This is a genomic window from Litorimonas sp. WD9-15, from assembly GCF_050271975.1.
In the GTDB taxonomy this organism is placed as follows: domain Bacteria; phylum Pseudomonadota; class Alphaproteobacteria; order Caulobacterales; family Maricaulaceae; genus Litorimonas.
In genome coordinates this window covers 627,745-858,430 of the sequence record NZ_CP189850.1, presented here as the reverse complement: position 1 = coordinate 858,430, position 230,686 = coordinate 627,745, and the positions used below count along the sequence as shown (strand labels likewise).

Genomic DNA, 230,686 nt, shown 5'->3' with positions numbered 1-230,686 from the left:
AGGCGTGGCCAGCCTCCTCGACCATTGGGCCGCAAAAATGGACGTCCAAACGGAAGCCGCCATTGGCGAGATGGATCTCGCTTCTCTCAAAATTCGGGAACGTGTGACGCAGGGCGTCCTCGCCCGATTAGAAGCCCTCGGTCCCCATGAGGAAGCCGCCCGTCGTGCGTCCTCCCGCCTCATCCTGCCGGATATGGCGGGCACAGGATTGCAGCAAATCTGGCGCGCCGCAGATACAATCTGGACCGCGATTGGCGACACGTCGACCGATGCGAATTATTATTCGAAACGCACCATTCTGTCGGGCGTTATCGGCGCGACCCTCCCCGTCTGGCTCTCGGATAATGATCCGGACAAGACCAAAGCCCGCGCCTTTCTCGACGCGAGAATCGAAAATGTCATGGGGTTCGAGAAACTGAAATGGCAGGTGAAGTCAGCCACGAAGGACTTCCCCAATCCAGCGGAAATCCTCGGACAGCTCCGCTATGGCGGGCTGGATATGTTCACACGCCCGAAAAAAGGTCGCGCCAGGCGACGTCGCTATTCGCGGTAATTTACGCCGTTTTGAGGCGCAGCAAAAAGATAATCCTCGGTAATGCGGGTTTTATAAGCGTGGATTAGCAAGTTTCTTTCTGAGATACATGTGCCCGTCCCCAGCGCAGGCTGGGGCCTCGTGGGTTGTTGAAATCATTGCGTTAATCGACTCCCCCTCTGTTGCGGACAAGGCCCCGGTCCATGTTGTTTGCTCACAAACAACGGGCCGTGGACGGGCTTATAAACGGGGATTGGAAAAATGTTCAAAAACTGCGTCCACACCCTAGAGAACCTGTGCAATTTTAAACCTGTCTTCTTTCACAGGGCGGTCAAGTGTACATTGGCTTAATCGGAAAGAAGCGGCGCTTGTCATTGGACAAAGTCGAGTAATGCCGACGGAGTTGGGTGGCCTATCGAGAGCTGATCGTTCCCCGACTGAATGGTTCGGCCGGTCGTGCAAAAAGGCGTCGCCGCGTGGGCTCGTTGGGGTTCGAAAACTTAGCTTATAATCTGGTTTGCGACCAGAACCCTGAATACCCACGCGGACATCCCGTTTTATTAAGAGTGAAACGGACACAAAATAAGAGATACAGGAAGCCAGCGCTTCCGAGGACCACCAAATCAGCGGCTCCCCCGCCTGTCATCCCGCACGCAACGCAGTGGAGATGCAAGACTTATCGGTTGCTCGCTCAAACCTGCGTTCATACACGATAGGCCCCGCATCACGTGCAGGGCAATGAGAGATGTGTGGCGCCGAAGGGCAAGCGCTTCGGTACCTCGATATGCACAAAACTGCGTCACTCTGTGAAAACATACCGCTATCGCCAGATGGAACCTTGTAATCCGTCATGTGTTCATTAGGCCCCGCGCACGGTTTCGTGAATGCGGAATCACCTGAATTTTCACCTTCAAAATTAAGAGTAAACGTATGACTGATTATCCAACACATGTGCCTGACGTGACATTGCAAACGCGCGTGCGGGACGAGTCTGTTGAAGGCCCCAACCCCTTCCGTTGGGAAGAGCTGTCCACGGGCGAGTTTTTCAAGGATCGCACGGTTGTTGTTTTCTCCCTGCCTGGCGCTTTCACACCGACCTGTTCCTCCTCTCATTTGCCCCGCTATGACGAACTCTATGGTCAGTTTCAGAAACACGGTGTCGACGAAGTCGCCTGTATTTCCGTGAATGACGCCTTTGTCATGTATAAATGGGGTCTGGATCAGGGCAATCAGAACGTCAAATTGCTCCCCGATGGATCAGGTTCCTTCACGCGCGGCATGAACATGCTCGTCAAGAAAGACAATCTCGGTTTCGGTGAGCGGTCCTGGCGCTATTCCATGCTGGTCGTGGATGGCAAGATCGAAAAGCTTTTCATTGAGCCCGGCTTCATGGATGACTGCCCGACCGACCCGTTTGAAGTGTCCGATGCGGATACAATGATGGCCTACCTCAACAGCCGCGAGGTTGCAAAAGCCGCTTAAGGCTTCAGCCTCATCTGAATAAAAAAGACCCGCATCATTTGGGATATGATGCGGGTCTTTCATTTTGGGCCGTAGGTGCAGTGACGGGTAGGGGGGAGGAAGTCACCGCAACCCACGGACCTAAGCATTTCTAATCTGACAGTGCCAACCTGTCCAAACATTGTCCGTTTCATGACAAAAGAGTCATTCTTAACCATAGTAAAGTTTGAAAAAAATTGGGCCGCAGCACAAACAGGTCGAGGGGAAGGTACGTGGTTTGTGCGGCGGCCCGAGAACCCTCAAGGGAAGAGGGGGAAGGGATAATCATTCTATAGACGTCTATTTGCACCTTGCGGATGACAAGATGATGACAGCTGCGTGAACTTGACGTTACAGTCCGCGCGGCACACATGGACGCTATGGCCCGTCTTGATCTCAAACTCATTCCCGTCACCCCGTTCCAGCAGAACTGCTCTCTGCTTTATGATGTCGACACCAAGGAAGGTGTGCTGATTGATCCGGGCGGAGAAGCCGAAAGGTTGAAATCCGTGCTGGAGGAAATGGGCATTACGTTAAAGGCGATGTGGCTGACCCACGGGCATCTGGATCATGCCGGCGGGGCAGATGAGTTGCGCGAAACGCTCGGTGTTGAAGTAATTGGCCCGCATAAGGATGACCAGTTCTGGATGGATGATATCGGCAATCACTGGGCAAAATACGGGCATCCCGGAATGGGCCGCGCGGTTGTGCCGGACCGCTATCTGGAAGACGGCGATGTGCTGGAATTTTCGGGCGTGCAATTCGACGTGCTCCACACGCCGGGTCACACACCGGGCCACATCGTGATTGCCAATCAGGACATGAAGATCGCTTTTGTCGGGGATGTGTTGTTTCAAGGCTCCATCGGGCGGACGGATTTTCCGAAGGGCAATCATCAACAATTGCTGGACTCGATCACGTCAAAGCTCTGGCCCCTCGGGAACGAGATGCGGTTTGTCCCCGGTCATGGCCCGATGGGCACATTTGGGGCGGAACGTCGGAGCAATCCTTTTGTCGCGGATTCTGTCATCGGGCAGAGCGCACCGAATACATCCGGCCCCGGCTAGTTAAGGCGCTAGCGCGTTTCGGGAAGCGCCTTATCAACGTCCAGCCCCGTCTGGCGTAGGATTTCGGATTTGATCTGGGCGTTGGAGTTGAAGCTCTGCGCGATGTTGAGCAACTCTCCATTGACGCGGAGATCAAAGCGGAAAGGCTGACTGTTCAGGACTTTCGGGTTTGACCCGTCAAAGATAAGGCCAATCGCAACGGTCCCGTCCAGCGGTCCGTCCACGGCGGCACTGAGCGAGCGGTATTCAAACTCTTTCAGCGCGTCACGAGCCAGCGCCGCATATTCCTCACTGCGTTTTTCGCGGAAGATTTCCAGCGCCTCTTCCTGCGTGTAACTCTTGCCTGGCGTGTCGGCGTCATATTTGATGATACCACCGTCAGGCACGGCAATCTCTCCGCCCTCGACGAGGACTTGGACCCCGCGCACGACAATCGGGAAGGTCCCAATAACCGTGCCCGTCGCCTCTAATTTGCTATTCCCGACATCCTCGAGGAAGTCTCCGAGCGAAATATCCTCTACCCGCATCGTCACGCGATTTTCCTCTGCTGTATAGGTCCACGTAAATGGGTCGAGCGAAAGTCGTCCATTCCCGACGGGCCAGTTCGCCGCGTCAACAACCACGCCATCCGGGATCAAGCGGTAGGTCATGACTCCATTTTTTAAGTTATAGCCCGGGTTGAAACTCGTCATGGTCAGGGTCTGCGTCCCTAGCGTTTGAACGGGCCAGAGTGAGTCAAATCGGATGGACGTGTTTACGCCATTTAGCGGACCCGGCGCCGTACCGATATCCATATCCACAAGATCAAGCTTTCCGTCAGACCCGGTCAGTGCGCCCTCCGCAAACTCGATATGAAATTGCGCGCGCGCATTCCCCGTGACCCGCGCAATCTTACCGCGCAAAGCCGGAATGAGGTCTTGCGGCTGGAGCCCGCGCGGCTCAAACAAAATGGCGGGCACATCAATATCCGCCTCGCCAGCCCCGCCCGCATAGGTGTAATCCACATCGACTTTTGCATTCCCCGCTTTCGCCACACGAAGCTGGGCTTGGCCCGTAAACGCGCCATCAGCCAAACGAACGGTGCCCGTCGCGGGGAAACTGGCAAGGCCTGCCGCAGCCGCCTGTTCCGCGAGGGCTGAGCCGATGAGTTTCACAGTGCCGCTGGAGTGATTGACAAGATAATTATCCGGTGTCCCGTTCAACGCGACCATCATATCATTGATTTCAACAAGGGGTGTCGCGGCGGTCACAGAAACTGCATCAAGCGCTAAACTTGCAGGCGTGTTCGGAGCTAGCCGCGCGTTGACTTGGGCCTTTGGCGCGCGTGCCGTTGTGCCCGGCCCGGGAAGGGTCTCGCTGTTATATTTTACGGTCGTGAAATCCGCTATCCAATCCTGCGTCATGTCTGGGTTCAGGACGCCCTCAAGTTTGAGAGCCTCTGCCATTATCTCCACACGTTGTGACGGGCCGGTCTCATCCTCTGGTCGCGTTGCGGAAAATTCAGGAGTTAGGAGATTCGCGGCAATCGTGGATTTTTGCCGGTTTCGAACAAAAATCTTCTGCGTTGCAGGCAAATCAAAACTCACATCCCGCAGGGTCCAATCCGTCGGCGTTTCCAATTGGGTCACGGTTACACGCTTATTCTTGCGAGGCGTAAAGTCGATGGATTGCCGTCCTTCATAAAGCCGGATATCTATCCGTCCCGCCAGGTTCAAACCCTCAACGACACCACCCGGCAGCGGTCCGTCATAATCGAGGCCGGTATCCAGCGAGAGTTTCCGTGGGTTCCCCTCCGTCACACTATAATCCACGCGAGTCGAAAGCGGCCCCAAACGTACGGCCTCCCCCGTGGTGGTCGCGCTGGCCAGCCAGTTCTTATCCGTCGTGACACGAGCGATAAATCCATCAATGCCTTCCAATCGCAATCCGTTTGAAGAACCCGCGCGCAGATCAATGTCCCGCAGGGTCAGACCGACAGGTTTTTGAAACCGGGCCTCCATGCGAGCCCGCAAGGACTCAGAGCCTGCGTCAAATTCATAAAATGTCTGCGCCTCAATGGGTGTGAGAGTGAGTGTATTATCCTTATTTTTTATTGTCACGGAGGTTGACGGTGAGATCGTGAAACCTTCGGGCGTAAAATTTAAACGACCGGCAGCGTCTAAATCTGTACCCATGAGGAAGTCTTTAATCGTCGATTTCACGGACGCGGCGAAATGCTCCGAGACAGGAACAACATTCAGCGCCGGGAATAGTGAAAGCGTATCCGCGACGGCTTCAACACGTTCAGGGCGCGGCAATTTAGCGTTCTGTGCCGAGAGGACCCATGTACCGCTCGCAGTGAGATTTTCGTCAGAAATGATGTTCCCGTCCCAGTCCAAATTGACCGAAGCCGCAGCAAAAGGCTCGCTTTCAATGGTTTCACCGTCAACTTTAATCGTCCCAAGATAGGCTCGACTCTCCAGATCAATATTTCCTTTCGCAAAAATATGCGCATTGCGGATAGACAGCTCTTCATTCGACAAAATATCCGTCTGAACCTGTCCATCAATTTCGAACATGTTTCCTTTACGCGTGATTTCCATGACGCCCGCCCCTTCTGCGCCAAAGCCGCGATAGGCGAGATCAGACGGCGCGAGTGTCAGGGCGAGCGTGAATGCATCTGCGGAGGCAATCTCTGTATCTGTGTAAAATGTGGCTTCACCCAGCGGGGACATAACTGTCAAGATCCCGTCATTCAGAGCGATACCATTGGCCGGAAAATTAGCGTGTCCGTCAATCTGGGTGCCATCTTTCGGTCTTAGCAAATCAACTAACCACGCATCGGATGCCTGCCAATTTTCATCCAAACGAAGTGTAAACTCCGGCTGATCCAACTCTGCGCGCAGAACTTTTCCATCGCGAACATCCGGCCAGGCATAGTCCAACCGCAACTCACGGGCCGAAATGACGGGCTGTCCATTCTGGCGAAGCCGAATATCCCGCACCACGGCGCGCGTGTCAGTCGCCGACACGATATCCAGCTCGGCTTCAAAACCAGCCTCAGCCAAGCTATCGATGAAATACCCTTCCATTATATCGTAACGCTCGGACCAGAGCCAAGCCGCAAGGCAGCCCAGCACGATGAGCAGTGTCAGCAAGACCCAAAGGCACCACGCCCACCACCGCAAATACCATTTGCGGCGGATCTCGGACGGTTTCGCACCCTCTCCCGCTGTGATTTTGGCTTGCGTTGAAATGGACCAACCTCCTAGATTTCACGCATAGAGGACGTTTCGCGACAAAACCAATAAAACCGACCCTTACAAATCGGTCAGTTTACAGCGGATGTAACATTGCGTTAACCCTGATTTAGGGAAGGGTGATGCAGTGTGGGCGCAATCAAACTCCTTTTGAGATATATAGCGCCGGGCTGACCATGACTGAGACATCACATCGGATAAAAGACGCGCTCAAAGAGCGGGCTGTGGCTTTTGCAACTTTTCGACATACCGTTATTCCAACGGAAAACAGATTTCGGTTTTTGATGGTCGCGGCGGCGGCCTCTGTTATCGGTTTTATCTTTATGCCCGATGGCCAGACGGAAACTGCCCCCATTCAGGTGACGGAAACCATAACCGCCCCGAAAATTGACCTGACGCGTTTTGATATGGGTCTCGAGACTGATTTTACGCCCAGCTCTACAGTGAAGACTGTCAAGCTCAAGCCCGGTGATAATCTCGGGCCCCTCCTCCAACGCAACGGTCTGACGGGCACGGAAGCTTATCGCGTCACGCAGGCTTTTGGCGATGTGTTCCAACCGCGCAACCTTCGCGCTGGCCAGAGCTTTAATTTGCACTTTACCGGAGAGACGCTGGATCACCTGACCTTTAAACCGAATGTCGAGAGCACCGTTTTTATTGACCGTGCGGGTGAGGAATACACAGCCCGCAAAGTGAATGCAGAATTCAAATATGAAACGATTGCTGTAAAAGCGACCGTTGAAAATTCGCTCTACGTCGATGCGACTCGCCTCGGTGCGCCGGATAAGGTCGTCGTACAATTTGCGAATATCTATGAATATTCCGTCGACTTCCAACGCGACATCCAACCCGGTGATGCCTTTGAGATGTTTTTCGAAGTCGCCCGCAATCAACGCGGCGAAATTGTGAAAGCGGGAGATCTGCTCTACACCTCCTTCTCCCCACGCGGGAAGCAATCTGAATATTGGTTATTTGAAGACGCCAAGGGGCGCGAGAATTTCTACGATGCGGTCGGTAAGACGGCGAAGCGGAAGCTCCGCGCGACACCCGTCAATGGTGCGCGCCTGTCATCCAGCTATGGCCGCCGCAAACATCCAATCCTCGGCTATCGCAAAATGCATGCCGGTGTGGATTTCGCCGCGCCGCGCGGCACGCCCATTCTGGCGGCGGGGTCAGGCACGGTAGAGCGCGCCAATCGCTATGGCAGCTTTGGCAATTATATCCGCATTCGTCACACGGATGGGTATAAAACCGCCTATGCGCATCTTCAGGGGTTTGCCCGTGGCGTGAAATCCGGTGCCTATGTCAAGCAAGACCAAGTCATCGGCTATGTCGGCACAACGGGCCGCTCCACCGGACCGCATTTGCATTATGAAGTCATCCATCACGGCAAGAAGATTAATCCACGCAAACTCTCACAACTATCAGGCAAGCCATTGTCCAAAGACCAGATGCCTGATTTCAAAGCCCGTCGTGTTGAAATTGAAGCGATGCGTGACACATCGGAAATTATTCAACCCGCGCCGGCCATCGGTGCGACTTTAACCGCAGAAGCGCTGCCGGAATAATTTTTCACCTCTTCAAGGTTGCGAATTTAATATCTATAAATTAACTCAGAAATTAATCGCAAAGAGAGCGGGCCTTGCGGCCCGTTTTTTAATGGGTTAGGGACAATGTCAATTGAATTTCAATTGGGTCCAACGGCATGAAAAATCTTGTAAATTTCTTTTTCTCTTTCGATAAATTATTCAAAGAGAAATTAATCGTTCCTGCCTTCTGGTTGGCAATCGTATATTACGGACTTAAATATCTTGTTCAGGCTGTGGACGCCGTCCAACTCCATCCACTTAACTGGTTCATTGGACCCGTGAGTTTTATTGCAAAGATCCTGTTTACTTTACTGGTCATTCGGATCGTCGCGGAGCTTGTTGTTGCGATCTTCCGAATTAATGACAACCTTTCGCCCGATAAAGGAAAATCCGAACTCGCCGATATTGACCCGATGCTGGAGGCCCGCAAGGCTGCAGAAATGGCCGCCGCACGAACGCGGGAAGCCACAAAATCCGTGAGCGAGAAAGCCAGCGCTGCGACAAAATCCGTGCGCGAGAATGTCGACGATATGGCCGATACGGTTCAGGCCAAGGCGAAATCCGTGACTCAATCTTCAAAGGAAAAAACAGAATCTATTATGGGTAAAGGCAGCGTTCCGCATCCGGATCAGGACCCGACACCCGTCAAAATTCTGGAACCCAGCGCCGCTGATACGCCGAAGAAACGGGGACGACCAAAAGGGTCAACCAACAAACCGAAACCTGCAAGCTCGGCTACGCCGAAAAAACGGGGCCGTCCGGCTGGGTCAAAGAACAAGACCAAAACGACGACGACAACGAAAGCGAAAACAGCCCCAAAGAAACGCGGTCCAAAGCCAGGTTCGAAAGCTCCTCGCGATGCGGACGGCAATCTCCTCAAAAAAGATGGCACGCCGCGCAAGAAACCGGGACCGAAGCCCAAGTCCTAATCAATTCAATATCAGGCAGTCTTTCGGGGCCGCCTTTTATTTTACACAAACCGCCAATAGGCTAAGCGGGAGGGAGATGGGCAGAGTCTGCCCAGCATATTCGCTCAATAATTTATCCCGAAGAGTCTGGAGTGTTTCAGCCTGTCCGTCCTCTCTGGCGCGCAAATGCGCTGACCAACTCTGCGCAAAATCCGCAAGTTGTTCAGCGGTCCAGTCGGCTCCCGCATCGAAGGCAGGTATGTCCAATGTTGGAAATGGGCAATTTAGATTATCCGCAGAATAACCCCTCATACAGAGGCGGTTACCCTCCGCCCAATAGGGATCAATCAACGCCAATAAAGGTGTCAGGAAATCCCGTTCGACCTCCGCCGTGCTGCGCGGTAATTGATAGGTCCACGCACAGAAGAGCGCATCCGGTTTACTGACGCGCTTAACTTCTTCCCAGAACGCCACATCCGCGAACCAATGCACCGCTGTCGCAACCGTGACGGCATCCGCCCAATGATCCGTTAGGCCCGAAGCTTGCGCTGGCGCGACGGTGTAATTGATATTGGGGTGAGGTCGCGCGGCAGCAATCTGATCTTCTGAAATATCAGTCGCATGGACCTCTGCAAATCGATCTGCCAGCGCGTGCGCGGCCTGACCGTTCCCCGTCCCGACATCCCAGACTTTTTCAGTGTCAGGACTATTCGCGGCAATCCAGTTATAGAGCTCTGCTGGGTATCCGGGTCGCCCTTTGGCATAGGTAGAGGCTTGTCGCCCAAAACTCGTTGCATTTCTCATGTGAGTATTAAAGCAGACCAGCCTAATAACGGGAAGTGACGAGACCGGAGAGTAGTTATGCAGCAGAGCTCAAGACGCTGACGCGAATCCTTCCCCCCGCCGCATCGACCTTGATCGTGTCGCCGTCCTTGATGCGGCCACCAAGAAGTTCACGGGCGAGCTCATCCTGTACTTGTTTCTGGATCACGCGTTTGAGGGGACGCGCGCCGAAACTTGGATCGTACCCCGCGTCACCCAGATGTGTGCGGGCGGCATCCGAGAGTTCCAGCGTGATTGCTTTATCCTTCAGCCAGCCCTGCAAACGACCAATCTGGATATCGACAATCGCGCCCATATGTTCGGGCTTTAGCCGTTCGAAGAGCAGGATCTCGTCAATGCGGTTCAGGAATTCCGGACGGAAATGCGCATTGACTTCAGCCATCACGCCAACCTTTGCCGCCTGCACATTATCGCCATCCGCGAGGTTCAGCAGATGCTGCGCCCCGATATTGGACGTCATGATGATGAGGGTATTGCGGAAATCCACCGTGCGCCCCTGACCATCCGTCAGGCGACCATCGTCGAGGACTTGCAGGAGGATGTTAAACACATCGGGATGGGCTTTCTCGACCTCGTCAAACAGCACGACCTGATAGGGTCTGCGCCGCACGGCCTCGGTCAGGGCGCCGCCCTCGTCGTAACCAACATAACCGGGAGGGGCCCCGATCAACCGCGCGACGGAATGCTTCTCCATATATTCCGACATATCCATGCGCGTGATGGCCTGGTCATCATCGAACATAAATTCGGCCAGCGCCTTGGTCAGTTCGGTCTTCCCCACACCCGTCGGGCCGAGAAACATGAAACTGCCAATGGGGCGCTGCGGATCGCGCAGACCCGCCCGCGCCCGACGCACGGCATCCGAGACAGCCTCGACCGCGCGTTCCTGTCCAATGACGCGCTGGCGCAGAACGGATTCCATATCGAGCAATTTCTCCCGCTCACCTTCCAGCATTTTCTCTACCGGCACACCCGTCCAGCGCGAGACGACAGCGGCGATTGTTTCCGCCGTCACGGTTTCACTCGCGAGGCTGGGCGCATCCGCCGTCTGCTCCAGTTCCGCCATTTGCGACTCCAAGGCGGGAATATCCTCGTGCTGCAGACGTCCGGCGGTTTCATAATCCCCGCGACGCACAGCATCGGCCAGTTCAAACCGCGCGCGTTCCAACTCTTCCTTCACATCCGTTGCAGAAGCCAGTTTGGCCTTCTCCGCCTGCCACGCCGCCGTCATTTCATCAGACTGAGATTGTAATTCATCGATCTCAATTTGGCGTTTGGCGAGACGATCTTTGGACGCGTCGTCTTTTTCCTTCTTCAGGGCTTCAACCTCAATGCGAAGCTGCACGAGGCGGCGGTCGATTTCGTCCAGCGCTTCGGGCTTGCTGTCGACCTGCATCCGCAGACGACTGGCGGCCTCGTCCATCAAGTCGATGGCTTTATCCGGCAGGAAACGATCTGTGATGTAACGATTAGACAGTTGCGCTGCAGAGACAATCGCCGCGTCAGAAATGCGAATACCGTGATGGACTTCGTATTTTTCCTTGAGGCCGCGCAGGATGGAGACTGTGTCCTCCACTGTCGGCTCACTCACAAAGACGGTCAGGAAACGCCGCGCGAGCGCCGCGTCTTTTTCCAAATGTTTGCGATATTCATCCAGTGTTGTTGCGCCAATACAATGCAGCTCTCCACGCGCGAGGGCGGGTTTGAGCAAGTTGGCCGCGTCCATCGCTCCATCCGTTTTCCCGGCGCCAACGAGGGTATGGATTTCATCGATGAAGAGAATGATCTGCCCCTCGGCTTTCTCAATCTCTTTCAGCACGGCCTTCAGGCGTTCTTCAAACTCGCCACGATATTTCGCGCCCGCGATGAGTGCGCCCATATCCAGTGCGAGTAATTTTTTATCTTTGACAGACTCTGGCACGTCGCCGGAGACTATGCGTACAGCGAGCCCTTCGGCGATGGCGGTCTTACCCACACCGGGTTCACCAATTAGAAGCGGGTTGTTTTTCGACCGCCGCGAGAGGACTTGCAGCGTGCGACGGATTTCTTCGTCCCGTCCGATGACGGGGTCGAGCTTTCCGTCCCGTGCGGCCTGTGTCAGGTCGCGGGCATATTTAGATAGGGCTTCATATTGATCTTCGGCGGAGTCTGAGGTGACGGGGCCATCCGAGCGGACGGATTTAATGGCTTCACCCAATCGCGCAGTATCGACACCGCTCTGTGAGAGCGCCGCGTGTAGCTCTTTATCCGCATTGGAAACGGTGGCGAGGAGCAACCTTTCTACCGTGACAAAGGCATCGCCCGCATCTTTGGCGGACTTCTCCGCCTTGGCAAAAATCTTGGCCGACGCGCTGGAGAGAGAAAGTCCTGACCCGCCCTCGACGCGAGGCAATTTCTTCAATGTTGCATTGACGGCCGCATCCACGGCATCGGGAGACGCGCCGGACATTTGCAGCAAATTACGCGGCAGACCGCCATCCTCGTGAATCAGCGCGCTCATGATATGCGCAGGCGTCAATTGCTGATGATCGCGCGTGACGGCCTCGGTTTGTGCCGTTTGGATCACGCCCCGCGCCCGTTGTGTATAGGCTTGAATATCCATGTTTCAGATCCTCAAAGAGTGTTCAGTTTCGAGTCCGAGATAGGACTAAAATCCTGTTGTTCAAGACATGTGAATAGCTGTGACATGATTGAGCGTAAAAAATTTGGAACGGAATGGGTGTGGTTCCGTTTTATTTGCACACAATACAGGAGTTAATCATGTCAGGTTATAGCGAAGGCACGAAAGTCGAATGGGAATGGGGTAATGGCACAGCCACGGGTGAAATTGAGACCGTCTATACCCAAAAGACCACACGGAAAATCAAGGGCACGGAAGTTACCCGAGAGGCCAGTGAGGATGAGCCCGCTTATTACATCAAACAGGATGACGGCGACGCCGTTTTGAAGTCACATAGCGAAGTGACGAAGGCTTAAGCCAGATTAGAAATTCTTCTTCAGAATTTGAGAGCCTTTATAGGATTTACCGGAGACCCATTTTCCAATGGGTGTTCGCTCCCCGCCGGATGAGAATGTCTTGGCTGTGATAGTCCACATATACCAATCATCACTATCGTCTTCCTTTATGGGCACGACGAATTTAAACTCGTCCTATTTATAGGTCCAAACGGTTTCTGTGCCCGACCATGTTACATCTCCACTCAAGGAAACGTCCACGTCTTCAACTTCAATTTCTTTATCCTTACGTTCCCGTTCCACGATTTCTTTGGTCGTTAAAACGATGGGGCCGTAGTCGCCAAAGCCATATTTTTTAGTCTCTAAAATCGCTTTCCCTGCCTTTAAACGCTTGCGGTCTTTCGACTGGGCTTTTGGCAGTTTGAAATTTTCCAACGTCGCCGCATTCGCGTCCGCCAGTTTACTTTCATAGCCCGCAAGGCTTTTGAGAAAAGCTTTCGGCTTGGCCGCATCGCGTCCCAAACCTTCTTCGATTGCGAGTGCCGCCTTACCGTAGGCCCGCAAACGCGCAAAATTTTCCTCTGCCGTCGGACCTTTGTAATATTGCATTTCATTTTGATAACCATTCAGACCATCCGACATGGCTTTGGACATATCTGCATAGCTTTTATCAGATTTCGCCCGCTGCGACGCCGCATAACGCTGCATCCTTTGGACATCACTATTATCATAAGGTGCGCCTTGCGAGACCGTGCCTGGATTACTGCCGAGATCGACTTTAGCAAATTTCGGGAGATAGTCTTGACTGGCGAGAATTGTTTTGCGGGCGAGCGCGGCGTCCTCAATCCATTTTTCTATCTGTCCATCTTCAAAAGGCGGGTAGATAGGGCGCGGAACCGGACGGGATTGCAGGCCTCTATCTATTTTCGCCAAAGCCGCTCGAATATCCGCTTTAGCCTGCGTATCATCCGCCTGTACCGTCATAATCTGAGCCTCGTTTTGAGATGTCTGAGACTGCGCGACACCCGAAATGGATAGGGCGAGTACACCCATGAGCAGGGGTCGAGTATATTTGTGGGACATAGTTGCGCGCTCCTCTATTCATTTGCTTTAACACAAAATAAGCGCCTCAAAAACAATTAATCAGTTTCAGCTTAGCGCTTGTAGTCAGGCGTCATAAATGCGTAGCTGACAGATGGTTTTCAAAGGACAGAATTTATATCCCCATGGGGTCACGGCGCTTGAACATCGGTTATGAGCCAAGGGCCCATCCGTCATATCGTTTTCTGGCTACCGCTCACTCTCTTCACCACCCTTGTCGTCACGAGCTTGATCATGCCCGTCAAGTTTCTGCGCGCCGCCACCGCTTTAAATAATTTGATATTAGATATTTTTTCGCAAGCTTTTTCGCTGGCGGCTTTCGCCTTTGTCTTGACCTGTCTTTGGGCCGCAGTCTCGCCTTTGGGAAAAATACGGATCGGCGGTCATGATGCTGTCCCGCTTCTCACGCGTTGGAATTGGATGGCCATAACACTCACGACAACGGTGGCGATTGGGATTTTATTCTGGGCGACGGCGGAACCGCTCTATCATCTTTACACGCCGGGCGGATTACCGATTGAACCAAACTCAGCGGAGGCTGCGCGGTTTTCCATGGCGTCTCTCTATCTCCATTGGTCTTTCACGCCCTATGCGATTTATACGATTCCCGGACTGACCTTTGCGCTGTGCTATTATAATTTGAAAAAACCGTTCTCTCTTTCCGCGCCGATTTCTGTTTTGATCAATCGACCCGTGCCACGCATTGGCGCAGACCTTCTTGACAGTCTCGCGCTCATCGCATTGCTTTTCGGCTTATCTGCGAGTCTGGGCGCAGGCATCATGTCCATTTCGGGCGGGATAGACCGTCTCTCCCCCTTGAGCGTTAATCCCGTTCTGACAGGTTTCGTCGCCCTCACAATTATCAGCGCGTTCTTTATGTCCTCTGCCAGTGGATTGCAGAGGGGTATTCGGGTCCTGTCAGATATAAATACAAAGATATTTATCGCCCTGATGATCTTCGTGCTGATCGCCGGACCCACATTGGAGATTCTTAGCTTGGGCCGTCAGTCACTTGTGACTTACGCAAAAGAGTTCATCCCGCGTTCCCTCATGCTGGAACCGCATAATGACGAGCCCTGGTTGAAAAGCTGGACCGTTTTCTATTTTGCGAATTGGATGGCTTGGGCGCCTTTGGCCGCTTTGTTCTTGGGGAAGATTTCGCGGGGCTATACCGTTCGTGAATATATTTTGGTGAACCTGTTTTTGCCCGCGATGTTTTCCATCCTTTGGATGACGATTTTCGGGGGATTGGCGATTAATATTGAACTGGCGAAGCCGCAAATATTAAACGATGTTTTGGAGAACCTGGGGCCGGAACATGTTCTCTATGCTGTTCTGGATACTCTCCCACTCGCGACGGGTTTGGCGCTCTTGGTCGTGACCGTCTCTTTCCTATCCTATGTGACGGCAGCGGATTCGAGTCTGGACGTCATCGCGACCCTGACACGGCGAAAAACGACAGCGGTGGAATTAAAGACAGATATGACGGCTGGGCCGAAAGCCCGAAAAACCTCTCTCATACTGAAATTCATCTGGGCGCTGGCCGTCGGGTTCGCCGCTTGGATGATGACAACGTTATCCGGAATAGACGGCGTGAAAATGCTGTCCAACCTCGGCGGATTGCCGGCTTTATTTATTATCGTCATTTTTAATATCACCCTGATCGTTTTGGGAACGGTCAAATTGAAAGCCTTACGAGTTTAGCCCCGGCGCATAGACCATTTCGCCCAAAGCCAGAAGATTTTCGGGCCATCAAGTAGGTAGCGTTTCCACAACCGTTTCGGTTCTGACGCCAAACGATGGAGCCACTCAATCCGGGCTTTTTGCATCCATTTCGGTGCGCGTTTTGTACGGCCGGAGAGGAAGTCGAGTGAGGCCCCGACACAAAGGCCAAGACCGACGCAATCACCGCGGTCCAGACACGCCTTCGCAACCATTTCCTGTTGCGGGCTACCCACGCAGATAAAGACATAGCGCGCGGGGTTGGCCGCGATATATTCTGCCGTCTTGGCAACTTCGGTCGGTTTGTGACGCAGGCCAAAGGGTGGTTCATAATGATTGATTTTATCCAACCCGTAGAGAGATTTAACGGTCTCGATAATTTCCGCATCCGCGCCGATAACCGTAATTGTATCGCCCGCCGTGATAACATTATCAAATAATTGTTGCGTCAAATCGCTACCCGGCACAGCTTTCAACGGAATACCGGAAAACTTCGCAAGCAGCTCCAGAATACGGGAATCGCAGACAGAGAGCCAACTCGCCGCATAGAGCGGATCAAACACATCCGGTTCTTTCGAGACACGTACGAGATGATCGACATTCGGCGTCACAAGGAAGCGGAACCCATGTTCCGCCGTCATCCATTTTGCGCGAGACAAAGTTTGCACAGGCGTCAGCGGGTCAAAGGTCGCGCCGATAAATTCATAGCTTCGCGGATTGATCCGCCAATCGGTTTGGTCGGGTCGTTCATCTGTTCGACGGTCTTGCCCCCGGGCCAAAGTTGGAACGCGCGGCGTGTCCATTTTTTCTGCTGTCTGGTTCATTTCCCAACCCTTTCGCGCTATCCTTACCACCGCGTGGTTGACATCAGGTTTACACGCGCCACATGGCGGGGAAGAAAGTCATGCAATTATGAGACCGTCCCGAAATTCGACAGAACAAGATGATGCGGTTGAGCGCGGCATTTTCCAGCAACTTAAGGGGTTGTGGCGGTTAAAGCCCTATCTCTGGCCGGATGGGAATATCGGCTTTAAAATCCGGTCAATCATTGCAGTGTTACTAACCGTGGCCAGTCAATTCGTCATTGTCGGCGCACCGTTCCTATTGGGGCGGGCGATTGATGCGACGGAGCTGGCCGAAGAGACAGCTGTCACGCAAATCACGGTCGCGATTATCGCGCTCGCCGTGGGCTATGGTGCGCTACGCCTGCTCTCGACCCTATTCTCCGAAGGTCGGGAATATATTTTCGCCCCCGTCGCGCAATCCGCACAACGGGCCGTGGCAACCGAGACTTTCGCGCATATGCACCGGCTCTCCCTGCGCTATCATCTGGAAAAACGCACCGGGCGGCTTACGCGGATAATTGAACGCGGTGTGAAATCGATTGATTTTCTCTTCCGCTTTCTCCTGTTCAATATTGGTCCGACATTTCTGCAATTGGCCATCGTCGCCGTGACCTTTACGTTGGCCTTTGACTGGCGCTTTGCCGCCATCGCGGTGGTTATCGTCCTCACCTATGTTGCCTTTACCGTCATCACGACGGAATGGCGGCTAAAGTTTCGGCGTGAGATGAACCGTCAGGACAATGAGGCCGCCGCGAAAGCCGTGGACAGCTTGCTGAATTACGAGACGGTGAAATATTTCAGTTCAGAGAATTTTGAAACGACCCGATATGACGGCGCCATGGCGGGTTACATGAAGGCCGCGATCCGGTCACGGACCTCGCTCTCGACCGTGAATATTGGGCAGAGCCTGTTGATGAATATCGGAACCGTGGCGGTCGTCCTACTGGCTGCAACTGTCATTTTGGACGGCGATATGAAAATCGGTGACATCACCGCCGTTACGCTCGTCATGGCGCAGCTCTACCGTCCGCTCAATATTCTCGGCTTTGCTTATCGCGAAATTAAACAAGCCCTGACGGATCTGGAAAATATGTTCGCCCTGATGGACCGCACGCCGGAAATTTTAGATCATCCCGATGCAACGGATCTGAAAGCCGTTGAGGGCCGTGTGGAATTTGATGACGTTTATTTCCACTATGATGAGGGCCGCCCTATCCTCAAAGGCATTAGCCTCAAGATTAAACCCGGCGAGACGGTCGCCATTGTTGGGCCAACAGGCGCAGGGAAGTCTACGCTGTCCCGCATTCTCTTCCGCTTTTACGACATTGCCGCCGGGCAGGTGATAATTGATGGGCAGGATATTCAACGTTTGACACAAGCCAGCGTCCGACAAGCTCTGGGTATCGTGCCTCAGGATACAGTTCTGTTTAACGACACGATTGCTTATAATATTGGCTATGCCGACCCGGACGCGACACAGGCTCAAATCGAACAAGCCGCGCAGGACGCGCAGGTTCACGACTTCATCGCGTCACTTCCCAATGGCTACGAAACGATTGTTGGGGAGCGCGGATTGAAACTGTCGGGCGGCGAGAAACAACGCGTCGCGATTGCACGGACATTGCTGAAAAATCCGGCAATCCTGATTCTAGATGAAGCGACCTCTGCCCTCGACAGCGCGACGGAGCGGGATATTCAGGCGGCGCTTGACCGCATTTCGACCGACCGCACAACGCTGGTGATCGCGCACAGACTCTCCACAATTGTCGGCGCGGATCAGATCCTCGTCATGGAAGAGGGGCGCATCCGGGAACGCGGACGGCATGAAGACTTACTGCGACGGGACGGCCTATACGCCCATCTCTGGGCACAGCAGGAAAAGGAGTCCCTCGCCAAAGCCTGAGCCGTATGGTAGGCTGCTGCCAACAAGGAGGCGCAACCATGGTTCATTATTCACCCATCCGGCGATGGAAAGACAATACGGCAAAAACGAGAACGATTGATACGTTACTTCGCCTACGCGGTAAAATCTTCCGCGACATTACCAATAAACGCGATGTGGGCTCTTTTCTGCTCGCCTCTTGGAACCTGCGCGATTTTGACAGCGATAAATTCAAACACGGCAAAAGGCTGGATGAGAGCTATCTCTATATGGCCGAAATTATGAGCGCATTTGATCTCATTGCGCTGCAAGAAGTAAACCGCGATCTGTCCGGCATTGAACGCCTTGTCCGCACGATGGGCCCGCAATGGGCGTGGATGGCCTCTGACACAACGGAAGGCATATCGGGCAATCAGGAGCGGCTCGCCTTTGTCTATAATAAAGACATTATTCAATTTCGGAATATTGCGGGCGAGGTTGTCCTGCCTGGCACATCAGACCGTCAATTTGCACGGACACCCTATGTCGCGAGTTTTCAAGCGGGCTGGTTTAAATTCAACCTTTGCACCACGCATATTTATTTCGGCGAAGATTCCGGCGATAAGTTTGCGCGCCGCGTCAAAGAAATCAATGACCTCGCATCCTTCATGCGAAAACGGCAGGAAAAAGAAACGGGCGATTATATATTGCTCGGAGACTTTAACATTAAAAGCCAAACCGATGAGACGATGAAAGCGCTCACTGATGAAGGCTTCACACTTCCGCCCGATTTGGTGGGGGCGAATACCAACTTAAAGGGCAATAAACCTTATGACCAGTTAGCGCTGCGTGTGAAAAACAAAATGTTGGAAATCGGACAGGCTGATGTATTTGATTTTGAAAAGGCGTGTTTTCGGACGTCTGATTTCAAAGCTTACCGGCCTCATATGGGCAAGACTGCTGTGAATAAATATATTCGCGAAGCGGAAAACCGCGCCAAAAAATCTGCTAAGAAAAAGAAGGTGCCATTCGTCCCTTTTGATGACGCTAAAAAAGAAGCGTTAACGAAAAAATATTACGGGTCGGTTTGGCGGACATTCCAGATATCAGATCATAAGCCCGTCTGGGTCGAGTTGAAGGTCGATTTCACAAATGCCTATTTAAACTCGCTACGTCCGGATGAGGAACCGCTCGCCAATATTTAAATCGGCGAGCGCATCACCTTTAGAATTTCCGCGCAATCGCGAGGGAGACGGCATCCGCATCGGGACCGTCAAAATCGTAACGCGTGTAATCGGCGCGTAGGGAGGTTTTTGGTGTAAAGGCATATTCTGCGCCAACACCATAGGCGATACCGTCTGTGGAAAATTCACTTTCTAACAGGCCAGCAGCTGTATCCGCCTCAGCCGAAATTTCGGTATTGTGGTATCCGACCCGACCCAGCACATTGAAGCGGTTCGACACGGGAAGACGCGCAACACCAAAAGCTGCTATCTGGTTATCAATTTCGCTGGTCGCGAGGACGGGGCCCGCCCCGAAATCCTCAAAAGACTCATCATCCGTCAGGCCGAGCGAGCCTTCGACTTCCGCGCCAAAGAAACTTGCAGATTGCCAACCGAGACGTGCCTGCGCACCGAACAGATCGCTATCGACATCATACATTGTCGCGCCGATTGAGCCGTAAGTGTAAGATTTTTTCGGACCGCGTAGACCGTGTTTCGCATGATGTGTCGGTGCGGCATAGGCCGGGACGCCATATCCGGGATGACCCTGAACGGATTGCCCATAAGCGTGTTGGTTCGGTGTCTGTGGCGCGTGGCCATAATTTTGTTGTGCAACGGGATAGCTGCTTTGTGCGGCGCATCCTGTATAGGCGCACCCAGCGGAAGGCCCGTAAATATGCGGCAATTGCTGTTCCTGCATCTGGGCATATTCGCCCGCATAATAATCATTTGTTCCCGCCATAGAGCAAGCGCCCAGCGTGCTGCCCAACAGAAGAACGGGAATGAGTTTCATTGAATTGCGCATGGTAAAGTCCTTTTTTGCCCACCTTTTGGAGGGAGACATATCGCAAGAGCCTTAAATTCCGGTAAGTCCACGCTTAACCCCTCGTCAACCACGTTTAGGGACGTTTCATTTTCACGCAGTTGCTCTGTCCCGCTTTGACCTTTACTTAAAGAAAACTTTACGGAGGACGTTATGTCATTAGACGGTAAAACAATTTTCATGTCAGGCGGGTCGCGCGGGATAGGTCTCGCGATTGCGAAAAAATGTGCCGCTGACGGCGCGAATGTCGTGATTGCGGCCAAAACGGATAAGCCGCATCCGAAACTGGACGGGACCATCCACACAGCGGCGGCAGAGATTGAAGCCGCAGGCGGCAAAGCGCTGGGTGTCGTCTGCGATATCCGCGACGAAGCCAATGTCAAACAGGCCGTAGACGCCGCCGTCCAACGGTTTGGCGGGATTGATATTTGCATCAATAATGCTTCGGCCATTTCCTTGACGCCAACCTCGGCCACGCCGATGAAGCGCTATGACCTGATGAACCAGGTCAATGCGCGCGGGACCTTCCTCGTCAGCCAGACTTGCCTGCCGCATCTGATGAAAGCGGATAATCCACACATCATGAATATCGCGCCGCCACTGGATATGAATCCAAAATGGTTCAAAATGCATACAGCCTACACGATGGCGAAATATGGCATGTCCATGTGTACCTTGGGCATGGCGGAAGAATTTCGCGGCAAGGTCGCGGTCAATTCCCTCTGGCCGATGACATCGATTGATACCGCCGCCGTCCGCAATGTGCTGGGCGGAGACTCCATGGCGAAGATGAGCCGCACGCCGGAGATCATGGCGGATGCCGCCTATATCGTGCTAAATCAGGACGCGAAGACATATACGGGCCAGTTTATCATTGACGAATTTATCTTAGGCGAAACCGGCACAACCGATTTCGCGCAATATCAACAGCCGGATTATGACGGACCACTCATGGCGGATTTCTTTATTCCGCAGGATTGGCTCGATAAATCCGTGTCCAAGATTATTCAAAATCCCGGATATGAGGGATGAGCGGGATTTCCCTTGAACCGCTACCGGAGCAGGTGAAAGCCTTTCTCGCCAACCATCCGGACGGTGAACCCGTCTTTATGCTCAACCTGCTCAAGTTCAAGGACAAGGCGACCTATCACGACGGCGAAGATATTTCCGGCGCGGAGGCCTATGCCCGTTACGGCAAAGCCTTTGGCGAGATGGTGGCGGGATTGAATATTGACGGTGCGCATTCCGTCTTTGGCGGCAAGATGGGCGCGTGGTTGATCGGGCAAGGTGAAGGCGAGTGGGATTCGGTCGCGATTTTCCGTTATCCCGATGCCAAGACCATGTTCGAGACAGTGAGTTCGGATGAATATCGGAAGATACATAAACACCGCAAAGCCGGGCTGGAAGGGCAGTTACTAATTGCCTGTGACGGCAGCGGGATGTTTTAGATTAAACACAGGGTGTCACACCGTCGCGAGCTTGCTCGCCCGGTGCCCATTTCGTGAAAGTCGCGGGATGAAATAGCATCGAATTAATTCGCCGTCTTCACGGTATAGGCACCGGGTGGTCTGCGACCACGTCGATATGACATTGATTTTAGTTAGGAAAAATAATGCAAACACTCCTCGTCAATAAAACGGACTTCGCGGATGTCTCCATCGTCAATTACGACGCAGGCGCGCTCCCCGACGGGCAGATCCGTGTCGATATCGGCCCCTTCGCCCTGACCGCGAATAACGTCACCTATATGGTGACCGGTGATCAGATTGGATATTGGTCGGTTTTCAACCCAACCGCCTATGACCTGACGGAAGATAATAATCAGGGCCGGATGCCGGTATGGGGTTACGGCCTTGTGCGGGAGTCCAACTTCCCGGGAATCGAGGTCGGCACGAAACTTTACGGCTTCTTCCCAATTGCCAAATCCATGGACATGCAGCCCGGAAAACTATCCGCGCATGGTTTCACGGATATAGCCGAACATCGCTCCGGCCTGCACGGTCTTTATAGCAGCTATAGTTTCACGGATGCCGATCCGAGTTACGGTGCACATGTGGACCTACAGCCCGTCCTTCGCCCGCTTTTCACAACAAGTTTCCTGATTGACGATTTTCTGGATGATGAAAATTTCTTTGGCGCAGAGCAGGTTTTACTCCTCTCCGCCTCGTCCAAAACAGCCCTTGGCACAGCCTATTGTTTAAAAGCACGCGGCGGGCTTCCTGTTGTCGGATTGACGTCAGAGAGCAACAAAGCCTTCGTTGAAGAAACCGGATTTTACAAAGACGTCTTCAGCTACGACTCTATAACCGATATGAACCCTGATGTGAAAACCGTGGTCGTGGACATGTCCGGCAATATGGGCGTCATCCGCACGCTGGAAGATCACTTCGAGGAAAACCTAACATATATTTGCCGCGTCGGCATTTCACATTGGCAAGAAGCCGCAAAAGCTCCGCCGAAACGTACCGCGACTCCTACAGCGTTCTTCTTTGCGCCCGACCGCGCGAAACAACGGATCGCGGATTGGGGACAGGCGGGTTTTGCCCAAAATCTCGGCGCGCGCTGGATGCCATTCCTCGACAGCGCAAAAGACTGGCTGACGGTGGAAAAAGCCGAAGGCATGGAGGCCGTGCTGGAAAATTATAAAGACCTTTTGAACGGGCAGAGCGCTCCGGATAAAGGCTATCTCTTCACACTATAGGAGGCTTTATGTCTGATCATAAATGTTTCGACGTCACAATTGAAGACGGCGTCGCCCATATCATCATGAACCGCCCTGAAAAGCGGAATGCGATGATCGCGGAATTCTGGAAAGAGCTGCCGGAGATTGTGCGCGACATTGACGATAACGCGAAAGCGCGTTGCATTGTCCTGTCCTCCACAGGTCCCGTATTCTGTGCGGGGATCGATATTGGCATGTTCCAGAACGATATTGGCGGGACGCAGGATAAGAACCACCCGCAATATGGAGCAGGGTTTTACCAGAATGTGAAACGATTGCAGGCCGCATTATCTATCCTGGAAGAGTGCCGCATTCCCGTTGTCGCCGCGATACAAGGTGGTTGTTATGGCGGCGGCGTCGACCTAACGACGGCTTGCGATATGCGTTACGGGACGGAAGACAGCTTCATCACGATCTATGAAATCAATGTCGGCATGACGGCGGATGTCGGGACCTTCCCGCGCATACTCAACCATATGCCGGAAGGCATTGTCCGCGAGCTGGCCTATACGGGTCGTAAGATGGGTGCGGCGGAATGTAAGGCGCGCGGACTTTATAATGAGGTCTATTCTGACCACGAAACGATGTTGGCCGCCGTTATGGACACCGCCAAAGAGATTGCGTCAAAGCCGCCGCTGGCCGTTTATGGCTGTAAACGCGCCATTACTTATTCGCGCGACCATTCCACAGCCGACGCTCTGGACAATATTGCGGTCTGGAACATGTCCATGCTGATTCCGGTCGAGATGATGGAAGCGATGATGTCCAGCAAACAAAAGCGCTCCGGCAATTTTCAGGAACTACCCGTTTTGAAAAAAGGCTAAAAAAAAGACCAGGTTCAAAGCGCCCCGCTTGAACCTGGTCTTGGACCCACCGCTAAGTGGTTTGCGCCCCGTTTGTAGCTATAAAGCTAAATTTGGGCCACTTTGCCTGCGGGTGTGCCGCCCCATGACATAAATATAGTCATATCCGGGTCGAATAGATTGTCCTCACGCATCGAATCTCTTTGTCATTTTCTTCCAGCCTGTCATAAACACAAGATGACAACGCGATCTGCACAAAAATGACAAGTCCTCCGCCTTTCGATCAAATGACCGGAAAGCAAAAGTCGCATCACTCTGCGAGCGAATCATTATGAAAATGACTCTCTCCCATCGCTACCTTGATGCGAATCTTGACGTGCTTGATAAAATTGGATTTCCAAAGGCAGACTCTTTGGAAAGTCTTGAATTGGCGGAGGGTTGGATGGGCAATCCCACCGACCGGTTTCCAATTGAACCCTTTCTAACCCTTCTTGAAACCGCCGCCATCCGTTTGGACGACCCTTTTATAGGGTTGCGGATGGGACATAGGTTCCGGATTGCAACATTTGCGAAAACCGGATCTATTTACGGATATTGTCGAAATCTGGCACAAGTGATCGAGATGAATGCCCGCTATCAACACTTGGCCATTGATGCGGGCACGGTCGAATATGACCACGCGAATGCAGGTCATTTGATGCGGTTTCGTCCCTATTATTCTGACCAGAATACCTTTCGACATATTACAGATCTCGTCATGGGCGCATATGGTACAGCCTATCGTTGGCTGTCTTGGGCGTCTGGAGAGGACCTCATGGGAACGAGGCTACCTTATGATCGTCCTCACAACACGGATTTATATGAGCGTGTATTTCAATGCCCTGTCACATTTAGCTCTGAGTGCGGAACAGCGGCCCTGGTTTTCACCGAGGCGGCAATGTCCGAAAACCTGACAACATATGACGCGGAAAAGCTAACCCGGGCTCAAGCGCAATTAGATAGTCTATTAAACACAAAACAAGCAGCTGCCAGTTTAGATATGGCCGTCGACGCAGCTATTCGCGGCGCCATCCAGTCGGGCCGTGTGAGCACTCTGGTGGTTGCGGAACGACTGGACAGGGACTGGCCTGCCCTGCGAAAGGCTTTAAAAGAGACGGATCGTAACTTTTGGGCACGTGTCGATGGCGTGCGCCAAAACATGTTCATAGACTTGATCTCACAAGGCCATAGTCTTTCGCAGATTTCACAGGCCTTGGCCTATAACGATCAGGCGGCCTTTAACCGAGCGTTCAAACGCTGGTACAATATGAGCCCCACGGCTTGGCTAAAGGCAAACCCGCCTCAGGCCGCGCGACCCCAGTAATTATAGCTCAAAACTTTCGGACCCGGAATATACATCTGGTCTATTTCTTTAATGCTCAATCCCGCCGCACGGATAAGAGACGGAATATCCCGTCCACTATGGCATCCACCCGCAATCTTTTTCCAGAGCGGGTCAATGCGGGATTGCCATTTCGCCACGCCGGTATCCGGCGCTTGTCCGTGTTCACAGAATAAGATTTCACCGTCAGGTTTTAAGATGCGGCGCATTTCTTTCAGAGCCTGAACGGGGTCGGGTATTGTACAAAGACTATAGGTCACGACAACGGTATCTGCGAAGGCGTCCTCTAAAGGAATCGCTTCGCCTGACAAACCAATCCGGTCAATCGGAAAAGTTGCCGCTTCCCGTCGCGCAGCACTTCGCTTCCAAATATGTTCATCAGGGTCGACACCTGTGACGGATGTGATCCGCTCAGGATCATAATGTGGAAGGTTCAAACCTGACCCGATTCCAATTTCCACCACCCGCCCTTTGGCGAGTGGGACAATTTTCGCCCGCTGTTTCTCAATCGGTCCGATAGAGCAGGCGCGATCAAGGCAACAGGGCAGAATATGACGGGCATAGACCCCCATATTGTCTTAACGTGTGAAGTTCATCGTGAGGTCGGTTTCGGCTTGATATACAACAAGGCTGTCTTTCGTCAGCGTTTTAATCTCACTGCGGGATTCAACTTCTGCCGCCATGGCCGTTTCCATTTGCGCCGCGATTGCAATCGCTTGCGCCGCGTTGGACCCGGGCTTCACATCAATGTCGGAAATGCCTTCGATTAACATGCCGTCCTCAATTTTCCACGTGCCGGTCGTCGAAATCATATAAGATGCAAAATCGGCAGGTACGCCGCTCAATGTCATTTGCACATCGCCTTTTGACGTACCGTCAGCTGCATAAGTAATATTTGTGTCCGTCATGGAAACTGTCGTTCCAGCTTCTTCAATCGTAATTGGTGCGCCCTGTTTCCAATCGCCAACAATGAGGGTTTCCGGTGTTGCTTTGGAACATGCGCCTAATGCGATGGCCGATGTGACAAGGACTGTTTTTAGGATTGAGGGTTTGAAAAAAGGTTTCATAAAATTTCCAGTTTTGGATGAATTATAAATATCAGAATGAATATTTATGGTGTGAGTCGCTTGCGCTGCATGGAGATTAACGTTCCATCCGTGCCACGTGCAACATAATTGTCCTTATTTAGGCTTACAATAATCATGGGCTCTGTTGGCTTCATGAACTCTGCCTCAATCGCTTTTGCTACGTTCAGTCCGACAGGATTATCGCCGGCATAGGTCACATCTACCTTTATGGGTGTCGTGAAATATTCATCCCCCACAAGGCGCCATTGGCTCTCCACAACCACATCATAAATGCGGAGATCCTCCGGCATCTCCGCACTCATAATTTCCATTCGCAAGGATGAGTTGGACGTTCCGTCACCTCTGATATCTTCTAGACCCTGTGAAATACGGACCTGTTCATTGCCTTCGCCGACAAGTCTCTCCGCACCTTGCGTCCAGCTTCCAACGAGCATTTGCGAGCGATCGGAGGATACAGAGGTCTCATCCGGTTGCGCAAACGAAGAAACCGGTGCAAGAGATGCAAATGTTAGACAGGCAGCTGCTGCGCCGATACGAAGACATGAAATCACAAGGCAATCCTATTAAAGCTCACGGCTACGCTAGGTTAGCCATGGCCATTCCGCAAGCAACACCATCATCTCCGCCGATAGACATCTGTGACACCTGTTTCCAAGTCTTGCAGCATTAACTGTTCCCGGTCCAAAGCAATGATGCGTTTTTGGCTCTCAGACATGGTCCCTGATTGGTCCTGCAATTGTCGCGCAATTTCCATGGATGCCTGGTCAGACGTCCGTGCCGTCACGATAGAGTTTTCAAGCGTTTGGAATAAGGCATCCCCCTCCATGCGCCATTGACCCGACAGGTCGACGTCAACGCCAACCCCTGTTTCCGGGAATCCCGCACCGCGTAAATCAAGCTGTCGGCGGAGGCGGACATCGCCATCTTTTTCAAATGTCAGCACAGTGTCAGAGGTCGTCGCCTGCACGCCGGCCTGAGTTGTCGAGGTTGGATTTGCCTGTACCCATGTTCCGATGATCGCTTTTTCCGGCGGCGGGTTGCCGCAAGCCGTCAGGAAAATTGTGAAGAGAAGCGGAAATATGAGGCGAATTTGCATGGGAATCAGCCCTAATCAGCGTCGCGACCAGCTGCAAGCCTCTTTACGATTTGGGCATTCGAAAATTTCTGTTATAGCGATGCGCGGGAGGGCACAGCATGGCGAATACGGACTCTGACAAGGTTGAATGTCGGACACCCACTCAAGGACGGAAGGGGACCACTCAAATTCCCCGCTGGAAATATGAGTGTATCCAACGCGCCATCCTTGAGGCTTTAGAAGAGGCCGAGACCGGCTATATTTATTTTAAGCATCTCAACGCGGCTGTCGAAGAGGCCCTGACGACCAATCAACTTGCGAAACTCGGCTCGCTCGGCTGGCATGTGACCACAGTTAAACTCAATATGGAGGTTGAAGGCGAGATCGTGCGCGTCGAGGGTGCAAAACCACAACGCCTTATGAAAGCCCGTTTATGATCACGCTTCACGGAACGAAAGTTCTTCTCCTCGGCTCAGGCGAATTGGGCAAGGAAGTTGTTATAGAATTCCAACGTCTGGGCGTCCAAACTGTGGCCGTTGACCGCTATGCCAACGCACCCGCCATGCAGGTCGCGCATAGCGCCCATGTCATTGATATGACGGATGGGACGGAACTTCGTCGCATCGTCGAGGCGGAACGACCTGATTTTATTATCCCGGAAATTGAAGCTATTGCGACGGATACATTGGGTGAGCTGGAAGCCGAAGGATTTAACATCGTCCCGACGGCGCGCGCGACACAACTCACGATGGATCGCGAGGGTATAAGGCGTCTGGCGGCGGAAGAGTTGGGTCTGACAACATCGCCCTACCGCTTTGCCGATACGGAAGAGGAGGTCCGCGCCGCGATAGCGGAGATCGGCCTGCCCTGTGTCGTCAAACCCGTTATGAGCAGTTCGGGTAAAGGACAGAGTACGGCGAAAACTGAGAGCGATATCGCAGATGTCTGGGCCTATTCCCAATCCGGCGGTCGCACCGGACCTTCGCGTGTGATTGTCGAAGGCTTTGTGGATTTCGATTATGAAATCACGCTGCTGACCGTTCGCCATGCGGGCGGAACCACATTCTGCGCCCCGATTGGACATCGACAAGTGGACGGCGATTACCGCGAAAGCTGGCAGCCGCAGGCGATGTCGAAAGCCGCGCTTTCGGTAGCGGAGGAGATGGCAAAATCCGTGACAGAGGCCCTAGGTGGATATGGTCTTTTTGGTGTCGAATTATTCGTGCGAGGGGACGAGGTCATCTTTTCCGAGGTCTCGCCCCGTCCGCATGATACGGGTCTCGTCACGCTCATCAGTCAGGACATGAGCGAGTTTGCCCTTCACGCCCGCGCGATATTGGGCCTTCCCATTCCGAAGATTGAATATTCAGGTCCTGCGGCAAGCCATGTCATATTGGGCGACGGGCAATCAAATAATATTGGATTTGAGATCGACCCACAGGTCTTGGGCGAACCCGGCACACAATTACGCTTGTTCGGAAAGCCGGACATTGATGGCACACGTCGATTAGGGGTCGCGCTGGCCAGAGATACGGATATAAAAAAAGCGCGAGACAAAGCCGCGCGCCTTTCTAGATCTGTTCATATTCGCCTTGGCTAGATTGATAGTCGGGTAAAGTCGAGCTGACCGGCAATATCCTTGAAAGCTTTTTTCAATTGCGGCCCATCGCCAGCTTGGAAAAATCCTGCGGGTGTTGTCGCACAATTCTCCAACATCGTTTTCGTGGCTGTGTCCGACGCATCCAGCTTGAACCCGAGTGTAAAAATCATGATACCGTCATCTTTAGCCGCATTGCAAAGCGCGAGGGTACGGGCATTCGCCTCTAATTTATCCGAGCTATCATGTTTGAACGTTTCATTGCCTCCCTGTGAAAGCGTATTCGCTCCGTCCGTCATAATGAGCATGACTTTTGCACTTTCAACCTGTCGCTTATTATCGCTCTTGAGTTTCACGTCGGTTTTGAAAGGGGCTTTATCCTGTAATGTCCGCCACCCCCAAACAACACCCGCCGGTATGTAAGTATTCCCGTTCGTGTTGAGGGAAGAAATTTTAGACTTAACATCGGTCATATTCGTGGTGAGCGGCTGTAACTCTGTCCCGCATGTCTCATTCATAATGCCAGGAATACGCTGACTGCCAAAGGCCGCACGCTCATTATACGGCGCGTTACGGGATCCGACACAACCGTGCCATGTGTAAGTCGTCGTTCGGTCTTCGCAAATTCGGTTGCCCGTATATTCATATTCCGCTGCCGTGCAGGTCTGCTCTTGATAGCTATTTTGACCAAAATTTACGCCATCGCGAATATCATCATAATATATCGTTCTTCCGGTCTCCGTACATTCCCGCGGTTTTGTTGTCCGTCTTTCATCCCAGCAAACTTCTTCTGTTTCAGATGTACCGTCTTTGGAAATATCAAGCCAGTTTTCACGGTTTTGGTTCATACCAACATTGACGTATTTACCGAAAGGTATCACTGAGACCGCCGCCGTCGTATTGTTTTCTTCAAACTCATCAACCATGGCATTCGCCGCGACTTTCAGGGACGCTATTCTATTGCCTTCCATTGACGTGGTTGTATCCAAAACCAAAGCCAGTTTAATTGGAGTTTTAGAGGCAATCGGTGATGCAGCTGCAACTTGAACATCCATCGCCTTTTGACCGATAAAACCCATTAAAACAGTGTCGTATACAGTCTTGGCAGTAACGTAAACTTCATCATCAATAACTTTAACATTCAGTTTTATTTTATTAGGGCTTGGATCGCTCTGCTCAACAAACTCTTCCACAATTTTTTTGAGTTTGGCTTCATTCGTGATATTGGCTCTCGCCGCAGCCAGCGTCGCGCCATCAATGGCATCCTGTAAATCCTGTTTTTGGCTGGATATTCCACTATAATCGACAGCAGCTCCGACTGCGATAACTATCGTTGAAATTGTCAACGCAAACATGATGGCGACATTACCGCCTGTTTCGCGTTTGAACTTGTTGAACTTGTTGAACATTTTTAAATCCCACACTGAATTGTTATCGTTATAACGTGAAAGCTCTTTCTATTTCGCTTGGGTTTGTGGTGAATTTTACGTTAACGGGGACGCATGACCCAAACTCTCAAACTCGCCCTTCCTCAACTCGCCCCCATATGGCTCTCCCGCGACGCAGGATTGGCACAAGTTATTGAAACAATCCAAACCGCCGCAAAGGAAAAGGCGGAGTTGATTGCCTTCTCGGAGAGTTTCGTGCCTGGCTATCCCTTCTGGCTCGACGGAACGGGCGGTGCGCAATTTAATAATGACCGTCAAAAACAAATTTTCGCGCATTATGCCGATCAAGCCGTCACGATTGAGGCCGGGCATTTGGATGACGTCTGCGCGGCCCTTCAAGACGCGAATATGGCCTGCTATCTAGGCATTATTGAACGACCGGAAGACCGTAGCGGGCATTCACTCTATTGTTCCTATGTCTATATTGATGCGACGGGTCTGGTTCAGTCGGTCCACCGAAAGTTACAGCCGACCTATGAAGAACGGCTCGTCTGGTCCCCCGGTGATGGACATGGATTAGTAACGCATAAATTGGGCGGTTTCACGGTCGGTGGATTAAACTGCTGGGAAAATTGGATGCCGTTGGCGCGGGCGGCGCTATATGCGCAGGGCGAGGATTTACATGTCATGGGCTGGCCCGGAAGCGACCGAAACACAGAAGACTTAACCCGCGTTCTGGCGAAGGAAGGCCGTAGTTATTGCGTCTCAGTTTCTGCCATTATGCGGGCGGAAGATGTCCGCGACGACACACCATTCGCAGAAGACATCAAGGCTGCTCTGGGCACGATGCCCGCAAATGGTGGGTCTTGCGTGTCTGCCCCGGATGGCACGTGGCTTTTGGAACCCGTGACAGGCGGAACAGGCATTCGGTATTGCGACTTGGACCCAGCTTTTGTCCGGCGAGAGCGCCAAAATTTTGATCCGGCTGGACATTATTCCCGCCCCGATGTGACGCAGCTCACGGTGGATCGTCGGCGTCAGACGACGGTCATCTTTAAAGATTAATCTTCCAACGCGCCCTGCGGTCCTGTGCCGCTAACTGTCTGGTCCAGCGCGTCGAGTTTCTGGATAAGACCCGTCTCAAGCGCATTTAGTTTTTCGACGCGAACATTATCTAACGCCTCTGCGATGTCCCAAGATGTATTGGCGGAAAAATGCATCCAATTTTCGCCTTGGTGAGGTTCCCAATTCGGTAAATTGCCCCCATTTGGATCGCCGGATTTTGCAAAATTTGTCCAAGCGGACACCATCATCTCTGTGAGCGCTTTATCATCTTCCGTCAGCCCTAAAATGGGTTCAGAACTGTCAAAGACAAAGGGAATTTCCGCCGCATGAAAAGCGCCCAAAGTTTGCTTGTCAGAGGGCGGAACGCGGGAGAAGAAATAGGCATAACTTGGCGCACCCATTGCTTCATTAGCTTGTGCCGCGAACCGAACATTTACGCCAAAAATCTCGTCGCCCATCATCTGGGTTCCACCCGTTATGAAATCGTTCTCGAGATCATAAAGCTCTGCAATCAGCTCCCCCCGACCGGGATAATGTTGATTTAATGCGGCCAGCATTTCAGCCCCGTCACGTGGCATATCAGGCTCCCAAACGGACGGTTGCGGATCATCGGGGAAGAACAAAGTCCCCTCATCCGAATTATATCCCGTGAGGAACGGCACAGCATTCATCTCGCCATCACGAAAGGCTTGTCCAACATTTTTCGGAAAGACATAGCCGTCGCGAATATGATGAAACGCTTCATCTGCCTTTTCCGGCAGGTTCGCCATAATTTCTGCCGCTGGAACTGCGCGAAGGTCTGCCGCCGTCGGCTCAGTCAGGCCGACACTTTCCGCAACCTGCTTACCCATGGAATAGCCGCTCGGCCAACCGACACCGTCACCGTCCATTTGTCCCAAATGATAGGTCGACGCGCCGCTCTGTGCGATGGCTTTGTGAAACAGGCCCTTTGCGAGGGGGCTGGCCATCATTTCCGTCACAGACCACGCGCCCGCACTCTCGCCAAAGATCGTGACATTATCGGGGTCACCACCATAGGCCGCGATATTGTCCTGCACCCATTTCAGGGCCGCGATTTGGTCCAATGCACCGTAATTGCCGGACACGCCATTCGGGTCATCCGCAGAGAGCGCCGGATGCGCCATGTAGCCGAACGCACCGAGACGGTAATTAATTGTCACCAGGACGACATCTTTTTCGACGAGGCCGTTAGACTGGTAATATGCAAAATCACTGGACCCGAATTGATGTCCTCCGCCGTGAATCCAGACCATGACAGGCTGTTGCGTGTCACCATTCAAATTTCCGGTGCGTACATTGAGATAAAGGCAATCCTCACTCATTGGGCCCGGTTTTTGCGCTTTGACCGCCTGTTTTATGAGAAAGTTTTTCGTCGCGCTCAGCCCGTGGCCCTCAATGAGGCGGTTAAAAAATCCACCTTCAACACCCTCGGGCTGCATGCAGCGATTACCGAATGTGTCCGCAATCCTTGTTTCCTTCCAACGGGGTGCGGGCGCAGGGGCGGTCCAGCGAAGATTACCCACGGGTGCAGCCGCAAAAGGAAGGCCTTTGAAATTGAAAACATCCGCAGATGCCGTCGTAACACCTTGGACGGGGCCTTGCGGTGTTGAAATCAGCGCTTCTGCCGCGATGTCTTCATCAACGCTGCCGCAGCCAACCAAGACTAGACCTGCAACTGTCATCGTGAAAAGGCGCATATCTTTTTCCTTGTTTTAGCGTTCATACGAATGAAAGCGCAGTCAGTGCAAGTTTCACCCTTTGCCACCCGACATATGATTGTGTAGGGCGCACGCCGTGTCTCAAACATTTCCGCATATCGTAATTCTGGGTGCAGGTCTTATCGGGCTCTGCACGGCAGATCATCTCTTGGCAAAAGGCGCAAAAGTTACTGTTATCGACGCTCGTTCCGGTCCGTGCGAAGGTACCAGCTTTTCCAATTCCGGCATGATCCACCCAAGCCAGGCCTGTAGCTGGGCCAAGGATGACGCGCATGCCAATTTCGACGCTGCTGCTGCGCGTGTTACAGCGGATTTAGGGAAACGCTCCGCCGTCCTCCTCAAAACCCGAATGCGGGAATTGGGGTTGCCGGACCGCCCCTCAGGCTGCGTTCAAATTTATCCAAGTGTCGAATCGGCACGAACAGCCCAAACAGGGTTTAATGTCATCGGGATACACGCGGATATTCTGATTGATCCCATCGAGACATTCAACCAACCCGCCTGCGCTTTTCCGGATGATCTGTCCGGCAATGCAAAAGATTTCGGATGCGCCTTGGCCGCAGACCTGACAGCGCGGGGTGTGACCTCTCTCTACAATACAGATAATTTTGCTGTGCGAAGACAGGAAGACGGCATCTTTAAAATCATGGCGGGGGAGGCCCGTCTGGATTGTGATCAGCTGATTATTGCCGCAGGTATTCAAACGCCGGCAGTTCTCAAAAGATTGGATGTGCGGATGACACTCGATCCGGTCTCAGGCGTTGCAGTCAATTTTACATTGCCTCACGATAAAATAGACTTACCTAGTCGTCCCGTCATGGACGCTGCGTCGCGAACCGCCCTGACCGTTTTTGATAACCATGTTCGGATCAGTGGTGGCTGGAATGTGTCAGACCCAAAGAGTATCCTTGCAAGATGGCAGGAAATCTCGCCGGAGCTCATGGCGCGTCTCGGCGCGCCTCTCTCAACGTGGCATGCGCAACGCCCCGTATCACCCGTCGGGCGCCCTTATATCTCGTCGACCTCAATTCCCGGCCTCTGGGTCAATACGGGTCATGGGCATATGGGCTGGACCCTCTGCGCGGGATCAGGTGAATTATTGGCAAATATGATCGTGGACGGCGTCAGTGATAAACGCTTCACATTCGCCGGCTAGGCAATGATATCGGGTGTGAGCTGATTTTCGAGAAAAGCGATCTTGTCCTTCATCGACAATTTTATTTTCTTCATCCGCTTGATTTTCAGCATATCCGTGACGCCCGTCTCGAACGACGCCTTGATCTCATTATCGATTGCGCGATGCTCAGCGCGTAACTTGGTGAGCAAAATAAGAAGCTCTTCGTCCGACAAGTCATCAGAGTTGGCTTCATCGTGTGTTTCGGGCGGCGTTTCATCCATGGTCGCCTCTTTAACCGCCTGTGTAAGGCGGCGCAAAACGTTTCTATGATTTACCTGGAAGCACAGATTTGAGGCGGGAAATATGAAAAAGCGGAAATTTTCACGCTTGGTTAGGACTCCGGTAAGATTTTATGTTAGGAGGAAGATATCATTTTAAGGAGAGATCTATGGCAGTATCGGCACATTTGGAAACCTTGCACACAAAACACACGAGCCTGGAAGAGAAAATCCAGGCAGAACTCCGAAGTCCGATGCCGGATCAGCTCCGCGTCTCTCAACTCAAAAAAGAAAAACTCCAGATTAAAGATACGATCAGCCAATTTGCTGATGCACGATAAGCGGCAGTTGAAGCCGTTCGTCACAGGCCGTATCAGGCCGTAAGATCAGCCCCCGGCACTGTCGGGGGTTTTTTAGTTTTATGAGGTACCATTATGTCTGACCGCGTTTTTATCGTGACCGGGGCCGCCCGCGGGATTGGCTTTGCTTGCGCCCAACGCCTCATCAGTGATGGCCACCGCGTTGTTCTTGCTGACCGCGATACAGATGCAGGCTATCAAGCCGGGAAAGATCTCGCAGCTGGCTCAGACCGCGCAATATTTGTGGAGTGTGATGTCGCCGACCCGCTCTCCGTCCACAACCTCATCGCAGAGACACTGGGTGCCTATGATCGGATTGACGGCTTGATCAATAATGCGGGCATCGCAGTCAAAGGCGGGGCACTGGATATGGCGATTGAAGATTTCGACAGAAACCTTGCCGTCAACCTGAGGGGAGCCTTCCTGATGTCCAAAGCCGTCGCCAAATATATGGTCAGCGAAATTGAGGAGCGCGCGGACCGGTCCCGTCTAACAGAACGTCCCTATGCCATCGTCAATATGTCCTCAATCAACGATACGGTCGCCATCCCGGACTACCTCGCTTATACAATTTCCAAAGGGGGATTGCATCAGATGACCCGCGCGATGGCGCTTGAACTCGCGCCCTATGGCATCCGCGTCAACGGCATAGGTCCGGGGTCGATTAAGACAGATATGCTCGCCAGTGTCGTCAATGATGCGGACGCGATGAAGAAAATCAAGCAACGCACACCGCTTGGTCGTCCGGGCCTGCCCGATGAAATCGCCTCAGTCGCAGCCTTTCTCCTCTCGGAAGAAAGTAGCTATATTACCGGCCAGCACATCTATGCTGATGGCGGGAGATTAGCTTTAAATTATATGATAGATGTCGAGGACTAGTTGAAAACGACAACCGTGAGCAAGATTGAAAGAAAGATTAGCCTTATGTTGAAACTCATGCCTGTTATGGCGGCCCTCATGCTGGCTCCGGTTTTCCTCTCGGGCTGCGCGACAGCCGCCTATGAAGTCCAAGAACGGTTTGGAATTGAGAAACGCGATATTCTGGTCGACCGCGTCAAAGGGGTGGCAAAGTCGCAAATTGAGGCCAAAGAGGAATTTGCCGACGCGCTGGAAGCCTTTCGCGCCGTCGTTGCAGTCGATGCGGGTGAGTTAGAAGATGTCTATGACGACCTCAGCCGGGCCTATGACCGGGCAGATGATCAAGCGAATGAAGTCAGATCCCGCGTGAAATCCGTCAAACGTGTATCGCGGGATTTGTTCAAAGAATGGGAAGCGGAATTAAGCGAATATTCCGACGCCGGATTACGCCGCGCCTCGGAAAGGCAGCTTCGTGAAACGGAACGTCGCTATGAAGTGCTCGTCGATAAAATGGACGACGCGACTGGATCGATGGATCCTGTACTCTCCGTGTTCAAAGACCGCGTCCTCTATCTGAAACACAATCTCAACGCCCGTGCTATCGCCGCGCTGAATGCGGAGACAGCAGACCTCGAAGATGACGTCGCCCGTCTCATCGCGGAAATGGAGCAATCAATTTCAGCGGCGGACGCCTTTATCGCTGAGATGGACGGGTCCGTTTAGTCCAAACCATTTCAGATTTTACAGCATCATATCCTTCGTCAAAACCCGGTCCATATCTCCGTCCACATTGGCGAGAACGAGCGGGTCCATCACGCGGCGGAAGAGTGGCGGACAATAGGCCAGCAAAAACATGAACCCATAGCCATGCGGCAATTGCGGTGCATCGGGAAAGGTCCGCAAATTCTGATAATGGCGCGCGGGATTGGCGTGGTGATCGGAATGACGCGCCAAATTAAATGTTAGCAGGTTCGTCACGATCTTATTGCAATTCCAGCTATGTTCCGGACGGGCGGGAAGGTATTTCCCGTCGGGGCGTTGATCCCGCAATAATCCGTAATGTGCGATATAGTTTTGCTGTGACAGGCCCGTCACAGAAAACGCCCACGCGATGAGCATATAGGGCAGCACGACCAAGCCGAAAATCATGAGCATGGTGGTCCAGACGGCGAGGCCCAACAGAGTCGCCAGCACGACTTCGTTCTTGATAGAAAAGCGTGAATAGCCCTTGCGGTCCGCGCGCTTGCTCTCAATCGCCCAGGCCCGTTTCCACGCGCCCGGAATTTCGCGGCCGATAAAGTGCCAGAAACTCTCGCCAAAATAACTCGTGGCCGAATCTTTCGGCGTGGCGACATGGGAATGATGCCCGACATTATGTTCTATCCGGAAATGCCCGTAAAAGCTTGGCGCGAGCATGAGCAGGGCAATCCATTTACTCGTGCGGTCAGTTTTATGCCCGACCTCATGACCGGAATTAATCGCGAAGCCGAGACCGAGCCCGTGGCTGACCCCAAGGCCGATGAGCGTCAAAATACCGGGCGATTGAGTCGCGACATACCACGCCCCCAACCCCCATGTGAGATAGATAATCGGCAGCAAGCCGTGGACCATATAGCGGTAGAAGGGCGACATGGCAGCTTCCGCATCCATCTGCCCGAGAATATCTGTGTGATCGTCCCCGACTATAGTCTCGATGACAGGAATGACGAGATAGACGAGCGCAACTGGCAACCAGACCCACGCGGCCTGCCCCGTCGCAAGCGCAACGAGTGTACCGAGCAGCGGAAAGAGCGGATAGGTCAGCGAAATCAGCCAGAGATGCCGCTTTCGCGCCGGATATTCCGCAAATTTGGGGTCTAGAAATGCCATATGCTGTCCTCTTGACCCTGAAATGCACACTAGTGATAGATTTGTCAATAAGAAGATTTCATTGCGCTCTGCCTTGCACATTCTAATGATGTGCGCATGGAAGATGCCAAGCGCTCAGATATGAAGGCGATGCCCGCGAAACCGCGCAAACGGCTGAGTCCGGATGCGCGGCGGCGGCAATTACGCGATGTTGCCATGAAAGCCTTTGCCGCGGCCGGTATAGAGCGCGCGGTCCATGCGGATGTCGCCGCCTTGGCGGGTGTTTCGACACCGACAGTTTTCAAATATTTTCCGACACGGGACGCCCTTGTCGATGATGTTCTCGACAGGGTCGAGGTGACGATTACAGATCTCATCACCCAAATCCCCGTTCAATCCCAATTAAGTGTGGCGGATATGCTGTACCGCTTTGCCAGCGGCCTCGATGTTTTATGCCTGACCGAACCGGATTTGATGAAAGTCGCGCTGGCTTGGTCCGTGGCCTTCTCCTCCGTCAGGGAACGGTACATTACGTTTCAAGAACAGCAGCTGGATATGTTGCAGGCAAGGCTGGGACAGTCGGAACATGACCGGTCCGATGCGCGCATTCTGATGGGGGTTGCCTTGCTCTATACCCGCATGCATTTTGACGGAACGTCAGATGATGTGAGACGTCGATACGTTGACCGATTGACGGAACTTTGGGCGGCCTCGCCGGACGGCTAAGTGAGTGTAAATAGATTACTCTACCAGCCGTGCACCGTCTTCGGCGCGCGGCAGAAGTGGCGGAATCCCAGCCGTCTTGTGATCAACATCAACGACCATGGTTGCGCCTGCCTGACCATCAATATGTAACGTGTCGGCGATGAAACTCGTGGCAGGAGCCATAGAACCGACAGATGTACCTTCACCCCGAATTTCGAGCTTTTGCGTTGGTAAGTATATCGTGCCGAGAACACTCAATGAGCCGCCACCTGATACGAGGCTTTGTTGTTGAACAGATAAACGGTTTCCGGGTGCTGTTTTATCAACGGCTTCCATAACGGCAAGACCTTTGCGGGCACCGCTATTGCGGGCTTTCAATTCAACTTGAGCCTGGCTCTGAATGTTAAGGACAGCGCCCTCCCCCGCGAGGATGAAGGTCACATCCTTCGCGACCGCCTCTGCGCCGTTAATAAAGCTCAGGGGTCCGTCTTTGATAATATATTCACCGGGTAGAAAATCGACATCAATGCCGTCCACGGTCAGTCCGCCACAAAATGTACCCGGCCTAATATCAACGAAACTGCCCGTCAGGTTTTGCGACACTTCGATCACGCGGTTTGCGTCTTGATCAAAAAGAGGAGTCGTCCCTGATGTTACGAAATCCTCTACCGCCGCCCGAAGTGACCCTGTCTGTTCGAAAACATCGTAAGCTGATGACAGCCTCAGTCGAAACAACTCACGTGCATCCAGTGTTGAGAGTTGAGCTGTGTCCTTTAAAATAACCAGATCCCGCAAGGGCACGACGCAGGTATCAGGAATTGTGGGCAAAGCGGTCGACTCATAAGGATCGTCAATCGCCTTACATTCCCCTTTTACGTAGGGATCGAAATCCCCATAGGCACCGCCCACCGTGCAGAATGATTTCGCAACGGGCGGAAGAGAGGCCACGGAAACGATAGCGCTGGAACTGCTGGAGTTGGATTGAACAGAACAGGACGGTGAGGAATATTTTATACCGCCATTAAAAGAAATAGATTGTGCCGAAGTCTGATTCAAAGCCATTAGGCAAATCGTATTTTCCGTTGAAATAACAGCGGAACTGCGGGCTTTCACAAGCGGGTCTTTTATACCGATGAGTTGTCCGAATGAGAGATCAATTGATCCATCGGCCAACAAGGTGACTTGGTTTTCTGCAACAGTTGGAAAAAGCTCCAGTGTGACGCCACCCTTATAATTCGACTGGAAATGCGTTTCAGCATATGCCCCCTTATCGCTTAACGGGATAGCATTATTATTTACCGCCGCGATGACAGCGGCATCCAAAGCTCCATTAATCGCACCCTTTTCACGGACGACATTTGTGTAATCAACAGAGGCTGACGTGATTGCGAGCAAAGGGACAGCCATCATCGCAAAGAACATGGCGACTTGACCGTTTTCATCTTGCTCATAAGCAGACGTATTTTTCAAAAAATTTCGCATGAGGCGCACGGCTTAATAGCCAAATTTTTACGAAGCGGTAATATTCTATATGAATCAAACGTAAATGCGCGGCTTACGTGTGACTGGGTCAATTAATCCTTAACAGATCACCCTTTATCTGCCGTGACTTGAACGTCGATTTCAACAGCTTTTGAAACCCACTCATCTGTATCCCAAGGCGCGGCACCGACACCCCAAGCCGTCCGATCAAGCGTCGCCTGACCCGTCATGACGGCGCGGTCGCCATCCAGTGCTAAGTTGAAAAAGAGCTCAACAGGTAGCGTTGCTCCTTTTAGGGTCAGCGTGCCTTTAGCCTCATAGCCATCGCCAACGCTCACAATTTCAGTTGCCTCATAAATGGCTGTTGGGAAAGCCTTTGTTGAAAACCAAACTTTGCCCGGTAGAGTCGAGTTGCGATCTTTTGATCCGGCATCGACGCTTTTTAAGGGTATCTCGATACGAACATAACTGCCACCCAGCGCATCCGGGTCAAAATTTATGACGCCGGAAAACTCGCCGAAGCTTCCTGTAAAAGCGTCGCCTTCCTGTGCTGCCGTGAATTGAATAAAAGAATCCTCCGCCACAATATTCCAACTGGAAGCGCTCGCCGCACTGGCAGGCGCGGGCACATCCGCCGGAGCTTCGGCTGAACTGGCATTTCCGCAAGCGCCCAGCGACGCAGCGATGAGGAAGCCGGCAGATAAACGAAGTGATTTTGTAAAGGTCATGGTTTCTCTACGCATGGTAAGAGCTGTTTGTGCAAATGAATTTTCCGCGAGATGTAGAATCCTGTTCAATATTTAGGCTTCATAGCATGAAATGCAGTTGATAGGGGTAATTCGACGCCGTTTAACACAAGGTCTGCTATGTCATCGCCCTATATCGCCACACCCGGTCAATTGTTTGATCTCTCCATCTGTCCGACACGGGTAGATGTGTATAAGGATAAGGACACTGCGAAAGAGGCGATCAAGGACCACGCCAAGGCCATCGCACCGCTCGCGCATAAGCTTTACGGCGAGGCGGACCGGAAGCTTCTCATCGTATTGCAGGGTATGGATACATCTGGTAAGGACGGCACGACGGAAGCCATTTTCCACCGTACGCCGCCTCTGAATGTCAAAGTCGCAGGGTTCAAAGCGCCGACGAAAACAGAACTCGCACATGATTATCTCTGGCGCGTGCATCAAGTCGTTCCGGGGGCGGGTCAGATCACCGTTTTTAACCGCAGCCATTATGAAGACGTCCTCGTCGTCAAGGTGAAGAATTATGCCAGCCCCGAGACGATTGAGCAGCGCTATGCCCAGATCAATGATTTCGAGCGGCTGCTGGTGGAGAGCGGGACGACCATCCTGAAATTCATGCTACATATTTCGCATGAGACACAGGGCGAGCGCCTGCGCGACCGTTTGGTGCAACCGCATAAACGGTGGAAGTTTAATCCCGGCGATCTGGAGGACCGCGCGCTCTGGCCGGACTTTATGAACGCCTATGAGACGATGGTTCAGAAGACGTCCACAGAGCATGCGCCGTGGCACATTATTCCGTCTGATAGCCGCTCGACACGCGGCGCGATTATTTCCGGTATTGTGAAGGACACGCTGGAGAAGATGAACCCGCAATATCCTGATCCGGGATATCGACCGGATGATTTCCAGATTGACTGAGGCGGCGGAGACGGTTGATTTCGTTTTAGCCGACGGGGATGTTTATGGCCCGACCCGGCCGTATGATAAAAAGACTCGGTGGTTCTGGCGAGTTTTTAAAGTCCTGTTCTGGATTGTCCTCATCCTCCATCTCTATGCAGTGGCGTTGCGCTTCTTACCCGTACCGACGACAATCCTGATGACGCAACGCGCCTTGGCGGGTGAAGATATCCGTCGGGATTGGACGCGATTGGAAGATATATCCCCGCACCTCCCTCGCGCAGTTATGGGCGGCGAAGACTCCCGCTTTTGCGATCATCGCGGCGTGGATTTCGAGGCGATCACCCAAGCCTTGGAAGATAATGCAGAAGGCGGGCGACGTCGCGGCGGATCGACAATCACGCAACAAACGGCCAAGAATGTCTTTCTCTGGAATGGCGGCGGCTATGTCCGCAAGGCGGCAGAAGCTTACTATGCGCTGATGGTAAATGTCGTGTGGGGTAAGCGGCGGACGATGGAGATTTATCTAAACGTCGCAGAATGGGGCGACGGGATTTTCGGCGCCGAAGCCGCGGCGCAAGCCCGTTTCGAGAAACCCGCCACAGACCTGACCAAACGCGAAGCCGCCCTGCTCGCCGCCGTGTTGCCAAGCCCGAATAAATGGCGCGTCGACCCGCCCGGCGACTATGTAAGCGGACGTGCAGGAACGTTGATGCAACGTGCGGAGGTCATCCGCACGAGTGGATATGATAGCTGTCTAAAGCTGGATTAGAGAACGGCCAAAATCGCATCGGCTAGACGCGGTATGTTCTCGCTATTCGCGCCCGCGATATTAATCCGACCACTATCCGTCATATAGATGGAATAGTCCGAGCGAAGTTTTTGCGCTTGCGCGACGGAGAGCGGGAGCGTCGAGAACATGCCGTTTTGATCCTTGACCGCTGCAGCAATTGTCTCTCCGCCCTGCACATCCAGAGCCTCAGATAATTGTCGACGCAAATCGCGCATGCGCTCTCGCATCTCTGTCAGCTCCTCTATCCAGACTTTACGTAGGTCCGCATCTGCCAAAATATTGGACACAAGCCGTGCGCCGTGATCGGGTGGCATGGAGATGATTTTGCGCTGCGTTGCGCCAAGTTGCGAACGGGCAATGTCCGCCGTCGCCTCATCCTTACAGACAATCGCGACGAGACCGACACGTTCTTTGTAAAGAGCGAAGTTCTTCGAACAAGAGGCCGCGATCACGACTTCCGGACAAATTTCGACGACCTTGCGCAGGCCATATGTGTCCTCCGCCATACCGCGCCCCAACCCGAAATAGGCAAGATCAACAAATGGTGTGAGCTGTTTTGCCAGCATGAAGTCCGCGACACGGTCCCACTCTGCCTCGGACAGGTCCGCGCCCGTCGGATTGTGACAACAACCATGTAGGAGCACGACATCGCCTGGTTTGGCCTTTTTTTCCAGATGCGCCAGCATATCCTCAAAATCCACGCCCAGCGTCTCGCGGTTATAATAAGGATATTTCTCCATCTTCAATCCGGCGGAACTAATGAGGGGAATGTGGTTCGCCCAAGTCGGGGTGGAGACCCAGACGGTCGCATCGGGCGCAGCGGATTTGATAATCTCCGCGCCGAGGCGTAGCGCCCCTGAACCGCCTGCGGCTTGCGAACTGGCCGTTCGGTTCAACAAAGCGGAGTCAATTTTTCCATCTTCACCGCCCAGCATCATATCCAACATCCCGTGACGGAAGCCTTCATAGCCGCGAATGCCGACATAGGATTTCGTCGTCTCAGATTCCCAAAGCTGTTTTTCGGCCAGTTTGACGGCTTTCATAATCGTCGTCTCGCCCGAGTCGTCCTTATAAACACCGACACCAAGGTCGATTTTATCGGGGTTCGGATCGGCCTTGGCCTGTTGCATCAGGGCGATGATGGCGTCGGGTGCACGGGGGACGAGATATTCAAACATGATGAAAGTGTGTTCCATATTGCGGTTAGGTCGCACCGATAGCGGGTTTGACTGCACTCGGCTAGCGTTGAGACGTGTTCAGACGAAATTTTCCGTTGCCTTATGCGCGGTGAGGCGGAAGAAGGCGGCTAGAACAAATTTCGCCCCCGACGGGGCAAGGGGAATATGATGGAATTTTTCAATAAAGCCATGCAGGTGCTCAACAGCATTGTCTGGGGATGGCCAATGATGGGTCTTTTATTGGGCGTTGGATTTTTTCTAACCGTTGGTCTCCGTTTCATTTCTTTGACGAAAATAGGTTACGGCTTCCGTCAGCTCTTCAAGAAGAGAACGGGCGAAGCCGAGGAAGGTGATGTCTCACCTTTTGCCGCACTCATGACGGCCCTGTCGTCGACGGTCGGAACAGGCAACATTGCAGGCGTGGCTGCCGCGATTGCCATCGGTGGACCGGGTGCCGTGTTCTGGATGTGGGTTACGGCCATTCTAGGTACGGCCACTAAATTCGGCGAAGGTGTACTAGCAGTACGTTACCGCGAGATAGATGCCAACGGTAACCGCGTGGGCGGACCCATGTATTATATCAAAAACGGTCTTGGTCCGAAATGGAAATGGCTGGCTGTGGCTTTTGCCCTTTTCGGTATCATCGGCTCACTCTCAACAGGGAATGCAGTGCAAGCTAACTCCATCGGTGATGCTCTTGTATCGGATGTGACGGGTTATGGTTTTGATGCCCGTATTGTGGCTCTGGTTCTGTCCGCGCTTGTCGCATCTGTAGTCTTTGGTGGAATCAAAAGGATTGGCGCAATTGCTTCCAAACTCGTGCCTTTCATGGCTGTACTCTATTTATCTGCGGCACTACTTGTTATTGCATTAAATTTCAGCGCAATTCCCGCTGCCTTTGGTCTCATTTTTGAATATGCCTTCGGTTTACAAAGCGCGGGGACAGGTGTCGCAATCGGCCTCATGATGTTGGCGATGCAAAAAGGTGTGGCGCGTGGTCTTTTCTCGAACGAGGCCGGACAAGGTTCCGCGCCCATTGCCCATGCGGCAGCGCAGAATAATGATCCCGTCAATCAGGGAATTATCGCCATGTTGGGAACAATTATTGATACACTGATCATTTGTACGATCACCGCCTTGGTCATTCTGACCTCAGGAGTTGTGGCAGATAGTTGTCTCGCTAATCCAGCAATCCTCGATATGCTGAAAGACGGGAATACGCCCTCCGGCTGCGAGACAGGTGTTCCTCTCACGGCCTCCGCATTTGAAGCAACTCTCTCGGGATTCGGCAATCACATCGTCAATATCTGTTTAGCAATTTTCGCCTTCACAACGATTATCGGTTGGTCCTATTATGGCGAGAGGTGTACAGCATTTATCTTTAAAGAGCGCTCCATCCCAGTGTTTAGATGTGTTTGGGTTCTGGCCGTCTTTGCGTCGACATTCGCACTGCATTTTGAAACGGAAGGTAATGACAATCTTGTCGTCAATACGTTCTGGCTCGTGGCGGATAGTTTGACGGGTCTCATGGCTGCGCCAAACCTGATCGCGCTCATCCTGCTCTCGCCCGTCGTGTTTAAATTGGCGAAAGAATATTTCGACAAGGACAAGATCGCGAATGATGGTTTGGTCGATCAGGACGACCTCAAATAATGACGGAAGAGACTGTCCCGACAGCGGCGAAAAAAACGAGTTTCTGGCTCGATTTCGGGCCGTTGCTCATCTTCTTCGCGGCGTTTCTTTATTGGCGGCGGAACCATCCGGATGAAGCCCTGATTTGGGCGGCTGGCGTTCTGGCTATCGCGGCCACTTTCGCCTTATTGATAAGCTGGGTCCGTCACCGGACCCTGTCGCCTGTTCTCATTTTTTCGACAATCGTCATTGGCGGGTCAGCGCTGATTGCGCTTCTCACGGGGGATAAGCGCTTTATTTACATGAAGCCCACCTTCTTGAACGCCCTTTACGGCGTGGTCGTCATCGGCGGCGTGATATTTGGCAAAAATGTTATCAAGCTCCTCATGGGATCGGCCTTTGAATTACCTGATGATAAATGGAACGTCCTCGCCATCCGCTGGGCGATCTTCTTTTTCGCGATGGCCATTCTAAACGAGATCATCTGGCGGAATTTTTCAGAAGACTTTTGGGCCGGGTTTAAGGTCTTCGGATTTCTTCCATTGACGATTCTGTTTACCCTGACCCAAATCCCATTTCTGAACAAATTCGGCGAAATGAAAACGGATTAATCACAAGTTAACTCTGTTCAAACGGCTCATTTGCCAATATGTCGCAGCGATGTGAAAGCGGGACGGGCAGGTCGAATTCTCGGTTGCCCCAGCAATGTGGGATTAAATTATCATGGGGTCAGATGTTTCGGCGGTTAGCGCAATCCGCGAAGCCATAGAACACGATTCTGATTGGGACACCGCAGAATCAAATGAACAGCTTCACTTCTACATTTTAAGAGCCGCCCAAAATGTTGGAAGGTTTGAACCGTTCACGGAAAATGAAATAGAGCTGAATATATATCTCACCCGCCGTATGGCCGGAAAACGGCTCTGTGATTATGCCTGGCGAATGCTGGCCGCGAGTAAAGCCGCCTGACTGCTATTCATAGCTGTTAGAACATAGGCCTGTATCAAACATTGATAATGTGACGGGGTTTTGTCATAAGCCGCGCAACAGACACAACCTTTATAAAGGATGCGCCCCACATGGCCTCATTGGACAGCTTTAACTGCGAACGCGAGATGGAAGTCCGCGGCGGAACTTACACTTATTACGACCTGAAAGAGGCCGAAAAGAACGGACTGACGGGCATCTCGAATCTGCCGCGTTCCCTCAAAGTCCTTCTTGAAAACCTGCTGCGTCACGAAGACGGCAATACGGTCAAAAAAGAAGACATTCAGGCGATTGCGGATTGGCTTGGACCAAAGACCTCCACACACGAAATCGCCTATCGTCCGGCGCGTGTTTTGATGCAGGATTTCACAGGCGTTCCGGCGGTTGTCGATCTGGCCTCCATGCGCGACGCGATTGTGAAGCTCGGCGGATCTGCCGAGGCGATTAACCCGCTCAACCCCGTTCACCTCGTCATCGACCATTCGGTCATGGTCGATTATTTCGGCACACCCGAAGCCGAGAAGAAAAACGTCCAGCGCGAATATGAGCGGAATATGGAGCGTTATGATTTCCTGAAATGGGGTCAGACCGCCTTCGATAATTTCTCCGTCGTCCCTCCCGGAACAGGCATTTGTCATCAGGTGAATTTGGAAAACCTCGCACAGACGGTTTGGACGAAAACAGCCGATGGTAAAACTTATGCCTTCCCTGACACACTTGTCGGAACCGACTCCCACACAACCATGATTAACGGCATTTCCGTTCTGGGTTGGGGCGTTGGCGGAATTGAAGCCGAAGCCGCCATGCTCGGCCAGCCGATTTCCATGCTCATCCCCGAAGTTGTCGGGTTCGAGCTGACGGGCAAATTACCGGAAGGCTCGACCGCCACCGACCTTGTCTTGCGCGTTGTTGAAATGCTGCGCCAAAAAGGCGTCGTCGGAAAATTCGTTGAGTTTTACGGATCGGGTCTGGATCACCTGTCCCTCGAAGATCAGGCAACACTCGCCAATATGGCACCGGAATATGGCGCGACCTGCGGGTTCTTCCCCGTTGATGATGACACGCTCCGCTATCTGCAAGCGACAGGTCGTGACGAAACACGCATCGCCCTCGTCGAGGCCTATGCGAAACAGCAGGGCTTCTGGCGCGATGAAAGCACACCGACCTTCACAAGCACAATCAGCCTCGACATGGCAACGGTCACACCGTCTATTGCCGGACCCAAGCGTCCGCAGGACCGTTTCGACCTAAAAGGCGCGAATGTGAAATTCGCGGAAATCCTCCGCGATGAATTTGGCAAAACGCCGGACGGTGACACTGCCATTGAGGTCGAAGGCGCAGGCTATTCCATCGACCATGGCGACGTTATGATTGCGGCGATTACGTCCTGTACCAACACATCCAACCCCTCAGTCATGATGGCGGCCGGCCTCGTGGCCAAAAAAGCCCGCGAGAAAGGTTTGAAGGTTAAGCCTTGGGTCAAAACATCGACCGCACCGGGCTCGCAGGTTGTCGGCGAATATCTCGAAAAATCCGGACTACAGGACGATCTCGACGCGCTCGGTTTCGACGTTGTCGGCTATGGCTGTACGACCTGTATCGGGAACTCCGGCCCGCTTGCGCCGGAATTGTCCAAAGCCATTGCAGACGGCGACCTCGTCTCATGTTCTGTGCTGTCCGGTAACCGAAACTTTGAAGGCCGGATTGGTCCGGACCTCAAAGCCAACTTCCTCGCCTCACCGCCCCTCGTCGTCGCTTATGCGCTGGCGGGTTCGATGCATCACGATTTCGATGCGGATCCACTGGGTGTCGATCAGGAGGGCAATGAAGTTTATCTCAAGGACCTCTGGCCAACCTCAGCGGAAATCGCAGAGGTTGTACGGAAGATCATCACCCGTCAAATGTTCACGGACCGCTATGCCGACGTCTTCAAGGGCGACAAGCAATGGCGCGATATTAAAGTGTCGGGCGGCAAGACCTATGATTGGAAACCGAAATCCACTTACGTCCGCAACCCACCCTATTTTGACGGCATGAGCGCGACTCCGGATGCGGTTGAAGACGTTAAAGATGCAAATATTCTCGCGCTTCTTGGCGACTCTATCACAACCGATCACATCTCTCCGGCCGGTGCAATTAAACATGACGGTCCGGCGGGTGATTACCTGAAAGACAATGATGTCCCGAAATATGAGTTCAACTCATTCGGCTCCCGTCGTGGTAACCATGAAGTCATGATGCGCGGCACATTTGCCAATATCCGTATCAAGAACCTGATGGCACCGGGCACAACGGGCGGCGTGACAAAATATGTCCCGACGGGCGAAATCATGTCCATCTTTGATGCGGCCCAAAAATATAAGGACGCGAATAAAGACCTCGTGATCTTCTCCGGCTCGCTTTACGGTAACGGATCCTCCCGCGACTGGGCGGCCAAAGGCACAATCCTCCTCGGTGTGAAAGCCGTCATCGCCTCCAGCTTTGAGCGGATTCACCGGTCCAACCTGATCGGAATGGGCGTCCTACCCCTGGAATTCCAAGAGGGTGAGAGCTGGGAACAACTCGGCCTGACAGGTGATGAGACGGTTTCTATTTCCGGCATTGAAGGCCTGGAACCACGCGGCACACTCGACGTCGTCATCACTTATCCAGACGGAAAGACTAAAACAGTCACCACCAATGTCCGGATCGATACAGATAATGAGCATGAATATTATAAGAACGAGGGTATCCTGCACTACGTGTTGCGGAACCTCGCAGCGGAAGCCAAGGCCGCCTAAATTCTGTTCAAGTCTAAGATTTGAAAGCCCGTTCCTTCCAGAGCGGGCTTTTTATTTACCTGCGAAAAAATGCTGTGGAACCCAGCCGTGAATGAGGGGTTTTATCATCACACGACTTATTTATAAGAACGCAAATTCACTAAAGACTATACGGGCCAAATTCATGATCTATCGACTTCTGACGACAACTCTGATCGCTTGCGCATTAACGGCTTGCGGAGACAAGGCTGCTGCGCCCGAAAAAGCTCCGACCCCGCCAACACAGATTGAAACGACGACACCAGAAACGCCTAAACCTGAGATAAAAGCCGCTCTGAAACCCGGCCAATTTATCACGGGTCGACGCGGTGTCCGCGCGGCAAAATCCGATGATATTATAATTACGGATGACGCGGTGACCCTGCGCCTCAACCCAAAGGGTCCGTCCCTCGGACTTTCCAAAACCTTCCCGACATCTACTGCAAAAGATTACGTTGTGACCGTTGATCTGGAAACGGAAAATGTGATTGGCGATCTCGGCTTCCGCATGGTCGCTTGGGCGCTGGACGCCAATGGCGCCCCCGTCAGCCGTACAGGTTACACGGCTATCGGACGGAGCTTTGATGCTGCCGCAGGTCGCCAAACACTGACCTATCGCTTCGGTCCAGCGACTGGCGAAACAGAGGCCGCCGAGCGTTTACCTGCAGGGGAGTCCATACGCTTCCTGCTGGAACCCGTCACAAAATCAACAGGTGCAACCGCACGCGTTTACGCCATGACGGTCGCGCAGGACTAATCCTGTTTTTTCTTGAGGTAGTCGGACGCACTCGTCCGACCGCCCGTTCCCGCGCGGTCCACGGGGTCGCGCTTTAACCGTTCCAACGGACTGATTGTTTCGGCATGGGCGGCGGCTTGTGCCGCTGTTTCAGCATTGGACTGTGCGTCTGCGACAGCTTGTGCCTGTGCGGCAGCAGCCGCGTCAGCTTGGGCTTGTGCCGAGGCATCAGAGGCAGATTGCGCATCCGCATCAGCGGTCCCATCAGTTTGCGCCTGACCGGAATCTTGACCCTGTTGCGCGTCGGATTGACCGCTGGGTTGCGAACCTTGCGCCTGTCCTTCTGCCTGCCCTGCCGATTGTCCCGCTGTCTGGCCGCTAGGGTTTTGGCCCGAGGGCGCGCCGCGGCCTTTGATCTGGTTCAGAATATCCGACGCCGATGCCGCAGACCCACCGCGCAGGGGCGAGTTTTGCGACATAGGTGATTGACCGGAAGACCCGCCACCGGATTGTCCCGCTTGTCCTTTAGTTTGCCCTTCGCCGCCGCCCTGTCCTGCCTCAGCAGGCTCCTGACTCGCGGTGCCTTCACCTTCTCCGGACTTACCATCTCCGGTTCCGTCACCCATTCCGCCAAGGCCGCTATTGGCCTCCTCGACCATTTCTTTCCAGGCCCGCGCTTCCTGCTTGGCGATATATTCGTCCGTTTTCGCCTCTTCCGAGGGTTCATAGGCCGCATCAATAGGCTCACCGGGTTCGGCTCCGGCAAGAGCTTTTGCGCGCTGACGGTTCAGGTGACGACGGGATTCAGGGTTGAGCAGGTCAATGGCCTTGACCTCGCCCCCCGGAAAGGAACCGACGCCCTGACTATTGGGATTGGTGACGATATCTTTGAAAATATCACCACTATCGCGCTTCTTGCGGGACTTCCGCCAATCTTCCTCGGACTGATCGGTTTGTCGCGTGTCAGGATTGTCCTGAACCGGATTCGGGTCTGAGTCCTGCGCATAGGCAGGTGCGGCCAGAACGGCGAAGAGGAGCGAAACTGTCAATCCACGTATGATCATGGCAGAGCCATAACATATTTTGCCTGAGCACGGGATGAATAGGTCGTTAGTTTCTAACCACCCTAAATCCCGTGAAGTCATTCGTGTCCCCGCGACGCTGAACCGCGCGCGCCGCATAGCGCAGACCTTCCGCGCCTGAGAACCACGATCCACCGCGCACAATCCGTTGGGAACAGGACCCGCGCGCATCAGCAGAACCATCTACAGGCGCGTCTTTCAAGTTCAGCGTGTTACAATCCAGCACCCATTCTGACACATTGCCGATCATATCCTGCGTCCCGAATTTATTTTTGGACAGCGACCCCACGGGCAAGGTGCGGTCCGCGGCCATATCGGTACAGGCCTCATTCGCCCAGGGCAGACCGGATTCTTTCGACGCACCATTGGCAAACGCACAGAGCGCTGCGGGGGAACCGCCCGGATAGATCTTGGTGTCGCCGGCACGCGCCGCATATTCCCACTGGGCTCCGGAGGGCAGGCTGTAGGACTTGCCGGTCGTGTTGGACAGCCATTGCGCATAGGCAACGGCGTCAGACCAACTGACATTGATGACGGGACGATTTCCGCCGCCCCAACCATTATCAGACGGCATGGATTTACACCCGCCCGCACTGACGCAGGCCTGATATTGATTGAAGGTCACCTCGGTAACGCCAATCGCGAACATATTGGTAAAGGTCACGGGACGCGAAGGTTTCTCATTCGGTTTGCCGTCCGTGTCGCCCGCCCCTGCGCCGAGTTCCGCCGTGCCGGCGGGCAGGCTGACCATGGTCGGGCAAGCGTCGCAATCTTTAAAGGTTTTCCCTGCCGCGGGACGCAGATTTTCCAGCGCCGCAATGGCCTCGGGCACATGTGCACCCTGCGGGAAACTCGTCAGATATTGTTGGTAGGCATCCGACGCATTTGAGGCTTTTGCCACGGCCCATGCTGCTTCATCCGCCGCTGTGGCTTTCAACCGGTCAATGCGGGACTGTGCCTCTGCCGCGTTTTTCCCAGCGGGAAATTTGGAGAGATAGCCTTCGTAAGACGGGACCGTATTCGCCTCGGCCGCCGCTTTCCAAGCCGCTGCTTCTTGTCGCGCGGCTTCTTCCGCATTTTTGCGGCGGGCCTCTTCCTCCGCCTTTATCTGCGCAATCCGTTCACGCGCTTCATTGGCGTGGAGGCCGTCGGGCCACGCCTCCAAATAATCCTCATAACCTTCAATCGTATCGCGTTCTTCAGCCACAGCCCAAGCTTTGCCGTCAAATTCATTGATGAGACGGATGGCGTCTTCCTTGTGCCGCCCATTCGGGAAAGCGGTCAGATAGGCGCGGTAGCCCTCCAACGTATCCGTTTCCAGCGCCTGCACCCACGCCTCGTCATCGGCGGATTTCGGGGCTTGGGGTTTTTCCTCAATCGGTTTCTCAACCCGCTCAATTACGGGAACATCCTCCGCAATGACAACTTTTGATGCCAGCCAAATCCCGCCCCCCGCGACGAGAAGTAGCGCGATAATACCGACGGCATATTTCAGCCAAGGCGCAGATTCTTCACGGACCGCAAATTCGTTGCGCTCATGTGGGGGCTGCCAATTGTCGTTATGATTAGTCATTTAGATTACTCGTTAATGCCTGATGGCGATACCCGTTCAGCAAATTCACAAGCTCTTCAATCGAATAAGAAAAACTGAATGGGATGAAATTATCGATATTGTTTTCGTCAGAACTCATATTTGAAACGTGCTTGTAAGAAATTTTTTCAATCTTGAAGACGCCTTTTTCTACAATCTGAAAGCTGGAAACTTCGGACCATTTTTCTTCGAAACTTGGAAACGCAGATTTAATCTCAAAACCTTTTTGATGAAGATAAAGTTTTGGTGGTCGCAAAAACATATAAAGAATATACGCAATTGCTGGAACAAACCCAACGATGAACGCAAGGCCTTTCGGATGTTCTAAAATTTCATTCAAAGAGAATTTGAAAAACATATAAACCGCTATTGAGATTAAGAAGATTAAGTAGAATCCCCAAAATTTTCTACTTCCAATTAATTCAATATCTTCAACCTTATCCTCCACCAGATAAGCCTTTACCTTTAGCATCCGGCCCATCGCCTAACCGCAAAATCAAATTGTCCAAACAATATTGCCCCGCCTCGTTCAATGCGCGTTCTTCCTTATTCTGGACGAGGCTTTGGATGAGCACGAGGACGGCCGACATGATGAGCGCCAACAAGGTCGTGGTGAAGGCCACACCCAATCGCGAGGTGACTTGATAGAGGAAATCATCCGCTTCCGCATTGGCAGGGACGCCCGCATATTGCAGGGCGAACATGATCCCCATAACTGTGCCGATAAAACCGAGGGACGGGATGAGCCATGTCAGGTAACGCAGCATTGAATAGCGCAAGTCGATTTCATGCATGTAAAGCTCGAGCGAGGAGTTCAGGACGGAGATCGCCTGATCCTCATTCCCGCTCATCCGGTATTGGTCGATGGTGCGGGAAATCATGCGCGGGAGGAACGCGTTGAGGCCGAAGCGACGTTCGGTAATGCCTGCCTTGATGCGTCCCAACACATCGGGGTCGAGTTGCCGCCCGTCGGTCGGGAGATAGCCGCGCTTGAGTTGGTTCTCCTCGTCACTCGCCGCGGACCAGCGCAAGAATAATTCGCCAAATCCGATAAAAAGCGCGACCCACATAATGTTCTGCACAGTGAAGGGCCAGAAGCTGGCATCCGCATCGAGCAGAATTTCCTGCAACGCCGGAGATGCCGCGACGCGGATAATGCCGATGGTGACAATCGCACCGACGATGGCGACGAGGAAGACGAAAAGTCTTTTCATTAAAGCATTCGGATTTTTCATAATCTTTCCTCAGATCCAACCTAATCACACACACCGGCACTGGTCGAGGCCAGGGCCATGAATTGACCATTATTTCTGTCCGCGAGCCGTTCCATAAATTCGACCGTCCCGCGATAGTCGAAATAATTTCCAACCACGACGGAATGGATTTCTTTACGCCCATTATTTCTGCGCGCAATTTCATCCGCGAGACGATTGGGCGAGAGACCGTTATTCGCATTTGGATTGGGCAGACCGTCACTGACGAGGAAGATCGCCTGCCCCGGCCCCGCCAGCATGTCGTCAAATGCGTCGAGCATGGAGGCCGAGCCGCCAAATTGGCGCGTCAGGCCGCGTGCAAAATCAATGGCGCCCGTTTTCGTGCCGCCCGTATTTATCTGGCGCAGACGGCCAGTCGCCGGCCATTGCCGGACTTGCGGACCGCGATCCGTTTGTTGGAAACCCACGACTTTGACGGCGTGATTATCCTGCAGGGAGAGAATAATCCGTTCGACGGCTTTATTCACGCTCGCCTCATGCCCGCCCATACAACGGCTCATATCTATCGCGACGACAACGTCATCTGCTGTTGTTTTCATGCCGAGAAAGCGAAAGCTGACCGTCGCGGGTTCAGGTGTTGGGCCGGGATCCTCGGCGACGGGTTCGGGGACGGGTGTGGCGGGCGGCGGCGTGGCGGCAGCTTGCTTTTCCAAGAGGTCCGATTGCGCGGCGCGGAGCCGTTCTAGAAGCTGCTGCGCGTCGGATTTTATATCGGACACATTTTGCCGTTTGGCCGAGCGCTTAATCTCCAGCGCCTTGCGCTTCTCTTCCGTCTCGACAGAGCTGTCCTGCGCTGCGCGGAGGAGTTCTGAAATTGCATTATCCGGCGTCTTTTCGCGCAGCTCATTCTGATAATAGGGTAGCAGAATAATCGCGAGCAGCGCAAAGGCCCCCATCGCGGCGGCGAAAAGGTCGATCGCCGACATGGAGAAAACTTCGATCGTGCGTTCGGATCTTCTTTTCATCGGGACCGTCCCACAAATTCACCGCGATTGCGATTGGCGAGTTCCTGCAGGAATATCGTCAGCGCTTTATCCGAGGTGTAATCGCCAATTGCGACGGTGTGGATTTCCACCCGTCCGCGATTTCGCGATGTGACATTCTGGACAATCCGTCCGGGCTGTCCGTCATCGGGTTGCCCGTCACTAATCAGAATGACCGCTTCTGGTTTCAGGTTCAGTGTTCGGATCAACGCATTTTGCGTCGGCGTCCCCCCGCCAAAATTAGACGGCATATTATCGACAAAGCGCCGCGCGCGGTCCAGCGTTACCGCGTCGGCGCGGACCAGTCTTTCATTATTCGGAAAACTGTCAAAGGTCGGCCCACCGCGATAGCCGATAATGGCGAAGCGATTATCCGGCTTCATCTGCGACAGGATTTCATTCAACGCCTGCACGACATTTTGACGATGGGCCTGCATGGACCCGGACATATCGACGAGGATGACGACATCGCGCTTATCCGTCGAGAGGCCCAGAATTGAGAACGGCACACCGCGGTTAATTGAACGCGGCGGTTCCGGCGGGTCAGGTTCCACGATGGGTTCGGGGTCCGGAACGGGTTCGGGCTGCGGCTGCGGGTCGGGAATTTCGACCTCTGCCATTTGCTTGAGGACCTCTTGTAATTTGGCCTCCGTTTCGCTCATCTGAGTCTCAGTCGTCAGATATTGTTTATTCAGCAGACGGATTTCAGACTGAATGGCGCGAATGGCGGAAAGGTCAGTTTGCTCGCTTTCGGCGGCGAAGCGGCGTTTGCGGACCTGCTCTTCCAGCTCCTCCATCGACACATCCGTGCCGCCCAATTTGTAATAGGGAAAGAGTACGAGCACGATCAGAATAAACGCCCCTAAAGCCGCCGCGAAGAGGTCGAGCGCCGATATAGAGAAAACAGCAATGGAGCGCCGCTTGGACCGCACGACTTATCCGCCACCGCCAAAGATTCGAATAAGGCGGTAGAGACGTTCCTGTTTGGCCTTTTCCAGCGCGGCCTCACTCATATCATTGGAAAGCCGCACGGAATCGCGCAGCACACCGCGATCCATCTCGCTATTGATCACATCATTGGACCGCTTCAGCCGCCCGTCGAGATCGTCCATGAACAGCGTTTCAAGCTCCGCAATTTCCGTTTCGAAAGACTGGAACTCGACGGCATCGCGTTGCGCAATCAGGGAGGAGGAATAGCCCGCGACGAGACCCGCCCATTGCGGGTCTTCATCCGCGCCAAGATCTGTCAAACTCTCGCTGAGGATCTGGCGCAGGAAGAGCGCATCTTCCGCAATCGCCGCATTGAAATCGGGATTGGTCAGCGTCGCATCAAAGGCGAGCAGGCTGTCCATCTGTCCTGTGATATAAATATCGCAAGCTTGCGCAAAATCGATCATATAATCCATGCTGGCCACGATGATTTCAGGTGCGGCCTGACGCAGGACGGGATTGGCGATATCTTCGATAACCGCCAAAACGGGCGTGCCGGATTCGACAGCGGGTTGACCGTAATGGTTCAGCAAAATCTGCGTGCCCTCATCCGCGCCGAAGGCTGTGTCTTGGACAAGTTTGAAAAACTGGTAGCGGGCCACGGCATCATCCGTTGGAAATTCCGCCATTTGCGTGATGCACATATCCTGATTAACCGCTGGAAGGGCGACGGGGGCAATGTCTTGCGCCGCTGCCAAAACAGGCAGGCTCAATGCGCCCAAACTTATAAGGGTTGCGCGAAACATCAGTTGATCGCGCCGCCTGTCGCGCCGTCAAAGGCCGAGGCAATTGGCTGATCGGATGGGCCGCGGTCCACGCCGCTTTCAAAACTGCGGACCTTATCCGCACGACCGGATTGGGAGACCCGCACTGTCCCGTCAGGTTGCCCGTCGGTAAAGCTGCCCTCGTAAGAAATTGACCCAATGGAGGAATGGCGGATCATCAGGCCCGGCCCATTCGCCAAACCGTTACGGGCATAGCCGTAATATTCCATCACCGTATCTGCATCTTCCAACACACCTGCACCGGTCCCATTGGCCAATCCGTTTTCACAGACGCCTAGCCATGTTCCACGTTTGACCCGGTCCGTTCCGAGATAGGCACATTGCGTCGCCACCGTTTCCAGCGAGCGTTGTTTCGACGTATAGAGCGACTGCAATTTGGCCTGCAAATCCTCATAACGGATGGCTGTGATGGTCTCGTTTGAATCGAGCAGGTCAATCGTCACGGTCGTTTGTTGTTCCAAGACGGGAACGATAGAATTTAGATAATTATTCCCGACCTGCTGCGACAATTGTGCTTTAGAGTAAGCTTCCGTTCCCGCAAAAATACCGCCCTGTATCGCAGCGGAGGACGCTGCACTGCGCGCGCGGTTGCGGCGCACACAGGCATCATATTCGCGCTGGGTGGTTTTATTGCGACAGTTTTCGCCACCGCTCGCAATCGCAGCTCCACCCAAGACACCGGCAATAGCCATCATGGTCGCGGCATTCTGTTGCCGCGCAATTTTACGACGCTTTTCCAGAACATCATATTCAGCAGAAATCATATCACGGACTTGCGCGCCCAATTCGCCGTTATGGATGCCATCGAAAATACGCAAGGATTGAACAGAGAGAAACTTACGTTGGGCCTCCAACAGACGGTCCGCATAAGCAGCGCGGGCTGCATAATCAGCCTCGTCACTGCCGACGAAAGTCAGCGCCGCGAGGCTGGGGTCAAACTCCGCGACATTGGCCGCCTTGCCCATCATAACAGCCTTGTCTGAGTCCAAACCGTTGATGAGCGCAATAATACGGCGAGCCATGGCGTCGGTATAAACATCGTCCAATGGATCAACGGTTCCGTCCGACGCGCCGTCCAAAAGATACATGTCCGAGCTCTGCAATTTAATTTTTTCGACTGGCAGCGACATAACAGAGTTAGTCTCTGACCGCACATCCAATCCCTGCGTCTCGACCCGCATGGGCGTGTCATTTGTGAGATAGGAAATGAAATCTAGTTCGGGGATGACCGGATCGAGATTTCCCGCCTGTAAAGCATTAATCGTTTCCAGCGCCGTTTCCTGCCCTTCCGCCGCAGCCCGCGACACGAGCGGCGCGGAGGCCATTAGTAATCCGTGTGTCGGTGCGGCGGCCCGGTGGTCGGTGCGAACGGTCACCAAGGGTGTGACCAGGTCTCCAAACGTCAGCGGAACATTCCCCATCATCTTCTTGCTGTCCGGGAAACTATAGGTCGAAAAGTCGATAGAAGTAACAGCGGGTAATTCCTCGGCCTCCGTCATAGGCTCCGACGTAAGCTCCCCACCGGGACCCAGCGTAATAGCATGAGGCGAGAGTAGCACAGAATGTTCCGGTAAACGGGCAGCTAACTCCTTATAAAGAGACAACGCGAAATAATTGGATTTCACGACGGCGCTATCCGCAATTGCGACCGTTTCAATCGTGTTGGTGACGCCCCGTCCCGTCGCCCCACCAATCGCGCGGCGGGCATAGGCGCGGTGGTAATCATCGCGGGCATCCTCTGTGACAATCGCCGGATAGCGGATGACGGTCAGAACGCTGCCCTCTGGGACTTCCCCGCGGAGTGTCTCGACGGGGGCGGATTGTGTGACGACAGACGCTTTGACGCCTTGCGCCGTCGAGGCACAACCTGTCGCGAGAAGCCCTAAGCTCAGTAAGGAGGAGGCTAAAAGAATGCGTTTCATCATGCGACAGCCCTACAAAATGACAGATTAACCTTTGCTGAAGGAAAATCGGGGCTCGCGCAAGTCACAGGCGCTTGACGTTAACGCCCTTTAATCACGGAGCTTTCGCTTCCAACGAAAACGCGTGGAGCTTTGCAACCTCTTCCGCGACCGCGTCCATGACTGCACGATGCTTTGCCAATGTGTTCATCCCGGCAAAAGCTGCGCTCGTGATGATGACGTGAACATGTGTCTCCGCGGCTCGCTCCATGTCGGGAAAACTGGCTGCATGTTCCGCCGCGCCGCCATGTCCGGCATGTAAATGCGACTGATCCTGCACCTCCAACTGCGACGGAGTGAACATCTGCTCCAGTTTTTCCTTGATTGAGTCTACCAATATGCCCATCTTGCGCGGTCCCTGTTCCTAAATCATCCGTGACGAAGACCTTACTTATGCCCTCCAACTTTGAATACAAACCCAAAGGCATCGATATTCGAGCCTCCCGGTCAAAGAAAAAAAAGAAACCTGACGAATTGCCCTGCGAATGGGCGGGTTGTGTCAGCATGGGCGGCTGTAAAGCTCCCAAGTCTCCGGACCGTTTGCGCGATTATTTCAATTTCTGCCAGCAACATGCACGGGAATATAATAAGAACTGGAACTTCTTCTCCGGCAAGACGGATGAGGAAATTCAGGAATGGCAAATCGGTGCGCGACACGGTCACCGTCCGACCTGGGATGTCCGCAAGAACACAGCCGAGCGCGCACAAGCGCAAAAGAAGCGCCGCGCGGGCAGTACATCCTCGACATCGGAAGGATATAATATCTTTGGCGACGGGAAAGAGGAACAAATCGCCGCGCCAGCGCGTCGTCTCTCCTCGCTACAGATGAAAGCGCTCAACGATCTTGGCCTAGACGATACGGCTACAAAATCCGAGGTTCGCAAACGCTACACGCAACTTGTCAAACAACTCCATCCCGATGCGAACCAAGGCAAACGGAATACGGAAGACAGCTTCCAACGCGTCGTCGCCGCCATGAAAGTTCTGAAAACCACAAATTTAGGGTAAACATGAGCCGTCAACTCGGGCGCTACCTCACGGCAGGTTTGGGCACAGTCGCCCTTTATGTGGGTGGCGTCTGGTTTGGGACAGAAATACTGCATTTGCCAGTCCGTCCCACAAATGTGGTGCTGTACATCGCGGCGACAGCCCTTTCTTTCGCCCTAAACTATAAATGGGTCTTTGCGTCCAAAACCTCCGCAGGGCGCTCCCTCTTTTTATTTCTCTTACTGCAAGCTTTTGGGGTGTTGTTGAACATTATATGGGTCGAGGCGGGATTACGGCTCACACATCTCTACCCGTGGATTATCGCGGCCACTTATTTTGCCATCTGGCCCTTTCTGTCATTTGCCGTTCAGAAGCGATATATCTTCAATCGGTGAGCTTGGATTCACCGTAGCCAAGGGGTAGACATGCCTCGAATAGTATTTCCGGAAAGACTGTAAAATGACCGACGATAAATTTCCCCTGTTCGCGCCGGACACGACCGTTTCCGCCCGTGAAACTTTCGGCGTGGATTTCGACATGGAGATTCCGGCCTTTTCCAAACGCAGTGAATATGTGCCGGAGATTGACGAGGCTTACCGTTTCGACTCCAGGACCACGCAAGCGATCTGCGCGGGCTTTGCATTTGACCGCCGCGTCATGGTGCAGGGCTATCACGGGACGGGGAAATCCACACATATCGAACAGGTCGCCGCGCGGCTGAACTGGCCGATGGTGCGGATCAATCTGGACTCTCACGTTAGCCGGATCGACCTGATCGGCAAGGACGCGATTGTCCTGAAAAACGGGAAACAGATCACGGAGTTTCGTGAAGGCCTGCTGCCCTGGGCACTGCAACATCCCGTCGCACTCACATTCGACGAATATGATGCAGGTCGTCCTGACGTCATGTTCGTGATCCAGCGCGTCCTCGAAGCGCAAGGCCGCCTGACCCTGCTCGACCAGAATAAAGTCATCACACCGCATTCCGCGTTCCGCATTTTTGCGACGACGAACACAGTCGGCCTCGGCGATACGTCCGGCCTCTATCACGGCACGCAGCAGATCAACCAGGGGCAGATGGACCGCTGGTCAATCGTCTGTCAGCTCAACTATCTCGCCCATGACGAAGAAGAGAAAATCGTCCTCGCAAAATCCCCCGCCTACGACACACCCGAAGGCCGGGACATCCTCGCCTCTATGGTGCGTGTCGCAGACATGACACGGAACAGCTTCATCGCCGGCGATATCTCCACGGTCATGTCCCCGCGAACGGTCATGAACTGGGCCGAAAACGCCCGCATATTCGACGGCAATATCGCGCAGGCCTTCAGACTCACATTCCTGAATAAATGCGACGAGCTAGAACGCCCGATTATCTCGGAGTTCTACCAGCGAGCCTTTGGCAGCGAGTTGGAGGAGAGCGCGGTTACCGTGATGGTCGCGTAGTGGGCGTAATTGATACGAAGTATCAATTACAACGGAGCGCCTTCATTGCTGGCGATGAAGTATATTAAACAATAGTTGGGGGACTATCATGGCGAAACATCAATGTCTGAGTTGCGGTGAACGTTTTGAGGGGCCGGAGTTTTTCAGCTACCTTCTAAAACTGCGGAGCAAGACCGTTCTGTGCCTTCGCTGCCAAACAGATAATTATATCGTCCCGCAACGCAACGTGGCCTATTTCATTTTTCTGCTCATCTCAATTCTGATTGGACTGATCATATTCGCCATTCCAAATCTCGGATTTGCAGCTGCGACCTATAGTCCTTCGACGGAAACTTACCGGGTTAGTTTTCTGGCTCTCATCGGGGGCGCTGCCCTCGGTCTGGCTGCGGCAAGGCTCGTCATGAATGTTTTAACTGGATGTTTGGAAAAGTCTCACAGGATCGTAAGTATAAATCCGCGAGTGATTATGAGGGCTGACCACCCAAACCTGTCGGCGACCCTACTTTACCAATGTTGTATTCGGATAGGCCGCCTGCCAGCCGAACCAGAAGGCGCGGTGATAGGGGAGTCTTTTTAATTCGCGGCCATCCTCTGCGGTGAGGCGGGCTTCCGAAATTTTCCATGTGCCGCCATTTTTATCCGCGGCGACCCGTCCGTCAGACGTCACAATCTCGACCGTGCCCGGGTCATAGACGCGGTTCGCCCCGGTCTCATCCGTCAATATGACGAAACGCTGCGTGCCGAGTGTTCCGGCATAGACGGGGTTATTATTTAAATAATCCGTATCGATTGCAATGCTGCCGGGTTGTCCCTTGAATCGCAGGGCAAGTACTTCCTGTTTATTGGCAAGACGCGAATCCTGAAACGGCGTATTAAACATAAGGGCATCCGTCGCGAAATAATCATGATAGGCGACCCCTTCGTCATAGTTGCGACGATGCCCCGTTTTCAGCGATAGAACCTGCGTTTGTGGATGGAGCGATTTCCATTTCCCCCAGGTCGTGGTGACAACACTGCGATGGTTCAGTGCGATATCTTTTCCCGTCAACGGGCCGACCACTGGTTCACCCTTAATTGTATTCCACAGACTCTGAGTCGCTTGATCATACATTAATTTGTTCGAGCGCAGTAAAAAGCCGGACGTACCCAGATCATAATCTGTTCCGTTCAGCGTCGTATCATAGAGAATGACTGTCCCGCAAAGTGTGCAATAAACGCCCGCAACATCGACGCCGCCAACCGTGTCCGTAAACATCTCATGCCACGCCAATATACGTTTGGGGTAGGCACGAAAATCGCCATTGACCTCTATCCCGAAGACGACATCTTCATCATCCAGATAATCTGCATCTAAAGCTTTTAACATTTTAGGATTGCGCAGAGGCGGGATGCCGTCCTGTCTTACGCCGCCCCACCGGACTTCATCCAAGCGGATTGTAGATGTTTCGCCGCGATCTCTGAAATATTTACCGAAACGCGGATCAATGCGTTCATAAAACTCAGCTTTGAACGCATCATATCCCGGCGGATTGAGCGCGGGTTCATTCCACATCCAGCGGAACCAATCATTCATATTCGTGCCGAAATCCTGTCCGGTTTCATGGCGCAATTCATTCAGGAGGTGTTTCCGGATTGTAGGGTCATAAACGAAGTTGAAGACTTCCAAGGTCGGTGCAACCCACGTCGCATCAAAGCGGGCAGATATCTGATTCCGGATTTCAGGGTCTCCAAACGCGGCGGAACGGTCTAAAAGTGCGAGTAATAATGCGCGGTCCAGAGCGTCAAAAGATGCGGCATTCGACACGGGATTGACAGGGGCTGCCGCACTGGCCGTCGCCGCAGATATGGCAGTATTGGTTTGCGCATTCGCATTCACAAAGACTATGGAAAGCAGAGCGCCGGCTGCGAGAGCCGTGGTCAGGAGGATAGAGTTTTTCATAGCCCATTATCTGCACAAAGCACTGCGTTAGGGAACTCACGAAGCCAGACATGACAGTCACGTCACCGTCAGGGCTGTGTTATTAATCTACTCACTCTTCCGTGCGCATCTGCGCGGTTTATATCTCGTATAAACCTGTTTATGCTGTCCCAGCAGTTCACTCACAACATCATAGCTATCCCCATTGACCGCCACACCCCTCGATAATTTCAAACGCGCCCTCTCCGCCTCGACCAAGGCCATCTCCGGTGAGCCTGAGCTGGACGTGTCTTTTGGCGGGGATGTGGCGGGGATTGTGCGGGATCAGGTCATGCTGCCCTCGCTGCCACCCAAACCAAAACCCGAATTAATTGCGAAGGCACGCGGCGAAGCCGATGGTCTGGCCCTCCGCCTCGCCCTGCATGACAAAGATGTCCATGCGGGCAATCAACCGCAATCGGGTCCCGCGCGGCAGGTGTTCGAAGCGATGGAACAGGCGCGGGTTGAAGCGCTGGGCGGGAAGCATCTCTCCGGTCTCGGTGATAACCTGATGGCGGCACTGTCGGCGCGGGCGAAGAAGCGCGGCTTTGACAAGGCCGATATCGCGATGGACGACACCTCCTTTGCCGAGGCGGTCGGCCTCTATGCGCGTGAAAAATTGACGGGCCGCGAATTGCCCGCGACGACCAACGGCATCATGGCCGCCTGGCGGGACGAGATCGAGATGAAGGCGGCAGGGCGCATGGATGACCTTGCGAGTGTGCTGGACGACCAACATGCGTTTGGTCAATTCGTGCAGGACCTCATCGCGGATTTCGACCTCGGGGATGAACGGGCCAATTCAGAGGAAGAGGACGAGCAGGACGACGAGTCCAAGGAGAACGAACAAGAGCAGGATAATAACGAAACGCCGGATTCCGAACAAGAAGACGAGCCCGGTCAAACCGAAGTCTCCGATGCTGATGCGATGGAAGACCAGGACTCTGATCCACAGGATATGGTCGATGCCGAAAATATTGACGGCGAGCAGGACGATGCCGAACAGTCCCCCGACGCCAATCCGCAACGCCCGCAACCGACCAATCTGCCCGACCCCTACACCGTCTACACGACGAACCATGATGAGGTCATCAAGGCGGAAGAGCTCTGTGAAGTCGAAGAGTTGGAACGTCTGCGCGGCTATCTGGACGGCCATATGCAGGGCCTAAGCGGGGCGATTTCCCGCCTCGCCAATCGTCTGCAACGCCGCCTCCTCGCGCAGCAACAACGCTCTTGGACCTTTGATCTGGAAGAAGGCATGCTCGACACCGCGCGCCTGACCCGTGTGATTATTGATCCAATGAGCGCCCTGACCTTCAAGGAAGAAAAGGAAACCGATTTCCGCGATACGGTCGTGACGATCCTGATAGATAATTCCGGCTCTATGCGCGGACGCCCCATCATGGTCGCTGCCGTCACCGCCGATATTATGGCGCGGACATTGGAACGCTGCGGCGTCAAAGCCGAAATTCTCGGCTTCACGACCCGCGCCTGGAAGGGCGGCAAGAGTTTTCAGGATTGGATGGCGGCGGGTAAACCGCCCCGCCCGGGCCGCCTGAACGACCTCCGCCATATCGTCTATAAGGCCGCAGACATGCCGTGGCGTCGCGCGAAACGAAATCTTGGCCTGATGATGCGTGAAGGTCTGTTGAAGGAAAATATTGACGGCGAAGCGCTCGACTGGGCTTACCGCCGCCTGATGTCTCGCCCCGAACAGAGACGCATCCTGATGGTCATTTCCGACGGCGCCCCCGTGGATGACGCGACGCAGAGCCAGAATAAATCCGGCCTGTTGGAAAACCACCTCCGCATGATGATCGATAAAATCGAGAACCGAAGCGAAGTCGAACTCGTCGCCATCGGCATCGGCCATGACGTGACCCGCTGGTATAAAAAAGCGATCACGATTTTGGATGTGGAGCAGCTCGGTGGGGCGATGACGGAGAAGCTGGCGGAATTGTTTGATGAACGGCCGAGACGGTAAAATGGCTAGAACAAAATCATATGGCAGTGTGGCAGATTGGGTTGCAGCAGAATACACAGTCTCCACAAGTAAAATAAAAAACCTAAGCGTCGACACGCTGGCTTTTACGGGAATGATTGTCAGCTCTGTACATCCTCGCAGTCCCGCCAGCCATTTGGGGATTCAGGTTGATGATATTCTCTATGAAATAAATGGCGGTATCTTTGACGAAGACGATTTGGACAAAACTTTCACACCGCGACTACTCGGACGCGCTCATAAGTTTAGTTTTTTTAGACCATCCACCCACGAAATTTTCAAAGTTAAAGGCGCCCAATTTCCCTACGGCCTTCGTTTAAAAAACAGCTTGCAAAGTTTCATCGCCATCCTCCGAAATGGTGACCCTGACCCATCAGAGGTCGCAACCTTCTGGGAGGCCGGAGACCGTCAAGCCCTCGCCGATTTGTGGATTCCCTTTGAGGCCTATCTGATACGATTACGCGATTTGAATGGAAATCCATTTGACGGACCGCTCCCACAAACAATTTCTCCCAAATCACCTCTCCCACCACCAGAAAATATTTGGCCAGGTTTCTTTGGATGGTTGGCTCTTTGCGCGGCAGAAGCCGGTCAAATGGAACGCGCGTCTTACGTTCAAGCGCAAGTCGATGCACATTTTGAGCAAACAGGTGATAGCGGCATGATGAACGCATTCGCGGCGATGGAAGATACACGCGCTTTATTAGCAGAAGCCCGCTTTAATCCCAACATGGCCATCACGTATATTGAGCGCGGGATAGAGATGGCGCCGGATGTGAAAGAATTATATCGTCGTTTATCCGCACTGACGAATACAGATGTCACACCACCCCCTTCATCCTTTCTGGATATGCAGCCAAGTTATGATCTTCCACGCGTTGATCCAGCAGGACGTTTCAAGCAAGAGTCTGGACGCGTATCGCTAAGTGAGCAGGTTGCAGCACTCTCCCAAGGTCAATTTATACTTTTGGTCCTCATGTCCGCCTACCGAACGAACGGTCCGTATGTCGAAGGTTTCAACAGAGCTCTCATTCCTTTGTTGCGCCTAGAAGCCTTCCAAGAAGTCCATATTGTAACAGCTTGGGACTCCAGTCGATCCCGAGACCTCCCGCTTCCAATTATGGAGCCTGCACTGCAGAAAGGAGGCATAAAAGTGAGTCTTCTGCATGATGTCGAAGACAAACTTGCACAAGCTTTAGATATTACCTCCGCTCCAACTAATTTAATTATTGATCATCGCGGTGTCGTAATTGCAGAGGGGTGGTTGGGTGAAGATAATGTTTTGTGGGACGCCCTAAACGCTTAAAAACCCTCATTTTAAGACGGCGCTTTTAAAGTCCCGACGCGACAACCAAACCCCCACGCACAGAATCTGTCCGAATCCTGAAGATCTGCGCCCTGCCGCGTGGCAAAGGCGTGGAACCTGCACCTGTGCATATGATTTCCGGGGACGGACGACGGAAACTGGATATGAGAGAGCATACATCGACTTTCCCCTTGATGTGGAGACCCTATCGACCCGGTGGCTTTCGAGCGCCGGGTCTTTTTTTGGATAAGTCGGCGGGTGGAGAAAGCCTTATATTGTCATCTCGCACTTGATGCGGGGTCACGTAGGCATTTGATTATCAATCAAATGACAAGGAACCGAAAGGCAAAGCCTTTCGGCGCTACACTGTAATTGACGCTCAGGGTCAATTACGGGCGTTTCGCGCCCCCTCACCCCACAGCCGCCAATTGTTTGCAAGCAAACAAAAGGCGGCATGATCCTCTCCCTATGTTGTTTTTTCAAAACAACGAGGAGAGGAAATAATGACGCTTAAAAAGATAATCCTCGGTTATGACGTTTTTGAAGGTGTGGATTGAGTTATAAAATTCTCAACTTTCCTCGTCTCTCAGACCCGCTATAAACGGGGATTGGGATTTATTTCAAAAACTGCGTCCACACCCCCTGAGAGTTGTGCAATTTTAAAGCTGTCTTCTTTCAACGGGCGACCAAGCGATCGTTGGCTTGTTCGGAAAGAAGCGGTGCTTGTCATTGGAGCGGAAGGGTTAACGTCCTCGAGCTTGGGTGGCCTATCGAGAGCTGATCGTTCCCCGACTGAATGGTTCGGCCGTTAGTGCGAAAAGGCATCGCCGCGTGGGCCCGTTGGGGTTCGAAAACTTAGCTTTAACCCTGGTTTGCGACCAGAACCCTGAATACCCACGCGGACATCCCGTTTTTTTTGAGATTAAAAACGAAACAAACGGACATAACTAAGAGATACAGGAACTCAACAGTTCCGAGGCGCGGAACGCCCGCAATCAATTCTGTGAGTCGATTGCAGTGTCGCGCCGAAGGGCTTTGCCCTTCGGTTCCTCGATATTTGATTATCAATCAAATATCTTCGTCACGCATCAAGTGCGGGGTGACAACATGAAGTTATACCCTCAATCCGAACGTGCGGTCATGCCGCCGTCGAGCACGATCGTATGCCCGCAAGTCCACGCGCCTGCGCGGGAGCAGAGATAGAGCGCCGTTCCGGCGATATCTTCCGGCTGCCCCATACGGGCGCGAGGTATCTTGGACACAACCATTTTATTCACGGCCTCATCCTCGGTCAGGCTTTTCGTCATATCGGATGGAAAGAAGCCGGGCGCAATTCCGTTCACATTGATGTTTCGACCCGCCAGATCCGTCGCGAGATGTCGGGTGAGATGCGCGCAGGCCGCCTTGCTGGCGGAGTAAGAATAGCTCGGCAATCCCGGGTTGGAGAGACCGTGAATGGAGGAAATCAGGATGACACGGGACGGATCAGTATCTGTCCCTTTGGACAGGAGCGGCAGGCATTTCTGTGTCATGAAGAACATGGATTTCACATTGATATCCATGACTTTATCCCAGCCATTTTCAGGGAAAATATCAATCGGCGCGACCCAGTTTGCGCCCGCATTATTAATCAGGATATCGATGTGATCTTCTTGTTCAGAGAGCGCTTTCACGAAAGCTTCAATCCCTTCGACAGAGGACATATCCCCCGGAATGGCAACGCACTCGCCGTAAGCGGACAGCTCTTCGGCTTTTTTCATCAGCCGCTCAACCTTGCGCGCGGTGATGTAAACTTTGGCACCGCCTTCGAGGAGGCCCTGTGCCATCATCGCGCCAATCCCGCTGGACCCACCTGTCACGACGGCCACTTTACCCTCTACTGAAAATAAGTTCTTCATGTCGTCTCTCCCTCATTCTGTTCAATTTTATCAAAGACTGTTTTGGCCAGCGTTGCAAAGATATCTGCAATCTCGCCGTCATTTTTCGCAACGGGCTCGCCCGCATCACCGCTGGCGCGGATATCCATGTGGAGCGGGGCCGCGCCGAGATAGGGCACGTCCATCGCTTCCGCGTCACGCTTTGCACCGCCTGTACCAAAAATATGATGCGCACTGCCGCAGGTCGGGCAAGTAAAAACAGCCATGTTTTCAATCAGGCCGAGGACCGGAATATCGACCTTGCGGAACATGGCCACGCCTTTGCGCGCATCCAGCAGGGCAAGGTCTTGCGGCGTCGAAATAATGATCGCGCCCGCGGGTTTGATGTCTTGTGCGAGGCCCAATTGCGCGTCCCCCGTACCGGGCGGCATATCGATGAGGAGGAGGTCCAACTCGCCCCAATCCACATCCCAGAGCATACGCGACATCGCGCCCTGCACCATCGGCCCGCGCCACACGATGGGGTCGTCATTGGGCGTCAAATATCCGATGGACATGGTTTTCAATCCGTGCGCCTCGACCGGTACGATGATTTTTCGCGCGCCCACGGGAATGGCGCGTGCGAGTGTGCCGGAAGTCCCCATCAACATGGGCAGGCTGGGCCCGTGAATATCGGCATCCAGCAGCCCGACTTTCATCCCGGTCTTCGCCAGCGCCACGGCAAGATTGGCCGCCAGTGTCGATTTGCCGACGCCGCCCTTGGCCGAGGAAATCGCGATGACCCGTTTTACATCCGCATCGCCCTGAACACCGTCGGGACGTTTGGGCTGGTGCGGATTTCCGCGTTTGCGCGCGCCGCCGATCTGCGGCCCTTGTTTATGGGCCGAGAGAATGACGCGGGCTTTATTCACACCGTCCAGTGTTTCGAGGGCCTCTTGCGCTTGCGTGCGGATAGGGAAGAAGGCGTCTGCATCCGGCGGCGAAATTTGCAACACTGCCTGCAAAGTGCCGTCTACCAGTTCAAGCGACGCCAACCGCCCTGCCGAGATAATGTCGCCCGATTTAATCGGATCAGAGATTTCTCCCAGCGCTTTGAGCGCTTTGTCTTCGGAATAGGTCATGACTTAACTCCCGTTTCCGCAGGCCAGAGAGATTTTTCCCTCTGCCGAAATGCGGAGAGGTGGTTGTACATCTTGTCTGTTTTTAGTCTCGAAACTCACCAGAATATTGCCGTTCTGCGCCAGAGAGACGGCGCGTGGATCATTCGGCAATTCGACAACGCGTCGGACATCAAAATTATCACCCGTTATTTTCAATTGATAGAGGTCTTGCCGCGCCCCCATATGACCTGCCGTGTCGACAATCCAGAATGTGTCGGCGCGTTCGCCCAAACGCAGCGGGCGGTCCGGCAGAATGGCAAAGGGCGAGCGGAAATTTCCAACTCTGCGGCCTTCGCCCGTTTGGTTATCGAAATAGACGAGCGCTCCATTCTGCGCGCCTTGATAATAAGACGCCAACCATCCGGATTTAGTCGGGTGGGCGGCGTTGAGTGTCTTTCGCGTCACGCGCTTCACCCAGTCATCCGTCGTGTTGACGGGTGCTTCGTCAAAGAACGGCATTTGCGCGACGAGATCTTGGATGTCGAAAGTGTTCAATTGGCATCTTTCGGCAGATTGGAGCGCTACACGTCTTTTCTGTATAAAGGCCTGAGTCCCATCTTCGAACTTTCCGTCCCGTGCGAAGCGGGCGGCGACGGCAATATCGACGAGCGGATGGTTTTCCAATTGCTGAAGCACTGGCAGAAATTTCGGGCGGGTTTGCGCGGCCTTTATACCCGTCAGAAGCAAAGATATGTCACTGGATGTCAGAGCATCCTGAATGGCAAAATCTTCCAGAGGCGTTCCCAAAACGGCTCTCAAAAGACTGGCACGATCTGCAAGATTATTCAGCTTTGCATAGCGCCAAATCCGGTCAATCGCGGGTTGGGTGACGGGGTTATTTATGCCGTCCAGAACGCGGGCATAGGCCGTCACATCAGCAGCGCGTTCCGTCAGCAAAAGGGTCAAGGCCTCCAGCCTTGCGGGTGTCATCTGTGGCAGGGGCGGCGATGTCGACTGGGATTTATTTCTTGCGGCCATGATCTTGAACCACCCATCCAAAGCAACCGCGCGAGCTGGCGGCGGAATTTCAGGGTCACCGGAAAGCTCCACCGCGAATTTTCCGTAAAATCCGTCGGTTCGGCTTTCATGGCGGGCGGCCAGCAATCCGGCCAAATTATTTATCTGCCGCGGCGTCTCCACAGACCGCATGGCCCGCATCAGGGACGCGAACGCGTTAGACGGATTCTCCCGATAGAGCGCGTCATAGGCTGCGGACACAACCGTCGTATTGAAGCCGGTCAGGAGCAGTTTCTCAAACGCCGCTTCATGGCCCGCAGCGGGGATTTTGGACAGCAGCGCTACGTGAAACGCACTGGGAGAATTCGACATATCTTTCAGAATAATCGAAATCTGCTCGCCAGAAAAAGGCGCCTGCATAACTGTCTCATCCATCCGGAAAAGGCGACGGCTAAAGTTCCGCACCGCCTCATCCGGATGGGTCAGGCCCGTAACCCAGCGGTTCCGGTTGGCGAGCGTCATGTCCCGCAGGAGCGGCGTGACGAGCGCCGCCTTCGGACCCGCCCAGAGCGTATCAATGACCCGCGCCTCTTCCGCCGCCAATGGCCCCGTTCGGGACAGCAGAAGCGCCATTTCCGATCTCGCCTCGTCGCGGGTCAGTCCACTCAACAGCGCGCGTCGGCCTTTGTCGCCAAAGCGCTGAAATTCCTGCGTCAGCACATCATAGTCAAACTCGCTCGCGTCATGTCGGGTAACGATATCCATACAGTGACGCAGCGAGGCACAGACTGTCTGCTCCGCCCGCGTCAGAGACTGCGCGAGAGCGGGCATAGCGGCGGTCAGCAGGACTGACATCGCAATGAAAGAGGAGGACAACAGTTTCATAATCACAGCGCATAGGCCATCCCCCGAAGGGCGACAAGCGGACAGGTGTAGCCGAGCGATTGTTCAGATTTGAGGGTCCCAAAAAGAGGTGCGGATTAGGGCTTGCATGCCCCCACACCCTTGCGTATATCGCCGTTTCCCGAACGTCGAAGATTACTCTTCGAAACTTTACGTTCACGATTTGGAACGGGCGATTAGCTCAGCGGGAGAGCACTACATTGACATTGTAGGGGTCACTGGTTCAATCCCAGTATCGCCCACCATCCTGACCTACATTTAGTTTAACGATAACAACACGTTAGGCTAAATGCCCATATTTTTCAAGTTCTTACTGAAGTCCATCCTTAAAACTTAAGTGCTATGTAAGTGCAAAGTGGCCAATTTCAGTGCTTAGTTTCGCATCTAAACGGCCTTCTCGATCTCTTCAGCTTCCCATTGCTTGTATGTCTTCTTTGTGCCTTTGAGCTTCCACTCTGTCTGGCCATTTGATGGACGGCCAAATATAATTGCAGCTGAAGCGCTGGGACTGGCAAAGGCATAGTCACTTTGAAAAACTCTAACTTTTCCTTCTAGCTTCATCACGCCGCTATCCACCAATTTTTCGAAGAGCTTTGAATAACCATGCTTTCTATCGCTTTGCCACTCTGAACGCGCTTCAGAACCTTCTTGTACTATAAACTCACCATTCTTTAAAACGGCTTCAGCGCGTAAACCTATGCGGGTTGAATGAACCTCAAAGACGGTTTCGGCTTCGTCTTTATGACTGGAGCTAGATCGATCTTTCTTAGGGCGGGTTTTTTGTAAGAATGAGTCAATTCCAATAGCAGGCATAACCATCAAGATATTTTGAAGGAATGACTCCATGTTTGCTTGAGCAGCTTCTGACAAAGAAGGCTTTGTTGGAGCATTCCCATTATCAACAATTGATTGACCAACTTTATTGGCCTCTTCTACTAAGCGAGACTCCAAATATTTGACGTGAGCTTTATTTAGGTTGTTAGCGGCCGAAGTAATCAAGATGGCTTTGGTCCACCAATCTTTGTTGGTGTCGTGGCTCTTTATGCGCTGGGATATATCCTCGCCTTCACCCACATAGAGCTTTGCCCCGTCTTCAGTTTCACCAATCAATACATATACACCCGTATACATTGACGCTGGTCTTTTGAGAGCTTCGCCAATTTGCGTGCGAGGGGCGGCAAGAATGTGACCCGTCCAGACAAACACTTCCGCTGTTAGCATTCCATCAGGCCGGCCATTGATAAAGAATAGCTCAAGTGAGCGACCGTGGTTTTTATAGTCCATTACTCATGTCCAACTTGGTAGGAAACTCTCAACGAAGGGTACCACATAAAACGTGTGACTGGGACTGTAAAAACGCTGAACCGTCTTAAACAGGTTTCGTGAAGGTTTTAGAAAAAAGTACTACTTCCTTACAGGTTGGGACCATACTACGCTCTGAATCCCCATTGGTACTCAATGGCAACTTCGGGAGCTAAATCGAGAGTGAACTCCATGGGTAAAATTTATAAGTACTTTTCTCATGAAATGTTAGAGATAGTTTTTGCGCGCGATGAATATTGCGGAATAAAGTGCTCTTTTCCTAAAGACTACAACGACCCATTCGAACTCTTTCTTTCAATCGATCTGTCGGTCGATTCCAACTTGTTGGCATTTTATAATGATGTCGTGCAGGACATTCCCCAATTACCCACCACTTGTTTTTCTCGTTCACCAATTGTGACGCCCATGTGGGCGCACTATGCTGACAATCACACGGGGTTCGTCTTAGAATTTGATACAGAAGCTCTAAAAGATTGGAGTTCAGAATTTAGGCTGGAAGATGTTATTTACCAAGAAGCCGCCAATGACAAACTAAATGGTTTGTTAGAATTGGCTGCCGGAACTAAGAAACCACGGCACAGTTATTTTCTGTTAAATGCGGCCATTCATACCGCATACTTCACAAAACTAAAAGAATGGAGCTACGAACGCGAGACTAGATTGGTAGCAGACCCAGAGGCAATAGAAACAATTGGAGGGCATCAAATACTTTTCATTCCGACAGATTTGATAACCGCAATTATCGTGGGGCCAAAATTCCCCACTGGCAAATTAGAGCACTCTAGCACCGTGGCTAGAGAAATAGGCGCAGAATGGTATCAGCTTAATATTGGGAAAAGCTCAATCACCCCTTACCTGAAGTGTGCTAATAACGACTCTTTTGTTTTTTCTGACGGATCAATTGAAAACTCTCCTCATTTTTGTTCCGAATGCGAAGAGCCTATTGATGATCGAATGGAACTATGCCCTTGGTGCAGAATTACAGATGAAGAAAACCATGAGGCGAGCCAAACTAACCCGTTTAGAATTCTTGATGCGCATGATTTGCTAGACGAATATTTTGCTAATGCAGATAAGGTCGGAAAGTAATACAAGATTGAGAAATCGTCATACCCTTCAAAATAGGCCCTAAAAAACGCGCTAGAAATATTACAACTTCACAGTTCAGCCATATCTGAGTTTGAGCATTTCAATGTCGAGCATTTTGAGGTCGACACTGGCTTCGATTTGATCGCGGTATTCTGCGCGGATTTCTTTGGCGATTTTCACGTTTCCATTTTTGGGAGAGATAGTGATTAGGTCAAGATCGAAGAGGCGGTGGATATCACGCCTGATTAAAATGCCGTTTCGTGTTTCATCGCTTCCATCTTCTGCGACTGGCAGGATATGAGCGGCTTCCATAGCTTCTTCCACTCGGCATCCTGTCAGGAAACATCGGCCTTTGAATTTCTTGATGACACGTCGTCTGAAGTCAGCCTGATTTGGTCGTACGAGAACGTCATAGTATTTTCGTTTCCGTGCTCTTGGCTTAATTTTCGGTTCTTGCTTCGACTTGCTACGTTCATGTCGAACTTTGAAACCTAGTTTTTCTAATGCCCTCGCATAAGCGATCGAATTATAATCATGCCAGCCTTTGTAGTTCTTGGCATAGGCTGTCCGTGCGATTAGTTTCATTGGCATGAGGCCATGCTTGGTTTCCAGAAAATATGACCGAGACGAAGAGACCTTGCCAAGGTCTAAGAAATCAGAAGCTCGCTCGCTATATTTAGTCTTTCCGAGTTTGAGGAATTCGGCCATCTCCAACTCGATGGATTCTTCAGACAAATAATATAAGATTTTTTCTTGGTAAGTCACCTCAATCACCAACTGTAATTTGACCACTCATTAGCATAGGTAAAAGCCAATCACGGAGTTTAGAGAGCTTTTGGTTTTCTAGAAGGTTATCATTTCTTTTCTCGAAACTTGGATTAATAATACGGTTGTAAGATTCAAGAACATTCGCCTTTGGGAGGCATATTTTTATTGGAGCTAGATTAGTCCTAGTTATTTGCGGTTGCGCAGAACCTGTAATAGCGGAGTCAAGGTTTGCCCAAGTAAGACTATTTGTAATGAAATCTATATTCAGATCTTTATTAAATGGTTGAACGACCATTGCATTACCTGTGATCCACGAGCAAGGCAGGGTAACATTTAAAGTGCCGCAAGAAGCTCCTCTGCAAGTCACAGTCACAACACTATCTTTGTGATTGTACTGATCATATCGTCCAACAATACCGTTAGCCCCGTAAACTAAGTACTTTCCATCACGCACCATATCTTTCCCAGATATGGTTTTGGGCTGATATAGTTTGCACAAATCACCTAAGTCCTTACCCGACCAACCTGATGGGATTTCACGACCTAATTTATCATCATATACCAATTCCCCACCGCATGTTTTATAGGGTCTGCCGTTTTCATCTGGGAAGTCAAACTGGACAAACCAATAGTCGTATATGGTCTTCGCCAAGGTTTCTAGTTCGGAGTTAATTGTATTATTCAGAGAAATTTTTTGGGATATAAGATGAAGCAAATCTCCAATTTTTACCTGTTCCGTATACTCAGGTAAAAGTAGGTCGAGATAAGAAAAAATATCTTCGTTCAAACTAGCCCGCAATGTGAGTACAGCGTTATTCGTCATTGTCTTTCTGAACAATTTACTACGCAAATAAAAAGCCATGTATTTGGGATAAGTGACATCTGATTGTGTGGGACGGAGACGTTTTAAAAATCCGCTATAGGTCGCACTAGGATAATCTTTCGCCGCCACTGAGCTCATCCCAAGGTCGTCAATAGTTTCGCTTGTGCGCGTTAGAAATATATCACCTTCTTTAATTGAATATCTCATCTGTTCGGATTGAGATACATTCATAAAGTCGGGCAAGTTTTCTGGTAAAAAATAATTGTTGAAAACCGAGGAGAAAGAAAGGAACGGGCTTCCATGCCCAGCCTGTTCTGGTTTTGAAGATATTCCGGAACTCATCTTATAGAGATCGCTGAACTTATGAGATGTAATGCTACTCATAATTCAATTTCGACAGGCCATCACTGATACTTTTTGAGAGTGTTTTGGAATCTTCGAACAACTTGTCCAAAATAGCTTTTCTTGCCGTCAATTTATCTGTGAATTCATCGTGACTAATATCTACATACTCAATCTTTACCTCAAAATACTGGCCTGCACTAAAAGAGTGATTTTTATTCGCAACGTCTTCGTATGAAACAATAGCAGAAAGATCATCGACTTCATTCTTTGCGATGAAAGTGGAAATAATCAGATTTTCCTCTTCCTCGCTCAAGACTGTTTTTTGATTTTTACCTTCTTTGATCGTTTCACCAAGATTGGAAGCATCAATTAGAACCACATCACCTTTGTTTGAGCGGTCAATAAACAAGATTGAGACATTAGTACCTGTCGTGGCAAATATGTTACTTGGCATGGAGACAACGCCTGCCAACATTTTCTCCGAGATTAGTTTTTCTCTAATTTTTTTATCGATCCCTTTGGCTGTTACAAACCCAGTTGGCACGACGACTGCGGCCTTACCGTCGTCCTTGAGACTGTGAATAATGTGTTGCAGGAAGAGTTGATAGATGGCCATCGACTCTTTTTTCTTTGCCGGAATTTTGGGAACACCTGCGAAAAACCTAGATTGATTTTCTTTACTGTCTAAATCGTCTCGGAAGTCGCTGAAGTCCATTTTGAACGGTGGATTGGAAACGATATAATCAAACAATTGGAGGTTTTTTCCATCCTTAAAATATGGTGACAAAATGGTGTTGCCCTGAATGACATTTTGAATGGAATGCACAAGACCGTTTAAGATCAGATTCAAACGTAGAAGACTGGAGGATTTCTGAGAGATATCTTGAGAGTAAATACTACAGCGATCCTCACCTATGGCATGAGCTAAGTTCATCAAAAGTGTCCCAGAACCTGCTGAAGGGTCATAACAAGATGCATTCTGGATTTGTCCTCTTTCCCCTTCTGGGACGAGAATGGCAGCCATGATTTTGGCGACGGCATGCGGCGTATAATATTCAGCGTATTTCCCGCCGCTATCTTTGTTGTAGTCCGAGATCAGATATTCAAAAATCGTTGCGTAGAAATCAAATTTTTCAGTAAAAATATATTCAAAACTGAACTCGACTAGTTTATTAATTATGGCACGGCAAAACGCATCGCGCTTTGAAGTATCAGTTATGAATTCGCTCACACGATCAAAGAGAATAATTTTCGAGCCACTTGCTGTTCTGACCGCGAATATGTCATTATTTTCGATAGCAATGTCTCGAAGCGTATCATCAAACAGCTTGGCAAAATCTTTGTCGTTTTGCCTTTCAAATAACGATGAAATTAAATGCTCGGACTTTAACCTTGCTGTGTTTGCAGGGAGTTGAAGCATTGCCATTTCAAGGTCGCCTTCTGGGAGGGCTTTCACGGCTCGTTCCCAATTATCAGCAGAGCCCACACGTTTATCTAATCGTTTAAGTTCATAGGCAAACTTATCGTGCAGGAACTTATACAAAAAGACCTGTGTAATAATTTTAAATTCATTGCCATCATTGCCAAGGCCATTAGAGGCGCAAATCCCTTTGAGACTATCGATAAGCTCTTTGGTTTTGCGCTCAAATTCGAGCGTTATCATAAACGTGCCCCACTAAATTCGTTCATATACTCTTTGACGATTAGGCCGTTAATATAGCGCGAAAGGCTAGCATCAAGATCGATTTTATTTTTGGATTTAAACTCATCGATAATCAACGGCATTGTCACTCTTTCGAAGTAACTTTCATTGTCGAGAATTTGTGTATTTTTGAGCACCTCTTCATCAGCAACGCCCTTAACGCCCGTCAACGCACTATGAATTCGTCTTTCGGACTCTTTGATTTTTCCGCTTTCTACTAATCGCTTGTGAACACGGGCATATTTCACATCTTCGCCGTATTTCGTTTTTATCAGATTGTTTTGTCGATTAAGTTCTTTGACCCGTGAATGGATACCTTCGAGAGCTTTGATGTTGGCGTTCATCTCCTCTTGTGTAACTTCGCTTAGGTTCTTCTTCTTGAAGAGTCTTTCTAGTTCGTCTTTCAGGCTAATGAATTGCTTGTCTTTTGTATCAAAGTTTCCAGCTAAAGCTTCTCTTGTTCGGCGTAGTGTATTTTTCAACTGATCTGCCAAGACCAGCTCTTCTTCGCCGATTTTTTGGAACTTGAAGATGACATCTTCAAGCGCGACATTGATCAGGTTGATACTGTCAGAACTGTTTTCGAGTTTTTCTTTCAGGTTAACCAGATCAAGATGATTACTTACCTCTCGGAACAATATGGTCAGTTTTCTGAAATCTAGCTTATCGACTATGCCATAGTGCCCGAAAAGCCGGATCAGATTATATAGACCTTTGGCGTCGTTCAGTGCGCGTTTGATTTTTCGAAGCTCTTCACGGTCTTGAATTTGACTAATTTGTTGTGAGAATACTTCTGCATTGGTGGTGTCAAAACGGAAGAGAACGTCTTTGATATTTTCGATTTCTTCTTCGATTTCTTCCTTGGATTTGAAGATGTTGGAGTAGTGCTCCATTTCATCCCCAAGCTCACTCTGTAGTTCATCGAAATAAGCTTTGTTGGTGGCATCAAATTCTTTGCGGATATCTGCAAAATCGACCACGAAGCCATACTGGAAGTCTTTGTATCTCCGATTTACGCGAGTCAAAGCCTGTAGGAGATTATGACGTTTAATAACGCGTCCGATATAAAGCTTCTTGAGCCGTTTGGCATCAAATCCGGTCAAGAGCATGTTAAAGACGATTAGGAAGTCTATATTTCCTGCCTTAAATTCTTCGACCTTGTCTTTGCGTTCGTCTTTGCTTCCCACATCATGAAGAATAAGAGCAGCGCTTTTGACCTTGACGTCTTGGTTTTTTGAGTCTGAGGCGTATTTTTGCTCGAACATCTCAAACATCTTTTTAGCTTGATCTGAACTGTCACAAATCACCATGCCGCCAATGCTGTTATCACCATGGGCAATTCGGCTATTCTCAAAGTCTTCGATTATGTAGTCGAGCATCGGTTCAACGAAACGTGGATGTGCGAACAAGTGCCTTTTATCAATGTCACCTTCTCTAACTTGGATGTCGTCCAGAGCCTGTTGCAAAGATACTCGATATTTAGCGGCAATTTCTTCTCGGATTAGACGTAGCGTGTAGCCATCGGCGATAGATTTGTTGTAGTAGTAGGTGTGAATGTAATCCCCAAACAAGAGTCGAGAATTGTAATCGTTTCCTAAAAGAGGAGTTCCGGTGAGACCTATTTTGATGGCGTTCTTGTCAGACTGTGTCAGGTTGGCAAGGAAGCTGCCTTTTGGACTGTAGCTTCGGTGAACCTCATCCAGAAAATAAACTCTCTGAATGCTGAGGTCATAGTCTTCGGTTTTGACGACATCTGGATCATCTTCAAATTTTTGAATGTTGACCACCGTGATTTCTGGGTTGCCAGATAAGTTGTGGATGACCCCCGTTGATTTGATGTCTTTGGCAAAGTCTTCGCGGGATGCGATGGTATGTACGACCAAGCCACGGCTCGTGAATTCTCGTTTGGCTTGAATCAACAAGTCAATTCTATCAACAATGAAATAGAATTTAGGGATGACACCTTTTTGGCTGAAATAATCTGTCAGATGTTTGACGTTGTAATATGCTAAAGCTGTCTTTCCGCTACCTTGTGTATGCCAGATTATTCCGTTTCTGGTACCGCTTTCTAATTCCTCCTCAATCGCTTTAGTGGCGAAGATTTGAGGGTATCGCATGATATGTTTTTCGAGACCATTAGTTTCATTCACATAAGCGATGGCATACTGCAGAAGGAATGAAATTCTTTCTCGGCTGAACAGGGATGTGCAAATTCTGTTAGTTGGCGTATCTGGCTCTTTGTTTGTCGCAAACTCAGGATGGTTTTTGATGACGTTTAGATTGGTATCTTGAAGAACATCGTTTTCAATCACGTCGTTAGGTGGTGATAGAATAACGGATAAGTCTAGGGCTTCCTCTTCACGGAAATAATTGAAGACTGGTTTCCTATAAGCGGTTGAGGCGTAGAAAGCCCCTTCTATTGGGGCTGGAGAGTCGTCATTATACTCCATATTATTGGAGAATACCATTATCTGAGTGATGTTGATGAAACGGCGAAACTTCGGATTTTCGAACCGCTGTTCCATTCTCCGATGTTCGGCGAGAATGCCTTCTTTATTATTAGGCTTTTTAACCTCAATAAAAACCAAAGGCATTCCGTTTATCAGTAGCGTTATGTCTGGTCGGAATTCGTCGTCGCCATTTTTGCAGGGCAGCTCTGTGACAACATGAAAGCTATTATTATCGAAATTTTCGAAATCAATCAGCTTTAATCCAGATCGTTCGACCAGAATTTCATAGAACGCCTTGCCTAAGTCCTCATTGTCCAAAGCTAGTTTTATGTCTTCAAAGGCTCTGTCTATCTGAGACTTATCGATTTCAGGGTTTATGCGTTGGAGGCTCTCTTGAAATATATCTGGGAAGATATTGGTGTCTTCATCCCAATTGGCATTTTTCAAAGACAAGTATTCGTAGCCCAATCTTGTCAGGTGTAAGATAGTGGGGATCTTTACTCTCGTGTCTTCGTTATGTTTCATTTGGGTCTAAGCAAAGTGTTGAATGATTTATGTTTATTGCATCTAAAGGTGGAGTTTGCACTAGCTAATTGCTCAAGATAATAGAGCCGCGCATAGCGCGGCTCAGTGAAAGCTATTGGGGTTGAAGGTAAGCTGGATATCGACTCCTGTATTGCCGCCACACTTTTCTAGCCGATGCCATGACATCAGGCCGTTGTCCAAAATGAAAGTTCTCGAAATAGTATCTAAGCTCCTTCCAATTTCTCGCATTTGGCAGATTGGCGTCATGCTGTGCATCAATAACAAACATTCCAATGGTTGATGAAGGGTCTTTTACAATCCTGCGGTCAATGAAATCTCTGAAGTCAATGAAGGGTTGAAAACCTTTTCTCATTACGCACCTCCAAAAACTTTGATAGGCCCAGCTTTCCTTTTCCGCTTCCATTTGGGTTGACGATAAAGGCGCATATCAATTAGCTGCTTAGAAGTCTTAAAACACTGTTCCTTAGTTTCCCTAGGTAAATTTGGGTGCATTTGTTCGAGCCACTCATGATGAAACTCCCAAGGTTCTCGACCTGTGAGCCACGCACAGAGGTTATCGTGACGATAATGAACACGATTAGCGCGGTAGTCTTCAAACGGCTCTGGAAGAGGCCCAGTGCCTCTTAGCTTCATCGTGCTCATATAGTTGAGATTAATTCCGAGTGCGAGTGCTACTTCTTGGCTAGAAAACACATGCCACGGTGGTGGTGGCAGGTGGAAACCTTGTTCCTTAAGCCCTTGGTCAAGTGTACACTTGTCTAGGGTCTTTTGAGTTTTGTTTTTAATTGTTCCTTTCATAATAATAATTCTCCATTTTAAAAATAAAAGAGGGTAGACAACTGGACAGGCGGACATCACGCAGAGAACTGCGTGATGTTTGAGGCCTATTCATTGGAATACTCCTTCCTGATGTCAGCAGGCAGGCTTTCCACCCACTTGCCAGCATTCCTAATGGCCCATAGGGATGGCTTAGATTTACCAATCCTGATTGGGCCGAGGGAGACACCTCCCAATTCCTTCAAAGTCGCAGAAGGATTTCGATCTTCCAGCGACCTCGGTGTAACGTTGATGTGAATACCCAACTCAGCACGAATGTCATGCAGTGACAGTACGTCTGACTGGAACTTACTATGAGCCCCTTCGATTAGCTCTGAAAGCTTCGCCTTAGTGGGCGTAAACGACCCTTTTATAAGAGCTTGCTTGTCAGGCGTCATAGGCGGCGGTGCATCAGGATTGAAGTTCGAGATATCCCTTTGCATCAACGCATACATGAAGGCCGCTGACTCTGTCTCTATGGCCTCATAGAGAGCATCATAATAGGCTTCTGACTCTCTTACCGCTGGTGTCCTGTAGACGAAAAACCGTCTATCATCAGCTTCAATAATGATTGGTCTTTCATGATTTGAAAACGCCATCCAAAAATACGGTGTGCGACCATCATATACAGGCCAATGCTTCTGATTGACCTTCACAGTGTCGTCAGAGACATAAGGCTTAAAGGCATTATAGGATTGCAGCCTATCGCCACTCATAAACTCTTCAATCACTGCGACGTGCAAATCACATAGATGAGCATTAAAGTTCTCCTGCCAATCCCCTGTGTTAACGAGACCCACATTCTCTCTACCAAGAATTTTTGTAAGAATTACTCGTAGAGTAGATTTTCCAATACCTTGTCCGCCTGTGATAAGAAGGCACTGTCTGACCTTCTCGTCAGGCCTTTGAACCAAACAGGCTAACACATTTAGAATATGCTCAAGAACTTTACCTTCAGGAAAAAGATAAATGAGATATTCGATTATCGTAAGGTAGTTGCCTTCCGTGGGAACCAAGCCAAATCCGTTCCATTTATTCAAAACAGGGTAAGTTCCATCGGTGATAAGCTTGTCGCCGCCCGGCACATATGTTGTGCCATTCACTTGAGGTGCTAGCTTTGAGCGATTGAAAGCGTTTACGGGATTTATCTTTTTACCACTGAACGCCCATGCGTTAGCATCATTAAAGCCTTCTTTGTCTAATACCAAACCCATTATGAAGCCCTCCGCTGAGGATTGATTTCATAAAATCGCTTTGTCTTCAGGTCGTATACAAAACGTCTAAACAACCCTGCGAGGTATTCATCAATATAGCCAAGAGCGATGGGAGACTTCATTTTTGAAGCAGCGAGCGGACAAGTTTTACATCCTGAAAACCCAATCTCTTCACGGATGTGCTTGCACGTCACAACGCCAGTAACAGTCTTCAGGGATGTCTCAACTTTAGCATCCGTTTCTGCCCGCGAGTACTTTGGGTGTGGCTTAGAGGCACGGTGAGAGACTTCTTCAGCATTCTCACATCTCGCTGTTATGCTAATGAGCTCCTTCCATAAGGGTTCAGGCAAGTTCGCCGCATCTACAACGCAATGGCGAACGAATTCACATGCTACCATTATTGTTTCGAAGACTGGTTTCCTATCAGGCCTTTCTGCTTGCTTAATCCACCCTGCCAATGGGTCGGAAGTTACAGGTATTTGGACTGGCGCTGGAGCTAGTGCCTCTAGTTCCTCTGATGAGAACTTATAATCAGAAAGGGAAATCGGGTGCACCAGCTTCGGTTCGCCAGTTTTGTGGTTGTACGATCCAACCAGTCTTGCGACATGCTCTATCGAACCAACGTTGTCGAACTTCCAGCCTCGAAGGCGGGTAGCTTCACTTTTTATATAGTTGTTTAGCCCTTTCGAAATTCTTTCAGCTTGAATTCTGTTCTCTTCTGTCAAGATTTCAATTGGGTTTTGAAGGGACGCATACCCATGCCAACCATTGCCTGAATGATACAAAGAAATTCTATCTTTAAGACCAATATCATAGAGAAAGAGGTCTAGTTCACTTTGTGATTTTGGCAGGCTCGTTTGGGCGTGAGCGTCAGAATTAGCGATGTCAAAGTCCAAGAATACATTGGCTAAACTTGAGATGTCATCACGTAGCGCTCGTTTGCGGCTGGTTTTAGAAACTGACGAAGGGTGAACAGATACAAATACTGTTTTGTCTTTAAATCCTTGAGCGTCTTCAATCATTTGCTCAATATCGTTTACACCATACCAGTAAACTCGATTTTCCTCGGGCAGGTATAGGTAAATATACCCTTCCGTATAGTCTGCGAATAAGGACAGCAGATAAGCCCGCATAATTGCTTGAGAGTCCATAGTGGAGCCTCCTCGTGTCTGGTGCCTGTTCCCAGCAGGCCTTCCTTTTGCCACGCGAAAACACGTGCGCTGGAAAGCGCTTCTGTCTCTGTTTAAGTTTCTTTGATTGTTTCTTTTTCTGTGGCACCCGCCCGCGAGGGCGTGACGTAGCACGAGTACTACTTCCTGACCTCTAGCGCAGGAATGATCCAGTTGACAAGAATTATCTTGATCGACGAATTTTCAAAACTCATATTTTTATATATTTTTCAATTCTTTATCTGCTTTTTTGATGAGTCGTTTTACTGCTTCAGCCTTGTGGCCTGCCGATAAATGGGCGTAACGAAGGGTCATTTCATAAGAACTATGTCCGAGAAGTTCTCGAATGGTATTCAAATCCACTCCCTCCATTGCTAGCCTTGATGCAAAATGATGACGTAAGTCATGCCAACGAAAATCCTTAATCTGAGCCGAGCTCAATACGGACTTCCATGACGTCTTAATGTCCTTAAACCGCTGCCCATTTTGGTTGGGGAAAACGAAGTTCGAATATGGTCGCTTTTGCGACTGCCAAGCTGAAATTATGAAATAAGCTTCTTCATTGAGCGGAACATGTCGCGACTTTCGGCTTTTGCCATTGGTTCCTTCGACGGTGAGTTGCCTAAGATCGAAATTGATGTTTTTCCATTCTAGGGAAAACAGCTCACCGCGCCTTAAACCCGTGTTTATGGAAATTAGGACCATAGGTTTGAGATGGTCGCAAAATGGAACAGTCTCCAAGTCGACCATTGGGCGAATATGACGTTGTTCCCTCCATAGGTTTCCACTATGGCGCTGGCTTCTCATTACAGCTTCACGCTGGCCTAGAGCCTCTCTCAGTCTTTTTTCCTCCTCATTAGACAAGTAGCGAACTTTCAGATTTGAATCTGTCTTGAGTAGCTTCATTTTACGAAGAGGATGTTCTGCTATGATCCCCCATTCTTCTGCTTTGCTCAGAGAGGCCCTTAGAGTCGCATAGCTACGGTTGGCTGTATGAGGTGATAAACCAGAAGCAACGCGTCCAATGCGCCATTTTTCGACGCTCTGAGGGGTTATATCATCGAGTTTCTTTTTTAGGAAAGGTGCACAGTCTGATAATAAACAACGTTTTGTGGCGCCTGAGGCATTGTGGTTAGCTTCCACCCATTTGAAATAATGTTCTTCAAGGAAATCCTGATACGTCGCAATGTCCTTGGCTTTCTTAGCCGTAATCGCTGGTTCACCACCTTGATGAAACTCTGCAATGATTTGTCTTGCTAGAACTCTTGCAGATTTAACCGAGTAGGCGCTCTCAGGCCCAATCTTAACCCTTCCACCGCGGCGGTACTCGCAATAGTAAGTCATTTTTCCTGTAGGCTGGACTCTTATGAGAAAACCCACCAACTTTTTGTCTCTTATCTCATATGGTTTTGATCTGGTTTGAGCTTTGTCGATTACGGCCTGCGTGATAGTCACTTTCATGGTCACATTGCTTTCTTAAGTGCAATGTAAGTGCAAAATGGGGTAAATAACGTCGGTGTAAAAAATGGGCTAAAAAGAACCATTTCCTAGAAACTGTAAGAGATTCAACAACATGGTTCTGAAGCTCTAACCGTGACTGTGACAGGCCCTTCGGCTTAGCCACACATTGACATTGTAGGGGTCACTGGTTCAATCCCAGTATCGCCCACCATTCCTAAAAAAATGCGTGTGATTTACGCCGCAATGAGTCGGTCGACTTCATTCACCAACTGACGCAAATGTACGGGTTTCGACAAGACTGTCTGCGTGCTGGCGTCCTGATCGCTCATGGCGACGGCGGCGAACCCTGTAATAAACATGATCTTGATTCCGGGGGAGAGTATCTCGGCCTGTTTGGCCAGTTCTATTCCGTCCATGCCCGGCATCATGATATCGGTCAGGAGCATGTCAAACGCCCCGTCCGCGAATTTCAAGGCGCGAAGGGCCCGCTCTCCATCGGCACAGGCAATAACGTGGTGTCCGGCTTTTTCGAGGGCTTTCTCGAAAAACTTGCGCATGGCATCATCGTCTTCGGCGTAGAGAATTGTGGCCATGTTCGCTGTTCCGTTTCGTATCAATTATCAGGGACTGTAACGAATCATGCAAGGCCCGCACCAGTCATGCATGTGCTACGGGGGTAGGCCTTAAAATTGTCTAACGACGCGGCGATTGTTTTCGGTTTATAGAGGTTGTGATTATGCGATTCAGACGCTCACAGAAACCAACGGAAGACCTCGATGCCTACGCGCCCGGGCATATTGTTGAGCGCCCTGACACGGTTGGGTGGCGCGCGGGTGTTGTCTTTGCCTCACCCCATTCCGGTTCGACCTATCCGAAAGACCTTCTCTCCCGTGCGAAAATTTCACCGCACCAGATGCGTCGGAATGAGGATATTTACATCGACCATCTGTTTCAAAGCGCTGTCGCAGCAGGAGCGCCCTACCTACGGGCTGTGTTTCCGCGCGTTGTCGTGGACGTCAATCGCGCGGAAGATGAGTTACCCTTGCATTGGGCGGACATAGTAAACGACGGAGATTTAACACAACCGACACCACGTGCGGCAGCCGGATTGGGGGTTGTGCCGACCTTCCTGAGTGAGACACTGCCGATTTACGAACGTCTCCCGACGGAGGCCGATGTCAAAGCGCGTCTTGAAACGCTCTACCGCCCCTATCACGCGGCCCTGCGGAATTTGGTCGAGGACGGTCTGTCGCGGTTCGGGCAAGTCTTACTCGTCGATTGTCACTCCATGCCCGGCTTTGCGGCGATGGGCGCACGGCGTCCGGACATTATTTTGGGCGACAGGTTTGGGACGTCCTGTCACCCCGACACAATCGCCCTTTTTCGCGAGTTATTCCAAAGCGCCGGATATTCTGTCGGTATTAATTATCCCTATGCGGGTGGATTTGTGACGAGCCATTACGGCAAACCGTCTGACGGCGTCGAAGCCATTCAAATAGAAGTGAACCGCGATCTTTACGTCAATCCCGTCACACTCTCACCCAAATCCGGCTATGTGAAATTGATGGAAGACCTGAAAGCAATCACCCGGGAAATTGTTGACAGTGCCGTCCCGCAATCCTTAGCCGCGCAATAATCCAACCAGAAATTCTCTTTTAACGCGGCTGTCTGGCATGCGACTTGCTCTCCTCTCAGGCGAAACACACGCTTGAAGGAGCTGGCCCATGACAAATGATATTGACCTCCATGTTGGCAAACGCCTGCGCCGCCGTCGTCGCCTCCTGGGCCTGACGCAACAGACCTTGGCGGAACATGTCGGCATCCGGTTTCAGCAAATCCAGAAATATGAGTGCGGGGCCAACCGTGTCTCTGCCGCGCGCTTGTTTGAATTATCCGAAGCCCTGTCTGTACCCATTCAGTATTTCTATGAAGGTCTCAGCGAAACGGACCACATTTCCGGCGAGACCGATCCCGATGTTATTGCGCCGGATGTGCTGTCTCGTAAGGAAACGATGGACCTCGTCCGCGCCTATTACAATATGGCCGAAGCGCCGCGAAAGCATTTTCTCGATCTAGCGAAATCCTTGGAGGGCGCGACTAAGCCGTCCCTGCGGCTCGTCGCGCAATAGACAATCTCTGCGCGGGCTGTTAGCGGCCCGCCTATGACTATTTCAAAAGACATTCAGGCCCGCCTGACACACCTTCACACGCTCTCACAAATTGCGAGAGAAATTACGCTTCCGCTTTTCGCTGACCCGAAAGGCGTTGAAAATAAAGCGTCAGGGTCCGATTATGACCCCGTGACACAGGCCGATATCGACGCCGAGAAAGCTTTGCGAAAATCTATTCGGGCGACGTTTCCCGACGATTCCATCGAGGGTGAAGAACTCCCCGATCATGTCGGTAAGAATGATTTCTCTTGGACCTTGGACCCCATTGACGGGACACGCGGATTTGTTGCGGGCGTTCCGGTTTGGAGCACGCTCATCGCGCTGTCACATAAAAATAAAGCCGTCCTCGGGATGATCGATCTGCCCGCTCTTAATAAGCGCTATATGGGTCACATTGATGAGACGACGTCCAAATCCTGGCTTGAGGAAGATGGTACAAAAACCGATCTCAAGACGTCGCCTTGCGCGGAAATCCGTGATGGTATCCTCGGCTGCACCGCGCCGTTTGGGATGTTCAAACCCGGCGAATTGGCGGCTTTCAAAATCATCGGATCGGGCACGCGGTTTATGCGATTGGGGCTCGACGCGCTCGGCTATGGCCTCCTCGCGGAAGGGCGGATGGACATCATTGTCGAGGCCGGGATGAAGCCCTGTGACGTCCGCGCCCTCATCCCGATTGTCGAAGGCGCGGGCGGAAAACTGACCAATTGGCATGGCGGCAGCGCAGCCGATGGCGGGCGTGTCGTCGCCGTTGGTGACGCCGGATTACTCCCGGAACTTTATACCTATCTTGGGCGGGCCTTGGATTAAGGCGTGCTGAGAACTTGTGGCTCGCTGCGCGGACCAACAGTTTCCGCACTCGGACTAATCCGTCGTAATAATCCGCGCGCTGTGTTCTGATCGAACTTGATACGCATCTGCAGATAGACACCTTTGCGCGTATATTCCGCGGCTTCGAAATCATCGTCTTTGAATCCGGCAACATTGTAACCCGCGCTAATCCAAACATTATCGACGGGCGACACACCGACACTTGGGCCCCAGCTATAGGCCGTGCCCGTGTCTTCACCCGCAAGCATGGACCCCCGGAAACCGACATCGATTTTCTCAGTCACGTCATAGCGCGTTTCGGCGCCCAACAGGTTGGACCAGTTAGAGAGTGTTTGATCACCAATTTCGGCTTTCACATATTTCGTGCCCCAATTGGCGGAGAGCTGCCAGCGGTCAGAGACAAGCGTGTTAATCGCAACGTTGTTGACGATTTTTGTACCCTTCTGACCGGACTGATCATCTGTATGGATGAAGTCTAAGCGGTTAAAGACGACCGTACCCTCATCTCGCGGACGCCAAGCGGCGCCAAGACGGGCATCAATGCGTGCATCAGATTCAACGTCGCCTTTACCATTCGACGCGCGGGCGCGAACCGTTCCGGCGAGAGAGAGTTTTTCAGTGAGTTCGCGGGCAACGGAACTCGTCCCGATCCAAGTCGTGTCAACGGAATTATCACGGACTTCGACACGGGCAGAGGCGCTGGTTTTTTCTGTGCCGTAAGCCGCACCGACATAGACGGATTGGAAATCCTCATTTGTCTCAAACGGCGAGATGGCGGCGTCTGGTGCAACTTCGACAAAAGCTTCTTCCGTCTTCAGCATGTGACGCGCGCGGACACCGACGGAGCCGGAGACTTTGTCGGACAAGCGAACGGTTTGATCCAGGCCGACAGTCGCGCCCAAACGGTCCCCGGACTCATTTGCCAGATTATCCGCCGCGACGGTTGCCGTGCCGCCAATCCAGGGCGTGGCGGACAAACCGACAGTTGTGTTCATGGATTGCTGACCACCGCCATTTGTGACTTCGTGACGGACATTGACGACCGCAACTTTGCCGAGACGCTTATCCGCGCCGACGGAGAATGTGGAGGGCTGGCCGGAGACCTCGTCCTCACCGTGGATCGGGACTTCGGCTGTGGCCTTTAAGGTCAGGCCATGTTTCGGAATATCGTAAGACCCGCGACTAACGGCGAGCAGCGAATTGCGGTCTTCTTGATCAACCAGTTCGTCACTTGTAAAGCGCAGACCACCGGAGACGCGGGTCCGCGTCCCCTCGTGATGGGCCATGATCTCACCATTATTCCGGGCATCATCTGTTGTCAGGTTTTCTTCGCGGTAGACCTGGGCTTCCAGACGGCTGGTCGAGCGACGGCCCGTTTCCTTATCATCCGTCTCGTTCACGCGCAGGTTAGACCGCAGACCATAGCGACGGATACCATTTGTGTTAGAGGCAGTTTGACCCAGACCAAAGCCCGCATCTTCTTCGCGGAAATAGGCTTCGGCTGTTAATTTTTCAGAAGTGTGAACGACTTCCAAGAGTTTGGCATCAGCCACGCCCTCGCCGTCACCGGATTGATCTGTGACCGCATATTCCGCACGGATGCGCGTGGAGTCAGACACATCCGCGATGACATCAATGCCGATCTGCTGCGACTTCGCGCCAGCCGTCAGGTTGCTGCCATCTTCATGTGTGAAGGTGGACCCGACTTGAACTTTGTCGTCCATAAATTGTGCTTGCACCCGGCCACCTGCCGTCAGGTTGCGTTCCGCATCCTCGGATGTCTCATAGTCTGCAACGATCACATTCGGGTTGAAGTTTTCATCTGTTGCGTCAACCGGCAGGCGGAAGATCAACTGACCCGTATAATAATCGAGTGTGTAGTCGAGATAGCGGACGAGCACTTTGCGCTCGAGCACGATATCCGGGCGCACGCGGTCGCGCGTTTCAATTGTGATTTCTTCAGATTGCGGCAGGATGCGCGAATTAGAGAGTTGGTAGTTGCCGGAAATACCTTCAGCCGCAATCTCATCTTTTGCGAAACCTTGATTGGTTTCTGCAGCAAAGCCTAGCACCTGAATATTTTCGCCCAGATACTCACCCTTCAGACCCGTCAGGCGACGGTTATAACTCGTCAGGCGGCCTTCGGTGATGTTCGTGTCATAGTCCCCAAACAGCGCATAGGCGTGTGATTTTTCGATTTTCACATACAGCGGATAGCGGGACGCGCCTTCAAATTCCTGATAGGTGCGGTCGCCATAGAGTGTGTAGTAAGCATTCGGGTCAATCTCTTCGCCAAACGCATCATCCCGTGAACCGCGACGCTTATCCGTATCGATGGCGAGGGTCATTAGCCATTCGCCTTTGATCATCCCCTTTGCAAAAAACGCAACACGGCCATCCGTGATGACGTCATCGGCGTCACCGCCAAATGTCTGTGCATTGCCTTTGATGTCCTGCAACGCGGCGGAGCCCTCAGCCAAACCGACCAAAATCCAGTCCCGCTTTTCCGGCTCCAAATACATGTAGATCGGGATTTCGCGGCCATCATCCATGGTCGCGAGGACCGTGACTTTGCCCGTGCGGAGTGTGGGCTCTAATTTGACATTCAGAATACCGTCCACGCCAACAGAGAGGTCCTGCTGCGCGGAGAGGGGTGCTGTCAAATTCTCTGTTTCCTGACGCAGGCGGTCTGTCCCGTCCGAGTCGAACAGACGGTAAGGCGGCTCAAGATTAACTTTGGTCACGCGGCCCGCATGAACGGGGCGACCGGAGGAATCCTCCAAACGAATGGCGACGACGGGCGGTGTGCGACCATCAGCAATGAGCGTAGAGCGGTCCGGCATTGGCACGGCGCGCGCAATTGTTTTCACATACCAAATTTCTTCGCGGAGTGTGTCGACGACATTGCCGTCCGCATCGCGCACGGTTGCAATGAAAACGTTACGTCCGTCCTGCAAAGGCAGTCCCCGCCAGCGCGAAATTGATTTTGTCCGGTCCGCCGTGACAGTCTGACCGTTGAAATAATAAGATTCCACATCACGGTCATTCAGGCGAATGGAGACTTTCTGTCCATAGGCATGTTGGATCCCGACGTGGGTAGACGGCGAAGAGGGCGTACGGTCTGGTGAGGGATAAGCCCATTTCGGCGCACCGTCCTGCATTTCCAACCAAGCGTCATCGAATTTCAGATGTTCTTTCGCGTCAGAGAAGGTTTCCACTTCCGTCTCAACTGCGACCTCACCCGTTTGCTTGAGATAGAAATTCGCACGCCAAATTCCGCCGCCCTGAACATCAACAAATTTCGAATTTACTGCACCGGCATAGCGCGTATTCTCTTCGCACTTCATCAACTCGAAACCCTGCGGCAGAGTTTCCTCGTCAACTTGAACGACATGTGTGCCCTCAGTCACGCCTTCAAAATGGAAGAGACCGTCGGCATCAGACACGACATAGGCGCCCGTTTCCATATACATGCGGACACCTGAGACACCAATCCCGCGATTAATAGGGCGCACCCATTCCTCTTCGCCGTCACAGGATTGCTCCGTCACGCGACCAATGATGGTACTGGTCGAGCGCAGCAGGTCTTCGCGGATTTGAATTTCAGCGCGCGCGACGTTTGAGATAGGTGCACCCGTTGCGTCACGCACAACGGCTTCATTCACGGCGTCGCCCATATGCGCGGCGGGGCCGATTTGCAGGGCGTAATCCAGTGTAATCGCTTCGCCCGGTGCCACTGTCCCCATTTCAAATGTCAGCAGAACAGCGTCATCGGAAACAATCGGATCTTCGCCCGGCAGGCGTTCCACGCGGCTTGTGCCCGGAACGTAACGGAAGCCCACGGGCAGTGTATCGAACAAACGCACGGGTGCGGTGACAATACCTTGGTTGCGGATGGTCACGGTGTAATTCACATAGTCGCCAACATCGCCAGTGGCACGGTCTGCCGTTTTTTCAACAACCAGATCTGACTCTGGGTCCAAGGGAATATCGAACCGAAGGGGTCCGTCATTTTCAATTGTAAATGTGCGACCAAAAGACCCCGGCGTGAGAACAAAGCCATTTTGCGACGTGATATCGCTCAACTGATCCTCGTCCAGAATTGTCGAGAAGTTAAATCCTTCCGGCGCATCGACGCGGACTTCATATGTCCCAGCTTCCACGATCGGATAGCGGAATTCACCTTCCGCATTTTCGTAAGTCAGGCCGGAGGCGTCGATCTGATCCTCACCGGATGTGGCCTCTGACGGGAATGTCGAGAAACCGTCAACGCCCCAGACTTCGGCTTCCGCGCCTGTGTCAAGATTGATGAGCCTGATGGTCGCGCCGTCGACCAAGCTGCCATCCACAGAGGAAAAAACGCGGTTGAGCGGGTTCAGGATGGCTGTATCGACAACCACATCCGTCGAGTCGAGCGCGTCAATATAAGTTGCACGAAGTTGCGTGTTTCCGGCGGCGCTAATAACATTATCATTTTGCGGGGTGGGCGCAGATGTGGACGGAAGATAGGCGAAAAATTCACCTGTATCAGGACCCGTCTCATAAAGTTGTAATGTGATGAGATCGCCATTGGAGCCTTCGATGACGATTGCCACATTCTCGATGACGGTGCTGTCGAGATTCTGGCCCGTATCGGTGACGCGCACGAACATCAACTCACCGGCGAGATAGGTCGTGGCGGGAATCAGTGGAATGGGTGAGGATAAATCCACGACATTTCCACCCGTCGTCACAGGCGTACCCGTCTGTACGAATGGGCCTTCTAGGCTGCCGTCAGGACTGTAGTCAGAGCCATTAATAGGTCGGATAATTATATCACTGGCCGTTGGCGCATGGCGAAAGAACTCGATCTGCGCAGGCGTTTGCGGGGGACGAATTGTAAATACAGCCGGTGCGGTCTCGACCGTCGCCGTATTGTCACCGACCGTATAAGTCAGTGTCGCAACATTGACGACCTCTGTGCCGTAATTATTCGGCCCGGTTTGAGCATCAGCGGAAGCCGCTGTGCTGAGCCAGGCCGTGGCAGCGAGGACGAGAAGTCCGGGGATATGTGTAGTTGTGCGGGTCACGAGTTGCGGGGGCAATCGCGGGGGCCGTCTCGAACACCTCGGTTCAGACAAGCGTTCAGAGTCGCCGTCCTCACGGCGTGTCTTCCCACATGTCGTTTGACGGGGTCGCATCCACATTTCGCGGACACGACCCTTGTCAAAAGGCTTCGGGACTAATCCCTACTTGATGGTCGCCCGGATAACGAGGTGACCTTCAACCGGCGCATCGCCCGGTGCAGCTTTACCGGCCAGTGTCGCCCCTGTGAGGGTGACGTTACAGGTTGGCGATCCAACAACAGGGTCTCCGTTACAGGATGTGTCTGCTGCGATTGTCGACAATGTACCACCGGTCAGGAAACCAACTGCGCGGGCTGATTCGAAGATGAGGTGCTCGGACAGGATATCTGAAAGATTGATGTCTGTTGCATCCGCAGATCCATCGTTACGAACTGTGATGAAATATTCAACACAGGCGTCCGGACGGTGATAGCCATTATTTGGCACAGGACCGGCCGGCGCATCCGTGCTCGGTGCAGGTGGTGTGTAAGCCGCACCGATGGCGTCACAGGTTCCGTCATAATCCGCATCAAAGACGAAGACATCTTTCGTCGCGGTGATATCAGCGGCGACAATCACATAAGCGCCCTGTGCAGAATGCGCGCCGTCAGTATCATCATCATTACCTGTGCCAGCCGGACCGTCAGCATCAATGAGGACGTTCTCTGTCACGTTCGTTTCATTTCCGGCGATCGGATCGGCGATAATCGGTGTGCCAGATGGATCCGCAGAATCACGTGTATCAGCATAGAGATAGATAATCGCTTCTTCCCCATCCGCAGCACTTGCCGGGATGTTACGAACGACGCGAACGATAATGCTATCGTCAGCACCAAGAACAGGCCATGTTGTATCGTCAGCTGGATCATAATCAACGGCATTGGCAGCGTCGCCTTCTGTTCCGTCCAAGACACCGTTTCCGTTGGTGTCAGGATAATAGACAATCCGGTCACCGCTTGTTGATGCGAGCGTATCAAAATTATCGTTACCCGTGCCGCTGACAGCTTCTTCAAAATCAAGGAGATATGTGTGCGAGTCGTTACCATCATTGCGGACGGAGAACTGCGTGACTGCATCAGTTGAACCGGGTGCGAATGTTCCTGCAACACCGCTTGACGCGACTGTAACGTTCACGAGGCGGTCAACCTTAAACACGGTTGGCGCATCATTGCCTGGATTGCCATCATTCGTAATTGGCGGCTGCTCTACACCACCGACATCATAGTCGAGTGTAAATGTGTTGGACACGTCCGTATCAGCGGGTGTGAAATTATTGGGCACCTGCGCAAAGGCGGTCCCTGTTGATAAGGCTACAAAGGCAGAAGCGCCGAGTAAGCCTTTCATGAGTTTAGATGTCGTCATGTTGATATTCCCAAAGTTGTTTGACCTGCCCTATTTAGGGAACTTTGGTTAAGTCGATGCGAAGCAGCATGGTTAATTTGATATGAAATAGACTGCGTTCATTTTATATTCAGGTAAAATTTATGTTATTTTTCAGTATCTTAAATTCGTTTAAGCAAAATTCAATTTACTCTCTATTAAGAGTCAAAACGATTCACAAATTGTCAAAAGGGAAATTATTGCGTTTGAACTTTCAATAAATCTGTCAAACTTTTGGAGGCTCTTGCACCATTTTGACACAAAAAAAACCGCCGAAAATTTCCGGCGGTTCTTCAGATTCATCTAATCTTAAAACTTACTTCAAACGGCCTTTGAAAACGAGGCTGTCACTTGCACCGACAGGCACCGGGCCGGCAATCGTCCATTGTATGTGTGTGATCTCTTCACTGCGCGCCGGTCGTGTCCCGCCACCAACGGCCGGAAGTGCGAGCGCGTCACGTTTATCGAATGTGGAACCGCCATCTATTGAATAAAGGACGACCGCACCGGACCGATCAGCCGTACCTTCCAGGTAGCGCACATCTGCAGGTACGGGCATCGCCAGAACAAGGTCTGTCGCGGCCGCAGCAGAGTCGTTCACAAAATCAACCGTATAAACAACTGTTTCCCCGGGGGTCACGAGTTCAGCCGGCACGCGTGTCGTGACCTGCGTCCCGTCAGCGGCAACCGTCACGACTTCCTTTTCCACTGTTTGCTTGGCGGTGAGCGCGCTGGCCTGGGCTGCGAAAACCAAAGAGAGGGCGGAAAGGCCTAATATAGAGAGACGTTTTATAGACATGTGTAAACTCCTAATGCGGACATTGTCCTTTAATTTCCCGATCAGTCTAAGGTTTTAGGCTTAACGAGGGTTTAAACCCGAAGCTCACGTTTCAGTCATTTAACCTACGTTCATAGAGACAAGCGCGAACCGATCATCCCGAATGTTAAGTCTTTATTTATTAAATATTTTGCGAGTTTCTTCACTCTGAACCTGAACGAAACCTTACCGCAAGCCTGTCATATCAAGTCTCATATCATTCTGGAGGCCAAGAGCTACCCTTGCACCGGATAAAAAACAGATAAACTGGGATGGGCTGTCAGCAATGCGGACAAATACGTTAGTTACACTTGGCGCCAGCGCCGCTTTTGGTGTTATGGCGATTGTATTGGCGCGCGGTTGGATCAAAGGCGCCGTTGAAGACGAGTTCCGCCAGGTCCCGTCTGCACGTGCCGAGCAAACTAACCCGCCACAGCAACCCGCTATCCCGATGAGTTCTGTTGTCGTCGCGAATGCGGACCTCGTCTTTGGCGATCAAATCACACCGGATGTTTTACGCGTCGTTGAAATGCCGAAAGGTACGACACCTGTAGAGGCACTGTCCGACTTATCAGATATCTTCACGCCGGATTATGATGTGCTGGAAAATGGTGCGATGATCGCTTTGGCAGACATTAAAATGAATGAAGTCATCCTGCCGCACCGCGTTTCCGGCCTCGGGGGACGGGGGTCTTTATCCGCCCGCATCCGTCCCGGCTATCGCGCCGCGTCTATTCGGGTTGACGATGTGACGGGTGTTGCGGGCTTTGTTGTGCCCGGGGATTTAGTGGATATCCAATATATCTCCGAGCCGAACCCCGATGCAAAAATTGAGAATTTTCGATCTGATATCATCCTTCAATCCATTCGCGTGCTGGGCGTGGATCAGGCGCAAAACCGAGGGCAAGAGGCACCAAATATTGCGCGGACTGTCACACTGGAAGTCAGCCATATGGATGCACAAGCGCTGGCCGTTGCACAATCCCGGGGGCGTCTCTCCCTCGTCCTGCGCGCTGTGGGTGAAGCTCTGCCGTCAACGACGCGCTCCCTGAATTCACGTGAGTTAGACGCCCGCGCCAATTCCGGCAGCGCTGCCAAGAAACCTAAACGCCCCGTCAAAGTGACACCAAAACCCGCGCCGCCACCCGTCGCAAATATCAAAGTCATTCGCGGGGAGGAGACGCAATCCGTCTCCGTCAAACGTGAAAATCAACCGACTGTCACTGAGCTCAATCTGGCGGGAGGATAATATGACCAAATCTATTTTATCACTGACATTGGCCACCTGTCTTTTAGGGCTTAGTGCCTCCGCACATGCAGGCGCATGGGTCGACACCAAAACAGGCGGTGACCGTACTGCGACCTCTGTCACCAAAGACGACACACTCGTCATGCGAACGGATACGTCCTTTGCCCAGGTCCGTGTCGCCAATCCAAAGGTCGCCGATGTTGTCGTGCTCTCGGACCGCTCCTTCCAGCTTCTCGGCAAGGCCGGCGGTAAGACGAATGTTATGCTCTATGACGGCGAAAACCAACTCGTCGATATCGTGGATGTCACGGTCGGGTATGATGTCGCGTCCTTAAAGCGAACATTATTTGAGACCTTTCCAAAAGAAAAAGTAGAGGTCCGACCCCTCGCGGGCGGCATCTATCTTTCGGGTGACGTGACGTCGGAAGATATTGCCAAACGCGCCGTCTCTATCGCGGAAGCCTATGCGCCGTCGCGCGTGACATCCGGCCTTGCGGTCCGCGACAGTCATCAGGTCATGTTGGAAGTTCGCTTTGTCGAAGCCAGCCGCGATACAATTAAACAATTGGGCGTTAATCTTCTGTCTTCCAGAGGCACGGGCGACATGTCATTCGATCCGGGTGATTTCAGTGTGGGAAGCGATAATGGCTTGGTCAACCCGGCCCTGCGCGCCGCGCTTGGCGGCGGCATTGGTGCAGCTGCGCTGAATATCGAGATCGACGCGCTGGAGGAACGTGGCGTCATCCGCACCTTGGCGGAGCCAAACTTGGTCTCCATGTCAGGTGAAACCGCCAGCTTCCTCGCAGGCGGCGAATTCCCCATTCCCGTCCCGAGTGGCCTCGGCGAAATCGCGATTGAATACCGAAAATTCGGCGTGGGTCTCGCCTTCACGCCAACCGTCTTGGATGACGGTGTTATTAATTTGAAAGTCGCGCCGGAAGTCAGCCAGCTCGATTTTTCAAATGCTGTTGAAATCGCGGGCGTTTCCGTTCCTGCCCTGCGCGTGCGACGGGCCAATACGACGATTGAACTTCGTAATTCACAGAGCTTTGCCATTGCCGGCTTATTGCAAAATGACAGCTCGAACACGCGTCGGGATGTGCCGTGGCTGGGTAAAATACCGATCCTCGGGTCGCTCTTTTCCTCAACCCGTTATCAAACATCAGAGACCGAGCTTGTCATCATCGTGACACCGCATCTCGCGCGGCCCGTCTCGGATCGCAGCCTGTTGGCGACCCCGCTGGATAATGCCTCTGTTCCCTCAGAGGCCAGCGCATTTTTTGCCGGACACATTGAAGGAGGCTTTGGCCATGCACTTGAATAGAACTTGTCTCATGGTTGCGTCTCTTACGCTATGTGCCGGGCTCTCCGCCTGTGCGTCCACGCCTGCTATGGAAACGAAAACCGAACATTTCGGACAGGCTGTAGCGCATAATATTGCGGCCCAACGGGTTGCGCCCACGGCCGAGCAGAAAGCCAATACATTTATTCCGCCCAATCGCGCCCGGCAAAAAGCCGCCCGCGAAGCCTATGAAAAAGGCGAAACGCCGGATCCGGTGCAATTGGGCACAACTGAGAACGAATAATAAGAAAGAGAGGATTTATGAGGCTCCCCCGCTCCAATTCCACAACATCCATTTTTAAAGATTTCCTGACCGGAACAACCCGCGCCACGGCCGGGTCCGTTGCCGTTTGGGTCGCCATGTCCACACCCGTCTTGGTGGGGGGAGCCACGCTGTCTGTCGATATGGCCCGCGTGTATAATGTGGATGCTGATCTCCAATCCGCAGCTGATGCGCTGTCCCGGGCTGGAGCAGCGGAATTAGACCAGCGCGGAGATGCGACGACGCGGGCCTCTCGCGCTATCCTGCAACTTCTCTCCCATGAGGAAAAATTTGCAAAAGGCTCTTCCGCTATCGAAGTGGATACGATTACGTATTTCAAACAACTCCCTGCAAATGATTATGAGGACATTCCGACATCCTATCGCACGACAAATGCGTCAGAGGCCCGTTATGTCGAAGTCAAAATCAAACCCAAAGACGTGGCGACAATCTTCCCGTCCTCTTTCATGAAAAAGCTCACAGACACGACACTGGACGCGCATTCTGTTGCGGGCATGGATGAAGTCGTTTGCGGGACGGCACCCGTCTTCATTTGTAATCCGAGAGAAGGTTTATCCGAAACGATTTACGAAGCCATGGAAGACCCTGCGTTCAAACGGACTCAATTTAAATTGAAAACACCCAATAATGTGAGCGACCCTTATGGCCGCGGGAATTTTGGTTGGCTTGATCCCTTTGGTGGCAACTCCGGCGCTTCAAAACTAGCCGATGCAATCGCGATTGATATTCCACCCACGTGTTATTCGCAAAGTAAAGGCGTCGTGCTGCGCACAGGGAATATCGCGTCGATGAGCGCGGCTGTAAACACCCGTTTCGATATTTATGAAGGGTCTTTCAAGAAATATTCCAGCGATCCGCGTTATGCTCCCGCAGAAAATGTGGTGAAAGGTTATGGTCCCCCTCTTAAAGGGAATGGGCAGCCCAAGAAGAATGCGAGCGGTTGTGATTCGCTGCCCTCGCCACAGGCTTTTGCCATGCCACGGGACACCTGTTTTAATGACAGTACATGTTCATCGCGTCAGGGCACGGGCGCTTGGGACTTCAACACATATATGCAAGTTAATCATCCGGGTTTTCACAGCATCACGCTTGAAGGCGTCACCTATAGCAAAGACAATTTAGGTCAGTTCACAACGCGCAATCCACCATCGCGGTATTCTCTATATCGTTGGGAGATCGACAATAACTGCATTCCGGGCGCGAAGACATATGGATCAAATGCAATTACGCCTGAGGAAGGGACACCACAGTGTCATAGCTCAGGCCATTCGACCACGGTTGCCGACCGCCGGGTCATCACGGTTGCAGTTCTGAATTGTCTTGAAATAGAATCATCCAGTGCTGCAGGCATGTCGAAACAATCAGGCCCTCTTCCTGTCGAAACTTTTGTGAAAGTCTTCCTGACGGAACCCATGGGTGCTGGGCAGGAAAATGTTATCTACGGCGAAATCGTTGGACCGTTAGTCAAGGGCAAAGATAGCGAAGCCAATGAATTAGTGGCGGTCGTCCGGTAATGAAAATGCTGTCGAAATATCACCGCGATGAAAGGGGAAGTGCCGCCATTGAGGGCGCGGTCCTCTTCCCACTTCTCGCCCTTATTGGTTTCGGTGTTGTCGACCTGTCCATGCTTCTGCGTCAGACCCACGCGATGGAGCAAGGCCTTGTCTCAAGCGGAGGATATCTCGCGCGGGCAGAAAACCCTGACCAATCCAATATCCAGACGAATGCCAGAAATATCGCGGCATATGGAACGCCAAGCGCGTCCGGCACAGAACGGATTTCCGGTTGGACGCCCAGCGATGTCACGCTGAATATCGTTCCTGTCGCGAATAATGGACAATATCGCGGGAATGATACGTTGCTCGTCGCGAAACTTTCTGCAGATCATGCCTATTCGGGATTGGGGTTTATCCGCCTCGCGTCCGGCGGAAAAATCCGAATCCGTGTGGAACATGAAGAAAGACTGGTGAGGGCAAGATGAAACTGTTTCGATCTTTCCGTAAAAATGATGACGGCGCAGTAACCGTTGAAACGTCCTTTTTAATCCTATCCCTAATTATTTTAACAGGCGGCGCAATTGAGGCCGGCTATGCGCTTTTCCAATGGAACGGCGCGCAAACAGCGGCCCGAACGGGTGCCAGAATTGCGGCGACCTCTGATCCTGTTGCCACCCAGATGAACACGATGACCGGGCTTTCCAATAGTGTCGCCGTAGGTGACCCGATGCCTTATTACAGGTTGGAATGTGACAATAAGAACAAGACTTGTGATGCGGGCGGTTATGACGCCACGGCCATGAGCCGTATCGTTTTCGGGCCTGATGGTGACAATCGTTGCGGCGCAACAACACGGGCCCGGCGCGGTATGTGCGATATATTCAGCGAAACCAAACGCGCCAATGTGAGTGTCGCCTATCAAAATTCAGGCTTGGGCAAAGCCGGATATCAGACTGATCCCGCGCCCTTGGTCACAGTCACGCTGAAAGACGTGCCATTGAAATTTGTCTTTTTGGACCTCGTGGGGTTCTCAAATATTGCGACGCTACCGCCTGTTCAGGCAACCGTCATGGGTGAGGATTTGAAGAATGGTTAAACGACGCAGATGGAGCCGCCGACGCGAAGATGATCGTGTGGCCAAGAAAGAAGACTACGCTCTGATTCAGGACGCAGACCTAGAGCTGGAACAGGATGATCTCTCTATTCCTCAACCTGAACCCGAGCTTGAGGCAGGAGAGGACCCTGACGTTCAAGAGGTTGAATCTGTTGAACACCCCGCGACTCCCACGGGAAACACACCTCAAATCTTTGCGGTCATCGGTGCGACTGGCGGAGTTGGGACAACCTCTTTGGCAACACAGCTCGCGCATGAATTTGCCGTCTCGACCGCGCAACCCTCGCTCGGGATACGACCTGTTGATCCGCGAATTTGCTTGATTGATTTAGACTTTGAAAGCGGGGCCTGCGCGCATCACCTTGATCTCTTGCCGAGCCTCACACTGGAAGATCTTTGTGGCCCCTCAGATCAGATTGACACCGCCTTTACCAGCGCCCTCGTCTCAACCCATGAAAGCGGAATTTCGCTCTTGGCTGCGCCCAATACGGTGGGCGCAAATGCGAGGGTTAATCCACGGACTGTCATGGCGATTTTGGACGCAGCCGCCGATCTCTATGATGTCGTTATCATTGACATGCCACGTTATCGTCAGTCCTGGTCACTGCCCGTGATGCAGGCGGTCGATGTTTTAGCCGTCACAGCAGAACTCACCATTCCATCCCTTCATGCCGCGCGCGAAATGCTGACACAGATCGCGCATGAAGCCAATGGGAGCGTGAATGCGCAAGCTATTATCGGGAAATATGAGCGACGGTCTTTCAAAAATATGCTGAAATTAGGCGATGCCGAAACAGCCTTGGGACGCGATATTTTCGCCACGATTTGCCAAGACCCGGACTCGACACGCGAAGCTCTGAATTGTGGTGAACCGGCGGGCGTTTTAAAGTCAGACTCTCGTTTTGTGAAAGATGTCAGGACGATTGCAGGAAAACTGAAAAACGCATCACCCCTATTGTTGGAAGAAGCCGCTTAACCGCAGATTCACCTTAAGCCGTAACGGCGACCTAAACCCTCTCGTGTAGAGACGACACATGGGAAGATTTTCACAGGCTTTTGAGGCGCAAACGAAACCCGCGCCCGTGCACGACGCGCCCGTGTTCATACCGGAAGAGGTGGAGCTCACGGCGGCGCCGCCTCCAGTTGAAACTGCGCCTGAGCCAGAGGCGCAAACCGTACCAACCGCCGCGGGAAATGCGTGGCTGGATACAAAGATCAAACTTCACACGCGCCTGATTGATGAAATTGATCTGGCGCAATTAGATGGCCTGGAAAGCCTCGAACTTCGTCAGCAAGTCCATGACATTGTCGTGGAGATGGCCCGTGAAGAGAAAATGAAACTCAATGCGCGGGATCTTAAATCTCTCGCTGATGGCGTCTATGACGAGATGACAGGTCTCGGGCCGTTGGAGGTTCTGCTTCAGGATGAAACCGTCTCGGATATTTTGATCAACGGCCATGAACGTGTCTTTGTTGAACGCCGGGGCGAGTTGGAACTCTCCGCCGTAAAATTCGCGAATGAGCCGCATCTCTTACGTATTATCAACCGCATCGTGGCGCAGGTCGGACGGCGTGTGGATGAAAGCCAACCGCTCTGTGACTGCCGCTTGTTAGATGGCAGTCGGGTGAATGTAGCGATTGCGCCTATCGCCGTGGACGGGCCGCTTGTGTCCATTCGGAAATTTTCAAAAGATCCGCTCACGCTGGACAAACTCGTTGAGTTTAAAGCTATTCCCGATGTCGTCGCGCAATTCCTCTGGGCGGCCTGCAAAGCCCGCGTGACGATCCTGATTTCCGGCGGAACGGGGTCCGGTAAAACGACACTTCTGAACGCGCTTTCGCAATCGATTTCACCAAAAGAACGTCTCATCACGATTGAGGACGCGGCGGAATTGCAACTGCAGCAGCCACATGTCGCGCGTATGGAAACACGTCCGCCCAATATTGAAGGGCGCGGCGAAATTAAACAGCGCGGTCTAGTAAAGAACGCTCTCCGGATGCGCCCAGACCGCGTTATTCTCGGCGAGGTTCGCGGCGAAGAAGCCTTTGATATGTTGCAGGCTATGAATACGGGCCATGAAGGCTCTATGGCGACACTACATGCGAATACGCCACGTGATGCCCTCACCCGATTGGAGCAGATGGTTGCGATGGGCGATATGAAGATCACACCAGAAGCCGTCGCCGGACAAATTGCGTCTGCCGTCGGGATTATCGTTCAAGCTACGCGTCTCTCTGACGGACAGCGCAAGATTACATCCGTTGCCGAAGTCACAGGCATGGAAGGCGCCGTCATCCAGATGCAGGAATTATTTAATTACACGCGTACGGGGACCGGGCCCAACCACGAAGTCATCGGGGAATTCCGTTCGACAGGCATCCGGCCAAAATGTCTGGATGAAATTGTGACCCGCGCTATTCCATTGCCTGAAGGTTTGTTTGAACCAAAGGTTTTAGAGCCCGGAAAAACGTCTGATCAGACCATTAAAGAGCGTGTTGGATAATGTCCTCAACGCAGCAAATTATTATTTACGGGCTGATTTTCTGCGCAGGGTTTCTCATGCTGCAAACGATTTTGGGTTTGATGGGTCAAGCCGGAAAAAATGTTCGTTTGGCCAATGATCGCCTTCGGCGCCTGTCCAAATCTGACGATAAAGTAGATGTACTCGACAAGATGCGGCGCGCGCGGTCACTGACAAAAGAAGGCCAGCTTGCAGGCCTGAACACACGAATCGCGCAACTGATTATGCAATCCGGATTGCCGCTTGGCACATATGGGTTTTACTATGCCAGCCTAGGTTTTGCCGTCTCGCTGGGCATGACGTTGTTTCTTGTCAAAGGCACACCTGTTTGGGGATTTCTCGGGTTTGGCCTCGGCAGTATCGCGCCAGTTCTCATCCTAAGTTTCTTCGTCAAACGGCGTCGCAAAAAAGCTGTCGCACAGCTTCCGGAAGCGTTGGACATTATCATTCGATCGCTGGCCGCCGGACATCCCGTGCCGGTCGCAATGGGTCTGGTCGCGCGGGAAATGCCGGATCCCATCGGAAGTGAATTTGGAATTGCCTCGGATGAAGTGAGTTTTGGATCCACGATTTCTTCTGCCATCCAGAAATTAGCGGATCGCGTGGGGCATGAAGATTTTGAATTATTTTCTGCAATGATCCGGTTGCAGGAACGCACGGGTGGTAATCTTGCTGACCTCCTGCGCTCCAATGCGAAAACAATCCGAGATCGCCAGAAAATGCGACTCAAAATTAAAGCCGCCTCGGCCGAAGGGCGCGTCAGCGCAATGATTTTGAATGTTGCGCCAATCTTTCTGTTCATAGCCGTCAATAAGATGAGCCCGGAATTTTACGGCGAAGTGAAGCACTTAAAATCCGTCACCTATACGCTTTGGGGCGTTGTCATCTGGATGGGCCTTGGCAATCTCGTCATGTACAAAATGATCAATTTCAAGATATGAGCTTTACCAACGCCCTCACAATCCTGATTTCCGCGGCCTTTCTGGGGATATCACTCTGGCTCTGCTTTATTGCGGTGCGTGGAGCCATTCGGGATAATGCGAAAGTCGAAAGGCGCCTTGCGGGAGGCGCGAGTCTGGACGCGGATACAGATGTCGGGATCGGCGCCAAGGCAAAGGCCAAAAGGAACTTGCTCTCACAACTCGGATCTCATCTCACGCTACCGGATGCGAAAGAAATTTCACGACTGCGGTTTGAGCTCGCACGGGCGGGCTATTATGACCCCTCATCTGTGAAGACGTTTCTGGCCGTACGGGTTGTCTCACTCTTCGCGCCCCAGATTATTTTCCTCGCACTCTGGGGGCCGCTTTCGGCTAAGCTGAGCGTTGGTGTGTGTTTAATCCTCATCATGGTTCTGGCTGCAGTCGGCTTGTTGGGACCCACTCAATTCTTGAAACGTAAGGCCGCCAAACGCACAAATTCCTGTCGTCTGGGCTTTCCCGATCTCATGGACCTCATGACCGCCTGTGTCGAAGCGGGCCTGTCCATGGACGCCTCCCTCGTGAGGGTGAGCCATGAATTAGGCGGGCGATATCCTGCGCTGAAACAGAATATGGACATCATGAATTTGGAACTTCGCGCAGGACGCGAACGCAATGAGGCCATGATTAATTTTGCCGACCGTATCAATCTGGATGAAGCCAAAGCGCTGGCGGTCATGCTGAAACAAGCTGAAGAAATGGGCAGTTCTGTCGGGCATGCCTTACGCACGTTCTCCGAGGACATGCGCCATAAACGCATGATGAAAGCCGAAGAAAAAGCGATGGCCTTACCCGCAAAAATGACCGTGCCGCTCATCGTCTTTATCTTTCCGACAATCATGGTCATGTTGATGATGCCGGCGGGTATCCGCCTGATGGAAGGTCTCGCGGTACAGTGATGGTGCGCACGGGTTTAATATGTCTGGCGCTCCTTTGGCCGACGGCGTCTTTGGCAAAAAGTGTGGATCTGCCGGATATTCGCGCGATTGAGCGCGACTCTACGGATATCTTCCAAGTCCTGCAAACTCTCGCATCGGCTGAGGCCGCCTTGCGAGCTCGCGATTATCTCTCCGCGAAAAAAGGATATGAAAGTGTCTTGCTTCACGACCCGGATTTAGGAACCGCGCGTGCGGGATTGAGGCGCACGCTAATCGCGACAGGTCAGGCTGAGGAAGCTGCGCGATATATTGATGACGCGACTTCGGCAGATGCGGTTCTCATTCGTGTTCTAATGGGGCGATCTGATCATCCGACGGTTGAGCTAAAAACGGCTTTGGAAACGCATCAGGATGCGCGGCTTTGGAATGCACTGGGGCATTTACAAGATGATCAAGGCCATTTTGCCGCCGCTCGACAAGCTTACGCGAGGGCAAACCTTCTGGGTCAGCGCGCAGGACTGGCAGAAAATAATACCGGACAGTCCCATTGGGTAGCCGGAGAGTTCGAGCAGGCCTTAACGTCTTTCGAACAAGCGGTCCAAGCTGACCCACGCGACACCCGTTTCGACAACAACCGCCGTAGAGCCTTAGTAAAGCTCGGGCGTGTTGAATTCGCCATTGTCGGATTAACGTCTGAAGAGGCAAGCGTCTTTCTGGGCCAGGCCGGAGTTCAGGCGGAGATGGAAGGCGAAATCCGCCTTGCAAAATTACTCTACCAAAAATCTCTTGATCTCGCTCCCCGCCATAATCCGACCATCGCGGAAAGACTGGAAGCCTTAGAGCAATAAAGACACCACGCCGAAAAAGACCCCCATGCTGAGGCCAAAGGCTAACAGAACGATGACACCGTCCCGTGCCGTAATCCCGAGACCCAGCAGCAAGATGATAAAGGCCGGTGCGACGACGCCAAATGGCACCATACCCAGTGGGAAAAATGTCAGTGATAGGATAATCGCAATCAGGGAGACAATCACCTGCGCCGGACCCGTGGCCGCCCATTCCAAGCGCGGGGAGATAATGCCGTCTATCTTTGCGAGGATGGGGCGGACCTTATTCTGAACCGCCGTCAACTTTGCCGACGGAATTTTCACGCGCGCCAAGACATTGGGCATCCACGGCGTGTTTCGGCGAAATAAGAGCTGCAACGCGAAAACAATAACAATAACGCCAAAAGCCGGAGGAATACCCGGGATTGCCCCCAAAGGCGTCATCATACAGAGGCCGCAGAGCACCATGATGGGCCCAAAGGCCCGGTTGCCGAAACTCTCAACAACCGTTTTTAAATCCACCGATTCTCCACCATCCATCGCCGTCTCGACCTGGTCGAGAACACTCTGGAGCGGTGTGTCTGCTGCATTGTCTTTTGGTTCGCTCATGTGACGTGACAAATGTGACTTATGACGTTACGGCGCAAGTCGTAAATGCAATGATGCGCAGACACTCAAATGGGACAGTCGGAAAATGGAATTAGAGCTCTGGCTCAGTCTTGTTCTGTTGTTTTTCACGGGCGGATTAACGCCCGGCCCTGCGGTCATGCTCGTGCTGGCCTCTTCCTTTCGTTACGGGTTCAAACCCGCGCTTCTGCCCGCGCTCGGCGTAGCCTCGGCCAATGTTGTCTGGCTCTGTCTGGCGGCCAGCGGGACAGCGGCGCTGCTCGAGATCTATCCGCGCGCCACACTGGGTTTAAAAGTCCTGGGAATGCTGGTTCTGGGATATATGGCGATTTCCGTCATGTTCGGCCCCCTGCCCCGTTTGGAACCGGATCCGGATGATGCGCCCAGACGAGGACGGCTCTATTTCAAGGGATTCCTGCTTCAGATCACCTCCCCTATGCCTTTGGTCTATTTCGGGATGCTCCTTCCGCTTTACTTCCAGCCGGACACAGCGCTCGCGCCACAATTTCTGACGATGTTAGTCACGGTCACAGTTCTCGAGCTTTTCGGCCTTTCCGTTTACGCCTATGCCGCCAAAGGTATTCGCCGCTTTTTACAACGTCCTCGCACGGGACGCATTTTCAATGTGCTTATCGGTGTCGTGATGATGGCCTCCGGCGTGTTTGCGGTCTTGTCCACGGCATAAACTCTTGCAAATAGAGCCTTTGCCGCTAAGAGGCCTGCGAATAGACAAAGGACATATTCCCCATGGATATGAGTAAAATCCCGGTAGGTGAGAACCCGCCATTTGACGTCAATGCCATTATCGAAGTCCCCAAGGGCGGCGAACCCATTAAATATGAGATGGACAAGGCATCAGGCGCCATGTTTGTGGACCGCTTCCTTTACACCTCCATGCGTTATCCATGTAATTACGGCTTTCTGCCCCACACATTATCTGAGGATGGTGATCCGACAGATATTCTGGTCGTGGGGCAACGCGCCCTCGTGCCGGGCTGTGTCATCCGGGCCCGGCCCGTTGGGGTCATGTTGATGGAAGATGAGGCCGGTATGGACGAGAAAATCGTCGCTGTCCCGCATCAGGCTTTGACGCCATATTATGATAATATCAAATCCTATAAAGATCTGCCGCAAGTCATGCAGGATCGCATTCCACATTTCTTCGAACATTATAAAGATCTTGAAAAGAATAAATGGGTGAAAGTTTTGGGCTGGGAAGGTCCGGAAAAAGCCGGTGAGCTGATCATGGCCGGTATAAAATCGTATCAGGGATAAATTTCCCAAACGCTTTCTTAGAAATAAATTCATGCTATCCCCGTTCGTAAAACGACTGGGGATTTTTATGTTGAGAACGCTACTTCTAGGGTCAACTTTAATTTTGGTAGCATGTGGATCGCCCACTCCGCAAAATGAAAACCCGTCAACAGCCGTCATTCCCGCTGCGCCCGCGCCCGGATTTGTTTCAGCGTCGACAAAATCCGCAAATGACGATTTGGCAAAACGCCTCCCCTTGTCCGATCAGCAGGATTTCGAAGATGCCTCACGTGGGTTTTTGGCTGCAATCACTGCACCTGCCATTCGCGACGATGCCGGCAATCCTGTCTGGGAGATTGCGCAATATGATTTCGTGCAAGGTCCGGCCCCGCAGAGCGTAAATCCCTCGCTCTGGCGGCAAGGGGAACTCGTTGCCAAACATGGCCTGTTTGAAGTCTCGCCCGGCCTCTATCAAATCCGGGGCTATGATCTCTCCGTCATGACCCTGATTGAGGGGAATACAGGCTGGATCATTATCGACCCGCTCACCAATGTTGAAACGGCGAAAGCCGCTTTAAAACTCGCCAATGACACACTCGGCGAGCGCCCCGTTTCCGCGATGCTTTACACGCATAGCCATGCCGATCATTTCGGCGGTGCAAAAGGTATCCTCCCCGACGGCGCGGGCGATGTGCCCGTCATTGCGCCGCAGCATTTCTCAAATGAGGCTGTGAGTGAAAATGTATTAGCGGGCAATCACATGACACGTCGCGCAACGCTGATGTTTGGTTCGACCCTTCCGAGAAGCGCGACAGGGCATGTCAGTTCAGGCCTCGGCCCCGGCCTGCCGCGCGGCAATGTCAGCCTCATCCTCCCAACGGAAGAATTGGGTGCGGGCATCACGAAGAAGACAATTGATGGCATCCAGTTCGAATTCATGGATATGGGCGGAACCGAGGCGCCGAGCGAGTTCGTCTTCTATCTCCCCGATTTCAAAGCCCTCCATACGGCGGAGGTTGTCAGCGGAACCTTCCACAACGTTCTGACCTTGCGCGGGGCGAAATCCCGTAATACGCTGGCATGGTCGCAAGGTATTGACGCGATGCTGGCGGAGTATGGCGCAAAATCAGAGATCACCCTTGCAAGTCACCACTGGCCAAAGTGGGGGACAGAGAGCGTACAAACCCACCTTAAGAATCAGCGGGACATCTACCACTATGTGCATGATGCAACACTGCGCGCGGCCAATGGCGGTGCGGGTATGGTTGAGGCCGCCGAAGCAATGGAAGAACCGGAATTCCTCTCCGAGGATTTCGGCGCAAGAGGCTATTACGGAACGCTGAACCACAATTCGAAAGCCGTCTATCAACATTATTTCGGGTGGTGGTCGGGTGTCCCAGCTGACTACCACAAACTTCCGCCCGAACAGTCTTCTGTTAAATATGTCGCTGCGATGGGCGGGACCAATGCTGTATTGCGGACAGGAATTGAGGCCTTTGAGACCGGCGATTATCGCTGGGCGGCGGAAGTTCTCAATCACCTCATTTTTGCGAAGGAAGGCGGCCAACCCGCCAAAGACTGGCTGGCCGCAACCTATGAGCAGATGGGCTATCAGGCCGAGAGCGGAGCGTGGCGGAGCTATTATCTGACGGGGGCACAGGAACTCCGCGTCGGCCTCGTCGCCCGCAATGCGACCAATCCCGGCAGTGCAGATGTCCTGCGCTCTGTCCCAACCCGTACTTTATTGGATGCGATGGCGGTCCGTTTCGATGGCTCGAAGGTTTCGAAAACCCCGAAATCTATCAATTTCATCTTCACGGATACGGATGAAGTTTTCACAGTCGAGGTCAACCGCTCAACGGCATTGGCCCGTCCAAGTCTGTCTGACAATCCGGCCGTCACACTCACCCTAACCCGCACAGCTTTCAATAAATTGCTGGGCCAACAAGCGGAGTTTGCGGATTTGATGAAAACTGGAGAGATAAAGCTGGATGGCAACCCCCTCGCGGCACGGGATTACCTGACAGCTCTGGAAACACCAGAGCTATGGTTTAATATCGTTGAGCCGTAGCTTTATTTCGGCGTGATGCGGAGCAACCGCCCACCATCATCTTCCAGCACATACAGCGCGCCGTCGAGCCCTGTTTCGACTTCGCGAATCCGGTTACCCCATTCAAACCGTTCGGCTTCTTCCGCAGAGGGACCACGACGATTGCCTTCGCCAAATTCGACGCGGATGAGGGCCTGCGAGCTCAGACCGCCAATGAAGCCGTCGCCTTTCCAATCAGAAAAAAGATCACCGTCATAGATGGTGAATCCTGCCGGACTGATCGCTGGCACCCAATAGGCTTCCGGGCTGTTAAAAACGGGGTTGGTATCATGATCCGGGATGTCGACACCGGAATAGTGTTTCCCGTTGGAGACAACAGGATAGCCGTAATTTGAAGACCGTACGATGTGATTTAATTCATCGCCGTCGCGCGGACCCATTTCGTGGACCCAAAGTTGTCCATCCGGATCAAAATCGATGCCAAGCGGATTACGGTGACCGAGTGTCCAAATCTCTTTCGTAACCCCGCCTTGCGCGTAAAACGGATTATCTTCGGGAACAGATCCGTCCATATTCACACGAACAACTTTCCCCAAATTCATGTCCATATTTTGGGACGGGGTGAATTTCTGACGCTCACCGGATGTGATATAGAGATAGCCGCCGCCATCTTCGGCCGTGGCCGGGCTGACCGCCATGCGGTGTCCGTAATGACCATTGCCCGTGACTTTCGGCGATTGTTCCCAGACGCGTTTTGCGGCTGACAGCGAGCCGCCACGTGCGGAGAGATTGAGTGTCATCATGTCGACAGCCGCCCCGGAAAGGGCATCATTTTTGGCATCGCGTTCAACATAGGAAATATAGACTTGGTTATTCGAGGCGAAATCCGGATGGATAATAATATCGCCCATACCGCCCTGACCGCGTTCTGTGACTGAGGGTGCGCCCGCGATTTTACCGAGCTTTTTGCCGTCACGCCCCACCAACCAGATGGCGCCTGATTTTTCCGTCACCAACATCCGTCCATCGGGAAGTTGTGTCATGGCCCAAGGCCCGTCAAATGTATCGAGGGTCGTGATTTCAATCTTGGACCCTTTGGTCCCCGTGACAGTTTCAGCGTAAGCGGCTGTCGAGAATGACAAAACGGCGGCAGATAGTAGTAAAACGCGCATAATAATCTCCTTGCAGGAATGGGTCTCGCAATAGTTACGTTGCGAGACCCGTATCAGTTCCTAACCAAAGAGGTCAAAGTAAAGGATTTCCGCCTCACGTCCTTGTGAGACGGTGAGTTTTCCACCTTGAGTGATGGCGAGGCCATCCCCTTCTTCGAGTCTTTGCCCGTTCACATCAACCGAACCACGCGCGACCTGAATCCAGCCTTTGTGACCGTCCGGTAGCACGGTTTCTGCCGACTGCGCGCCGTCAAAGGTTCCGGCATAGATCAAGCCGTCCGCCCGCATGGCGAGGGAGCCGTCCCGACCATCGGGCGAGAGGAACAATTTCAACTGCCCTGCCTTGTCTTCCGGTTTCAGGTCGAGCGTATCATATCGTGGTTCCCCGCCATCCTGATTGGGTAGCAACCAAACTTGCAGGAAATGCACGGGCTCATCTACAGACGGGTTGAACTCGGAGTGGCGTACGCCGGACCCGGCGGACATATATTGCACGCCACCCGCCTTCACGGTCGAGCTGTTGCGCATTGTGTCCTTATGGGCCAACGCTCCGTCCAAGACGTAAGAAAAAATCTCCGCATTGTCGTGGGGATGCTCACCAAAGCCGCGTTCCGGCATGACTTGGTCATCATTGATCACGCGCAAATTTGCAAAGCCCATATGATCGGGATGGAAATAATTTGCGAAGGAAAAACTATGCGCCGAATTCAGCCAGCCGTGGTTCGCCATGCCCCGTTCATTGGCGGGACGCAGGCGGAATCCTGACGCCGCTGGAAGAGCGGCATTCGCTGTTGTGGCAGTTGCGGCGGCAGCTGTCGTGGCCACCATCATTGTACGTCTGGTCATGTGCATCTCCTTAGGCTGCAAGTTTCAAAATGTCATTTTTAGCAGAAGCAAGTTTCGCCTCCGCATTTCGGCCCAGCGCATCGGCGGCGATAACGGTGACGTCATCTATGCCGATAAAATGCAGAGCCTGTTTTATCCAAGGCGTTGCGAAGTCGATATCAGAGCCGACGGGGGTACCACCGGACGCGATGACGACAACCGCCCGCTTTCCAGACAATAATCCAACCGGACCCGTGTCTGTATATTTAAACGTCACGCCAACGCGCGCGACCATATCGAACCATGCTTTGAAGGCTGCAGGAACGCCGAAATTATAGATCGGTACACCCAGGACAAGAATGTCCGCGTCTTTGACTTCAGCGACCAGCGCATCGGAATAGGCCAGAGTGGCCGATTGCTGTGCTGTCCGCTCATTTGGGGGCGTGAAATTGGCCGCGATCCAGTCCCCATCCACATGCGGGACAGAGGTTGTCAGATCTCGCTCACTCACGTCACCTCCGAGCTGCTCAAGGACGGCCGCAGAGAGTTTGCGGGTCACAGAACCGTCCTGACGTCCACTGGATTGTATTGAGAGTATCTTTGTCATTTTCAATTATCCTTTTCTGTTATCGAGGGCGAACGTGCCGGCGCCAAAAGCGGCTAGGAGACCTAACCCCCCTGCAATCGAGATGTTCTTCAGAAACATGATTGTCTGGATTTGGTCCGAGAAATCGAAGTGAAACATCAGGGCGCTCAGTCCGGCAAAGCCTGCGAGAAGCACCGCTGCAATCCGTGTCTGCCAACCAATGATGATCGCCAGCGGCGCGAGAATTTCGAGGGCAATCACAAGCGGCAATAACTCACCCGGCACGCCGACAGATTCCATATAGCCCTGCGTTCCGGCATATTGACCGAGCTTCGTCAGACCTGAGATCAGGAAGACGGAGACCAAGGCCGTTCTGGCGACGGGAGGGATGTAAGTCTGCGCGAGACGCTCCAGCGTCTTAGTGGGTTTAGAAAGCGTTGCGGTTGTCATGGTCTTTGCCTTTCGAGCTTGTGAATTTCGATGAGGTAGATTTAGATGTTTACACTTCGGCACAGAAGACGTGCATTTCACAAATCATTGTTCTATTATCCGCAACAATGTTAAACACTGAAGACCTTTCCATTTTCACTGACATCGCGCGGGCGGGCTCCATCTCCCGCGCGGCAAACCAGCGGGGTCAGTCAAAATCCGTTCTGTCGCGGAAGCTTTCCGACCTTGAAGCCAGACTTGGTGTGACCCTGATTGCGCGGACGACCCGGGCGATGCACCTGACGGATGCAGGCGCGGAGCTGCTAGAACGCGCGGAGTCCATTTTGGATGAGTTGTCCGATGCGGAAAGCGCTGTACGTGAGGATTCCTCCGCGCTGAAGGGGCGTTTGCGGATTGCGGCGCCGCTCTCTTATGGGCTCTCGGTCCTGCAACCCATTCTCTCGCAATTCATACGCGACCACCCTGAGGTCAAAGTCGAGATTGATTTCTCGGACCGCAAGATTGATCTTGTCGAAGATGGATTTGATGTGGCGCTGAGGATTGGCGTTCTGACGGATAGCAGCCTGATTGCCCGCAAGGTCACACCCGTTGGTCACACGGTCGCCGCGAGCCCGGCCTTTTGGGATAAGCATGGACGGCCGACACATCCTGATGAGTTGGCCAAGCTCTCCGCGCTTCGCTATCTCAATTTGAAAACACCCGGCGCAATTCCGTGGTGGGGACCGAAAGGCACGCGCGGAACCGTCCATCCACCCGTCGGTGTGCTGGCCGGGAATGGCGATTTCCTGGCGGGACTCGCCCATGATGGTTGCGGGTTTATGGTCGAGCCGGATTTCATTCTTGCGCCTTGGCTGGAGAGCGGAAAACTGGAAGCGGTCCTCACGGATTATGCGTGGTCGCAAATGAACCTTTATCTCGTCTATCCTCCGACACGTCGCACGGCCGCGAGAACGCGGGCTTTCGCCGAGGCTGTTTTGGACGCGCTGGGCTAATAAGCAAATAAAAAGCCCCGCCGGGGCGGGGCTATCTATCATCAATCGGCCAAAGCCTAGAATTCGATATCTACACCCGCATAAAGCAGCCGCCCACGGGGATCATGAACTTTGGAATCAAACCCACCATTTGTGAAGACCTGTGGTGGGTCCTCATTCAAAGCGTTAATGACGCCGACATTCAAGGATGTTGCCTCTCCCAGTGCATCGAAATATTGGCCGATATTGAGGCTATAACGTCCATCAATTGTAAAATGGTCGTCAATTCTTTGGTTCGCATTCTGATCATCTTCATATGATTCAATATAACGGCCAAACACATCCAAGCGATGCGCGCCTGACATCAAATTGAAGCCTGTGTTGAAGCGATTCTTCGGCACAGATGTTCCAAAGTTTGTGAAGTTACGGTTACCAACACCACTGACGTCACCCGCCTGAGGGTCCTCCAGGTCATAGTCAAATACGATCGTGCCCTGAATAAACGGCACAATAGTCACGGAACCTAGTTCCGCTTCATAGCTGATACCGTAGTCCAAACCACTTGTTTGAACGGAGGAGGCGTTCACAAAATTTGTGTTCACCTGAACAATAGATCCACCTGCATTTCGGACAACACGGTCTGCGTCCAGTGGGTCAAGATTTGTAACAGCTTGGAAGTTCTCAGCAATAATCACATCGGTAAAGTCGAAATTATAGACATCCATATCTATCCGCAAACGATCTACAGGCTCCCAGGTGAAGCCAAGATTGATGGCTTCCGACTCTTCAGGTGTCAGGTCCGGATTACCTAAAGTCCGAATGCCGGCAAATGACGTCGCGCCGTTACGAGACGGATCGCTGACTTGGTTTAGCGCTGTCTGCTGACCATTTTGCTGGTAAACCGTTGGCGCTCTAAATGAGGTCGAGAAAGAGCCTCGCAAGGACAGGCGGTCTGTTGCTCGCAGCAGAGCGGCAAATTTAGGATCAAGCGTTGAGCCAATAGCTCCCCCATAATCCTCATAACGTAGCGCCGCTTGTAGCTCGAGACGGTTATCCCAGAATGGCATGTTAACCTCACCAAAAATGGCGTAAACATCCTGTGAACCTTCAAAGTCCTGATCGCCGATCAAAAAGCCGAAATTATCTCTCTGGGAATTCGCATCAAATTCACCCGTGAAATCTTCTTTGCGGTATTGAACACCGAGAGCCGCGGCCAGACCGCTATCCCCGACTGTACCAGAAACCACACCTTCAATGACTTGCAATTCGGATGTCAGGTCCCGCACCTGTGTACCAATGATGAAGTCTTCAACTTCGGCACTGTTAGGCGCCGACGTAAAGGATGTTGAGAATGGGTTGAAGAATGTGCCGGCAGCAATGCCGAAACCACTACAGGCGTCAGACCGGAAACCGTCCAAAGCACAGCGGAACTCGTCCACTAATGTATCCTCGGTGTTGATGACGTGATTATTCTCAGCCTGAGTGTAAGAGAGGCGCCAATTGTAATCTTCGTTAAAATCGCCTTCTAGTCCCGTGCTAATGCGCCATGTTTCCGACTCTGTCAGGTTCGGTGAAACCTCTGCTCCGTTACCAAAGGCACGCCCGAGGAATACGGCTCCACCAGGTGCTAATGGCGCTAACGGGCCTGCAAAGATCGTATTTGGGTGATCTGCGGGCACAACTCCACCCACGAGGAAGGGGAAGGAAGGCGAGTTACCGCGGATAGCTTCATTATCCGCATAACTAAACTGACCGTCCCACCGAATAGTGTCCGTCAAATCGAAGTCAGCACGTACAAGACCTGTTAGTCTTTCTTCTTCCGCAACCAGATTAAAGAAGTCACCAAAATCAAAACCGCAAGTCCCGCCGTCAAGTGGCAGTCCGCCCAAGGCACTGCCCGGAGCAAGCACGTTCGGGAATCCGCCAACTGCAGCACATCCGGGATCAATCAAGGGTAAACCCGCAGGTAGAGGCCCACCCAAAGGAACGAAAGCACCGGGGTTGCCCAAGGCCGATGTATCATCTTGTGGTCGCGACAAACGCTTTTCTGCCGTCGTCAACGGGGACCGATCTGTATAGCTGACCGCACCCATAATATTGCCACGATCAAAGTTTTTACCGACCATGCCTTGTAGGATGATTTCATCCGCACTGCCTGTGCCGTCAACGAACTGATATTGCGCATTCAAACGCACACCATCAAAATCATCGAACGTGGTGAAGTTGGCCACGCCGGCAACAGCGTCAGACCCATAAGTCGCCGAAGCGCCGTCTTTCAAAATTTCAAGATTTTCAACAGCAATCAAAGGAACAAGAGACGCCGTGTCAACAAAGTTGAAACCACCATTATTTGTCGCAGCTGAAAGAACCTGACGCCGTCCGTCCAAGAGGACAAGTGTCGATTGAACACCCAAACCGCGCAAGTTGATATTGGATGTGCCCGTAGTTCCATTTTGTGTGAACGCATCAGGGTTATTTTCAGACCCCGTATTTATGGTAAGTGTTTGCGTCAGGTCAGCGATGTTTTTCGCGCCCGTGCTGCTGATATCTGCTTCTCCAAGGGAGACAACCGGAGAGGCGCGATCCGCTTGCGCTTGCCTCCGAATAAGCGTTCCTGTGGCAATCACGACGTCTTCCGTCATGGAAGTTTGAGAGTTGTCCTGTGCAAAAGCAGTGGAACCTGAACCGATGGCCGTCACAAGCGCAAGCGCACTGACGGATAGAGAAGCAAATGTCTTCATGAATTTTCCCGTATATTTTTATTTAGTTATGAAAGCATTCTGCGTCGGAATTTTCTAACTGCCTAACTAAATGCAACTTCATATCCCGTTTTTTGAGGCAACTGTTGCTAATTCGCAACAATAGAGCCCTCCTAAACATGAAGCCTTGACGCCGCCTTACGGCTTTGTCACAAAACAATTCTACGCGAAGGGAAGCGCGAGCCGGAAAGCCGGACGCGGCCAACTTCATACTCGCGAGGGGAAGCGTGCACTTATCGGGGAGATAAGGCAGAGCACGGCCAACTTCATAACATTGACGGCGTGAGGTTTCGCGCAAACGCTGGACCCGCGCCCTTATTCAAGGGGACCGTGTTATGGCTCTTTATCTGATTATCGCGGCGGGGGTTCTCGCCGTTCTCTACGGGATTGTGACCCGTGCCAGTTTGATGAAAGAATCGACAGGCAATGAACGTATGAATGAAATTGCCGGGGCCATTCAGGAAGGCGCGAAAGCCTATCTCAACAAGCAATATAAAACGATCGCGATTGTGGGTGTCGTTGTCGTTGTCATCCTATTTGCGCTCTTCCAAAACCTGATTGCGCCACTCGGTTTCGTCATTGGCGCGGTTCTGTCAGGCATTGCCGGATATGTCGGCATGCTCGTGTCTGTGCAGGCCAATGTTCGCACGACGGAAGCCTCGCGGGAATCGCTCGGCAAGGGCCTCAACGTCGCTTTCAAGGCAGGCGCGATTACGGGCATGCTCGTCGCAGGTCTCGCCCTGCTGGGTCTCGCCATTTACTACATGCTTCTGACAGGCCCAATGGCCGCATCAGAACGCGGCGTGATTGACGGACTTGTTTCGCTCTCATTGGGCGCGTCCCTGATTTCCGTCTTTGCCCGTCTCGGCGGCGGTATCTTCACCAAAGGTGCGGATGTCGGCGGCGACCTTGTCGGGAAAGTCGAAGCGGGCATTCCCGAAGATGACCCCCGCAACCCCGCGACCATCGCGGATAATGTTGGTGACAATGTCGGCGATTGCGCAGGCATGGCGGCCGATTTGTTCGAAACCTATGTTGTGACAATTGCGGCCACGATGATCCTCGGCTCCATCCTCTTTGGTGCTGTGGGCGAGCTCGCGCTCTATCCGATGGCGATTGGTGCTGTTTGTATTATCACGTCAATTATCGGGACCTATTTCGTCAAACTCAGCAAGGGATCCTCGAATGTGATGGGCGCTTTATATAAAGGTCTTATTGCAACGGGTGTTCTGTCCGTCGCGGCCATTGGTGTGCTGACGCATCAAATGCTCGGCTTTGGCGACGTCGCCAATACGGGCTTTTCGGGCATGGACCTGTTCCTCTGCTCAATCGTCGGTTTGGTGATTACCTTCCTCATTGTTATGGTCACGGAATATTATACGGGTACAAAATACCGCCCCGTCAGATCCGTCGCTGCCGCGTCCGAGTCCGGACACGGTACCAACGTCATTGCTGGCCTCGCCGTTTCCATGGAAGCGACCGCTATTCCAGCGCTCATTATCGTCGCCGGTATCATTATCACGTTTAGCCTTGCAGGTCTCTACGGCATTGCGATTGCCGTGACGGCTATGCTTGGCGTGGCGGGAATGATCGTTGCGCTCGACGCCTTCGGTCCTGTGACCGATAATGCGGGCGGCATTGCCGAGATGGCCGAATTGGATCCGGAAGTGCGTAATACGACCGATGCGCTTGACGCTGTGGGCAATACAACCAAGGCCGTAACCAAGGGTTATGCGATCGGGTCCGCAGGTTTGGGCGCGCTCGTGCTCTTCGCTGCTTATTACCAGGACATCCTGTATTTCAGCGAACAGGAGGGCAATCCGCTTTCCGGCGTTTCCGTCGATTTCAGCCTGACCAATCCTTACGTGATTGTCGGTCTATTTATCGGTGGCCTGCTGCCCTACCTCTTCGGCGCTTGGGCCATGCAGTCTGTTGGACGCGCAGCCACAGCGATTGTCGAAGAAGTCCGGCGTCAGTTCAAAGCCGACCCCGGTATTATGGCGGGCACATCGCGTCCGGATTATGCCAAAGCAGTTGACCTGCTGACAGGGGCCGCGATCAAGGAGATGATTAAACCATCGCTCCTGCCAATCCTCGCGCCAATCGTGCTCTACTTTGCGATCTATTTCATTGCAGGTACGTCACAGGCGCTCGCCTCACTCGGTGCGATGCTTATGGGCGTGATCGTGACGGGACTGTTCTTGGCCCTGTCCATGACCGCCGGTGGCGGCGCTTGGGATAATGCCAAGAAATATATCGAAGACGGCAACCATGGCGGCAAGGGCTCTGAAGCTCATAAGGCGTCCGTGACGGGCGACACAGTCGGTGATCCCTACAAGGATACAGCCGGACCCGCCGTCAACCCGATGATCAAGATTACAAATATCATCGCATTGCTTCTGTTGGCTGTGCTCGCGCACTAACGACAGAAGCCATCTCTGGGGAGAGTGGCCCGTTCCGGCACAGACGCAAAGTCTGGCCGGAGCGGGCTTTTTATTTGCGCGCGATTGATTTATATAAAAATGGCGCAATATTTAATCAGGGGCACATTATGCGAATTTCATACCATTCGTTTATATCTTTCATCACCATATTGACGCTTTCGATTGCGATGACTGTGATGAGCTCAAGCCCCGCTTTTGCCAAAAAGTATAAGGTAAATACGGATAGATTTACTGTAACCCTCCATGTCAAATCGGCCAAAACCGGGGAAACCGTTGCTGTTAAAACGGTTTCGAGGCCGCGCGTGCCCGTAGAGGAACGCGATAAAGCCTATATAGAAAAGATGTTCGCGAAAGCCATCAAGCAGCAAGGGTTGGATAAGACGCCTGAAGATGTTTCTAAATATTCCTACAGATCCACCGTTGGCTATCGGGATGCCAAGGGAAAACTGATCTTAGAGCCATTCTTCCTAAAAGTTCTGCCGATTTCTGACGCTGTCGCTTATGTTCAGCGGATTGACGGAAGCTATAGTTTTGCTGATTTAAAAACAGGAGACATGATTCCCGCACCTGAGAATTATGAAAGGGTTTTGGTGACCTCATTCAGTGATAAAAAACCGAGTGTCGCAATTGCTCAAACAAATATTCGCAACGGTTATTTCGATATCATTGGACTGGATAGCTATGGACGTGAAGCTTATCGCGTGGAGAATATAATCGGATCTACGAGCGGTGCCACCAGCCAAGAACAAGGATATGCCGTTTTTTCTAATCGCATTTATTTTAATTACCTCAATAAAGACGGCGTCAATGTTTCAAAATATATTGATCCTGATATGACAGGTGGAGAGGGGCCCGCCTTATTCTTTGCTCAAACTGCACGCGGAACCTCCGTTCTCGCACCCGCTGGAACGCTCCCACCTTCTGTCGGGGGCACGCCGGAACAACGGGTTTATTACGACGTCGTACGCGGGGGATATGATTATTATAATAAAGCCAAAGGTATTTTGGGTGTTATTCCAATTCGTCCAAAACAACCGGAGAATTCGAAGTACCGATATACCGCATGGATCATCGTCAGATCGGACGGTATCGAATATGATTATAATGTCGTCGGACGAATGCTGAGACATGATATGAATGGACGGAATGTTCTCGCGCGGCACGGAGATTACGATCTGCTGGATGATATCCGAATTGTCGACCCTATTATCAATCCTTACGACCCGCAGGTCTATTTACCCGGGACGCATTCATTAGCTTATAAACTTAAAGATTCTGCGCAGTGGCACAGCCTAACGGGGTATTTGCTTGATACGAAAGGCCATCTCCATGACCCGTCCCATGCAAGATATACGCCTGAGTCCGCCGTCAGCTTCACGTCTAACCGACTACAAACGAAATATGCGGAATGGTTGAGGACCGCGCCGGAACGCGAACGCCGCGAGAAAGAACGCGCGGCAGAAATCAAACGTGAGAAGACTGCGAAATCCAATGCTTATTGGGCCAAACAACGCGCACTCGCTGCAGAAGAGGCTGAAAGAATCCGCGCACAGAATGAGCGATCCGGAAATGCAATGCGTGCACTGGAGTCATCGAAAGATCGTTGGCGAACCGATGGTGAGAGTACCAGCTGCTATAAAGACACGGCTGGCAGAGTTGTTTGTTACTAAGCCTGTACCCGCCTTGATAAATAATCTTGGCAGGCTTTTTATCTACTCATCATCAAAACAATTCGGGTCGCAACTCGCGAAGGCAACCGCAATGACGGTAACGCCGACTAATGCAACAGCGACAACGGTTAAGCCGATTTTACCGGCGGTGCCAATATTGGCCTGTTCGTCCTCACTCATGACAATCACGCGCTCATTCATCATAAGCTGTGGAGAGTCTTCCAAAGTAAAGCCCAAGCGCATTTCGCGGTAATTGGGTTCATCATTTCGCATCCAATCCAGAGAAATATCCGAGGACTGCGCATAATTGCGAACGCCAAAGTCGAGCCTAGGTGCAGTTTTTGAAGCTGACGAACTTTCCCCCAATGGAATGGTCAGGCTGAACCGCGCCTCTGCCCCTTGTGGGGCATAGGCTCTGTCGAAGTCTGAGGATTGGGCCTGCGCCAATCCGGGGAGCATGGCCAGATGACAGGCGGAGAGTGTGAGAGCTACTTGTTTAAAGGTCATGATCTAATCCGCCGTCACAGCTATGACACCGACGATAATCGCTAACGATCCCGCGATGACAGTCAGAACGGTTTTGTCATACGTGTCCAACCCGCTTTTCTTATCGTCCTTCGCGGAAAACTGATCGCCAAACATCAACGCCTGATCATTTAGCAAGAGAGTTGGCGTGTCTTCCACAGTCAGCGAGAGTTTAAATTCCCGCACATCCACAGACTCATAATTAGGACGCAATGCCCAGTCCGACACGCCGGGACGAACAGTCTCACTGCGAAAACCCAAAGACAGTTGTGGCTTCGAGGTCGATTTTTGACTGTCCCCGCCAAATGGAATGGTGAATGTCGCGCGAGCTTGCAAGTCAGAGTCTGGCGTAAAAGCCGCGCTCATTTGCGCCTGCGCAGGCGTCGCAAATATCGTCATCAAGCCTATCGTTGCCGCGGCTAAATCTAATTTTTTCATATTTTATCTCCCCTATTGAGATATCAACCGTGGGAGTCTTACAGGCTGTCGTCCAATTAAGGTGTGTTACAATCCGTTCCGCTTTGTTTCGGAATATTTCGCCGCTCTTAAAATGACCTCAATTGCCGAGGTGACAGGCTCGCCCTCCTGTGGCTATCCTAGCGACATGACAGATGATGCCATTAAACCCGTCACACCAAGTGAATCACTGCCCCGCGTAGTAGGCCGTCCGGCTGACTTAATCGCGACCTTGCTCGCAACACTTGGCACCATCCTGAGCGTCATTGCAGCGATCTGGTTTTTCGCAGGCTTTGCGGAGAATGATACGCGACCTGAACATCTGGTCTCAGTCTTTATTCTGACGCTCGGCTTATTCGTCCTCGCAATCGTCCCCTTTGCTGTGGTCGCAGAATTTGCACGTCGCGCTTACCGGACGGGCGGGCGGCTCGCGCATTATCTTTGGACCCTATTCCTCATGCTGCCTTGGGTCGTCTTGGGGGCCTTATCGGTCACATATACGCCCCTCCCGGTTTGGGTCGGGTTCACCGCGATTGGCCTCGCCACGCTCCTCTCAGTATGGGCGCTAGTGTCATTTGGACTGGATATTCGGCATCACCACACACGATCTTTAAGTAGAGGTGATGTGCAATCCGACGGAATTTGATGTAAGTTTATCACATTATTTCAGCCTCTGTTCAGGTTGAACCGCGTATTTAGTTGGCCAAACAGGAGATATGACTATGACATCCTTGTCTTTACCCCCCTTCCGACAAGCCCGACACCTGCTGCTGGCGGCCTCTGCCTGCGCCCTCATGGCCTGCGCCACGGCGACCCCATATCAAGCCGCGTCAGAGCCCGGAGGCTTTGACGGTTTTTCCCAACAGATGATCGAGAATGACCGCGCGCGGATTACATTTGGCGGTAACTCTCTAACCAAACGCGACACGGTTGAGAATTACCTGCTCTACCGCGCGGCGGAAATGGCCGTTGAACGCGGCTTTGATACGTTCACCTTGCAAGAGCGCGAGACGGAAGAAAATACGCGTGTCCGTGTCACGCCGGGCCTTGGTGGGTATGACCCTTATTTTGGTTACAGCTTTTACCGCCCCCGCTTTGGCTGGTCGCGCGGCTATCGTTATTCCCGCTTTGCCGGTTTCAACCGGGGACGCGGGTTTGGCCGCCGTGGATTTTATGATCCCTTCTATGACCCGTTCTTTGACGATTTTGATGTCCGCGAAATTACGAAATACCGCGCAACATCCGAAGTAAAATTTGGTCGCGGCGCCGGACCGGACGGCCCGAACACGTTCAATGCCCGCGAGGTTCTGGAAAACCTCTCCAGTGCGATAACCTTTCCGGAAGAGACGTCCTAAGATTAAGTCGTCAAAATTAAATGCATGAATAAAGCGTCCGTAAAATTAACGGGCGCTTTTTATTATCCGATCTTCTCGGTGACTATTTCACATTCGTCTGAAGCGATGATGTTACACCCGTCCCGTCCATAGCGGAGATAGCCGGGGCATAACCCTCCAAAGCGGAGCGACGCAGACAGAAGCGTGAGAGAATGACACCATAAACAAGTTTTGTCGTGATATCGGCCGTCGTGAACATGAATTGCTGCGCGACAACAATATCCGCCGTTTGGCCGAGCTGCGGCAGGGCGTAGGCGAGCGGGTAGAGACCCCATGTTGGCAGGATATACCACCAAAGATTTGTCCGCCATTTATCAAGGGTGGCAGGTGTTGTTGCCTTACCCGCCCGGATGGTCGCGAAGACTTCCCAGAGCAACCAGGCGAAGAAGACGGTTGAAATCACGCCCCATAGGCCACCATGAGAGACAGAGACCCAAGAGTCCAATGAACGTCTGAGAGGGCGACCATATTAGCCAGATTGAGGTAATTATTTTCCACTGAAATCTCCAGATTATACCCTGTGAAACAGGTTTTCCCATCGGAATTTGCATCCGAAGTAACAGTTAAGTTACGATTTCAAGCGTCCTCTAGATTATAATTTTCCTTTCAACCCGCCTTGTAAGGATATGGGTTTTCTAACTCTCAAGTGTTTTTGGTGTTTTGTAATAGAGCTTCAGCCCATTCGCCGTGCTCATGGAATCCGATTGTGTATTCATGACGGTCCGCAGACGGTCCAGTATCAACGTGTCGATCGTAATGATTAATCCGGTGACATAGGTCGCATATTCGGCCGAGACGCCCTGACTGATGAGAATATCCTGTAACAGCACGACGGAGGCTGAGGGTGTGCCCGCGGCGGCTGTGGCGAAAATCATCGATTGCAATCCAACGACACCCATTTCCGCAATAGAGAGATCAATACCAAAGGCTTTGATCGCATAGAGCGACAGCAGCAGCAGACCGATGAGTGTACCGACCATATTGATGGTCGCACCAATCGTGTAGAACGGTGTCGACTCATCCGCATTCGCGCCGAGCTGCGTACAGGCCATCCGCGTCGCGGGCAGCGTCGCAATAGAGGAACTGGTCGAGAAGGCGACGAGCGCCTGTGGCAGCACGGCCCGTAACACGAACCCAATCCCGCGTTTTTGCATTGCCGCCGTCACGCCCACGACGAGGCACCATGTCAGGATCATCGCCATCAGATAAGGCAGCAGCAGCGGGAAGAGATTGCCCAATGTCTGCACACCACCGGGACTGTTCAAGGCCAATGTGATGGAGCCAAAGACAGCTAATGGAATTGTATATTGGAGGAATTTCCGAAAGCCCGCGATGAAGAGGTCCGAGACTTTATCCGCCTGAACGCCAAGATCGAGCTTGGACAGAGCCTTGCCCAGCAACACACCCGCATAGATCGAAATCATCAATGCCGATGTCAGCACGCCGTAAATTTTCGCAAGAAATGGCGTCTGCTTAATATTGCCGCCGCCTGCACCAATCGTGGCCGGGTCCGGCAGGATGGGCAAGTTTTGAAATAGGAGATAGGCGATGATTCCAAGGATCAAGCCCGCGAGAGAGAACATGACGAAGAACGCCAAAACCCGAATGAATTTTGCACCGAGCCCGCCGCGCGAGATCGCAATACTCGACCCGATGGAGAGAATGATGAGCGCATACATCAGCGGCTTAAGCGGCACAAAGAGCGCGTCTTTCGCCAAGCCTGCAATAGATTTAACAAGATAGGTTCCGCCCGGCGCAATATCCTGCGCCAACCACGAAAATCCGAGGAACCAGAAGAGAAACGCCAAACCCGCCGCAATGACAACGAGGAGCAGGAGTGGAATATCGTGAATACGCGACATGAGTGAGGTCCCTTTATCTTTTGAGGATTGTCTAGGCAGACCTATCCATGAGGGCAAGTCGCGAAAGCGTTAGACAGGCAAGCGGAAGCTGCGACCGACGATCTGCGCGTGCGGCGGGGTAGGCGAGTGTCCAAATAAAATGGGACGTCCGCGTGGTGACCTCCGCGATGGAGACCAAGAACTTTAATGTTTTACGCAGGAGGCCAAGCGCGTGAGACAAGGTTGAGTGGTCGGCGATACCGTTACATTTTCCAAATCTCGAAGTTCATCGATTGTAAGACGATAAACTCCTTACGCTCAGTGTATTTGGCTTGCGCCAATTACACTGCCAACGCGGCGGTGTTTTACAGATAACGGCCTTACTTGACTGCTCCCGTCACAGGGAGTCAGGCACTCGAAATCCGGTCCCCCGATATGGCTCTCACACCACACCGATAAACACACCGTCCTTCAAACGAGCAGATGAGCTCTACCTGTCCCATGTCTGAAAGAACGAGTTTGAATATAGGGGCATTTGGGAAAGTGGGGATTATGTTTTTTATAAATGCGGGGTTAAAACATGCTCGCAAGATTTAGTTATCACCCTCAACAGACCCTGCTTTATTATTTTGCACGGCTGCTAATGCTTCCAGGAGTTGTAGCATTTGAGCGTTTGTTAAACTGACATCGCTGAAAGGCCTGACTTGTTCGACTTTCAATCGCGGCGCTTCTTCGGAGCCTGTACGTGTAAGCTTTAATAGCCCGCCCCATACTGACCAAAGAACCGAATCGTTTTCATCATATTTTAGTTTTTGTTGACGGAGGATTGTTTGGTCTTCTCCATCATGAAAATATTGAATAGCGTCTAGCGTTTTTCCTGTCAGAGAGGCGGCTGACAAGCGAAGAGACAAGTCTCTGCCAAAATCAACAGGCCCCTCTTTAATATCTGGTATGGCGATTGATGTGCTGGTTGGCGTCATGTTGGCCGCGAAAAAGCGACTCGAACTATTCCCATCCGTTCTGACAGCACGCCCGGTCAGGCCGTTATACATCAAACATTCAACATCGTTTTCACCCGTTAGGAATGAACCAACATTGTTTTCAGATGTCGACGGTGCACACCACGCTAATGGACTAAAGGATCGAGGCGCCCCTCCATATGACATGGCATATACGGGAGATCCTGCTTTCATTTTAACAATACCAAGCATGTTTTTGACATCATTTTGCAAAATTCCAGTCCTTGTGAACTCAATCTCACGATCCGCAATTAACTCACCTGCCGCGACGTCAGTTGAAACAAGCTCAGTCGTGTTCGGAAGTGTTCTCCAACCTGAACTTCCTTGAAATAAAGCAGGAGCAGGTTTTGTTGCACAAGCTGACAAGCCAGCAACAGCACAGAGCGCAATAAAGATTCGGACCATTTTGATTTCGCTTTCTAATTTTGTTATTTTATAACTTTGGTTTACAGAAATCTAAACTCAAGTCGTGCTCATCGGCAATCAGAAATATATTCCTGAACGTCTATCAATAGTGAGACTAAAACCCCCGCATAGCCGGACCCACCGCCACCTCACTCACCTGCCCCGCTTGTGGCCAGGCGCAGTAATCCGCGGCGTAATAGGCGGCGGGGCGGTGATTGCCTGAGAGGCCGGGGCCGCCAAAGGGCATGTTGGAGGCGGCGCCGGTTGTGGGCTTGTTCCAGTTGACGATGCCCGCGCGAAGGCGGGGATTGGCATAGTCCCAAACCGAGGATTGATCGCAAATAAGACCGGAGGCGAGGCCGAATCGAGTCGCATTGGCGCGCGCGATGGCGGTGTCGAGATCAGGCGTCCGGATGACCTGCATAAAGGGCGCGAAGAGCTCTTCATCCGGCACGTCCGCATTGGTTACATCGATCAGGCCGGGGCGCAGGAATGCGCCGTCGCGTTCCAATGCGCGGATGGAGGTTCCGCCCGCGGCTTTCAATTTGGCTTCGAACTCTATGGCGGCTTTGGCCGCGCCTTCCGAGACGACGGAACCCATGAAGATATCCTCTTCGTCCCAGCGACCGATTTTGACTTTGGCGATGCGGGCCTCCAGCGCGGCGACGATGGCGTCACCAAATGCGCCCTCGGGCAGGATGAGGCGGCGGGCGCAGGTGCAGCGCTGCCCCGCCGTGATGAACCCGCTCATAAAGGCGAGGTCTGCGGCGGCGTCTATATCGACGGGTTCGCGAATGATGAGCGGATTATTTCCGCCCATTTCCAGTGCGAGAATGACCTCGGGTCGGCCCGCGAAATGTTTGTGGAAAAACGCGCCCGTCGTCGCGCTGCCCGTGAAGAGGAGGCCGTCAATCTCTGCATTGAGCAGTGCGCCGCCCGTCTCCCGCGCGCCTTGGACGAGGTTCAACACACCGTCCGGCAGGCCCGCTTCGGCCCAACACTGCGCCATGATCTCCGCGACTTGCGGGGTCAGTTCTGACGGTTTGAACACAACCGTATTCCCCGCGAGGAGCGACGGAATAATGTGCCCATTGGGCAAGTGGCCCGGAAAGTTGAATGGGCCGAAGACGGCCATCACGCCATGCGGACGATGGGTCAATTGCGTCGTATCCGTGCGGCGCGTGGGTGTGCGCTCGTGATAGCTGGCGATCGAGACGGCGACCTTATTCGCCATCGCACCCGCCTCCGTGCGGGCCTCCCAGAGCGGTTTGCCCATATCGCGGGAAATGGCGAGGGCGATATCTTCCGATTTCGCTTTGACCTTTTCCGCATAGGCTTTGGCGATATCCGCGCGGTGATCGAACGAGGTCAACGACCAATCGGCAAAGGTGGCGCGGGCTTTCGCGACGGCAGCATGAACCTCAGCCTCCGACGCAGCAGCGCCTTCCCAGACGATATCGCCCGTGGCGGGGCAGATGGATTTAATTATGTTGCTCATGTTTTCATCAATTCTTTAATCGCCTTGGCGTCGATGCGGCCATCCGCAATCCGGTGCAGGATCAGTGTGGCAAGACCTGCGCGTTCAGACAGGCTATCGACCATCATAAATTCTTCGGCAGAATGGATGCGTCCACCTCTGACACCTAATGTGTCGATATTGGGTGTGCCTGCCGCGAAGACATTATTGCCCTCGCAGACGCCGCCCGTATCCTTGAAGTTAATCTCAATGCCGAGCGCTTTGGCCGTTTCCGCGACATCGCCGAAGAGTTGGTTCTGCGCCGCATTACGCGGCTTTGGCGGGCGGTAGAAGCCGCCATGTGTGTGGGCCGTGATGCCGTCGCGTTGGGTGACTTCCGCGAGGATGCGGTCCACCTCACCCTGCGCCCAATCGGCACTTGGTCCGTCAGGCGCACGTGCGCCGAGGCGCACGACGCAGAGCGCGGGGACGACGTTCACGGCGTCGCCACCATCGATGGAGCCGATATTAAAGGTCGTGCCCTCGCGTTGATCTGTCAGAGCCTCGATCTTCAACGCGAACTCGGCCGCCGCCATCAGGGCGCTGCGCCCCTTTTCCGGTTCGCGGCCCGCATGGGCGGACTTGCCCTGAAAGATCACATCCCAAACAGCGGAGCCTTTCCGCGCGCCGGAGAAGGACCCGTCCTCCATACAGGGCTCGAATGTCAGGCCGATATGCGCAGTTCGGGCGGCGTCCATGATGTGGGAATTAGAGGCGTGGTTGCCTGTTTCCTCATCGGGGGAGAGAACGACTTGATAGCCGACGCGCTCTTTCAACGGCCCGGACTCGAACGCTTTCAACGCTTCCAGCATGACGCAAATGCCGCCCTTCATATCGCAGAGACCGGGGCCGTTCAGCTTCCCACCGCCGAGGTCTGTGATCTCGGTAAATGTGCCGTCGGGAAAGACGGTGTCATAATGGCCCGTCATGACGACTTGTAACGGTGCGTCGGGACGAGCGGTGGCGCGAATGACGGGAGCGGATTGGAAACCCTGCATCACGCCTTTGCCGTCGACCTTCTCAATCAAGTCGGTTTTAATTAAATCGACTTTGGCTTCCGTTTCGCCGAATGCGTCAACAATCATCGGCGCGAGTGTGTTCAGCCCGTCAGCATTCCAACTGCCCGTATTAATCTTCGCCCACTGAACCGTTCTCTCCAACATCGCATCCTGCCGCGTGGCGAGATGGTCAAGGGCTTTGCGGTCCAGATCGGATAATTCGCCCAGTGGGAGGTCATCGGCATTCATGACGCGGTCCTTTGAAAATCATAGAGGTTTGGCAGGTCGAGAAGTTGGGTCATTGCGTCGAGCGCCGTGCGGGTCTCGGTCAGGAAGGCGGGATCGCCCAGATCTCCGCCCGTGAGGCGGTCACGGTAATGGTCCTTGACCCAACCCTCCAACGCCTCGATTTTTTCATGGGCCATCACGACACCGGAATGGACGGCCGTCTGCTGCGCGGCGTCCAGCACCACGCGCAGGCGCAGACAGGCAGGGCCGCCGCCATTGGCCATGCTCTGCCGGAGGTCGAGATAATGCGCTTGCGTGATCGGATTATCGCCCGCGAGCACGGAGTCGACAAAGGTTTTCGTGCTCGACGTTTCTTCGACTTGCGTCGGTAGGATGAGCGCCATTTTTCCATTGGGTAACGTCACGAGTTGCGAATTAAATAAGTAACTCGAAATCACATCGGCCAGCGGCACATCTTTGGTCGGTGCCATAATGAAATGCGGGCGGAAGCCGAGCCGTTGCGCTTTGATGGACAGCACTTCCTCCAACGCCGCCGGATCATCAAAGGCGTTTTCATGAAAGAAGAGGACATTTTCATTCGACACGCAGACAACATCATTGTGAAAGGCACCCGCATTGATGGCGGTGGCGGATTGCGGGTGGAAGGCGGTATTAGCCTCCGGCAAACCGTGCAGTCGCGCGACGGCTTCGCTGGCTTGCAGGGTTTGCCGTGCGGGGAATTTGAGATCCGAATTCCCCCCCAGCGCGTCGCGGCCATAGATAAATAATTCCAGCCCCGCCGCGCCGTGCGATTTACACAGACGATTATGGTTCGCCGCGCCCTCATCTCCCAGCAACGGGGTATGGGCCAGCGGCGCGTGGACCATAAACCGTTCGCGATTAGCGAAAATCAAGGAGAGCATGCGGTGCGTCTGCGCGTCTTCCAGCGCGCGGTGCGGCATGGCCATCAGGTTGGCGGGCGTAAAATGCACGCGGCCATCGGCGCTTTCCGCGCCCGGTGTGACCGTCGCGGCATTGGCCGTCCACATACAGGAGGCGGAGCTGTAATTCGCGACGAGTGCGGGGCTGTCCTTGAACGCAGCTTCTAAGACAGCCGGGTCCGAGCCTTTGTAGCCCAAGGCCCGCAAGCCCGGAATATAGGGACGTTCCTGTGGCGGTAGCAAACCCTGCGGAAGACCGAGGTCAATCATATGGCGCATCTTGGCCAGACCTTGCAGGGCCGCGGCGCGCGGATTGGCGGCTTGGCCCTTATGGGTCGAGGACGCGATATTCCCGTGACTCAGCCCCGCATAATTATGGGACGGCCCGACAAGACCGTCAAAATTCATTTCGACCGTCATGGTTTACGCCTTCCGGTCTTGGGCCAATGCGACCTTGGGCGTGATGGTACCGAGAATATCACACGGTTCTTTTCCGGCTTTTTCCGCACCTGGATAGGCGGGTCCCATGGCGGCACGGAAGCCCTCATTCTGGCCGGTGAAGTGAAGATATTTATGATCGGACGTTTCCACGCCGCCGCCCGTGGCCTGATAGACCGTTTGCGCGATGAGCGTCTTATCTGTCCGGCATTGTACGGCTGGACCCCCGTCGAAAATATCGCAAATATCCGTGTCTTCAAATCCGGCCGTCATCAGCAATTTCATTGCCCCCGCAGACAAATGATGCGGCTTACCCGCGCAATCCCGCACGCTTTGGGGTAACAGGTTCAGAAGGATCGGCAGGGCGGGCAGGAGTTCTATCATAAACTCGCCGCTGCCATTGCTGAGTTCATCGGCGGTTTTGAAATCGGTTTGGATATATTTCGAGGCCAGATGATCCCAGAAGGGCGAGTTTTCATTTTCATCAAACCAGCCGCGAATTTCCGCCATCAGCCTGTCATTAAAACGTCGGCGATGGTTTTGGATAAAGCCCAGACGACCATAGGACAGAAGCCGCGCTATGCCCTGCCCCCGCGATTCCGGTGCGATAAACATGGTGGCCAGTTCGGTGTAATCATCGAAATCCGTCGTCAGTTGTAACGTTTCATATCTGACCGAAAGATCGACTTTCGAGGCCTTGCGCGCGTGACGGGACTTCTTGAAGGAATAAAAGGGACGGTCCACGCCAAGTCGGGGAATAATGCCGGATATACCCGCAACCTTGCCGTCGCGCTCGACCACGAAGAGCAGCCGGTTGGCGCTATCGTCCCCCCCGATAAATTTCATGGATTCGGTGATATAGGCGCCAACGGTCTCTTCGGTCTTCGGTACGGTCGTCAGGCCGGAGGCGGCTTTTGACGTAAAAGCTGCAATCGCGGAAACATCGTCTAATGAAGCAGGTCGAAATAAGGTCACGGGCGGCCTTTCCGGTTGAAAAGTCCGGCAAGCCGTCCGCCCGATGCGCCAGCAGTTGCCGTGTTGTCCCGTTAGTAACGGCGGAGTGAGAGCAATTCAACCCGCTGCGCCCAAGAGGCGGAAACGATAATTCATAAGGATGCTGCGCTGATTAAAATATTTGTGAAACGCGTCACTTTTCGCTTTCCAGTTTCTATCATGTTGAGATATTATATATGAGATGGTCTGGCGTTCAGGGACCGTGGCAGACGTTTTTAGGAGGCACTATGTCCAAACGTCACCGTAAAACCAAAGAGTTCCTCAACCCGCAAATGTCGGGCTTTGATGGCGACTATGATGCTGATGATTGGTATCAGGCCCCCAAAGGTCGAAAACCGAAAGGTCGTGAACGGCGGCGCCTGCAAAAGCCGGCCTTTTACGATCTCTAACTACCGCACCGACACGTTCCTCGCCACGTAGATTGGCCTTGCCGACCTAAATTAGGTTCGCAAAGCGAACTCTATTAAGAGCGGGAAATGGTCGGAGCCATGCGCTTTCAATCGCTTCATATCATTCAGGGCAAAGTGCCTTGAGTGGAAAACGTGATCTAACGGCCACCGCACAAATGGGTTTTTTGCATTATAGCTGTTAAATAACCCACGCCCCAAACGCGGATCATTTAATCCGCTCACGCGTAAAAATTTCTTTGTGGTAGATGACCAACCAACATCGTTCAGGTCACCTGTGACGATGGCCGGGCCTTCATAATGCCCGACTTCATGCGCCACGAAGCCGAGTTCTTTGTCGAGATCTGCCGTGTCATCTTCCGGTCGCGGTGGGCGCGGGTGAACACCGTAAAACCTCAATGGCTGGTCATAGCCAACATCCAAATCCAGTGTGAGCGATGGAATATGGTCTTGGACAAGATAGCGCTCGTCTGATTTTATAATCGGATAACGGGAATAGAAAAGCATCCCGTTAAAGTCCGGCAGTGGCAGTAAATATTTATGCGGATAATCTGGCTCAAGACCAGATAGGGCTTCACGCCAGGTTTCATCTGTTTCAACCAGGAAAAGAATGTCCGGTGAGATTGTTTTTATCTGCTCAAGATAGGCTTCATATTTATCATTCTCCATCAATACATTCCCGACCATGAGGCGGATGGGAACATGCGCTTCACCAGGTTTTACTTTCGGTGTCTGAACGGGCCAGAGTTTCGTGAAGGGTATGATATCAGAAAGGCAACCTAAACCGGCCGCCAGGATTGCGACGAATAGAATTTTATCAAAAAGCTCCCCTAGTCCAGGAAGCCATATGAATAAGACCGCCGTTACACTCAGCAGAAGAATCATCTGCAACCGTGAATAGGTCCAAGCGCGGAGCCACCAGGTTTGTTCGCGAAAATAGGGAATGACGGCCCCGACTAAGAGCGCGAGGGCCCAGATACGCATTATGATTTCAAGACTATACATATGCTTCTTTAAACATAAAAACCGCCCCGAGGGGCGGCTTATTTATTCAAAACTCCAAAAAGTCTAGTCGACTGGATTATCCGCCGGATTGTCTTCTTCCGGACGCTCAATACTGATTGTCGGAACGTCAATGGCTTCCTCTTCCATGCCCGCCTCCACATCGACTGGCACTTCGACTTCAATTGTCTTTGTTTCGACCCCTAGCTTGGGGACATCAACTTTCTTTTCCTTCATTGAGACATCGACTGTTGCAACATCTACGTCAAATTCGGGCAACTGGCCGTCTACGACTTGGACATCAACGCTTGGAAGTTTGGCTTCTTGCGTTTGGTCCACATCTGTCAGGTATAAACCTGCTGCGGCGACCCCTGCGACGAGGACGGCGCCAATTGCGATGAAGGCAATTTTTGATCCGCCGCTCTTATTGGAGTTGGATTGATTGTTTTCATTTGAATATGTCATTTACATCTCCTCTAAAGATTTGGGGTTGCGTTAGCCGATGCGGCCATTCGATTTTGGTCCAATAAAGAACCAGATGATCAGACCGACAAGCGGGAAGAATAATACGAAGAGTGTCCACAGGATCTTCTTACCGCCGGAGGCTGATGAGCCGATTATGTTTAGGATGGCCCAGATTGCGATGATAAGATGGATAAGACCTAATAAGCCTTCTAACATTTAATTCTCCTTGCGTTGTTCAGCGTTAGCGCTGTTACTAAATCAACACAGCACGCGGCTTTGCGTTCCGAGAAAGTTTAAAATGAGATGAGAGGATAGGTCATTATACTGGAAACGATCGGCGAAAGTTCTGACCGTAAATTGTTATTTTTACGTCGAAGCTGTGCCTGCAGAGGGACATCCCGCACTCTCAAATTTCAATTTATCACATATTTAGTCACAATGATTAGGCCCGTTAAATGAGCGCGCACAACACGATCTTTGCGCAAGCCGGGTGGCGAGGTTATGATTTTCAGCGGCTCTGAATTGAGGCGTGGAGGTGGTCGCGGCCACTGCATGACCGCCAGGTCTTGCACGCGACCTGAAGCACGCAATATAGAGCGGCGTCGAAAAACGGCGCCTGATCGGTAAGAGCATTGTGCTTATCTTAGAGAAAGGTTCGATGCGTACGCGCTGTGCGTTCGAAGTCGCCGCACAGGACCAAGGTGCAGGCGTTACCTATGTGGGTCACATGGGCCATTCGCTGATGATTGCGGGCTGTATGATGGGCATGGATGTCCGCATTGCCACGCCGAAGTCTCTTTGGCCCAGCGATGCGTTCCGTAAAGCCGCGGAGGCGCAGGCCGAACTGACAGGCGCGACCGTGACGATCACAGAAGACCCACAGAAGGCTGTCAAAGGCGTGGATTTTATCCATACCGATGTCTGGGTCTCGATGGGCGAGGATGACAGCGTATGGGAGGAACGGATCAAGCTGCTGACACCTTATCAGGTCAATGCCGCACTTATGGCGGCGTCCGGCAAGACCACGACCAAATTTATGCATGGCCTCCCCGCCTTTCACAATGCAGAGAAGGAAGTCGGTAAGGATATCCAAGAGAAATTCGGCATTTCCGAGATGGAAGTCACGGAGAAGGTTTTTGAAAGCCCCGCAGCTATCCAGCTCGAGCGGGCCGAGAACCGCGTCCACACGATTAAGGCCGTGCTCATCGTAACATTAGGCGCGTAAGCTACGTGCAGCTTCGTTGCCTTTGGCGGGATGGTTCTAATTCAAGCCGTGGGTCAGATTTATTCGTGGTAAGGCGGTAAAAGCTCTGACCTGAGCCGTGGTACGGGTGGTCGGAATCGAACCGACACTCCAATGGAACGGGATTTTGAATCCCGCGCGTCTACCAATTCCGCCACACCCGCATCTCGAAGTGGCGTCTACATAAACGCAGGGCTTGCGGCGTCAAGCCTTTTGGCCATATAGCCGACCGTCCACGATCAACATATGAGGATGACGTGAAAGGTAAGCTCGCATTTCTGGAACGCTGGTATGATAATACCAAGGCGGCCGCTGGCCATAAGCGGGCCATGCCGATCCTCTGCGCGCTCTCCTTTGCGGAGAGCTCGTTTTTCCCCATCCCCGTTGATGTTATGATCATGCCTATGGTGCAGGCCAAGCCGAAATCCTGGTGGCGGATTGCGCTCTGGGCAAGCGTGTTTTCTGTCCTCGGCGGTATATTCGGCTATATGCTCGGCATGCTGTTTTTTGAGACGATCGCAGGACCGCTGCTCGAAAAACTCGGCAAGGCCGAGAGTATGGAACGGTTTAGCGCCAGTATTCAGGAACATGGTGGATTATGGGTCTTTGGCGCGGGATTTACGCCCTTTCCCTATAAGGTGATTACCATCATGAGCGGCGCCGTTCCCGTCGCCTTTGGGATCTTTGTCATTGCCAGCGTCATTTCACGCACATTGCGCTTCTTCCTTGTCGCGGGGATTGTCCGCGTTTTGGGTGAGACGGCGGAACGTTGGATGAAAGAGCATTTCGGTATTTTCTCCATCGGCTTATTCGCCGTGCTGGTCGCCATGTATTTTGCGTATAAATCACTCGTCCCGCATTAGGCCAATCGTTCGGGGGAACCCGTAAGTCGCGAAGGCCTGTCCCCGAATGGGGTCTGTATCAGGTCCAATGAGGAAGGCAGTTTGCGGATAGGGTGGGGCACCCGCTTCAGATATATTTTTCAGAACGTCTTCCAGCCGCCGCGCAATCGCTTCGCCGCTATCTATCCATTGCACGCTTTGACGGACAGCTTGTTTTAACTCGTCCCGCAGGAGTGGAAAATGCGTACAGGCCAGCACGACGGCATCAATATCCATGCCGGTCCGTCCTGCAAATATGGGCGCGACCTCCGCGCGAATGACGTCCATATCGACATCTTTGCCCGCGAGCTTCTGTTCCGCCTGCACCACGAGGCGGGTCGACCCCTGCAGCACAACGCGGCAATCCGCGGCGAAATCCGCTATCAAGGCATCGACATATTTTTGCTTCACCGTCCCCGGCGTGCCCAGCACACCAATCGCGCCCATGCGAGAACTTTCCGCCGCAGGTTTAATCGCGGGGACGACCCCAATCACAGGAATATCTATTACATCGCGGATAGCCTCCAGCGCGATTGTCGAGGCCGTATTACAGGCGACAACCACGACATCCGGGTTGAGCATCAGCACCAGCGTTTGGAGTAAACCCGGGAGTCTTCTCCGCAGCTGGTTCTCTGTCTTATTTCCGTAAGGTCGAAATTCATCATCGGCGGCGTAAGATAAATGTACCCCCGGCAAGCGTTTACGGATTTCCGCGACGACGGACAGACCACCAACACCGGAATCAAAAACGAGGACATGATGCGACATAGGGGCGTTCTGGCGCAACAGGGTGAGTAAAGTATGAAGAGAATGCGGCCAAGTCCGGGCTGGCATGCAGCAGAGGTTAGGTGTTTCAATTCCGCGCGGCCTCGCCTATCTCACCGCGCCATGGCTCCACCTCTTTTAACACTTAAAGATATTTCGCTGACTTTCGGGTCGACGCCCCTGTTGGAACGGGCGGATTTCGCCGTTCATGCGCGGGACCGCATCTGTCTGGTCGGACGCAATGGGTCGGGTAAATCCACGCTGTTGAAAATCGCGGCGGGATTGGTTGAGCCCGATGGCGGAGAACGCTTCGTGAAGCCGGGAACGAGCTGGCGTTATCTTCCTCAAGACCCTGACCTATCCGCTTTTGCCGATGTGGAGAGCTATGTCCGCGATGGCCTGGTCGGGGCCGATGACGGGTTCCGCATTCCCTACCTTCTGGATGCGCTCGGCCTGACGGGACGCGAAGACCCCGCGCATATGTCGGGCGGCGAACGACGTCGTGCGGCCCTCGTCCGCACACTCGCCCCACAGCCCGATATTCTGATGCTGGACGAGCCGACAAATCATCTGGACCTACCCGCCATTGAGTGGCTGGAAGGTGAGCTCGCCGGGATGAGCGCGGCGCTTGTCCTGATTTCGCATGATAGGCGTTTTCTCGAATCCCTGTCGCGCAAAACGCTCTGGATGGACCGCGGCGAGACGCGTGAATTAGATAAGGGCTTTGCGCATTTCGAAGACTGGCGCGATGAGTTTCTGGAACAGGAAGAACTGGACCGTCATAAGCTCGCGCGGCAGATACACCGCGAACAGCACTGGGTCGTGCATGGAGTGTCCGGCCGCCGGAAACGCAATGTCCGCCGGATGAAGGAGCTCGGCAATTTGCGGCAGGAATTGAAATCCGCCAAGAAAAGCGTTGGCCAAGCAGACATCACCGTCACGCAGGGCAAGACCTCCGGCAAACGCGTGGCCCGTCTCGAAAATGTCACCAAGGGTTTTGACGGGCGCATCGTCGTGGATGACGTGTCTATGCGCATTCATCGGGGCGAACGTATTGGCGTCGTCGGGCCGAACGGGTCGGGCAAGACAACGCTCCTGAAACTCATCATGGGTGAGCTGGAACCGGATGCGGGTCGCGTGGAGCTGGGTCTGAATCTCGAACCCCTCGTGATTGACCAGAACCGCGAAACGCTGGACCCCGACTGGACGCTGGCCGATGCGCTGACCGATGGCGGCGGTGATACCGTGATCGTCGCGGATCAATCGCGCAATGTGATTGGGTATATGAAAGACTTCCTCTTCCTGCCCGAACAGAAACGAACCCCCGTTCACGCGCTGTCAGGCGGTGAACGCGGGCGGTTACAACTCGCGCGTGGGCTACGCCTGCCGTCCAACCTTCTGGTCCTTGATGAACCAACAAATGACCTCGATCTGGAAACGCTGGACCTGTTGCAGGAAATTGTCGCGGATTATACCGGCACCGTCATTGTTGTTTCGCATGACCGCGATTTCCTCGACCGGACCGTCACGCGCACACTGGCCTATGAAGGCGACGGGCAGTGGCAGATCTATGCGGGCGGCTATTCCGACCTCATCAACCAGCGCGGCTCAGGTGTGCGGTCGCGCAAGGCGGAGGCCACGGCAAAGAAGAAGGCGTCCAAGTCCGAGGACAAGCCGAGTTCCGGCTCAATCAAGCTGTCTTATAAACATAAGTTCCGCTTGGAAAATCTGCCTAAGGATATGGAAAAGGTCAAAAAACAGATCGCCGAATACAATATCGTTTTGGCCGATCCTGAACTTTACGCCACAGATGCGGATAAATTCATGGCGGCGTCTCTCGCGCTTGGCGAGGCACAAGAGAAACTTGAAACGCTGGAAGAAGAGTGGATTGAGCTGGAGCTCTTGCGTGAGGCGGCGGAGGGGTAGACCGCTCCGCCTCTCTCACATTTAAATGTCTAAGACAGGCTAGTCCGTACTCGGCTTGAACAGGCTCTCCAGCGTGTGTTCGACCTTTGGCTTTTCAGCCTCGGGTTCCGGCGTTGGCAAGGGTGCGAGGGTTTCACCGCCACCTTCCGCGTCGAGCTTTTCCTGCTCTTTCGCGCGTTTTTCAGCCGCTTTTTTCACAACGGCATCCAAATCAATTTGTGTGCAAAGACCGAGGCTGACGGGATCTGTCGGATTGATCGTGTTGATCTTCCAATGGGTCCGCTCGCGGATGGCTTTAATCGTCGGCTTCGTCGTGCCGATGAGCTTGGAGATTTGCGGGTCGGTCACTTCCGGATGGTTCCGGACGAGCCAGGCAATGGCGTCAGGACGGTCCTGACGACGCGAAAGCGGCGTATAGCGCGGGCCTTTTTTCTTCGTCACGGGCTCCATCGTGTCCGCATCGAATGTATTGGGCTTCATCGCGTAATTTGGATCAGCTTCGGCCTTCTCAATTTCCGCGCGGTCTATTTGTCCATTTGCAATCGGGTCCGCACCGCGAATACCCGCGGCGACGTCACCATCGGCAATGCCTTCGACTTCGAGAATGTGCAGCGTGCAAAATTCGGAAATCTGCTTAAAGGTCAGGCCGGTATTGTCGATCAGCCAGACGGCAGTCGCTTTCGGCATCAAAATCTGTGTCATGTGTCTCTCCCCAGTCGGGTGCCAATCATCAGGCATTAAAAAACCCCGCTCAGCGGGGTGGTTTTACGATTTTTTTACTGTGTGAGTAAGCAAATCGTGCTCTGCACATAATAGATTAATCCCTCTTTGGCAAGAGAGGCTAGCACTCGGGTAATAGGAGCGTGTAAATGTCAATATTCGGCGATGAACCGACAAAAGCGAGCGTGAGCCCGCAACCCGGTGAAGACCTTTACGGTCTGTCTGTTGCGGAACTGACCGAGCGCATTGCTGTCTATCAGGCTGAGATTACGCGCCTCGAGGCGGAACGCGTCAAGAAAGCCAAAGAGCAGGACGCCGCCCACGCTCTTTTCGGCAAGAAGAGTTAAAACAGCCATTATTGATGACCTGCGACAGTCTGGCTTGCGCCTTGCAATACTGTCCCAACGACGACACACTGCGCAAAGAGATGAATATTATGGCTGCCCCCATGCCCAATACACCGCAAACACACCTGACTGATACATTGACTCCGCAGGCGGAAGCCCGTCTGCTCGCCTTCACGAAGTCGGAATTGTTCGCCAAGACTTTCCGCGAGGGCATGGACCTCGTCGAGGAAACCGCCGCCTATCTGGACGGTCCCGGTCGTCAGGATAGTAAAAAACTGGGCCGCGACGACGCCATGACCTATGCCAGTCAGTCCATGCGCCTGACAACGCGCCTCATGCAGGTGGCGAGCTGGCTCCTCGTGCAACGCGCCCTGAAAGAGGACGAGATGGAATTGTCCGAAGCACGCGCGGATAAATACCGTCTCGTCGCGGAAGAAAAATCCGAGGGCACGTTAAGCTTTTCCGATTTGGCGAAAGATGCCTATGCGCTTCCCGCCCGCTTGCTCGACTTGCTGGCCCGCTCCGAACAACTCTATGAGCGGATCATGCGCCTCGACCGCTCGCTCTATGGCACGATCGCGGCACAGGCCGGAAATACAGTCGCGGATCAGATCAACCGTCTGGAAGCGGCGTTTAATCGCGGCAGGTAATTGACGACTACTCTCTCCCATTCTCCGTCCACCCCAGACTTGATCTGGGGTCCAGAGCGAGATTTAGCAGAGCTCCATTAAATCACCAAACGACATAGACGCTCTGGACCCCAGCTTTCGCTGGAGTGACCGGACATGAAGATAGAGCTTCATTCAATAAAAAAGGCTCCTCAAAGGGAGCCTTTTTCGTTTTGTCTGTAAACTCAGCTTAAACGCCGAAGCCTGCGAACTTGTCCTTGAAGCGGGACACACGTCCGCCGCGGTCCATCAATTTCGCGTCGCCGCCTGTCCAAGCCGGATGCGTCTTGGAGTCGATATCGAGGACGAGTGTGTCGCCTTCCTTGCCGTAAGTGGAGCGCGTCTGGTATGTCGAGCCGTCCACCATTTGCACGGTGATCATGTGGTAGTCTGGGTGAGTATCGGATTTCATGGTTTTTGCCTTTATCTGGTCACGGGGTTGCGTTTTTGGGTCTCCCGCTCGCGAGGGCGCGACATAGCGGTGGATGTTCTGTTCGTCAACATGCGCCTTCACGGTTGCAGCCGGAGGGCGGAGATGTTTGAACGTACGCAACGCAGGAGACGATTATGACCGAAGGTGTCGGCGGAAAAACCGCAGCAGAAGCCCTCTCAACCCTGTCCGATATGACGGCGGGCGTGTCACCGATTGCGCCAGCGGAATATCAAGCACGGTTGGACAAGGCTCAAACCCTGATGGCGGCACAAAATATGGACGCGCTCTATCTCCATGCGGGAACGTCGCTTTATTATTTCACGGGCACGCGCTGGCACGGGTCGGAACGTATGGTCGGGGCATTAGTGCTCCGAGAGGGACCCCCAGTCTATATCGCGCCCGCCTTTGAGAAAGGTACACTCGAACAGTTCATGACGGTGGCTGGCGAGGTTGCCACATGGGAAGAACATGAAAGTCCCTACGGCCTCATCGCCGCGCATTTAGCAGATGTGGGTATCACGTCAGGGCAGATCGGGATTGATGAAGCCACGCCTTTTTTCGTCAGTAACGGGATTGCCAAGGCCTCGCCCGGTTTCACGCTAACCAATGGCGCATCCATCACGGCGACCTGTCGCATGATCAAATCAGACTCCGAAATCAAGCTGATGACCCGCGCGAAAGAGATGACGCTGGCCGTCCATAAAGCTACGGCGTCCATGCTGCATGCGGGGATTACCACGACGGAAGTCGGCGAATTTCTCGACGCGGCACACCGTAAAGTTGGTGCACCCAAGGGCAGTTATTTTAAAATCGTCCTGTTCGGTCCTGACAGTTCCTTCCCGCACGGCGTCCGCGAGCCGAAAGCTTTGGAAGAGGGCGATATGGTCCTGATTGATACGGGCTGTCAGCTGCATGATTATATATCCGACATCACGCGCAGCTATGTCTTCGGCGAGCCGACAGAGAAACAACGCGAGGTTTGGAATGCGGAAAAAGCCGCACAGGCCAAGGCGTTTGACGCCGCGCAAATCGGCACGCGATGTGGCGATGTCGACCTCGCCGCGCGAGCAGAATTAGAAAAACGCGGCTTCGGCCCCGGCTACGCGACACCTGGCCTGCCCCACCGCACGGGTCACGGTATCGGACTCGACATTCACGAATGGCCTTACCTCAATTGGGGCGATGATACGATCCTACAACCCGGCATGTGTTTCTCAAACGAGCCGATGATCTGTCTCTACGGAGAATTCGGCGTGCGGCTGGAAGATCATTTCTATATGACCGCGAACGGTCCGAAATGGTTTACGCAGCCGAGTAAGGGTGTGGATGCGCCGTTTGGGTGAGAGGCATGCGAAATCAGTTTTTTGGAATATGCGTGTCGGACGAACACTCATCAGCTTCCAGACTTCCTCTGAAACATGCGTCGAGACGATCTAAATAACCACTCAGATAATCGTTTTCACCACTGTCCAGACTTTTTGCGGTTACAAAAAGCTGAGCGGCCCGCTCACTTTTTCCACTCGCCCAAGCATGATGAGCGCCTGCGGCCAGCCAAAAAGGCCTATCTTCTTCAGGCAGGCTTTCATTTATTAGATCGAGTTCTGCTTGATAAAGTTCGTCCAGCTTTGCGTCTTTTTCACCATACCACACTCCATTTTGAAGGAGGAAAAATGGCTCTTGACTATCAGCCGTCTCTACTGCTTTCGCAATATAGTAGGCTCGGAGATAGGGTTGTTCAGATTGCAAACTTGAATAGGCTTCCGTTTCCATGAAACGCTCAAGTGCTTTTATGTCGCCCTCTTCGAAGTCACGATATACAGGTAACCCGTTTGAAGGGCAGACTGGCAGACGTGTGACAAAGTCACAAGACGTCACAGGCTTTAATGAAAGTCTACGCCCCATAGTCGAGCAGGATGCCGTTCCGGTAATGACGAATGTCTCGCCTCCAACCGGACAAACTATCTCTTGGTCTGTCATCATACCTGCAAACGCAGAAGACGCGAACGTGGCGGCTGCCAGTATAAAAACAACACTGATTCCAAATTTTCGAAACATACCAACCTCGTAATGTAATGATATTACTTTATCTTTAACCTGTCAACCATAACTGATTTTATCCAATTGGGAGAAATTCATCTTTCAGCTGGAAAATCATTTCTATATGACCGCGAACGGTCCGAAATGGTTTACGCAGCCGAGCCGAAGCATCAACGCGCCCTTTGGCTAAGCTCAGGCCCCGCTGCCGAAAAACCGTCGGGATAGCATTGCGCCACCGACCGCGCCGCCCAGACATTTCACAACCGCCATAATCCATTCGCGCGGCGTGAGTTTGAACGGAACATGACGATATTCTTCTAACATCATCCCGTCGAGCGGACCCGCATAGAGAAACGCCATATAAAACATGGCAGCGAACCCGATAGCCGCGCCTGTCCATTCGACTTTGGACCAGCCTTTGGCTTCGGTGATTTTGGCAGCATTCTGCAAGGACCGCCGGAAGCCCCTCAAAATGACAAAAAGGCCCGTACACATTACTGCGGGGATCAGTAACCCGATAATCGGTGCGCCCATCTGATAGGGCGTTTTCACCCCCGACATGCCCGGGAAAATATCTGGAAACAGCATCATGGCTTGGAGGAGACAATAGAACCCGACGATCGCATAAATGTGCCAATATAGATGCAAGTGGGTCAGCCGCCCTTTCAGGGCTTCCATTTTCTGCGCCCGCTCCTCCTCATAACTGACGGAAAGCGGAGGTTGGCTGAACTGAACCTGAGCTTGCGGGGCTTGTTTAAAGTCATATCCACCGGATTGCGGTGACTGACGCGAGGCCTGCAGCCGCGCCCGCATATCAGACAGGCTCATAGATGATTGTTTTGGCTGCATGCTGACCCTCTCCCAGTCATTTCTGCTCTAACGGCGAAAGGTAAAAGCCCGCTCAAACAAAGCTCAAAACTTAGGGTTAGGGTTAACCCAACGTGTCTTCACACGGACCTTGTCTGCGGTTACGGGTAGGATATGAAATATTTCTTCCTCGCCCTGTCTGCGCTCCTCCTCTCCGCTTGCTCCATTCAGGGTATGGTGGAAAAAACTGTCCCCGAAGATATACGAGCAGACCATATGGCACATATTGACAGGCTGTTGGACCGCGACACGTCGCGGATTGAAAGGGCCTTTGATCTTGATGTGGAAAATGAGGACACCCAAGCCCAATTAGAAACGATCCTCGACAATGTATCGGGCGGTGATGAAATCCGTCGGGATTATGTCGGGGTGAACAGCGCATCCTCTTTTTCATCCAGCGCGGGCAAAACGCGCGATATTAATTTGGTCTCTGAAATTCAGACCCAGGACGGGTATATGACAGTCACAACACAATATGCGCTCGATTCGCAGGGCGAGTGTTGCCAAATTACCAATATAAATGTCGTCGCCTATGACAGCTCGCCCATACGCGAAGGCTTGGAAGCCGTGAAACGCGTGGCGAAAATTGTTGGACTGGTCTTTTTACTCGCAATTGCGGCCTTGATCTTTTTTCTCGTGCGCCGTCGTGGAAGAAAAAAGAGAACAGCCTAGACGCGTCCAGTTTGCTCGTGCTTGACACGGGTCCCTGCGCCTACAACATCCCTATTATGGTCAAAGGCCCCACATCCCTCGCGAAACCTGCCGTGACGTCTGTCTCTGCACCGTCCCTCATTGCGGCATTTTCAGGCGAGCGGGACGCTCTGCAATTGGCGTTGCGTGAGGACATGTCGCCCGCACAAACGGTAGGCGCTGTCCGGTCCGCGTTGGACCGCGCGGCCGCACGATTTGCGGGAACTACGGAAGATCCGGCGCTGCAAAAGGCGGGGCTGTGGCTGATCGAGGTCGTGAAATCCGGCGCTGGCGTCTTGGACCGCGCTACGCAGGCGGAAGTGACCTATGTCGAAACAGGCACGCCCACAACCGGCATTGCGGGCCTGTTGGGACAGCCGACCCTGTTCTACGGCGCGGCGGGTGTGCTGGCCCTTGTTGGGGTTGTGCAAGCTTCGGGTCTGGCGATTTTGAGCGCAGCCGTGCTGGCGGCGTTGCATACGCTGGAGCCGAAGCGGTTCAAGAAATTATTAGCGCTCCTCCCGCGCTCCAAGCCACCCGCCGCCTTGGAAGACCAAAGCGGGCGGCAATTCACGGCAGAGGCGCGATTGACGACTGATGCGCCGGGCCTTGTCGGACAGATCATGGACGCGCTGAAAACGGCGGATGCGATCTTGGAGCGCCTCGCCGAGCCGACACCGGAAACACACTGGGCGGACACGCCGCGCCTCGCCGCATTGTTGCAGAACCTGCTGGAAGCGGGCGGCGCGGAAGACAGCGATTTCGCGATGGAATTAATTGGCAAGGAATTGCCGGGCTTGCTGGCGAGTGGCGGGATTTCCGTTGTCACCTATGACCGCAAAACGCGCGAATATTTCGACGAATTGCCGGGCATGGGCGAGGGCGCGAAAATCGAAATGGCGGCGCCCGCCCTGTTGCGTGAAGACGGCACAGTCCTGCGACGCGGGACGGTCTGGGTGCGGTCATGAACAAAAAAGCGGTGCAGCAAGAATTCATCGGCTTTGATCTCGGTCACGGCGAAACGGCCTTGGGTCGGGCGTTTGGCGCGACGGTGCGGGAGCCGGAAATCCTGGAATGGCGCGGACGGCGCAGCTTCGTCACCGCTGTCGCAACGGATAAATCCGGCGTGAAGATCGGCGCGGATGCGCTGAACCTCGCCGCACTGGGACCGAAAGCCAATGTCGCGGTGAAGTTCAAGTCGCGCGATCTGGATGTCGACGCCGTCCGCGCGCCGACAGAATTATTCTCGAAAACGCTGATCGCGGGATTGGAAGCGGACGGGACCATTCGCGGCGCGAAAGACAGTCGTTTCATCGTCGGATGCCCCAGCGGGTGGAGCGCGGAAGACCGGGAGGATTACCGTGATGTGTTCAATGCCGCCGGATTAAAAACGGTTCGCATCGTGCCGGAATCCCGCGCCGCCCTGATGACGGCGTTGGAACAGGGCTATCTGTCTATCGAGGATACGCGGGCGTCTGTTCTGATTGTTGATATAGGATCCTCCACGACGGATTTCACCTATTGCCGCGATCTCGACGCACAGGATGTCGGACATAATGTCCTCGGCTCCGGCTTGCTGGATACAGAAATTTTTGAATTAAACTTAGCCCGGCAAAAAGACCGCAAGAAGATTGAACAGCTCATCGCGAAATATCCCCATTATCGCCCCATCATGGAATTTTGGTGCCGCGAGGCGAAGGAAGCCTATTTCACGGGCGAAGAGGTGACGGTCGAGCTCCTGAAACGCCTGCCCATCGGGAAAGGTGTCGTGTTCGATATTCGTATTGATAAGGCGGATGCCGATGCGATTTTGGATAAGCCCTTGGCCGCGCTGCATGGCTATAGCTGGCGCTCAGCCTTTGATTATGCGCTGACGGAAACGATTGAGAATCTTGGCGGTCGTGCCCCTGACACAGTCTTGCTGACGGGCGGAGCGTCGCGCTTGCCGCTCGTTCTGCCCGCGACGCAAAAAGCCTTCCCGAAAGCCCGTGTCGTGCGTGGCGCGGAACCCGAATTCGCGATTGCACGTGGTCTCGCCTGGCTCGGGCGGTTCGAATATCTGCATGGCAGTTTCAAATCCGAAGTCGATCGCCACACCCGCGCGGACGGTGATATTGCGGCCAAGGCGGAAAAGGCGGCGGGCGATCTCGGTGCGACACTCGCCCCCGTGCTCGTCGATGCGATTACGGAGGCCTGTATTCTGCCTGCCTTCCGCGATTGGCGGACGGGGAAGGTCAAAAGTCTCGATGATGTCGAGGCGGGATTGAATGAGCGCGTTGCGGAGTGGTTGGGATCAGATGCGGCGCAAGCCGCCCTGCGGCCCGTCATTGATGTCTGGTTCGCGGGATTGCAGCGCGATATTGAAACGGTCACAGATCCGCTCTGCCGCGATCACGGTCTGCCCGCCATGGTGTTGAGCCTAAATGACAGCCAGCACGTCGCGCGGCATCTGGAAGGGTTGTCCCTGTCCATGCCTGCCGTCGGGTCGATGGAATCGGATACGGCGTTGGTCGGGACGACGCTCTCTGCTGTCCTCATCGGGTCACTGCTCGCCCATGCCAATGTCTTTGCGGCGCTGTTCCTGAACCCGGTCGGTATTCTGGTCGGCGGGGCGATGTTGGGCGGCACCTATCTGTTCGGGAAGAAAGCGCTGTCGGGTAAAATGCGGAGTGCGAAACTGCCCATTATGGCCCGGCAAATTCTGACGGATGGCCGGATTAAACTCGCGGTGAATAAACAGAGGTCCGAGCTAATCAAAGCTGTTCAAACAACATGGCGCGAGGCCGCATCCGAGCGTTTTTCGGGTGAGTTGACGGATATGCTCGGCAATGCCTTGCGGGAACGCGCCGATGAACGCGCGGTGCTATTCCTCGTCTAGTTTTGGCAGCGTAATATCAATCTCGTCCCCGCCCTCCATCTCAATGACAATGCGGGTCTTAGATTTCCCGTCTTCCACAATTGTCTCGCGGTCCAGTGTCAGGTTCTGACCGAGGCCGGAAATGGAAAGACTGTCTTCGCTATTACGTGTCTTGGACTTAGCGATTTTACCGACAGTCGCACCGTCAAATTTTAACACCGTGACGCCGTCCTCGCGCTCGACATCCACATCGCCGGCAAAGTCGCTGAACATGAGGGTCAGGTCTTTGAAAAGGCCATCATCGGCAAACACCTCTTCCAGGGCCTCGGCGACAGCTTCCACCTCTTCAGAGAAATCACCATCGGCCTTGGCCTGATTTTTATCCAGATTGCGTTTCACTTTGGACATGGATTTCGCGATGATGACGCGGTGTTTGGAGAGTTTTTCGTCCAACTTATCCGTCAGCTCCCCGCCGCTCATAACATCATCTTCGACAATGATGATCTCGATCTCGTCTTCCGGATCAGGGGTCTTATGCGGATGGGCAAAAGCCAGAACAGGGACGAGCAGCAGGGACGTTACAAAAATTAGGCGAAACATGACGATCTCCTTAAACACGGCAGGGGCCAAACTTATGGCATGGCTTTCCGTTGTAAACTTATGATATGGACAGGCTGAACCGGCCCTGAAAGGGCGTCTTGCAGATCGTGCGCACAGTTTCCCATGTTGAAAGACCGTTTTTTCTACCCCGTCGCCGCGCTCATCGCGCTTGGTATGGTGTTCTTTGCACTCTCTTTCGCGCAGCAAGTGGACTTGTCCGACGAGCTGATTTGGACGGAAGGCTATCTCATGGAGGGCGAAGATCTCGCCCGCCTGACTGAACAACCCGGAACACAGGCAGTATTTAATGCCGCAGTCGCCGATGAGCCCGCCTTTGCGCGTCTGACCTCGACAACCGCGCGGGCGAACCTGCCGCCCGGGCCGGGCATATTCGCGCCGCTGGGACCGGATTATGAGCGGGCCTTTTCCGGGCGTCAGTTGCGGATGACAATTACCGCGCGGCCTTCCCGCATTAATCCGCTAGACGAATTCGACATGGCCTATTTCTCTGCCGGAGCCGGCGATAGCGGCTGGAAGCGCCGTGTGCTGGAACCGGGCTGGGTGGATTATACAATGGAATTTAAACCCGGCCTACGCACGGCAGACCCCGATCTGGACTATTTCTCAATCTGGCCGGGTGAGACAGCGGAGGCGCGGTCCATGGATGTCATGCGGATGCGGGTCGAGGTTTTGGATGCGCCGAATTAAAGCTGGGCGATCCGTTCCGCCTCTGACGCCATGCAGAGAATGTGATAAAACGTGCTGACCGGAATAGTCTTGGCGATATTGGCATTGCAGGCATTGATTTGGTCGTTCCACAATCCTTCGGGCGTCAGGTAGGTCGGGAACAAGGCGTCAATGGTCGCCGCCGCCATATCGCGACTTCCCGCGACGCCACGCTCGGCCATGGCGAGATGGGCTTTGATAACTTCCGTTTGGACCCATAACCGTTTCGTCTCGCGGCGAACCTCGCCGGATTTATCTTCCTCGTCATTGAGGAAAATATCGCGACCCCGTATGGCGCAGCTATAAAGTTCACTCTGATAGTGAGACACATCCGTGCCTGTCGCTTTAGAATATTGCCCTAACAGCCAGACCCATTCGACGGCGTGGCCCGGTTCATTCGTCTGCCCATGATTGCCGCTGGCCAAGGTCCAATCGGCCTCGAAAAATTCGCTGACAGTGCCTGCATCGTAAAAATGATTTTCGAATAATTTGAAGACATCTCGCGCATATCGCAGATGTTTCGCCTCACCCGTGATGTTATGCAAGAACAGGCTGGCTTCCAGCAAATGCATATGCGGGTTTTGGCGACGCGGGTCAGAGAGGGTCGACTGATCTGTTTCTTTCCAGCCGCCTGAAGGGTGGGCCATATCGCGGTAAAGCCAGCTTAACAAAGCTTCGGCATCTGCGAGATATTTTGTATCGCGGGTCAATGCGTAGAGACTGCTGGCCGCGAGAATATAGAAGGCATGATCGTAAAGATCGCGCGTCTCGTTATTCGTGACGCCATCCATCCCGACGCGGTGGACATAACCCGTCTCTCGCATTTTGGCGTAAGTACGTTCCGCAACGGCCCGACCGTCAGTCCAGCCGAGTTGCGTTGCTTTCGCATAGACATAGACTTGGCGCGCGAGAACCCGCCAACGACGTTCCGCAGAGAGATCGGGCGTCCCGTCCAGATTCAAATGTTCTACCCAACATCCCGTCGGCAGTTGTGCCCGCTCTGCCCAGAGGGGCAGCGCTTTTTCACTGACCCATTTGGTCAGGCGGTCTGAGCTGTGTTTCAAATTGTCTTTACGCGGTGTCATGGTCGTGCCGTTAATTGAATTGGCCATTTGTGCCTATACCGCTTATGCGGCCCCTATGGATATTCTCTTAACCGGCGCTGCAGGATTTATCGGCTTTCACGCCGCCCGTCGTCTCTTGGCAGAGGGACACCGCGTGATCGGCGTTGATAATCTAAACAGCTATTATGATACCGCGCTGAAACAGGCGCGTCTGGCGGAGCTGAAAAAGCTGGACGGGTTTACATTTCATGAGCTGGATTTGGCGGATCAGGGTGCGTTGGAAACAACGCTAAAAGGGGAAACCATAACACATATCCTGCACCTCGCGGCGCAAGCGGGCGTGCGGTACAGCCTCGAAGATCCCCACTCCTACGTCCGCTCGAATGTCATGGGGCATTTAAATGTGCTGGAATATGCGCGGCATGCCGGAACGGTCGAGCACGTCGCTTATGCAAGTTCTTCCTCCGTTTATGGGGAACGGGAACCGGGGGACGGATTTAAGGAAACGGACCGCGTGCGGGAACCCGCTTCGCTCTATGCCGCCACGAAATTGAGCGGTGAGATGATCTCGGAGTCCTATGCGCGGCTTTACGATATTCCGCAGACAGGGCTTCGCTTCTTCACGGTTTACGGGCCATGGGGACGTCCCGATATGGCCTATTGGATATTCACGCAGAAGATTTTGGCGGGCGACCCGATCACATTATTCGCGCCGGAGATGATGCAACGCGATTTTACATTTGTGAACGATATCGTGAACGTGCTGCCAAAAATCATCGCAACGCCGCCAGACGGTCACGTGATTTATAATCTAGGTAATTCCGCGCCAAATAGGCTCATGGATCTTGTGAGCGCGGTTGAGACGGCCTGTGAACGCAAAGCCGTCACGGATATTCAGCCGCAACAGGCCGGGGATGTGCGCGCGACCTTCGCTGATATTTCTGCGGCGCAACGGGATTTCGGTTTTGCACCAAAAATAGACCTCCATGATGGACTTAAGCGTTTTGTTACGTGGTACCGCGATTGGATAAAATAGCGCGCAGGCCGAGCGCGACCAGAATAAGAGCGCTGCCTAAAACAATCACCCGCCAATCCACGAACACACTTAATCCCGCGCATCCGAATAGGCCCAGCCAACTGAATAGGCGGGGATAGAGACGGTCTTCCTTCGGCAGGCGAAGCGCCGAGAGATTGGTCAGGCTGTAATAGACCAAGACCGTGAAAGCCGAAAAACTCCAGACGAGTTTTAATCCGCCAAATAGCGCGATCAGCGCTATGGCAATACCGACCAACCAGACGGCCCGAACCGGTTCAGACGATTTATTCAATTGCGCGAGTAATTTCGGGAGATCGCCCTGACGCCCCATTGCGAGGACGACACGGGAGAGACCGAGGAGGAGGTTCAGCGCAACCCCCGCCATGGCCGTGCCCGCTGCGATGGAAACCGCCAATATCAGGGGAGAGCGCTTTAGTTCATCCGCAACCGCCCGTAGGGGTGCTTCTGTGTCCCGCGTCGCGTCCGCGAACCCTGCCGCGCCCAACACATTCAAACCCGACAGCATGAGCGCAAAATAGAGCGCGGTTGAGATAAAGATCGTCGCGAGTATCGCTTTCGGAATTGTGCGGCGCGGGTCGGTGACTTCTTCGCCCAGCGTTGCGATGCGCCCGTAACCCGTGAAGGCGACAAAGAGGAGCGCAATAGATTCTAAAAACGCGGGCGGCGATACCGGCCGAGAACTGGCGTCGCGTGGCGGTTCAATTGTTAGTGTCGCCGAAATGCACAGCCAAATGAGGGCCACCAAAGTAAACGTCACTAAAACTGTATTCAAAAGATTGGCCCGCCGTAAACCCAGCGCGACAAAAGCGGTGATGAGTAGGATCAATCCCGCGCCGACAATATTATTCTGCAGGGCGCCCAATCCGATCTGCGGCAGCAGGTAAGCGGCTAACCCTAATCCTGCTGCAGCCGCGCTCGCCGATTTGGCTAGCAGGAAACAGGTCCCCGCTGTGAACCCCGCCGTCGGGGAGAGATATTTATACCCATAAGCATAAGTGCCGCCACTGACCGGATGGGCGGCGGCGAGCTGGGCGCTGGACATCGCGTTACATCCGGCCAGTAACCCTGCGAAGAGGAGGGCAATCGGGGCGAGCGTCGCTGAAATCCCGACGGCGAATCCGAGTCCGACAAAGGCCCCGGTCCCGAGGATGGAACCCAATCCCAAAAGGACCGCGCCGGGCAGGCCAACCGTTCGCTTTAATGCGTCGGACAAACCCTAGCCCTTCGCAAAGCGCTGGATCATCTCTCTGGCTCCTGCGCCAATATCCGCATGGTCGCGAGCAAAGGCCATGACGGCTTCGAAATAACCAAGCTTTGAGCCACAATCATAATCTTGCCCGTCATAGCGCACCGCGTGGAAATCCTGCTCTTGCATTAATCTCGCCATGGCATCGGTCAGCTGAATCTCTCCACCTGCGCCTGCGGCTTGGTCTTTGAGGAGAGACATGAGTTCGGGTTGCAGGATGTACCGCCCCGTAATTTTCAAGTTGGACGGCGCTTCCGCAACGGGGGGTTTTTCTACCATTCCGTCCATGGGAATCAGTTTTTGCGATTTATCGGCGCCCGCTTTCGGTTTGATCACGCCATAAGAGGACACGCGCTCATCCGGAACAGGGTCAACAGCGATAATATTCCCACCAACCTCGTGATAGGCATCCATCATCTGGGCAAGGCACGAATGTTCGGATTGGATAAGGACGTCGGGCAGCAGGACGGCAAAGGGTTCGTCCCCGATAATATCTCGGGCGCACCACACGGCATGACCCAGCCCCTTAGCCTGTTGCTGGCGCACGAAACTCATCGTGCCTTCACGGGGTTGTTTGGATTTCAGACGGTCCAGAATATCCGTCTTACCCTTACGCTCCAGCGCGTCTTCCAATTCATAGGCAGTATCGAAATAATCCTCGATCGCGATTTTCCCGCGCGCGGTGACAAAGACGAAATGCTCAATTCCCGCCTCAATCGCTTCGTCTACGACATATTGCAGGGCCGGTCGGTCCACCACTGTCAGCATTTCCTTTGGCACGGTTTTCGTGGCAGGCAACACGCGTGTGCCAAAACCGGCAACGGGTAGAACGGCTTTTGTGACGGGTTTCATGGCGTGCAATCTCTGCAAATGAAGGCGTTTGACTGTGTCACGTCATAATCGAAGTGTCTTGAGAAATCATTTCTTTCTGCCCCGCCTGCAAGATGCGGTGATAGCCCGTATTGACACCGTGTCCTGTTAGTCAGACCTTCTGATCATGCCAATTGATGCACCGACATTTCCATTGATCCTCGCTTGGGCCGTACCGTTTTTCGCGATTACGGTTGCCTTGGAATGGTGGTTTGTAGCGCGGGGTAAAGTCGCGGGTCGGTACGAAACGAAAGACGCGCTGACCTCTATGTTGATGGGGTTTGGAAATCTCGTCTCCGATTTGGCGATGGGATTTATCAGTCTCGCGGTCCTGATGTGGGCGTGGCAATTCCGTTTGATTGATCTGGGCATCAGTTTGCCCGTTATCCTCCTCGCCTTGATTGCACAGGATTTTCTATATTACTGGAAACACCGCGCCGCACACCGCATCCGCTGGTTCTGGACGGCGCATGTCGTCCATCACAGTAGTGAACATTATAATCTTTCAACGGCGTTGCGGCAGCCCTGGAATAATCATTTTACGGGCTTTGTCCTGCTCTCTACGCCGCTCGTTTTTCTTGGTATTCATCCTCTCCTGCTGGGCTTTGTCGGGGCGATTAATCTGCTTTATCAATATTGGGTCCATACGGAAGTCATCAAGAAGCTGCCGCACTGGTTCGAGGCCGTGATGAACACGCCGTCCCATCACCGCGTCCATCACGGGACGAACCCGCAATATCTGGATTCGAATTATGCAGGTATCTTTATCATCTGGGACAAGATGTTTGGCAGTTTTGTGCCGGAAGATGAGACGACCGAGATCAGATACGGCCTCGTGAAAAATGTCGGGACCTATAATCCGATCAAGATTGCGTTCGCCGAAATGTACGCCGCCGTGAAAGACGCCTTTGGCCCGCAACGCTCACTCGGGGCGCGGCTGAAATATCTCTTCGCGCCGCCCGGTTATTCCCATGACGGCTCGCGTCTGTCCTCAGCTGATATCAAGGCCGCATATGTGGCCGCCAACCCACACATGGCGGGACGGCCCGGATTACCTAGCCAATCCCGTGAAACAGGGCCCGCTGTTTCAGATTGAGGCCTTTGGGTGATTTCACCTTAATGGTGTCGCCCGATTTGCGCAGCGTGAATCGCGCCGCATCAAAACTCTCATACTCGCGGGAGGTGACAGAAGTCACGGCGACCATTTTCACGGAGGCCTTTTTCTCGGTCAGAGTCAGGTCGATAAACCCGTTCAGCAGCGCATTGTAATACCGCGCATCCGTATTGGATTGCGTCAGCAACAGATTATGATCCGCCGTCGCCTCGCCCATATAGGCCGTGAGCGTTTTCGACGAGACAGATGATGTCACGAGTTCCATCCCTACTTTTGTACCTGCTTCCGAGGTCAACTCATTGACCCAAAATTCATGCGCATCCCCCGTCAGGACCAGCATATCATTGATGCCTGCTTCGTTCAGCGCAGCGTAAAAGTTTTCCCGCGCAACAGGGTAGCCGTCCCAGCTGTCCGGATAGACGGGCATATTATATTTCGACAGGGTCAGGAAATCCCGCACGCCCGCCCAGAATGTTTCTAACTCGGCGAGAGTGTCTTCTTGAATATAGGGTGTGAAATCCGGTGTCAGCAATCGTCCCATAATTACCTGATTGGCGAGCAGGCGCCACGGCCGACCGTCAGTTTTTGATTTGGACAGCGCGTCAATGATGAAATCCTGCTGGTCCTGCCCGAACATTTCGCGGTCGGGCGCATAGAGCTTCTCGGCCTTATATCTCTCAGCCCCGCCCTCAATATCTATTTCTGCAATATCATTTTCAGGAATGAGCGGTTCCGACCGCGCGGTCAGACGTGTCTCGACGCAAGTCAGGCTGGCCAGATTTCCGAAATCGAAATTGCGGTAAATCTCCTCGCGCACGCGCCCCGCTTTTGGTTCGCGGATGGGCATCCATTCGTAATAGGCGCGCAGGGCGGCCTGACGCCGGACGTCCCAATCGCCCTCCGTCTCGGGCTGGTGATTTTCCGCGCCCGTCTTCCAACTGTCATTCGTTGTCTCATGGTCGTCCCACACCGCGATGAGTGGCATGGCCGCCGTTGCAGATTGCAAGGCCGCGTCGGATCGATATTGCGCATGGCGTGTGCGATAATCTGAAAGCTCGACAATTTCATGCGGGGGAATATGGACGCGGTCTGCCAGTTCCGGTGTCTCCGCCGGACCATATTCGTAATAATAATCGCCTAGATGTATCAGTGCATCATAGGGGTCAGTCTCCGCGCGCTTGGAAATAGCGTCATAAACATTGAAATAGCCGTGTTCCCAATTCGCGCAGGACACGATGGCGAAATGAAGTTTCGAGACATCGCCGTCGGGGAGTGTTTTCGTTTGTCCTGTGGCTGAAACCGCATCGCCCGTCCGAAACCGGAAATAATAGCGCGTGTCCGAATCCAGACCTGTCGCCTCAACCTTGACCGTATAATCCCGCACAGCATTGGTTGTAAAAGCCCCCGAGGCGGAAAGAGAGTTGAAATCAGCGTCCTGATCCATCTCCCAGATGACGTCGATATCGCCGTCAGTTTCAGGCGTCACACGCGTCCAAAGGATGATGGAATCGGTCGCAGGGTCACCGGACGCAATGCCATGCGCGAAGGCCCCTTCGGCCGCTGCACCTTCATTTCTGCCAGTGATATATGCGGGTGACGAACAGGCGGCCAGCCCTGCGCCAGCCCCCAATCCCAAAAGTCCACGTCGTGTTAATTTACTGTCCATGGGTTTGTTTAGAACCTCTCAGACCAGACAGCCAGTCTTTTGAGGCGCATGGAGCGCAGTCCCTGATGACCTGTGACATCATTGAAACAGCGTAGATAACTTGCATCTACTAGTTTATGGAAATGCTGACAAAATTTGCCTGGGCCAGTCTCGCCCTCGTACATCTAACGCCCGCTCTGGCTTTCTTTGCGTCGGGCTTGGTGCAAAAACTTTACGGCCTTCCGCCGCAAGGTGATTTGGGCGTGCTACTCATTCATCGCGGCGCGCTGTTTCTCGCGGTTTGCGTGGCGGCGATATATGCGATGTTCTCAGTAGATGCCCGTCGCCTCGCGGCTTTGGTTTTATGTATCAGCATGATCGGCTTTTTGGTCGTCTATGTCCGGGCAGGCCTGCCCGAAGGGGCATTAAGAAAAATTGCTGTGACAGACATGGTCGGGCTGTTGCCGCTTGCTTTTGTCTGCTGGCGGGCTTGGACTTAATCAAATCTTCTGATCAAACTCACCGACTTCGTCATATTGCGCAAGGCGGCGTTCGATTTCGCGGAACATGCCGATCATGTTTTCCTCTGACGCGGGGCTTTCTACGACGACGACCAGATTTGGCGTGTTGGAGCTGGCGCGCATCAGGCCCCATGTTCCGTCTTCTAACGTTAAGCGCACGCCGTTCACGGTGTTCACATCCACGATTTTCTGACCGAGAATCGTCATGCCCGCCTCAGCATCTTTTTTGGCTTCCGCGATGATTTGCTCGACGACGCCATATTTCGTTTCATCCGCGCAATAGGGTGACATGGTCGGGCTGCCCCAGGTCTTGGGCAGGGCTTCGCGCAGGTCCGCCATTGTCTTGTCAGGATTGCGGTCGAGCATTTGCAGGATGGCGATGGCGGAGACGAGCCCGTCATCATAGCCGCGTCCGATGGGCGCATTGAAGAAATAGTGGCCGGACTTCTCGAATCCGACCAGCGCGTCCAATTCATTGACGCGACGTTTGATATAGGAATGACCCGTCTTGTAATAATCCGTCTTCGCGCCATTGGCTTTCAGAACGGGGTCCGTATTGAATAGGCCCGTTGATTTCACATCGACGACGAATTGCGCATCGTCATAGATTTCCGACAGGTCCCGGGCGAGCATCACGCCGACCTTGTCTGCGAAAATCTCTTCGCCCGTATTATCGACCACGCCGCAGCGGTCGCCGTCACCGTCAAAACCCAAGGCGACTTCGGCTTTATTCTCCAAACACGCATCCCGCATCGCGTGGAGCATTTCCATCGCTTCGGGGTTCGGATTGTAGTTCGGGAAGGACCAGTCGAGATCGCATTCGACTGGGACAACATCCGCGCCAATACGTTTCAAGGTTTCTTCGGCAAAGGCGCCTGCCGTGCCGTTCCCGCAAGCCGCGACAACGCGGATCGGGCGGGAGAGTTTCACGTCCCCGACAACATCATTGATATAGGCTTCACGTACCCCGTCGACGTAGCGGTAGGAGCCACCTTCGCGCGCCACGCTTTTGCCGTTTAACACGATGTCTTTCAAACGTGCCATTTCGTCCGGGCCAAAGGTCAGCGGCGCTTCGATGCCCATCTTCACGCCGGTCCAACCATTGGAGTTATGGGACGCCGTGACCATCGCCACGCCCGCACAGTCCAGATGGAATTGCGCGAAATAGGCCATGGGCGAAATGGCGAGGCCAATATCATGGACGTTGACGCCTGCATTCATCAGCCCCGCAATCAGGCTCATCTTAATGCCGAGGGAGTAGTGACGGAAATCGTGACCGACCGCGATATTTGGATCGACGCCGCGTTCATGCATCAGCGTACCAAGACCCTCGCCAAGAGCCTGCACACCGTAGAGGTTTAATTCGGACGGCTTCTCTTCCGTCGGCAGGCCAAACCACCAGCGCGCATCATATTCGCGAAATCCCGTCGGCTTGACGAGGGGCAGCGTTTCAAATTCCAGCGTATTGGCGGGAATGGCGGGGACGGGTTTGCGGGACATTTATGTCTGCTCCGATGACTGATTTTGAGATGTCTTTAATGGCTGCTCTCGCAAGTGCAATGCCATGTCAATGGGGGCTGCGCGAACAATATCACGGCGGATGACTTTGCGCGGGTCCCAGCCGAAATTACTCAACAGGTCTTTCAGGGCGACCTGACGTTTGATTTTCGGGGTCCGGCTTTTCGGACGCGTGAAGAACCCGTCCCATGTCCCGCGAAAGGTCGGTTTGAACCGCCCCGCACGAATGGAGCTCCAGAAGAGGAGCGCCATACAGGTGCCGATATGCGGAATAAGGAGCAGCGGCAGCAGCGGCAGCGGCGTGTTCTTGAAAAACGTCCAGACACGATTGCGGACCCCGTGATAGACGGCGAAATCCGACGCGCGCCCGGAGATGCCGGAACTCACATGATCAATCTTCGCCTCTGCACTCTGCACGCAGACATAACCCGCCAAGCGCATGCGATAGGCGAGATCGACATCCTCGTGGTAGCAGAAAAAGGCTTCGTCATATCCGCCCAGTTCAAGAAAGACTTCGCGCTTGTAAAACGCGCCCGCACCACATGGCCCGAAGGCTTGACGCGTCTTGATCGGGGCCACCGGATGCAGGTGACCTGCCCGCCACGCCAAACCAAAGGCGTGATATTCATCGCCGAGCCCGTCAAATAACTTCGGCTCCTCCGCCATATATTGCGTGCTGCCAACCATGGCCGTGCCGGGCAAAAATTTGGTTGCGGCTAGTCCCTGCTTCAACCAATCAGGGCGGGCAAATGCATCGGGATTGAGCAGCGCTAGCCAGTCACCGGAGGCCCGCTCCGCCGCGCGATTATTCGCGGCAGCAAAGCCCAGATTCTCGCCCATCGCCATAATCCTGAAACGGTCATCCAGTTCCGGTAACGTTTCCAGTGACCCATCGGTCGACCCGTTATCGATGATGAAACACTCGAAATCCGAATCGGTCTGCGCCAGCACGCTTTCCACGCAGCGTGAGAGATAAGCGGCGGCGTTGAAATTGACGATAATGACGGAGATATCGGGAATGGTATTTGACCTTTATTTCAATCGCTCCCTAGCTGTTTTCATTCGCGAAGTCACGAATGCGATATCATATAATGAAATCTTTATATGTTGACGTTAGGGCCCATCCCACGTAAGTCGCGCGCAAATATAAGACCGAATTTTTAGACAGGACGCCTCTCCCATGAGCAAGCAAGATTACATCGTAAAAGACATCAGCTTGGCCGAATATGGCCGTAAGGAACTTGATATCGCCGAGACAGAAATGCCGGGCCTGATGGCGTTGCGCGAAGAGTTCGGTGAAGAAAAGCCGCTTAAAGGTGCGCGGATTGTCGGCTCACTTCACATGACGATCCAGACCGCCGTTCTGATTGAAACGCTGACAGCCCTGGGCGCGGACGTCCGTTGGGCGTCGTGCAATATTTATTCCACGCAGGACCATGCGGCGGCGGCGATTGCCGAATCCGGTGTACCTGTTTTTGCGATTAAAGGTCAGACGCTGGAAGAGCATTGGGATTATCTCGACAAATCCTTCCTCTTCCCCGAAGGCGCGAATATCATCCTCGACGATGGCGGCGATGCGACGCTTTACGTTCTTCTCGGCGCGCGCGTTGAGGCCGGTGAAACACACCTCATTGAGGGCGAACCGGGATCAGAAGAAGAAGCTGCGATTTTTGCGCAAATCAAGAAACGTCTGGCTGCGTCTCCGGGCTGGTTCACAAAAACAAAGGCCGACATTGTTGGCGTATCTGAGGAAACGACAACAGGTGTTCACCGCCTCTATCAATTGCAGGAAGAAGGCCGCCTTCCATTCCCCGCAATCAATGTGAATGACTCAGTCACAAAATCAAAATTTGACAATAAATATGGCTGTAAGGAATCGCTCGTCGACGGTATCCGCCGCGCGACCGACACAATGATGGCCGGTAAAACGGCTGTCGTTCTGGGTTACGGCGATGTTGGTAAAGGCTCTGCCGCGTCTCTTCGCGGCGCGGGTGCACGTGTGAAGGTCACTGAAGTCGACCCCATCTGTGCGCTGCAAGCCGCGATGGACGGCTACGAAGTTACGACGCTGGAAGACACAGTCGCCGACGCCGATATCTTTATCACGACGACGGGTAATAAGGATGTCATCCGTCTCGACCATATGCGCGAGATGAAAGATATGGCGATTGTTGGGAATATCGGTCATTTCGATAATGAAATCCAGGTCGCTGCGCTGAAGAATCATAAATGGACGAATATCAAAGACCAAGTTGATATGATCACCTTCCCGGGTGGCAATCGCATGATTCTGCTCAGCCAAGGTCGCCTGCTGAACCTCGGTAATGCGACGGGCCATCCGTCTTTTGTCATGTCGGCGAGCTTCACGAACCAAGTTCTCGCGCAGATGGAGTTGTGGGAAGATGCGCATGCGAAAACGAAGAAATACGAAAATAAAGTCTATATGCTACCGAAGCATCTGGACGAGAAGGTTGCGCGCCTCCATCTCGAAAAAATCGGCGTGAAGCTGACGGAAATGAGTCAGGAGCAAGCGGATTATATCGGCGTCAAACCCGAAGGTCCGTTCAAGCCTGAGCATTACCGTTATTAATTAATCGCCTGTCCCCGGGCTTGACCCGGGGTCTCCATCGATTTCACGGCCCGGTCGAACCAGAACCCGGGTCAAGCCGGGGACACACAAACCATGAGCCGCCAATCCTACGAGTTCACATCCGAATCCGTCTCCGAGGGACATCCGGATAAAGTGTCAGATCGCATTTCCGACGAAATCGTCGATCTCTATTTCCGTGAAGCCATCAGCGAGGGCATGGACCCATGGCAGGTTCGCGTCGCGGCCGAGACGCTGACAACGACGAATAAAGTTGTCATTGCGGGCGAAACGCGCGGCCCGTCTTCCATCACGCCCGAGCGTATCGAAGCGCTGGCCCGCGAAGCGATCAAAGATATCGGGTATGAGCAGGACGGCTTCCATTGGAAACATGCCGACATCGATGTGCTCCTCCATCCGCAATCTGTCGATATTGCGCAGGGTGTTGATAATGGAACAGGCCTTCATGCAGAAGAAGGCGCGGGCGATCAGGGTATTATGTTCGGCTATGCGTCACTCGATGTGCCGGGACATTTAATGCCAGCACCCGTACATTACTCGCATAAAATTCTTGAGCGTTTGGCCAAGGCCAGAAAGCAAGAAGGACAGGATTGGCTCGGCCCGGACTCCAAATCACAAGTGACTGTGCGATATCATAATGGCCGCCCGGTCGAGGCGACGGCGATTGTGCTTTCCACGCAGCATCTGGATGCCTCGCTCGACAGCCGTGCGATTGCGGACCGCGTGAAGCCTTACATCAAGGAAGTTTTGCCCGCAGGCTGGATTACGGATAATACGATTTTTCACATCAACCCGACGGGCAAATTCGTCATTGGTGGACCGGATGGGGATGCGGGTCTGACGGGGCGTAAGATTATCGTCGATACTTATGGCGGCATGGCCCCGCATGGCGGCGGCGCGTTTTCCGGCAAAGACCCGACAAAGGTCGACCGTTCCGCCGCCTATGCCACACGCTATCTCGCGAAAAACCTCGTCGCGGCAGGCGTTGCGCCCTGGGTGGAAATTCAGGTCAGCTACGCGATTGGTGTCGCCACACCGACGTCAATTTACGTCAATGTCGATGATAATAACCCGATTAAAGGCGATAAGATTGAGAAAATCATCCGCCAAGTCATGGACCTCACCCCGCGCGGAATCCGTAAACATCTCGACCTGAATAAACCCATCTACGCGCCCAGCGCCGCCTATGGTCATTTCGGTCGCGACCCTGGCCCGAATGGAGAGTTCAGCTGGGAGAAAACGGACTTGGTTGATGAGATTAAGGCGAAGCTTTAATCCTAATGGCATGTCCTTTGACGTGGCCTGATAAATTTCAAAGCGCTAGATAATGTCCATGAAACACTGGATTGTCATTACATGCACCTGTCTTCTGAACGCTATTCCGGACGCGACAGCGCAGGACACTATTTCTAAAGGCCCACTCTTCATTGTCGGGGGTGGACTACAGGCTGATGCAGCCGAAATCTGGTCTGATTTTATTGCGTCCGCGAAATCAACTGGACCCATCGTTATCATTCCGTCTGCCTCTGGGCAGCCTGTGCAATCAGCCGAAGCTGTTCGGAAAACGCTCCTGAACTATGGTGTCCCCAAAAACCGGATTGAAATCGCACCTCTCGCGCTTCGTGATGATCTATCAACGGGATCTGTAGACGAGTCCGATTGGGCCGATAACGCCCAAAATTCGAATGTAGTTAATCAATTAAGCTCAGCCGCCGCCTTCTGGTTCACGGGCGGGGATCAGGCGCGAACGACTCAGCTCCTCCTCGAAAACGGGCAGGACACACCCGCCCTCTCCGCCATCCGCACCGCCTATGCGAATGGCGCAGCGATTGGCGGCACGAGTGCAGGCGCTGCGATTATGAGTGAGCGCATGATATTGCAGGGCGATAGTTTGGGTGCGCTGATTGGTGAAGACTCCGGCGAGCTTTTGGAAGTGGCACAGGGACTCGGTTTTCTCAAAGGCGGTCTTATCGATCAACATTTCGGTGAGCGCGCCCGCCTCGGACGTTTGGCAATGGCTGTGTTCGAAATAGATAATCGGGTCGGCTTTGGCGTTGATGAGGATACGGCGCTTATCATCAATCACGACGGAATGGCGAAGATTACGGGGACCGACTATGTGACAATCATAGATGCCCGAAACGCTAAACGAAAACTTATGTCGGACCATCATGTCGCTATCTCCGACGTTACACTGCAGCTTGTAAGCGCAGGGGATAAGATTGACCTCAAAACGCTCGACATCAATCCTGCAGCTTGGAAAGCTGCCACCGTCGGGAATGAATATATCTCGACAGCGCGTTCGTTCGGTGGCGGTATGGCGGTCGCGGGACAGATGTTGCAGGACGTCATCGGTGAGGGGCTAATTGATAATGCGGACAGCAAAGTGATTGAACGCCTGAGTTTCGACGGTTCCGATCAGGGCCTTATTTACCGCTTCACCCAACCGCCAGAGGCTAGTGGGCATTGGGGGCGCGGCTCTTCCGGTGAGGGACGTTACACAATTAAAAATATAGAGTTTGATATTCGCCCCATTAGGATGGCGTATAAGGAGATTGTCGAATGAGTATGGACTCCAGACTGGTTTGCGTTGCCGTCATTGCGGGAGCGCATGGCGTGCATGGCGCCGTAAAGGTGAAATCCTATACGCAAGTGCCGGAAGACTTTTCCGCCTATGGTCCGTTGTTGGGTGAGGACGGATCCGTTATTCTCACACCGAAAAACCCGCGTCCTGTCGGGAAAGACTTCACCATGCGCTCCCCCGAAATTACGACACGGGAACAGGCTTTAGAAATGAAGGGCACGCTGCTTTATGTGCCGCGCGATGTACTGCCCGACACTGACGATGAGGATTATTTTTACTATGCTGACCTTGTCGGTCTTGATGTCAAAACGAGTGACGGCAAACGGGCGGGGACGATCAAGGCCGTCCATGAATTTGGTGCGGGTGACATGTTGGAAATCCAACCGCCTAAATCCGCCGAAAAACAGGCCAGTTGGTTTCACCCCTTTACCAAAGCGGGCGTGCCGAAAGTCGATCTGAAGGCGGGACGCGTCATCATCCATATCGAAGAGGCCGTAAATGGCCGCGATCCGAATGAGAGCGCGCCCAAATCCGCGACACCCACATTGGATTAACGGGTCTTCATAGAATTCTGTAAGCTTTCTGCCGCGCATCCTGCTAAGGAGCCGTTGTGACTCAAGATAAACTCAAATCGTCGAAACCCGAAAGCCATCCGCCGCCACTCATGCGCGCGATACGGGAGGCTATGGCCGGAACCGAATCTGTTCAGGAACGGCTCGACGGATTTGCGACGGCTATCCAATCCGCGATGAGTGTGCGGGTGGCGTCGATCTATTTACTGCGCCCGGGCGCAGAATTGGAACTGTCTGCCACGGAAGGCCTAAAGAAATCAGCTGTCCATAAAACCCGGATGAAGCCTGGCGAAGGTCTGGTCGGCCATGTCGCCCTAACGGCGCGGCCGCTCAACCTCGCTGATGCGCCGGGTCATCCGCTTTTTTCCTACCGACCGGAAACGGGCGAAGACCCTTTTAACAGCTTCCTCGGCGTTCCGATCCTGCGGGGCGGTCGAACGCTAGGCGTTCTGGTCGTCCAATCCAAACAATCGCGCACCTTCACCGAGGCCGAGGTTGAAGACTTGTTGACCGTTGCCATGGTCCTCGCCGAAATCATTATTGATGATGAACGCGTCGGTGGGAAAAAGGGTAAGTTGAAGGGCATCACACTCGCGCCCGTCAGGCCCGAAACGATGGAAGGCAAAGCCTTCGCGCCGGGATTAAATCGCGGCACGGCGCATTTGCACCTGCCGCCTGTTTCGCCCGCTAACCTCCTCGCCGAAGATGTGTCGGAAGAGCAGGCGCGATTAGAAGAGGGTATTGCGGTTCTTCGCGCCAGTGTTGATGCCATGGTCTCCGGCGAGGCGGCTTCGCTGTCCCGTGCGTCTAAAGAGATTTACGAGACCTACCGCATGTTTGCCTATGACCGGAAATGGGTTGGGCGATTGCGGGAGGCCGTCTCCTCGGGCCTGACGTCAGAGGCGGCTGTAGAACGCGTGCGAAATGAACATCGGGCGCGGTTGATGAAGGCACGGGACCCCTATTTGCGCGCGCGCCTGCATGATTTGGAAGACCTTGCCAATCGCCTGATCCGCGCCTTGTCCGGGGAAAAGGTCGGACCCGGAAACCGGACGATTGCGGATGACGCGATCATCTTTGCCCGCGAGCTCGGCCCTGCTGAATTGCTGGATTATGACCGGAAACAATTAAAAGGGATCGTGTTGGAGGAAGGGTCCGCCACCTCTCACGCTGCGATTATATGTCGGGCACTGGGCATCCCACTGGTCGGGCGATGCGAAGGTATTCTCGATCTGATTGAAACGGGCGATGATGTCCTCTTGGACGGCGAAACGGGCACGGTTCACGTCCGCCCAGTGGAGAGCATTATTGACGGGTTTAAACTCCGCATGACAGTCAAGGGCGAGTTGACGAAAGCCTATGACGCGCTGAAAGATCAACCCGCTATCACGCGTGATGGCCGAAAAATTTCATTGCAGTTAAATGCGGGATTGCTCGTCGATCTCCCGCAACTCGATCAAGCGGGCGCGGACGGTATCGGCCTGTTCCGGACAGAATTCCAATTCATGGTCTCGGATTTTATGCCGAAACTGAAAGAACAAACCGCGCTTTATCAGGGCGCCATTCAGGCGGCAGGGGAGCGCCCCGTGACCTTCCGAACATTGGATTTGGGCGGTGATAAAATCCTGCCCTATATCGACCCCGTCCCCGAAGAAAATCCGGCTATTGGTTGGCGCGCGATACGAATTGCCTTGGACCGTCCCGGGCTGATGCGGTACCAACTTCGCGCGCTTGTGGCCGCGGGGGCGGACGCGCATTTGCGGGTCATGTTCCCCATGGTGACGACCGTGGACGAAATGATAGAGGCCCGCGCCTTGTTTGACCGAGAGGTCGAACGCGCCGTGAATTTGGGGCTGACTCTGCCCAAGAAAATTGAAGTTGGCGTCATGTTGGAAACGCCGTCTCTCGCGTGGCAAGTCTCCGCCGTCTGCGACCATGCGGATTTCGTGAGTGTCGGGGCCAATGACCTCATGCAGTTTTTCTTTGCCGCCGACCGCGATAATGCCCGCGTGTCGGACCGCTATGATCCGCTTCATCCGGCGGCGTTGTCTGTGCTGAAATTCATCGCGCATCAATGTGACCGGAATAATACACCCGTTTCCGTTTGCGGCGAAATTGCAGGCCGCCCGCTTGAGGCGATTACGCTTGCCGCGCTCGGCTACCGCACGCTCTCCATGCCCGTGACGGGGATTGGACCCGTGAAAGCGGCCCTCCTGAAACTCGACGCAGCGGATCTGAGCGCGACATTGGAACCGCATATCAATGTCGAATCCCGTCTGTCCTCCTTGCGCGAAATCGTGCAGGATTACTGCACACGCAACGCAATCCCCGTTTGAGGCGTATAGTCATTATGAAGATTTTATTTTTGAAAACCGTCGCCACGCTATCCCTCATCAGCCTCACCGCCTGTCAGCCCTCTGTGGACAGCGATATTGCCGTCGAGGCAGAGCGCGGCGCGCCGGACGCTTCCGTTCAAGCCGTTGACGATGCGGTTCAGAAAGACGGCAAAGTCCGTGTTGTTTTGCAGGACCCCGTCTCGGAACCTCGCGCCTGTATCGTGCCCATCCGCATTGAAAACGGATTGGAGGGCGATGTCAGCGTCACCATGATCGGGTTTGATGTCACAGGACCAGGTGAAGACACAAAGGGCAATATGTTCGCCCCCGTCGCCGAATCCGGTATGGCGTCAGAAGCCCGCGTGATTTTAGAGGGCCAAAGTTGTGACGCCTTTGAGACGATCACCGTACCGGAAGTCCTCTGTAAAGAAGATGACGCCGATTGCCGCGCCAAGATCGAATTTGAAGATGGCGCCGACCTGAGCTTCTCTCAGGCCGGCTAAATCATTTAAATCTCTTCCGGATAGACCGGACGGATATCATAGGGAATATCGTCCAAATTGCCGAGTACAGTTTCCGCGGCCTCGTCCAGTGGGAGATATTCATCCAGGAAATCTTTCGCCTGATCGTAGTTTCCGTCGCCTTGGATCATGACGACTTTCCCGACCAGGTCTGAAATCGCCTGTTCCAATTTCTCAAAATCGAGACGGAACCGTTTTTCCTCAGGCAACCATTCGGCGGCTCCGACTTCGCGGAAATAATTATATTGGAAGGCCGCGCCCTTGGCGTGGGCTGCGCCCGTGCCGAAGCGCATGGAGCGGAATTTACCTGTGAAATAGGTCGCAAGAAACGCGTTCTTATCCGCAATATCCAACTCGCCGCGATCCATCATATAGAGAATATTATACGCGCCCATGACATCGGCTTTGCCTTCTTCCAGGCCCGAGGCGAGCTCTTTTAATTGCGCATTCACAGTCGTATCGACACCATCAACACTTATCGTGCCGGGTCCCAGCGAGTGAGAGAGCTCGTGGAACAGCGTATTATTGCTCATCCATTTTTTCGCCGTAAGGTCCGCCTGTTCGGGGACGAGGACACGTTCACCAATCGGGGACAGGATGCGGTCATATTTCGCACCGAGCACGTTATTTAATATAACCTTCTTTGCGCCCTTGGCTTCCCGGACCCGCTCATCATTAGGCAAGTTAAACGCAATCGTTTGTACGCCGTTCTCATTATCGCCGCCGCCGTGGACTTGGTAAGTTACGGCGATGGGTGACTCGAAGCCGCGTCCGAAATTCTTATAGCTTTCCGGCACGGGCAGGTTGGCTTCCATATCGCGCAGGTAATCTTTATATTTGGACAGCGCCGCGCTCTCTTCCGGATTTTTGACGGTCACGAAACTCTCATAGGCGGTTTTATAACCGAAGAGTTGGTCGTCATAGACCTCGTAAGGGCCAATCGCGATTTCGATATTTCCGTCCAGATCCATCCACGCCATTTCAGACGCAAAATAATCATCCGTCAGGAAGGCGTCCGCGCGTAAATTGAGAAAATTCTTGAGGCTGGCATTCTCAGATATTTCAGCGGCTTCGCGCATGAGTTTTGCTGCGGGCTCAAGGAAGGCTTTATATTCGACGTGATAGGGCACGGCTTTTAATCCACCTTCATCATTGCGGCGAATAACCGTGTAGCCGGAAGTGAAGGCGGCTTTGTCTGCGGGGTTGGCCTTGATCCAACCCTCAAACTCGTCTCGCGTCATGTCCTCGGGATAAAACCCTGCACCTTCGGGGCAGCGCGCACCTTCGACAAAGACATAATCCTCTTCAAGCCCGTCACAGGGACCGTAATGGAGATCAAACATGGCGAGTTGCAAGGGCGTGCCTGCGCGTTTGATTTCCGTGCGCAGCGCTGGATAAGTCTCGCCCCGTTGGAGTAGGTAGATTTGCGAGAGGTAATCGCTCGCCTCGATCAATTTATTGACAACGGCCCGTTCCGAATCCGAGAGAAACGCCGTATCGGGATTCATCTGAACTTCGGCAAATTTTGTATATTGCTGCTCGATTTTGGAGCCCGCTTCGGTGTTGAGGTCAGACACTTCCGTTTCCGGGTTGGATGTATCTTGCGGTGCGTTTGTTTCAGCTTGGCTGGCGGGCGCATCGACATCGCTGATCTCAACCTCTGCCTCTTTTTTCGAACAGCCTGCGATGAGCGCTGCAATTGCAATTGTCGTTAAATATTTGCGCATGATCTATGCCTCCAATGCATTGCGGATCTGTTCCGCGAGTGTTTTTAACTCGTCCGTATCGGCCATTTCGCCCGCCGCATGGCCTGCCAAGGCTTCACCGTCATAACGGGGAATGATGTGAACGTGGGAATGAAAAACGGTTTGTCCGGCTGGCGCACCGTTAAATTGCGTGACGACAATTCCGTCAGGTTTTAAGGCTGATCGCACAGCCGTCGCGACGCGCTGCACTGTACCGAAAAGACGGCCAATATCCTTGGGCGCGACCTCCAGCAGATTACGGGAGGGATTGCGCGGAATGACGAGCACATGTCCGCGCGATTGCGGAAACGCATCCATAAAGGCCAGCGTCCCGCCATCTTCATAAACTTTCGCACAAGGCATTTCTCCCCGCAAAATTTTCGCGAAAATATTTTGCTCGTCATACTGTCCGTCGAGGCTCATGAGACGTCTTTCCTAATCTATTCAGATGTCGAGATAATATTATCCCGTAGCTTTGGTGCAGCATAGTGTTTTGCGTGGAGAATTATAGAGCTCATTACCAAAGGTATGATGAGCAGCGAGAAAGCATAAATGCCATACGGCCATATCTCTAAAGTCAATTCACCCATCCAGAAGACTGTCATCCACGCCCAGAAAATGACATATCCGAGAATTTGAAGCCAGAACGGCATGAGGAAAAACGGCAGGATAAATCCGTATAAGAACGAAAAAAAAGTTCCGGTTTTCCATTTACCAAAGCGCCGTTCGGGAATGTTATCTATATCTTCGGCCTCTATAACTTTAGCGGCTTGCATATCGGCGAGGAAAACCTTTGCCGCAGCATATTCCGAAGCGGGAACCGTGATAATCAACCCGCCAAATGCAGTAAAATACAGACCACATTGGAGACTATGATGCTGGTTCTGAAAACTGGGGTGAAACCCGCCCGCCGCGAGCGTTGCGAACTCCACATGTGCCGCGGGTAAATTATTATAGCGTTGAAAAATGACGAGCAAGATTTCAATCTTTACGAAACGGTGTGTGCTTGGCCAGTATACTAACTTCATGTTCAACGGCGAGGCGTTCGCGGTCAAGGTAATCCTCCACGCCCTGCCTCAATCCCGGATGGGCGAGCCAGTGGGCTGAATGGGTGATGACGGGCTCGTACCCGCGGGCGAGTTTATGTTCACCCTGCGCGCCCGCTTCAACGCGGGGCAGGCCGCGTTCCAGACCAGCCTCGATCGCCTGATAATAGCAGAGTTCGAAATGGAGGAAGGGCTTGTGCACGAGCGCACCCCAATTGCGTCCATAGAGCGCGTCACTGCCGATATAATTTAGCGCGGCGGCTATAGGTGTGTCGTCCATCCATGCCATAACAAGGACGATGTCATCCCGCATGGTCTGCTGCATCAAATCGAAAAATTTTCGGTTCAGATAGGGCCGTCCCCATTTGCGCTGTGACGTGTCGAGATAGCATTGGTAGAACACGTCCCAATGTTCGTCTTTCAGGTCATCCCCGCTCAAGCGTTTGATCGTGACGCCGTCCTGCGCGGCCTTCCGTTCCTTGCGGATATTCTTGCGCTTGCGCGATGACAGACTGGCGAGGAAGGCGTCGAAATCGGCATAGTCTCGATTGATGAAATGGAACTGGCGGTCTTCCCGCGCGGCAAAGCCTAGATTGTTCAGAACGGGACGGTCATCCTCATTCAGGAATGTCAGATGCACGCCCGACATGTCCCATTCCGCGCAGGCCTGCATCATCGCGCCCGCCACCGCCGTGCGTCCCTCTTCCGTGTGGGAGAGCAATCGCGGTCCTGTTGCGGGGGTAAAGGGCACACAAGATTGCAGTTTCGGATAATAATCCATTCCCGCCCGCATGAGGGCATCGGCCCAGCCATGGTCAAAAACATATTCGCCCTGACTATGCGATTTGACGTAGAGTGGCGCCGCGCCAATCGCCGTGCCGGACGCATCCTCGACCCAGATATGGCGCGGCATCCATCCCGTTTCCGCACTCGCACAACCGGAGACTTCTGCCGCATTGAGGAAGCGGTGGGTGAGGAAGGGGTGGTTGCCCCCACGGGAATGAGTGGGGATGAGCGCGTCCCAATCGGCAGCCGCAACATCGGAGATCTGCGTCAGGATACGGGCGGTGTAAGTGGGCTCGGACATTATATTGATACAAACGAAATAGGGCGGATGTTCAAGGGACTCCGTACACTCAAACCTTGGTCATACCGTCGCGACCCGAAGGGGCGTCCGGTACCCATGCCGTGATATTTGCGGAAAGCGCCGAATTCAAAACTTCACGCGACCTCAACGGTATGGGCATCGGGCACGCAGAGCCCGCGTCGATGTGACTGCTAGTTAGAACTTAAACCTCGATCTCTACAACCGCATCAATCTCCACCGCCACATCCAGCGGCAGGCTCGGCGCAGATACCGCGAACCGTGCATGTCGCCCCGCATCGCCAAACACCGCGACCATAATATCCGAGCAGCCATTAATGACTTTCGGAATATCCGCCTGCGTCGCATCCGTCGTCGCCTGCACGAATCCGCCCAATTTCACGACGCGTTTCACTTTTGACAGGTCACCACCACAGGCTGCCTTCATCTGCGCGATCAGGTTGAGGGCTGACAGTTTTGCAGCCCCCTGTCCTTGTTCCACGCTCAGGCCTTCACCCAACCGACCTTTGACCTCGTCCTCGCCGATTTTCGAAATCTGGCCGGAGATAAAGACGAGATTCCCGCTAATGACATAGGGCACATAATTCGCCACGGGCGCAGCGGGTGTAGGAAGTGTCAGGCCAAGCTCTGCGAGACGGTTTTCGGGTGTGGTCATTTTATGTAGGGCTCCAAAGGATAGAAGAGAAAGCGAATGAGGCGCATGATATGGCGAGAGACAACATAAGTCACCGCGATACAGGCGGGAAAAAGGTAGACGATACCGGCCTGCCGTCCAGCTCGACTTCCGTTTAAATATTCAACAAGTGACCCTATTCCTATGAGGCCGGGTAAGCTCGCAATGAAAAAAAGCGGGCTGAACAAAAGTCCAATTGCGATGAGTTTCAAAATAGAGGGACGTGCCAAACGGTTATAGGATTTACAGTCGAAACATTTAATCGCCCTGCGCGGTGATTTCAGAAAATAATCGGACAATTCCGCCAGATTAAACCGCGCGCCGCAAACCGAACAGGTTCTCGCTTTTGGTCGTGTGTGGGATATTGCGGCACTTTGCATCGAAAAAGACATTAAGGCCTTTGATGAACGGCGTCCAGAAACCTATATAGATCGCATGACAGACCTTCCCGCCACCTTTCCGCTCCCAACCCATCGGCCCGACCTCGTGGATTTCCTCGCAACACGGCGGTCTAATCTGGCGAAAGTGATGGGCGGTCCGGGGCCGGACGAGGTGACGCGGGAAAAGCTGCTAGAAATTGCCGCCCGTGTGCCGGACCACCGCAAACTCGCGCCGTGGCGCTTTGTTCTGTTCGAGGGTGAGGCCCGCGCAAATTTTGGCCAGCATATTGCCAGCGCCTTTATGACGGGCAACCCAAACGCGCCGGCAGACCGTGCCGTGTTCGAAGGCGCGAGGCTGAACCGTGCGCCGCTCGTCGTGGCCGTCATATCCGCGCCGGTTGAATGTCCACGCGGCACGCCAAAGTGGGAGCAGGAACTTTCCGCGGGGGCCGTTTGTTTCAATCTTTGCCTCGCCGCCCAAGCCCACGGCTTTGGGGCGCAATGGTTGACGGAATGGTATACCTATGATGATGCCGTGAACGGCGCATTGGGCTTGGCAGACACAGAGCGCGTGGCAGGATATGTCTATATTGGCACGCCTGACGCACCCGCATCCCCGCGAACACGGCCTAACCTAGCAGAAAAAACCCGGTTCTGGAAAAACTGACCCTACATTTGGGTAGTTCACTGTGTTTCACCTCTTCGTGTGGTGACATAAATGTTTCTAGTGGGTATATAAAGTCAGAGCTTGTCTTTCGAGGCTAGCTTAGCTCCCGGCCACCATTGCGCCCCGTGTGGTCGGGAGTGTCTTATTCCCTACCTGGTTTCGTTAAATAATTCCCGTCCGATCAACCATCGGCGGATTTCACTCGTGCCCGCACCAATTTCCATCAGCTTCGCATCGCGCAAATACCGACCCGTTGGGTAATCATTGATATAGCCATTCCCGCCCAACATCTGGATCGCGTCCAGCGCGACTTGTGTGGCGCGTTCGGCAGCATAGAGAATACAGCCAGCCGCGTCCTTGCGCGTTGTTTCACCGCGGTCACAGGCGGCGGCCACGGCATAGGAATAGGACCGCGCGGTGGAGAGCGACACATACATATCGGCCAATTTCCCCTGCATCAGCTGGAATTCCCCAATGGCTTTGCCGAATTGTTTGCGCTCGTGAATATAGGGCAGGACCGTGTCGAGGCAGGCCTGCATGATCCCCGTTGAAACGGCGGAGAGCACGACCCGTTCGTAATCCAGCCCAGACATCAGGATTTTCGCGCCGTCGCCAATCTCGCCGACAATATTTTCTTCCGGCACAAAACAATTCTCAAAGATGAGTTCGCACGTGTCCGAGCCGCGCATACCCAGCTTGTCGAGTTTTTGCGCGGTGGAGAATCCCTCAAAATCTTTCTCAATTAAAAAGGCCGAGACGGACTTGCTGCCCGCACTCGGATCGGTCTTGGCATAGACCAAGAGTGTGTTCGCCGTGGGTGCATTGGTGATCCACATTTTATTGCCATTGAGCAGGTAACCGCCCTGTGCTGTTTCCGCCTTTAACCGCATGGACATGACGTCTGATCCGGCGCCGGGTTCACTCATGGCGAGACTGCCGAGATGCTCGCCGGAAATCAGTTTCGGGAGGTATTTGGCTTTCTGCTCTGCATTCCCCCAACGCTGGATTTGGTTGATACAAAGGTTGGAATGCGCGCCGTAAGACAAGCCGACAGAGGCGCTCGCGCGAGACACTTCCTCGATCGCGATAGTGTGCTCCAGATAGCCAAGGCCCAGCCCGCCATCTTCTTCGGAAACGGTAATGCCGTGCAGACCCAATTCGCCCATTTTCTCCCAGAGGTGACGCGGGAATTCGTTCTTTGCATCCACCTCATCCGCGATGGGCATTAGTTCCTTCTGGCAGAATTGATAAACGGTCTCGCGGATCATTTCTGTTGTTTCGGAATGGCCAAAGCCGAGTGTTGGGTAGGATGTGGTAGACATTTATCTTTTCTCTTCTTCTAAGCGGACAAGTAATGCCCCATCGGTGACAAGGTCTCCAATGGCCGCGCCGGTTTCCGCCACGACGCCGTCACGCGGAGCCGTAAGGGTTTGTTCCATTTTCATGGCCTCCATCACGACGAGCGGGTCGCCCTCAGACACGCTATCGCCAATGGCGACGTTCAACGCGATGATTTTACCGGGCATGGGCGCGGTGATGGCGTCGGCGGAGGTTTTCAGACTGTTTTCTGGGCGATAGAAAGGTACGGCAAGTCTTTTTCCTTGTCGTTTCAGAACGACGAAATCGTCATAAATGCTGGCACGCCATGCATCCAGTGCATTCAAGGTCGCCCAACTATCGTCGTCTTCCGAAGCGTCACGATTTTCAACGACAAGTGTTTCACCTTCAACCACGCAAATACTCTGTTCTTCTCGCGGGGAAACGCGCACTGGGAAAGCATGCCCTTCTTTTTCGAAAACAATTGTCGTGAAATCATCGCCGTTCATCCGGAAGGCATTCAACTCTTCAAATGGAGTCACGATACCTTTTCCCGATCTCGCTTTCTTATAAGCCGTACGCGATATGCTCTGAACAACTGACGCTGCCGCGTTTGCATATCCAAAAGCAGGAATCTCATCCGGATCATTGACCAGATTCTCGATTTTTTCCCGAATGAGATGTGTTGTCGGAATGCCTTCGACAAAATCATCAATATTCAGCAACCTGAAAAGAAAATCCGCATTCGTCTTGAGGCCTTCAATAGAGCTATATTCCAAAGATTCGCGAAGCTGATACAAGACCAGTTCGCGTGTCGGCCCATACACAATAAACTTTGCAATCATGGGATCGTAATGGATTGAGATCAAATCCTGTTCTGACACGCCCGTATCGACACGTTCTATAATACCCTCATCCACAGGACCTAGCAATTTAAGCCGTGTGAGTTTGCCCACACTCGGCAGGAAATCATTCGCGGGATCCTCAGCATAAAGCCGCGCCTCGATCGCATGGCCGCTCATCTTAATCTCATCCTGCGCAGGCAGCTCCTCCCCCCGCGCAACCCGTATCTGCCATTCGACCAGATCCAGTCCTGTAATCTCTTCGGTCACCGGATGTTCCACCTGCAAACGCGTGTTCATTTCCATGAACCAGAATCCGTCCTCACGGAGCTTGCCCGACCCGTCGACGATAAATTCGACCGTGCCCGCGCCGACATAATCCACGGCTTTGGCGGCATTGATGGCGGCATGTGTCATGGCGCGTCGGACCGTATCCGTCATGCCGGGGGCGGGGGCTTCTTCAATCACTTTTTGATGGCGACGTTGCAGTGAGCAATCGCGCTCGAACATGTGCACGACGTTGCCGTGCATGTCGCCAAAGACTTGGACTTCAATATGGCGCGGGGATTGGATATATTTCTCGATCAGGACGTCATCATTGCCGAAGCTGCTGGCCGCCTCGCGTTTGCAACTGGCGAGGGCGGCGTCGAAATCCGCGTCGGCTTCGACTTTCCGCATGCCCTTCCCGCCGCCGCCTGCGACGGCTTTGATGAGAACGGGATAGCCGATCATGCCGGCTTTTGCTTTCAGCAATTTGGGCGATTGATCTTTGCCGTGATAGCCGGGGGTGATCGGCACGCCCGCCTTATCCATCAATTTCTTCGCGGCATCTTTCAGACCCATGGCTTCCATGGCCTCCGCTGATGGTCCGATAAAGATCAGGCCCGCTTTTTCGCAGGCCCGCACAAAGTCAGGGTTTTCTGACAGGAAACCATAGCCGGGATGGATCGCATCCGCGCCGGTCTCTTTTGCTGCCTCAATGATTTTCTCGATGACGAGATAGGACTCCACGGCGGGCGATGGCCCGATATGAACCGCCTCATCCGCTAGGCGAACATGGAGTGCTTGGCGGTCCGCATCGGAATAAACCGCAACGGTCGCAATGCCCATTTTCCGCGCGGTCTTAATCACGCGGCAGGCAATTTCGCCGCGATTGGCGATGAGGATTTTTCTAATTTCTTTTTTCATTACATTCTAAAGACACCAAATTTGGTGTCCTCCAAAGGCGCATTCGCGCTCATCGCTAATCCCAATCCCAACACCCGCCTTGTATCTCTCGGTGCGATGATGCCGTCATCCCATAATCTCGCGCTGGCGAAATAGGGATGCCCCTCTTTTTCGAACCGCTCAATAATCGGTTTCTTAAAGGCTTCGCGTTCTTCGTCCGTCCAATTCGCGGCGTCGCGATTGACGGTGGCCAGCACATCCGCAGCCTGCTCCCCGCCCATGATCGAAATCCGCGCATTGGGCCACATGAACATCAGGCGTGGTGAGTAGGCTCGCCCGCACATGCCGTAATTCCCCGCGCCGTAAGAGCCGCCAACGATAACCGTGAATTTCGGGACTTTGGCACAGGCCACCGCGTGGACCATTTTTGCGCCATGTTTGGCGATACCACCCGCTTCGGCTTTTGATCCAACCATAAAGCCCGTGATGTTTTGCAGGAAGATCAGCGGAATTTTCCGCTGCGCGCAGAGCTCAACAAAATGCGCGCCCTTTACCGCAGAATCCGAAAACAAGACGCCATTATTGCCGAGAATACCAACGCGGTAGCCGTGAATACTGGCAAAGCCGCAGACGAGCGTCGTCCCGAACTCTTTCTTAAATTCCGTGAATTTGGACCCGTCCGTGATGCGCGCAATAATCTCGCGACAATCATAGGGTTGGCGGAGGTCCGTCGGCACGACGCCGTCCAATTCGTCCACGTCATAGGCAGGCGGTTCGTGAGTTTCGTCGGGCGAAAAAGACGGGGTCGCTTTCCCTAAAGTCTCCACCGCATCGCGCGCCATTTGCAGCGCATGCGCATCATTGGCGGCGAGGTGATCGACCACGCCACTGGTCCGCGCGTGTAACGCACCACCGCCGAGGCTCTCCGCATCAATATCCTCGCCCGTCGCGGATTTCACGAGGGGTGGTCCCGCGAGGAAGATTGTCCCTTGGTCGGCAACGATAATACTCTCATCCGCCATGGCTGGAACATAGGCCCCGCCCGCCGTGCAACTGCCCATAACGACCGCGATCTGCGCGATGCCTTGGGCACTCATATTGGCCTGATTGTAAAAGGCGCGGCCAAAATCTTCCTTGCCCGGAAAAATCTCCGCCTGATTGGGCAGGTTTCCGCCACCCGAGTCCACGAGATAGATACAGGGCAGCCTATTCTCTTGTGCAATTTCCTGCGCCCGCGCCTGTTTCTCGCAGGTCATGGGATAATAGGTCCCGCCTTTGACGGTCGCGTCATTACAAATAATCATGACCTCGCGGCCCGAGACGCGGCCAATGCCTGTGATCAGACCCGCACTGGGGACTTGGTCATCATACATCCCGTAAGCCGCCATTTGACTGAGTTCGAGAAACGGGGTGCCCGGATCCAGCAGGCGTTCGACGCGCTCCCGCGGCAGCAATTTCCCACGCGACAGGTGACGTTCCCGCGACCGTTCAGAGCCGCCCAGTGCAATCTTCCCGACCTTCTCGCGCAAATCCGCGACAAGCGCTTCCATCGCTTCGCGGTTCTCCCGAAATTGCGGACTGTCGGGATTAATCTTGGACTGTATCTTCGGCATAGGCCCTTGATTAGGAAGCGCGGCGCGCAATGTCCATCCACTGGAATAGGAGCTGTGCGCAAATGCTTGCTAGTAATTGGCGGCTCAGCGCCTATCTTGGGCACATGACACGATCTTCTGTAAAAACACCCGCCGATCAATCTCTCGTCAAAACGAGCGGGTATGAGGGGCGTGGGTTGGATTACATCGTGGACGAGGCGCCCGAAGCGGGAAGCGCCACAGAGGTTGCACCCGGGGTCTATTGGTTGCGGTTCTCCCTGCCGATGACGGGCCTCAACCACATTAATCTCTGGGCGCTGAGAGACCGGGATGGCTGGGTGATTGTCGATACGGGCATTGCGGACAAGGTCAGCCGTGAGATTTGGGAAAAACATTTCACGGGATTGCTCGGCGGCCGTCCCGTCAACCGCGTCATCTGCACCCATCTTCATCCCGATCATACCGGCTTGGCGGGCTGGCTCTGCCGGAAATTCGGCGCGCCGCTTCTTATGACGCGCGGCGAGTATTTTCTCTGCCGCCTCATGGCGGCGGATACGGGGAAGGTCGCGCCGAAAGAGGGCGTCCGCTTTTACCAGAAATGCGGCTTCACATCTGAGCAGATCGAACTTTACAAAATGCGCTTTGGCGGCTTCGGCAAAGCGATCTCGACCCTGCCGCAAAGTTATGACCGTCTGGTAGATGGGGAGTTGGGATTAATCGGAGGCCGCGAATGGCGCGTGATTATCGGGTCTGGGCATTCGCCCGAACATGCCTGTCTCTATTGTCCGGAACTCAATCTCGTTCTGTCGGGTGATCAGCTTCTTCCGAATATTAGCTCGAACGTGTCCGTCTGGCCGACGGAGCCGGAGAGTAATCCACTGGAAGATTGGATTAATTCCTGCCATAAATTGATGGCCGAACTCCCCGAGGATGTGCTGGTGTGTCCGGCGCATGGCATTCCCTTTCGCGGTGCGCATAAGCGGCTCGGGAAATTGATTGAACATCACGAGAAAGCGCTCAACCGTCTCGCAGAATTTTGTCGCGAACCGCGCCTCTCCACCGGAGTCTATTCCGTTCTGTTTCGGCGGGAAATCACGGATAGCAACCGGATTATGGCCGTCGGGGAAAGCGTCGCACATCTCAACTGTCTAAAAGGACGCGGCATCGTTTCGCGCCGTTTGGATGATGCCGGACGGTTTACCTATAAAACGAGAACCGGGTGGTCTCCGGAAACCGTTAAAGCGGCGGTGTAATGCCGAGCGCGGTCATCGTAACGAAACCAATCGTCAGGGCCGCAAACCCCGCAATACCGTAATAATAAAGACGACGTCGTTTAATCGCGCAAAGCTCACGCTTTGTCATGCCGTGATTAAGAAGGTATATATCGATCAGTCTAGTCATGGTCTTTCTCTCTTGTTGAACAGGGTATGAACAATAAAAACCAAATGGTCAACAATTGTCATATCACAGAATTGTGAGCATCTGTTGCTTAAACAATGCGACTAGTAAGTTTTCAGTTCCAAGATGTTTTTGGCAATTCAGGTTTATGGGAAACTAAATCCGCGCTTATGACAGATTTCAGTGTGTCGTGTTCCTGGACTTGAGCCGAGACCTATGCGCATAGGCTTTCATCGGCCGCTCTGATAAATAAATCATACCGAACAATCGGTTATCTCCATTTACACCGCACTGAACTCTACGTCCGTCGGATGGGTCCCGGGCGGTTGTTTGCAAGCCAACAACATGGTCCGGGAACATTTGGCGTTAAATTCAGAATAATAATCCTCACCTCTCCAAACGCCCCTATATTTAAACTCGTTCTTTCGGACACGGGACAGGTAGGAGCTCATCTGCCGGTATCGAAAGACGGTGCGTCTATTGATGTGGTGTGAGAGCCATATTGAGGGGCCCAGCCGCGAGCGCCTGACGGGGTGGAACCCCCGCAGTCCAGTAAGGCCGCCGTTGGAGAAGCACCGCCGCGTGGAGTGCAATTGGCTTTCGCCAAATGCACAGGCTGAGACCTGTCTAACAAACGGGTCGAAGTCGACCTTTGCGTAAAACATTTCTATCTTTGGTCTCCATCGCGGAGGTCACCACGCGGACGTCCCACTTTATTTGGACACTCGCCTGTTTTGCGGACCCCCTTTGAAAGAGGTGATGGGCGGCGAGCGATGATGCTTGTCTGCACCCCATTAATATGAAGCTGTCATCCTCTGGCTTGATCGGAGGATGACAGCCGTAAAGAAAGAGAGGTTCTAAAACCCAACGTCCATAAGCCGCCTTCTGGAACCGAAGCGGGCCAGCCATTTCGGCGCTTTGCGTCTAAAACGCCTCTTCTTCCGGCAGGAAAATCTCGCGTTTGCCGCCTGCCCCGCTCGGGCCGATCATGCCTTCGCCTTCCATGCGTTCGATGAGGTCGGCGGCGCGGTTATAACCGATGGAGAGTTTGCGTTGAATATAGCTGGTCGAAGCCTTGCGGTCGCGCGCCACAATCGCGACGGCTTGATCGAAAAGGGAGCCGCCTTCAGAGCCGCCGCCCGCAAGTTTGGCGTCCGATGGCCCCTCCTCGCGCTCGGTTGTGATGTCTTCGAGATAGCTCGGCGCGCCTTGAGCTTTCATAAAGGCGGAGATGCGTTCGACTTCGCCGTCCGAGACAAACGGTCCGTGGAGACGGCGCGGACGCCCCGTTCCGGCAAAGAGCATATCGCCATTGCCGAGCAGGGCTTCGCCGCCCTGTTCGCCGAGGATGACGCGGCTGTCGATCTTGGAGCCGACGCGGAAACAGATACGGGCCGGGAAGTTGGCCTTGATCGTGCCCGTAATGACATCGGTGGATGGACGTTGCGTCGCCATGATGACGTGAATACCCGCCGCCCGCGCCATTTGCGCGAGGCGTTGGACGGAGCCTTCGATATCCTTCTTGGCGACCATCATCAGGTCGGCCATCTCGTCAATGATGACGACGATATAGGGCATGGGTTCAAACTCGAGCTCCTCAGTCTCATATTCCGGTTCGCCCGTCTCCTTGTTGTAACCCGTCATGATCGTCTTGGTCATGGTCTCGCCACTCGCTTTGAACTCGGCGACCTTCTCGTTGAAGCCCGCCATGTTGCGGACATTCATCTTGGCCATTTTGCGGTAGCGGTCTTCCATTTCCCGCACAGTCCATTTCAGTGCGACGACGGCTTTTTTGGGTTCCGTGACAACAGGCGCGAGGAGATGCGGGCAGCCGTCATAAACAGACAGCTCGAGCATTTTCGGGTCGATCATGATGAACTTACACTGCTCCGGCGGGAGGGTGTACATGAGCGAGAGGATCATCGCGTTGACGCCGACCGACTTACCGGAGCCCGTCGTACCGGCGACGAGCAAATGCGGCATCTTCGCAAGGTCGGCAACAAACGGCGTGCCGCCAATATCCTCGCCGAGGATGAGCGGCAGCGAGGCTTCGCTATTGGCGAAAGCATCAGATGCCAACATATCGCGCAGCCAGACCATTTCGCGTTTGCGGTTGGGCAGTTCCACACCCATCGCATTGCGGCCGGGGACGACGGCAATCCGCGCGGATTGCGCGCTCATATTGCGGGCGATGTCATCAGAGAGGTTGATGATGCGCTGGGACTTCACGCCGGGCGCTGGCTCGAACTCAAACAATGTCACGACGGGGCCGGGGCTGACCTGCCCCATTTCGCCGTCGACGCCGTAATCGCCCATGACCTTGTGAAGCTGCTCGGAACTCCGGCGCAGCGCGCCTTCATCGCGCACAGTGGAGCGCGGCGGCGGCATTTTCAGGAGGTCGAGACCCGGCAGGACGAAGTCATCTTCGCCGGAAAAATCGAATTGCGGCTGGGCGGGTTTCTTCGTGACGCGTTTCTTCTTCGCCATCGGCTTGGCCTTGGGAATTGGCGTCGGCGCGGGCGCATAGGCCACGGGTTCCGGTGCGGGCTCATATGTCGGGAGGACAGGAGCTTGCGGGGTGTCGGGAATATCGCGGTAGAGCGGTTCCGCAGCCATTTGCGCATCCATCGGGGCTTCGTAACCGCGCTTGAACAATTTGACGAGCCAAACCGACAATTTGTCAAACCAGACGCGGATATAGGCCCAGACCAAAGTCGCGGCATCGGCAATTTCCAGCAAGTCTCTGCGGACAACGCCGAGATAGAGCGCGAGGAGGTAGGCACTTGCGCAGAAGGAGAGCAGCGCAATGATCAACCCGCTGACGGGAACATTCCAGCTGTCCAGCCAGCCCTTGGGCGTCAGGTGCAGCAGGTCGCCAATCCAACCACCCAAACCGCTCGCCATGGGCCAGCTCTGCGGGATGGGGAAAGCGGACAGCGTCATCGTTCCGAACAGGACGACGCCTGTGGCAATCGCAAAGCGCTTAAACTTATCTGTCCGCGACCGATGGCCGACACGCCCCATCATGCGGCGAATGCCCGACAGCACGATCAGGAGCCCGGCCAAGAGACCGCCCCAGCCAATCGTCTGCATGATGATATTCGCGATATTCGCACCGAAGCTGCCAAGTGGATGACCACCCTTGCCGAGCCCTGCCGTATCGGCTGTTGGGTCAAAGGGGTTATAGGCGAGGACGCAGAGGACCAATGCGAAACCCAATGCCACCAACAGCAATGCCCGCACGGCCCGCCAGAACGCATTACCCTCTTGCGCCGTGACTTCGGCCATCATGGCGTGAATGTCCTCGGGCGCATAGGCGTAATTGGCGTCAAAATCGGCGGTGGCGGAAGGCGGTGGCGTCATCAATCTCTTTCACGGAACAGTGTGTGTTACCAAGATGTAAATGCCGAGAGTAAAGCCCGCGTTAAGATGGGGCGCGCTTTCGCCGCCATATCTGCGCTGTCAGCGATGCAATATGCCGCCTTTCCCCAAGCGGTTTGGACGCCTATGTGGAAGCTATGAAAACTGAATATGACATTCTTATCGTGGGTGCGGGATTGGTCGGCCTGACGACGGCGCTCTGTTGTGCTGAGACAGGATTTTCCGTCGGGCTGATGGACCGGAAAGCCGTGACCGCAGGACAGGATGGTCGGGCGTCAGCGCTGTCGGCGAGCTCGCTGCGTCTGATGGAAAACCTCGGCCTTGACCTGTCGAGCGACGTGCAGCCCATTCGGGACATGCTCGTGACGGAAGGCACGCCCGATAGCCCGTGGCGTCTGCATTTCGAAGGCGACGGAGATGGCGGTGACCTGGGTGGTTTGATTGAAAATCAAAAGCTAAAAGCTGCTCTTCTGTCCAAAGTCAAAGCGACAAAAGCCATCACGATCACAGCGCCACTGATGATAACAGAGGCTGTCCACGATGCATCCGGTGTAAATGTTGTGTCGAATGTTGGAGACTTCACTGCCGCGCTCCTCGTCGCGGCGGATGGGCGGGAGTCGACTTTGCGCCGCAAAGCCGGGATAAATGTCCAGCGATTTGATTATGACGCCTGCTCACTCGTCACGACAATCGCGCATGAATTACCGCATGACGGTTTGGCGTGGCAACGGTTCCTGCCGGGCGGTCCGTTAGCTGTTCTGCCCCTGACAGAGCAGCGCAGTCAGATCGTTTGGTCGGGACCCGCGGCGCAGATTAAGGCGGCAGAGGCGTTGGATGAGGCTGATTTCCTCGCACTCTTATTCGAGAAGATGGACGGTTATCTGGGCCAATTGCAACTGACCGCCCCGCGCGTTTCCTGGCCCTTGCGCCTGCAAGTCGCGGATCAATTCACGGCGGACCGTCTCGCACTGGTCGGGGATGCAGCCCATGTCATCCATCCGCTGGCGGGGCAGGGCTTGAACCTTGGGCTGCGCGATGCGGCTGCCCTCGCGGACGGGTTGAAAGCCGCCAAAGAGACGGGGCAGGATATCGGCGTGGCGGGACTGCTGGATTACGAATCCGCCCGCAATTCGGACACTAGATTGATGGGCGCGACGACACACGCGCTCGCAAACCTATACAGGATCAACTCACCTGCACTTGGCCATGCAAGACGGCTGGGACTGGTCTTGACAAACAGGTCGGGCATCATCACATCCGCGCTTCGGAAAGAGGCGGCGGGTGAAACCGGGTCGCTTCCCGGGCTGATGCGTCGCCGCTTTTAGGCCGTTCAGTTTCAATTCATGTGTCGTCCCCCAAAGGGCGCATAGAAACCAAATTTCATACTTAACCGTATGAAGACTAGATCGGTGCCGGACATTGCGCCCCGTTTCGGTATCGTAGCCCCACTCCTGTTTACAGGGGTGGGGTGCTTTCGTTTCAGGGCGTGACAGTTTCCAACGTACCGTCCGAAATGCGGATATATTGCGCCTTCTCGCCAAAGTCCGAGAAAAGCGAGCTGTCCGTCCCCGTCATGAAGACCTGTAATTTCAGGTCCAGCAATTCCTCCGCCAGCGCGGCCCGTCGACGCGCATCCAGATGTGCGGCCACTTCGTCCAGTAACAGGATCGGCGTTCGCGCCCGCAGCGCCCGCGCATGGGCGAGCACCAATCCGATGAGCAGCGCTTTCTGCTCCCCCGTCGAACACAGCCCCGCCGGCATCCCCTTCCCCGCATGGGTGGCGTGAAGCTCGGTCCGGTGCGGACCTGTTAGCGTCCGCCCGGCGCGCAGATCCGTTTGGCGGGTTTGTGCGAGTGTCTCGCGATAGGTTTCCGTGATATTTTCAAGATTGTCACCTTCTGAAAAGCTGTTTTCCAACGTGCCGTCCAAGCCGATCAGCGATTGCGGAAAGACGGTTTCACGCGCGGAAATCTCCGCTTGCAGAGCCGTCACCGTTATCACTCTCGCCTGCGCGACTTTTGCGCCATAGGCGGATAGGTCCGTCTCAATCGCCTCATACCAAACGCGGTCGGTTACGCCGTCAGACAGCAAGCGGTTACGTTCCGTCCGCGCTTTTTCAAATCGGATAGAATTCGACCCGTGCTCGGCATCGAAAGCCAGCGCGAAACGGTCAATGAACTTCCGCCGGTCAGAGGCCGGACCCGTGAAGAGACGATCCTGTGCGGGTGTTAGCCAAAGGAGCGAGAGCCGCCGCGCGAGTTCCGGCCCCGTCGCATTGCGTCCATCTATCCGCAGGACCCGCCGACCTGGATATTCAGGGACTTGCCCAATGGAAATGCGGGTCGGGTCGTCTTCAGCTTCCGCATGGAGTGTCGCATTCACACCCCAGGCCGGAGAGACATTTCCGTCCTGTACGCGGGCGAGCGTACTGACTTTCGCGCGACGTAATCCACGCCCCGGAGAGAGCAGGGAAATCGCTTCGAGCAGGTTGGTTTTTCCGGCCCCGTTCGGACCATGAATGGCTATCGCACCGGAAATGAACTCGGCGTCAAGTGAAGCGTAGGACCGATAATCAATCAGCCGTAGAGAGGCGACTGCCGCCACTCCGAGTGCCTAGACGCGAAGCGGCATCAGCACGAATAGCGCGTGCTCGTCTTCGGGATCTTTCACGAGGGCGGGCGAGGCCGGACTTTCGAGGAAGAATGTGGCATCACGGCCTTCGATCTGACCCGCAACGTCCAGAAGATATTTGGCGTTGAAGCCAATCTCCAGTGGCTCCGCATCATAATCGACAGGCAGGTCTTCATTCGCATTTCCGCTTTCCGGATTATTCACGGTCAGGGAAAGATTATGTTCAGCCAATGACAATTTCACGGAGCGGGATTTCTCGGCAGAGATTGTGGAGACACGGTCCACCGCGCTCTTAAAGACCTGATTATCAATCGTCAGTTCTTTCGTATTCCCCTTTGGAATGACTCGCTCATAATCCGGGAATGTCCCGTCAATGAGCTTGGATGTCATGACGGCATGGCCCGTTTGGAAACGGATTTTCGCCTCGGACACCGCAACCTGAATGTCGCCATCAACGCCGTCAATCAGGCGACGGATTTCTGCGACGGTTTTACGAGGCACGATAACACCGGGCAGACCTTCCGCGCCCGCAGGCACAGGGCTTTCGGCGAGCGCGAGACGGTGACCGTCCGTGGCCACGGCCCGGAGTTTTCCGTCATGGGCGTGGAGATAGATGCCGTTAAGATAATAGCGCGTCTCTTCAGTCGAGATCGCGAATTTCGTTTTATCGATCAAACGGCAAAGGTCTTTCGCCGGCATGGCAAAATCATGGGTAAACCCGTCCGCCGTCATTTTCGGGAAGTCACCGGAAGGTAGAAGTGGCAGTGTAAAGTGCGAACGGCCCGCATCGACATCCAAACGGTCATCGGCATTGATCTGCAACACGACTTGTGATCCGTCCGGCAATTTGCGGGCGATGTCGTAAAGTGTGTGCGCGGGCGCTGTAACCTGACCGGGGGCAGAGACATCGGCCTCTGTTGATTCCGAGACTTCGATATCCAAATCCGTGGCGACCAGGGAGAGGCGTCCATCTTCCGCACTGAGCAAAACATTCGAGAGAATTGGGATCGTGTTACGGCGCTCCACAACATTCTGGACATGGCCGAGCGCTTTCAGCAGCGCGTTGCGTTCAATTGACAATCTCATGACAGACCCAAATCAGGAATTTTCATTATCGTAAACCATAACCATACCTTCACTAAAGCCAAGGCTTTCACATTAAAAAACCCGCCGCGACGCAGTGTCGGGCGGGCTTTTTGCATAATCATGTGGATGACCCTAATTCACACCTTGGGCCTGGGCGCGGCGCATCATCTCGTCGCGGAACATCGCTGTGAAATCGGGCGGCTCTAACAGGATGGGCGGGTAACCACCATTCTGCGTCATTTCCGACATCATCTGACGGGCGAACGGGAAGAGTAGACGCGGACATTCGATCATGATGAGCGGCTGAATTTCTTCAATGCCGACACCTTGGAAGGCAAAGAGACCCGCATATTCCAGTTCTGCGATAAAGGCGATTTCATTATCGCGGCGCGCTTCGGCTTTGAGCATCAACGTCACTTCAACCGTGTCGTCTTCCAACATCTGGCGACCGATTTCGATATTGATCCCGATCTGCGGCGCAGGAAGACCTGTGCGCAAGGACCCCGGGGCATTGGGGTTTTCAAAGCTCTGGTCCTTCGTATATTGCGCCAGAACGGAGAGCATCGGACCCTGCGGCGTGGCCTCGGTTGGTTGTGTGGGTTCACCCTCTATCGACAATGAGTCCTGTTGGGTCTCTTCTGCGGGTTTGTCTTCACCCTTTTTAGGCTTTTTCGCCATGAAACGCTCTTTCCTTGAAACTGTGTTCCGCACACCTTAGCTAGACACAAGATGGCCTGTAAGGCCGTATATAAGCGGGAAGACCGCAAGTTAAAGGCCTACCATGTTCGATGTTATGATTTATGCCGCTTTAGCGACCATTGTATGTGTCGTTTTTTACTCCGTTTTGGGGAAACAGACAGGGTTTGGCGGCACGCCGGATGAAAAAGTCGACCCCGTCGCCTTTGGCATGGAAGATGTGAATAAGAAGCCGGAACCTGAAGCCGGACCTGATCCTGAAATTGAGCGCCTCGGCCTATCGGCCATTACGCGCCTCGACCCGTCATTTTCCATCGCGAATTTTATGAACGGCGCGACGGCAGCCTATTCAATGATCCTGGAGGCCTATGCAGGCGGTGACCGGGATATGTTGAAAGACCTCCTGACGCCGGAGACGTTCGAGATTTATGACGAAGCCATCACGGCCCGCGAAAAAGCCGGACAAACGCAGGTCACGGATTTAGGTCGTCTTCGCAAAGCGTCCATCAAAAGCGCGCGGACTGAAGGGTCCGTTGCGCATATCCGCGTTCTCTATGAAGCGGACCTGACGTCTGCCTTAAGAGATTCCGGTGGTAATGTGGTTCAGGGCGATCCGGATGTCCTGTCCTCCGTCTCTGAGGTGTGGGAATATGAGCGTGACCTGAAGGGCAAAGATCTGAACTGGCGCTTGGCCGAAGTCGAGCCCAGCGAAGGCGACGATATGAAAGCCGATCCTTCACCGGACACAACTGTCTAATTATGCGCATTTGGTTTGGCGGAGTCGGGCTGGCACTGCTGGTCTCGGCCTGCACGACAATTCCGACAGAGCCGACCTATCCCGATCCGGATGTTGAAAATCCGGGCGCGATTGTCATTGCGGAACCCATCCCAACACCGCCGACGGCACCCGTCGTTCAAACACCTGCCCCTGCCCCGTCTGAGCCGCCACCCGAACCCGTGGTCGAAATTCCGGCTTCGGGTTTTGAGCAATTACCATTTTGGACCACACATGATCCGCGTCCTGCTTTGGAAGCCTTTACGCGCGGTTGCGAAAGTTGGGCAGAAGCTGACCCCAAGGCGCTACTAAACCCGAACCTACCGCAATATGGGACCTATCTCGATTGGCAGATGACCTGTCAGGCCGGCGCGGTTCTTCAATCTGTCTCTCCTGGTGCAGCGGATACGCGTAATTTTTTTGAAAGCTGGTTCGCGCCCGTTTCCCTCTCGACACCCTCGAAACCGGATGGTTTGCTGACAGGGTATTATGAGCCGGAAGTCGAGGTCCGCCTGAAACCTACGGCGACATTTTCTGAGCCGATCCTCGCCAAACCTTCTGATGACGCAATACTCCGCCTGCCTCGATCGCAGGTCAATGCCCGCACCTCGCGCGTGATTGCTTATGGCCGTCCCATTGATGTCTTCTTCCTGCAAATTCAGGGCTCTGGCCGTTTGAAATATAAGGACGGCCGCAGGCTGCGCGCGGCCTATGCCGCGAATAATGGCCAGACCTATCAATCCATCGGCGCGGTCCTCGTTCGGCGCGGGGAGATGACGCTGGAACAGGCGTCTAAACAATCTATTGCCGCTTGGATGAAACGCAACGGACCTGCCGCGACCCGTGCACTGATGAACGAAAACCCCCGCTACATCTATTTCACGGAACAGGCGATCCGGCCAAATGAGGGCCCGCAGGGTGCAATGCGCGTGCCGCTCACCGATATGGGCGCGATCGCCGTCGACCCGCGCTATCACCCCTATGGCAGTCTATTCTGGTTGGAGACGACGCTTCCCACAAAGCCCGGCGATTATCGCGGTCAGCGGACGGGACTTCTCGTCGCGGCGCAGGATACGGGCGGCGCAATTAAAGGTCCGTTGCGGGCGGATCTCTTTTTCGGCTCTGGCGCAGATGCCGGTAATCGCGCGGGAGTTCAAAAACATCGTGCGAAATGGACGCTCCTCCTCCCTCGGACTCTCTCGCCCAGTTCAAATTCGACATCATGACCGACCGTCCGTTAAAACCGGGTGAGAGAAAGGTCTGGAAACATGTCGCGCAGACGGTCTCCCCGCGCCGTCGACCTAAGGGCAAGGGCAGCGCCAAACCTCTACCGACGCGCGAAGACTTCGCCAATATGCTCCGCATTCCGGCGGGTGAAACGAAATCCGCGAAACCCATTCCGAAAACGCTCGACGTTAATCAGGATAAACGCGTCCGTCGCGGACGAGTTGAGGTCGATGCGAAAGTCGACCTGCATGATATGACCCAAGCGACGGCGCGTCCTGCCTTGCACAAGGCCATCATGCGCGCGGCGAACCGGAATAAATCCTGTCTCCTCGTCGTGACGGGGAAGGGACTGCGTGGCGATGGGGTCCTGCGGCGCAACTTTCCCGACTGGATCGCCGACCCCGCCATCCGCCCACTTATCGCGACTTACGCGCCCGCCCATATCAAACATGGCGGCTCCGGCGCGTGGTATGTGTTTCTGAAACGTTGAAAACCCGCCTGCAACTTTTGCTGCAAACGGGCTTTCCAAAATGTGACGAGGGTGGAGAGAGTGACCTAGAGGTCCGCCCCGCCCCAGAGTTTGGAAAAGGCTTCGCAATGGATCAGGACGGAACCGAATTGCGAGAGATCGACATTGGCCGGGATGATGTAATCCTGTGACCCTTTGTTCGATTTCAATTCACCCAGACGGACAGAATTTGTTGTCGCTGTTGTGCCTGTAACTGAGTCCAATGTTTGCGGAGACAGGAATATTTTCAAATCGGGACCGCGTTTCGTTTTGAAATCATCTGACAGGCGCAGGATGGTCTGGCCGTTTTCCTTGATGATTTTCCAATCACCCTGAATTCCATAAGTGCGTTTCGTGAAATCACCGGAAACAGCTGTGTCCGTCATGGCGACGGTTGTGACAGTGGCTTCCGCGGCATGTGCGACATTGGCCGCACAGAGGACAGTCAGGCTGGCACCACCGTAAATGGCGACGGTGGCGAGGGCAGTTGCGATATAAGACTTGGCATTCATGGTACTAACTTTCTTTCTTGACCCTTCGGTCTATTTCTCTCCAAAAAATTTAGGCCCTCGGGCGGGGGAGGAAGTTACCCGATGGCCACAAACCCTGAATACATTACTTGACTATTTGTTCAAGTATAAATATATCACAAGCGTGAGAGGTCTCTGTGAGGCCATAAATCTGAAAGATTCAAATGGCCCGCCCGAGACTGTTTAACGAAGACGATGTGAAAACCGCCCTGCGTGATGTGTTCTGGGAACACGGATATGAAGGCGCATCCTATGCCGATATCATGGCCGCGACGGGCCTGCAGAAAGGCTCTCTTTATGCCAGCTTTGGCAATAAGGAACAGCTCTATCAATTCGCACTGGCCAATTATAACGCCAATCAAGTCACGCCGGGCGTAGCGATGTTGCGTGATGAGAGCGTGTCCGGTTATGATCGTATCGCGACCCTCTTTGACTTCCTGATTGAAGCCGCTGAAACCGTTCAGGGCCGCTGGGGTTGCCTCCTCTGTAATGCGGCGACCGACCGCGCACCGATTAACTCGACCACAGAAGACGTCGTCAAAGCCTCCATGACCCGCATGCGCGAAGCCATTCGGGACTGCGTCATCAATACACCCGCCTGGGATAAGGCGGAACTTATCTGGACCGCCTATTTCGGCGCCCGCGTTCACATCAAGGCGGGCTATTCAAAGGCGGATATGGAAATCCTCAAAACGCAAGTTCTCGAACTTTTTGAATGATCGCTACAGAATAAACTTCGACAGATCCTGATCCCGCGCGAGTTTGCCGACCTGTTCCTGCACGTAATCCTTATCAATCACGAATGTACTGCCTGACTTGTCCGTTGCCGTGAATGAAATCTCGTCGAGCAAGCGTTCCATGACCGTGTGCAGTCGTCGCGCGCCAATATTTTCGACACTGGCATTGACCTCGGCAGACAGCTTCGCGATTTCCGCGATCCCGTCTTCCGTGAAATCCAGCGTCACATCCTCAGTCGCCATCAGCGCCGTATATTGACGGATGAGACTAGCTTCCGGTTCTGTTAGGATGCGGACAAAATCCGCTTCCGTCAGCGCGCGGAGTTCAACGCGGATAGGCAGACGACCCTGTAATTCCGGTAAGAGGTCAGACGGCTTGGCAACATGAAACGCGCCCGACGCGATGAAGAGAATATGGTCCGTCTTGACCGGCCCGTATTTTGTGGAAACGGTCGTCCCCTCAATCAGGGGCAATAAGTCCCGCTGCACACCTTCACGTGACACATCTCCGCCCCGCGCATCAGCCCGCGCCGTGATCTTGTCAATCTCGTCAAGGAACACGATGCCGTCCTGCTCGGCACGTTCGACCGCCTCGCGCTTGATGGAGTCGTCATCCAGCAGCTTATCCGCTTCCTCGGACAGGAGGGGGCCGTAAGCATCGCGCACGAACAGCTTCACGGTCTTCGTCCGGCCCATCTTCCCGAACATGGCGGACAGGTCGAGCATGCCCATGGACGCGCCGGGTTGCCCGGGAATGTCCATACCCTGAAATGGTGAGGCATTATCCGCCAGTTCCAATTCGACTTCTTTATCATCCAGTTCTCCGGCGAGGAGTTTGGTGCGGAATTTCTCGCGCGTGGTTTCGGACGCGCTCGCCCCGACCAGCGCTTCGATGATGCGGTCTTCGGCGGCGGCTTCAGCCTGCGCCTTGACCTGCGAACGTTTTTCCTCGCGCAACAGGCTGATCGAGGCCTCGACGAGATCGCGGACAATCTGTTCGACGTCACGACCCACATAGCCAACCTCGGTAAATTTCGTCGCCTCGATCTTGATAAAGGGCGCTTGTGCGAGTTTGGCGAGGCGGCGCGAAATTTCGGTTTTGCCCACACCCGTCGGCCCGATCATGAGAATGTTTTTCGGCGTGACTTCGGCCCGCAGGTCTTCGGCCACACGGCGGCGACGCCAGCGGTTGCGCAAAGCAATGGCGACGGCGCGTTTCGCATCCGCCTGCGCCACAATATGACGGTCCAGTTCGGACACAATTTCGCGCGGGGTGAAGGATTGGGAGGAGAGATCTGTCATGCGTCCAAGATGGGGACCGCCGCGCAGGGTTCAAGTCTTGTATCCCGAATGAACTTACATGACGTTCAAACGTAGATAGAAGATGACAGACCGTACCTTTCCCGATGATTTCGTCCCGCTCGAAAAACGCCCTGCGGATAAGGGTGACGTAACTACATCCGAAATTGTCGCCATGGCCTGGGATGATGAAACATCCTTTGACAATATCGAAGCGCAAACGGGTTTGTCGGAATCCGAGGTTATCAAGATTATGCGCGGCCATATGAAGCCGAGCAGTTTCCGCATGTGGCGGGAACGGGTGAGCGGCCGCGCGAGTAAACACGGGCGGTGAAGACGAAGGCAAGTTCGCAGGCCCGATGTCATCTCGCATAAGACCGAAGCTCGCAAATGCGGGCCTTGTTGTTTGCTCGCAAACAGCCACCCGAGACGCATACGCATTGGTTGTATGTCTCTAACAGCTCCATATTTCATGTCATCCTCGGGCGCGACCCGACGATCCATTGTGGGATTTCGCGTGATGAAACACTCCACGCAAAACACACCGTATGGATCGTCCGACTAAGTCGGACGATGACAGTCTTTAAAGGGGTTAAGCTGGCCTTTTGATTGCTCTCCTCAAAGCTGTTTAGCTTTTGTATCTCTTATTTTGTGTCCGTTTCACTCTTAATAAAACGGGATGTCCGCGTGGGTATTCAGGGTTCTGGTCGCAAACCAGGGTTAAAGCTAAGTTTTCGAACCCCAACGGGCCCACGCGGCGGCGCCTTTTCGCACTAACGGCCGAACCATTCAGTCGGGGAACGATCAGCTCTCGTTAGGCCACCCAAGCAACCGGGACATTACGCCCTTCGCTCCAATGACAAGCACCGCTTCTTTCCGATTAAGCCAATGTGCACCTGACCGCCCTGTGAAAGAAGACAGGCTAAAGATTGCACAAGGTGAAGGGGGTGTGGACGCAGTTTTTGAAATAAATCTCAATCCCCGCTTATTTCGACTTTAAATCGTTAGAATAGTTGACAATTTAATTCATCAATCCACGCTTTCAAAAACGTCATAACCGGGGATTATCTTTTTAGACGACGCTGTTTGATCTCCAGTTAGAGATTCTCACGCCGAACCGTTACACGATTCAGTTCCTTGCGAATTGATATTCAATCAATTGTCTGCATCATCCAACATCGCTTTCACAGCCTTTACCCAACCGTCCCGCGAGACAGTTTCCTGCGCGGGTCTTGTGGATTTCCATTCCTCGTTGCTCTCAATCGCTTGCGCCGCTTTTGCACCTTCATAGAGATCTTTGAGGGTCACCTCGCCCGCTGCCATCTCATTGCTGCCCATGAGGACAGCGACTTGCGCATTGCGGCGGTCAGCATATTTCATTTGTTTCGTGACATTGCCCGAGCCGACAAAGACTTCGGCGCGGACGCCTTGCGCGTGAAGTTCCGCCGCCATTTTGAAATATTCGCCCATCAGTGAGCGATCAAACGCACAGATGACAACAGGGGGCTTGGCCGCGGTTTCCAACGCATCCATCCGTTCCAGCGCGGAGAGGAAACGCGAGACGCCGAAGCTGAACCCTGTTGCAGGTACGGATTGGCCGCGGAAGCGCGAGACGAGATCGTCATAGCGACCACCGCCCCCGATTGAGCCGATACGGACGGGGCGACCCTTGCGGTCGCGGATATCGGCGAGGAGTTCGGCCTCGAAAACGGGTCCGGTGTAATAACCCAAACCACGCACTATGGAGGTGTCGAATGAAACACGGTCATTCCCAAAACCAACAGCGTTGAGGATCGTATCGATTTGCGCGAGTTCATCCACGCCGGATTTCCCGCGTTCCGATTGCCCGACGAGGCTTTCCAACGTTTTAATCGTCTCCCCGCGATCTTCGGCAGAAGCTGTTGTAAATCCGAGCACGGCCTTAATACCCGCCGCATTTAATTTTGCGCCGTCTGTGTAATCGCCGGATTCATCTTCGCGGCCTTCGCCGAGGAGCGCTTCGACACCGTCTGCACCTAGGCGATCAAGTTTATCGATTGCGCGGAGGGTTTGCAGGCGTTGAACCGCGCCCGCTTCCGTATTCGGAACGCCGGAGGCTTCCAAAATACCGTCGAGCAATTTGCGGTTATTGACGCGGACGGCATATTGCCCGTCTTTCAATCCGGCGGCGCGCATGACTTCCGCGGCCAGCATAATCATTTCGGCATCTGCGGCAGGACCTGCTGCGCCAACTGAGTCCGCGTCGCATTGCGTAAATTCGCGGAAGCGGCCCGGTCCCGGTTTTTCATTGCGGAAGACACTGCCCGCTTGGTAGCGGCGATAAGGTTTGGCCAGCGCGTCGTAATTCTCGGCCACGAACCGCGCGAGCGGCGCGGTCAAGTCATAGCGCAGGCTCATCCATTGTTCGTCATCATCCTGCAGAGCGAAAACGCCGACATTGGGACGGTCCTCATCCGGCAGAAATTTCCCCAGCGCATCGGCAAACTCAAAGGCCGGCGTCTGGAGCGGTTCAAACCCGTGCATATCATAGACGCTGAATGCAGCTTGAATCAGGCGAGCTTCGGCGCGCAAGCTCTCGGCATTGCGATCCTCAAAGCCGCGCGGGCGGCGGGCTTTGGGGCGGAAGGGTTTGTTCTTTTTCTTGGACATGGGCGTGTCCTATTCTGCGGGGACGAGAATGAAAAGACCCAAGCCTCACATATTTAAGGGGGCCATATCTATGGGATTGTCGCGCCGCTCTGGCGCAGTAAGGTCTCTCAAGATTAAAAAGGACATCGCTATGAAACGCGCCATTCTACTCTCGGGTATTTTACTCGCCCTGCCCGTCGCGGCGGCGGCCCAAAAACCCAGCTTGAACGTCGTGCAGCAATGTCAGGCCGTACTGGATTTCACATCCGAGCGCGTGGGCGACGTCAAAGCCTATGACCAGGCAGACGTGAAGACCGTCCAGAAAGGCCTGGACGCCTATAATGCCTTTCTACAAGCCGAGCATATCAAGCCGGGTCTGTTAGAATTTACGGGCGGCGATCAGACAGCGGCCAAAGATTATCAGACGCAGATTGATGCTTTTAAGGAACAGATCGTGACGGGCCTAAAGGCGAAACATCCCCAAGCGCGTATCTTCACGGACCAGGCCATCGCGATAAATAATTGTTATGAACAAGCCCCAATGGATGCGAGCCAGACGCCAATGATGAAGAACGCGCTGGAGACGATTATTAAACTCGCCCGGCAGGGCTAATGGTTTGAAGGCTGTGACTTGCGATAGGCTCTGGTGATAATAACGGGCGTCTCCAGAATCTGTCCGCGCGTCACGCCTTCATCTCCTTCCTCACCCGTGTTCATGGCTTGGATAGTGGTCACAACCTCCATCCCATCCGTGACGCGGGCGAAGGTCGCGTATCCCTGCCCGTCCTCATTGCGGCTTCCGCCCGTATCGAGGAAATCATTATTCCCGACATTGATGAAGAAATAGGCCGCGCTGCCTGAGCCCGGTTCCAGCCTTGCAATAGACACCGCACCATCGGCATTCGATATCCCCGTCTCCGTGGTCAGTTCATGCGCGATCGGGTCGCCGATCATTTCACTGTCGAGACGTCCGCCCTGTATGAGGCTCATCCCCATCCCGCGCGGATCATTATCGGGTCGTACAACGCGGTAAAACCCTTGGCCATCATAGAGACCATCATCGACATAGCGCAGAAAATCCGCGCTGCTGATCGGGGCTTTGTCGGGATAGACAGTGATCTCTATCGCACCTTCCGTCGTGTCTAGAATGACGATGGGGTCGGAGGACGCCGAGGTGCAAGCGGTCAGGAGAGCGACCGTAAGGAAGTAGTGTTTCATGCCAAAAGCTTGAAGCCTCATCGCGCAAATGTCCATTCAGTTTACATTCAGCGCTCACCCCTTACCAAATAGACAGGTCAAGGGAGGTTCGTCTGGGGGGATGAACACCCTGACCAGGACAGGTTGAGCCGCAACGGGTTGCCCCCCAAATGCAGCTCCCTGTCCGCTAGCACTTTTTATTTATAGAGCGCCATGAGGGCCGTCGTTGACGGGTCATGTGATCCGGCTTCTCCGGATTCCATCTCGTCCAGAATGGTCGTGGCGAGGACTTTGCCGAGTTCCACACCCCATTGATCGAAACTGTTCACATTCCAGATCACGCCTTGCACAAAGGTCTTATGCTCATAGAGAGCGATAAGGTGGCCGAGCGCTTCGGGGGAAAGCTCGTCCAGTGTGATCGTCGTCGAGGGGCGATTTCCGGGGAAGGTTTTTTGCGGCGCGAGGGCGTCGATGTCCGACCGGTCCGCATTTTCTTTACGGACGACGGACTCGGCTTTGCCCAGCATCAGAGCCTCACTCTGCGCAAAACAATTGGCGAGCAACGCCTGATGATGACCCGGGCGATCCTCGTGGTCTTTTAGCACGGCAACAAAATCGACGGGTGCGCCGCCATAACGGCCTTCGCTCGGCCCTTGATGCAGCCATTGGAAAAAGGCGTGCTGACCATTCGTGCCTTCATCGCCCCAGATGACGGGGCAAGTAAGAGTCGAGGGGTCACCGTCACGTGTCGCGGATTTGCCGTTACTCTCCATTTCCAACTGTTGGAGAAAGGCTGAGAATTTACGCAAGCGGCGCGAATAGGGAATGACGGCCTGTGAACCGTAACCCAGACCGTTACGATTCCAGATACCGGTGAGCGCCATCATGACGGGTAAGTTTTCCTGCAAGGGCTGATCACGGAAATGCAAGTCCATCGCCTTTGCTCCATCAAGGAAGTCCGAGAAGACATCCGGGCCATAAGCGATCTGCAAGGACAAACCGACAGCGGACCAGACGGAATAACGACCACCAACCCAGTCCCAGAAATCGAAAATATTCTCGGGATCGATGCCAAAATCAACGGCGCGGTCCCGATTGGCGGTGACGGCAATCATGTTCGACCCGCCATAGTCGCCGAGCCAATCCCGCACGCTCTCGCCATTCATTTTGGTTTCCTGCGTGCCGAAAGATTTGGACACAACGACGGCAAGGGTCTCCGCGGGATCCAAGCCCTTAATCGCATCATTCACGGAGGCGCCATCAACATTTTCAGCAAAGCGTAAGGTCAGGGACTGCTCCGCACTCGCCTCGAACGCATCCGCGACAAGACGCGGGCCGAGGTCGGAGCCGCCAATGCCGATATGGACGATGTTTTTAAACTTGCCTTCTGCGCGAATTCTGTCGGCGTAATCCGCCATGCGGCGACGCATCTCGGCAACTTCTTTTTGGTTCTCAGGCGTTCCGCCGACACCGCGAAGCGCCATATGCAGGACCGCGCGGTCTTCGGATGTGTTGACCTTCTCGCCCGCAAATAATTTCGCCCGCCATTCCTCGAGACCACATTTCGCCGCAAGATCGAGCAACGCATCCAACGCCGCACCGTCAATCGCCTGTTTCGAAAAATCCGCACGCAGGGGACCTTCGGAAAGAACAAAACGCGAGAGACGGTCGGACTCGGAGTCGAAGAGCGACGGGATGGATATATCGCGGTCCGCCTCTGAGGTGATTTTGGAGAGGAGAGTTTTACGGTCGGTCATTTGTTGCTCCGTTTAAAAATCAAATTATAATTTATGTCATCATCCGGGTTGTTCGGGTGATCCATTCGCATTCTCTCTGCGACACAGACTGTCATGGGGTCAAATGTCGAACCGCAATACGAATGGATAGTCCGGTCAAGCCGGACTATGACAAAATTAAATGAGTGTTGAATTATTTAATCGCCGCTGCCTGCAATTCGCAAAGCTCTGCAATGCCTTTTACTGCTAGTCGCGTCAGTTCGTTCATCTCATCTGCTGTGAAGGGTGTGTCTTCTGCGCTGGCTTGGACTTCGATAATGCCGCCCTTATCGGTCAGGACGAAATTTGCATCGGCCTGGGCTGCGCTGTCTTCTGTATATTCGAGGTCGAGGCGGCATTGGCCTTCGACGATGCCGCAGGAGACGGCGGCCATATTGGCGAACATCGGATTTTCGTCCAGCTCGCCATCTTTGACGAGTTTTTCGCAGGCCAGCCAGAGCGCGACCCAACCACCGGAAATCGACGCTGTGCGCGTGCCGCCATCGGCCTGCATCACGTCGCAATCGACGATGATCTGACGTTCGCCCAGTTTTTCGAGATCAATGACAGCGCGTAAAGACCGCCCGATCAAGCGGCTGATTTCCACCGTGCGTCCGCTTTGTTTGCCACGAGCCGCTTCACGGGAGTTACGTGTATGCGTCGAACGCGGCAGCATGCCGTATTCCGCCGTGACCCAGCCGCGGCCCTTTCCCTTGAGCCAGCGCGGGACACCCGCATCGATTGACGCCGTGCAGAGCACGTGCGTCCCGCCAAATTTGGCCATGCATGAGCCTTCCGCATAGGCGGAAACACCTGCTTCAAATGTGACGTCACGGAGTTGGTCGAGGGCTCTGTCGTCGGGTCTTGTGGGGGTCGTCATGTCTATGTCCTTTTGAAAATAAAATAATGGCAGATCCGGCCTTCGCGGATGGCTTTGGCCTCATATCGTGTGGGGGGCCAGTCGTTGGGACGAACCCGCCAATCGGCCTGTGTTTCAGGCGTGAATTTAAATCCACCATGCTTTCTGAGTCGCGTCAGCGTCCAATCCACATAATGGATAATGTCAGACCCAAAGCGAAGCTGCCCGCCCGGTTTGAGGACACGGTGGAGTTCAGCGATAAATTCGGTGCGTAAGAGGCGTCTTTTATGATGTCGTGATTTCGGCCACGGATCCGGAAAGAGCACAAAGATGCGGTCGAGCGAGCCGTCCGGCAAGGCGGAGAGGACATCGCGAACATCGCCGTGATGCAGAGAGAGGTTCTTCAACTCGCCTTCCGCCGCGCCGCGCACAGCTTTCGCGACGCCGTTCAGGAACGGTTCCGCGCCGATCAAATGGACATCGGGGTTGTGCTCGGCCTGCCAGATCAAATGTTCTGATCCACCAAAGCCGATTTCCAGCCAAAGCGGGGAATCGGGTAAGGGCGCGTCCACATCCCACGTCAATCGCGGAAAGTGCTCATCCCAAATGGCCTGAACGGTAGGCGTAAGAGGACGTCCCTTGGCCCGGCCAAAGGTTCGGAATTTATTCTGTTCGCGGTCAAAACTCATCACGCCGCCTATAGGTGGCAGAGGCGGTCTTATAAAGCCCTATTCGCCTTCTTGCTCTGACTTTGCCAGAGAGCGCGCCAACTCGAGTATCTGGCGGCGGACCGCCTTATTCTTGATTTGCAGAACAGCCTTTGCAAGGCTCACACCGTCAGATGAATTGATGAACTCATAGACCAGGGGGGATTGGTCCGGTTCAGCCGCCATCAGAGCCGGGCTGTCATTCTGCCCGCCATATTCGGTTGAAAGCCCGTCATAGAAAAAGCTGACCGGAACATCTAGGACTTCGGAAATTTTCCAAAGGCGGGATGCACCGACACGGTTTGCACCGCGCTCATATTTCTGGACTTGTTGAAAGGTCACGCCAAGTTGCTCGCCGAGCTTTTCCTGACTCATTTTTAGTACTTTACGCCGGAGTCTAATTCGCGCGCCGACATGAACGTCGACCGGATTCGCAGACCGGGGTCCTGGTTTACTTATCATTTTTAGTTCCCATCCGCATTTGATATCGCAAAAGAGCGATTGATATACGTTGCCTCCCGCATATCGCATCAAACGTCGGTAATCTTTGCACGCAACACCATATTGCGGTGCTTAACAGTGGTTACTATGACGCATGTTAACAAACTTAGCAAGAGTAGCACAAGTTGTGTTATTTTCGTTTTATTGTTAATTTTCAGTGGTTTAACTAAAGTTGTATCAATATGAAACACCCCTGTTTTTTTAACTTTTTTATAACGTCTTCCATATGGGTCAATCATAGCGCTTTCACCATTTGAGGCCGCCCGCACAATTGGAAGCCCCGTTTCAATCGCGCGGTAGCGGGCAATATTGGCGTGTTGGGCAGGGCCAATATAATTTCCAAACCAGGCATCATTCGATTGATTTAAAATAAATTGCGGCGGGTTTTTCAGGTCAATCGGCGTAAATCCCGGAAAGATAATTTCATAACAGAGTTGTGGCGAAAGTCGGGGCAGGCCCGGAAAATCGGCGAGACGTTTTTCGTCTGCCGGAGAAATCGAGGCCAAATTTGTTGAGATCAACGGAACCTGCACATCCTCCATCCAATCCATAAACGGAATATTTTCGCCAAAGGGAACAAGCTTATATTTCCGGTTTGATGCGGCCACAGCCGGATATCCATCCGCATTAAATGTGATCGCAACAGAGGCGTTGTAATAGCGCGTGCGGCCCTGCTCGACTTCCGTCAAAAGCGAATTCATCAACCAGACGGGTGGGGTGTCATCCACGCTGGCAAGACTATTTCCAACTGCAGAGAGCAGCGGTTCATTCTCCAAGGCCAAACCGTTCACCGCCCCCTCAGGCCAGACGAGATGTGTGACATCTTCCAGTCCCGGCGCAAGACTGGCGCGGATGAAATCATTCACAATGTCAATTGAGGTATCGGGATTCATCTTATCCGACTGTTTGAAGGGCACAGAGACGATGCGTAACTTAACGCCAGGAACGCTCTCTATATCCGCCTGCGCGAGGCGCATCTGGCCGACGCCATAAAGCGCTACAACTGGGAGGGCCGTCATCGCCAGCGGCCAGATGCGTTTTCGCCAGAAGATAAACTGCCCCAGCGCGGCACTGATCAGAAAGACGAGTGCCGAGAGGCCATAAGCCCCCACCCAACGCGCCACCTGTGAGGGACGGGCGCCGGCCTCAAAAATATAGCCCGGTAAATTCCACGGGAAGCCCCCCAATGCGTGTCCTCGCGCCAATTCTGCCAATGTGAAAACCGCGGTGAATGCTAATACAGCTTTCAAGCCGGACAGTCTCGCCCGCGCCAGATAGGCCCCGCCCAAGCCCCAGAATAAAGCCAACAGACAGGCCAGCCCGCCGACCATAAATGGCATAAGGGGAATAAATTCCGGTCCGCGCTCAATAAAGGCGGAGCCAATCCAGAAAGTTCCGGCCGCGAAATATCCCAAGGCCCACCAAAAGGCCGCGGAAAATCCGGCGCGTCCCGGACGATCCAATTCCGCCGTCCATTGCAGTCGTCCAAATAATATCGCCAGCGACAGAACTGTCAGGGGCCAGTAATGAAAAGGGGCCTGCCCCAAGACCGCAATCGCGCCGAGCAGTACACCCATCCCGCGCCCGGACCAACCCGCATGACGTAAGAGAAGCGGTATCTGCATGACTTAGGCTTTTGGCGTTTCGGGGGTCGTATCCGGCGTGTTCGGTTTTGCCTCAGGCACAGCCGTGGATTTGCGCCGCGTATCATTTATCCGCAATCGTTTCACACGGCGGAGGTCAGCATCTATGACTTCGAATTCCATACCGGAAGCATGTTTGATAATCTCACCCCGTTCGGGTACGCGGCCGGCCAGCGTAAAGATTAGCCCGCCTAGCGTGTCGACATCTTCTTCTTCATCGGGGGTTGCGAAATCCCGTCCGGCGACTTTTTCAAAATGGTCTATCGAAATTCGGGCATCTGCTTCCCAGACTGTGCGACCGCCCTTCCCGACCACGACTTGGACTTCATTTTCGATTTCGTCATGTTCATCATCAATATCGCCGACGATGGTTTCAATGAGGTCTTCAATCGTCACAATACCGTCCGTGCCACCATATTCATCCACGACAATCGCCATATGAATGCGGCGACCCTGCATCCGGCGGAGCAGGTCCTGTGCCAGCATGGAGGGCGGCACATAGATGACATCGCGGCGGATGGTTTTAAGGACTTTACGTTCGGGATAGGTCTTGGCCGTCCGGCCGCGCGCATCAAACATGAGATAGGGCAGCAAGTCCTTAATATGGACCATGCCGATGGGGTCATCCAAAGTCTCTTTATAGACCGGCAAACGCGAATGTCCGGCATCTTTAAAGGCAGCAGATAGTTCCTTAAGCGTCGAGCTGTTGTCGACAGCGACAATATCCGCGCGGGGGACCATAACGTCATCCACGCGCAGGGAGTGAAACCTCTCCGCTGCAATCACCATGCGACGTTGCGCAATATCCGACGCTTTTGGCGTTGAGGCGGGAATGGGGTCAGGGCGTTTTAGAATATCCAGCAGGCGACGGCGAGGCGGTGCAGTGGAGGCGGAAGCGTCTTCGGTCATGATCTCTTAAAGTCGTGAAATCTAATCGTCGTCCAGACGGTAGGGATTGTCAATGCCGAGCGTGGCCAGAGCTGCGATTTCAATCGCTTCCATCTCCTCCGCTTGCGTCTCAGTTTGGTGGTCAAAACCCTGCAAGTGCAACCAGCCATGGATGATGAGATGCGTGACGTGGTTGTCAAAGCTGACACCTTTCTCAACGGCTTCGCGTTCAATCGTCTCCCGCGCCAAGACAATATCGCCCAGCATAGGCGTGGGCGGCGGCACAGGGAAGGAAAGCACATTAGTCGGCTTATCCTTACCGCGATAATCTCGGTTGAGGATCTGGACCTGCGCATCGTCAGAGAGAACAATGGAGAGTTCGCCTTTTCGCGGGTTTTCCAGTTGAAGTTCCACCGCCGATACCGCCTTTTGTATGAGCGTCTCTCTCTCCGGCCACCCTTTGGTTTGTACCGCGATATCTATTGGAAAATCCATAGAGTCGGATTTACGCTTAAACATAGTCTTTGCAAGACTTTGACGCTTAAGGTCCCCACTGCTTCAGCCACGGAAAATCTTGCTCAAGGTAAGACTTTGATCGCATCACTTCATTTGGCCGAGCCGCGATATAGGCGTGATATTCGGATTGTCTTTGGGCAATAAGAAAAGATGTTCTTTCCTGTTCCGCGATAAGCTTGCCGCGAAGGGTCTTCCGATTGGGCGCCTTCAGTTTGAGATAGCTTTTCTGCTCCTGAGCCAAAAGCTGTAAGCTCACCAATATATGACCCATTTCATGATGCGCGCTTGAACAGAAATGACGGTCCCAAAGCTTTTTTTGATCAGGTTTCGCCGTATTATAACTCACCCAATCCGCCAGGGTCAGCTCCGGAGAAAGCTCGAAAATAAGTGACTTCGGATCTATTTGGTACTCGCCATCATCCGAACGATCATCAATATATTGCGTTCTCCAAATTGGAGAGACCTGAGCCAAAACCGTCGCCTGTCCCGGGCGGTTTAAATAAGGGTTCATGATCGGACGGCGCTTGAAAAAATCCTTTGAAACAGCTTCAAAATCCATGCCGTAAACCGGAACGAGTTTTGTTTTCGGCATTCTATATCTAATTTGAACGCCGCTTTTTAGCGTATAGCTGTAAACACCTTCATCGCTTTGTCTTAAACTTCCATCCGGAAGTTTTGCGGGTGGACGGAAAACATCTGTTCCACAAGGTGTTTCGCCCAGCCAATGGGGTTGAAGCCTCGGTTGTGCATATCCCGTTCGCGCAAATTGGAACGCATAGATTGCGAGCGCCAAAGCTATAATCTGCGTTCGACTCATAAAAAGGCCTTTGTTTGAGCCCTCTTATGTCAAGCTCATCAATAAAAGCTGAACTTTAAACATCTAAAACGGGCACTACGCGTCCTTCTCATAGGCATTGACAATTTTTCCGACGAGCGGATGTCGGACGACATCGCTGGCGAGGAACTTGACTTGTTCAATCCCTTTAATTCCGTTGAGAATGCCCAGCGCATGGGCGAGGCCGGAAGGTTGCCCATGTGGGAGGTCGGTTTGTGTGGGATCGCCTGTGACAGCATATTTTGCGCGCTCCCCCAGACGTGTGAGTACCATTTTCATCTGCGCGACGGTCGCGTTCTGCGCTTCGTCAATCACGACAAAAGCGTCCGACAATGTCCGACCTCGCATGAAGGCCAATGGCGCGATTTCGATATCGCCCGCGGCGCGGCGACGGTCTACCTCGTCCCGTCCCAGCACCATGTGCAGCGCATCCCAGATGGGTTGCATATAGGGATCAACTTTTTCGTTCAGATCACCGGGTAGAAAACCGAGCCGTTCGCCTGCCTCAACAGCCGGGCGACAGGCAATAAATTTTGTGATCTCCCCACGGGCGAGCAACGATGCGCCGTAAGCCGTCGCGAGGAAAGTCTTACCTGTCCCCGCCGGCCCGACGCCAAAAATAATCGTTTCGTCCCGCATCGCATTGATAAATTTTTCCTGACGCGGCGTTTTCGGCACAATCGGACTGCGTCTTGGGAATGGTATAATTGCATCCACCGTCGCGGCCTTGACCTTCCCCTTGCCCATGGCGCGGATCAGCGCCCGAATATCGGACGGGCCGCATGGCCAGCCGCGTTCCAGCCGTTGGTAAATTTCCTTCACCAACTCACCCGCACGAGCCCGCGAAGGCGCATCACCGTTAATATGCACAGCTGCCCCCGGCGCCTCAATATAAACGCCAAAAGCCTCCTCAATCAGCGCAAGATTTGCATGGTTCGCCCCACATAACCGCCGCACCAAATCAGCATCATCAAATTCAAATATTTCTGTCTGTTTGCTCATAAGGGGGAGATAGGGTGTGTGGATAGGGAATGCGAGTAAGAATTAGACCTTTAATATATTATCGGACCCTCACCTGTTGCAGCCAGAACTGTCCACTCTCCGTTTAACAATTCCAAGAGATAAGCCCGGGGTGGGCCGCCAAGTCGAATAACATGTTGACCATCATGTCCTGACGCAAAAAGAAGCACTTTTGTTTTGTCGGATGAAAAGAGAATTTGGACCGGAATAAAAGATCGGGGATGCCAGTGATATGAGCGCAAGCTTTCCGAGACAGGTTCACCCGAGTCTGAGAATATAAGGCCCTGCTCGGACATTATATAAACGTGAGATCGTGGCGTGATAGCTGAGCCACAGCTTAGCTCGGACGACATGATACCCGATCTGTTGACTTCTGGTTTCATCGAAACAGGGCCCGATGTCGTCTGACCACCCCCACTCGGCCGCCAATATTTATTATCTTCCAATTGCGACTTAGCCATATCGAAAAGTGTTTGCTTCGTCGCGGCAATTTCCTGTTCAAGCGCCTCACGCGGCCTAGCTAATGTTGTATTCCAGCGCCCTTTATGGGCCTTTAAGTCTGCCTCCAACGTTTCAATCTCAGCGTCAGTAGACTCAGGCCTATTCAATAGAAACTTTAGACGGCGCTCCATCTGGATGGCTTTATAATCCGTGGGGGTTTTAAGCCGTGTTGAAACATCTGATGGGTCATATTTGCCAAACACATCATTCCATTTATCCCGTGACTCCATGGCCGACAAAACGGAGGCTTCAAATGCCGTCGCCTGATAAATACTTTTATATTGAGACAGAGTGGTATTTGAAAATTTTCCAACAGGTACCAACTTCAAATCAATCTCCGTTGAAGGAACATAAGAGAGTTTTATTTTCTTGGGAAAGAGAACAGTATCTCTTGTCGCGCTTCGTAAACAGATTGTTTCACCCGTGACGCTATCCGCACCACATGGGAAGCCGCGCTCCGCAGAAGCGAGATGAAAGTCAAAAGCCGCAGAAATCACACGACACTCTAAGTCTTCCCCATACGCTAATATTGGTAGGATTAACCCAAGGCTTATAAAAAAGAGGCGGAAGATGCTGTGAAAAACGCTCATGACTTTTAATGTAATAATATTACATATTTGTCAAATTATCAAACAATAAACTTTAGATACCGGACGCGGCTTCAAGACTGTCTTGCACCTTCCACGCAAATGGCCTTAACAAGGCGCAAATTTGATTTCACAGAGACAATGACTATGGCAAATTCAGATACCCCTCCTGTTTCTAAAGAAACCACCCCCAAAGATCCGACCAAAGGCTTTCTGGGTTGGGTGGAGCGAACGGGAAATAAACTCCCCGATCCTGTGTTCATCTTTTTCTACCTCATTCTCACACTTGTTGTGATTTCCGTCATTGTGGCAGCGCTGGGCGGGTCAGCGACGCTAAGCGAACAAGTCATGGGCGGTATGCCAGACAGCCAGAAAGCGCGGTTTAGTATTGGGGCGGATGGCGTCATTCCGGCGATGAGCCTGCTATCACCGGAAAACATCTCGCGCCTTTGGGTCGAGATGCCGAAGACCTTCACGCATTTCCATCCGCTCGGCTACGTCCTCGTCGTCATGCTGGGCGCGGGCGTCGCGGAACGGTCGGGCCTGTTCTCCAGCGCCATGCGCTCCGCCGTACGCAGCGCGCCGCTCTTCCTCCTGACGCCTGTTGTTGCGCTGGTCGCGATGATCGGGAACCATGCCGCAGACGCCGCCTATGTTGTACTTATTCCGCTGGCCGGTGTCCTCTTTGCGAGTGCGGGACGTCATCCGCTCGCCGGGATTGCCGCCGCCTTTGCAGGGGTCTCCGGCGGATTTTCCGCGAATATATCACCGGGACAATTGGATGCATTGCTCTACGGGATCACACAGGAAGCCGGTGAAATCCTGAACGCGGATTATCAAGCCAATCTTCTCGGCAATTGGTATTTCATCGCGACGTTGATGTTTATTTATCTGCCGCTGATCTGGTACGTCACAGACAAAATCATCGAACCGCGCCTAGGGAAGTGGGTCGCGGAAGGTGAGAATGCGAGCTATGCCAATGAAGACAAGCCACTCACAGACGCCCAGAAAAAAGGCCTGCGTCGGTCAGGGCTCGCCGTTTTGGGTATTGTCGCACTTTGGGTGGCGATGACCTTTGGCCCCGGAACGCCCCTGATTAACGAGGCTGCCTGTCCACCGGATGTTGCCGCGACAGGCGTTTGCAGTCCGATTGCGAATTGGACGCCATTTCTGACGTCGCTTGTCGCGGGCTTTATGATGCTCTTCCTCGCGGCGGGCTGGGCTTATGGTAAAGCGGCCGGCACAATTAAAGACCACCGTGACCTTGTGGAGATGATGGCAGAGGCCATGAAGGATATGGGCTATTACCTCGTCCTCGCCTTTGCCGCGGCACATTTTGTGGCCATGTTTGAATGGTCCAATCTGGGTTTGATTTCTGCCGTTCACGGGGCGAACGGGATTGAAGCGAGTGGCCTGCCTATGCCAATCCTGCTCGGGCTAATCGTGCTCTTCTCGGCATTGATTAATCTCTTTGTCGGCTCGGCATCTGCGAAATGGGCTTTGCTCGCGCCAGTCATGGTACCGATGTTGATGCTACTGGGTATCTCTCCGGATGGTGCGACGGCCGTTTACCGGGTCGGCGATGGCGCGACGAATATTATCACGCCACTCATGGTCTATTTCCCGCTCATCCTCGTTTTTGCGCGACGCTGGCAGAAAGACTTTGGACTCGGCAGCCTCACCGCAATGATGATCCCCTATTCCATCTGGATGTTAATCACGGGTGTTATCCTCGTCGTCGCCTGGGCTTTCCTCGGCTTTGATCTGGGGCCGGGCGCGCCGATGGCTTATGAGCTGCCGGGCGTCGCTGGCTAAGCATGACAAAAATTACCTTCCTCTGCCCACCGGAATTGGAAGGTAAAATTCCGCCGCCTGTGAGGGCTTCAAAATGCCTGCCGGACTGGTTCCGGAATCTCCCCCGCGAGATGGGGATGAAAGATGAACACGGTCTGCCCGGACTGACTGTGCGGGCTTGTCTGCCCGTCGCAGATGTTATGTCCTTGGGTTGGATTATTCCCCTCCCCGTCGATATTTCCACATCTGCGGACCCGCAGACGGGACAGCTCCAATTTCACTGGCCACAGGACGCGCCGATCAAACCGCTCGACATGCATCATCCCGGCCAGATTGGCGCGGATAAGCCCGGCCCTTTCACGGGCCAGGTCCCGCTGAAATTTATCAATCCGTGGCGCGTTGTCTTGCCCGCAGGCTGGTCCGCCAGTTTCCTCCACCCGATCAATCATATGGACCTCCCCTTCCGCGCCTTTAACGGTGCAGTGGATTGCGACGCGCTGGACGTGCCCGTTAATGTGCCCTTCTTCTGGACAGGCGTGGGGACGGACTTCCACCTCCCCGCCGGAACACCCATGGTGCAAGTCATTCCCTATGAACGTGCCGCGATGAAGATGAGCGCGGAGGTTCGTGCGGAGACAGCAGAAGAAGCAGAGGTTCGCGCGGTGTCATTAAGTCGGAAATATGCGGAAGAATCTGTCTATTCAAAAGAATGGCGGAGACGGCATGAACGCGAGACTTGAACGGTATTAATGTTGAGAAACCTTCGGGTTTATTGGCTTTTAACGCCCTCCTGTCGGGTCAAAGTCATAAATGTGGCGGGCCGCTTTCGTAGTCTGTCCGATAAATTTATGTATCTTTAGATCTGTTCAAAGCGGTAAAGGAGACATGACGATGGACATTGATACTGAAAAATTAAAGCGCTGGCGCGAAGAACGTTTCTGGTCGCAGGAACACCTTGCGGAACTGGCGGGCGTCGCCCTTCGGACCGTGCAACGGATTGAAAATGGCGGAAACGCATCCCGCGAGTTGATCACAGCCTTAGCCGCAGCCTTTAATGTGGACGCGACCGCCCTGACCTATCATCCGGAAGATCATAAAGACGAACTGGCGCGAGAAAAACTCGCGCACTCTCTTTCGGCCCTCCGCTTATCCGCTTTAATCGTCGCGGCCAGTTGGTTTTTTATCATGATCGTTTTTGCAGGCATCAGCGCGTCCGACGGACCGGGCGGAGACAATATGATGGTCCCCGCGATTTGGGTCACGGTTGGGGCTGCGGGTCATGGCTTGGCAGTCGTGATTGTGGAAATCGTCAATCGGTTTGGCAAACCGAAACGACGTTAATTTAAAAAAAGCCTTGGGCGAGTTCTTAATTTAAGGTCGTCCAAAGCTGCCCACTTAGATAAAATGCATTCATCTTGTATGAAAGCGCGAAGATAAAGATTATGTCAAAAGTGCGGTCGGGGTAGGTTTTTATCCCGTAATTTTCTCCGTAGACAATTCTTTGAGATTCAAAATATCAATCTCTTGAAATAATCGTGCAGGCATCCATCTCGAGCCCATCGGCTTGTAATAAATTACAACACCTTTTTTCTTAAAACTCATGGCTTTAACCTGTTCCCAAGGTGTTATGATTTTATTTTTAGCGCCATCAGCAAGCATCAATTCCGATTCATCGAAAAACCAATTAACTTTAAGTTGCTCAGGCTTCATTCGAAAGTGACAGAATGCGATCCAGATAGGCGTTAATATTAACGTGAGAGCGATTACTACGAGGCTTCCAATGAGAGCATATATCGTTTCATTTAAATTCAGAGAAAAGCCACGAAAAAAGCTTATCGTCAAAAAAACTAAGAGGGTGATTGCACCAGTTTTCAAGCTCGTTTTAAGCGTGTCCACACTGTTAAAAAGCCAGTCAATATTATCTTTAAAAACAATCATGACTTCTTGTGATTTTATCTTTTTTTCCATTAACTAAACCAAAACTCCAACCAAAGAATTCCGCCCGGCTTCCTCAATCCGTACATCCACGATCTGCCCGATGAGCGCTTCCGGCCCGTCGAAATGTGTGCCCGTTAGATACGGGCTGCGGCCAAATAATTGCCCGCCCTTGCGGCCCTTACCCTCGACCAACACCGACAGCGTTTTCCCGATGAGGGACTTATTGTGGTCTTCCTGTTGTTTGTAGAGCAGCGCCTGGAGGCGGACGAGGCGGTCTTGTTTGACGTCTTCCGGTACTTGGCGGTGCATGCTGGCGCCCGGTGTGCCGGGGCGGATGGAATATTTGAAACTGAAGGAGGAGGCATAGCCGATCTCTTCCACGCATTTCATGGTCTGTTCAAAATCGGCCTCGGTCTCGCCCGGGAAGCCGACGATGAAATCGCCGCTCAAGGCGATTTCCGGACGGGCAGCCCGAATTTTTGCAATTAATTGTTTATAGTGATCATAGGTGTGATCGCGGTTCATCGCGCGCAGAATTTTATTACTGCCCGATTGGATGGGCAGGTGGAGATAAGGCATCAGCTTCGGCTCTTCGCCAATCACCTTAATCAGTGCATCATCCATATCGCGCGGGTGAGAGGTCGTGAACCGGATTCGGTCAATGCCGCCAATCAGGGCGACATGACGAATTAATTCGCCCAAACCCCATTCGGACCCGTCGGGCCCTTCGGCGTGATAGGCATCGACATTTTGCCCAATGAGCGTGATCTCCCGCACGCCCTGCGCGGCGAGATCGCGTGCTTCCATGACGATTTGGTCGACGGGGCGACTGACTTCCGCGCCACGCGTATAGGGCACGACACAGAAGGTGCAGAATTTGTCACAGCCTTCCTGCACGGTCAGAAAAGCGGAGAAGCCCTTCACATTTCGTGTCTTGGGCAGGCTGTCAAATTTCTCGATTGTGTCGAATTCCGTTTCCAAAACCTCACCGGATTTACGGTGAACCTTAGCGATCATTTCGGGCAGCTTGTGATAGGTCTGCGGGCCGAGTACCATATCCACGACGGGCGCACGGCGCATGATCTCCGCGCCTTCGGCCTGTGCGACACAGCCTGCGACGGCGACTTTCATCTCGGGCTTATTCGCCTCTTTATGCTGACGAATGCGGCCGAGTTCGGAATAGACCTTCTCCGCCGCCTTCTCGCGAATGTGGCAGGTATTGAGAATGACGAGATCCGCTTGGTCCGGCGTCTCGACGGGCGCATAGCCGATAGGCGCGAGAACATCAGCCATCCGCTCGCTGTCATAAACATTCATCTGACAGCCATAGGTCTTGATGAAAACTTTTTTGGTATTGGAAATGACGTCGGGCTTCGCGGCGATAATGGCAGCTTCCTCGACATCACGAGACGCGTTTTTATCGCGCGGTGATGTGGTGGTCATGGGATATGGTCCTGTTTGTGTTCTGCGGGCGTATAAGGGGGTAGGTCTGCTTAGGCAAGATAGGGTTGCACGCCATCGATTTTGTTATACTATATCAAGTATGTATCGTTTTTTACTCGCAGTAATGTTAGCCCTAACTTCCGCCCCCGCTTGGGCCTGTAGCTGTATACCTGCAAAAGGTTGGGTCAGTGAGGCAGTGGCTGATCATGTCGTGTTTGTTGGGACTGCACTACAAACTACATTTCAACCATTGCCGGATGGAGATGGTCGGTCGATATATGGGCAAGCCGTCACAAAGTTTGAGGTGAATTATCCGCTTCAATTAATGAATGAAAGCAATGCATTTGTTCGCCATCAGCAAGATGGGGCTGCTTGTGGCATGAATTTCAATATGGGCGACCCTACACTTATTATAGCCTGGAAGCCAAACGACACGCTCCTAACCAATTCTTGTTCTTACAGTATTCCAAACATACTTATAAAAGATTGGCTGGTGAACGGAAACGACTTTGATTTACCCACGTATGAAGATTGTAATAGCGACGATGTTAAATCTGTAGAGCTTGAAGATCGTTGTAAAGTTACAGGCTGGGACGCGGATAGAGAGAATTATAAAAAATGGAATGATTGGTTACGACAAAACGGCGTAACAAACTAGATTATATAAAATATAACTGAACAACCTTGACTTCACCGTCATAAACCCGTCACCGCCGCGTCACACGCCTGTCACCAAACCCCCTTAACGCGCCGCCCTATGGGGGAGACATCAACACCGAAATATCGTGCGCTATTTATCAGCGATGTCCATCTGGGGTCCAAAGGCTGTCAGGCGGAGGCGTTGTGCGATTTCATGAAGCACAATACGTCGGAACAGCTCTATCTCGTTGGAGATATTATTGATGGCTGGCGGCTCAAAAAGAAATGGTTCTGGCCGCAAGCCCATACCAATGTCATCCGCCGTATCCTAACGGCTGCGAAACGCGGCACAGATGTCCGTTATATAGCGGGCAATCACGATGAGTTCCTGCGCGGCTTTTTAAGATTCCGAATGAATTTCGGGGATGTCAAACTCTCCAATCGCGAAACGCATATCGGCGTGGACGGAAAGCGTTATTTGATTGTCCATGGCGACATGTTTGACGGACTGATGCGGGCGGACCGGAAGTGGATCATGCATCTGGGCGACAATGCTTATAATCTGCTGCTCTGGGTGAATGTGAAACTGAACTTTGCTCGGAGGAAACTCGGCCTACCCTATTGGTCATTATCAAAGTCCCTGAAGACACGCACGAAACGCGCGATGAACTTTATCCACGCCTTTGAAGATCAAGTTGCCGATTACTGCAAGCGCAAGGGCTTTGACGGCGCGGTTTGCGGCCATATCCATGTGGCGGAAATGCGTGTCATCGATGGCATCACCTATATGAACGACGGCGATTGGGTCGAGAGCTGTACGGCGCTGGCCGAACATCATGACGGGCGCTGGGAAATTCTACACCATCGTCCGGTGATGGCGAAAGAGTCTTCGACAACAAGACCCCTGTTAGAAGTCGCCGCAGTTTAAGCTCTTCGCTTATCCCGATGTACCGGAATACGCTCGCGCAAAGCTTTTACGTCAGTCTCCATCTTACCAATTTGACGAAAGGCTTTCGATAGCATTTTGCGTAAATGTGATTTTAGGTGGGGAGCCGCCACCGCCTCCGGAATATTCTTTATCGACATGAACAAGGCCGTCGCAAAGACGAGATCCGCTTCGGGTAGATAACCTGCCCCCTTTGCTTGCCAGCCTTGCATATCCGCATTTGAGAATTGCGAAAATTCGAACCGACCATTCGCAAGGAAAACCCCATAGCCCATGAAGACCGCAGTGAGATCTGTGAAAAGCTCATAGAGCTCGGGTGGTTCTTCTAATTCTTCCTGTGCGCGATTGTGAAGAGCGTGCCCGAGTTCATGCGCAAAGGTCGCGACGAGTTGCGCGGGCTTGTCCGTCAGACCTTCGTCATAACGGATGATCTCACGCGTGCCGCCATGTTTGGTCGGAATGATTTGATAGGTGCCGCAAGCTGTTTGCCCGCGCGTCTTTATCATCGCCAACCCGCCGAGCGAGCTATCCGGTCGACCCGCTTCGGCTTTTAACTCGAAATTATCGCGATCATCAAAACGACATTGTCGTCTGACAATAGCAAACAAATGTTCGGCCAGTGGAGTGTCGCCTGCATCTGGATAATATTCAGGAGTGGGTAGCCAAAGTTCAGTTTCGGACAAGCCCGGCTCAATCTCGAAATTGTCGATCAACCAGGCAAAACCGTCCAACTGCCAAGCGGCGACATCCTTATCAACAAGGCGACGTGAGAACACAAACGCGCGGGTCTATTTCTTCTTTCGCCCGTAAAGCTCCATCCGGTGATCAACTAACTCATAACCGAGCTTTTCGGCAATTTTTTCCTGTAACCGTTCAATTTCCTCATCCACGAATTCGATGACGTCACCCGTTTGAACGTCGATCAGGTGATCGTGATGTTCACCTTCGGCCAGCTCATATCGCGCGCGGCCATCCCGGAAATCGTGGGTTTCGATAATGCCAGCCTCATCAAACAATCGCACCGTGCGATAGACAGTGGCCAAGCTGATCTTGGGGTCTATGGCCGTGGCGCGGGCATAGACTTCTTCCGCGTCGGGATGGTCATTCGCGTCGGAAAGGACTTTGGCGATGATACGGCGCTGGTCCGTCATACGGAGGCCGCGTTCGATGCATTTCTTTTCGAGAATACTGGTCATACAGTCTATCTAAGCCGATGGGTGCCCCGCGTCCAGTGCAGGGCGGCGTTGAACCTAAAGCTTTTTCGAAAATGTGATGGCGGCGATCCGGCCATTGGCGCGGCGATAATAACCGGGGCGGCGGCCGATCGGAGAAAAACCGGCTTTACGATAAAGCGCCTTGGCCGCCTCATTATCCTCAGCAACCTCTAGGAATAAATCTGCCACGCCCAAATTTCGGAGTGTGTCGCATGTGTGATTGAGAAGATCACGGCCCAAACCTTTTTGTCGATCGGTGGGACGGGTTGCAATCGTTAGAATTTCCGACTGATCCGCAGCGTGAGAACAAATGATAAAAGCTGACAATGGGTCACCCAGACCCAGACAGATATCTTTTCGGCAATGGGTGCTCATCTCAAGCGCATCCCAACCCTTTTCGAAACTCGCCGCATGGATATCTGCCATGGCTTTTGCATCTGCGACTATCAGGCGACGCATATCAGGCTTTGCGCGGAGATGCCCCGCCCGGCAATTTGGCATCAGGCCCACGGGAATAGAGCGGCTCCGGAGGGTAATCAGCGGGATTGAGATTGATGGCGAGCCAGGCGAGGATGCGCGTGTCGATAGACTTTACCTCTATTAAATCGAGTTGAAGCAACTTTGCTTCATCCTTTGCTTCCTCAATGGAGCCCGTTTTTGGATGATACGCAAATAATGGGCAAGGTCCTGAATATGTTCCGAACATCACTTCTTGTCTGCGAATGTCTTTGTAAGGGACAGTGTATGGTGAACCGGTAGGTTCATTTTTCATATGAGTAAGGCCCAGCGCATCTATCCCAATCACAGGCAGGTTCCGCGGCAGAGCAAAACCAATCGCGAAGGACAGCGCGACCCGCAAGCCCGTAAAACTGCCCGGGCCGGTACAGACGGCAATACGGTCAATGGCGTCCGGTTTCAAACCAGCCAAGGCAAACGCCTTTTCGACCATTCCCGCCAACACTTCCGCATGGCCGCGTCCGATGTTTTTAGACATATGCGCGAGGACGCTCGCCTCATCAACAAGGGACACGGAACAATCCGGCCCCGTCGTATCAAGCCCCAGAACAATCATCGGAGAGGCCTCTTAGGCGACGGCTTGTTCAACACCGTTCACTTCCGGCACATAATGTTTCAGCAGGTTTTCAATCCCGTGTTTTAACGTCATTGTGGAGGATGGACAGCCCGCACAGGCCCCGCGCATTTCCAGATAGACCATGCCGTCCTCCTCATCAAAATGGCGGAAGACAATATCGCCACCATCCTGCGCCACGGCGGGACGGACGCGAAGCTCGATTAGTTCTTTGATCTGTTCCACAATTTCCAACGTCACGCCTTCATAGACCCGTTCTTCAACCGCACCGGATTGGAGTTGGTCGAGGAGCGGTGTTCCGCCCGCAACGTAGAAATCCATAATCGCGCCCAGTATCGCGGGCTTGAGGTGCTTCCACTGCGCGTCTTCGCCGCGTGTGACAGAGATATAATCATTGCCGAAAAACACGCGATGCACATCCGGGATCATGAATAACATTTCCGCCATAGGCGCGTCCGCGACATCATCACCGCGCGTATATTCGCGCACAGTGCCGTCCGGCCCCACAACATCTTTGCCGGGTAAGAATTTTAGGGTGGCCGGGTTCGGCGTGTCTTCGGTTTGAATGAACATGGCTGTTCTCTGGGGTTTGTTTAAGCGTGGCGTCTATTTGGGACACGAAGGGGTGATGTGCAACCCGCATTGACCGCACATGACGATAAGGTGCAATAAGACATCATGCGTCGCCGCCTTCTCACACTCGCCTCCGCTTTGGTCTTAACCGCCTGTGCGGGACTGGACACGCGGCTCCCGGACATTAGCGCCCCTGACCTCGCGGCTGAAACGATGCTGCAAGAGACGGAGGCTTTGCGCCAAATTGAATCAAACGCGGCTACATTGCTGAATGTTGGCTGGCCCGTTATGATAGCCAATGCGGAACTCTGCCCAAAAATCCGTCCCGCCATTGGCGTCAAAACCCACACGCTGAAATCATACCCCAAACGGTTGCGCTCTGCCGCGGGGCGTGTCTTGGGCGCGGATGATACACCTCGTATTTTCCAGATTGCGGATGGGAGTCCAGCGGCTATGGCCGGATTTAAGCTCGGCGATGTCATTCTGGATGATGCGGGTGAGCCTGCGAACATCGAGGATGATTGGGATGAGGTTCTGGCCGATAATGTCGTCAACATTCGACGCGGCGATGAAACACTCGCCATTACAGTCGAGGGCGTGTCCGCCTGTGATTATAAACTCCGTCTGTCCGGCAGTACCGCCATCAACGCCTATGCCGATGGACGGAACATCACCTTAACGGCAGGCATGATGGAGTTTGTGGAAAGCGATCAGGAGCTCGCCCTGATTATTGGGCATGAGCTGGGCCATAATACGATGGGCCATATTCGTAAAGTGATCGGTAATTATATCGTGAGCCTGGGTGGGACACGCTATACCCGCCCCTTTGAATCGGAAGCCGATTATGTCGGCCTGTATTATATGGTGCGCGCAGGATATTCTCCCGAAGGGGTCGAGGATTTCTGGCGGCGTCTTGCCAAAGTGGCCCCGAAAAATATCAGCCGCGCCAAAACGCATCCGGCCTTTCCGTACCGTTTTCTGCGCCTCGCGGCAACGCGGGCGGAAATTGAAGCCAAACAAGCGGCAGGTGACCCAATTTATCCCAACTTTATTACGGACGCCTCAAAATCCGAATCTTGAAATTAAATATTTACGCGGCCCTGACTGTTTTGCTGTGTGCCTGCTCTCCGACCAATGCGGCGGAGACAGCAGACCCAATTGTGACGATCAATATTGACCCGCCATCATTTGAACGACCTGCCGAGACGAAATTCGAAGATGTGCTGGCGGAATATCAATATCTCAACCAACGCCTCGCCCGTGTGACAGCGCCGCTGCGGATCGCCAATGCAGAGCTTTGTGGGGAAACCTATCGTGACCCAGGCTTTTCAACTCACCGCCTCAGCGACTACCCCCCGCCCCTTCAGCCCATCGCAATGGAGCTTCTGAATATGACCGAGGACGGGTTACATATTCGCTCGGTTCGCCCCAATAGTTCCGCTTGGGATGCAAAATTGGAACCCGGGGACCGCATATTATCGGTCAACAGCCAACCAATTAGCTCCGACCCCTCTATGCGTAAATATAATGAAGCCGTCATACGCAACGGCTTTTCGCTGGCGCGTCCGCGCCTGACGGTTCGCACAGCACAGGGCCGCGAATTCACGGCCCGCATCAAACCACAAACGGCCTGCGAAGCCCCGGTTCGCGTGATTTTCTCGGATAATGTGAACGGGCACACGGACGGGGTGGATGTCCTGATCACATCAGCCCTAATGAAGACTGTACCGGATGATACGAATCTTGCCCTCGTCGTCGCGCATGAAATGTCTCACTTGATCGCAGGCCATTTCTCGCAGGCCCCAAGTCAAGATTTGGAGCTGGAAGCCGACCGCATGGCGCTCGTGCTACTGGCGCGGGCCGGATATGATGTGGAAAGTGCGGTGGCCTATTGGGAAAGTGCCGACCACCCTCATGAGGGTGGAGATTTACCTGAGAGCTCTCACCCCACGACAGGCGCGCGCTATGAGAATTTCAAAACTGAATTAGACCGGATTAATAAAACACGAAACCGGAGTGATTTGAGTTTTAATTAATACTGCGTATCACTGCCATGGCCGGACGCTTTCGGGGCCGTCCCACGTGGAACTACGGGAACGACCAGCGTCACATCTTCGGCTGTTTCAAAGTCCAGCGTGACAGTTGTTTCCTCACCCGCAACCATCTCCGTATCAAAAATCATAATATGATAATCGCCGGGTTTTAACTCGACCGTCTCACCTGCAGGTAAATCAATAGCGTCAACTTTCCGCATGCGCATAACGCCATTATCATTCAGGTGCGTATGAAGTTCGATATTATCGCTGAGCGGTGAAGAGGCGGAAATCAGGCGGTCAGCCGGACCTTTATTCTCAAGGCTCATAAACCCAACACCCGTTGTTTGCCCCGGAAGTGGGGGATTGAAACGGATATCGGAAATCTCGATGCCTTCCTCTGTTGAGGCGGCGGAACAAGCGGCTAGAATGGCAGCACTCAGGACAAGTAATTTTTTCACTATTTAAGCTCCTCTAAACCCGATGATGCGTCGCACATCCGCGACAATCGGATCTGCAATTTCTGCGGCGTCATCACCAGCCTTTTTCAATATCGCATCCAACTCATCCGGCGCGGCGAGATAGCGGTTCATCAATTCTGTCACGGGGCGCAGCGTTTCCACAGCAACCTCGGCCAGTGCGGCCTTAAACGGACCGAATTGTCCACCGCCATGCTCAGTCATAATATCAACCTCAGACCGTTCTGACAGTGCGGCATAAATACCGATAAGGTTCGCAATGTCAGGACGCCCTTCCATCTCCTCAACTGTTGCGGGGACCGCTCCCGTATCCGTTTTCGCCTTGCGGATTTTCTTCGCAATCTGATCCGGTGTGTCGGTCAGGTTGATCCGCGAGGCATCGGACGGGTCGGATTTCGACATCTTCTTCGTCCCGTCACGCAAGGACATAACTTTCGCGCCCGGCCCCTTGATGAGCGGTTCGGGCAAAGGGAAGAAATTCGGTGCATCGAAGTCATTGTTGAATTTCTGCGCAATATCGCGGGACAATTCCAAATGCTGTTTCTGGTCCTCGCCGACCGGAACATGGGTCCCCTTGAAGGCGAGAATATCCGCCGCCTGCAAAACGGGATAGGTGTAGAGCCCAACGGACGCGCTCTCCGCATTCTTGCCAGCCTTATCCTTGAACTGCGTCATGCGGTTGAGCCAGCCCGTGCGGGCGACGCAGTTGAAATACCATGCGAGTTCAGTATGGGCGCGGACGGAAGATTGCGCATAGACAATTGCTTTTTTCGGATCGACACCCGCCGCCAGATAGGCGGCCGCAATTTCCCGCGTTTGATCTGCGAGCAACTTAGGATCTTGCGGAACCGTGATGGCGTGCAAATCCACAATGCAGAAGACGCAATCATGCTCATGCTGCAGCTTCGCGAATTTCTTCAACGCGCCGAGATAATTTCCAAGGTGGAGCGAGCCGGAGGGCTGCACGCCGGAAAAAACACGGTTCGGACCTTTATAATCTTCAGACATAATCTCTATTTCTTAAGAGCGGCGGGAAAACGCCCTGCCTATATCCGCGCGGTCATAGGCCCGCAAGAGGGTTGCGGCCAGCGCGTAAATCACAAAGCCTGCGAACGCGACGGCCCCCAGCCAGACAAAATCCATCACAATATGCGTTTCGCCCATGTCGGGAAGATAGGGCAACACCAACCAGAGCGCCGCGCCCATAACGAGACTGGCAAGAAGAATACGCGGCAAGTGTCGCAGGAGACGCGCATCCGGATCAAGATCTCCGTTTTTGCGCAACAGCACAAAAAGGCCCGCGACATTCACCCAGGCCGCGACGGATGTCGCCAACGCCAGGCCTTCAAACCCGATTGTCATGAACAGAGCGACGCCCAAACTGATATTGATGCCAGCGGAAATTCCTGCCCAGATCATAGGGGTTCGCGTATTTTCGCGGGCGAAGAAAGCAGGCGTCAAAACTTTGAGAAGCACAAATCCAGGCAAGCCAAGGGCGAACCAGCGCAACGCCTTGGCCACTTGTTCCGTCGTCGATGCTGTAAACGCGCCACGCTCATAAATGCCGCCAATGAAAAACTCGGGCAGGACATAGAGCGCGACGGCGGCGGGCAGGGTGAGGAAGGCCGCGATTTCTATGCCGCGATTAAGGGAGGTTTTCGCGCCCGCCTCATCCCCCGCCCGGATGGAACGGGACAGGCTGGGCAGGAGTGCAATCCCCATCGCAATGCCGATCATGCCCAAGGGCAATTGATAGAGCCGGTCCGCATAGGTCAGCCAGCTTGCCGCGCTGGCCTGCGTTGTCGCAATAGAATGACTGACGAGCAGATTGATCTGCGTGATGCCCGCACTCAATATTCCGGGCACGCCGAGGATGACGAGCCGTTTAACGCCGGGCGTGACTTTTGGGGCGCGGAGTTTCAGGCGCACGCCCGCCCGCTTGCAGCCCCACCAGACGAGGCCCGCCTGCGCTAGACCGGAGACTGTGACAGCGGCGGAAAGTGCGAGGCCGATATCGGCTTGGCCCAATCCAAAACGCGGCGCGAAGAACAGCGCGGAAATCATGAAGACATTCAGGAGCGCCAGCGCCAATGTCGGCAGGGCGAATTTCTCCCGCGTATTCATTATGCCGGATAGCAGCGCCATCAGGGACATGAAGAGGAGATAGGGCATTGTGATCAGCGCATAAGTCACGGCCAGATCATAAGGCACCACGCCATCCGCGCCCGCCGTGCGGTCGAGGCCAAAGCCAATAATATTGAGCGACCACGGCATGGTCAGCTCAAACGCAATCACGAGCCCCAGCACCACGACGAGCAACATGGAGCCGACTTCGGAGGCGAAATTATCCGCCGCTTCCTCGCCCTCCCGCTCTATCCGTTTGGCATAGAGCGGGACAAAGGCGGCGTTGAATGCACCTTCCGCGAACATGCGGCGGAACACATTCGGTAATTTGAACGCCGTGAAAAATGCGTCGGACACCGCGCCCGCGCCGAGATAGCGCGCGATGAGCACATCCCGCACTAGGCCCAACAATCGCGAGACGAGAGTGAGCGATCCGATAATCGCGGTCGAGCGGAGCAGTTTCATCAGGCCGCTTTTTTATCCGCAGATTTTCCGCGCAATATATTCAGCAATTTCGCGCGGATATTTTTCTTTCGGCCCTCGGACAGTTCCGCGCAATGCAGATAGAATGCGTCCACCGCCATCGTCCCGACATTTTCAACATGGGCCGAGGCGATGTCGAACTCTTCATCCGCGAGACAGGCGGCGAGGTCGTAGAGCAAGCCCGGACGGTCGCGGCCCTGAACTTCGATAATACAGGTCTGGTCATTACGGGTTTTCGGAAATTTCACGCGGGGACGCACGGGAATTGCGCCCGCACGACGGGACCGGATCTGGTTCGGAATGCTTAATTTATCCGTCTGACCAGCAGCAGCAGCCTGCGCCATACGGCGGAGATTGTCGAGCATGTGGTGCGACGAGGCCGCGAAGGGCTCACCGTCCGCGCCGTGAAGATAGAACACATTCATGACGAGTCCCGTCTCGCCTGTATTTAATCTCGCGCCCGTAATAGAGGCGCCCGACGCAGTAATGGCGAGGGAGAGATCGCGGAACAATCCAGCCCTGTCCCGCGTCAACACCCAGAGTTCCGTCACATTCCGACGGGGGTTTACCCGCGTTTTCGTCGCCGAGTCCGTTGTCACGTCATGGCCGGATTTCAGCAGTGTTTCGAAAAAGCGGGCATGCATGACGAGCTTGGCCATGGAAAACCCGAGCCAGTAACTCTGCGGCAATTCCTCCGTAATTGGAGAAATAAAGGCGGGCAGGCTTTCCGGCAAACGTTCCAGCAATTGTTCCTTCAGCGACGCCGCTTTCGCAGCCGGAGCAAGATCATCACGCCCCTCCAGATAATTTTCCGTCGCGACATAGAGCCCGCGCAGAAGGGTCGCCTTCCAGTCATTCCAGATACCGGGCCCCACAGAGCGGATGTCGACGACTGTTAGAACAGCCAGTAAATCGAGGCGATGTTTCGACCCGACCAGTTTTGCAAATTCGGCGATGGTGTCGGGATCTGAAATATCTCGACGCTGGGCCGTCTCGCTCATATCCAGATGCCTGCGGACGAGCCACGCGACATCATTCGTCATATCCGGATCAATGCCAAGACGCACACAGGCTTTCCGCGCGAGTTGTGCGCCCTCAATACATTGGTCGCCTTTCCCCTTGCCCGTATCATGGAGCAGGCAGGCGAGCATCATGGTCAGACGTTGTCCCTCCGTCATAGTCTGCGCAATCTTCGACGTGATCGGCATCCCTTTTTCAAGCCGACCTTTTCTAAGGTCATCGAAATTGTCGACGAGACGTAAAGTGTGCTCATCCACCGTATAGGCATGATGCATATTGAATTGTGTGCGCGATACGATCCCGCCAAACTCCGAGAGATAACGTCCCAAAACCCCTGCCTCATTCATCGCTTTCAGTGTGGCATAAGGAGCTTTCGCGCCGAGTAATATCTTTTGAAAAATTTTCGAATGTTCGGGCGCGCGGCGAAAATCGCGGTCCATCAGATTGCGGCGGAAATCTATATCCGTGAACGCGTCGGGGTGGATATCAACATTCCGGCGCCCCGCCGTTTCGAACAGTTGCAGAATCTGGGACGGCTTTTCGCGAATGGTGAGGGGGTCGGAAAAGGTCAGCCGCCCCCGATCCAATGTGAAATCCTCATTCTTCAAATTTCGACGCGAGCCTGGCATGAGATCGCTCAAACCCTTGGGCAGGCGCAGCGCTTTTTCAGCCTCCAACTTCGCGCAGGCAATCCGCGTCAGCGCCCCGACATGTCGGGCATTGGTGAAATATTCGCGCATGAATCGTTCCACGGCGACTTCGATTTCGTCCACGGCATGGCCCATTTTCGGAGCGAGTTTGACCTGCATATCAAAGCTGAGCGTTTCCGTCGGGCGACCGGCTTCCCAATGGAGACTGTGCCGCGTCCGCCAGAGAAAGTCCGCCGCACGGCGAAAACGTCGCGCTGCCCGTTTGTCAAAAAGGCCGAGACCAACATAGCTCCGCGCACGTTGCGGATCGGAGACGCGGGGCGTCTGGTTCTGCGTCCCGTCGAGAAAACGGGTGATCCAATAAAGAACATGAAGATCGCGCAACCCACCCTTACCCTCTTTTATATTCGGCTCGATGACGTAACGGGAATTGCCTTCGCGCTCATGTCGCGCATCCCGTTCGGCGAGTTTTTCAGCGATATAGGCGCGGCCCTTGCCCTTGGTGACCGTCTTGCGGAAAGCCGCGTAAAGTTCTGTTGCAAGGTCTTCATCACCCGCCAGATAACGGAGGTCTAGTAGAGAGGTCAGAATGGTCTGGTCCTCTTTCGCTAGTTTCAAACATTGGTCCACGGTGCGACTGGCATGGCCGACTTTCAGGCCCAGGTCCCAGAGCATATAGAGCATATATTCCGTGAGTTTTTCGGTATGGGCGGAGCCTTTTTTATCCGCGACCAAAAAGAGCAAATCGACATCGGATTCGGGCGCCATTTCCCCGCGGCCATACCCCCCGACACCGCAGAGGGAAATCCGCTCGGCCTCTGTCGGGTTTTCCGCGACCGCAATATGCGCGCAGGTGAAATTCCAGAGCGCGATGATAATCCTGTCATGCAACGCCGCCAGCGCCCGCGCCGTTTCCAACCCGTCAAGATGGCCCTTTTCGAACCGTTCGCGGACATCCGCTTTGGATTCTGTGAGTTGCGACTTCAGATAGGTCAGGACATTCAGCCGCCGCTTGGGACCGCCCGCCTCTGCAATAGCGGCCAATTCTTCGGCAAGTTCGTTGCGGGCCAGACCGGGGTCCGGCGCTTTGGGTCGCGCGGGAATTGAAACTGTCTTGGCTTTGCGTGCCATGATTTAACCTGTTTTATCTTTTGCCTTGCCGGATAACTCATAGAGCAAATCCAGCGCTTGGCGCGGGGAAAGCGCATCCACATCCAATCGGGCGAGGGCAAGGTCTAATTCTGACGGTTTTGGGGCGGGTGGCGGCGGGGCCGCTGTAAAAAGAGGCAGGCCGACGGGAGCAGAATTTGTATTCACAGAATCGGACTCTAGCCTCTCCAACACCGTTCGCGCACGGTCCACGGCTGCGCTGGGCAGACCCGCCAGTTTCGCAACCTGCACACCGTAAGACCGGTCCGCCGCGCCGGCACGTACATCATGCAGAAAAACAAGATCGCCGTCCCATTCCTTCGCGCGCAGAGAGGCGTTTGACGCGCCGTCGAGATCTTCAATCAGTTCCGTCAGCTCATGGTAATGCGTCGCGAAAAGCGCGCGGGATTTATTGACAGTCAGGAGATGTTCGACACTCGCCCATGCAATGGAGAGCCCGTCAAACGTCGACGTGCCCCGTCCGATTTCATCCAGTATGACAAAACTGCGCTCCGTCGCCTGATTCAGGATAGCTGCTGTTTCGATCATTTCGGTCATGAAAGTGGAGCGGCCTTTGGAGAGATCATCCGAGGCGCCGACACGGGAAAACAATCGGTCCGCCACGCCGATATGGGCTTTAGCAGCCGGCACATATCCACCCGCCTGTGCGAGAATAATAATCAGCGCGTTCTGGCGAAGGTAAGTCGATTTACCCGCCATATTCGGTCCGGTGATAAGGGTCAGGCGCGAGGCCGATTTCGCCGCCGCGTCCAAGGTGCAATCATTGGCGGTGAAGCCGGCGGCCCCGTCCTTGCGTAGCGCCTCTTCCACGACGGGGTGGCGGGCCTGTTCCACGTGAAACAGCGAGCCGTCATCGACCTGTGGCCGGACGGAGAGGGACTCATTCGCCCAGACGGCCCAGCCTGCCTGCACATCGAGCCTCGCGAGGTCCGCCGCCATGTCCCGAATGATATCCACCAATGCCAAGACACGGTTTGCAAATTCCTCGAACACCGCGACTTCCAAGGCGCAAACCCGTTCCGCCGCGCTCGCAATTTTGCTATCTAATTCGGCCAGTTCCACAGTGGTGAACCGCACACCGGAAACGAGCGTCTGTTTGTGAATAAACGGACTTTCCAGATTTTCTTTTTGGCCTTTGGACAACATCGCATCGGCATGTTTGGGTGTGACTTCGACGAAATAGCCCAGTACGTTATTATGTTTGATTTTCAGTGTCGGGACATTTGCGAGTTTTGCGTAATCCGCCTGCAGCCCCGCAATTAACCGCCGCGAGTCATCGCGCAGGGATTTCAGCGTATCGATTTCCGGACGCCAACCCGTCGCGACAAAACCGCCATCCCGTGCCAGCATCGGCACATCGGGCAGGAGCCCTTTGTACAGATCCCGCGCGAGCGCCGCGATCTCCACTTTGTTAGACAGGCTGATGCCTGACAGAGCCGCCTCCACATTTTTCACGGGACGCACATCCGGCGCGGTTGCGAACTCTGACGATATTTTCTCGCCAAGTTTCAACGTCTCCGCAAGGGTTTTCAAATCCCGCGGACCCCCCCGCCCCAATGCCAAACGCGAGGCCGCCCGCGCCATATCCCCCGCCGCGCGCAAGTGACCCCGCAACATGCGGCGCAAATCTTCCTGCGCGACAAAAAACTCCACGGCGTCGTGACGATGTTTGATCTCCGTCACATCAAGAAGCGGACGGTTTACACGTGCGGAAAGCTCCCGTGCGCCCGGGCCCGTCACTGTGCGGTCAATGACGGAGAGGAGCGATCCCTTGCGGGACCCCTTCTGCGTCCGGTCAATCTCGAGGCTCGCCCGTGTCGCCGGATCAATCGCGAGATAGCCGGAAGTTTTGGACGCTTTCGGCGCGGAGAGTTGAACGGGCGCGCCCGCCTGCGTCAGTTCGAGATAATCGAGCAGCGCCCCCGCCGCCGCAACTTCGGCCTTCGAAAAATCGCCGAGGCCTTCCAAATCACCGACCTGAAACCGCTCTGACAGGCGTCGCTCTCCGGCACGACTGTCAAATTTTGTGTCCGGCTGGGGTGTGAGGGCAATACCGTCCACGCTCAAATCCGTCATGAAATCCAGATCGTGATAAAGCGCTTCGGGCAGAACGATTTCGCGCGGGGAGAGCGCCGCGATCTGCGCTGCCAAACCGTCGCGGTCAGAGGCGCAGGTCCGGAATGTTCCATCGGACACATCCGCCCAAGCCAGCGCATGATCTCCCGCGACCGTGCGGACGAGGCTGACGATCAGGTTAGAGCCGCGCGCATCGAGCAGATTATCTTCCGTCAGCGTACCGGGTGTGACGAGGCGGACGACCTCTCGTCGGACCACGGATTTGCTGCCGCGTTTTTTGGCCTCCGCAGGGCTTTCCGTCTGTTCGCACACGGCGACGCGGAAGCCTTTTTTAATCAGGCGCTGGAGATAGACTTCGGATGAATGCACCGGCACGCCGCACATCGGGATGGGTTCGCCGAGGTGTTTCCCGCGTTTCGTCAGCGCAATATCCAACGCCGCCGCCGCGCGAACCGCATCGTCAAAAAACAATTCATAGAAATCACCCATACGGTAGAACAGCAACGCCTCTGGCCCGACATCCTGTTTGATGTCGAGAAACTGCGCCATCATCGGCGTCAGCTTATGAGCTTTATCGGGTTTAGCGGGCGCATTCATAGAGATGTAATCTGGTCCATATTGCATCTGCTCGCAAGCCATGGCTGCGCCTAAACTGTGCTCAGTCGCGGGTCTTTGGTCTACAGGCTTGGCGAGCGGGCTGCTTTGACCTATGGCCGAGAGATGACAGAGACGATCTCCGCCGAAATACCCGAAAAAATGACGACGCGACAGGCGCTGAAACAGGCCCTGACGGACCGACAGGTTCTGGCCATGCTAATTCTCGGTTTTGCGTCCGGCCTGCCCTATGTTGTTGTGGCCGGAACATTGAATGCCTGGTTTTCAACAACAGATGTGAACATGGCCTCTATTGGCCTGTTGAGTTGGGCCCTGCTGGCTTATTCCTTTAAATTTATGTGGGCCGCCGCTTTGCAAGGGCGGAAGACGCCTTTAAACCTGAATATTGGACCCCGCCGTTTCTGGATGTTCGTCTTCCTCGGCATCTCAACTGTCGGCATGGCATTTCTCTCCCTCTCCGACCCGCCAAATGGTTTGGGCTGTATTGGGTTACTGGCGCTATTAATTGCTGTGTCTTCGTCCTGTTTCGATATTGTTTTAGCGGCGTGGCGCATTGAGAGTGCGCGAGATGGGATGCATCTGGATATATTATCAACGGTAGAGCAATTCGGCTATCGGATATCTTCTATTGTGGGCGGGATGCTGGCCCTAATCCTCGCGGATTATATCGGCTGGCGGGCGACATTCTTTTCCATTACCACCCTACTTGGCGCGACTGTCATTGGCGTCATGATGGCCAATCCAGCTATCATCAAGAAAACGAATAAAACCGTTGTTTCAAAGCTCAGCGCGAGCCAACGCAATATCGGCACCGTACTAGTCCTTATCGGTTGGGCTTTCGGGTTCTATCTTATTGCGAATTTTGCAGTTGGCGCTCTTACCGATCCGGAAAATCACAGCGCACGAACGTTTACGCGGACGCAAGGTCCGTGGGTTATCATTTCGACGGTGATCTGGTTATTCGTCGTCTCGGCTGTTCTGGTCTGGCAGGATAAAATCCGGCCAGATAGCGCGAAACCTGAGACGATCGAAAAGCCAGGTATTTTGGCCGTGCTCTTCGTCGCCATTGTCGAACCCATGATGGAATTGATCGGGCGTTTGCGTTGGGCCGCCATTCTTGTTCTGGCCGTCGTTCTGACCTACCGCTTTACGGATCTGATCTGGGGCGGTTTTGCTTATCCCTTTTATCTGGGCGAGAACTACGGAGCATTAGGTCACACATTGACGGAAGTGGCCTTTGCATCAAAACTTGTCGGTGTCTTTGCGACGATTGCGGGGATCGCGCTCGGCGGGCTAGCCATGTTGCGCTTTGGCCGAATGCCGGTTTTCTTTGTTGGCGCGGTGATGGCAGCGGCGACCAATCTACTCTTTGCAGATTTGGCACTGGGTGCAACTTATACGGATCCAGTTCTCAGCCTCCTTCAACTCGATCATCTATTCGAAGCGTTTGGTAAAGATATCCGAATGGCGCGTCTGACCTCCGTCATTGCTTTGGAGAATATCGCGGTCGGCGTCGCGAGCGCCGCCTCGATTGCCTATCTGTCATCCATCGCCAGCAAACAATATGCGACCCTGCAATATGCATTATTAGTAAGTTTAGTGTTTTTACTAGGCGTGCTCGGCCGTCCCGCAATTGGCGAGATTATTGAGACACAGGGTTTCGCAACAGCTTTTATTCTCTGCGCCGCATTTGGCGGGCTCGCCAGTGTTCTCGCCGGGATTGAGTGGATCAGGATTGCCCGCCTCGAGAGACAGGCAAAATCAAACCTTAGCTAGCCAGACGTTGTTCGGCCTTTGGGCCCGTCCATTCCGCGACCATTTCGGACAGCTCTTCCGCACTGACGGGTTTGGTCATGAAATCATTCATACCGGAATCGAAACAGGCATTGCGGTCGTCGTCAAACGCATTGGCTGTAAGAGCGATGATCGGCAGATCTTTGCTGACATTTGGGAGCGTCCGGATTTTTCGGGTGGCCTCAAGGCCGTCCATATTCGGCATCCGCATATCCATGAAGATCAGGTCATAGCTGGAGCTTTTCATCGCTTCGACCGCGAGTGCACCATCCTCAACCGTATCGACAGTATGACCTTCCGCTTCGAGAAGTGTGCGCGTCAACAGCGCATTGATGGCGTTATCTTCGGCCAAGAGAATACGAATGGCGCCGCCTGAGCCTTGGGTCGTTATATCGGCAATTTCGGGAACGACTGGGGCGTCAGGGTTTGAAGCGGCGTCTTCCGCGCCAACTGCTTTCGCAATCACGGCATCCCGCCAATTATTGCCCAAGACTGCGGACTCGGCCTCGAGAGGCAGCGCGCGACGTTCAAACTCCCGTGGGGCTTCTTGCGTGAGGGTTTCAGAGGCTGGAGCTGCCTCTAACTCGGGTTCAAACGCTTGATGTGTCTCTGGAACGGATTGCGTCAGGGCGTAATGATCATCCGTTGGAATATCGATTTCAGGCATAGGGATATCTGGAAGGCTAGGAGCCAAGACCTGTTCACTCACGGGCGGTTCAGGGGCTTCTGCGGGGACAGTTGTTGAGGTCGTCGCCAGCGCATATGCGGCGTCTTCGGACTGTGCGGGCTCCGCTTGATAGATTGCTTCTTCCTGCTGAGGCTGTTGTGCAGGCGGCACATGCGCAACTTCGCTCGGGTCTGGGTCCGGTGATTGCGTGAAAATGGTGACATTCCGTGCAAGCGCAAAAGCGTTTCCATCTGCGAGGCTTTGTTCAATCCAATCATAGACCTGTTCGCCGCCGGTTCCGTCCGGCAGGCGTGTTTCAAACCGATATGGGGTGACTTGGCCTTGGGACGCCGGTTGAGGCGCAGGCCAACCGCCGACGGCATGGCCCCGCCAGTCCTCAACGCGACCTCCATAGATCGCCAAAAATGCAGCATTCACAAAAAGAACACGGCCTTCCATATCCCGCTTGATCGCGGGGTCAGGCCAGGGCCAGAATTGTGCAGCAAAAATATCATCCGGTGACATAGGTCATTCCTAATCGCTCGCCCCGACCCACGCCCACCCCACGGGAAGACGCATTTATGGTTAAGGCATTTATAGAATGTGTGAACGCTCAATCTGAAAAAACAGTTACCAGAACGCGTAAAATAGAGAGTTCTTGAACAAATCCGGTAAGGTTTTGTTAGAACTTATAGAGTGGGTTTTGCGGCATTCTTGACGGTTTTTGAGCCATATTTCCACTGACCAACCCTTTGCGAGCCCGTCGGTGCGACAGGGCTTCTGCAATATGAAGACGGTGGACGGCGTCTGATCCAGACAGGTCAGCCAGTGTTCGCGCCACACGCAAGACACGGTGGTAACCGCGCGCGGTCAAACCCAATGTTTCCGCCGCCTGGACGAGAAGTTTTCGCCCATCCTCATCCGGTGTCGCCACTTTTTCCAAGATGTTCTGTGCCAATGCCGCATTTGTAACACCGTCATTCCGATCCATTTGCACGTAGCGGGCCCGGGCCACGCGCGCGGCTATATCTGCCGTCCCCTCTGCTGCAGGCGGTAGGGCAAGGTCGGCCGGGGTCACGGCGGGTACATCAATCTGGATATCAATCCGGTCCATGAAGGGGCCGGAGACGCGGCCCTGATAATCCGCCGCGCATCGCGCACCGCGCCGACAGGCTAAACCATCGGCCCCCGCCGTGCCGCAACGACAGGGGTTCATCGCTGCGATAAGCTGGAACCGCGCGGGATAAGAGACATGCGCATTGACCCGGGCGACTGTGATCTCCCCCGTTTCGAGCGGTTGTCGCAGACTGTCCAGAACCTGTGGTGTAAATTCGGGCAGCTCGTCAAGGAAGAGGACACCGCGATGCGCCAAAGACGCCTCACCAGGTTTGGCTTTCGCACCACCCCCCACCATCGCGGCCATACTCGCAGAATGGTGCGGCGCACGGAAAGGTCTGGCGCGAGACAGCTCGCCCTTACTCAACAGGCCCGCCACAGAATGGACCATGGAGACATCGAGAAGTTCATTGGCTTCCAAAGGTGGCAACAATCCTGGCAGGCGCGCGGCCAACATGGACTTACCCGATCCGGGCGGACCGACCATCAGGAGATTATGTCCACCCGCCGCCGCCACTTCGAGAGCGCGTTTCGCCGTTTCCTGCCCCCGGACATCGCGCATATCGAGACCACTGTCCTCTTCGCGCATTTGCCCGGCTTCGGGACGGGCCAGCACTTGCGTGCCTTTAAAATGGTTGATGAGCTGGACCAGAGTTTGCGGCGCGAGCAGGGGAAGGTCCCCTGCCCACGCCGCCTCCGCCCCATTGGGCTCAGGGCAGATCAGACCGAGACCATGGCTGCTCGCCATGACTGCGGCAGGCAGTGCGCCGGGCACTGCACAAATGGTTCCGTCGAGGGAGAGCTCCCCAATCGCGGTAAAACCTTCAATCGCATCCTCCGGTATCGCGCCCAGCGCGGCGAGCAAACCCAACGCAATCGGCAGGTCATAATGCGCGCCCTCTTTCGGCAAGTCGGCGGGTGCGAGATTGATCGTGATCCGCTTCCCCGGCAGATGCAGGCCCAGCGAGACGAAAGCCGCGCGCACACGGTCCCGCGCCTCGGATACGGATTTATCCGCAAGGCCAACCACATTAAAAATCTGTTTCGCACCGGATACAACTTGCACCTGTACATCCACGCGGCGGGCTTCGGTGCCTTGAAAAGCGACAGTGGTGAGACGGGCGACCATGCGGGACTCTCAGACGGTGTTTAATTCGTCTTTATGCAATCAGATTAATAAGAACAAAGCAAGAACTTTATTTGAGGCCTTATTGAAAAACGTCGCGTGTTTCTTTTTTCGTCGCAGGCTTTTTATAATTTCGCCGTGCAATCCATTGGATGAAGGCCAGTATGGGCAACCCTATAATGAGTGAATACATAGCGCCAATTAACGCAACACTTATACCACCCGCCATTAATTCAGGATCGCCCGTTCCGTATATCATCATCGCCTGAAAGGTTTGAATGAGACCCGGCGCCGAAAGCGAAAGAAAGAGAACGATAGCCGCGAGAAGAAAAGCTATCACCGGTCGTCTTCGCCAAAAAATGACAATCAACGCTGGAAGAATAAAAGCGAAGGGAAGAAATAATAGCGTTAGAATCATAAGGTTTTTTCGAACAGTTTATGGCGCCAACCCAACACATCGTACCGCGCGGTAGCCGTCAATCCCTTTTGGAAAAATCAGCGGCTTACTGCTCGTGCGCAGCGGGTCGCGCATATGATAGCCGCGCTGGTCATGGCGCACAATCATGGCCCAATGCGAGCGGCCATTGGGCAGGTAGAATTGAACCAGCGGATAATCCCCATTGGCCATACATTGATCAATTGTCTCGGCATTGACCTCGTCATAAAATGTCGCGACGGCCCGGCCGTCAGTCACGCGGCGAATGCCGTCCCAGATCAGCCAGCCGCGTTTCGTATAGCTGTCTGTCGCCGTCAGGCGTTTATTTAAATCCTGTGGATTCGTCTTAAAACCGAGATTGGTTAACGCCATCGCCGTGGCCGTCACGAGGCACCCATCACTGCCCATTGTGTCATTGGTGTTGCCCAGACGATCAGATTTCCAACGCGGGTCAATCTGTGAATAGGCAACAGAATCCCGCAGCGCAAAAGTGCCTTTCGGTGCGGGCGTCATCATCTGCTCTGGTTCGACACGGGGAGACCCACCGCAAGCGGACAGGAATAAGGCAATCGAGATTATGGCAAAGGGCCGAAACATGGTTCTGCCCTAACAGCCAGTCCTGACCGCTTGGTTAAGCCGAACTTAAACTTTCCGTTATTTCGGGCTTAACCGCAGGAGTTGTCCGGAATCGGGATCGTCCTCGCCGTCACCGTCCAAGTCGGACGCTTCGATCAGGACCAGCACCGCCCCATCTGACGCCACACGCACGTCCCGCACGCGACCGCCCAGATCGGAGAGCAGGTCTTCTTCACCGACGCTTTTTCCGTTCTCCAAATCGACACGACGGAGGTCACGGCTGGCCAAGCCGCCGACCAGCGCGTCACCGTTCCAATCCGGGAACAGGTCCCCGCGATAGATGGCGAGTCCCGACGGCGCGATGGAAGGTGTCCAGCCGTGAGTCCCATCGATCATCCCTTCAAAAGTTTGAAAAGGGGTGATCTTTGCGCCCTGATAATCCAGGCCTTTTGTGGCGAGGGGCCACCCGTAATTTGCGCCTGCTTCGATCCGGTTTAACTCGTCACCACCGCGCGGGCCGTGTTCATGTTCCCAAAGGACGCCTGTCTCGGGGTCAATGGCCAAGCCCTGCACATTGCGGTGACCCATGGAATAGATTTGCGGCTTGAAGGCGACGCCGTCCTTCTCCTGCCCCTTAAACGGATTGTCCTCCGGCACCCCGCCATCACGGGTCAGGCGGATGAGCTTCCCCAGATGTGTGTCAGCTTTCTGCGCGTCCTCGCGATAGGCGAAGCCGTCCCCGAGAGACAGAACAAGTGTGTCATCGGGAAGAAAAGCTATGCGTCCGCCAAAATGCGACGCCGCCTGTTTCGGCGGGCTGGCACGGAAAATGACAGTCGGGTTTGCCAATGTGGTCGCGTCCAAGCGCGCCCGGACAAGCGCTGTCCCGTTCGCGTCAGAATTGCCA

The 230,686-nt window shown here is 53.5% G+C and carries 213 protein-coding genes, 2 tRNA genes and 1 pseudogene (2 of these 216 running past the window's edge); 95 read left to right on the top strand and 121 right to left on the bottom strand.

Annotated features, from left to right (window positions below):
- The 3 genes from ACP9M6_RS04090 to ACP9M6_RS04080 form a co-directional block, all read left to right on the top strand.
- Positions 1-553, top strand: partial view of a COQ9 family protein gene (locus ACP9M6_RS04090; protein ID WP_427453724.1) — the 3' portion only. It extends 140 nt beyond the left edge of the window; the window shows 553 of its 693 coding nt (coding positions 141-693); its start codon lies beyond the left edge, outside the window; it ends in the stop codon at positions 551-553.
- Between the two features lie 909 nt (positions 554-1,462).
- Positions 1,463-2,014, top strand: coding sequence for a peroxiredoxin (locus tag ACP9M6_RS04085; RefSeq protein ID WP_427453722.1), 552 nt, complete (start codon positions 1,463-1,465; stop codon positions 2,012-2,014).
- A gap of 398 nt (positions 2,015-2,412) precedes the next feature.
- Entirely contained in the window at positions 2,413-3,099 is a 687-nt protein-coding gene (locus ACP9M6_RS04080) for an MBL fold metallo-hydrolase (RefSeq protein ID WP_427453720.1), read from the top strand.
- A gap of 8 nt (positions 3,100-3,107) precedes the next feature.
- Here ACP9M6_RS04080 and ACP9M6_RS04075 read toward each other — a convergent pair whose 3' ends face one another.
- Positions 3,108-6,236, bottom strand: a complete 3,129-nt coding sequence (locus ACP9M6_RS04075) for an intermembrane phospholipid transport protein YdbH family protein (protein ID WP_427453718.1) — start codon at positions 6,234-6,236, stop codon at positions 3,108-3,110.
- A 278-nt stretch (positions 6,237-6,514) separates the two neighbouring features.
- Here ACP9M6_RS04075 and ACP9M6_RS04070 point away from each other — a divergent pair, with 278 nt between their 5' ends.
- Together ACP9M6_RS04070 and ACP9M6_RS04065 are read left to right on the top strand one after the other, a co-directional pair.
- A complete protein-coding gene (locus ACP9M6_RS04070) occupies positions 6,515-7,906 on the top strand; it encodes a M23 family metallopeptidase (protein ID WP_427453716.1) in 1,392 nt (463 codons plus the stop codon).
- A 137-nt stretch (positions 7,907-8,043) separates the two neighbouring features.
- Positions 8,044-8,856: a DUF4282 domain-containing protein gene (locus tag ACP9M6_RS04065; protein ID WP_427453714.1), complete on the top strand. Its 813-nt coding sequence runs from the start codon at positions 8,044-8,046 to the stop codon at positions 8,854-8,856.
- Positions 8,857-8,892: 36 nt separating this feature from the next.
- On the opposite strand, the gene ACP9M6_RS04060 is transcribed toward ACP9M6_RS04065, so the two are convergent.
- Both ACP9M6_RS04060 and clpB read right to left on the bottom strand, forming a co-directional pair.
- Positions 8,893-9,639 (bottom strand): class I SAM-dependent methyltransferase, encoded by a 747-nt coding sequence (locus ACP9M6_RS04060; protein WP_427453712.1) that lies wholly within the window; start codon positions 9,637-9,639, stop codon positions 8,893-8,895.
- Between the two features lie 55 nt (positions 9,640-9,694).
- Entirely contained in the window at positions 9,695-12,280 is a 2,586-nt protein-coding gene (clpB, locus tag ACP9M6_RS04055) for an ATP-dependent chaperone ClpB (RefSeq protein WP_427453710.1), read from the bottom strand.
- 158 nt (positions 12,281-12,438) lie between these two features.
- On the opposite strand from clpB, the gene ACP9M6_RS04050 reads away from it, so the two are divergent.
- Complete coding sequence (locus ACP9M6_RS04050; protein WP_427453708.1) at positions 12,439-12,654, top strand: DUF2945 domain-containing protein; 216 nt, start codon at positions 12,439-12,441, stop codon at positions 12,652-12,654.
- A gap of 6 nt (positions 12,655-12,660) precedes the next feature.
- Here the strand turns inward: ACP9M6_RS04050 and ACP9M6_RS04045 are convergent, their stop codons facing one another.
- The gene (locus tag ACP9M6_RS04045) at positions 12,661-12,810 is read right to left on the bottom strand and encodes a hypothetical protein (protein WP_427453706.1); all 150 of its coding nucleotides are present in this window, start codon (positions 12,808-12,810) and stop codon (positions 12,661-12,663) included.
- An 18-nt stretch (positions 12,811-12,828) separates the two neighbouring features.
- Positions 12,829-13,716: a hypothetical protein gene (locus tag ACP9M6_RS04040; RefSeq protein WP_427453704.1), complete on the bottom strand. Its 888-nt coding sequence runs from the start codon at positions 13,714-13,716 to the stop codon at positions 12,829-12,831.
- A 171-nt stretch (positions 13,717-13,887) separates the two neighbouring features.
- On the opposite strand from ACP9M6_RS04040, the gene ACP9M6_RS04035 reads away from it, so the two are divergent.
- Positions 13,888-15,438: a BCCT family transporter gene (locus ACP9M6_RS04035; protein WP_427453702.1), complete on the top strand. Its 1,551-nt coding sequence runs from the start codon at positions 13,888-13,890 to the stop codon at positions 15,436-15,438.
- On the opposite strand, the gene ACP9M6_RS04030 is transcribed toward ACP9M6_RS04035, so the two are convergent.
- On the bottom strand, positions 15,435-16,280 hold the full coding sequence (locus tag ACP9M6_RS04030; RefSeq protein ID WP_427453700.1) for a WecB/TagA/CpsF family glycosyltransferase: 846 nt from the start codon (positions 16,278-16,280) through the stop codon (positions 15,435-15,437). The two genes, ACP9M6_RS04035 and ACP9M6_RS04030, sit on opposite strands and share 4 nt — an antisense overlap.
- A gap of 88 nt (positions 16,281-16,368) precedes the next feature.
- Here ACP9M6_RS04030 and ACP9M6_RS04025 point away from each other — a divergent pair, with 88 nt between their 5' ends.
- Together ACP9M6_RS04025 and ACP9M6_RS04020 are read left to right on the top strand one after the other, a co-directional pair.
- Positions 16,369-18,204 (top strand): ABCB family ABC transporter ATP-binding protein/permease, encoded by a 1,836-nt coding sequence (locus ACP9M6_RS04025; protein ID WP_427453698.1) that lies wholly within the window; start codon positions 16,369-16,371, stop codon positions 18,202-18,204.
- Between the two features lie 38 nt (positions 18,205-18,242).
- Entirely contained in the window at positions 18,243-19,367 is a 1,125-nt protein-coding gene (locus ACP9M6_RS04020) for an endonuclease/exonuclease/phosphatase family protein (RefSeq protein ID WP_427453696.1), read from the top strand.
- 19 nt (positions 19,368-19,386) lie between these two features.
- Here ACP9M6_RS04020 and ACP9M6_RS04015 read toward each other — a convergent pair whose 3' ends face one another.
- Positions 19,387-20,190, bottom strand: coding sequence for an outer membrane beta-barrel protein (locus ACP9M6_RS04015; RefSeq protein ID WP_427453694.1), 804 nt, complete (start codon positions 20,188-20,190; stop codon positions 19,387-19,389).
- 171 nt (positions 20,191-20,361) lie between these two features.
- Between ACP9M6_RS04015 and ACP9M6_RS04010 the strand changes: the two genes are divergently transcribed.
- From ACP9M6_RS04010 to ACP9M6_RS03990, 5 genes are all read left to right on the top strand, one after another.
- Positions 20,362-21,240 carry an SDR family oxidoreductase gene (locus ACP9M6_RS04010; RefSeq protein WP_427453692.1) on the top strand — a complete coding sequence of 293 codons (879 nt, stop codon included), beginning with the start codon at positions 20,362-20,364 and terminating at the stop codon, positions 21,238-21,240.
- Positions 21,237-21,656: a DUF1330 domain-containing protein gene (locus tag ACP9M6_RS04005; protein ID WP_427453690.1), complete on the top strand. Its 420-nt coding sequence runs from the start codon at positions 21,237-21,239 to the stop codon at positions 21,654-21,656. The genes ACP9M6_RS04010 and ACP9M6_RS04005 overlap by 4 nt, the downstream gene beginning before the upstream one ends.
- Positions 21,657-21,820: 164 nt before the next feature.
- The gene (locus ACP9M6_RS04000) at positions 21,821-22,909 is read left to right on the top strand and encodes a DUF2855 family protein (RefSeq protein WP_427453688.1); all 1,089 of its coding nucleotides are present in this window, start codon (positions 21,821-21,823) and stop codon (positions 22,907-22,909) included.
- A gap of 8 nt (positions 22,910-22,917) precedes the next feature.
- Positions 22,918-23,754 carry an enoyl-CoA hydratase-related protein gene (locus tag ACP9M6_RS03995; RefSeq protein ID WP_427453686.1) on the top strand — a complete coding sequence of 279 codons (837 nt, stop codon included), beginning with the start codon at positions 22,918-22,920 and terminating at the stop codon, positions 23,752-23,754.
- Positions 23,755-24,064: 310 nt separating this feature from the next.
- Entirely contained in the window at positions 24,065-25,096 is a 1,032-nt protein-coding gene (locus ACP9M6_RS03990) for an AraC family transcriptional regulator ligand-binding domain-containing protein (protein ID WP_427453684.1), read from the top strand.
- On the opposite strand, the gene ACP9M6_RS03985 is transcribed toward ACP9M6_RS03990, so the two are convergent.
- The 4 genes from ACP9M6_RS03985 to ACP9M6_RS03970 form a co-directional block, all read right to left on the bottom strand.
- The gene (locus ACP9M6_RS03985) at positions 25,075-25,686 is read right to left on the bottom strand and encodes a class I SAM-dependent methyltransferase (protein ID WP_427453682.1); all 612 of its coding nucleotides are present in this window, start codon (positions 25,684-25,686) and stop codon (positions 25,075-25,077) included. The two genes, ACP9M6_RS03990 and ACP9M6_RS03985, sit on opposite strands and share 22 nt — an antisense overlap.
- 6 nt (positions 25,687-25,692) lie before the next feature.
- Positions 25,693-26,181: a hypothetical protein gene (locus ACP9M6_RS03980; protein WP_427453680.1), complete on the bottom strand. Its 489-nt coding sequence runs from the start codon at positions 26,179-26,181 to the stop codon at positions 25,693-25,695.
- A gap of 44 nt (positions 26,182-26,225) precedes the next feature.
- Entirely contained in the window at positions 26,226-26,753 is a 528-nt protein-coding gene (locus tag ACP9M6_RS03975) for a hypothetical protein (RefSeq protein ID WP_427453678.1), read from the bottom strand.
- 65 nt (positions 26,754-26,818) lie between these two features.
- Positions 26,819-27,298, bottom strand: a complete 480-nt coding sequence (locus ACP9M6_RS03970) for a hypothetical protein (RefSeq protein WP_427453676.1) — start codon at positions 27,296-27,298, stop codon at positions 26,819-26,821.
- Positions 27,299-27,396: 98 nt separating this feature from the next.
- Here ACP9M6_RS03970 and ACP9M6_RS03965 point away from each other — a divergent pair, with 98 nt between their 5' ends.
- Positions 27,397-27,714 carry a DUF6958 family protein gene (locus ACP9M6_RS03965; protein ID WP_427453674.1) on the top strand — a complete coding sequence of 106 codons (318 nt, stop codon included), beginning with the start codon at positions 27,397-27,399 and terminating at the stop codon, positions 27,712-27,714.
- Positions 27,711-28,877 (top strand): formate-dependent phosphoribosylglycinamide formyltransferase, encoded by a 1,167-nt coding sequence (gene purT, locus ACP9M6_RS03960; protein ID WP_427453672.1) that lies wholly within the window; start codon positions 27,711-27,713, stop codon positions 28,875-28,877. The genes ACP9M6_RS03965 and purT overlap by 4 nt, the downstream gene beginning before the upstream one ends.
- Here purT and ACP9M6_RS03955 read toward each other — a convergent pair.
- Positions 28,874-30,283, bottom strand: a complete 1,410-nt coding sequence (locus ACP9M6_RS03955; RefSeq protein WP_427453670.1) for a pilus assembly protein TadG-related protein — start codon at positions 30,281-30,283, stop codon at positions 28,874-28,876. The genes purT and ACP9M6_RS03955 overlap by 4 nt on opposite strands.
- A gap of 93 nt (positions 30,284-30,376) precedes the next feature.
- On the opposite strand from ACP9M6_RS03955, the gene ACP9M6_RS03950 reads away from it, so the two are divergent.
- Positions 30,377-31,327, top strand: coding sequence for a carbon-nitrogen hydrolase family protein (locus ACP9M6_RS03950; protein WP_427453668.1), 951 nt, complete (start codon positions 30,377-30,379; stop codon positions 31,325-31,327).
- Here ACP9M6_RS03950 and ACP9M6_RS03945 read toward each other — a convergent pair.
- Positions 31,324-33,045, bottom strand: coding sequence for a carboxylesterase/lipase family protein (locus tag ACP9M6_RS03945; protein ID WP_427453666.1), 1,722 nt, complete (start codon positions 33,043-33,045; stop codon positions 31,324-31,326). The genes ACP9M6_RS03950 and ACP9M6_RS03945 overlap by 4 nt on opposite strands.
- A 97-nt stretch (positions 33,046-33,142) precedes the next feature.
- On the opposite strand from ACP9M6_RS03945, the gene ACP9M6_RS03940 reads away from it, so the two are divergent.
- Positions 33,143-34,222, top strand: a complete 1,080-nt coding sequence (locus ACP9M6_RS03940; protein ID WP_427453664.1) for an NAD(P)/FAD-dependent oxidoreductase — start codon at positions 33,143-33,145, stop codon at positions 34,220-34,222.
- On the opposite strand, the gene ACP9M6_RS03935 is transcribed toward ACP9M6_RS03940, so the two are convergent.
- A complete protein-coding gene (locus tag ACP9M6_RS03935; RefSeq protein ID WP_427453662.1) occupies positions 34,219-34,500 on the bottom strand; it encodes a YdcH family protein in 282 nt (93 codons plus the stop codon). The two genes, ACP9M6_RS03940 and ACP9M6_RS03935, sit on opposite strands and share 4 nt — an antisense overlap.
- A gap of 131 nt (positions 34,501-34,631) precedes the next feature.
- Here ACP9M6_RS03935 and ACP9M6_RS03930 point away from each other — a divergent pair, with 131 nt between their 5' ends.
- The 3 genes from ACP9M6_RS03930 to ACP9M6_RS03920 all read left to right on the top strand — a co-directional run bounded on the left by ACP9M6_RS03930 (position 34,632) and on the right by ACP9M6_RS03920 (position 36,401).
- Positions 34,632-34,802 (top strand): YdcH family protein, encoded by a 171-nt coding sequence (locus ACP9M6_RS03930; RefSeq protein ID WP_427453660.1) that lies wholly within the window; start codon positions 34,632-34,634, stop codon positions 34,800-34,802.
- Positions 34,803-34,895: 93 nt separating this feature from the next.
- The gene (locus ACP9M6_RS03925) at positions 34,896-35,699 is read left to right on the top strand and encodes an SDR family NAD(P)-dependent oxidoreductase (protein ID WP_427453658.1); all 804 of its coding nucleotides are present in this window, start codon (positions 34,896-34,898) and stop codon (positions 35,697-35,699) included.
- A gap of 45 nt (positions 35,700-35,744) precedes the next feature.
- Positions 35,745-36,401 (top strand): DUF2959 family protein, encoded by a 657-nt coding sequence (locus ACP9M6_RS03920; RefSeq protein WP_427453656.1) that lies wholly within the window; start codon positions 35,745-35,747, stop codon positions 36,399-36,401.
- An 18-nt stretch (positions 36,402-36,419) separates the two neighbouring features.
- On the opposite strand, the gene ACP9M6_RS03915 is transcribed toward ACP9M6_RS03920, so the two are convergent.
- Positions 36,420-37,547: an alkane 1-monooxygenase gene (locus tag ACP9M6_RS03915; protein WP_427453654.1), complete on the bottom strand. Its 1,128-nt coding sequence runs from the start codon at positions 37,545-37,547 to the stop codon at positions 36,420-36,422.
- A gap of 96 nt (positions 37,548-37,643) precedes the next feature.
- On the opposite strand from ACP9M6_RS03915, the gene ACP9M6_RS03910 reads away from it, so the two are divergent.
- Complete coding sequence (locus ACP9M6_RS03910) at positions 37,644-38,252, top strand: TetR/AcrR family transcriptional regulator (protein ID WP_427453653.1); 609 nt, start codon at positions 37,644-37,646, stop codon at positions 38,250-38,252.
- 15 nt (positions 38,253-38,267) lie between these two features.
- Here ACP9M6_RS03910 and ACP9M6_RS03905 read toward each other — a convergent pair whose 3' ends face one another.
- Positions 38,268-39,701 (bottom strand): TadE/TadG family type IV pilus assembly protein, encoded by a 1,434-nt coding sequence (locus ACP9M6_RS03905; RefSeq protein ID WP_427453650.1) that lies wholly within the window; start codon positions 39,699-39,701, stop codon positions 38,268-38,270.
- A 119-nt stretch (positions 39,702-39,820) separates the two neighbouring features.
- Complete coding sequence (locus ACP9M6_RS03900; protein ID WP_427453648.1) at positions 39,821-40,441, bottom strand: YceI family protein; 621 nt, start codon at positions 40,439-40,441, stop codon at positions 39,821-39,823.
- Positions 40,442-40,579: 138 nt separating this feature from the next.
- Between ACP9M6_RS03900 and ACP9M6_RS03895 the strand changes: the two genes are divergently transcribed.
- Positions 40,580-41,380: a PPK2 family polyphosphate kinase gene (locus ACP9M6_RS03895; RefSeq protein WP_427453646.1), complete on the top strand. Its 801-nt coding sequence runs from the start codon at positions 40,580-40,582 to the stop codon at positions 41,378-41,380.
- On the top strand, positions 41,361-42,131 hold the full coding sequence (gene mtgA / locus ACP9M6_RS03890) for a monofunctional biosynthetic peptidoglycan transglycosylase (protein WP_427453644.1): 771 nt from the start codon (positions 41,361-41,363) through the stop codon (positions 42,129-42,131). Before ACP9M6_RS03895 ends, mtgA begins: the two co-directional genes overlap by 20 nt.
- Here the strand turns inward: mtgA and ACP9M6_RS03885 are convergent.
- Positions 42,128-43,348 (bottom strand): aromatic amino acid transaminase, encoded by a 1,221-nt coding sequence (locus ACP9M6_RS03885; protein WP_427453642.1) that lies wholly within the window; start codon positions 43,346-43,348, stop codon positions 42,128-42,130. The genes mtgA and ACP9M6_RS03885 overlap by 4 nt on opposite strands.
- 147 nt (positions 43,349-43,495) lie before the next feature.
- On the opposite strand from ACP9M6_RS03885, the gene ACP9M6_RS03880 reads away from it, so the two are divergent.
- From ACP9M6_RS03880 to ACP9M6_RS03860, 5 genes are all read left to right on the top strand, one after another.
- Positions 43,496-44,983 carry an alanine/glycine:cation symporter family protein gene (locus ACP9M6_RS03880; RefSeq protein ID WP_427453640.1) on the top strand — a complete coding sequence of 496 codons (1,488 nt, stop codon included), beginning with the start codon at positions 43,496-43,498 and terminating at the stop codon, positions 44,981-44,983.
- Positions 44,983-45,573: an inner membrane-spanning protein YciB gene (locus ACP9M6_RS03875; protein ID WP_427453638.1), complete on the top strand. Its 591-nt coding sequence runs from the start codon at positions 44,983-44,985 to the stop codon at positions 45,571-45,573. The genes ACP9M6_RS03880 and ACP9M6_RS03875 overlap by 1 nt, the downstream gene beginning before the upstream one ends.
- 112 nt (positions 45,574-45,685) lie before the next feature.
- Complete coding sequence (locus ACP9M6_RS03870; RefSeq protein WP_427453636.1) at positions 45,686-45,931, top strand: hypothetical protein; 246 nt, start codon at positions 45,686-45,688, stop codon at positions 45,929-45,931.
- A 110-nt stretch (positions 45,932-46,041) separates the two neighbouring features.
- On the top strand, positions 46,042-48,729 hold the full coding sequence (acnA, locus tag ACP9M6_RS03865) for an aconitate hydratase AcnA (protein ID WP_427453634.1): 2,688 nt from the start codon (positions 46,042-46,044) through the stop codon (positions 48,727-48,729).
- Between the two features lie 163 nt (positions 48,730-48,892).
- Entirely contained in the window at positions 48,893-49,504 is a 612-nt protein-coding gene (locus tag ACP9M6_RS03860) for a hypothetical protein (RefSeq protein WP_427453632.1), read from the top strand.
- On the opposite strand, the gene ACP9M6_RS03855 is transcribed toward ACP9M6_RS03860, so the two are convergent.
- The 9 genes from ACP9M6_RS03855 to ACP9M6_RS03815 all read right to left on the bottom strand — a co-directional run bounded on the left by ACP9M6_RS03855 (position 49,501) and on the right by ACP9M6_RS03815 (position 58,495).
- On the bottom strand, positions 49,501-50,547 hold the full coding sequence (locus ACP9M6_RS03855; protein WP_427453630.1) for a hypothetical protein: 1,047 nt from the start codon (positions 50,545-50,547) through the stop codon (positions 49,501-49,503). The genes ACP9M6_RS03860 and ACP9M6_RS03855 overlap by 4 nt on opposite strands.
- Positions 50,548-50,593: 46 nt before the next feature.
- Positions 50,594-52,138 carry a formylglycine-generating enzyme family protein gene (locus tag ACP9M6_RS03850; RefSeq protein WP_427453628.1) on the bottom strand — a complete coding sequence of 515 codons (1,545 nt, stop codon included), beginning with the start codon at positions 52,136-52,138 and terminating at the stop codon, positions 50,594-50,596.
- Positions 52,131-52,628, bottom strand: coding sequence for a hypothetical protein (locus ACP9M6_RS03845; RefSeq protein ID WP_427453626.1), 498 nt, complete (start codon positions 52,626-52,628; stop codon positions 52,131-52,133). The genes ACP9M6_RS03850 and ACP9M6_RS03845 overlap by 8 nt, the downstream gene beginning before the upstream one ends.
- Positions 52,594-53,391, bottom strand: a complete 798-nt coding sequence (locus tag ACP9M6_RS03840; protein ID WP_427453624.1) for a MotA/TolQ/ExbB proton channel family protein — start codon at positions 53,389-53,391, stop codon at positions 52,594-52,596. Before ACP9M6_RS03840 ends, ACP9M6_RS03845 begins: the two co-directional genes overlap by 35 nt.
- Positions 53,392-53,411: 20 nt before the next feature.
- Positions 53,412-54,395: a vWA domain-containing protein gene (locus ACP9M6_RS03835; protein WP_427453622.1), complete on the bottom strand. Its 984-nt coding sequence runs from the start codon at positions 54,393-54,395 to the stop codon at positions 53,412-53,414.
- Positions 54,392-55,345 (bottom strand): VWA domain-containing protein, encoded by a 954-nt coding sequence (locus tag ACP9M6_RS03830; protein ID WP_427453620.1) that lies wholly within the window; start codon positions 55,343-55,345, stop codon positions 54,392-54,394. Before ACP9M6_RS03830 ends, ACP9M6_RS03835 begins: the two co-directional genes overlap by 4 nt.
- Before the next feature lie 3 nt (positions 55,346-55,348).
- A complete protein-coding gene (locus ACP9M6_RS03825; RefSeq protein ID WP_427453618.1) occupies positions 55,349-56,149 on the bottom strand; it encodes a hypothetical protein in 801 nt (266 codons plus the stop codon).
- Positions 56,149-58,113, bottom strand: coding sequence for a hypothetical protein (locus tag ACP9M6_RS03820; protein WP_427453616.1), 1,965 nt, complete (start codon positions 58,111-58,113; stop codon positions 56,149-56,151). Before ACP9M6_RS03820 ends, ACP9M6_RS03825 begins: the two co-directional genes overlap by 1 nt.
- A 91-nt stretch (positions 58,114-58,204) precedes the next feature.
- On the bottom strand, positions 58,205-58,495 hold the full coding sequence (locus tag ACP9M6_RS03815) for a BolA family protein (protein ID WP_427453614.1): 291 nt from the start codon (positions 58,493-58,495) through the stop codon (positions 58,205-58,207).
- A 47-nt stretch (positions 58,496-58,542) separates the two neighbouring features.
- Here ACP9M6_RS03815 and ACP9M6_RS03810 point away from each other — a divergent pair, with 47 nt between their 5' ends.
- From ACP9M6_RS03810 to cobS, 3 genes are all read left to right on the top strand, one after another.
- Positions 58,543-59,157, top strand: a complete 615-nt coding sequence (locus tag ACP9M6_RS03810; RefSeq protein WP_427453612.1) for a DnaJ domain-containing protein — start codon at positions 58,543-58,545, stop codon at positions 59,155-59,157.
- 2 nt (positions 59,158-59,159) lie between these two features.
- The gene (locus ACP9M6_RS03805; RefSeq protein WP_427453610.1) at positions 59,160-59,531 is read left to right on the top strand and encodes a GtrA family protein; all 372 of its coding nucleotides are present in this window, start codon (positions 59,160-59,162) and stop codon (positions 59,529-59,531) included.
- Positions 59,532-59,595: 64 nt separating this feature from the next.
- Positions 59,596-60,582 carry a cobaltochelatase subunit CobS gene (gene cobS, locus ACP9M6_RS03800; protein WP_427453608.1) on the top strand — a complete coding sequence of 329 codons (987 nt, stop codon included), beginning with the start codon at positions 59,596-59,598 and terminating at the stop codon, positions 60,580-60,582.
- 499 nt (positions 60,583-61,081) lie between these two features.
- On the opposite strand, the gene ACP9M6_RS03795 is transcribed toward cobS, so the two are convergent.
- Positions 61,082-62,521 carry a DUF3179 domain-containing protein gene (locus tag ACP9M6_RS03795; protein ID WP_427453606.1) on the bottom strand — a complete coding sequence of 480 codons (1,440 nt, stop codon included), beginning with the start codon at positions 62,519-62,521 and terminating at the stop codon, positions 61,082-61,084.
- Positions 62,522-62,705: 184 nt separating this feature from the next.
- On the opposite strand from ACP9M6_RS03795, the gene cobT reads away from it, so the two are divergent.
- Both cobT and ACP9M6_RS03785 read left to right on the top strand, forming a co-directional pair.
- Complete coding sequence (gene cobT / locus ACP9M6_RS03790; RefSeq protein WP_427453604.1) at positions 62,706-64,523, top strand: cobaltochelatase subunit CobT; 1,818 nt, start codon at positions 62,706-62,708, stop codon at positions 64,521-64,523.
- Positions 64,504-65,847: a PDZ domain-containing protein gene (locus tag ACP9M6_RS03785; RefSeq protein WP_427453602.1), complete on the top strand. Its 1,344-nt coding sequence runs from the start codon at positions 64,504-64,506 to the stop codon at positions 65,845-65,847. The genes cobT and ACP9M6_RS03785 overlap by 20 nt, the downstream gene beginning before the upstream one ends.
- Positions 65,848-66,968: 1,121 nt before the next feature.
- Here the strand turns inward: ACP9M6_RS03785 and ACP9M6_RS03780 are convergent.
- Genes ACP9M6_RS03780 through ACP9M6_RS03770 form a run of 3 tightly spaced genes read right to left on the bottom strand, consistent with a single transcriptional unit; the run spans position 66,969 to position 70,726 of the window.
- Positions 66,969-67,745 (bottom strand): SDR family oxidoreductase, encoded by a 777-nt coding sequence (locus ACP9M6_RS03780; protein ID WP_427453600.1) that lies wholly within the window; start codon positions 67,743-67,745, stop codon positions 66,969-66,971.
- Positions 67,742-68,845 carry a P-loop NTPase gene (locus tag ACP9M6_RS03775; protein ID WP_427453598.1) on the bottom strand — a complete coding sequence of 368 codons (1,104 nt, stop codon included), beginning with the start codon at positions 68,843-68,845 and terminating at the stop codon, positions 67,742-67,744. Before ACP9M6_RS03775 ends, ACP9M6_RS03780 begins: the two co-directional genes overlap by 4 nt.
- A 3-nt stretch (positions 68,846-68,848) precedes the next feature.
- Positions 68,849-70,726 carry a hypothetical protein gene (locus tag ACP9M6_RS03770; RefSeq protein WP_427453596.1) on the bottom strand — a complete coding sequence of 626 codons (1,878 nt, stop codon included), beginning with the start codon at positions 70,724-70,726 and terminating at the stop codon, positions 68,849-68,851.
- A gap of 188 nt (positions 70,727-70,914) precedes the next feature.
- On the opposite strand from ACP9M6_RS03770, the gene ACP9M6_RS03765 reads away from it, so the two are divergent.
- A tRNA-Val gene (locus ACP9M6_RS03765) sits at positions 70,915-70,989 on the top strand.
- 139 nt (positions 70,990-71,128) lie between these two features.
- Here the strand turns inward: ACP9M6_RS03765 and ACP9M6_RS03760 are convergent.
- Positions 71,129-72,028: a GIY-YIG nuclease family protein gene (locus tag ACP9M6_RS03760; RefSeq protein ID WP_427453594.1), complete on the bottom strand. Its 900-nt coding sequence runs from the start codon at positions 72,026-72,028 to the stop codon at positions 71,129-71,131.
- A 210-nt stretch (positions 72,029-72,238) separates the two neighbouring features.
- Between ACP9M6_RS03760 and ACP9M6_RS03755 the strand changes: the two genes are divergently transcribed.
- Entirely contained in the window at positions 72,239-73,156 is a 918-nt protein-coding gene (locus tag ACP9M6_RS03755) for a DUF2971 domain-containing protein (RefSeq protein WP_427453592.1), read from the top strand.
- Positions 73,157-73,231: 75 nt separating this feature from the next.
- On the opposite strand, the gene ACP9M6_RS03750 is transcribed toward ACP9M6_RS03755, so the two are convergent.
- The 9 genes from ACP9M6_RS03750 to ACP9M6_RS03710 all read right to left on the bottom strand — a co-directional run bounded on the left by ACP9M6_RS03750 (position 73,232) and on the right by ACP9M6_RS03710 (position 85,043).
- Complete coding sequence (locus tag ACP9M6_RS03750; RefSeq protein ID WP_427453590.1) at positions 73,232-73,948, bottom strand: HNH endonuclease; 717 nt, start codon at positions 73,946-73,948, stop codon at positions 73,232-73,234.
- Positions 73,923-75,131 (bottom strand): restriction endonuclease subunit S, encoded by a 1,209-nt coding sequence (locus ACP9M6_RS03745; protein WP_427453588.1) that lies wholly within the window; start codon positions 75,129-75,131, stop codon positions 73,923-73,925. The genes ACP9M6_RS03750 and ACP9M6_RS03745 overlap by 26 nt, the downstream gene beginning before the upstream one ends.
- Positions 75,124-76,755: an HsdM family class I SAM-dependent methyltransferase gene (locus tag ACP9M6_RS03740; RefSeq protein ID WP_427453586.1), complete on the bottom strand. Its 1,632-nt coding sequence runs from the start codon at positions 76,753-76,755 to the stop codon at positions 75,124-75,126. Before ACP9M6_RS03740 ends, ACP9M6_RS03745 begins: the two co-directional genes overlap by 8 nt.
- Positions 76,752-79,769 carry a type I restriction endonuclease subunit R gene (locus ACP9M6_RS03735; RefSeq protein WP_427453584.1) on the bottom strand — a complete coding sequence of 1,006 codons (3,018 nt, stop codon included), beginning with the start codon at positions 79,767-79,769 and terminating at the stop codon, positions 76,752-76,754. Before ACP9M6_RS03735 ends, ACP9M6_RS03740 begins: the two co-directional genes overlap by 4 nt.
- 372 nt (positions 79,770-80,141) lie before the next feature.
- Positions 80,142-80,588 carry a hypothetical protein gene (locus ACP9M6_RS03730; RefSeq protein WP_427453582.1) on the bottom strand — a complete coding sequence of 149 codons (447 nt, stop codon included), beginning with the start codon at positions 80,586-80,588 and terminating at the stop codon, positions 80,142-80,144.
- A gap of 86 nt (positions 80,589-80,674) precedes the next feature.
- Positions 80,675-81,820 carry a primase-helicase family protein gene (locus ACP9M6_RS03725; RefSeq protein ID WP_427453580.1) on the bottom strand — a complete coding sequence of 382 codons (1,146 nt, stop codon included), beginning with the start codon at positions 81,818-81,820 and terminating at the stop codon, positions 80,675-80,677.
- On the bottom strand, positions 81,820-82,971 hold the full coding sequence (locus tag ACP9M6_RS03720; protein WP_427453578.1) for a hypothetical protein: 1,152 nt from the start codon (positions 82,969-82,971) through the stop codon (positions 81,820-81,822). The genes ACP9M6_RS03725 and ACP9M6_RS03720 overlap by 1 nt, the downstream gene beginning before the upstream one ends.
- A 237-nt stretch (positions 82,972-83,208) precedes the next feature.
- A complete protein-coding gene (locus ACP9M6_RS03715) occupies positions 83,209-84,450 on the bottom strand; it encodes a tyrosine-type recombinase/integrase (protein ID WP_427453575.1) in 1,242 nt (413 codons plus the stop codon).
- A gap of 233 nt (positions 84,451-84,683) precedes the next feature.
- On the bottom strand, positions 84,684-85,043 hold the full coding sequence (locus tag ACP9M6_RS03710) for a response regulator (protein WP_427453573.1): 360 nt from the start codon (positions 85,041-85,043) through the stop codon (positions 84,684-84,686).
- 143 nt (positions 85,044-85,186) lie between these two features.
- Between ACP9M6_RS03710 and ACP9M6_RS03705 the strand changes: the two genes are divergently transcribed.
- The 3 genes from ACP9M6_RS03705 to ACP9M6_RS03695 all read left to right on the top strand — a co-directional run bounded on the left by ACP9M6_RS03705 (position 85,187) and on the right by ACP9M6_RS03695 (position 87,431).
- Positions 85,187-86,086: an N-formylglutamate amidohydrolase gene (locus ACP9M6_RS03705; protein ID WP_427453571.1), complete on the top strand. Its 900-nt coding sequence runs from the start codon at positions 85,187-85,189 to the stop codon at positions 86,084-86,086.
- Between the two features lie 88 nt (positions 86,087-86,174).
- Complete coding sequence (locus tag ACP9M6_RS03700; protein WP_427453569.1) at positions 86,175-86,579, top strand: helix-turn-helix domain-containing protein; 405 nt, start codon at positions 86,175-86,177, stop codon at positions 86,577-86,579.
- Between the two features lie 33 nt (positions 86,580-86,612).
- On the top strand, positions 86,613-87,431 hold the full coding sequence (locus ACP9M6_RS03695) for an inositol monophosphatase family protein (RefSeq protein WP_427453567.1): 819 nt from the start codon (positions 86,613-86,615) through the stop codon (positions 87,429-87,431).
- Here ACP9M6_RS03695 and ACP9M6_RS03690 read toward each other — a convergent pair.
- The 3 genes from ACP9M6_RS03690 to ACP9M6_RS03680 form a co-directional block, all read right to left on the bottom strand.
- Entirely contained in the window at positions 87,428-92,521 is a 5,094-nt protein-coding gene (locus ACP9M6_RS03690) for a DUF11 domain-containing protein (RefSeq protein WP_427453565.1), read from the bottom strand. The two genes, ACP9M6_RS03695 and ACP9M6_RS03690, sit on opposite strands and share 4 nt — an antisense overlap.
- Before the next feature lie 159 nt (positions 92,522-92,680).
- Entirely contained in the window at positions 92,681-93,919 is a 1,239-nt protein-coding gene (locus ACP9M6_RS03685) for a hypothetical protein (protein WP_427453563.1), read from the bottom strand.
- A 334-nt stretch (positions 93,920-94,253) separates the two neighbouring features.
- Positions 94,254-94,736: a hypothetical protein gene (locus ACP9M6_RS03680; protein ID WP_427453561.1), complete on the bottom strand. Its 483-nt coding sequence runs from the start codon at positions 94,734-94,736 to the stop codon at positions 94,254-94,256.
- 304 nt (positions 94,737-95,040) lie between these two features.
- Here ACP9M6_RS03680 and cpaB point away from each other — a divergent pair, with 304 nt between their 5' ends.
- From cpaB to ACP9M6_RS03625, 11 genes are read left to right on the top strand one after another with little or no spacing between them, the layout of a single operon-like run.
- Positions 95,041-96,003: a Flp pilus assembly protein CpaB gene (gene cpaB / locus ACP9M6_RS03675; RefSeq protein WP_427453559.1), complete on the top strand. Its 963-nt coding sequence runs from the start codon at positions 95,041-95,043 to the stop codon at positions 96,001-96,003.
- 1 nt (position 96,004) lies between these two features.
- On the top strand, positions 96,005-97,327 hold the full coding sequence (locus ACP9M6_RS03670) for a type II and III secretion system protein family protein (RefSeq protein WP_427453557.1): 1,323 nt from the start codon (positions 96,005-96,007) through the stop codon (positions 97,325-97,327).
- A 10-nt stretch (positions 97,328-97,337) separates the two neighbouring features.
- Positions 97,338-97,589, top strand: a complete 252-nt coding sequence (locus tag ACP9M6_RS03665) for a hypothetical protein (RefSeq protein ID WP_427453555.1) — start codon at positions 97,338-97,340, stop codon at positions 97,587-97,589.
- 17 nt (positions 97,590-97,606) lie between these two features.
- On the top strand, positions 97,607-99,142 hold the full coding sequence (locus ACP9M6_RS03660) for a Tad domain-containing protein (RefSeq protein WP_427453553.1): 1,536 nt from the start codon (positions 97,607-97,609) through the stop codon (positions 99,140-99,142).
- Positions 99,142-99,609, top strand: coding sequence for a TadE/TadG family type IV pilus assembly protein (locus ACP9M6_RS03655; RefSeq protein WP_427453551.1), 468 nt, complete (start codon positions 99,142-99,144; stop codon positions 99,607-99,609). The genes ACP9M6_RS03660 and ACP9M6_RS03655 overlap by 1 nt, the downstream gene beginning before the upstream one ends.
- Complete coding sequence (locus tag ACP9M6_RS03650) at positions 99,606-100,220, top strand: TadE/TadG family type IV pilus assembly protein (protein WP_427453549.1); 615 nt, start codon at positions 99,606-99,608, stop codon at positions 100,218-100,220. The genes ACP9M6_RS03655 and ACP9M6_RS03650 overlap by 4 nt, the downstream gene beginning before the upstream one ends.
- Entirely contained in the window at positions 100,213-101,214 is a 1,002-nt protein-coding gene (locus tag ACP9M6_RS03645) for an AAA family ATPase (RefSeq protein WP_427453547.1), read from the top strand. The genes ACP9M6_RS03650 and ACP9M6_RS03645 overlap by 8 nt, the downstream gene beginning before the upstream one ends.
- 58 nt (positions 101,215-101,272) lie before the next feature.
- Complete coding sequence (locus ACP9M6_RS03640; RefSeq protein ID WP_427453545.1) at positions 101,273-102,742, top strand: CpaF family protein; 1,470 nt, start codon at positions 101,273-101,275, stop codon at positions 102,740-102,742.
- A complete protein-coding gene (locus tag ACP9M6_RS03635) occupies positions 102,742-103,701 on the top strand; it encodes a type II secretion system F family protein (RefSeq protein ID WP_427453543.1) in 960 nt (319 codons plus the stop codon). The genes ACP9M6_RS03640 and ACP9M6_RS03635 overlap by 1 nt, the downstream gene beginning before the upstream one ends.
- Complete coding sequence (locus ACP9M6_RS03630) at positions 103,698-104,639, top strand: type II secretion system F family protein (RefSeq protein WP_427453541.1); 942 nt, start codon at positions 103,698-103,700, stop codon at positions 104,637-104,639. Before ACP9M6_RS03635 ends, ACP9M6_RS03630 begins: the two co-directional genes overlap by 4 nt.
- A 50-nt stretch (positions 104,640-104,689) precedes the next feature.
- Complete coding sequence (locus tag ACP9M6_RS03625; protein WP_427453539.1) at positions 104,690-105,466, top strand: tetratricopeptide repeat protein; 777 nt, start codon at positions 104,690-104,692, stop codon at positions 105,464-105,466.
- Here ACP9M6_RS03625 and ACP9M6_RS03620 read toward each other — a convergent pair.
- Positions 105,455-106,054, bottom strand: a complete 600-nt coding sequence (locus tag ACP9M6_RS03620; RefSeq protein WP_427453537.1) for an exopolysaccharide biosynthesis protein — start codon at positions 106,052-106,054, stop codon at positions 105,455-105,457. The genes ACP9M6_RS03625 and ACP9M6_RS03620 overlap by 12 nt on opposite strands.
- 85 nt (positions 106,055-106,139) lie before the next feature.
- Here ACP9M6_RS03620 and ACP9M6_RS03615 point away from each other — a divergent pair, with 85 nt between their 5' ends.
- The 3 genes from ACP9M6_RS03615 to ACP9M6_RS03605 all read left to right on the top strand — a co-directional run bounded on the left by ACP9M6_RS03615 (position 106,140) and on the right by ACP9M6_RS03605 (position 109,397).
- Positions 106,140-106,757, top strand: coding sequence for a LysE family translocator (locus ACP9M6_RS03615; protein WP_427453535.1), 618 nt, complete (start codon positions 106,140-106,142; stop codon positions 106,755-106,757).
- 62 nt (positions 106,758-106,819) lie between these two features.
- Complete coding sequence (gene ppa, locus ACP9M6_RS03610) at positions 106,820-107,347, top strand: inorganic diphosphatase (RefSeq protein ID WP_427453533.1); 528 nt, start codon at positions 106,820-106,822, stop codon at positions 107,345-107,347.
- A gap of 67 nt (positions 107,348-107,414) precedes the next feature.
- The gene (locus tag ACP9M6_RS03605; RefSeq protein WP_427453531.1) at positions 107,415-109,397 is read left to right on the top strand and encodes an alkyl/aryl-sulfatase; all 1,983 of its coding nucleotides are present in this window, start codon (positions 107,415-107,417) and stop codon (positions 109,395-109,397) included.
- Positions 109,398-109,399: 2 nt separating this feature from the next.
- Here ACP9M6_RS03605 and ACP9M6_RS03600 read toward each other — a convergent pair whose 3' ends face one another.
- The 4 genes from ACP9M6_RS03600 to ACP9M6_RS03585 form a co-directional block, all read right to left on the bottom strand.
- Positions 109,400-110,548: a PQQ-dependent sugar dehydrogenase gene (locus ACP9M6_RS03600; RefSeq protein ID WP_427453529.1), complete on the bottom strand. Its 1,149-nt coding sequence runs from the start codon at positions 110,546-110,548 to the stop codon at positions 109,400-109,402.
- 60 nt (positions 110,549-110,608) lie between these two features.
- Positions 110,609-111,277 (bottom strand): pirin family protein, encoded by a 669-nt coding sequence (locus ACP9M6_RS03595; RefSeq protein WP_427454747.1) that lies wholly within the window; start codon positions 111,275-111,277, stop codon positions 110,609-110,611.
- A gap of 127 nt (positions 111,278-111,404) precedes the next feature.
- A complete protein-coding gene (locus ACP9M6_RS03590) occupies positions 111,405-111,980 on the bottom strand; it encodes an FMN-dependent NADH-azoreductase (RefSeq protein ID WP_427453527.1) in 576 nt (191 codons plus the stop codon).
- 6 nt (positions 111,981-111,986) lie between these two features.
- Entirely contained in the window at positions 111,987-112,409 is a 423-nt protein-coding gene (locus ACP9M6_RS03585; RefSeq protein ID WP_427453525.1) for a DoxX family protein, read from the bottom strand.
- A 107-nt stretch (positions 112,410-112,516) separates the two neighbouring features.
- Here ACP9M6_RS03585 and ACP9M6_RS03580 point away from each other — a divergent pair, with 107 nt between their 5' ends.
- Complete coding sequence (locus ACP9M6_RS03580) at positions 112,517-113,401, top strand: LysR substrate-binding domain-containing protein (RefSeq protein WP_427453523.1); 885 nt, start codon at positions 112,517-112,519, stop codon at positions 113,399-113,401.
- A 56-nt stretch (positions 113,402-113,457) separates the two neighbouring features.
- Here ACP9M6_RS03580 and ACP9M6_RS03575 read toward each other — a convergent pair whose 3' ends face one another.
- Entirely contained in the window at positions 113,458-116,121 is a 2,664-nt protein-coding gene (locus ACP9M6_RS03575) for a TonB-dependent receptor plug domain-containing protein (protein WP_427453521.1), read from the bottom strand.
- Between the two features lie 353 nt (positions 116,122-116,474).
- Between ACP9M6_RS03575 and ACP9M6_RS03570 the strand changes: the two genes are divergently transcribed.
- The gene (locus tag ACP9M6_RS03570) at positions 116,475-118,562 is read left to right on the top strand and encodes a sodium-translocating pyrophosphatase (protein WP_427453519.1); all 2,088 of its coding nucleotides are present in this window, start codon (positions 116,475-116,477) and stop codon (positions 118,560-118,562) included.
- A gap of 362 nt (positions 118,563-118,924) precedes the next feature.
- Positions 118,925-120,253: a hypothetical protein gene (locus ACP9M6_RS03565; RefSeq protein ID WP_427453517.1), complete on the top strand. Its 1,329-nt coding sequence runs from the start codon at positions 118,925-118,927 to the stop codon at positions 120,251-120,253.
- 42 nt (positions 120,254-120,295) lie between these two features.
- Here ACP9M6_RS03565 and ACP9M6_RS03560 read toward each other — a convergent pair whose 3' ends face one another.
- Entirely contained in the window at positions 120,296-120,760 is a 465-nt protein-coding gene (locus ACP9M6_RS03560; protein WP_427453516.1) for a hypothetical protein, read from the bottom strand.
- 3 nt (positions 120,761-120,763) lie between these two features.
- Entirely contained in the window at positions 120,764-121,216 is a 453-nt protein-coding gene (locus ACP9M6_RS03555) for a hypothetical protein (protein WP_427453514.1), read from the bottom strand.
- Between the two features lie 166 nt (positions 121,217-121,382).
- On the opposite strand from ACP9M6_RS03555, the gene ACP9M6_RS03550 reads away from it, so the two are divergent.
- Together ACP9M6_RS03550 and ACP9M6_RS03545 are read left to right on the top strand one after the other, a co-directional pair.
- On the top strand, positions 121,383-121,880 hold the full coding sequence (locus tag ACP9M6_RS03550) for a hypothetical protein (protein WP_427453509.1): 498 nt from the start codon (positions 121,383-121,385) through the stop codon (positions 121,878-121,880).
- Between the two features lie 70 nt (positions 121,881-121,950).
- Positions 121,951-122,589 (top strand): CC0125/CC1285 family lipoprotein, encoded by a 639-nt coding sequence (locus ACP9M6_RS03545; protein WP_427453508.1) that lies wholly within the window; start codon positions 121,951-121,953, stop codon positions 122,587-122,589.
- An 82-nt stretch (positions 122,590-122,671) separates the two neighbouring features.
- On the opposite strand, the gene ACP9M6_RS03540 is transcribed toward ACP9M6_RS03545, so the two are convergent.
- The 7 genes from ACP9M6_RS03540 to ACP9M6_RS03510 form a co-directional block, all read right to left on the bottom strand.
- Positions 122,672-123,073: a bacteriorhodopsin gene (locus tag ACP9M6_RS03540; protein WP_427453506.1), complete on the bottom strand. Its 402-nt coding sequence runs from the start codon at positions 123,071-123,073 to the stop codon at positions 122,672-122,674.
- Between the two features lie 190 nt (positions 123,074-123,263).
- Complete coding sequence (locus tag ACP9M6_RS03535) at positions 123,264-124,490, bottom strand: dicarboxylate/amino acid:cation symporter (protein ID WP_427453504.1); 1,227 nt, start codon at positions 124,488-124,490, stop codon at positions 123,264-123,266.
- A 572-nt stretch (positions 124,491-125,062) separates the two neighbouring features.
- Positions 125,063-125,893, bottom strand: a complete 831-nt coding sequence (locus ACP9M6_RS03530; protein WP_427453503.1) for a hypothetical protein — start codon at positions 125,891-125,893, stop codon at positions 125,063-125,065.
- Positions 125,894-126,008: 115 nt separating this feature from the next.
- Positions 126,009-127,391: a succinylglutamate-semialdehyde dehydrogenase gene (astD, locus tag ACP9M6_RS03525; protein WP_427453501.1), complete on the bottom strand. Its 1,383-nt coding sequence runs from the start codon at positions 127,389-127,391 to the stop codon at positions 126,009-126,011.
- The gene (locus tag ACP9M6_RS03520) at positions 127,388-128,656 is read right to left on the bottom strand and encodes a hydrolase (protein ID WP_427453499.1); all 1,269 of its coding nucleotides are present in this window, start codon (positions 128,654-128,656) and stop codon (positions 127,388-127,390) included. Before ACP9M6_RS03520 ends, astD begins: the two co-directional genes overlap by 4 nt.
- Complete coding sequence (gene astB / locus ACP9M6_RS03515) at positions 128,653-129,996, bottom strand: N-succinylarginine dihydrolase (protein WP_427453498.1); 1,344 nt, start codon at positions 129,994-129,996, stop codon at positions 128,653-128,655. The genes ACP9M6_RS03520 and astB overlap by 4 nt, the downstream gene beginning before the upstream one ends.
- A gap of 3 nt (positions 129,997-129,999) precedes the next feature.
- Complete coding sequence (locus ACP9M6_RS03510; protein WP_427453496.1) at positions 130,000-130,989, bottom strand: arginine N-succinyltransferase; 990 nt, start codon at positions 130,987-130,989, stop codon at positions 130,000-130,002.
- A 266-nt stretch (positions 130,990-131,255) separates the two neighbouring features.
- Here ACP9M6_RS03510 and ACP9M6_RS03505 point away from each other — a divergent pair, with 266 nt between their 5' ends.
- Complete coding sequence (locus ACP9M6_RS03505) at positions 131,256-131,417, top strand: hypothetical protein (protein ID WP_427453494.1); 162 nt, start codon at positions 131,256-131,258, stop codon at positions 131,415-131,417.
- 51 nt (positions 131,418-131,468) lie between these two features.
- On the opposite strand, the gene ACP9M6_RS03500 is transcribed toward ACP9M6_RS03505, so the two are convergent.
- The 3 genes from ACP9M6_RS03500 to ACP9M6_RS03490 form a co-directional block, all read right to left on the bottom strand.
- Positions 131,469-132,419, bottom strand: a complete 951-nt coding sequence (locus tag ACP9M6_RS03500) for an endonuclease/exonuclease/phosphatase family protein (RefSeq protein ID WP_427453492.1) — start codon at positions 132,417-132,419, stop codon at positions 131,469-131,471.
- 84 nt (positions 132,420-132,503) lie between these two features.
- On the bottom strand, positions 132,504-132,902 hold the full coding sequence (locus ACP9M6_RS03495) for a hypothetical protein (RefSeq protein ID WP_427453490.1): 399 nt from the start codon (positions 132,900-132,902) through the stop codon (positions 132,504-132,506).
- A gap of 30 nt (positions 132,903-132,932) precedes the next feature.
- Positions 132,933-133,118, bottom strand: a complete 186-nt coding sequence (locus ACP9M6_RS03490) for a PLD nuclease N-terminal domain-containing protein (RefSeq protein WP_427453488.1) — start codon at positions 133,116-133,118, stop codon at positions 132,933-132,935.
- A 379-nt stretch (positions 133,119-133,497) separates the two neighbouring features.
- On the opposite strand from ACP9M6_RS03490, the pseudogene ACP9M6_RS03485 reads away from it, so the two are divergent.
- Positions 133,498-134,127, top strand: a pseudogene (locus ACP9M6_RS03485) (hypothetical protein); the annotation flags it as partial.
- Between the two features lie 98 nt (positions 134,128-134,225).
- On the opposite strand, the gene ACP9M6_RS03480 reads toward ACP9M6_RS03485, so the two are convergent.
- A tRNA-Leu gene (locus tag ACP9M6_RS03480) sits at positions 134,226-134,309 on the bottom strand.
- A 93-nt stretch (positions 134,310-134,402) separates the two neighbouring features.
- Here ACP9M6_RS03480 and ACP9M6_RS03475 point away from each other — a divergent pair.
- A complete protein-coding gene (locus ACP9M6_RS03475) occupies positions 134,403-135,008 on the top strand; it encodes a YqaA family protein (protein WP_427453486.1) in 606 nt (201 codons plus the stop codon).
- On the opposite strand, the gene murI is transcribed toward ACP9M6_RS03475, so the two are convergent.
- Positions 134,991-135,794: a glutamate racemase gene (gene murI, locus ACP9M6_RS03470; protein ID WP_427453484.1), complete on the bottom strand. Its 804-nt coding sequence runs from the start codon at positions 135,792-135,794 to the stop codon at positions 134,991-134,993. The genes ACP9M6_RS03475 and murI overlap by 18 nt on opposite strands.
- A gap of 120 nt (positions 135,795-135,914) precedes the next feature.
- Between murI and ACP9M6_RS03465 the strand changes: the two genes are divergently transcribed.
- Entirely contained in the window at positions 135,915-137,717 is a 1,803-nt protein-coding gene (locus ACP9M6_RS03465; RefSeq protein ID WP_427453482.1) for an ABC-F family ATP-binding cassette domain-containing protein, read from the top strand.
- Positions 137,718-137,756: 39 nt separating this feature from the next.
- Here ACP9M6_RS03465 and ACP9M6_RS03460 read toward each other — a convergent pair whose 3' ends face one another.
- A complete protein-coding gene (locus ACP9M6_RS03460; protein WP_427453480.1) occupies positions 137,757-138,419 on the bottom strand; it encodes a DUF1013 domain-containing protein in 663 nt (220 codons plus the stop codon).
- Between the two features lie 167 nt (positions 138,420-138,586).
- On the opposite strand from ACP9M6_RS03460, the gene ACP9M6_RS03455 reads away from it, so the two are divergent.
- The gene (locus tag ACP9M6_RS03455; RefSeq protein ID WP_427453478.1) at positions 138,587-138,784 is read left to right on the top strand and encodes a DUF1192 domain-containing protein; all 198 of its coding nucleotides are present in this window, start codon (positions 138,587-138,589) and stop codon (positions 138,782-138,784) included.
- 89 nt (positions 138,785-138,873) lie between these two features.
- Positions 138,874-139,434 (top strand): DUF1465 family protein, encoded by a 561-nt coding sequence (locus ACP9M6_RS03450; RefSeq protein ID WP_427453476.1) that lies wholly within the window; start codon positions 138,874-138,876, stop codon positions 139,432-139,434.
- 208 nt (positions 139,435-139,642) lie between these two features.
- Here the strand turns inward: ACP9M6_RS03450 and rpmE are convergent, their stop codons facing one another.
- Positions 139,643-139,864, bottom strand: coding sequence for a 50S ribosomal protein L31 (gene rpmE / locus ACP9M6_RS03445; protein WP_427453474.1), 222 nt, complete (start codon positions 139,862-139,864; stop codon positions 139,643-139,645).
- Between the two features lie 155 nt (positions 139,865-140,019).
- Here rpmE and ACP9M6_RS03440 point away from each other — a divergent pair, with 155 nt between their 5' ends.
- Positions 140,020-141,228: a M24 family metallopeptidase gene (locus tag ACP9M6_RS03440; protein ID WP_427453472.1), complete on the top strand. Its 1,209-nt coding sequence runs from the start codon at positions 140,020-140,022 to the stop codon at positions 141,226-141,228.
- A gap of 13 nt (positions 141,229-141,241) precedes the next feature.
- Here the strand turns inward: ACP9M6_RS03440 and ACP9M6_RS03435 are convergent, their stop codons facing one another.
- Positions 141,242-141,940, bottom strand: coding sequence for a hypothetical protein (locus tag ACP9M6_RS03435; RefSeq protein ID WP_427453470.1), 699 nt, complete (start codon positions 141,938-141,940; stop codon positions 141,242-141,244).
- Between the two features lie 174 nt (positions 141,941-142,114).
- Entirely contained in the window at positions 142,115-142,750 is a 636-nt protein-coding gene (locus tag ACP9M6_RS03430; RefSeq protein WP_427453469.1) for a hypothetical protein, read from the bottom strand.
- A gap of 153 nt (positions 142,751-142,903) precedes the next feature.
- Here ACP9M6_RS03430 and ACP9M6_RS03425 point away from each other — a divergent pair, with 153 nt between their 5' ends.
- The 3 genes from ACP9M6_RS03425 to ACP9M6_RS03415 are packed head-to-tail and all read left to right on the top strand — an operon-like array spanning position 142,904 to position 146,357.
- Positions 142,904-143,461 carry a hypothetical protein gene (locus ACP9M6_RS03425; protein WP_427453467.1) on the top strand — a complete coding sequence of 186 codons (558 nt, stop codon included), beginning with the start codon at positions 142,904-142,906 and terminating at the stop codon, positions 143,459-143,461.
- Between the two features lie 56 nt (positions 143,462-143,517).
- Positions 143,518-144,447, top strand: a complete 930-nt coding sequence (locus tag ACP9M6_RS03420; RefSeq protein WP_427453465.1) for a hypothetical protein — start codon at positions 143,518-143,520, stop codon at positions 144,445-144,447.
- Positions 144,444-146,357 (top strand): Hsp70 family protein, encoded by a 1,914-nt coding sequence (locus ACP9M6_RS03415; protein ID WP_427453463.1) that lies wholly within the window; start codon positions 144,444-144,446, stop codon positions 146,355-146,357. The genes ACP9M6_RS03420 and ACP9M6_RS03415 overlap by 4 nt, the downstream gene beginning before the upstream one ends.
- Here the strand turns inward: ACP9M6_RS03415 and ACP9M6_RS03410 are convergent.
- Positions 146,343-146,936, bottom strand: coding sequence for a hypothetical protein (locus ACP9M6_RS03410; protein ID WP_427453461.1), 594 nt, complete (start codon positions 146,934-146,936; stop codon positions 146,343-146,345). The genes ACP9M6_RS03415 and ACP9M6_RS03410 overlap by 15 nt on opposite strands.
- 123 nt (positions 146,937-147,059) lie before the next feature.
- On the opposite strand from ACP9M6_RS03410, the gene ACP9M6_RS03405 reads away from it, so the two are divergent.
- Positions 147,060-147,644, top strand: coding sequence for a hypothetical protein (locus ACP9M6_RS03405; RefSeq protein ID WP_427453459.1), 585 nt, complete (start codon positions 147,060-147,062; stop codon positions 147,642-147,644).
- Here ACP9M6_RS03405 and ACP9M6_RS03400 read toward each other — a convergent pair.
- Positions 147,641-148,774, bottom strand: coding sequence for an AGE family epimerase/isomerase (locus ACP9M6_RS03400; protein WP_427453458.1), 1,134 nt, complete (start codon positions 148,772-148,774; stop codon positions 147,641-147,643). The two genes, ACP9M6_RS03405 and ACP9M6_RS03400, sit on opposite strands and share 4 nt — an antisense overlap.
- A gap of 28 nt (positions 148,775-148,802) precedes the next feature.
- Between ACP9M6_RS03400 and ACP9M6_RS03395 the strand changes: the two genes are divergently transcribed.
- Positions 148,803-149,762: an NAD-dependent epimerase/dehydratase family protein gene (locus tag ACP9M6_RS03395; protein WP_427453456.1), complete on the top strand. Its 960-nt coding sequence runs from the start codon at positions 148,803-148,805 to the stop codon at positions 149,760-149,762.
- Here the strand turns inward: ACP9M6_RS03395 and ACP9M6_RS03390 are convergent.
- Both ACP9M6_RS03390 and galU read right to left on the bottom strand, forming a co-directional pair.
- A complete protein-coding gene (locus tag ACP9M6_RS03390; protein ID WP_427453454.1) occupies positions 149,734-150,996 on the bottom strand; it encodes an APC family permease in 1,263 nt (420 codons plus the stop codon). The two genes, ACP9M6_RS03395 and ACP9M6_RS03390, sit on opposite strands and share 29 nt — an antisense overlap.
- 3 nt (positions 150,997-150,999) lie before the next feature.
- Complete coding sequence (gene galU, locus ACP9M6_RS03385) at positions 151,000-151,881, bottom strand: UTP--glucose-1-phosphate uridylyltransferase GalU (protein WP_427453452.1); 882 nt, start codon at positions 151,879-151,881, stop codon at positions 151,000-151,002.
- Between the two features lie 145 nt (positions 151,882-152,026).
- Between galU and ACP9M6_RS03380 the strand changes: the two genes are divergently transcribed.
- Positions 152,027-152,995: a sterol desaturase family protein gene (locus tag ACP9M6_RS03380; protein WP_427453450.1), complete on the top strand. Its 969-nt coding sequence runs from the start codon at positions 152,027-152,029 to the stop codon at positions 152,993-152,995.
- Here ACP9M6_RS03380 and ACP9M6_RS03375 read toward each other — a convergent pair.
- Complete coding sequence (locus ACP9M6_RS03375; RefSeq protein WP_427453448.1) at positions 152,955-154,679, bottom strand: alkaline phosphatase D family protein; 1,725 nt, start codon at positions 154,677-154,679, stop codon at positions 152,955-152,957. The genes ACP9M6_RS03380 and ACP9M6_RS03375 overlap by 41 nt on opposite strands.
- 122 nt (positions 154,680-154,801) lie before the next feature.
- Here ACP9M6_RS03375 and ACP9M6_RS03370 point away from each other — a divergent pair, with 122 nt between their 5' ends.
- The gene (locus ACP9M6_RS03370; protein ID WP_427453447.1) at positions 154,802-155,158 is read left to right on the top strand and encodes a hypothetical protein; all 357 of its coding nucleotides are present in this window, start codon (positions 154,802-154,804) and stop codon (positions 155,156-155,158) included.
- On the opposite strand, the gene ACP9M6_RS03365 is transcribed toward ACP9M6_RS03370, so the two are convergent.
- Positions 155,159-156,679: a phosphomannomutase/phosphoglucomutase gene (locus ACP9M6_RS03365; protein WP_427453445.1), complete on the bottom strand. Its 1,521-nt coding sequence runs from the start codon at positions 156,677-156,679 to the stop codon at positions 155,159-155,161.
- Positions 156,680-157,657, bottom strand: a complete 978-nt coding sequence (locus ACP9M6_RS03360) for a glycosyltransferase family 2 protein (protein WP_427453443.1) — start codon at positions 157,655-157,657, stop codon at positions 156,680-156,682. It abuts the gene before it with no gap.
- A 220-nt stretch (positions 157,658-157,877) separates the two neighbouring features.
- Between ACP9M6_RS03360 and ahcY the strand changes: the two genes are divergently transcribed.
- From ahcY to ACP9M6_RS03330, 6 genes are all read left to right on the top strand, one after another.
- The gene (gene ahcY / locus ACP9M6_RS03355) at positions 157,878-159,287 is read left to right on the top strand and encodes an adenosylhomocysteinase (RefSeq protein WP_427453442.1); all 1,410 of its coding nucleotides are present in this window, start codon (positions 157,878-157,880) and stop codon (positions 159,285-159,287) included.
- Positions 159,288-159,380: 93 nt separating this feature from the next.
- Positions 159,381-160,580 (top strand): methionine adenosyltransferase, encoded by a 1,200-nt coding sequence (gene metK / locus ACP9M6_RS03350; RefSeq protein WP_427453440.1) that lies wholly within the window; start codon positions 159,381-159,383, stop codon positions 160,578-160,580.
- A gap of 58 nt (positions 160,581-160,638) precedes the next feature.
- Positions 160,639-161,871, top strand: coding sequence for a cyanophycinase (locus ACP9M6_RS03345; protein WP_427453438.1), 1,233 nt, complete (start codon positions 160,639-160,641; stop codon positions 161,869-161,871).
- Positions 161,868-162,443, top strand: coding sequence for a ribosome maturation factor RimM (gene rimM, locus ACP9M6_RS03340; RefSeq protein WP_427453436.1), 576 nt, complete (start codon positions 161,868-161,870; stop codon positions 162,441-162,443). The genes ACP9M6_RS03345 and rimM overlap by 4 nt, the downstream gene beginning before the upstream one ends.
- A gap of 56 nt (positions 162,444-162,499) precedes the next feature.
- Positions 162,500-164,797, top strand: coding sequence for a phosphoenolpyruvate--protein phosphotransferase (gene ptsP, locus ACP9M6_RS03335; protein ID WP_427453434.1), 2,298 nt, complete (start codon positions 162,500-162,502; stop codon positions 164,795-164,797).
- Positions 164,798-164,811: 14 nt separating this feature from the next.
- The gene (locus ACP9M6_RS03330) at positions 164,812-165,300 is read left to right on the top strand and encodes a hypothetical protein (RefSeq protein WP_427453432.1); all 489 of its coding nucleotides are present in this window, start codon (positions 164,812-164,814) and stop codon (positions 165,298-165,300) included.
- Between the two features lie 5 nt (positions 165,301-165,305).
- Here the strand turns inward: ACP9M6_RS03330 and ACP9M6_RS03325 are convergent, their stop codons facing one another.
- The 6 genes from ACP9M6_RS03325 to ACP9M6_RS03300 all read right to left on the bottom strand — a co-directional run bounded on the left by ACP9M6_RS03325 (position 165,306) and on the right by ACP9M6_RS03300 (position 170,279).
- Positions 165,306-167,045 carry a dipeptidyl-peptidase 3 family protein gene (locus ACP9M6_RS03325; protein ID WP_427453430.1) on the bottom strand — a complete coding sequence of 580 codons (1,740 nt, stop codon included), beginning with the start codon at positions 167,043-167,045 and terminating at the stop codon, positions 165,306-165,308.
- A gap of 3 nt (positions 167,046-167,048) precedes the next feature.
- Entirely contained in the window at positions 167,049-167,486 is a 438-nt protein-coding gene (locus ACP9M6_RS03320) for an HIT family protein (protein WP_427453428.1), read from the bottom strand.
- Positions 167,487-167,503: 17 nt separating this feature from the next.
- Positions 167,504-168,040: a hypothetical protein gene (locus tag ACP9M6_RS03315; protein ID WP_427453426.1), complete on the bottom strand. Its 537-nt coding sequence runs from the start codon at positions 168,038-168,040 to the stop codon at positions 167,504-167,506.
- Positions 168,041-168,044: 4 nt separating this feature from the next.
- Complete coding sequence (locus tag ACP9M6_RS03310) at positions 168,045-169,196, bottom strand: GNAT family N-acetyltransferase (RefSeq protein WP_427453425.1); 1,152 nt, start codon at positions 169,194-169,196, stop codon at positions 168,045-168,047.
- Between the two features lie 202 nt (positions 169,197-169,398).
- Complete coding sequence (locus ACP9M6_RS03305) at positions 169,399-169,869, bottom strand: RidA family protein (RefSeq protein WP_427453423.1); 471 nt, start codon at positions 169,867-169,869, stop codon at positions 169,399-169,401.
- Complete coding sequence (locus tag ACP9M6_RS03300) at positions 169,866-170,279, bottom strand: hypothetical protein (RefSeq protein ID WP_427453421.1); 414 nt, start codon at positions 170,277-170,279, stop codon at positions 169,866-169,868. The genes ACP9M6_RS03305 and ACP9M6_RS03300 overlap by 4 nt, the downstream gene beginning before the upstream one ends.
- Positions 170,280-170,322: 43 nt before the next feature.
- On the opposite strand from ACP9M6_RS03300, the gene ACP9M6_RS03295 reads away from it, so the two are divergent.
- Positions 170,323-170,934 (top strand): nitroreductase family protein, encoded by a 612-nt coding sequence (locus ACP9M6_RS03295; protein WP_427453419.1) that lies wholly within the window; start codon positions 170,323-170,325, stop codon positions 170,932-170,934.
- A gap of 149 nt (positions 170,935-171,083) precedes the next feature.
- Here the strand turns inward: ACP9M6_RS03295 and ACP9M6_RS03290 are convergent, their stop codons facing one another.
- The 3 genes from ACP9M6_RS03290 to ACP9M6_RS03280 are packed head-to-tail and all read right to left on the bottom strand — an operon-like array spanning position 171,084 to position 175,873.
- Positions 171,084-172,256, bottom strand: a complete 1,173-nt coding sequence (locus tag ACP9M6_RS03290; RefSeq protein WP_427453418.1) for an isovaleryl-CoA dehydrogenase — start codon at positions 172,254-172,256, stop codon at positions 171,084-171,086.
- Positions 172,257-174,281: a biotin carboxylase N-terminal domain-containing protein gene (locus ACP9M6_RS03285; RefSeq protein ID WP_427453416.1), complete on the bottom strand. Its 2,025-nt coding sequence runs from the start codon at positions 174,279-174,281 to the stop codon at positions 172,257-172,259.
- Positions 174,281-175,873, bottom strand: a complete 1,593-nt coding sequence (locus tag ACP9M6_RS03280; protein WP_427453414.1) for a carboxyl transferase domain-containing protein — start codon at positions 175,871-175,873, stop codon at positions 174,281-174,283. The genes ACP9M6_RS03285 and ACP9M6_RS03280 overlap by 1 nt, the downstream gene beginning before the upstream one ends.
- 104 nt (positions 175,874-175,977) lie before the next feature.
- On the opposite strand from ACP9M6_RS03280, the gene ACP9M6_RS03275 reads away from it, so the two are divergent.
- Entirely contained in the window at positions 175,978-177,105 is a 1,128-nt protein-coding gene (locus ACP9M6_RS03275; protein WP_427453413.1) for an MBL fold metallo-hydrolase, read from the top strand.
- Here the strand turns inward: ACP9M6_RS03275 and ACP9M6_RS03270 are convergent.
- Both ACP9M6_RS03270 and ACP9M6_RS03265 read right to left on the bottom strand, forming a co-directional pair.
- On the bottom strand, positions 177,089-177,253 hold the full coding sequence (locus ACP9M6_RS03270; RefSeq protein WP_427453411.1) for a hypothetical protein: 165 nt from the start codon (positions 177,251-177,253) through the stop codon (positions 177,089-177,091). The genes ACP9M6_RS03275 and ACP9M6_RS03270 overlap by 17 nt on opposite strands.
- A gap of 921 nt (positions 177,254-178,174) precedes the next feature.
- Complete coding sequence (locus ACP9M6_RS03265; protein ID WP_427453409.1) at positions 178,175-180,613, bottom strand: DNA translocase FtsK 4TM domain-containing protein; 2,439 nt, start codon at positions 180,611-180,613, stop codon at positions 178,175-178,177.
- 155 nt (positions 180,614-180,768) lie between these two features.
- On the opposite strand from ACP9M6_RS03265, the gene ACP9M6_RS03260 reads away from it, so the two are divergent.
- Positions 180,769-181,956, top strand: coding sequence for an FAD-dependent oxidoreductase (locus ACP9M6_RS03260; protein ID WP_427453407.1), 1,188 nt, complete (start codon positions 180,769-180,771; stop codon positions 181,954-181,956).
- Positions 181,957-182,110: 154 nt separating this feature from the next.
- Here ACP9M6_RS03260 and recF read toward each other — a convergent pair whose 3' ends face one another.
- The 3 genes from recF to secB all read right to left on the bottom strand — a co-directional run bounded on the left by recF (position 182,111) and on the right by secB (position 185,026).
- Positions 182,111-183,235: a DNA replication/repair protein RecF gene (gene recF, locus ACP9M6_RS03255; protein WP_427453405.1), complete on the bottom strand. Its 1,125-nt coding sequence runs from the start codon at positions 183,233-183,235 to the stop codon at positions 182,111-182,113.
- 9 nt (positions 183,236-183,244) lie between these two features.
- Positions 183,245-184,348 (bottom strand): DNA polymerase III subunit beta, encoded by a 1,104-nt coding sequence (gene dnaN / locus ACP9M6_RS03250; protein WP_427453403.1) that lies wholly within the window; start codon positions 184,346-184,348, stop codon positions 183,245-183,247.
- 132 nt (positions 184,349-184,480) lie between these two features.
- Positions 184,481-185,026: a protein-export chaperone SecB gene (gene secB, locus ACP9M6_RS03245; RefSeq protein WP_427453401.1), complete on the bottom strand. Its 546-nt coding sequence runs from the start codon at positions 185,024-185,026 to the stop codon at positions 184,481-184,483.
- Positions 185,027-185,129: 103 nt separating this feature from the next.
- Between secB and ACP9M6_RS03240 the strand changes: the two genes are divergently transcribed.
- The 3 genes from ACP9M6_RS03240 to ACP9M6_RS03230 are packed head-to-tail and all read left to right on the top strand — an operon-like array spanning position 185,130 to position 187,536.
- Positions 185,130-185,801, top strand: coding sequence for a Tim44/TimA family putative adaptor protein (locus ACP9M6_RS03240; RefSeq protein WP_427453399.1), 672 nt, complete (start codon positions 185,130-185,132; stop codon positions 185,799-185,801).
- A gap of 2 nt (positions 185,802-185,803) precedes the next feature.
- Positions 185,804-187,045 carry a murein transglycosylase A gene (mltA, locus tag ACP9M6_RS03235; protein ID WP_427453397.1) on the top strand — a complete coding sequence of 414 codons (1,242 nt, stop codon included), beginning with the start codon at positions 185,804-185,806 and terminating at the stop codon, positions 187,043-187,045.
- Positions 187,042-187,536 (top strand): Smr/MutS family protein, encoded by a 495-nt coding sequence (locus ACP9M6_RS03230; RefSeq protein ID WP_427453396.1) that lies wholly within the window; start codon positions 187,042-187,044, stop codon positions 187,534-187,536. The genes mltA and ACP9M6_RS03230 overlap by 4 nt, the downstream gene beginning before the upstream one ends.
- Before the next feature lie 65 nt (positions 187,537-187,601).
- Here ACP9M6_RS03230 and ACP9M6_RS03225 read toward each other — a convergent pair whose 3' ends face one another.
- Positions 187,602-188,066 (bottom strand): DM13 domain-containing protein, encoded by a 465-nt coding sequence (locus ACP9M6_RS03225; protein WP_427453394.1) that lies wholly within the window; start codon positions 188,064-188,066, stop codon positions 187,602-187,604.
- Between the two features lie 182 nt (positions 188,067-188,248).
- On the opposite strand from ACP9M6_RS03225, the gene ACP9M6_RS03220 reads away from it, so the two are divergent.
- Complete coding sequence (locus tag ACP9M6_RS03220) at positions 188,249-188,803, top strand: TetR/AcrR family transcriptional regulator (RefSeq protein ID WP_427453393.1); 555 nt, start codon at positions 188,249-188,251, stop codon at positions 188,801-188,803.
- A 3-nt stretch (positions 188,804-188,806) separates the two neighbouring features.
- On the opposite strand, the gene hslU is transcribed toward ACP9M6_RS03220, so the two are convergent.
- Complete coding sequence (gene hslU, locus ACP9M6_RS03215) at positions 188,807-190,123, bottom strand: ATP-dependent protease ATPase subunit HslU (RefSeq protein ID WP_427453391.1); 1,317 nt, start codon at positions 190,121-190,123, stop codon at positions 188,807-188,809.
- A gap of 172 nt (positions 190,124-190,295) precedes the next feature.
- On the opposite strand from hslU, the gene ACP9M6_RS03210 reads away from it, so the two are divergent.
- On the top strand, positions 190,296-190,454 hold the full coding sequence (locus tag ACP9M6_RS03210; protein ID WP_427454746.1) for a TIGR03643 family protein: 159 nt from the start codon (positions 190,296-190,298) through the stop codon (positions 190,452-190,454).
- Between the two features lie 821 nt (positions 190,455-191,275).
- Here the strand turns inward: ACP9M6_RS03210 and hisS are convergent.
- Positions 191,276-192,769 (bottom strand): histidine--tRNA ligase, encoded by a 1,494-nt coding sequence (gene hisS / locus ACP9M6_RS03205; protein ID WP_427453389.1) that lies wholly within the window; start codon positions 192,767-192,769, stop codon positions 191,276-191,278.
- 130 nt (positions 192,770-192,899) lie between these two features.
- Here hisS and ACP9M6_RS03200 point away from each other — a divergent pair, with 130 nt between their 5' ends.
- Positions 192,900-193,361 (top strand): hypothetical protein, encoded by a 462-nt coding sequence (locus tag ACP9M6_RS03200; protein WP_427453388.1) that lies wholly within the window; start codon positions 192,900-192,902, stop codon positions 193,359-193,361.
- Here ACP9M6_RS03200 and ACP9M6_RS03195 read toward each other — a convergent pair.
- From ACP9M6_RS03195 to ACP9M6_RS03140, 12 genes are all read right to left on the bottom strand, one after another.
- Complete coding sequence (locus ACP9M6_RS03195) at positions 193,358-193,966, bottom strand: peptidylprolyl isomerase (protein WP_427453386.1); 609 nt, start codon at positions 193,964-193,966, stop codon at positions 193,358-193,360. The genes ACP9M6_RS03200 and ACP9M6_RS03195 overlap by 4 nt on opposite strands.
- A gap of 176 nt (positions 193,967-194,142) precedes the next feature.
- Positions 194,143-195,702 (bottom strand): glucose-6-phosphate isomerase, encoded by a 1,560-nt coding sequence (pgi, locus tag ACP9M6_RS03190; RefSeq protein WP_427453384.1) that lies wholly within the window; start codon positions 195,700-195,702, stop codon positions 194,143-194,145.
- Between the two features lie 172 nt (positions 195,703-195,874).
- A complete protein-coding gene (gene rph / locus ACP9M6_RS03185; RefSeq protein WP_427453382.1) occupies positions 195,875-196,600 on the bottom strand; it encodes a ribonuclease PH in 726 nt (241 codons plus the stop codon).
- Positions 196,601-196,602: 2 nt separating this feature from the next.
- A complete protein-coding gene (trmB, locus tag ACP9M6_RS03180; RefSeq protein ID WP_427453381.1) occupies positions 196,603-197,268 on the bottom strand; it encodes a tRNA (guanosine(46)-N7)-methyltransferase TrmB in 666 nt (221 codons plus the stop codon).
- Between the two features lie 39 nt (positions 197,269-197,307).
- The gene (locus ACP9M6_RS03175) at positions 197,308-197,748 is read right to left on the bottom strand and encodes a helix-turn-helix domain-containing protein (protein WP_427453380.1); all 441 of its coding nucleotides are present in this window, start codon (positions 197,746-197,748) and stop codon (positions 197,308-197,310) included.
- A gap of 68 nt (positions 197,749-197,816) precedes the next feature.
- Positions 197,817-199,412, bottom strand: a complete 1,596-nt coding sequence (lnt, locus tag ACP9M6_RS03170; protein WP_427453379.1) for an apolipoprotein N-acyltransferase — start codon at positions 199,410-199,412, stop codon at positions 197,817-197,819.
- Between the two features lie 3 nt (positions 199,413-199,415).
- Entirely contained in the window at positions 199,416-200,339 is a 924-nt protein-coding gene (locus tag ACP9M6_RS03165) for a hemolysin family protein (protein ID WP_427453378.1), read from the bottom strand.
- Between the two features lie 21 nt (positions 200,340-200,360).
- The gene (gene ybeY / locus ACP9M6_RS03160) at positions 200,361-200,813 is read right to left on the bottom strand and encodes an rRNA maturation RNase YbeY (protein WP_427453375.1); all 453 of its coding nucleotides are present in this window, start codon (positions 200,811-200,813) and stop codon (positions 200,361-200,363) included.
- A 46-nt stretch (positions 200,814-200,859) separates the two neighbouring features.
- Positions 200,860-201,426 (bottom strand): DUF922 domain-containing protein, encoded by a 567-nt coding sequence (locus tag ACP9M6_RS03155; protein ID WP_427453373.1) that lies wholly within the window; start codon positions 201,424-201,426, stop codon positions 200,860-200,862.
- Positions 201,427-201,488: 62 nt separating this feature from the next.
- Positions 201,489-201,611: a hypothetical protein gene (locus tag ACP9M6_RS03150; protein WP_427453371.1), complete on the bottom strand. Its 123-nt coding sequence runs from the start codon at positions 201,609-201,611 to the stop codon at positions 201,489-201,491.
- A gap of 115 nt (positions 201,612-201,726) precedes the next feature.
- The gene (locus tag ACP9M6_RS03145) at positions 201,727-202,671 is read right to left on the bottom strand and encodes a PhoH family protein (RefSeq protein ID WP_427453369.1); all 945 of its coding nucleotides are present in this window, start codon (positions 202,669-202,671) and stop codon (positions 201,727-201,729) included.
- 50 nt (positions 202,672-202,721) lie between these two features.
- A complete protein-coding gene (locus ACP9M6_RS03140) occupies positions 202,722-203,780 on the bottom strand; it encodes a hypothetical protein (protein ID WP_427453367.1) in 1,059 nt (352 codons plus the stop codon).
- A gap of 144 nt (positions 203,781-203,924) precedes the next feature.
- Here ACP9M6_RS03140 and ACP9M6_RS03135 point away from each other — a divergent pair, with 144 nt between their 5' ends.
- The 3 genes from ACP9M6_RS03135 to ACP9M6_RS03125 all read left to right on the top strand — a co-directional run bounded on the left by ACP9M6_RS03135 (position 203,925) and on the right by ACP9M6_RS03125 (position 206,912).
- Positions 203,925-205,592 (top strand): AbgT family transporter, encoded by a 1,668-nt coding sequence (locus tag ACP9M6_RS03135; RefSeq protein ID WP_427453365.1) that lies wholly within the window; start codon positions 203,925-203,927, stop codon positions 205,590-205,592.
- A gap of 2 nt (positions 205,593-205,594) precedes the next feature.
- On the top strand, positions 205,595-206,311 hold the full coding sequence (locus tag ACP9M6_RS03130) for a hypothetical protein (protein ID WP_427453363.1): 717 nt from the start codon (positions 205,595-205,597) through the stop codon (positions 206,309-206,311).
- Between the two features lie 145 nt (positions 206,312-206,456).
- Positions 206,457-206,912, top strand: coding sequence for a helix-turn-helix transcriptional regulator (locus ACP9M6_RS03125; protein ID WP_427453361.1), 456 nt, complete (start codon positions 206,457-206,459; stop codon positions 206,910-206,912).
- Between the two features lie 129 nt (positions 206,913-207,041).
- On the opposite strand, the gene ACP9M6_RS03120 is transcribed toward ACP9M6_RS03125, so the two are convergent.
- Positions 207,042-207,539: a hypothetical protein gene (locus ACP9M6_RS03120; protein WP_427453359.1), complete on the bottom strand. Its 498-nt coding sequence runs from the start codon at positions 207,537-207,539 to the stop codon at positions 207,042-207,044.
- Between the two features lie 3 nt (positions 207,540-207,542).
- Positions 207,543-208,826, bottom strand: a complete 1,284-nt coding sequence (gene miaB / locus ACP9M6_RS03115) for a tRNA (N6-isopentenyl adenosine(37)-C2)-methylthiotransferase MiaB (protein WP_427454745.1) — start codon at positions 208,824-208,826, stop codon at positions 207,543-207,545.
- A gap of 226 nt (positions 208,827-209,052) precedes the next feature.
- Between miaB and ACP9M6_RS03110 the strand changes: the two genes are divergently transcribed.
- Positions 209,053-209,610, top strand: coding sequence for a hypothetical protein (locus ACP9M6_RS03110; protein ID WP_427453357.1), 558 nt, complete (start codon positions 209,053-209,055; stop codon positions 209,608-209,610).
- A gap of 99 nt (positions 209,611-209,709) precedes the next feature.
- The gene (locus ACP9M6_RS03105) at positions 209,710-210,519 is read left to right on the top strand and encodes a UDP-2,3-diacylglucosamine diphosphatase (RefSeq protein ID WP_427453355.1); all 810 of its coding nucleotides are present in this window, start codon (positions 209,710-209,712) and stop codon (positions 210,517-210,519) included.
- Here ACP9M6_RS03105 and ACP9M6_RS03100 read toward each other — a convergent pair.
- From ACP9M6_RS03100 to ACP9M6_RS03080, 5 genes are read right to left on the bottom strand one after another with little or no spacing between them, the layout of a single operon-like run.
- Complete coding sequence (locus ACP9M6_RS03100; RefSeq protein WP_427453353.1) at positions 210,516-211,313, bottom strand: hypothetical protein; 798 nt, start codon at positions 211,311-211,313, stop codon at positions 210,516-210,518. The genes ACP9M6_RS03105 and ACP9M6_RS03100 overlap by 4 nt on opposite strands.
- A 12-nt stretch (positions 211,314-211,325) precedes the next feature.
- On the bottom strand, positions 211,326-211,733 hold the full coding sequence (locus tag ACP9M6_RS03095; protein WP_427453351.1) for a Fur family transcriptional regulator: 408 nt from the start codon (positions 211,731-211,733) through the stop codon (positions 211,326-211,328).
- 54 nt (positions 211,734-211,787) lie between these two features.
- Positions 211,788-212,210, bottom strand: coding sequence for a GNAT family N-acetyltransferase (locus tag ACP9M6_RS03090; RefSeq protein WP_427453349.1), 423 nt, complete (start codon positions 212,208-212,210; stop codon positions 211,788-211,790).
- Between the two features lies 1 nt (position 212,211).
- Positions 212,212-212,823 carry a tRNA (adenosine(37)-N6)-threonylcarbamoyltransferase complex dimerization subunit type 1 TsaB gene (gene tsaB, locus ACP9M6_RS03085; RefSeq protein ID WP_427453347.1) on the bottom strand — a complete coding sequence of 204 codons (612 nt, stop codon included), beginning with the start codon at positions 212,821-212,823 and terminating at the stop codon, positions 212,212-212,214.
- A gap of 12 nt (positions 212,824-212,835) precedes the next feature.
- Entirely contained in the window at positions 212,836-213,414 is a 579-nt protein-coding gene (locus ACP9M6_RS03080) for a NifU family protein (RefSeq protein ID WP_427453345.1), read from the bottom strand.
- A gap of 105 nt (positions 213,415-213,519) precedes the next feature.
- Between ACP9M6_RS03080 and ACP9M6_RS03075 the strand changes: the two genes are divergently transcribed.
- Positions 213,520-214,494, top strand: coding sequence for a M48 family metalloprotease (locus tag ACP9M6_RS03075; RefSeq protein WP_427453343.1), 975 nt, complete (start codon positions 213,520-213,522; stop codon positions 214,492-214,494).
- A complete protein-coding gene (locus ACP9M6_RS03070) occupies positions 214,491-215,450 on the top strand; it encodes a M48 family metalloprotease (protein WP_427453341.1) in 960 nt (319 codons plus the stop codon). Before ACP9M6_RS03075 ends, ACP9M6_RS03070 begins: the two co-directional genes overlap by 4 nt.
- On the opposite strand, the gene ACP9M6_RS03065 is transcribed toward ACP9M6_RS03070, so the two are convergent.
- The 5 genes from ACP9M6_RS03065 to mutS are packed head-to-tail and all read right to left on the bottom strand — an operon-like array spanning position 215,447 to position 224,088.
- The gene (locus ACP9M6_RS03065; protein WP_427453339.1) at positions 215,447-215,908 is read right to left on the bottom strand and encodes a copper chaperone PCu(A)C; all 462 of its coding nucleotides are present in this window, start codon (positions 215,906-215,908) and stop codon (positions 215,447-215,449) included. The two genes, ACP9M6_RS03070 and ACP9M6_RS03065, sit on opposite strands and share 4 nt — an antisense overlap.
- A gap of 3 nt (positions 215,909-215,911) precedes the next feature.
- The gene (gene trpS / locus ACP9M6_RS03060) at positions 215,912-216,934 is read right to left on the bottom strand and encodes a tryptophan--tRNA ligase (RefSeq protein ID WP_427453337.1); all 1,023 of its coding nucleotides are present in this window, start codon (positions 216,932-216,934) and stop codon (positions 215,912-215,914) included.
- A gap of 12 nt (positions 216,935-216,946) precedes the next feature.
- Positions 216,947-218,515, bottom strand: a complete 1,569-nt coding sequence (gene murJ / locus ACP9M6_RS03055; protein ID WP_427453335.1) for a murein biosynthesis integral membrane protein MurJ — start codon at positions 218,513-218,515, stop codon at positions 216,947-216,949.
- A complete protein-coding gene (gene glnD, locus ACP9M6_RS03050) occupies positions 218,515-221,334 on the bottom strand; it encodes a [protein-PII] uridylyltransferase (RefSeq protein WP_427453333.1) in 2,820 nt (939 codons plus the stop codon). The genes murJ and glnD overlap by 1 nt, the downstream gene beginning before the upstream one ends.
- 3 nt (positions 221,335-221,337) lie before the next feature.
- Positions 221,338-224,088 (bottom strand): DNA mismatch repair protein MutS, encoded by a 2,751-nt coding sequence (gene mutS, locus ACP9M6_RS03045; protein ID WP_427453331.1) that lies wholly within the window; start codon positions 224,086-224,088, stop codon positions 221,338-221,340.
- An 81-nt stretch (positions 224,089-224,169) separates the two neighbouring features.
- Between mutS and ACP9M6_RS03040 the strand changes: the two genes are divergently transcribed.
- A complete protein-coding gene (locus ACP9M6_RS03040; RefSeq protein ID WP_427453329.1) occupies positions 224,170-225,840 on the top strand; it encodes an AmpG family muropeptide MFS transporter in 1,671 nt (556 codons plus the stop codon).
- Here ACP9M6_RS03040 and ACP9M6_RS03035 read toward each other — a convergent pair.
- From ACP9M6_RS03035 to ACP9M6_RS03015, 5 genes are all read right to left on the bottom strand, one after another.
- Complete coding sequence (locus ACP9M6_RS03035) at positions 225,833-227,050, bottom strand: response regulator (protein ID WP_427453327.1); 1,218 nt, start codon at positions 227,048-227,050, stop codon at positions 225,833-225,835. The two genes, ACP9M6_RS03040 and ACP9M6_RS03035, sit on opposite strands and share 8 nt — an antisense overlap.
- A 157-nt stretch (positions 227,051-227,207) precedes the next feature.
- Positions 227,208-228,770: a YifB family Mg chelatase-like AAA ATPase gene (locus tag ACP9M6_RS03030; RefSeq protein WP_427453325.1), complete on the bottom strand. Its 1,563-nt coding sequence runs from the start codon at positions 228,768-228,770 to the stop codon at positions 227,208-227,210.
- A 79-nt stretch (positions 228,771-228,849) separates the two neighbouring features.
- A complete protein-coding gene (locus tag ACP9M6_RS03025; RefSeq protein WP_427453323.1) occupies positions 228,850-229,185 on the bottom strand; it encodes a MotA/TolQ/ExbB proton channel family protein in 336 nt (111 codons plus the stop codon).
- Positions 229,186-229,203: 18 nt separating this feature from the next.
- Positions 229,204-229,800: a hypothetical protein gene (locus ACP9M6_RS03020; RefSeq protein ID WP_427453321.1), complete on the bottom strand. Its 597-nt coding sequence runs from the start codon at positions 229,798-229,800 to the stop codon at positions 229,204-229,206.
- 57 nt (positions 229,801-229,857) lie between these two features.
- Positions 229,858-230,686 carry the 3' portion of a PQQ-dependent sugar dehydrogenase gene (locus tag ACP9M6_RS03015; RefSeq protein WP_427453320.1) on the bottom strand. Its footprint extends 362 nt past the window's final position, so the window shows 829 of its 1,191 coding nt (coding positions 363-1,191); its start codon lies beyond the right edge, outside the window; its stop codon occupies positions 229,858-229,860.

Bases quoted from the DNA above. Each gene is read 5' to 3' on its own strand.
- ACP9M6_RS04085 (WP_427453722.1), top strand. From the start codon at position 1,463: ATGACTGATTATCCAACACATGTGCCTGACGTGACATTGCAAACGCGC.
- ACP9M6_RS04080 (WP_427453720.1), top strand. From the start codon at position 2,413: ATGGCCCGTCTTGATCTCAAACTCATTCCCGTCACCCCGTTCCAGCAG.
- ACP9M6_RS04070 (WP_427453716.1), top strand. From the start codon at position 6,515: ATGACTGAGACATCACATCGGATAAAAGACGCGCTCAAAGAGCGGGCT.
- ACP9M6_RS04065 (WP_427453714.1), top strand. From the start codon at position 8,044: ATGAAAAATCTTGTAAATTTCTTTTTCTCTTTCGATAAATTATTCAAA.
- ACP9M6_RS04060 (WP_427453712.1), bottom strand. From the start codon at position 9,639: ATGAGAAATGCAACGAGTTTTGGGCGACAAGCCTCTACCTATGCCAAA.
- clpB (WP_427453710.1), bottom strand. From the start codon at position 12,280: ATGGATATTCAAGCCTATACACAACGGGCGCGGGGCGTGATCCAAACG.
- ACP9M6_RS04050 (WP_427453708.1), top strand. From the start codon at position 12,439: ATGTCAGGTTATAGCGAAGGCACGAAAGTCGAATGGGAATGGGGTAAT.
- ACP9M6_RS04040 (WP_427453704.1), bottom strand. From the start codon at position 13,716: ATGTCCCACAAATATACTCGACCCCTGCTCATGGGTGTACTCGCCCTA.
- ACP9M6_RS04035 (WP_427453702.1), top strand. From the start codon at position 13,888: ATGAGCCAAGGGCCCATCCGTCATATCGTTTTCTGGCTACCGCTCACT.
- ACP9M6_RS04030 (WP_427453700.1), bottom strand. From the start codon at position 16,280: ATGAACCAGACAGCAGAAAAAATGGACACGCCGCGCGTTCCAACTTTG.
- ACP9M6_RS04025 (WP_427453698.1), top strand. From the start codon at position 16,369: ATGAGACCGTCCCGAAATTCGACAGAACAAGATGATGCGGTTGAGCGC.
- ACP9M6_RS04020 (WP_427453696.1), top strand. From the start codon at position 18,243: ATGGTTCATTATTCACCCATCCGGCGATGGAAAGACAATACGGCAAAA.
- ACP9M6_RS04015 (WP_427453694.1), bottom strand. From the start codon at position 20,190: ATGCGCAATTCAATGAAACTCATTCCCGTTCTTCTGTTGGGCAGCACG.
- ACP9M6_RS04010 (WP_427453692.1), top strand. From the start codon at position 20,362: ATGTCATTAGACGGTAAAACAATTTTCATGTCAGGCGGGTCGCGCGGG.
- ACP9M6_RS04005 (WP_427453690.1), top strand. From the start codon at position 21,237: ATGAGCGGGATTTCCCTTGAACCGCTACCGGAGCAGGTGAAAGCCTTT.
- ACP9M6_RS04000 (WP_427453688.1), top strand. From the start codon at position 21,821: ATGCAAACACTCCTCGTCAATAAAACGGACTTCGCGGATGTCTCCATC.
- ACP9M6_RS03995 (WP_427453686.1), top strand. From the start codon at position 22,918: ATGTCTGATCATAAATGTTTCGACGTCACAATTGAAGACGGCGTCGCC.
- ACP9M6_RS03990 (WP_427453684.1), top strand. From the start codon at position 24,065: ATGAAAATGACTCTCTCCCATCGCTACCTTGATGCGAATCTTGACGTG.
- ACP9M6_RS03985 (WP_427453682.1), bottom strand. From the start codon at position 25,686: ATGGGGGTCTATGCCCGTCATATTCTGCCCTGTTGCCTTGATCGCGCC.
- ACP9M6_RS03980 (WP_427453680.1), bottom strand. From the start codon at position 26,181: ATGAAACCTTTTTTCAAACCCTCAATCCTAAAAACAGTCCTTGTCACA.
- ACP9M6_RS03970 (WP_427453676.1), bottom strand. From the start codon at position 27,298: ATGCAAATTCGCCTCATATTTCCGCTTCTCTTCACAATTTTCCTGACG.
- ACP9M6_RS03965 (WP_427453674.1), top strand. From the start codon at position 27,397: ATGGCGAATACGGACTCTGACAAGGTTGAATGTCGGACACCCACTCAA.
- purT (WP_427453672.1), top strand. From the start codon at position 27,711: ATGATCACGCTTCACGGAACGAAAGTTCTTCTCCTCGGCTCAGGCGAA.
- ACP9M6_RS03955 (WP_427453670.1), bottom strand. From the start codon at position 30,283: ATGTTCAACAAGTTCAACAAGTTCAAACGCGAAACAGGCGGTAATGTC.
- ACP9M6_RS03950 (WP_427453668.1), top strand. From the start codon at position 30,377: ATGACCCAAACTCTCAAACTCGCCCTTCCTCAACTCGCCCCCATATGG.
- ACP9M6_RS03945 (WP_427453666.1), bottom strand. From the start codon at position 33,045: ATGCGCCTTTTCACGATGACAGTTGCAGGTCTAGTCTTGGTTGGCTGC.
- ACP9M6_RS03930 (WP_427453660.1), top strand. From the start codon at position 34,632: ATGGCAGTATCGGCACATTTGGAAACCTTGCACACAAAACACACGAGC.
- ACP9M6_RS03925 (WP_427453658.1), top strand. From the start codon at position 34,896: ATGTCTGACCGCGTTTTTATCGTGACCGGGGCCGCCCGCGGGATTGGC.
- ACP9M6_RS03920 (WP_427453656.1), top strand. From the start codon at position 35,745: ATGTTGAAACTCATGCCTGTTATGGCGGCCCTCATGCTGGCTCCGGTT.
- ACP9M6_RS03915 (WP_427453654.1), bottom strand. From the start codon at position 37,547: ATGGCATTTCTAGACCCCAAATTTGCGGAATATCCGGCGCGAAAGCGG.
- ACP9M6_RS03910 (WP_427453653.1), top strand. From the start codon at position 37,644: ATGGAAGATGCCAAGCGCTCAGATATGAAGGCGATGCCCGCGAAACCG.
- ACP9M6_RS03900 (WP_427453648.1), bottom strand. From the start codon at position 40,441: ATGACCTTTACAAAATCACTTCGTTTATCTGCCGGCTTCCTCATCGCT.
- ACP9M6_RS03895 (WP_427453646.1), top strand. From the start codon at position 40,580: ATGTCATCGCCCTATATCGCCACACCCGGTCAATTGTTTGATCTCTCC.
- mtgA (WP_427453644.1), top strand. From the start codon at position 41,361: ATGATTTCCAGATTGACTGAGGCGGCGGAGACGGTTGATTTCGTTTTA.
- ACP9M6_RS03885 (WP_427453642.1), bottom strand. From the start codon at position 43,348: ATGGAACACACTTTCATCATGTTTGAATATCTCGTCCCCCGTGCACCC.
- ACP9M6_RS03880 (WP_427453640.1), top strand. From the start codon at position 43,496: ATGATGGAATTTTTCAATAAAGCCATGCAGGTGCTCAACAGCATTGTC.
- ACP9M6_RS03875 (WP_427453638.1), top strand. From the start codon at position 44,983: ATGACGGAAGAGACTGTCCCGACAGCGGCGAAAAAAACGAGTTTCTGG.
- ACP9M6_RS03870 (WP_427453636.1), top strand. From the start codon at position 45,686: ATGGGGTCAGATGTTTCGGCGGTTAGCGCAATCCGCGAAGCCATAGAA.
- acnA (WP_427453634.1), top strand. From the start codon at position 46,042: ATGGCCTCATTGGACAGCTTTAACTGCGAACGCGAGATGGAAGTCCGC.
- ACP9M6_RS03860 (WP_427453632.1), top strand. From the start codon at position 48,893: ATGATCTATCGACTTCTGACGACAACTCTGATCGCTTGCGCATTAACG.
- ACP9M6_RS03855 (WP_427453630.1), bottom strand. From the start codon at position 50,547: ATGATCATACGTGGATTGACAGTTTCGCTCCTCTTCGCCGTTCTGGCC.
- ACP9M6_RS03850 (WP_427453628.1), bottom strand. From the start codon at position 52,138: ATGACTAATCATAACGACAATTGGCAGCCCCCACATGAGCGCAACGAA.
- ACP9M6_RS03845 (WP_427453626.1), bottom strand. From the start codon at position 52,628: ATGCTAAAGGTAAAGGCTTATCTGGTGGAGGATAAGGTTGAAGATATT.
- ACP9M6_RS03840 (WP_427453624.1), bottom strand. From the start codon at position 53,391: ATGAAAAATCCGAATGCTTTAATGAAAAGACTTTTCGTCTTCCTCGTC.
- ACP9M6_RS03835 (WP_427453622.1), bottom strand. From the start codon at position 54,395: ATGAAAAGAAGATCCGAACGCACGATCGAAGTTTTCTCCATGTCGGCG.
- ACP9M6_RS03825 (WP_427453618.1), bottom strand. From the start codon at position 56,149: ATGTTTCGCGCAACCCTTATAAGTTTGGGCGCATTGAGCCTGCCTGTT.
- ACP9M6_RS03820 (WP_427453616.1), bottom strand. From the start codon at position 58,113: ATGATGAAACGCATTCTTTTAGCCTCCTCCTTACTGAGCTTAGGGCTT.
- ACP9M6_RS03815 (WP_427453614.1), bottom strand. From the start codon at position 58,495: ATGGGCATATTGGTAGACTCAATCAAGGAAAAACTGGAGCAGATGTTC.
- ACP9M6_RS03810 (WP_427453612.1), top strand. From the start codon at position 58,543: ATGCCCTCCAACTTTGAATACAAACCCAAAGGCATCGATATTCGAGCC.
- ACP9M6_RS03805 (WP_427453610.1), top strand. From the start codon at position 59,160: ATGAGCCGTCAACTCGGGCGCTACCTCACGGCAGGTTTGGGCACAGTC.
- cobS (WP_427453608.1), top strand. From the start codon at position 59,596: ATGACCGACGATAAATTTCCCCTGTTCGCGCCGGACACGACCGTTTCC.
- ACP9M6_RS03795 (WP_427453606.1), bottom strand. From the start codon at position 62,521: ATGAAAAACTCTATCCTCCTGACCACGGCTCTCGCAGCCGGCGCTCTG.
- ACP9M6_RS03785 (WP_427453602.1), top strand. From the start codon at position 64,504: ATGAACGGCCGAGACGGTAAAATGGCTAGAACAAAATCATATGGCAGT.
- ACP9M6_RS03780 (WP_427453600.1), bottom strand. From the start codon at position 67,745: ATGAAGAACTTATTTTCAGTAGAGGGTAAAGTGGCCGTCGTGACAGGT.
- ACP9M6_RS03775 (WP_427453598.1), bottom strand. From the start codon at position 68,845: ATGACCTATTCCGAAGACAAAGCGCTCAAAGCGCTGGGAGAAATCTCT.
- ACP9M6_RS03770 (WP_427453596.1), bottom strand. From the start codon at position 70,726: ATGAAACTGTTGTCCTCCTCTTTCATTGCGATGTCAGTCCTGCTGACC.
- ACP9M6_RS03760 (WP_427453594.1), bottom strand. From the start codon at position 72,028: ATGGACTATAAAAACCACGGTCGCTCACTTGAGCTATTCTTTATCAAT.
- ACP9M6_RS03755 (WP_427453592.1), top strand. From the start codon at position 72,239: ATGGGTAAAATTTATAAGTACTTTTCTCATGAAATGTTAGAGATAGTT.
- ACP9M6_RS03745 (WP_427453588.1), bottom strand. From the start codon at position 75,131: ATGAGTAGCATTACATCTCATAAGTTCAGCGATCTCTATAAGATGAGT.
- ACP9M6_RS03740 (WP_427453586.1), bottom strand. From the start codon at position 76,755: ATGATAACGCTCGAATTTGAGCGCAAAACCAAAGAGCTTATCGATAGT.
- ACP9M6_RS03735 (WP_427453584.1), bottom strand. From the start codon at position 79,769: ATGAAACATAACGAAGACACGAGAGTAAAGATCCCCACTATCTTACAC.
- ACP9M6_RS03730 (WP_427453582.1), bottom strand. From the start codon at position 80,588: ATGAAAGGAACAATTAAAAACAAAACTCAAAAGACCCTAGACAAGTGT.
- ACP9M6_RS03725 (WP_427453580.1), bottom strand. From the start codon at position 81,820: ATGGGTTTGGTATTAGACAAAGAAGGCTTTAATGATGCTAACGCATGG.
- ACP9M6_RS03720 (WP_427453578.1), bottom strand. From the start codon at position 82,971: ATGGACTCTCAAGCAATTATGCGGGCTTATCTGCTGTCCTTATTCGCA.
- ACP9M6_RS03715 (WP_427453575.1), bottom strand. From the start codon at position 84,450: ATGAAAGTGACTATCACGCAGGCCGTAATCGACAAAGCTCAAACCAGA.
- ACP9M6_RS03710 (WP_427453573.1), bottom strand. From the start codon at position 85,043: ATGGCCACAATTCTCTACGCCGAAGACGATGATGCCATGCGCAAGTTT.
- ACP9M6_RS03705 (WP_427453571.1), top strand. From the start codon at position 85,187: ATGCGATTCAGACGCTCACAGAAACCAACGGAAGACCTCGATGCCTAC.
- ACP9M6_RS03700 (WP_427453569.1), top strand. From the start codon at position 86,175: ATGACAAATGATATTGACCTCCATGTTGGCAAACGCCTGCGCCGCCGT.
- ACP9M6_RS03695 (WP_427453567.1), top strand. From the start codon at position 86,613: ATGACTATTTCAAAAGACATTCAGGCCCGCCTGACACACCTTCACACG.
- ACP9M6_RS03685 (WP_427453563.1), bottom strand. From the start codon at position 93,919: ATGACGACATCTAAACTCATGAAAGGCTTACTCGGCGCTTCTGCCTTT.
- ACP9M6_RS03680 (WP_427453561.1), bottom strand. From the start codon at position 94,736: ATGTCTATAAAACGTCTCTCTATATTAGGCCTTTCCGCCCTCTCTTTG.
- cpaB (WP_427453559.1), top strand. From the start codon at position 95,041: ATGCGGACAAATACGTTAGTTACACTTGGCGCCAGCGCCGCTTTTGGT.
- ACP9M6_RS03670 (WP_427453557.1), top strand. From the start codon at position 96,005: ATGACCAAATCTATTTTATCACTGACATTGGCCACCTGTCTTTTAGGG.
- ACP9M6_RS03665 (WP_427453555.1), top strand. From the start codon at position 97,338: ATGGTTGCGTCTCTTACGCTATGTGCCGGGCTCTCCGCCTGTGCGTCC.
- ACP9M6_RS03660 (WP_427453553.1), top strand. From the start codon at position 97,607: ATGAGGCTCCCCCGCTCCAATTCCACAACATCCATTTTTAAAGATTTC.
- ACP9M6_RS03655 (WP_427453551.1), top strand. From the start codon at position 99,142: ATGAAAATGCTGTCGAAATATCACCGCGATGAAAGGGGAAGTGCCGCC.
- ACP9M6_RS03650 (WP_427453549.1), top strand. From the start codon at position 99,606: ATGAAACTGTTTCGATCTTTCCGTAAAAATGATGACGGCGCAGTAACC.
- ACP9M6_RS03645 (WP_427453547.1), top strand. From the start codon at position 100,213: ATGGTTAAACGACGCAGATGGAGCCGCCGACGCGAAGATGATCGTGTG.
- ACP9M6_RS03640 (WP_427453545.1), top strand. From the start codon at position 101,273: ATGGGAAGATTTTCACAGGCTTTTGAGGCGCAAACGAAACCCGCGCCC.
- ACP9M6_RS03635 (WP_427453543.1), top strand. From the start codon at position 102,742: ATGTCCTCAACGCAGCAAATTATTATTTACGGGCTGATTTTCTGCGCA.
- ACP9M6_RS03630 (WP_427453541.1), top strand. From the start codon at position 103,698: ATGAGCTTTACCAACGCCCTCACAATCCTGATTTCCGCGGCCTTTCTG.
- ACP9M6_RS03620 (WP_427453537.1), bottom strand. From the start codon at position 106,054: ATGAGCGAACCAAAAGACAATGCAGCAGACACACCGCTCCAGAGTGTT.
- ACP9M6_RS03615 (WP_427453535.1), top strand. From the start codon at position 106,140: ATGGAATTAGAGCTCTGGCTCAGTCTTGTTCTGTTGTTTTTCACGGGC.
- ppa (WP_427453533.1), top strand. From the start codon at position 106,820: ATGGATATGAGTAAAATCCCGGTAGGTGAGAACCCGCCATTTGACGTC.
- ACP9M6_RS03605 (WP_427453531.1), top strand. From the start codon at position 107,415: ATGTTGAGAACGCTACTTCTAGGGTCAACTTTAATTTTGGTAGCATGT.
- ACP9M6_RS03600 (WP_427453529.1), bottom strand. From the start codon at position 110,548: ATGCGCGTTTTACTACTATCTGCCGCCGTTTTGTCATTCTCGACAGCC.
- ACP9M6_RS03595 (WP_427454747.1), bottom strand. From the start codon at position 111,277: ATGGCGAACCACGGCTGGCTGAATTCGGCGCATAGTTTTTCCTTCGCA.
- ACP9M6_RS03590 (WP_427453527.1), bottom strand. From the start codon at position 111,980: ATGACAAAGATACTCTCAATACAATCCAGTGGACGTCAGGACGGTTCT.
- ACP9M6_RS03585 (WP_427453525.1), bottom strand. From the start codon at position 112,409: ATGACAACCGCAACGCTTTCTAAACCCACTAAGACGCTGGAGCGTCTC.
- ACP9M6_RS03580 (WP_427453523.1), top strand. From the start codon at position 112,517: ATGTTAAACACTGAAGACCTTTCCATTTTCACTGACATCGCGCGGGCG.
- ACP9M6_RS03575 (WP_427453521.1), bottom strand. From the start codon at position 116,121: ATGAAGACATTTGCTTCTCTATCCGTCAGTGCGCTTGCGCTTGTGACG.
- ACP9M6_RS03570 (WP_427453519.1), top strand. From the start codon at position 116,475: ATGGCTCTTTATCTGATTATCGCGGCGGGGGTTCTCGCCGTTCTCTAC.
- ACP9M6_RS03565 (WP_427453517.1), top strand. From the start codon at position 118,925: ATGTTCGCGAAAGCCATCAAGCAGCAAGGGTTGGATAAGACGCCTGAA.
- ACP9M6_RS03560 (WP_427453516.1), bottom strand. From the start codon at position 120,760: ATGACCTTTAAACAAGTAGCTCTCACACTCTCCGCCTGTCATCTGGCC.
- ACP9M6_RS03555 (WP_427453514.1), bottom strand. From the start codon at position 121,216: ATGAAAAAATTAGATTTAGCCGCGGCAACGATAGGCTTGATGACGATA.
- ACP9M6_RS03550 (WP_427453509.1), top strand. From the start codon at position 121,383: ATGACAGATGATGCCATTAAACCCGTCACACCAAGTGAATCACTGCCC.
- ACP9M6_RS03545 (WP_427453508.1), top strand. From the start codon at position 121,951: ATGACTATGACATCCTTGTCTTTACCCCCCTTCCGACAAGCCCGACAC.
- ACP9M6_RS03535 (WP_427453504.1), bottom strand. From the start codon at position 124,490: ATGTCGCGTATTCACGATATTCCACTCCTGCTCCTCGTTGTCATTGCG.
- ACP9M6_RS03530 (WP_427453503.1), bottom strand. From the start codon at position 125,893: ATGGTCCGAATCTTTATTGCGCTCTGTGCTGTTGCTGGCTTGTCAGCT.
- astD (WP_427453501.1), bottom strand. From the start codon at position 127,391: ATGAGCAACATAATTAAATCCATCTGCCCCGCCACGGGCGATATCGTC.
- ACP9M6_RS03520 (WP_427453499.1), bottom strand. From the start codon at position 128,656: ATGAATGCCGATGACCTCCCACTGGGCGAATTATCCGATCTGGACCGC.
- astB (WP_427453498.1), bottom strand. From the start codon at position 129,996: ATGACGGTCGAAATGAATTTTGACGGTCTTGTCGGGCCGTCCCATAAT.
- ACP9M6_RS03505 (WP_427453494.1), top strand. From the start codon at position 131,256: ATGTCCAAACGTCACCGTAAAACCAAAGAGTTCCTCAACCCGCAAATG.
- ACP9M6_RS03500 (WP_427453492.1), bottom strand. From the start codon at position 132,419: ATGCGTATCTGGGCCCTCGCGCTCTTAGTCGGGGCCGTCATTCCCTAT.
- ACP9M6_RS03495 (WP_427453490.1), bottom strand. From the start codon at position 132,902: ATGACATATTCAAATGAAAACAATCAATCCAACTCCAATAAGAGCGGC.
- ACP9M6_RS03490 (WP_427453488.1), bottom strand. From the start codon at position 133,118: ATGTTAGAAGGCTTATTAGGTCTTATCCATCTTATCATCGCAATCTGG.
- murI (WP_427453484.1), bottom strand. From the start codon at position 135,794: ATGTCGCATCATGTCCTCGTTTTTGATTCCGGTGTTGGTGGTCTGTCC.
- ACP9M6_RS03465 (WP_427453482.1), top strand. From the start codon at position 135,915: ATGGCTCCACCTCTTTTAACACTTAAAGATATTTCGCTGACTTTCGGG.
- ACP9M6_RS03460 (WP_427453480.1), bottom strand. From the start codon at position 138,419: ATGACACAGATTTTGATGCCGAAAGCGACTGCCGTCTGGCTGATCGAC.
- ACP9M6_RS03455 (WP_427453478.1), top strand. From the start codon at position 138,587: ATGTCAATATTCGGCGATGAACCGACAAAAGCGAGCGTGAGCCCGCAA.
- ACP9M6_RS03450 (WP_427453476.1), top strand. From the start codon at position 138,874: ATGGCTGCCCCCATGCCCAATACACCGCAAACACACCTGACTGATACA.
- rpmE (WP_427453474.1), bottom strand. From the start codon at position 139,864: ATGAAATCCGATACTCACCCAGACTACCACATGATCACCGTGCAAATG.
- ACP9M6_RS03440 (WP_427453472.1), top strand. From the start codon at position 140,020: ATGACCGAAGGTGTCGGCGGAAAAACCGCAGCAGAAGCCCTCTCAACC.
- ACP9M6_RS03435 (WP_427453470.1), bottom strand. From the start codon at position 141,940: ATGTTTCGAAAATTTGGAATCAGTGTTGTTTTTATACTGGCAGCCGCC.
- ACP9M6_RS03430 (WP_427453469.1), bottom strand. From the start codon at position 142,750: ATGAGCCTGTCTGATATGCGGGCGCGGCTGCAGGCCTCGCGTCAGTCA.
- ACP9M6_RS03425 (WP_427453467.1), top strand. From the start codon at position 142,904: ATGAAATATTTCTTCCTCGCCCTGTCTGCGCTCCTCCTCTCCGCTTGC.
- ACP9M6_RS03420 (WP_427453465.1), top strand. From the start codon at position 143,518: ATGGTCAAAGGCCCCACATCCCTCGCGAAACCTGCCGTGACGTCTGTC.
- ACP9M6_RS03415 (WP_427453463.1), top strand. From the start codon at position 144,444: ATGAACAAAAAAGCGGTGCAGCAAGAATTCATCGGCTTTGATCTCGGT.
- ACP9M6_RS03410 (WP_427453461.1), bottom strand. From the start codon at position 146,936: ATGTTTCGCCTAATTTTTGTAACGTCCCTGCTGCTCGTCCCTGTTCTG.
- ACP9M6_RS03405 (WP_427453459.1), top strand. From the start codon at position 147,060: ATGTTGAAAGACCGTTTTTTCTACCCCGTCGCCGCGCTCATCGCGCTT.
- ACP9M6_RS03400 (WP_427453458.1), bottom strand. From the start codon at position 148,774: ATGGCCAATTCAATTAACGGCACGACCATGACACCGCGTAAAGACAAT.
- ACP9M6_RS03395 (WP_427453456.1), top strand. From the start codon at position 148,803: ATGGATATTCTCTTAACCGGCGCTGCAGGATTTATCGGCTTTCACGCC.
- galU (WP_427453452.1), bottom strand. From the start codon at position 151,881: ATGAAACCCGTCACAAAAGCCGTTCTACCCGTTGCCGGTTTTGGCACA.
- ACP9M6_RS03380 (WP_427453450.1), top strand. From the start codon at position 152,027: ATGCCAATTGATGCACCGACATTTCCATTGATCCTCGCTTGGGCCGTA.
- ACP9M6_RS03375 (WP_427453448.1), bottom strand. From the start codon at position 154,679: ATGGACAGTAAATTAACACGACGTGGACTTTTGGGATTGGGGGCTGGC.
- ACP9M6_RS03370 (WP_427453447.1), top strand. From the start codon at position 154,802: ATGCTGACAAAATTTGCCTGGGCCAGTCTCGCCCTCGTACATCTAACG.
- ACP9M6_RS03365 (WP_427453445.1), bottom strand. From the start codon at position 156,679: ATGTCCCGCAAACCCGTCCCCGCCATTCCCGCCAATACGCTGGAATTT.
- ahcY (WP_427453442.1), top strand. From the start codon at position 157,878: ATGAGCAAGCAAGATTACATCGTAAAAGACATCAGCTTGGCCGAATAT.
- metK (WP_427453440.1), top strand. From the start codon at position 159,381: ATGAGCCGCCAATCCTACGAGTTCACATCCGAATCCGTCTCCGAGGGA.
- ACP9M6_RS03345 (WP_427453438.1), top strand. From the start codon at position 160,639: ATGAAACACTGGATTGTCATTACATGCACCTGTCTTCTGAACGCTATT.
- rimM (WP_427453436.1), top strand. From the start codon at position 161,868: ATGAGTATGGACTCCAGACTGGTTTGCGTTGCCGTCATTGCGGGAGCG.
- ACP9M6_RS03330 (WP_427453432.1), top strand. From the start codon at position 164,812: ATGAAGATTTTATTTTTGAAAACCGTCGCCACGCTATCCCTCATCAGC.
- ACP9M6_RS03325 (WP_427453430.1), bottom strand. From the start codon at position 167,045: ATGCGCAAATATTTAACGACAATTGCAATTGCAGCGCTCATCGCAGGC.
- ACP9M6_RS03320 (WP_427453428.1), bottom strand. From the start codon at position 167,486: ATGAGCCTCGACGGACAGTATGACGAGCAAAATATTTTCGCGAAAATT.
- ACP9M6_RS03310 (WP_427453425.1), bottom strand. From the start codon at position 169,196: ATGTCCGAGCCCACTTACACCGCCCGTATCCTGACGCAGATCTCCGAT.
- ACP9M6_RS03305 (WP_427453423.1), bottom strand. From the start codon at position 169,869: ATGACCACACCCGAAAACCGTCTCGCAGAGCTTGGCCTGACACTTCCT.
- ACP9M6_RS03300 (WP_427453421.1), bottom strand. From the start codon at position 170,279: ATGTCTTTTTCGATGCAAAGTGCCGCAATATCCCACACACGACCAAAA.
- ACP9M6_RS03295 (WP_427453419.1), top strand. From the start codon at position 170,323: ATGACAGACCTTCCCGCCACCTTTCCGCTCCCAACCCATCGGCCCGAC.
- ACP9M6_RS03290 (WP_427453418.1), bottom strand. From the start codon at position 172,256: ATGTCTACCACATCCTACCCAACACTCGGCTTTGGCCATTCCGAAACA.
- ACP9M6_RS03285 (WP_427453416.1), bottom strand. From the start codon at position 174,281: ATGAAAAAAGAAATTAGAAAAATCCTCATCGCCAATCGCGGCGAAATT.
- ACP9M6_RS03280 (WP_427453414.1), bottom strand. From the start codon at position 175,873: ATGCCGAAGATACAGTCCAAGATTAATCCCGACAGTCCGCAATTTCGG.
- ACP9M6_RS03275 (WP_427453413.1), top strand. From the start codon at position 175,978: ATGACACGATCTTCTGTAAAAACACCCGCCGATCAATCTCTCGTCAAA.
- ACP9M6_RS03270 (WP_427453411.1), bottom strand. From the start codon at position 177,253: ATGACTAGACTGATCGATATATACCTTCTTAATCACGGCATGACAAAG.
- ACP9M6_RS03265 (WP_427453409.1), bottom strand. From the start codon at position 180,613: ATGACGCCACCGCCTTCCGCCACCGCCGATTTTGACGCCAATTACGCC.
- ACP9M6_RS03260 (WP_427453407.1), top strand. From the start codon at position 180,769: ATGAAAACTGAATATGACATTCTTATCGTGGGTGCGGGATTGGTCGGC.
- dnaN (WP_427453403.1), bottom strand. From the start codon at position 184,348: ATGAGATTGTCAATTGAACGCAACGCGCTGCTGAAAGCGCTCGGCCAT.
- secB (WP_427453401.1), bottom strand. From the start codon at position 185,026: ATGGCGAAAAAGCCTAAAAAGGGTGAAGACAAACCCGCAGAAGAGACC.
- ACP9M6_RS03240 (WP_427453399.1), top strand. From the start codon at position 185,130: ATGTTCGATGTTATGATTTATGCCGCTTTAGCGACCATTGTATGTGTC.
- mltA (WP_427453397.1), top strand. From the start codon at position 185,804: ATGCGCATTTGGTTTGGCGGAGTCGGGCTGGCACTGCTGGTCTCGGCC.
- ACP9M6_RS03230 (WP_427453396.1), top strand. From the start codon at position 187,042: ATGACCGACCGTCCGTTAAAACCGGGTGAGAGAAAGGTCTGGAAACAT.
- ACP9M6_RS03225 (WP_427453394.1), bottom strand. From the start codon at position 188,066: ATGAATGCCAAGTCTTATATCGCAACTGCCCTCGCCACCGTCGCCATT.
- ACP9M6_RS03220 (WP_427453393.1), top strand. From the start codon at position 188,249: ATGGCCCGCCCGAGACTGTTTAACGAAGACGATGTGAAAACCGCCCTG.
- hslU (WP_427453391.1), bottom strand. From the start codon at position 190,123: ATGACAGATCTCTCCTCCCAATCCTTCACCCCGCGCGAAATTGTGTCC.
- ACP9M6_RS03210 (WP_427454746.1), top strand. From the start codon at position 190,296: ATGGCCTGGGATGATGAAACATCCTTTGACAATATCGAAGCGCAAACG.
- hisS (WP_427453389.1), bottom strand. From the start codon at position 192,769: ATGTCCAAGAAAAAGAACAAACCCTTCCGCCCCAAAGCCCGCCGCCCG.
- ACP9M6_RS03200 (WP_427453388.1), top strand. From the start codon at position 192,900: ATGAAACGCGCCATTCTACTCTCGGGTATTTTACTCGCCCTGCCCGTC.
- ACP9M6_RS03195 (WP_427453386.1), bottom strand. From the start codon at position 193,966: ATGAAACACTACTTCCTTACGGTCGCTCTCCTGACCGCTTGCACCTCG.
- pgi (WP_427453384.1), bottom strand. From the start codon at position 195,702: ATGACCGACCGTAAAACTCTCCTCTCCAAAATCACCTCAGAGGCGGAC.
- rph (WP_427453382.1), bottom strand. From the start codon at position 196,600: ATGACGACCCCCACAAGACCCGACGACAGAGCCCTCGACCAACTCCGT.
- trmB (WP_427453381.1), bottom strand. From the start codon at position 197,268: ATGAGTTTTGACCGCGAACAGAATAAATTCCGAACCTTTGGCCGGGCC.
- ACP9M6_RS03175 (WP_427453380.1), bottom strand. From the start codon at position 197,748: ATGATAAGTAAACCAGGACCCCGGTCTGCGAATCCGGTCGACGTTCAT.
- lnt (WP_427453379.1), bottom strand. From the start codon at position 199,412: ATGCAGATACCGCTTCTCTTACGTCATGCGGGTTGGTCCGGGCGCGGG.
- ACP9M6_RS03165 (WP_427453378.1), bottom strand. From the start codon at position 200,339: ATGACCGAAGACGCTTCCGCCTCCACTGCACCGCCTCGCCGTCGCCTG.
- ybeY (WP_427453375.1), bottom strand. From the start codon at position 200,813: ATGGATTTTCCAATAGATATCGCGGTACAAACCAAAGGGTGGCCGGAG.
- ACP9M6_RS03155 (WP_427453373.1), bottom strand. From the start codon at position 201,426: ATGCCGAAAACAAAACTCGTTCCGGTTTACGGCATGGATTTTGAAGCT.
- ACP9M6_RS03150 (WP_427453371.1), bottom strand. From the start codon at position 201,611: ATGCGTTCCAATTTGCGCGAACGGGATATGCACAACCGAGGCTTCAAC.
- ACP9M6_RS03145 (WP_427453369.1), bottom strand. From the start codon at position 202,671: ATGAGCAAACAGACAGAAATATTTGAATTTGATGATGCTGATTTGGTG.
- ACP9M6_RS03140 (WP_427453367.1), bottom strand. From the start codon at position 203,780: ATGAGCGTTTTTCACAGCATCTTCCGCCTCTTTTTTATAAGCCTTGGG.
- ACP9M6_RS03135 (WP_427453365.1), top strand. From the start codon at position 203,925: ATGGCAAATTCAGATACCCCTCCTGTTTCTAAAGAAACCACCCCCAAA.
- ACP9M6_RS03130 (WP_427453363.1), top strand. From the start codon at position 205,595: ATGACAAAAATTACCTTCCTCTGCCCACCGGAATTGGAAGGTAAAATT.
- ACP9M6_RS03125 (WP_427453361.1), top strand. From the start codon at position 206,457: ATGACGATGGACATTGATACTGAAAAATTAAAGCGCTGGCGCGAAGAA.
- ACP9M6_RS03120 (WP_427453359.1), bottom strand. From the start codon at position 207,539: ATGGAAAAAAAGATAAAATCACAAGAAGTCATGATTGTTTTTAAAGAT.
- miaB (WP_427454745.1), bottom strand. From the start codon at position 208,826: ATGAATGTTTATGACAGCGAGCGGATGGCTGATGTTCTCGCGCCTATC.
- ACP9M6_RS03110 (WP_427453357.1), top strand. From the start codon at position 209,053: ATGTATCGTTTTTTACTCGCAGTAATGTTAGCCCTAACTTCCGCCCCC.
- ACP9M6_RS03105 (WP_427453355.1), top strand. From the start codon at position 209,710: ATGGGGGAGACATCAACACCGAAATATCGTGCGCTATTTATCAGCGAT.
- ACP9M6_RS03095 (WP_427453351.1), bottom strand. From the start codon at position 211,733: ATGACCAGTATTCTCGAAAAGAAATGCATCGAACGCGGCCTCCGTATG.
- ACP9M6_RS03090 (WP_427453349.1), bottom strand. From the start codon at position 212,210: ATGCGTCGCCTGATAGTCGCAGATGCAAAAGCCATGGCAGATATCCAT.
- tsaB (WP_427453347.1), bottom strand. From the start codon at position 212,823: ATGATTGTTCTGGGGCTTGATACGACGGGGCCGGATTGTTCCGTGTCC.
- ACP9M6_RS03080 (WP_427453345.1), bottom strand. From the start codon at position 213,414: ATGTTCATTCAAACCGAAGACACGCCGAACCCGGCCACCCTAAAATTC.
- ACP9M6_RS03075 (WP_427453343.1), top strand. From the start codon at position 213,520: ATGCGTCGCCGCCTTCTCACACTCGCCTCCGCTTTGGTCTTAACCGCC.
- trpS (WP_427453337.1), bottom strand. From the start codon at position 216,934: ATGTCTGAAGATTATAAAGGTCCGAACCGTGTTTTTTCCGGCGTGCAG.
- murJ (WP_427453335.1), bottom strand. From the start codon at position 218,515: ATGAAACTGCTCCGCTCGACCGCGATTATCGGATCGCTCACTCTCGTC.
- glnD (WP_427453333.1), bottom strand. From the start codon at position 221,334: ATGGCACGCAAAGCCAAGACAGTTTCAATTCCCGCGCGACCCAAAGCG.
- mutS (WP_427453331.1), bottom strand. From the start codon at position 224,088: ATGGCTTGCGAGCAGATGCAATATGGACCAGATTACATCTCTATGAAT.
- ACP9M6_RS03040 (WP_427453329.1), top strand. From the start codon at position 224,170: ATGACAGAGACGATCTCCGCCGAAATACCCGAAAAAATGACGACGCGA.
- ACP9M6_RS03035 (WP_427453327.1), bottom strand. From the start codon at position 227,050: ATGTCACCGGATGATATTTTTGCTGCACAATTCTGGCCCTGGCCTGAC.
- ACP9M6_RS03030 (WP_427453325.1), bottom strand. From the start codon at position 228,770: ATGGTCGCCCGTCTCACCACTGTCGCTTTTCAAGGCACCGAAGCCCGC.
- ACP9M6_RS03025 (WP_427453323.1), bottom strand. From the start codon at position 229,185: ATGATTCTAACGCTATTATTTCTTCCCTTCGCTTTTATTCTTCCAGCG.
- ACP9M6_RS03020 (WP_427453321.1), bottom strand. From the start codon at position 229,800: ATGTTTCGGCCCTTTGCCATAATCTCGATTGCCTTATTCCTGTCCGCT.